General features: G+C 48.3%; 230 protein-coding genes, 40 tRNA genes and 3 pseudogenes (1 of these 273 running past the window's edge). 191 read left to right on the forward strand and 82 right to left on the reverse strand.

Annotation, left to right across the window (positions count from 1 at the left end):
- The 10 genes from P5704_027110 to P5704_027155 form a co-directional block, all read left to right on the forward strand.
- Nucleotides 1-134: the 3' portion of a hypothetical protein gene (locus P5704_027110; GenBank protein WOF81570.1), read on the forward strand. Its footprint begins 736 nt before the window's first position; only the last 134 of its 870 coding nucleotides appear in the window; its start codon lies beyond the left edge, outside the window; it ends in the stop codon at nucleotides 132-134.
- A 6-nt stretch (nucleotides 135-140) separates the two neighbouring features.
- A complete protein-coding gene (locus P5704_027115) occupies nucleotides 141-1196 on the forward strand; it encodes a tellurite-like stress resistance cysteine protease StiP (protein WOF81571.1) in 1056 nt (351 codons plus the stop codon).
- A 1-nt stretch (nucleotide 1197) separates the two neighbouring features.
- Complete coding sequence (locus P5704_027120; protein ID WOF81572.1) at nucleotides 1198-1689, forward strand: hypothetical protein; 492 nt, start codon at nucleotides 1198-1200, stop codon at nucleotides 1687-1689.
- Between the two features lie 92 nt (nucleotides 1690-1781).
- The gene (locus P5704_027125; protein WOF81573.1) at nucleotides 1782-1988 is read left to right on the forward strand and encodes a hypothetical protein; all 207 of its coding nucleotides are present in this window, start codon (nucleotides 1782-1784) and stop codon (nucleotides 1986-1988) included.
- A 5-nt stretch (nucleotides 1989-1993) separates the two neighbouring features.
- A complete protein-coding gene (locus P5704_027130; GenBank protein ID WOF81574.1) occupies nucleotides 1994-2725 on the forward strand; it encodes an aminoacyl-tRNA hydrolase in 732 nt (243 codons plus the stop codon).
- Between the two features lie 188 nt (nucleotides 2726-2913).
- Nucleotides 2914-4038, forward strand: a complete 1125-nt coding sequence (locus P5704_027135) for a hypothetical protein (GenBank protein ID WOF81575.1) — start codon at nucleotides 2914-2916, stop codon at nucleotides 4036-4038.
- Nucleotides 4039-4052: 14 nt separating this feature from the next.
- Entirely contained in the window at nucleotides 4053-5192 is a 1140-nt protein-coding gene (locus tag P5704_027140) for a hypothetical protein (GenBank protein ID WOF81576.1), read from the forward strand.
- Nucleotides 5185-6384, forward strand: a complete 1200-nt coding sequence (locus P5704_027145) for a hypothetical protein (protein ID WOF81577.1) — start codon at nucleotides 5185-5187, stop codon at nucleotides 6382-6384. Before P5704_027140 ends, P5704_027145 begins: the two co-directional genes overlap by 8 nt.
- Entirely contained in the window at nucleotides 6381-6830 is a 450-nt protein-coding gene (locus tag P5704_027150; GenBank protein ID WOF81578.1) for a hypothetical protein, read from the forward strand. The genes P5704_027145 and P5704_027150 overlap by 4 nt, the downstream gene beginning before the upstream one ends.
- Before the next feature lie 48 nt (nucleotides 6831-6878).
- Complete coding sequence (locus P5704_027155) at nucleotides 6879-7367, forward strand: hypothetical protein (GenBank protein WOF81579.1); 489 nt, start codon at nucleotides 6879-6881, stop codon at nucleotides 7365-7367.
- Here P5704_027155 and P5704_027160 read toward each other — a convergent pair.
- Nucleotides 7351-7905 carry a hypothetical protein gene (locus P5704_027160; GenBank protein ID WOF81580.1) on the reverse strand — a complete coding sequence of 185 codons (555 nt, stop codon included), beginning with the start codon at nucleotides 7903-7905 and terminating at the stop codon, nucleotides 7351-7353. The two genes, P5704_027155 and P5704_027160, sit on opposite strands and share 17 nt — an antisense overlap.
- 150 nt (nucleotides 7906-8055) lie before the next feature.
- On the opposite strand from P5704_027160, the gene P5704_027165 reads away from it, so the two are divergent.
- Both P5704_027165 and P5704_027170 read left to right on the forward strand, forming a co-directional pair.
- Nucleotides 8056-8766, forward strand: coding sequence for a TIGR00266 family protein (locus P5704_027165; protein WOF81581.1), 711 nt, complete (start codon nucleotides 8056-8058; stop codon nucleotides 8764-8766).
- Between the two features lie 97 nt (nucleotides 8767-8863).
- Nucleotides 8864-9442, forward strand: a complete 579-nt coding sequence (locus P5704_027170; protein ID WOF81582.1) for a YceI family protein — start codon at nucleotides 8864-8866, stop codon at nucleotides 9440-9442.
- A gap of 102 nt (nucleotides 9443-9544) precedes the next feature.
- Here the strand turns inward: P5704_027170 and P5704_027175 are convergent, their stop codons facing one another.
- Nucleotides 9545-9961, reverse strand: a complete 417-nt coding sequence (locus P5704_027175; protein ID WOF81583.1) for a hypothetical protein — start codon at nucleotides 9959-9961, stop codon at nucleotides 9545-9547.
- Between the two features lie 430 nt (nucleotides 9962-10391).
- On the opposite strand from P5704_027175, the gene P5704_027180 reads away from it, so the two are divergent.
- Nucleotides 10392-11168 carry a fibrinogen-like YCDxxxxGGGW domain-containing protein gene (locus P5704_027180; GenBank protein ID WOF81584.1) on the forward strand — a complete coding sequence of 259 codons (777 nt, stop codon included), beginning with the start codon at nucleotides 10392-10394 and terminating at the stop codon, nucleotides 11166-11168.
- Between the two features lie 435 nt (nucleotides 11169-11603).
- Nucleotides 11604-12281 carry a cold shock domain-containing protein gene (locus P5704_027185; GenBank protein ID WOF81585.1) on the forward strand — a complete coding sequence of 226 codons (678 nt, stop codon included), beginning with the start codon at nucleotides 11604-11606 and terminating at the stop codon, nucleotides 12279-12281.
- Nucleotides 12282-12524: 243 nt separating this feature from the next.
- On the opposite strand, the gene P5704_027190 is transcribed toward P5704_027185, so the two are convergent.
- Both P5704_027190 and P5704_027195 read right to left on the reverse strand, forming a co-directional pair.
- Entirely contained in the window at nucleotides 12525-14126 is a 1602-nt protein-coding gene (locus P5704_027190; GenBank protein ID WOF81586.1) for an ATP-binding protein, read from the reverse strand.
- A gap of 217 nt (nucleotides 14127-14343) precedes the next feature.
- Entirely contained in the window at nucleotides 14344-16230 is a 1887-nt protein-coding gene (locus tag P5704_027195; protein WOF81587.1) for a hypothetical protein, read from the reverse strand.
- Nucleotides 16231-16892: 662 nt separating this feature from the next.
- Between P5704_027195 and P5704_027200 the strand changes: the two genes are divergently transcribed.
- Nucleotides 16893-17396, forward strand: a complete 504-nt coding sequence (locus P5704_027200) for a hypothetical protein (protein WOF81588.1) — start codon at nucleotides 16893-16895, stop codon at nucleotides 17394-17396.
- A 178-nt stretch (nucleotides 17397-17574) separates the two neighbouring features.
- Here the strand turns inward: P5704_027200 and P5704_027205 are convergent, their stop codons facing one another.
- Complete coding sequence (locus P5704_027205; GenBank protein WOF81589.1) at nucleotides 17575-18042, reverse strand: hypothetical protein; 468 nt, start codon at nucleotides 18040-18042, stop codon at nucleotides 17575-17577.
- Nucleotides 18043-18252: 210 nt separating this feature from the next.
- On the opposite strand from P5704_027205, the gene P5704_027210 reads away from it, so the two are divergent.
- Nucleotides 18253-20430 (forward strand): ATP-dependent RecD-like DNA helicase, encoded by a 2178-nt coding sequence (locus P5704_027210; GenBank protein WOF81590.1) that lies wholly within the window; start codon nucleotides 18253-18255, stop codon nucleotides 20428-20430.
- 155 nt (nucleotides 20431-20585) lie between these two features.
- Here the strand turns inward: P5704_027210 and P5704_027215 are convergent, their stop codons facing one another.
- The 5 genes from P5704_027215 to P5704_027235 form a co-directional block, all read right to left on the reverse strand.
- On the reverse strand, nucleotides 20586-20837 hold the full coding sequence (locus P5704_027215; GenBank protein ID WOF81591.1) for a hypothetical protein: 252 nt from the start codon (nucleotides 20835-20837) through the stop codon (nucleotides 20586-20588).
- Nucleotides 20838-20857: 20 nt separating this feature from the next.
- Entirely contained in the window at nucleotides 20858-21286 is a 429-nt protein-coding gene (locus tag P5704_027220) for a hypothetical protein (protein ID WOF81592.1), read from the reverse strand.
- Entirely contained in the window at nucleotides 21267-21656 is a 390-nt protein-coding gene (locus P5704_027225) for a hypothetical protein (protein WOF81593.1), read from the reverse strand. Before P5704_027225 ends, P5704_027220 begins: the two co-directional genes overlap by 20 nt.
- A gap of 69 nt (nucleotides 21657-21725) precedes the next feature.
- On the reverse strand, nucleotides 21726-22262 hold the full coding sequence (locus P5704_027230; protein ID WOF81594.1) for a hypothetical protein: 537 nt from the start codon (nucleotides 22260-22262) through the stop codon (nucleotides 21726-21728).
- 90 nt (nucleotides 22263-22352) lie between these two features.
- Nucleotides 22353-22784 (reverse strand): hypothetical protein, encoded by a 432-nt coding sequence (locus tag P5704_027235; GenBank protein WOF81595.1) that lies wholly within the window; start codon nucleotides 22782-22784, stop codon nucleotides 22353-22355.
- 152 nt (nucleotides 22785-22936) lie between these two features.
- On the opposite strand from P5704_027235, the gene P5704_027240 reads away from it, so the two are divergent.
- From P5704_027240 to P5704_027270, 7 genes are all read left to right on the forward strand, one after another.
- Complete coding sequence (locus tag P5704_027240) at nucleotides 22937-23800, forward strand: ribonuclease H (protein ID WOF81596.1); 864 nt, start codon at nucleotides 22937-22939, stop codon at nucleotides 23798-23800.
- 100 nt (nucleotides 23801-23900) lie between these two features.
- Complete coding sequence (locus tag P5704_027245) at nucleotides 23901-24176, forward strand: hypothetical protein (GenBank protein ID WOF81597.1); 276 nt, start codon at nucleotides 23901-23903, stop codon at nucleotides 24174-24176.
- 63 nt (nucleotides 24177-24239) lie between these two features.
- Entirely contained in the window at nucleotides 24240-24962 is a 723-nt protein-coding gene (locus tag P5704_027250) for a hypothetical protein (GenBank protein WOF81598.1), read from the forward strand.
- Between the two features lie 22 nt (nucleotides 24963-24984).
- Nucleotides 24985-25359 (forward strand): hypothetical protein, encoded by a 375-nt coding sequence (locus P5704_027255; GenBank protein WOF81599.1) that lies wholly within the window; start codon nucleotides 24985-24987, stop codon nucleotides 25357-25359.
- A gap of 54 nt (nucleotides 25360-25413) precedes the next feature.
- The gene (locus P5704_027260) at nucleotides 25414-26511 is read left to right on the forward strand and encodes a hypothetical protein (GenBank protein WOF81600.1); all 1098 of its coding nucleotides are present in this window, start codon (nucleotides 25414-25416) and stop codon (nucleotides 26509-26511) included.
- Between the two features lie 414 nt (nucleotides 26512-26925).
- Nucleotides 26926-27219, forward strand: coding sequence for a hypothetical protein (locus P5704_027265; protein ID WOF81601.1), 294 nt, complete (start codon nucleotides 26926-26928; stop codon nucleotides 27217-27219).
- Between the two features lie 636 nt (nucleotides 27220-27855).
- Nucleotides 27856-28344: a hypothetical protein gene (locus P5704_027270; GenBank protein ID WOF81602.1), complete on the forward strand. Its 489-nt coding sequence runs from the start codon at nucleotides 27856-27858 to the stop codon at nucleotides 28342-28344.
- 8 nt (nucleotides 28345-28352) lie between these two features.
- Here P5704_027270 and P5704_027275 read toward each other — a convergent pair whose 3' ends face one another.
- Nucleotides 28353-28730, reverse strand: coding sequence for a hypothetical protein (locus P5704_027275; GenBank protein ID WOF81603.1), 378 nt, complete (start codon nucleotides 28728-28730; stop codon nucleotides 28353-28355).
- A 193-nt stretch (nucleotides 28731-28923) separates the two neighbouring features.
- On the opposite strand from P5704_027275, the gene P5704_027280 reads away from it, so the two are divergent.
- Nucleotides 28924-29262 (forward strand): hypothetical protein, encoded by a 339-nt coding sequence (locus P5704_027280; protein ID WOF81604.1) that lies wholly within the window; start codon nucleotides 28924-28926, stop codon nucleotides 29260-29262.
- Between the two features lie 17 nt (nucleotides 29263-29279).
- Nucleotides 29280-29555 carry a hypothetical protein gene (locus P5704_027285; GenBank protein WOF81605.1) on the forward strand — a complete coding sequence of 92 codons (276 nt, stop codon included), beginning with the start codon at nucleotides 29280-29282 and terminating at the stop codon, nucleotides 29553-29555.
- Nucleotides 29556-29627: 72 nt separating this feature from the next.
- Here P5704_027285 and P5704_027290 read toward each other — a convergent pair whose 3' ends face one another.
- From P5704_027290 to P5704_027305, 4 genes are all read right to left on the reverse strand, one after another.
- On the reverse strand, nucleotides 29628-30287 hold the full coding sequence (locus P5704_027290) for a hypothetical protein (GenBank protein ID WOF81606.1): 660 nt from the start codon (nucleotides 30285-30287) through the stop codon (nucleotides 29628-29630).
- Nucleotides 30288-30344: 57 nt separating this feature from the next.
- Entirely contained in the window at nucleotides 30345-31808 is a 1464-nt protein-coding gene (locus P5704_027295; GenBank protein WOF81607.1) for a hypothetical protein, read from the reverse strand.
- A 64-nt stretch (nucleotides 31809-31872) separates the two neighbouring features.
- The gene (locus P5704_027300; protein WOF81608.1) at nucleotides 31873-32277 is read right to left on the reverse strand and encodes a hypothetical protein; all 405 of its coding nucleotides are present in this window, start codon (nucleotides 32275-32277) and stop codon (nucleotides 31873-31875) included.
- A gap of 156 nt (nucleotides 32278-32433) precedes the next feature.
- A complete protein-coding gene (locus P5704_027305) occupies nucleotides 32434-32856 on the reverse strand; it encodes a hypothetical protein (protein WOF81609.1) in 423 nt (140 codons plus the stop codon).
- Nucleotides 32857-33031: 175 nt separating this feature from the next.
- On the opposite strand from P5704_027305, the gene tuf reads away from it, so the two are divergent.
- From tuf to P5704_027320, 3 genes are all read left to right on the forward strand, one after another.
- Nucleotides 33032-34258 carry an elongation factor Tu gene (gene tuf / locus P5704_027310; GenBank protein WOF81610.1) on the forward strand — a complete coding sequence of 409 codons (1227 nt, stop codon included), beginning with the start codon at nucleotides 33032-33034 and terminating at the stop codon, nucleotides 34256-34258.
- 75 nt (nucleotides 34259-34333) lie between these two features.
- Nucleotides 34334-34699, forward strand: a complete 366-nt coding sequence (locus tag P5704_027315; protein ID WOF81611.1) for a hypothetical protein — start codon at nucleotides 34334-34336, stop codon at nucleotides 34697-34699.
- Nucleotides 34699-35235, forward strand: coding sequence for a hypothetical protein (locus tag P5704_027320; protein ID WOF81612.1), 537 nt, complete (start codon nucleotides 34699-34701; stop codon nucleotides 35233-35235). Before P5704_027315 ends, P5704_027320 begins: the two co-directional genes overlap by 1 nt.
- Nucleotides 35236-35275: 40 nt before the next feature.
- Here P5704_027320 and P5704_027325 read toward each other — a convergent pair whose 3' ends face one another.
- The gene (locus tag P5704_027325; protein WOF81613.1) at nucleotides 35276-36061 is read right to left on the reverse strand and encodes a ribonuclease H family protein; all 786 of its coding nucleotides are present in this window, start codon (nucleotides 36059-36061) and stop codon (nucleotides 35276-35278) included.
- A 133-nt stretch (nucleotides 36062-36194) separates the two neighbouring features.
- Here P5704_027325 and P5704_027330 point away from each other — a divergent pair, with 133 nt between their 5' ends.
- Complete coding sequence (locus P5704_027330) at nucleotides 36195-37673, forward strand: PEP-utilizing enzyme (GenBank protein ID WOF81614.1); 1479 nt, start codon at nucleotides 36195-36197, stop codon at nucleotides 37671-37673.
- Between the two features lie 220 nt (nucleotides 37674-37893).
- Here the strand turns inward: P5704_027330 and P5704_027335 are convergent, their stop codons facing one another.
- Nucleotides 37894-38628, reverse strand: coding sequence for a hypothetical protein (locus P5704_027335; GenBank protein WOF81615.1), 735 nt, complete (start codon nucleotides 38626-38628; stop codon nucleotides 37894-37896).
- A gap of 248 nt (nucleotides 38629-38876) precedes the next feature.
- Here P5704_027335 and P5704_027340 point away from each other — a divergent pair, with 248 nt between their 5' ends.
- Nucleotides 38877-40253, forward strand: coding sequence for a prepilin-type N-terminal cleavage/methylation domain-containing protein (locus P5704_027340; protein WOF81616.1), 1377 nt, complete (start codon nucleotides 38877-38879; stop codon nucleotides 40251-40253).
- A 36-nt stretch (nucleotides 40254-40289) separates the two neighbouring features.
- On the opposite strand, the gene P5704_027345 is transcribed toward P5704_027340, so the two are convergent.
- From P5704_027345 to P5704_027365, 5 genes are all read right to left on the reverse strand, one after another.
- Nucleotides 40290-40799, reverse strand: coding sequence for a hypothetical protein (locus tag P5704_027345; protein WOF81617.1), 510 nt, complete (start codon nucleotides 40797-40799; stop codon nucleotides 40290-40292).
- Between the two features lie 102 nt (nucleotides 40800-40901).
- On the reverse strand, nucleotides 40902-41534 hold the full coding sequence (locus tag P5704_027350; GenBank protein ID WOF81618.1) for a hypothetical protein: 633 nt from the start codon (nucleotides 41532-41534) through the stop codon (nucleotides 40902-40904).
- 45 nt (nucleotides 41535-41579) lie between these two features.
- The gene (locus P5704_027355; GenBank protein ID WOF81619.1) at nucleotides 41580-41978 is read right to left on the reverse strand and encodes a hypothetical protein; all 399 of its coding nucleotides are present in this window, start codon (nucleotides 41976-41978) and stop codon (nucleotides 41580-41582) included.
- A gap of 29 nt (nucleotides 41979-42007) precedes the next feature.
- Complete coding sequence (locus P5704_027360; protein ID WOF81620.1) at nucleotides 42008-42403, reverse strand: aminoacyl-tRNA hydrolase; 396 nt, start codon at nucleotides 42401-42403, stop codon at nucleotides 42008-42010.
- Nucleotides 42404-42523: 120 nt separating this feature from the next.
- Nucleotides 42524-42600, reverse strand: a tRNA-Ser gene (locus tag P5704_027365).
- A 305-nt stretch (nucleotides 42601-42905) separates the two neighbouring features.
- Between P5704_027365 and P5704_027370 the strand changes: the two genes are divergently transcribed.
- Entirely contained in the window at nucleotides 42906-43643 is a 738-nt protein-coding gene (locus P5704_027370) for a hypothetical protein (protein WOF81621.1), read from the forward strand.
- 186 nt (nucleotides 43644-43829) lie between these two features.
- A complete protein-coding gene (locus P5704_027375) occupies nucleotides 43830-44378 on the forward strand; it encodes a hypothetical protein (protein WOF81622.1) in 549 nt (182 codons plus the stop codon).
- Between the two features lie 24 nt (nucleotides 44379-44402).
- Here P5704_027375 and P5704_027380 read toward each other — a convergent pair whose 3' ends face one another.
- Together P5704_027380 and P5704_027385 are read right to left on the reverse strand one after the other, a co-directional pair.
- On the reverse strand, nucleotides 44403-45917 hold the full coding sequence (locus tag P5704_027380; protein ID WOF81623.1) for a hypothetical protein: 1515 nt from the start codon (nucleotides 45915-45917) through the stop codon (nucleotides 44403-44405).
- Nucleotides 45914-46822 (reverse strand): hypothetical protein, encoded by a 909-nt coding sequence (locus P5704_027385; protein WOF81624.1) that lies wholly within the window; start codon nucleotides 46820-46822, stop codon nucleotides 45914-45916. Before P5704_027385 ends, P5704_027380 begins: the two co-directional genes overlap by 4 nt.
- 160 nt (nucleotides 46823-46982) lie before the next feature.
- On the opposite strand from P5704_027385, the gene P5704_027390 reads away from it, so the two are divergent.
- The 4 genes from P5704_027390 to P5704_027405 all read left to right on the forward strand — a co-directional run bounded on the left by P5704_027390 (nucleotide 46983) and on the right by P5704_027405 (nucleotide 52989).
- Nucleotides 46983-48404: a hemolysin activation/secretion-like protein gene (locus P5704_027390; GenBank protein ID WOF81625.1), complete on the forward strand. Its 1422-nt coding sequence runs from the start codon at nucleotides 46983-46985 to the stop codon at nucleotides 48402-48404.
- A gap of 144 nt (nucleotides 48405-48548) precedes the next feature.
- Nucleotides 48549-51818 (forward strand): filamentous hemagglutinin N-terminal domain-containing protein, encoded by a 3270-nt coding sequence (locus tag P5704_027395; protein WOF81626.1) that lies wholly within the window; start codon nucleotides 48549-48551, stop codon nucleotides 51816-51818.
- A complete protein-coding gene (locus P5704_027400) occupies nucleotides 51763-52488 on the forward strand; it encodes a 3'-5' exonuclease (protein WOF81627.1) in 726 nt (241 codons plus the stop codon). The genes P5704_027395 and P5704_027400 overlap by 56 nt, the downstream gene beginning before the upstream one ends.
- Nucleotides 52489-52587: 99 nt before the next feature.
- Nucleotides 52588-52989 carry a ClpXP protease specificity-enhancing factor SspB gene (locus tag P5704_027405; protein WOF81628.1) on the forward strand — a complete coding sequence of 134 codons (402 nt, stop codon included), beginning with the start codon at nucleotides 52588-52590 and terminating at the stop codon, nucleotides 52987-52989.
- A 69-nt stretch (nucleotides 52990-53058) separates the two neighbouring features.
- Here the strand turns inward: P5704_027405 and P5704_027410 are convergent, their stop codons facing one another.
- Complete coding sequence (locus tag P5704_027410) at nucleotides 53059-53955, reverse strand: nucleotidyl transferase AbiEii/AbiGii toxin family protein (GenBank protein ID WOF81629.1); 897 nt, start codon at nucleotides 53953-53955, stop codon at nucleotides 53059-53061.
- Nucleotides 53956-54003: 48 nt separating this feature from the next.
- Nucleotides 54004-54534, reverse strand: coding sequence for a hypothetical protein (locus P5704_027415; protein ID WOF81630.1), 531 nt, complete (start codon nucleotides 54532-54534; stop codon nucleotides 54004-54006).
- Between the two features lie 303 nt (nucleotides 54535-54837).
- On the opposite strand from P5704_027415, the gene P5704_027420 reads away from it, so the two are divergent.
- Complete coding sequence (locus P5704_027420; protein WOF81631.1) at nucleotides 54838-56361, forward strand: hypothetical protein; 1524 nt, start codon at nucleotides 54838-54840, stop codon at nucleotides 56359-56361.
- Nucleotides 56362-56411: 50 nt separating this feature from the next.
- On the opposite strand, the gene P5704_027425 is transcribed toward P5704_027420, so the two are convergent.
- The 3 genes from P5704_027425 to P5704_027435 all read right to left on the reverse strand — a co-directional run bounded on the left by P5704_027425 (nucleotide 56412) and on the right by P5704_027435 (nucleotide 58952).
- Entirely contained in the window at nucleotides 56412-57002 is a 591-nt protein-coding gene (locus tag P5704_027425; protein ID WOF81632.1) for a hypothetical protein, read from the reverse strand.
- Between the two features lie 82 nt (nucleotides 57003-57084).
- Nucleotides 57085-57507, reverse strand: a complete 423-nt coding sequence (locus P5704_027430; GenBank protein WOF81633.1) for a hypothetical protein — start codon at nucleotides 57505-57507, stop codon at nucleotides 57085-57087.
- Between the two features lie 107 nt (nucleotides 57508-57614).
- Complete coding sequence (locus tag P5704_027435; protein WOF81634.1) at nucleotides 57615-58952, reverse strand: transposase; 1338 nt, start codon at nucleotides 58950-58952, stop codon at nucleotides 57615-57617.
- Nucleotides 58953-58974: 22 nt separating this feature from the next.
- Between P5704_027435 and tnpA (P5704_027440) the strand changes: the two genes are divergently transcribed.
- Nucleotides 58975-59400, forward strand: a complete 426-nt coding sequence (gene tnpA / locus P5704_027440) for an IS200/IS605 family transposase (protein ID WOF81635.1) — start codon at nucleotides 58975-58977, stop codon at nucleotides 59398-59400.
- 16 nt (nucleotides 59401-59416) lie between these two features.
- On the opposite strand, the gene P5704_027445 is transcribed toward tnpA (P5704_027440), so the two are convergent.
- Together P5704_027445 and P5704_027450 are read right to left on the reverse strand one after the other, a co-directional pair.
- Nucleotides 59417-59710 (reverse strand): hypothetical protein, encoded by a 294-nt coding sequence (locus P5704_027445; GenBank protein WOF81636.1) that lies wholly within the window; start codon nucleotides 59708-59710, stop codon nucleotides 59417-59419.
- Nucleotides 59711-60213: 503 nt separating this feature from the next.
- Complete coding sequence (locus tag P5704_027450; protein ID WOF81637.1) at nucleotides 60214-61467, reverse strand: transposase; 1254 nt, start codon at nucleotides 61465-61467, stop codon at nucleotides 60214-60216.
- 909 nt (nucleotides 61468-62376) lie between these two features.
- On the opposite strand from P5704_027450, the gene P5704_027455 reads away from it, so the two are divergent.
- The 34 genes from P5704_027455 (at nucleotide 62377) to P5704_027620 (ending at nucleotide 77923) form a co-directional block, all read left to right on the forward strand.
- Nucleotides 62377-62465, forward strand: a tRNA-Ser gene (locus P5704_027455).
- A 153-nt stretch (nucleotides 62466-62618) separates the two neighbouring features.
- Nucleotides 62619-62710 (forward strand) — tRNA-Ser (locus P5704_027460).
- A 423-nt stretch (nucleotides 62711-63133) separates the two neighbouring features.
- A tRNA-Pro gene (locus P5704_027465) sits at nucleotides 63134-63210 on the forward strand.
- Between the two features lie 219 nt (nucleotides 63211-63429).
- Nucleotides 63430-63519 (forward strand) — tRNA-Ser (locus P5704_027470).
- Nucleotides 63520-63560: 41 nt separating this feature from the next.
- Nucleotides 63561-63653: transfer RNA gene (locus P5704_027475), tRNA-Ser, on the forward strand.
- A 574-nt stretch (nucleotides 63654-64227) separates the two neighbouring features.
- Nucleotides 64228-64293 (forward strand) — tRNA-Cys (locus P5704_027480).
- A gap of 56 nt (nucleotides 64294-64349) precedes the next feature.
- Nucleotides 64350-64426: transfer RNA gene (locus tag P5704_027485), tRNA-Pro, on the forward strand.
- Nucleotides 64427-64630: 204 nt separating this feature from the next.
- Nucleotides 64631-65793, forward strand: a protein-coding gene (locus tag P5704_027490; protein ID WOF81638.1) for an IS3 family transposase whose coding sequence is annotated in 2 segments (ribosomal slippage) — nucleotides 64631-64886 and nucleotides 64886-65793 — 1164 coding nt in all. Because the reading frame shifts where the segments join, the coding sequence is not laid out codon by codon here.
- Between the two features lie 286 nt (nucleotides 65794-66079).
- Nucleotides 66080-66328, forward strand: coding sequence for a hypothetical protein (locus P5704_027495; GenBank protein WOF81639.1), 249 nt, complete (start codon nucleotides 66080-66082; stop codon nucleotides 66326-66328).
- A 262-nt stretch (nucleotides 66329-66590) separates the two neighbouring features.
- A tRNA-Pro gene (locus tag P5704_027500) sits at nucleotides 66591-66667 on the forward strand.
- Nucleotides 66668-67059: 392 nt separating this feature from the next.
- Nucleotides 67060-67135: transfer RNA gene (locus P5704_027505), tRNA-Thr, on the forward strand.
- Nucleotides 67136-67240: 105 nt separating this feature from the next.
- The gene (locus tag P5704_027510) at nucleotides 67241-67774 is read left to right on the forward strand and encodes a hypothetical protein (GenBank protein WOF81640.1); all 534 of its coding nucleotides are present in this window, start codon (nucleotides 67241-67243) and stop codon (nucleotides 67772-67774) included.
- Between the two features lie 451 nt (nucleotides 67775-68225).
- Nucleotides 68226-68301, forward strand: a tRNA-Thr gene (locus P5704_027515).
- A gap of 5 nt (nucleotides 68302-68306) precedes the next feature.
- Nucleotides 68307-68391 (forward strand) — tRNA-Leu (locus P5704_027520).
- 39 nt (nucleotides 68392-68430) lie between these two features.
- Nucleotides 68431-68517 (forward strand) — tRNA-Val (locus P5704_027525).
- A gap of 487 nt (nucleotides 68518-69004) precedes the next feature.
- Nucleotides 69005-69089: transfer RNA gene (locus P5704_027530), tRNA-Leu, on the forward strand.
- A gap of 14 nt (nucleotides 69090-69103) precedes the next feature.
- Nucleotides 69104-69177: transfer RNA gene (locus P5704_027535), tRNA-Gly, on the forward strand.
- A gap of 5 nt (nucleotides 69178-69182) precedes the next feature.
- Nucleotides 69183-69259: transfer RNA gene (locus P5704_027540), tRNA-Arg, on the forward strand.
- A 177-nt stretch (nucleotides 69260-69436) separates the two neighbouring features.
- Nucleotides 69437-69513 (forward strand) — tRNA-Ile (locus P5704_027545).
- 286 nt (nucleotides 69514-69799) lie between these two features.
- Nucleotides 69800-69873 (forward strand) — tRNA-Gly (locus tag P5704_027550).
- A 323-nt stretch (nucleotides 69874-70196) separates the two neighbouring features.
- Nucleotides 70197-70273: transfer RNA gene (locus P5704_027555), tRNA-Arg, on the forward strand.
- A gap of 7 nt (nucleotides 70274-70280) precedes the next feature.
- A tRNA-Met gene (locus tag P5704_027560) sits at nucleotides 70281-70356 on the forward strand.
- A gap of 30 nt (nucleotides 70357-70386) precedes the next feature.
- On the forward strand, nucleotides 70387-70626 hold the full coding sequence (locus tag P5704_027565) for a hypothetical protein (protein ID WOF81641.1): 240 nt from the start codon (nucleotides 70387-70389) through the stop codon (nucleotides 70624-70626).
- Nucleotides 70627-70774: 148 nt separating this feature from the next.
- Complete coding sequence (locus P5704_027570; protein ID WOF81642.1) at nucleotides 70775-71134, forward strand: hypothetical protein; 360 nt, start codon at nucleotides 70775-70777, stop codon at nucleotides 71132-71134.
- Nucleotides 71131-71733: a hypothetical protein gene (locus P5704_027575; protein WOF81643.1), complete on the forward strand. Its 603-nt coding sequence runs from the start codon at nucleotides 71131-71133 to the stop codon at nucleotides 71731-71733. Before P5704_027570 ends, P5704_027575 begins: the two co-directional genes overlap by 4 nt.
- 69 nt (nucleotides 71734-71802) lie before the next feature.
- Complete coding sequence (locus P5704_027580; protein ID WOF81644.1) at nucleotides 71803-72369, forward strand: alpha-ketoglutarate-dependent dioxygenase AlkB; 567 nt, start codon at nucleotides 71803-71805, stop codon at nucleotides 72367-72369.
- A gap of 76 nt (nucleotides 72370-72445) precedes the next feature.
- The gene (locus P5704_027585; protein WOF81645.1) at nucleotides 72446-72697 is read left to right on the forward strand and encodes a hypothetical protein; all 252 of its coding nucleotides are present in this window, start codon (nucleotides 72446-72448) and stop codon (nucleotides 72695-72697) included.
- Between the two features lie 414 nt (nucleotides 72698-73111).
- A complete protein-coding gene (locus tag P5704_027590; protein WOF81646.1) occupies nucleotides 73112-73711 on the forward strand; it encodes a PD-(D/E)XK nuclease family protein in 600 nt (199 codons plus the stop codon).
- 29 nt (nucleotides 73712-73740) lie between these two features.
- Nucleotides 73741-74304 carry a hypothetical protein gene (locus tag P5704_027595; GenBank protein WOF81647.1) on the forward strand — a complete coding sequence of 188 codons (564 nt, stop codon included), beginning with the start codon at nucleotides 73741-73743 and terminating at the stop codon, nucleotides 74302-74304.
- Nucleotides 74305-74629: 325 nt separating this feature from the next.
- On the forward strand, nucleotides 74630-75067 hold the full coding sequence (locus P5704_027600) for a hypothetical protein (protein ID WOF81648.1): 438 nt from the start codon (nucleotides 74630-74632) through the stop codon (nucleotides 75065-75067).
- Between the two features lie 30 nt (nucleotides 75068-75097).
- On the forward strand, nucleotides 75098-75418 hold the full coding sequence (locus tag P5704_027605) for a DUF6694 family lipoprotein (GenBank protein ID WOF81649.1): 321 nt from the start codon (nucleotides 75098-75100) through the stop codon (nucleotides 75416-75418).
- A 225-nt stretch (nucleotides 75419-75643) separates the two neighbouring features.
- Nucleotides 75644-76621, forward strand: a complete 978-nt coding sequence (locus P5704_027610) for a glyoxalase superfamily protein (protein ID WOF81650.1) — start codon at nucleotides 75644-75646, stop codon at nucleotides 76619-76621.
- 45 nt (nucleotides 76622-76666) lie between these two features.
- On the forward strand, nucleotides 76667-77212 hold the full coding sequence (locus P5704_027615) for a DUF882 domain-containing protein (protein WOF81651.1): 546 nt from the start codon (nucleotides 76667-76669) through the stop codon (nucleotides 77210-77212).
- A 51-nt stretch (nucleotides 77213-77263) separates the two neighbouring features.
- Complete coding sequence (locus P5704_027620) at nucleotides 77264-77923, forward strand: hypothetical protein (GenBank protein ID WOF81652.1); 660 nt, start codon at nucleotides 77264-77266, stop codon at nucleotides 77921-77923.
- 109 nt (nucleotides 77924-78032) lie between these two features.
- On the opposite strand, the gene P5704_027625 is transcribed toward P5704_027620, so the two are convergent.
- Together P5704_027625 and P5704_027630 are read right to left on the reverse strand one after the other, a co-directional pair.
- Nucleotides 78033-78275, reverse strand: coding sequence for a hypothetical protein (locus P5704_027625; GenBank protein ID WOF81653.1), 243 nt, complete (start codon nucleotides 78273-78275; stop codon nucleotides 78033-78035).
- 63 nt (nucleotides 78276-78338) lie between these two features.
- Nucleotides 78339-79691: a transposase gene (locus P5704_027630; GenBank protein ID WOF81654.1), complete on the reverse strand. Its 1353-nt coding sequence runs from the start codon at nucleotides 79689-79691 to the stop codon at nucleotides 78339-78341.
- 97 nt (nucleotides 79692-79788) lie between these two features.
- Between P5704_027630 and tnpA (P5704_027635) the strand changes: the two are divergent.
- Nucleotides 79789-80124: pseudogene (gene tnpA, locus P5704_027635) on the forward strand (IS200/IS605 family transposase).
- Nucleotides 80125-80205: 81 nt separating this feature from the next.
- Here the strand turns inward: tnpA (P5704_027635) and P5704_027640 are convergent.
- Complete coding sequence (locus P5704_027640) at nucleotides 80206-81267, reverse strand: AI-2E family transporter (GenBank protein ID WOF81655.1); 1062 nt, start codon at nucleotides 81265-81267, stop codon at nucleotides 80206-80208.
- Nucleotides 81268-81288: 21 nt separating this feature from the next.
- Nucleotides 81289-81444 (reverse strand): hypothetical protein, encoded by a 156-nt coding sequence (locus P5704_027645; protein ID WOF81656.1) that lies wholly within the window; start codon nucleotides 81442-81444, stop codon nucleotides 81289-81291.
- Nucleotides 81445-81691: 247 nt separating this feature from the next.
- Between P5704_027645 and P5704_027650 the strand changes: the two genes are divergently transcribed.
- Entirely contained in the window at nucleotides 81692-82141 is a 450-nt protein-coding gene (locus P5704_027650; GenBank protein WOF81657.1) for a hypothetical protein, read from the forward strand.
- 46 nt (nucleotides 82142-82187) lie between these two features.
- Here P5704_027650 and P5704_027655 read toward each other — a convergent pair whose 3' ends face one another.
- Nucleotides 82188-82862 carry a Bax inhibitor-1/YccA family protein gene (locus P5704_027655; GenBank protein WOF81658.1) on the reverse strand — a complete coding sequence of 225 codons (675 nt, stop codon included), beginning with the start codon at nucleotides 82860-82862 and terminating at the stop codon, nucleotides 82188-82190.
- Nucleotides 82863-82951: 89 nt separating this feature from the next.
- On the opposite strand from P5704_027655, the pseudogene P5704_027660 reads away from it, so the two are divergent.
- Nucleotides 82952-83293 (forward strand): annotated as a pseudogene (locus P5704_027660) (RNase H family protein).
- A 153-nt stretch (nucleotides 83294-83446) separates the two neighbouring features.
- Nucleotides 83447-83902, forward strand: a complete 456-nt coding sequence (rnhA, locus tag P5704_027665) for a ribonuclease HI (protein ID WOF82224.1) — start codon at nucleotides 83447-83449, stop codon at nucleotides 83900-83902.
- On the opposite strand, the gene P5704_027670 is transcribed toward rnhA, so the two are convergent.
- The 5 genes from P5704_027670 to P5704_027690 form a co-directional block, all read right to left on the reverse strand.
- The gene (locus tag P5704_027670; GenBank protein ID WOF81659.1) at nucleotides 83903-85381 is read right to left on the reverse strand and encodes a hypothetical protein; all 1479 of its coding nucleotides are present in this window, start codon (nucleotides 85379-85381) and stop codon (nucleotides 83903-83905) included.
- 73 nt (nucleotides 85382-85454) lie between these two features.
- Complete coding sequence (locus tag P5704_027675) at nucleotides 85455-85919, reverse strand: dihydrofolate reductase (protein ID WOF82225.1); 465 nt, start codon at nucleotides 85917-85919, stop codon at nucleotides 85455-85457.
- A gap of 23 nt (nucleotides 85920-85942) precedes the next feature.
- Nucleotides 85943-86236, reverse strand: coding sequence for a hypothetical protein (locus P5704_027680; protein ID WOF81660.1), 294 nt, complete (start codon nucleotides 86234-86236; stop codon nucleotides 85943-85945).
- A 20-nt stretch (nucleotides 86237-86256) separates the two neighbouring features.
- Nucleotides 86257-86442 carry a hypothetical protein gene (locus P5704_027685; GenBank protein WOF81661.1) on the reverse strand — a complete coding sequence of 62 codons (186 nt, stop codon included), beginning with the start codon at nucleotides 86440-86442 and terminating at the stop codon, nucleotides 86257-86259.
- A gap of 146 nt (nucleotides 86443-86588) precedes the next feature.
- A complete protein-coding gene (locus P5704_027690; GenBank protein WOF81662.1) occupies nucleotides 86589-87098 on the reverse strand; it encodes a hypothetical protein in 510 nt (169 codons plus the stop codon).
- 121 nt (nucleotides 87099-87219) lie between these two features.
- Here P5704_027690 and P5704_027695 point away from each other — a divergent pair, with 121 nt between their 5' ends.
- The 3 genes from P5704_027695 (at nucleotide 87220) to P5704_027705 (ending at nucleotide 88574) form a co-directional block, all read left to right on the forward strand.
- Nucleotides 87220-87756, forward strand: a complete 537-nt coding sequence (locus tag P5704_027695; protein ID WOF81663.1) for a hypothetical protein — start codon at nucleotides 87220-87222, stop codon at nucleotides 87754-87756.
- 37 nt (nucleotides 87757-87793) lie between these two features.
- Nucleotides 87794-88174, forward strand: a complete 381-nt coding sequence (locus P5704_027700) for a hypothetical protein (GenBank protein ID WOF81664.1) — start codon at nucleotides 87794-87796, stop codon at nucleotides 88172-88174.
- 88 nt (nucleotides 88175-88262) lie between these two features.
- A complete protein-coding gene (locus P5704_027705) occupies nucleotides 88263-88574 on the forward strand; it encodes a hypothetical protein (protein WOF81665.1) in 312 nt (103 codons plus the stop codon).
- A gap of 404 nt (nucleotides 88575-88978) precedes the next feature.
- On the opposite strand, the gene P5704_027710 is transcribed toward P5704_027705, so the two are convergent.
- The 3 genes from P5704_027710 to P5704_027720 all read right to left on the reverse strand — a co-directional run bounded on the left by P5704_027710 (nucleotide 88979) and on the right by P5704_027720 (nucleotide 91918).
- Nucleotides 88979-89566 carry a hypothetical protein gene (locus tag P5704_027710; GenBank protein WOF81666.1) on the reverse strand — a complete coding sequence of 196 codons (588 nt, stop codon included), beginning with the start codon at nucleotides 89564-89566 and terminating at the stop codon, nucleotides 88979-88981.
- Nucleotides 89567-89697: 131 nt separating this feature from the next.
- Nucleotides 89698-91044, reverse strand: a complete 1347-nt coding sequence (locus P5704_027715; protein WOF81667.1) for a hypothetical protein — start codon at nucleotides 91042-91044, stop codon at nucleotides 89698-89700.
- Nucleotides 91045-91297: 253 nt separating this feature from the next.
- Nucleotides 91298-91918 (reverse strand): hypothetical protein, encoded by a 621-nt coding sequence (locus P5704_027720; GenBank protein WOF81668.1) that lies wholly within the window; start codon nucleotides 91916-91918, stop codon nucleotides 91298-91300.
- A 247-nt stretch (nucleotides 91919-92165) separates the two neighbouring features.
- On the opposite strand from P5704_027720, the gene P5704_027725 reads away from it, so the two are divergent.
- Complete coding sequence (locus P5704_027725; protein WOF81669.1) at nucleotides 92166-93530, forward strand: HD domain-containing protein; 1365 nt, start codon at nucleotides 92166-92168, stop codon at nucleotides 93528-93530.
- An 88-nt stretch (nucleotides 93531-93618) separates the two neighbouring features.
- Here the strand turns inward: P5704_027725 and P5704_027730 are convergent, their stop codons facing one another.
- Both P5704_027730 and P5704_027735 read right to left on the reverse strand, forming a co-directional pair.
- On the reverse strand, nucleotides 93619-94908 hold the full coding sequence (locus P5704_027730; protein ID WOF81670.1) for a hypothetical protein: 1290 nt from the start codon (nucleotides 94906-94908) through the stop codon (nucleotides 93619-93621).
- The gene (locus P5704_027735; GenBank protein ID WOF81671.1) at nucleotides 94895-95911 is read right to left on the reverse strand and encodes a hypothetical protein; all 1017 of its coding nucleotides are present in this window, start codon (nucleotides 95909-95911) and stop codon (nucleotides 94895-94897) included. Before P5704_027735 ends, P5704_027730 begins: the two co-directional genes overlap by 14 nt.
- Nucleotides 95912-95972: 61 nt before the next feature.
- Here P5704_027735 and P5704_027740 point away from each other — a divergent pair, with 61 nt between their 5' ends.
- The 21 genes from P5704_027740 (at nucleotide 95973) to P5704_027840 (ending at nucleotide 108969) form a co-directional block, all read left to right on the forward strand.
- Nucleotides 95973-96527 (forward strand): hypothetical protein, encoded by a 555-nt coding sequence (locus tag P5704_027740; protein WOF81672.1) that lies wholly within the window; start codon nucleotides 95973-95975, stop codon nucleotides 96525-96527.
- Between the two features lie 145 nt (nucleotides 96528-96672).
- A complete protein-coding gene (locus tag P5704_027745; GenBank protein WOF81673.1) occupies nucleotides 96673-96993 on the forward strand; it encodes a hypothetical protein in 321 nt (106 codons plus the stop codon).
- Between the two features lie 49 nt (nucleotides 96994-97042).
- Complete coding sequence (locus tag P5704_027750) at nucleotides 97043-97816, forward strand: hypothetical protein (protein WOF81674.1); 774 nt, start codon at nucleotides 97043-97045, stop codon at nucleotides 97814-97816.
- Nucleotides 97816-98727 carry a hypothetical protein gene (locus P5704_027755; protein WOF81675.1) on the forward strand — a complete coding sequence of 304 codons (912 nt, stop codon included), beginning with the start codon at nucleotides 97816-97818 and terminating at the stop codon, nucleotides 98725-98727. Before P5704_027750 ends, P5704_027755 begins: the two co-directional genes overlap by 1 nt.
- 246 nt (nucleotides 98728-98973) lie before the next feature.
- On the forward strand, nucleotides 98974-99183 hold the full coding sequence (locus P5704_027760; protein ID WOF81676.1) for a hypothetical protein: 210 nt from the start codon (nucleotides 98974-98976) through the stop codon (nucleotides 99181-99183).
- A gap of 282 nt (nucleotides 99184-99465) precedes the next feature.
- A complete protein-coding gene (locus P5704_027765) occupies nucleotides 99466-99729 on the forward strand; it encodes a hypothetical protein (GenBank protein WOF81677.1) in 264 nt (87 codons plus the stop codon).
- 43 nt (nucleotides 99730-99772) lie between these two features.
- Nucleotides 99773-100009, forward strand: a complete 237-nt coding sequence (locus P5704_027770; GenBank protein WOF81678.1) for a hypothetical protein — start codon at nucleotides 99773-99775, stop codon at nucleotides 100007-100009.
- Between the two features lie 10 nt (nucleotides 100010-100019).
- Nucleotides 100020-100493, forward strand: a complete 474-nt coding sequence (locus P5704_027775; protein WOF81679.1) for a ParB/RepB/Spo0J family partition protein — start codon at nucleotides 100020-100022, stop codon at nucleotides 100491-100493.
- Nucleotides 100494-100903: 410 nt separating this feature from the next.
- Nucleotides 100904-101317 (forward strand): hypothetical protein, encoded by a 414-nt coding sequence (locus P5704_027780; GenBank protein ID WOF81680.1) that lies wholly within the window; start codon nucleotides 100904-100906, stop codon nucleotides 101315-101317.
- Between the two features lie 13 nt (nucleotides 101318-101330).
- Nucleotides 101331-101597 (forward strand): hypothetical protein, encoded by a 267-nt coding sequence (locus tag P5704_027785; GenBank protein WOF81681.1) that lies wholly within the window; start codon nucleotides 101331-101333, stop codon nucleotides 101595-101597.
- An 11-nt stretch (nucleotides 101598-101608) separates the two neighbouring features.
- A complete protein-coding gene (locus P5704_027790) occupies nucleotides 101609-102115 on the forward strand; it encodes a hypothetical protein (protein WOF81682.1) in 507 nt (168 codons plus the stop codon).
- 174 nt (nucleotides 102116-102289) lie between these two features.
- Nucleotides 102290-103111, forward strand: a complete 822-nt coding sequence (locus tag P5704_027795) for a Sir2 family NAD-dependent protein deacetylase (GenBank protein ID WOF81683.1) — start codon at nucleotides 102290-102292, stop codon at nucleotides 103109-103111.
- A gap of 17 nt (nucleotides 103112-103128) precedes the next feature.
- Complete coding sequence (locus tag P5704_027800; protein WOF81684.1) at nucleotides 103129-103947, forward strand: Sir2 family NAD-dependent protein deacetylase; 819 nt, start codon at nucleotides 103129-103131, stop codon at nucleotides 103945-103947.
- 72 nt (nucleotides 103948-104019) lie between these two features.
- Entirely contained in the window at nucleotides 104020-104898 is an 879-nt protein-coding gene (locus P5704_027805; protein ID WOF81685.1) for a hypothetical protein, read from the forward strand.
- 73 nt (nucleotides 104899-104971) lie between these two features.
- Entirely contained in the window at nucleotides 104972-105682 is a 711-nt protein-coding gene (locus P5704_027810) for a hypothetical protein (protein ID WOF81686.1), read from the forward strand.
- On the forward strand, nucleotides 105669-106490 hold the full coding sequence (locus P5704_027815) for a hypothetical protein (GenBank protein ID WOF81687.1): 822 nt from the start codon (nucleotides 105669-105671) through the stop codon (nucleotides 106488-106490). Before P5704_027810 ends, P5704_027815 begins: the two co-directional genes overlap by 14 nt.
- Nucleotides 106491-106540: 50 nt before the next feature.
- The gene (locus P5704_027820; GenBank protein ID WOF81688.1) at nucleotides 106541-107047 is read left to right on the forward strand and encodes a hypothetical protein; all 507 of its coding nucleotides are present in this window, start codon (nucleotides 106541-106543) and stop codon (nucleotides 107045-107047) included.
- A 165-nt stretch (nucleotides 107048-107212) separates the two neighbouring features.
- Entirely contained in the window at nucleotides 107213-107560 is a 348-nt protein-coding gene (locus tag P5704_027825; GenBank protein ID WOF81689.1) for a hypothetical protein, read from the forward strand.
- Nucleotides 107561-107598: 38 nt separating this feature from the next.
- Nucleotides 107599-108015, forward strand: a complete 417-nt coding sequence (locus tag P5704_027830; GenBank protein ID WOF81690.1) for a hypothetical protein — start codon at nucleotides 107599-107601, stop codon at nucleotides 108013-108015.
- Between the two features lie 158 nt (nucleotides 108016-108173).
- A complete protein-coding gene (locus tag P5704_027835; GenBank protein ID WOF81691.1) occupies nucleotides 108174-108386 on the forward strand; it encodes a hypothetical protein in 213 nt (70 codons plus the stop codon).
- Between the two features lie 49 nt (nucleotides 108387-108435).
- Nucleotides 108436-108969, forward strand: a complete 534-nt coding sequence (locus P5704_027840) for a hypothetical protein (GenBank protein WOF81692.1) — start codon at nucleotides 108436-108438, stop codon at nucleotides 108967-108969.
- Between the two features lie 120 nt (nucleotides 108970-109089).
- Here the strand turns inward: P5704_027840 and trxB are convergent, their stop codons facing one another.
- Nucleotides 109090-110031 (reverse strand): thioredoxin-disulfide reductase, encoded by a 942-nt coding sequence (trxB, locus tag P5704_027845; protein WOF82226.1) that lies wholly within the window; start codon nucleotides 110029-110031, stop codon nucleotides 109090-109092.
- A gap of 40 nt (nucleotides 110032-110071) precedes the next feature.
- Nucleotides 110072-110683, reverse strand: a complete 612-nt coding sequence (locus P5704_027850; protein ID WOF81693.1) for a peroxiredoxin — start codon at nucleotides 110681-110683, stop codon at nucleotides 110072-110074.
- Nucleotides 110684-110908: 225 nt separating this feature from the next.
- Here P5704_027850 and pilV point away from each other — a divergent pair, with 225 nt between their 5' ends.
- Together pilV and P5704_027860 are read left to right on the forward strand one after the other, a co-directional pair.
- The gene (gene pilV / locus P5704_027855; protein WOF81694.1) at nucleotides 110909-112510 is read left to right on the forward strand and encodes a shufflon system plasmid conjugative transfer pilus tip adhesin PilV; all 1602 of its coding nucleotides are present in this window, start codon (nucleotides 110909-110911) and stop codon (nucleotides 112508-112510) included.
- A gap of 124 nt (nucleotides 112511-112634) precedes the next feature.
- Nucleotides 112635-113660, forward strand: a complete 1026-nt coding sequence (locus P5704_027860; protein ID WOF81695.1) for a hypothetical protein — start codon at nucleotides 112635-112637, stop codon at nucleotides 113658-113660.
- Nucleotides 113661-113670: 10 nt separating this feature from the next.
- On the opposite strand, the gene P5704_027865 is transcribed toward P5704_027860, so the two are convergent.
- A complete protein-coding gene (locus P5704_027865) occupies nucleotides 113671-113934 on the reverse strand; it encodes a hypothetical protein (GenBank protein WOF81696.1) in 264 nt (87 codons plus the stop codon).
- A gap of 143 nt (nucleotides 113935-114077) precedes the next feature.
- Here P5704_027865 and P5704_027870 point away from each other — a divergent pair, with 143 nt between their 5' ends.
- The 8 genes from P5704_027870 (at nucleotide 114078) to P5704_027905 (ending at nucleotide 122582) form a co-directional block, all read left to right on the forward strand.
- Nucleotides 114078-115889, forward strand: coding sequence for a hypothetical protein (locus P5704_027870; protein ID WOF81697.1), 1812 nt, complete (start codon nucleotides 114078-114080; stop codon nucleotides 115887-115889).
- A complete protein-coding gene (locus P5704_027875) occupies nucleotides 115886-116464 on the forward strand; it encodes a hypothetical protein (GenBank protein WOF81698.1) in 579 nt (192 codons plus the stop codon). The genes P5704_027870 and P5704_027875 overlap by 4 nt, the downstream gene beginning before the upstream one ends.
- The gene (locus tag P5704_027880) at nucleotides 116461-116721 is read left to right on the forward strand and encodes a hypothetical protein (GenBank protein ID WOF81699.1); all 261 of its coding nucleotides are present in this window, start codon (nucleotides 116461-116463) and stop codon (nucleotides 116719-116721) included. The genes P5704_027875 and P5704_027880 overlap by 4 nt, the downstream gene beginning before the upstream one ends.
- A gap of 60 nt (nucleotides 116722-116781) precedes the next feature.
- Nucleotides 116782-118206 carry a hypothetical protein gene (locus P5704_027885; GenBank protein ID WOF81700.1) on the forward strand — a complete coding sequence of 475 codons (1425 nt, stop codon included), beginning with the start codon at nucleotides 116782-116784 and terminating at the stop codon, nucleotides 118204-118206.
- 84 nt (nucleotides 118207-118290) lie between these two features.
- The gene (locus tag P5704_027890; protein ID WOF81701.1) at nucleotides 118291-119685 is read left to right on the forward strand and encodes a hypothetical protein; all 1395 of its coding nucleotides are present in this window, start codon (nucleotides 118291-118293) and stop codon (nucleotides 119683-119685) included.
- A 92-nt stretch (nucleotides 119686-119777) separates the two neighbouring features.
- A complete protein-coding gene (locus P5704_027895; protein ID WOF81702.1) occupies nucleotides 119778-121646 on the forward strand; it encodes an MFS transporter in 1869 nt (622 codons plus the stop codon).
- Nucleotides 121647-121744: 98 nt separating this feature from the next.
- On the forward strand, nucleotides 121745-122065 hold the full coding sequence (locus P5704_027900) for a hypothetical protein (GenBank protein ID WOF81703.1): 321 nt from the start codon (nucleotides 121745-121747) through the stop codon (nucleotides 122063-122065).
- 121 nt (nucleotides 122066-122186) lie between these two features.
- Entirely contained in the window at nucleotides 122187-122582 is a 396-nt protein-coding gene (locus P5704_027905; GenBank protein WOF81704.1) for a DUF192 domain-containing protein, read from the forward strand.
- A gap of 2 nt (nucleotides 122583-122584) precedes the next feature.
- On the opposite strand, the gene P5704_027910 is transcribed toward P5704_027905, so the two are convergent.
- Nucleotides 122585-123439 (reverse strand): hypothetical protein, encoded by an 855-nt coding sequence (locus P5704_027910; GenBank protein ID WOF81705.1) that lies wholly within the window; start codon nucleotides 123437-123439, stop codon nucleotides 122585-122587.
- 137 nt (nucleotides 123440-123576) lie between these two features.
- On the opposite strand from P5704_027910, the gene P5704_027915 reads away from it, so the two are divergent.
- Both P5704_027915 and P5704_027920 read left to right on the forward strand, forming a co-directional pair.
- Nucleotides 123577-124041 carry a hypothetical protein gene (locus tag P5704_027915; GenBank protein ID WOF81706.1) on the forward strand — a complete coding sequence of 155 codons (465 nt, stop codon included), beginning with the start codon at nucleotides 123577-123579 and terminating at the stop codon, nucleotides 124039-124041.
- Between the two features lie 65 nt (nucleotides 124042-124106).
- Complete coding sequence (locus P5704_027920; GenBank protein ID WOF81707.1) at nucleotides 124107-124478, forward strand: hypothetical protein; 372 nt, start codon at nucleotides 124107-124109, stop codon at nucleotides 124476-124478.
- Between the two features lie 124 nt (nucleotides 124479-124602).
- On the opposite strand, the gene P5704_027925 is transcribed toward P5704_027920, so the two are convergent.
- The 3 genes from P5704_027925 to P5704_027935 form a co-directional block, all read right to left on the reverse strand.
- The gene (locus tag P5704_027925; GenBank protein ID WOF81708.1) at nucleotides 124603-126252 is read right to left on the reverse strand and encodes an IS200/IS605 family accessory protein TnpB-related protein; all 1650 of its coding nucleotides are present in this window, start codon (nucleotides 126250-126252) and stop codon (nucleotides 124603-124605) included.
- A gap of 31 nt (nucleotides 126253-126283) precedes the next feature.
- Nucleotides 126284-126874 (reverse strand): IS607 family transposase, encoded by a 591-nt coding sequence (locus P5704_027930; GenBank protein WOF81709.1) that lies wholly within the window; start codon nucleotides 126872-126874, stop codon nucleotides 126284-126286.
- 88 nt (nucleotides 126875-126962) lie between these two features.
- A complete protein-coding gene (locus tag P5704_027935; GenBank protein WOF81710.1) occupies nucleotides 126963-128540 on the reverse strand; it encodes a hypothetical protein in 1578 nt (525 codons plus the stop codon).
- A gap of 219 nt (nucleotides 128541-128759) precedes the next feature.
- On the opposite strand from P5704_027935, the gene P5704_027940 reads away from it, so the two are divergent.
- The 7 genes from P5704_027940 to P5704_027970 all read left to right on the forward strand — a co-directional run bounded on the left by P5704_027940 (nucleotide 128760) and on the right by P5704_027970 (nucleotide 134001).
- Nucleotides 128760-129578: an HlyD family type I secretion periplasmic adaptor subunit gene (locus P5704_027940; GenBank protein WOF82227.1), complete on the forward strand. Its 819-nt coding sequence runs from the start codon at nucleotides 128760-128762 to the stop codon at nucleotides 129576-129578.
- Nucleotides 129579-129654: 76 nt separating this feature from the next.
- Nucleotides 129655-130302 (forward strand): hypothetical protein, encoded by a 648-nt coding sequence (locus P5704_027945; GenBank protein ID WOF81711.1) that lies wholly within the window; start codon nucleotides 129655-129657, stop codon nucleotides 130300-130302.
- Between the two features lie 252 nt (nucleotides 130303-130554).
- On the forward strand, nucleotides 130555-130839 hold the full coding sequence (locus P5704_027950) for a hypothetical protein (GenBank protein ID WOF81712.1): 285 nt from the start codon (nucleotides 130555-130557) through the stop codon (nucleotides 130837-130839).
- Between the two features lie 4 nt (nucleotides 130840-130843).
- Nucleotides 130844-131890 carry a hypothetical protein gene (locus P5704_027955; protein ID WOF81713.1) on the forward strand — a complete coding sequence of 349 codons (1047 nt, stop codon included), beginning with the start codon at nucleotides 130844-130846 and terminating at the stop codon, nucleotides 131888-131890.
- Nucleotides 131891-131945: 55 nt separating this feature from the next.
- A complete protein-coding gene (locus tag P5704_027960; protein ID WOF81714.1) occupies nucleotides 131946-132416 on the forward strand; it encodes a hypothetical protein in 471 nt (156 codons plus the stop codon).
- A 59-nt stretch (nucleotides 132417-132475) separates the two neighbouring features.
- The gene (locus P5704_027965) at nucleotides 132476-133693 is read left to right on the forward strand and encodes a DUF4236 domain-containing protein (GenBank protein ID WOF81715.1); all 1218 of its coding nucleotides are present in this window, start codon (nucleotides 132476-132478) and stop codon (nucleotides 133691-133693) included.
- A 59-nt stretch (nucleotides 133694-133752) separates the two neighbouring features.
- On the forward strand, nucleotides 133753-134001 hold the full coding sequence (locus P5704_027970) for a hypothetical protein (GenBank protein ID WOF81716.1): 249 nt from the start codon (nucleotides 133753-133755) through the stop codon (nucleotides 133999-134001).
- Nucleotides 134002-134618: 617 nt separating this feature from the next.
- Here P5704_027970 and tnpA (P5704_027975) read toward each other — a convergent pair.
- Nucleotides 134619-135035, reverse strand: coding sequence for an IS200/IS605 family transposase (gene tnpA / locus P5704_027975; protein WOF81717.1), 417 nt, complete (start codon nucleotides 135033-135035; stop codon nucleotides 134619-134621).
- Nucleotides 135036-135056: 21 nt separating this feature from the next.
- On the opposite strand from tnpA (P5704_027975), the gene P5704_027980 reads away from it, so the two are divergent.
- Complete coding sequence (locus tag P5704_027980; GenBank protein ID WOF81718.1) at nucleotides 135057-136301, forward strand: transposase; 1245 nt, start codon at nucleotides 135057-135059, stop codon at nucleotides 136299-136301.
- 168 nt (nucleotides 136302-136469) lie between these two features.
- Here P5704_027980 and P5704_027985 read toward each other — a convergent pair whose 3' ends face one another.
- From P5704_027985 to P5704_027995, 3 genes are all read right to left on the reverse strand, one after another.
- Nucleotides 136470-137471 carry a hypothetical protein gene (locus P5704_027985; GenBank protein ID WOF81719.1) on the reverse strand — a complete coding sequence of 334 codons (1002 nt, stop codon included), beginning with the start codon at nucleotides 137469-137471 and terminating at the stop codon, nucleotides 136470-136472.
- Between the two features lie 433 nt (nucleotides 137472-137904).
- On the reverse strand, nucleotides 137905-138339 hold the full coding sequence (locus P5704_027990) for a hypothetical protein (protein ID WOF81720.1): 435 nt from the start codon (nucleotides 138337-138339) through the stop codon (nucleotides 137905-137907).
- Nucleotides 138340-138427: 88 nt separating this feature from the next.
- The gene (locus tag P5704_027995) at nucleotides 138428-140020 is read right to left on the reverse strand and encodes an FMN-binding glutamate synthase family protein (GenBank protein ID WOF82228.1); all 1593 of its coding nucleotides are present in this window, start codon (nucleotides 140018-140020) and stop codon (nucleotides 138428-138430) included.
- 230 nt (nucleotides 140021-140250) lie between these two features.
- Between P5704_027995 and P5704_028000 the strand changes: the two genes are divergently transcribed.
- Nucleotides 140251-140433 carry a hypothetical protein gene (locus P5704_028000; GenBank protein ID WOF81721.1) on the forward strand — a complete coding sequence of 61 codons (183 nt, stop codon included), beginning with the start codon at nucleotides 140251-140253 and terminating at the stop codon, nucleotides 140431-140433.
- Nucleotides 140434-140455: 22 nt separating this feature from the next.
- On the opposite strand, the gene P5704_028005 is transcribed toward P5704_028000, so the two are convergent.
- Entirely contained in the window at nucleotides 140456-141769 is a 1314-nt protein-coding gene (locus tag P5704_028005; protein WOF81722.1) for a transposase, read from the reverse strand.
- 230 nt (nucleotides 141770-141999) lie between these two features.
- A complete protein-coding gene (locus tag P5704_028010; GenBank protein WOF81723.1) occupies nucleotides 142000-142425 on the reverse strand; it encodes a hypothetical protein in 426 nt (141 codons plus the stop codon).
- Between the two features lie 143 nt (nucleotides 142426-142568).
- Between P5704_028010 and P5704_028015 the strand changes: the two genes are divergently transcribed.
- Nucleotides 142569-143372: a DUF4116 domain-containing protein gene (locus P5704_028015; protein WOF81724.1), complete on the forward strand. Its 804-nt coding sequence runs from the start codon at nucleotides 142569-142571 to the stop codon at nucleotides 143370-143372.
- Between the two features lie 44 nt (nucleotides 143373-143416).
- Here the strand turns inward: P5704_028015 and P5704_028020 are convergent, their stop codons facing one another.
- A complete protein-coding gene (locus P5704_028020; GenBank protein ID WOF81725.1) occupies nucleotides 143417-144976 on the reverse strand; it encodes a hypothetical protein in 1560 nt (519 codons plus the stop codon).
- A gap of 72 nt (nucleotides 144977-145048) precedes the next feature.
- A complete protein-coding gene (locus tag P5704_028025) occupies nucleotides 145049-145819 on the reverse strand; it encodes a thioredoxin fold domain-containing protein (GenBank protein WOF81726.1) in 771 nt (256 codons plus the stop codon).
- A gap of 232 nt (nucleotides 145820-146051) precedes the next feature.
- On the opposite strand from P5704_028025, the gene P5704_028030 reads away from it, so the two are divergent.
- The 4 genes from P5704_028030 to P5704_028045 all read left to right on the forward strand — a co-directional run bounded on the left by P5704_028030 (nucleotide 146052) and on the right by P5704_028045 (nucleotide 154131).
- A complete protein-coding gene (locus P5704_028030; protein ID WOF81727.1) occupies nucleotides 146052-146417 on the forward strand; it encodes a hypothetical protein in 366 nt (121 codons plus the stop codon).
- Between the two features lie 69 nt (nucleotides 146418-146486).
- Nucleotides 146487-151889, forward strand: coding sequence for a hypothetical protein (locus P5704_028035; protein ID WOF81728.1), 5403 nt, complete (start codon nucleotides 146487-146489; stop codon nucleotides 151887-151889).
- Between the two features lie 59 nt (nucleotides 151890-151948).
- Nucleotides 151949-153046 (forward strand): hypothetical protein, encoded by a 1098-nt coding sequence (locus tag P5704_028040; protein ID WOF81729.1) that lies wholly within the window; start codon nucleotides 151949-151951, stop codon nucleotides 153044-153046.
- Entirely contained in the window at nucleotides 153043-154131 is a 1089-nt protein-coding gene (locus P5704_028045) for a hypothetical protein (GenBank protein ID WOF81730.1), read from the forward strand. Before P5704_028040 ends, P5704_028045 begins: the two co-directional genes overlap by 4 nt.
- A gap of 46 nt (nucleotides 154132-154177) precedes the next feature.
- Here P5704_028045 and yidD read toward each other — a convergent pair whose 3' ends face one another.
- Entirely contained in the window at nucleotides 154178-154600 is a 423-nt protein-coding gene (gene yidD, locus P5704_028050) for a membrane protein insertion efficiency factor YidD (GenBank protein WOF81731.1), read from the reverse strand.
- A gap of 132 nt (nucleotides 154601-154732) precedes the next feature.
- Between yidD and P5704_028055 the strand changes: the two genes are divergently transcribed.
- The 4 genes from P5704_028055 to P5704_028070 all read left to right on the forward strand — a co-directional run bounded on the left by P5704_028055 (nucleotide 154733) and on the right by P5704_028070 (nucleotide 158240).
- Nucleotides 154733-156016, forward strand: a complete 1284-nt coding sequence (locus P5704_028055) for a hypothetical protein (GenBank protein ID WOF81732.1) — start codon at nucleotides 154733-154735, stop codon at nucleotides 156014-156016.
- Nucleotides 156017-156019: 3 nt separating this feature from the next.
- Entirely contained in the window at nucleotides 156020-157327 is a 1308-nt protein-coding gene (locus P5704_028060) for a hypothetical protein (protein ID WOF81733.1), read from the forward strand.
- Nucleotides 157328-157454: 127 nt separating this feature from the next.
- Entirely contained in the window at nucleotides 157455-157706 is a 252-nt protein-coding gene (locus P5704_028065) for a hypothetical protein (protein WOF81734.1), read from the forward strand.
- Nucleotides 157707-157721: 15 nt separating this feature from the next.
- The gene (locus tag P5704_028070) at nucleotides 157722-158240 is read left to right on the forward strand and encodes a hypothetical protein (GenBank protein WOF81735.1); all 519 of its coding nucleotides are present in this window, start codon (nucleotides 157722-157724) and stop codon (nucleotides 158238-158240) included.
- A 43-nt stretch (nucleotides 158241-158283) separates the two neighbouring features.
- Here P5704_028070 and P5704_028075 read toward each other — a convergent pair whose 3' ends face one another.
- The 4 genes and pseudogenes from P5704_028075 to recA all read right to left on the reverse strand — a co-directional run bounded on the left by P5704_028075 (nucleotide 158284) and on the right by recA (nucleotide 162642).
- Nucleotides 158284-159396, reverse strand: coding sequence for a hypothetical protein (locus P5704_028075; protein WOF81736.1), 1113 nt, complete (start codon nucleotides 159394-159396; stop codon nucleotides 158284-158286).
- Between the two features lie 3 nt (nucleotides 159397-159399).
- The gene (locus tag P5704_028080) at nucleotides 159400-160527 is read right to left on the reverse strand and encodes a hypothetical protein (protein WOF81737.1); all 1128 of its coding nucleotides are present in this window, start codon (nucleotides 160525-160527) and stop codon (nucleotides 159400-159402) included.
- 281 nt (nucleotides 160528-160808) lie between these two features.
- Nucleotides 160809-161132 carry a thioredoxin gene (gene trxA / locus P5704_028085; protein ID WOF81738.1) on the reverse strand — a complete coding sequence of 108 codons (324 nt, stop codon included), beginning with the start codon at nucleotides 161130-161132 and terminating at the stop codon, nucleotides 160809-160811.
- A gap of 529 nt (nucleotides 161133-161661) precedes the next feature.
- Nucleotides 161662-162642, reverse strand: a pseudogene (recA, locus tag P5704_028090) (recombinase RecA).
- Nucleotides 162643-162777: 135 nt separating this feature from the next.
- Between recA and P5704_028095 the strand changes: the two are divergent.
- The 4 genes from P5704_028095 (at nucleotide 162778) to P5704_028110 (ending at nucleotide 166997) form a co-directional block, all read left to right on the forward strand.
- Nucleotides 162778-163581, forward strand: coding sequence for a sigma-70 family RNA polymerase sigma factor (locus tag P5704_028095; GenBank protein ID WOF81739.1), 804 nt, complete (start codon nucleotides 162778-162780; stop codon nucleotides 163579-163581).
- A gap of 34 nt (nucleotides 163582-163615) precedes the next feature.
- Nucleotides 163616-164752 (forward strand): hypothetical protein, encoded by a 1137-nt coding sequence (locus tag P5704_028100; GenBank protein ID WOF81740.1) that lies wholly within the window; start codon nucleotides 163616-163618, stop codon nucleotides 164750-164752.
- Nucleotides 164753-164828: 76 nt separating this feature from the next.
- Entirely contained in the window at nucleotides 164829-166622 is a 1794-nt protein-coding gene (locus P5704_028105) for an ATP-binding protein (protein WOF81741.1), read from the forward strand.
- A 21-nt stretch (nucleotides 166623-166643) separates the two neighbouring features.
- A complete protein-coding gene (locus P5704_028110; protein WOF81742.1) occupies nucleotides 166644-166997 on the forward strand; it encodes a hypothetical protein in 354 nt (117 codons plus the stop codon).
- Between the two features lie 156 nt (nucleotides 166998-167153).
- On the opposite strand, the gene P5704_028115 is transcribed toward P5704_028110, so the two are convergent.
- Both P5704_028115 and P5704_028120 read right to left on the reverse strand, forming a co-directional pair.
- On the reverse strand, nucleotides 167154-167465 hold the full coding sequence (locus P5704_028115; GenBank protein ID WOF82229.1) for an XRE family transcriptional regulator: 312 nt from the start codon (nucleotides 167463-167465) through the stop codon (nucleotides 167154-167156).
- On the reverse strand, nucleotides 167423-167992 hold the full coding sequence (locus P5704_028120; GenBank protein ID WOF81743.1) for a hypothetical protein: 570 nt from the start codon (nucleotides 167990-167992) through the stop codon (nucleotides 167423-167425). The genes P5704_028115 and P5704_028120 overlap by 43 nt, the downstream gene beginning before the upstream one ends.
- A gap of 517 nt (nucleotides 167993-168509) precedes the next feature.
- On the opposite strand from P5704_028120, the gene P5704_028125 reads away from it, so the two are divergent.
- The 39 genes from P5704_028125 (at nucleotide 168510) to P5704_028315 (ending at nucleotide 182692) form a co-directional block, all read left to right on the forward strand.
- Nucleotides 168510-168593, forward strand: a tRNA-Tyr gene (locus tag P5704_028125).
- 89 nt (nucleotides 168594-168682) lie between these two features.
- Nucleotides 168683-168758: transfer RNA gene (locus tag P5704_028130), tRNA-Phe, on the forward strand.
- A 6-nt stretch (nucleotides 168759-168764) separates the two neighbouring features.
- Nucleotides 168765-168839, forward strand: a tRNA-Trp gene (locus tag P5704_028135).
- 10 nt (nucleotides 168840-168849) lie between these two features.
- Nucleotides 168850-168926, forward strand: a tRNA-Asn gene (locus tag P5704_028140).
- Nucleotides 168927-168981: 55 nt separating this feature from the next.
- Nucleotides 168982-169056, forward strand: a tRNA-Cys gene (locus P5704_028145).
- A gap of 7 nt (nucleotides 169057-169063) precedes the next feature.
- Nucleotides 169064-169140: transfer RNA gene (locus tag P5704_028150), tRNA-His, on the forward strand.
- A gap of 38 nt (nucleotides 169141-169178) precedes the next feature.
- Nucleotides 169179-169263: transfer RNA gene (locus P5704_028155), tRNA-Tyr, on the forward strand.
- A gap of 24 nt (nucleotides 169264-169287) precedes the next feature.
- Nucleotides 169288-169413, forward strand: coding sequence for a hypothetical protein (locus tag P5704_028160; protein WOF81744.1), 126 nt, complete (start codon nucleotides 169288-169290; stop codon nucleotides 169411-169413).
- A 29-nt stretch (nucleotides 169414-169442) separates the two neighbouring features.
- A tRNA-Lys gene (locus tag P5704_028165) sits at nucleotides 169443-169518 on the forward strand.
- A 5-nt stretch (nucleotides 169519-169523) separates the two neighbouring features.
- A tRNA-Ile gene (locus tag P5704_028170) sits at nucleotides 169524-169598 on the forward strand.
- Between the two features lie 6 nt (nucleotides 169599-169604).
- Nucleotides 169605-169681 (forward strand) — tRNA-Asn (locus P5704_028175).
- Nucleotides 169682-169868: 187 nt separating this feature from the next.
- A tRNA-OTHER gene (locus P5704_028180) sits at nucleotides 169869-169998 on the forward strand.
- 4 nt (nucleotides 169999-170002) lie between these two features.
- Nucleotides 170003-170078 (forward strand) — tRNA-Ala (locus P5704_028185).
- A 43-nt stretch (nucleotides 170079-170121) separates the two neighbouring features.
- A tRNA-Ile gene (locus P5704_028190) sits at nucleotides 170122-170196 on the forward strand.
- 6 nt (nucleotides 170197-170202) lie between these two features.
- Nucleotides 170203-170279: transfer RNA gene (locus P5704_028195), tRNA-Asn, on the forward strand.
- Nucleotides 170280-170327: 48 nt separating this feature from the next.
- Nucleotides 170328-170412, forward strand: a tRNA-Tyr gene (locus tag P5704_028200).
- Between the two features lie 5 nt (nucleotides 170413-170417).
- Nucleotides 170418-170492: transfer RNA gene (locus tag P5704_028205), tRNA-Lys, on the forward strand.
- A gap of 273 nt (nucleotides 170493-170765) precedes the next feature.
- Nucleotides 170766-170840 (forward strand) — tRNA-His (locus P5704_028210).
- A 105-nt stretch (nucleotides 170841-170945) separates the two neighbouring features.
- Nucleotides 170946-171137, forward strand: coding sequence for a hypothetical protein (locus P5704_028215; GenBank protein WOF81745.1), 192 nt, complete (start codon nucleotides 170946-170948; stop codon nucleotides 171135-171137).
- 2 nt (nucleotides 171138-171139) lie between these two features.
- A tRNA-Val gene (locus P5704_028220) sits at nucleotides 171140-171215 on the forward strand.
- A gap of 41 nt (nucleotides 171216-171256) precedes the next feature.
- Nucleotides 171257-171589 (forward strand): hypothetical protein, encoded by a 333-nt coding sequence (locus P5704_028225; protein WOF81746.1) that lies wholly within the window; start codon nucleotides 171257-171259, stop codon nucleotides 171587-171589.
- A gap of 3 nt (nucleotides 171590-171592) precedes the next feature.
- Nucleotides 171593-171669: transfer RNA gene (locus P5704_028230), tRNA-Ala, on the forward strand.
- An 8-nt stretch (nucleotides 171670-171677) separates the two neighbouring features.
- Nucleotides 171678-171753 (forward strand) — tRNA-Thr (locus P5704_028235).
- Nucleotides 171754-172193: 440 nt separating this feature from the next.
- Entirely contained in the window at nucleotides 172194-172865 is a 672-nt protein-coding gene (locus P5704_028240; GenBank protein ID WOF81747.1) for a tyrosine-type recombinase/integrase, read from the forward strand.
- A gap of 33 nt (nucleotides 172866-172898) precedes the next feature.
- Nucleotides 172899-173093: a hypothetical protein gene (locus P5704_028245; protein WOF81748.1), complete on the forward strand. Its 195-nt coding sequence runs from the start codon at nucleotides 172899-172901 to the stop codon at nucleotides 173091-173093.
- Nucleotides 173094-173170: 77 nt separating this feature from the next.
- Complete coding sequence (locus tag P5704_028250) at nucleotides 173171-173380, forward strand: hypothetical protein (GenBank protein WOF81749.1); 210 nt, start codon at nucleotides 173171-173173, stop codon at nucleotides 173378-173380.
- 12 nt (nucleotides 173381-173392) lie between these two features.
- On the forward strand, nucleotides 173393-173623 hold the full coding sequence (locus P5704_028255) for a hypothetical protein (GenBank protein WOF81750.1): 231 nt from the start codon (nucleotides 173393-173395) through the stop codon (nucleotides 173621-173623).
- 567 nt (nucleotides 173624-174190) lie between these two features.
- Entirely contained in the window at nucleotides 174191-174370 is a 180-nt protein-coding gene (locus P5704_028260) for a hypothetical protein (GenBank protein WOF81751.1), read from the forward strand.
- A gap of 15 nt (nucleotides 174371-174385) precedes the next feature.
- Nucleotides 174386-174685 (forward strand): hypothetical protein, encoded by a 300-nt coding sequence (locus P5704_028265; GenBank protein WOF81752.1) that lies wholly within the window; start codon nucleotides 174386-174388, stop codon nucleotides 174683-174685.
- A 100-nt stretch (nucleotides 174686-174785) separates the two neighbouring features.
- Entirely contained in the window at nucleotides 174786-175028 is a 243-nt protein-coding gene (locus tag P5704_028270; protein ID WOF81753.1) for a type II toxin-antitoxin system PrlF family antitoxin, read from the forward strand.
- Entirely contained in the window at nucleotides 175025-175420 is a 396-nt protein-coding gene (locus P5704_028275) for a type II toxin-antitoxin system VapC family toxin (protein WOF81754.1), read from the forward strand. Before P5704_028270 ends, P5704_028275 begins: the two co-directional genes overlap by 4 nt.
- A gap of 990 nt (nucleotides 175421-176410) precedes the next feature.
- Nucleotides 176411-177583, forward strand: coding sequence for a hypothetical protein (locus tag P5704_028280; protein ID WOF81755.1), 1173 nt, complete (start codon nucleotides 176411-176413; stop codon nucleotides 177581-177583).
- 242 nt (nucleotides 177584-177825) lie between these two features.
- Complete coding sequence (locus P5704_028285; protein WOF81756.1) at nucleotides 177826-179403, forward strand: hypothetical protein; 1578 nt, start codon at nucleotides 177826-177828, stop codon at nucleotides 179401-179403.
- A gap of 45 nt (nucleotides 179404-179448) precedes the next feature.
- Entirely contained in the window at nucleotides 179449-179724 is a 276-nt protein-coding gene (locus P5704_028290) for a hypothetical protein (protein WOF81757.1), read from the forward strand.
- A complete protein-coding gene (locus P5704_028295) occupies nucleotides 179717-180391 on the forward strand; it encodes a hypothetical protein (GenBank protein ID WOF81758.1) in 675 nt (224 codons plus the stop codon). The genes P5704_028290 and P5704_028295 overlap by 8 nt, the downstream gene beginning before the upstream one ends.
- A gap of 38 nt (nucleotides 180392-180429) precedes the next feature.
- Nucleotides 180430-180741, forward strand: a complete 312-nt coding sequence (locus P5704_028300) for a hypothetical protein (GenBank protein WOF81759.1) — start codon at nucleotides 180430-180432, stop codon at nucleotides 180739-180741.
- A gap of 1 nt (nucleotide 180742) precedes the next feature.
- Entirely contained in the window at nucleotides 180743-181369 is a 627-nt protein-coding gene (locus tag P5704_028305) for a hypothetical protein (protein ID WOF81760.1), read from the forward strand.
- A gap of 236 nt (nucleotides 181370-181605) precedes the next feature.
- On the forward strand, nucleotides 181606-182049 hold the full coding sequence (locus tag P5704_028310) for a hypothetical protein (protein WOF81761.1): 444 nt from the start codon (nucleotides 181606-181608) through the stop codon (nucleotides 182047-182049).
- Nucleotides 182050-182197: 148 nt separating this feature from the next.
- On the forward strand, nucleotides 182198-182692 hold the full coding sequence (locus P5704_028315; protein ID WOF81762.1) for a hypothetical protein: 495 nt from the start codon (nucleotides 182198-182200) through the stop codon (nucleotides 182690-182692).
- A gap of 16 nt (nucleotides 182693-182708) precedes the next feature.
- On the opposite strand, the gene P5704_028320 is transcribed toward P5704_028315, so the two are convergent.
- Nucleotides 182709-183899: a hypothetical protein gene (locus tag P5704_028320; GenBank protein WOF81763.1), complete on the reverse strand. Its 1191-nt coding sequence runs from the start codon at nucleotides 183897-183899 to the stop codon at nucleotides 182709-182711.
- A 268-nt stretch (nucleotides 183900-184167) separates the two neighbouring features.
- On the opposite strand from P5704_028320, the gene P5704_028325 reads away from it, so the two are divergent.
- The gene (locus P5704_028325; protein WOF81764.1) at nucleotides 184168-185433 is read left to right on the forward strand and encodes a hypothetical protein; all 1266 of its coding nucleotides are present in this window, start codon (nucleotides 184168-184170) and stop codon (nucleotides 185431-185433) included.
- A 90-nt stretch (nucleotides 185434-185523) separates the two neighbouring features.
- On the opposite strand, the gene P5704_028330 is transcribed toward P5704_028325, so the two are convergent.
- Nucleotides 185524-189573: a DUF4165 domain-containing protein gene (locus tag P5704_028330; protein ID WOF81765.1), complete on the reverse strand. Its 4050-nt coding sequence runs from the start codon at nucleotides 189571-189573 to the stop codon at nucleotides 185524-185526.
- 220 nt (nucleotides 189574-189793) lie between these two features.
- Between P5704_028330 and P5704_028335 the strand changes: the two genes are divergently transcribed.
- Nucleotides 189794-190195 (forward strand): hypothetical protein, encoded by a 402-nt coding sequence (locus tag P5704_028335; protein WOF81766.1) that lies wholly within the window; start codon nucleotides 189794-189796, stop codon nucleotides 190193-190195.
- 8 nt (nucleotides 190196-190203) lie between these two features.
- Here P5704_028335 and P5704_028340 read toward each other — a convergent pair whose 3' ends face one another.
- Nucleotides 190204-190815: a hypothetical protein gene (locus tag P5704_028340; GenBank protein ID WOF81767.1), complete on the reverse strand. Its 612-nt coding sequence runs from the start codon at nucleotides 190813-190815 to the stop codon at nucleotides 190204-190206.
- Between the two features lie 64 nt (nucleotides 190816-190879).
- Here P5704_028340 and P5704_028345 point away from each other — a divergent pair, with 64 nt between their 5' ends.
- The 4 genes from P5704_028345 to P5704_028360 all read left to right on the forward strand — a co-directional run bounded on the left by P5704_028345 (nucleotide 190880) and on the right by P5704_028360 (nucleotide 194092).
- Nucleotides 190880-191311, forward strand: a complete 432-nt coding sequence (locus P5704_028345; GenBank protein ID WOF81768.1) for a hypothetical protein — start codon at nucleotides 190880-190882, stop codon at nucleotides 191309-191311.
- 97 nt (nucleotides 191312-191408) lie between these two features.
- On the forward strand, nucleotides 191409-192431 hold the full coding sequence (locus P5704_028350; GenBank protein WOF81769.1) for a hypothetical protein: 1023 nt from the start codon (nucleotides 191409-191411) through the stop codon (nucleotides 192429-192431).
- A gap of 46 nt (nucleotides 192432-192477) precedes the next feature.
- On the forward strand, nucleotides 192478-193101 hold the full coding sequence (locus P5704_028355; protein WOF81770.1) for a hypothetical protein: 624 nt from the start codon (nucleotides 192478-192480) through the stop codon (nucleotides 193099-193101).
- A gap of 13 nt (nucleotides 193102-193114) precedes the next feature.
- A complete protein-coding gene (locus P5704_028360; protein ID WOF81771.1) occupies nucleotides 193115-194092 on the forward strand; it encodes a metallophosphoesterase in 978 nt (325 codons plus the stop codon).
- Between the two features lie 98 nt (nucleotides 194093-194190).
- On the opposite strand, the gene P5704_028365 is transcribed toward P5704_028360, so the two are convergent.
- The 3 genes from P5704_028365 to P5704_028375 all read right to left on the reverse strand — a co-directional run bounded on the left by P5704_028365 (nucleotide 194191) and on the right by P5704_028375 (nucleotide 198032).
- Nucleotides 194191-194526: a hypothetical protein gene (locus P5704_028365; GenBank protein ID WOF81772.1), complete on the reverse strand. Its 336-nt coding sequence runs from the start codon at nucleotides 194524-194526 to the stop codon at nucleotides 194191-194193.
- Between the two features lie 546 nt (nucleotides 194527-195072).
- A complete protein-coding gene (locus P5704_028370; GenBank protein ID WOF81773.1) occupies nucleotides 195073-196326 on the reverse strand; it encodes a transposase in 1254 nt (417 codons plus the stop codon).
- Between the two features lie 179 nt (nucleotides 196327-196505).
- A complete protein-coding gene (locus P5704_028375; protein ID WOF81774.1) occupies nucleotides 196506-198032 on the reverse strand; it encodes a hypothetical protein in 1527 nt (508 codons plus the stop codon).
- A 122-nt stretch (nucleotides 198033-198154) separates the two neighbouring features.
- Here P5704_028375 and P5704_028380 point away from each other — a divergent pair, with 122 nt between their 5' ends.
- The 4 genes from P5704_028380 to P5704_028395 are packed head-to-tail and all read left to right on the forward strand — an operon-like array spanning nucleotide 198155 to nucleotide 201764.
- Nucleotides 198155-198463: a hypothetical protein gene (locus P5704_028380; protein WOF81775.1), complete on the forward strand. Its 309-nt coding sequence runs from the start codon at nucleotides 198155-198157 to the stop codon at nucleotides 198461-198463.
- A gap of 12 nt (nucleotides 198464-198475) precedes the next feature.
- Nucleotides 198476-199591: a hypothetical protein gene (locus P5704_028385; protein WOF81776.1), complete on the forward strand. Its 1116-nt coding sequence runs from the start codon at nucleotides 198476-198478 to the stop codon at nucleotides 199589-199591.
- Between the two features lie 32 nt (nucleotides 199592-199623).
- Complete coding sequence (locus P5704_028390; GenBank protein ID WOF81777.1) at nucleotides 199624-200349, forward strand: hypothetical protein; 726 nt, start codon at nucleotides 199624-199626, stop codon at nucleotides 200347-200349.
- Nucleotides 200346-201764, forward strand: a complete 1419-nt coding sequence (locus P5704_028395) for a hypothetical protein (protein WOF81778.1) — start codon at nucleotides 200346-200348, stop codon at nucleotides 201762-201764. Before P5704_028390 ends, P5704_028395 begins: the two co-directional genes overlap by 4 nt.
- On the opposite strand, the gene P5704_028400 is transcribed toward P5704_028395, so the two are convergent.
- The 5 genes from P5704_028400 to P5704_028420 all read right to left on the reverse strand — a co-directional run bounded on the left by P5704_028400 (nucleotide 201765) and on the right by P5704_028420 (nucleotide 210694).
- Nucleotides 201765-203045 carry a hypothetical protein gene (locus tag P5704_028400; protein ID WOF81779.1) on the reverse strand — a complete coding sequence of 427 codons (1281 nt, stop codon included), beginning with the start codon at nucleotides 203043-203045 and terminating at the stop codon, nucleotides 201765-201767.
- Nucleotides 203046-203062: 17 nt separating this feature from the next.
- Nucleotides 203063-203413: a hypothetical protein gene (locus P5704_028405; protein WOF81780.1), complete on the reverse strand. Its 351-nt coding sequence runs from the start codon at nucleotides 203411-203413 to the stop codon at nucleotides 203063-203065.
- Nucleotides 203414-203506: 93 nt separating this feature from the next.
- Nucleotides 203507-204001, reverse strand: a complete 495-nt coding sequence (locus P5704_028410; protein ID WOF81781.1) for a disulfide bond formation protein B — start codon at nucleotides 203999-204001, stop codon at nucleotides 203507-203509.
- 116 nt (nucleotides 204002-204117) lie between these two features.
- Nucleotides 204118-209814, reverse strand: a complete 5697-nt coding sequence (locus P5704_028415; protein WOF81782.1) for a hypothetical protein — start codon at nucleotides 209812-209814, stop codon at nucleotides 204118-204120.
- A gap of 1 nt (nucleotide 209815) precedes the next feature.
- The gene (locus tag P5704_028420; protein ID WOF81783.1) at nucleotides 209816-210694 is read right to left on the reverse strand and encodes a hypothetical protein; all 879 of its coding nucleotides are present in this window, start codon (nucleotides 210692-210694) and stop codon (nucleotides 209816-209818) included.
- A gap of 146 nt (nucleotides 210695-210840) precedes the next feature.
- Here P5704_028420 and P5704_028425 point away from each other — a divergent pair, with 146 nt between their 5' ends.
- Entirely contained in the window at nucleotides 210841-212433 is a 1593-nt protein-coding gene (locus P5704_028425; GenBank protein ID WOF81784.1) for a hypothetical protein, read from the forward strand.
- Nucleotides 212434-212472: 39 nt separating this feature from the next.
- Here the strand turns inward: P5704_028425 and P5704_028430 are convergent, their stop codons facing one another.
- Entirely contained in the window at nucleotides 212473-214482 is a 2010-nt protein-coding gene (locus P5704_028430) for an AAA family ATPase (protein ID WOF81785.1), read from the reverse strand.
- Between the two features lie 125 nt (nucleotides 214483-214607).
- Between P5704_028430 and P5704_028435 the strand changes: the two genes are divergently transcribed.
- Genes P5704_028435 through P5704_028445 form a run of 3 tightly spaced genes read left to right on the forward strand, consistent with a single transcriptional unit; the run spans nucleotide 214608 to nucleotide 217045 of the window.
- Entirely contained in the window at nucleotides 214608-215432 is an 825-nt protein-coding gene (locus tag P5704_028435; protein ID WOF81786.1) for a hypothetical protein, read from the forward strand.
- A gap of 56 nt (nucleotides 215433-215488) precedes the next feature.
- A complete protein-coding gene (locus P5704_028440; protein ID WOF81787.1) occupies nucleotides 215489-216367 on the forward strand; it encodes a hypothetical protein in 879 nt (292 codons plus the stop codon).
- Nucleotides 216368-216412: 45 nt separating this feature from the next.
- On the forward strand, nucleotides 216413-217045 hold the full coding sequence (locus P5704_028445; GenBank protein ID WOF81788.1) for a hypothetical protein: 633 nt from the start codon (nucleotides 216413-216415) through the stop codon (nucleotides 217043-217045).
- A gap of 97 nt (nucleotides 217046-217142) precedes the next feature.
- Here the strand turns inward: P5704_028445 and P5704_028450 are convergent, their stop codons facing one another.
- Nucleotides 217143-218798, reverse strand: a complete 1656-nt coding sequence (locus P5704_028450; protein WOF81789.1) for a putative Ig domain-containing protein — start codon at nucleotides 218796-218798, stop codon at nucleotides 217143-217145.
- A 232-nt stretch (nucleotides 218799-219030) separates the two neighbouring features.
- Here P5704_028450 and P5704_028455 point away from each other — a divergent pair, with 232 nt between their 5' ends.
- On the forward strand, nucleotides 219031-219531 hold the full coding sequence (locus P5704_028455; GenBank protein WOF81790.1) for a hypothetical protein: 501 nt from the start codon (nucleotides 219031-219033) through the stop codon (nucleotides 219529-219531).
- Between the two features lie 88 nt (nucleotides 219532-219619).
- Here the strand turns inward: P5704_028455 and P5704_028460 are convergent, their stop codons facing one another.
- A complete protein-coding gene (locus P5704_028460) occupies nucleotides 219620-220612 on the reverse strand; it encodes a hypothetical protein (protein WOF81791.1) in 993 nt (330 codons plus the stop codon).
- Nucleotides 220613-220720: 108 nt separating this feature from the next.
- Between P5704_028460 and P5704_028465 the strand changes: the two genes are divergently transcribed.
- Together P5704_028465 and P5704_028470 are read left to right on the forward strand one after the other, a co-directional pair.
- The gene (locus tag P5704_028465) at nucleotides 220721-221188 is read left to right on the forward strand and encodes a hypothetical protein (GenBank protein WOF81792.1); all 468 of its coding nucleotides are present in this window, start codon (nucleotides 220721-220723) and stop codon (nucleotides 221186-221188) included.
- A 72-nt stretch (nucleotides 221189-221260) separates the two neighbouring features.
- Nucleotides 221261-222319: a DUF475 domain-containing protein gene (locus tag P5704_028470; GenBank protein ID WOF81793.1), complete on the forward strand. Its 1059-nt coding sequence runs from the start codon at nucleotides 221261-221263 to the stop codon at nucleotides 222317-222319.
- The last annotated feature ends 103 nt before the right edge of the window (nucleotides 222320-222422 follow it).

Genomic DNA, 222422 nt, shown 5'->3' on the forward strand with positions numbered 1-222422 from the left:
CTTCAGGTGACTCGATGTCCGATCTGCCATTCATGCAAATGGCCCACTTCTGGCTTGCACCTGGCCTATCGCAAATCTCCACCATGCTAATGCCTGATCAAGTGATGCCATTTACCACCAATTCCTACGAGTAACGATCAATGTTCCCCCATACCTTTGAGCCTGATGATGTCACCGTCCTGCTTGAGCGAGTCGAGCCCAATTACCTGTCGCGAGAAGATCGCCAGGCCTTGATTGATCAGGGCACTCATTACAACGAGCTGATCAGCAAGGAGCAGGCGCCTTCGGCTTCTGAAATGGCGCTCTTCAATGATCAGGTCTTGCGCTTCGGCAATCATATGGCCGAAATGGTTATCCAGCTTGCAAAGACAATTGCAGGGCTTGAGTCAAAGCCCGTGCTTGTGTCGCTGGTGCGTGCTGGTACGCCAACGGGTGTGCTACTCAAGCGTTGCTTGGCAATGATGGATGTCGAAGCGCCACACTTCAGCGTATCCATCGTTCAGGGTAAGGGATTTGACGAAGTTGCCATTGAGCATATTCTGAGCCTTGGCTATGCGCCTTCGCAGTTGATCTTTATTGATGGCTGGACAGGTAAAGGGGTGGTGCGTCGTGAACTGTCCGAGGCGCTTAAAACCCTATCGGCCAAGCATGGGGCTTTTCGTGATGAACTGTTCGTGCTGAGTGATATTGCTGGGGTAGCCGAGCATGCGGCGACGCGTGAGGATGTTCTCGTGCCGAGCGCTCTACTCAGTGGCCCTCTCTGCGGACTGGTGTCTCGTACGATCTATCGAGGCTCCCCTGAGGCCCCTACAATCCATGCTGCCGCCTACCTGGACTACATGGAAGATATGGACGTCAGCCGTCACTTCGTGGAGGTGATGACCCTGCGAATCAAGGCAGCGATGCGTGAACGCTCATCCATTGGGCCGGTGATGCCTGCGAGTGAGGCTAATCGCCAAATGCAGGCGTTTCTTGATAAGGTCAGCAAGGAATGGGAACTAGCTGGCCACAGCCGCATCAAGCCAGGCGTTGGCGAATCCAGCCGTCTTTTCTTGCGCAAAAAACCCATGCTGTTGATGGTCAAGGATGAATGCGCTCCAGCGGTTCAGCATCTCTTGGAACTGGCGCGTGAGAAGGATGTGCCAATCAAGGTAGACCGCCACATGCCTTATCAAGCCTGTACGCTGGTGCGTTGACATGCAAAACCAATTTCAAAGGCCCACGCTGCAATCTGAAGAAACCTGCCAGATTGCGGCTCGCATGTTGATTACCGACCCGCTGGCCAAGGAAGACTGGTTTGATGATGTCGCCAATGCCATTCAGCATGCCAGAAACACCTTTGATGCACTCAAAGAACTCGACGACATGGGCTGGGAAATCTCTGATGAGGTCATCGAGTCATTTCTTGGCCTGACTGAAATCAGGGCAATAGCGCTTTATCAAACCATTGAGGCATGGGTCAGAAGACATGGAGTCATCGCTCAATTACAGCCTGGGAGCATGCATAAGGTCAACATCAACGGAGCGATGCGGGACGTTGTGATTGCCGAGATATACGACAGCAGGGCGCAGTACCGTGTTGTTTACTCCGTGCCTGATAAGACTGGCCTTCAAGAGGCCTTTGTCAATTTCGAAGTGCTGCATGATCTTGCAACTCCGCCAGAGCGGTTCCAGTTAAGCTGCTGTTAATGTGTTACGACTTTATTGACAAGACGGCAAGGTGTTTCTATAGTGCGTCCCAAGGCTTCCGCAGTGGACGCCACTTAAATGAGGTAATGGTTGTGAAATTGTCGGAACTAGAGATCACCGCTCTGATTGAAATGGATTGCTCCGCAGCAGGTCGTCAATTCATTTACGAAGATGATTCGGTGCGTGATCGCGAGGTTCGTGCAAAGCTGATCGACAAAGGTCTGGCAGTCGTTTGTGAAGACGGCGAATACATTGAGATCACTGACGCCGGTCGCGACGCTCTGGCTGAAAACGAGTAAGGCGCATGAAGCTTCAGGTATTCATGCGCAACGACTTGAACATGCGCAAGGGAAAGATGGTCGCTCAGGCATCGCATGCCGTCATGAAGCGAGTATTGGATCTTTGCGTGTTGAGCCAGGAAGCTCTGATGATCAGCAATGCGGGCTATGAAACGCTCAAGGCGTTTGCCGAAAAGCCGGAGCTAAGCATTATTTTGGTCTCAAACGAACAATCGCTTCTCGACGCGATGTCGAGCAACATCGATGGCTGCATCGTAGACAGTGGCCGCACTGAGTTTCATGGTGTCCCGACCCTGACATGTGGTGCCATCGGGTTGCATGAGCAGCGCAGAGTTTTCGAGCTCGTGGTGCCTGACGATGTTCCGCGAGAGCTCATTGCTCGGCAATGGTTTGTGATCGCCAAGCCTGCTGCTGGCGCACCCATGAGCAAGGTCGATGCGATGGCGGCAGGCTGCGTGGCGACAGTGGCGCACCTCATCAGTCTGTTCAAACCCAGGCTCGATGGATATTCGATTGAATTTTCACTATACCCCGCCATGCGGGACTGGCTACTAGGGGCCTTTGGCAAGGTGGCCCTAAGCACTCAGGATGCCGACTCGCTTACCAGTATTCAGGTGGCAGTTGAGGGCGAGGGTGCCCACGTATCGGTCACTCAGCACGCAGGTCTGAGGCTGATTGTTGTAGGGCCTGAGCATCCGGCTGGCATTCGGTCGCTGGCTGAGCTAAGGTTGCTCTGACGACATCGGACGTTGTTCCCCCGCCTGGAAGACCCCTCTCTCGAAAGATTGAGGGGTTTTCTTTTTCTCGTGGTCAATAAATGGCAAATATTGCTATGGCCGGATGCCGCAAAAGATTAGTTTCTACACACATGTTGTTAAGCCACATGGTGTTGCCGCATACTTTAAAATAAAAGAGCGCCAAACCAATGATTAGCAAAAATACTATTTCTCGTGATCTGCATCAGTGGATAACGTCCGCTTCCAGAGATCTCGCAATATACACCAGTAGCGACCAGGAGTTTCAGAGATTTGTCGATGACGGAAAATCGCTGATTGAGAAATCTAAAAAAGCTGGATTTGACTGTGAAATTTTATTGAGTGATCTGCTGGCGCATGAAATTGACATTGATAAGATCTCTGCAAACCGTCTAAAAACGTTGATGGCATCTTTCCCTATTACGAGTAAATCAATTGATTTTATCGGGGTGGATATCGATAAGCGTCTGCCATTACTTGAAGCAAGGTTTGTCAGTTCAAACGGGAACAGCTACAAGGAATCGGCCATTCTTCAGTGTTTCAAGATTGCCGCTAAGGTTGGAAGTCCACAGGGATACCTTAAAGCAGTCGACCTCGCTAGCCAATATTTTGCAGGCGGTGACCTCTATAATGAAGATACGGAAGCAGTGCTTTCAGCCATGCTTGAAGGCCTTTTGAAAATCAAAACATCAAAAACAGATAATGTGGATAAAATTTCTGAAAAGTTTATTAACGCCTTTAACTTAATCGCTAAAGATGCGCCTAACGTTCAAACCAAAACGCTGGCCAAGCTGCTCTCTTCAAAATTTTATAATATTGCACAAACAGTTTATTCTCGCTGCAATTTCATTATTAATGACAGTCTATTCTTTGAAAATTCATATAAATCGCATGGTTGTGATCTGAGTGAAGATAAGATAACGACGCTCGTAAACGAACATATTGGTGACGAAGAAGCTTATGAATACCTGGCAGAGTTAACTAGGTTAAAATTCGCCAGGGGGGATGTTGATGGCTATGACAAATTCTTTCAGGCTGGCTGGTCTACGACAGCGGAAGTATCTTTCTATTTAAATATATGCATAGAAGATTCATTTGAATACCAAAAACCATTAATAGCATTCTCTAAGGCATTGTTTCGTAACGCTGACTTGATTAATAACATTAAGTCAGGCTCCATTAGCAAGATAATCAAGATTCTAGACGAGACGGAAGGGGGCAAGCTGATGCTTAGGCATGCGCGTAAAGATCGGGCTTCAGCTAAGCATGTTATTTCATCAGATTTTGAGCTGTAGAAAGGGGTTAATACATGATGAGTGCAATTGCTCGGGTCGAGCGTAGGAGAAAAGAGCTTCTGGCTATAGGAGATTCAATCGTACATCAAATTAAAGATGATTGCCGATATGATCGGGCCATGCTGGTTGATTACCTAAGATTAAGACAAATGTTGGGCGAGATGGGGGTTTGCACCGACGCATTACATGCGAATATTTCCGAAGAGGTTGGGGGTGCAATAAACATAGGGAGAATGCACAGCCAGTTATTTGAAGATCTTCTCAAGGCGTTTCCCAAGGCTTGCGAACGCATTGATTATGCTGAGATACGCATGGGCGATGTCAGAGCCGCCAACATCTGCATAAATAGCATCATGTTGAATGCTGTTAGTTCATTCGGATTTTTGCAAGCCCTGAACTCTATTAACACGCTAGCCCGCCATGTATCTGACCCGGATTTTACACTGCTAGCTATTTCTATGCTCAATGAATATTCGGATTGCAACCAATTATGCGGAATTGCTCTCCAGGATGTGGTTGTGAATGTGGCGAATATGATTCTTATGCATGCAGATGATAAGGGCATTAGCACAAAGGATATGGACAAATGTGCAGCGAGGCTTTTTGCCAAGGGGTATGACAAGAAAAGCCCTGCACAAATTCGTTATAAAGTAATTGATGATTTACTATCATCAAATTTTAAGCTTGCAGGCATATCAGCATATAAATACCTAAATTTTCTTCCTGCTGACGTTGATACTTATCTAAATATCTATCGGGATCACGGGGTGTATGGAAGCGAAGCTTCTAATTTGGATAAAATTGATTTGGCGCCAGCCAATTCTATTTTCCCGGCTGCCGGACTTATAAAACTAAAGCTGACCAAGGGTGACTCTGAAGGGTATTCTGAGATACTCAATCGTGTTGCTGATAAACACCACCCCCTGCTGGAGCAAGTTATTATAGCAACAAGCACTTACCCTAAAACTTTAGATGACGCATTTAAAAGTTATGCTGATGCTGTGTTTGGCAAATTATCTCACATGAACGAAAGGTCAAGGTCTAAATTGCTCACACTGTTTGATTCGAATGACAATGGCGTATTATTTCAACAATACGCAAGGGAGTCTGGAAAATTTTCCAGGCTTATGCTTAATCACGAATTAAATGTTTGAGGAAATTATGAAGAAATATCTGAAGAATGCTCTCACTGTTAATGATAGATTATTTTCTCTTGGTTCGTACATATCGGCACTTATTACGGACGAGGCGCCATTCGAAGTAATCGACGAGTCAATAAAAGAATACTTTCAATTCCTAGAATTAGCCAATCAAGAGGGAATATGGACATTTGACGTTCACAAGAAGGCCTCTGCCTATATAGGTAGCACATTAAACATCGGCCAAATAAATCCTATAGTTTTTAAAGAAGTGATCAGACGATTTCCTCACGCTCTATCTCAAATCGGCACATCAAGCGCACACGAAAACCCTGAAGCGGCTTTGCATTACATTAGCGCATCATTCAAAAACTGCGCCAATCAGTTTGATTATGAAAGCAGTTCAAGGCATGCACTGACAATAGCCGAAAGAGCTATTCATGATCCGTCTCTCGTGATCACAATGCTCAATCATGTGAAAGACTCCTTTCCAGAACTTGATGTTAGCGCTGGGGTTTATAGGACACTACTGAAAGATCTGTGCAATATTCTCTTTGAATTTAGGCAGTCAGAGCACAAGAGCCTAATCGATAGCGCGATTGCGGAATCTATTATTTTTCTAGCGAGTAAAATAAAACTTAATTCAAACAATGGTTTTTTAAACCTAGAGCACGGATTGCTGCCTAAGCTTCTCGGCCTTGGTTATTTCAATACGGCAAATGCCCTATTTGCTAATTTCTACCACAGCGCGCGTGATCTAGATGATTACGAATGGATGCACGCCGAGTTCGGCCTTTTATTGTCTGACGAGCAAATGGAGAAACGACTCAAAAACATTTTCACAGATGATCCCCATTCGAAGGTTGATTTAAGTACATTGGTTTTTAGTGCGGCCAGTATGATCAAGCTTAAGTTAAAACTAGAGCATGTTGAAGGCTACTCGCCAATTCTTGAAATATTCAACGATGATAGCAAGTGTTATTTACGCCTCGCTGGGTTGATCAATAAAGACACCAAAAGCTCATCGGTAGCAATCACGTCTTACGCAGACGCACTGTTCACATCTATAAGGAGAGAATCCACATCAACAGCCAAGCAATTGTTGGGCGTACTTGCTCAATCGGCGTTTGGGCTACAGGTGCTCGAAGCGGCCAAGGCGTCGAGAGCATCAGCCAGGGTCATAATAAACAGCGAGTTGTCGCTATGAGCGCCCTGAGCAAAAAAGACGTCGCGAGAACCTACCCAGGGCGTTATGCCTTGACATCAGAGACTCATCGCCTGGCCAACCTGGTGCTTGATCAATTATGGGCCGAGCGAAATGCGGAAAGAATGATCAGCTCGCCTGATCGATCTGGAAGCTGCAAGTTCGCAGCGCTGCTGGCGCGTGAACTATTTGGCGGGCGTCTTGCTGGCAATGAAAATCATGTTTTCGTAATGAGAAAAGGGGCAATCCTCGATCTGAATCTGACCCAAGGAGATGTGGCTAGTCTGGGAGACGTTGCTCACCATCAGGATCCCATCGCGCTGGTTAATATCGACTATCGTGAGTCCATGGCTTCCTGCCTTCCTAGGGTGAAGCGCTGGATCAGGAGGTTTGAAGATCTGGCACCTAAAGCCTGTAGGCTTGAATGCTCAACTGATTTGACAATTTGATCTGATTAGAAACCGTGTTAAGATCCCCTAAACGAATTAGGGGTTCGCATGAAGGGTATTGAGATTGCAATGGAGACTGAACTGTCTCAGCTAATTGGCAAGGTTTTGGCTGGTGAGTCAATTGGCTTAACGGCAATGCTGTTTCATGAAGATGGTTATCGGGTTCTGAACACGCCAGGCTCCTCAGCAATGACCATCACGCAGGGCTATGTTGGTAGCCAGGATGCCGTTGCGTACGGTCTATTATTCGAGGCGAGTTATCAGGATGGTTCTGATGTGACTCAGGGGTGCTTGATGATGGCTATCGTCAAGCGAGACGGAACTGCCAAGGTTGAATGCATGGTTGGCGCGGTCGATGACGATGGCCACCCATACTTCTCCGAGCGAAAGAGGATGTTTGTAGACGAGAACTTCCTGAAGCTGTTTGAGCCGTTAGACGAAAAAGCCTATCGGATCGAGCTTGTACGGGAGCTCGTCGACGAAGTTCTGGCTGTCGATAAGCTCCCTTACAGCGAGTTTATTATTGCCCGAGGTTGATCGGATACAGATCCATGTACTGCTTGCGCAGATTCTTGAGCACATCCAGACGAAGCTGTGAAATCCAGATGATTTCCTTATCCATGATCACAGTGGGCTCGTTCAGCATGAGCCCATTTTGACCCAACCAGGTCGCGCTTTCGCTTTCATAGGGAGGGCACGACAGATACCAATCGTTTGGAACCTGATTGTATTGCTCTGCCACACCCGTAGGCAGGTACAGCGCGTCGCTGATGGATAGCCGCAGCGCAAGAACCAGCGTGTCTTCTGGCGAAATTCGGTACGCCTCAAGCAATCCGGGGATATCACACGCGGCAGACTCGATTGCAGACATGTACCCGGTCGTGTCGCAATAGCTCGAAAGCTCCTTGATCACCACACCACGATGGAGCAGCGAGAAAGATGCAATGACCTCGCGCAGGGTCACCACTTCTTTCTCAAACCTGTTAATGACTAACTCGTCGCCTGCCCGCTGTGTCACGGCAAAAGTGCGCTTTTCTACCTTGATTACCGGATCGTTGCTATAAACGTCAGCCATGAGAAGTCCTCCATTAAGTATGTGCAGTATACCAGCGTTGTCGCTCGTGCGCAAGCTTTGAGGTTTGTCAGGTAGGGATTTCACTTAAACAGGCGGTGATGTTAACCTTGAAGTTCAATTTATCTGTATTGACACACCTGGAATTCTGAAATGCCAACATTTAGCGTACTTGAAGGTAGGGATCCGCTGCTTTCCATTGAGTTTGAGCCGGGTGACGCCGTTGTTGCCGAATCCAATTCCATGGTCATGACAGACGGAGCGGTATCGGTTGAAGGTCGAATGCAGGGCGGCTTCTTTTCGTCATTGGCTCGAAACCTGTTTAGCGATGAGTCGTTCTTTCAGCAAGTTCTCAAAGCTGACAAAGGCAAACCAGGCCAGGCGCTGCTGGCGCCGCAATTGCCTGGGGATATCGAAATCATCGAAGTCGGTGAGCAGCAATTCTTTCTCAACTCGGGATGCTATATGGCGTCTGAGGCAACGGTAAGTACCAGTCAGCGGCTCAATTCCAGCGTCCTAGGTGCGTTTTTTGGGAGTACAGGTGGAATCGTTGTCATGCGCACAGAGGGGCGCGGCAAGCTGTGCCTGAGCGGCTTTGGGCAGATTGTTAAGGTCACGGTAGAGCCGGGTCAGGAAATCGTTGTAGATAATGGCCATATCGTTGCGTGGGATACTCGGCTTGATTATCGGGTAACGACCGCGTCGAGCAAGAAAGGGATCTTTGGCAGAATGGTCAGCACGGCCATGTCTGGCGAGTACCTGGTCACAAGGTTTACCGGGAAAGGAGATGTCTACATTGCTTCGAGAAACCTACTGTCATACGAAACCTATATTCGCTCACTGATTCCCAATCAAAACAGCTAAAGCATCGGTTTTTGCGATCAAAACAATCAAGCAATTGAGCTGTATTGATCAATCCATTTGGATATATTGACATCCATCACAACCAAGGAGCTCCACCATGCTTAAGAATACTCTCCTGGCCATTGGCCTAAGCGTACTGGCTATGTCATCAACCGCGATGGCTGCTGACTATCAGATCGACAAACAAGGTCAACACGCATTCGTCAACTTCAAAATCAGCCACCTGGGCTATAGCTGGCTGTACGGCACATTCAAGGATTTCGATGGCCAATTTAGTTTCGATGCCGCCACGCCTGAGGCCAGCACTGTCAATGTGACCCTCAAGACAGCCAGCGTTGATACCAACCATGCTGAGCGGGACAAGCACCTGCGTAGCGATGACTTCCTGAATACAGGTGAGTACCCAACTGCCACGTTCAATTCAACATCCGTCAAAAGCACGGGTGAGGGCAGGGCAGACATCACAGGGGATCTGACGCTCAACGGCGTTACCAAGCCAATTGCAATCAACGCATCCTTTATTGGTGAGGGTAAAGATCCATGGGGCGGATATCGGGCGGGCTTCGAAGGAACGACGTCGATCAATCTTGCTGATTTTGGCATCAAAACCAATCTTGGCCCAGCCTCTGAAGAGGTTACTCTGACAATCTCAGTTGAGGGTGTCAGAAAAAACTGATTAACCATTTCATTGTGAAAGGGTGTCTTAGGGCGCCCTTTTCTTTGGGAAGGGAAAGCAAAGCGGGGAGGTTGGACAGGTGAGGAATCAATTCAATTCAATTCAATTCAAGCAATCTTCTGTCGTCTCGTACCCAGCATGCCAGGCGCCCTCAAAAACATGGCGGATTTCATGAGTTAGGCAGTAGGGGTACTGACTCTTGAGTAGCTTGATCTCACAAACACTCCCCACGCATTTCGTGAGCCCATATGCATCCATCCCAGGCCTGTAATCAATTGAATCGACGAGCGTAACAACGAAAGTTGCATCGTTTCTAATTGTCTTTGTAGGCTTGCCTTCAATAAACGCGCATCCATTCAAGGAAAGAAGCCCAAAAAACATCGCTGCTTTCAAAAAGGTGGTGGGGCCAAATCCCAAGAAACCAGGTGTTCTCATCATTAGAAAATCGCCTACTTTATAGTTTTTATTGGCGTGGGCAAGCTTTGCATCCTGAAAAAGCATACAGCATATTGAATTCATTGCAACCAAATCCTTCACCTAATCATCGAAATGAATTGCGTATGGTTAGGCGTTTGCGTACAAAGGATTTTAAAAATTAAAGAAAAGTCACACTACATATAAAGACAATGCGATTAGATAAAGCATTGAATAATTAAAAACACTGCATAAAGCATTGTAAAATTAATAAGGTTGGACAGGATAGTAGAATTGTAGGCTCACGTTGTTCGCCCAAATAAGGTCGCCTTCGGCGGAAATTATAAAATCATAATCAATGATTATATTAACGAAATGAAAGCTGCCTTCGGCAAATTTTCGATGTAGTGCATTACCCAAGACTTCTCAGCAACACCTTTCGGCTCAAATTTAACCACCAAAGCGCCTTTTCTCAATTGCGCATAATTCATCCCAAGAGTATTATTCAAAAATAACTCACAAGTCTGGACTCATCATGAATAGTTTGCACAGTGTGTTTTTGCTAGTAATTATAGCATCGATCCCCTCGATCTCCAATGCGGCGAATATTCTACGGATGAGCGCGCCTGTAGTAGAAGCTCCAGCTGCTAACCCGACACCTCCTGCAAGCGAAACACCAGAAGAGCCTCAAGCGCCAACCACATACTCGTCATGCCTTGAAATTAAACAAAGCAAGCCGTCTTCTGCCAGCGGCTTATATGATTTGGCTATTAATGGATCAGAGATGAGCGTCTATTGCGACATGGTGTCTAGCGGCGGAGGCTGGACGATGGTTGTCGCTCAATTTGAGGGCGACTTCCTAAGCAACTGGAACGAGGGTATGCAAAGCGACTACGACCCATCACTGAATACCAAGCGCAGTTTTACGCTTAACACCTCCCAAATTCCAGCTCATAGTCAAATAGCATTTGGCAAAGACCTTGATGCTTCTTTTGTAGATTTCATCGACCACCAGTACAGCACTGGAGAAATCCCTAAGACATTGGTGACCGGAGCCAAAGGTCAGTACCACATTCACAGAAGTAACACCATTCATCACAGTGGGCACGATCCAGAGAGCGTTACCGCAGGCGATTACGGCGCCGGGAATGAGTGGAGCAATACCTTAACACTCGATAAGACGGGCGGAATGCTTTACACATGGGCATTTAGCGCAAGAAATACAATCACTGTAAAGCGTGGATTTTCTATGAACGGTGTAGGGTACGCGGCGACAATTGATAACTTTGCCTGGACTGTTTGGGTGAGGTGATAGCAGCACATTCATAGGATTCCTGCATGTTCTTCATGATGTTGATATGCTTGCAACTCTCACCAATACTCTTCATTTAAGAAAAAATCAAAATGGTTAATATTCAGTGAAATACTTTAAGCCGATTCTAGCAATCCTTTTTCTATCTCAAACGGTTTCTGCCCATGCTGGTGGGGGGTATCTAATACTCAAGAAGCACAATGAATACCATTCAGAACTCATGGAGAAGCACAAAGCAGAAATGGCAGCTACCAATCCGCACGAGTCCACTGACCCAATGGGAGCGTCTGATCACCATCAACCCAAGGCAGCCAACCAGGAAACACGGGAGAAGGTGTCTGAGCCTGAAAATGATCGATAGATGACTCTGAATCTATTGCAGGTGAATTGACAGAATGCTAATATGCAGCCCAACAACCAGCCAGGACTGACCTCATGCAAGGAACCATCGTCTCAATCACCGAACGCTATGGATTCGTCAGGAATGACAATGGGGTCTCGCATCACTTCTCTCCGCGCAGCATGCTCAAGGGAGAAAGCTACGAGAGCCTCTCCATTGGCAAGAAAGTGACTTTCGAGCCAGAGGCAGGGCCGAAAGGGATGAGAGCAACGCGCATCAAGATTGTGCCTAGTTTTTCGGGAAGATCCGCTGCCCATAAGTTCTTGGTGGGGAGGGAGGGCGACCATGTATTCAGCCATGAAGACCTTCAAGGCGAGCATTATCTGGCAAGAATCCAGTCTCAATGGTACAAGTCCCCGAGCGACGCCAAGGACGAGCTATTCAACTGCGTAAAAATGGCTGGTGCCAATTGCCTGGTCAATCTGACACTGCACAAAAGGACGTTCAGCGAAGGTAATTACAACTACACCATGCATTCATGGAGTGGCCTTGCCGGCGTGTATTTCAGCGATTTTGAGTACGAAACACAAGAAGAAGCGGAGGCAGCCAATAATGAATGCCTTCCGCACGCAGAGGCAACCGAACACAAGATTGTAGAGATGGAAAAGGCTCTCTCGGCTCAAAGAGCAAGGCAGGAATCGAGTGGAGGATTTGGCCTATTCATCATGGTCGCATTTGTTGTCGTTTGCCTGATTGTACTTCTTGCTAGTTAATCACTCTTCGCAGGACGCAAGGCACTTAAAGCCACTTCTTTGCATTTGAGCGAGGAAGCCTCGCCAGCCACTACCTGAATCTGGATTACGAATTGCTCTGGCTGCCAGTGACTGCGACCTTGGGTGGCAGTCACACTACCGGGATCGCCCCTCTGGCGCCGCTCTGGCATGGCCAGGAGGTTACGCCAAAAGCTCCAATGGAAACAACAAGGCCCCACAAGAGGCCTTTTTCAGATCACGACATCACGACATCACAACATCACGGAACATTGCACAGCGACGGAACGTTTCGATTGTCAGCTCATCTCCCTGGCTTTTTGCCACACGCAGAGCGAGGCGGAATAGCATCTTGATATCCCGTGGCGCAATCGTTGGGAAGAGGTCAAGCAACTCAGTCACAAGCGTTTCAGGCAGCTCAACCCCGTATTGATCTGCCATTACACGCCAAATCGATCCTGCGTCGTCGCGCCCTGGCGCCTGGTAGTTAATGATTGCTGCACAGCGAGAAATGATGGCCTCATCGATGTCGTCTGGGCGGTTTGTCGTCATGAACATCAACCCATCGAAATATTCAAGGGTGCGCAAAAACTCTGCCACGATGGCGTTTTGCTCGATGTTGTTGCCACGCCGAACAACAAAGACGTCTGCCTCATCAAGCAGAAGCACACAGGCCCATCGCTTTGCCCGACTGAAGATCGTCTGAAGGCTCTTGTCGATACGCTCAGCGGTCGTGCCCAGATTGCCCGCATGGATGGAGTACAGAGGGCGTTCGATCAACTCAGCGTAAACTTCAGCGGTCAGGGTTTTGCCGACCCCCGCAATACCCTTGCAAAGGATGACGTTGCCGGCGCTCTTGCCTTCGATAATGTCACCCACGAATGCATCCAGATCACTGGTCAGGACATCAAGCAGGTCGCGGTGGGATTTCGGCAGCACGAGCTTATCGCGCAGCGACTTGTCATACCGGTACGGCTCCAGGTTGTCGCTGTGCACCCAGTAGAATTCGTGGCTTTTGAGATCAAATAGCCGAACCACCGGATGCTCTGGAAGTAGACCTGCATCCTGCTCGCCATCTTCGAATAGAGCGGTTTCCGCAAACTCAACATAGGGGCCGTAATCAGCTTGCGAAAGATCGTGAATAGCCTTGCGGTCAGCGAGTGTTTCGTTTCGACGCTTGTAATTGTCTTCCACGAAGCTCAATGCTTTACCATTTACCCGAAACTGCTCTGTGAATTTATCGCGAATATGAGCCTTATAGCGGTCAAGGCTTTCCATGTACTGCTGCTTGAGTGCATGGGTCTCGATAAAAATACCAGCATCGAGCAACACATCTGCGACAGACTTGCGTACAACGCTTTGTGGCGAGAAGGTGTGTCTGCTTGACTGAATACCGTATGCAACCCGATCCGAAGAAGCCCCGCTTCCCTGGAACGCGGTGTAAATGGCCACTTGAGGGTTGTCGCTACCACGACGGCTGGTGCCATCATCAAACGCAATTCGCGTGATGAGCTCTGGATAGATCTTTCCATCCTGGCGCTCTACATAAATCCAGCCATCAATCAAGTGTTCCTGCACATAAGCATCAAGCATACCCTTAAACGCCTTGAAGCTTGGGATTTTTGAAAACTTTCCCTTGCGTGCGCCGATGATCGCCTCGATTGCCCGTGCTGTTTTTGTGTCACCAACATGATTGGCTGCCTCGACAAGATCGATAAGGCACGTTTCTGCAAGCCCAAATGTTTCTACGACAATCTCGCGGTCGATCATCTGCGTTAAGCCACGGCTACGGGCAAATGCAGAGTCGGTTGTATGGTTGATGAGTTCCTGGGAGACGGTCAAAGACATATCAGACTTCCTTTAGATCACGCCAATTCCTGGCCAAATGAATGATGATGGCATCCTCAGTGCTGCATGAGGAGCCCTTAAACCTATTATGGCTATGTCGCACCGGCCAAGCAGGCTCATACGTTGCTCTAGTATATTGAGTAATCAAAGACCTTGCAACGAATATGTGATCACGGGCCCCATCAGGTAAGCGGAAAGGCATTGCGTCCCTTTAACGCTATTCAGCATTCAATTCTGGAGGCGTTCGCATGACGTAGCCCCACTGGACATGCCCATCTTGAACGAGAGATACACTCAGAAAATCACCCGCCGCGAGGTGACCCGTTACGCGACAACCGTCCTGACGAACGCCCTTAGAGGGCCCTGTTTGTATTTCAATTTTGAATTTCTCACAATCAATAATAGGGAGATCCACCTGATAGCCAGAACCGTCGAATGTGGCGTACGGGCTTACCATGGCAATCCTGTCAGCTCCACCATCCCTGAAAAACAGCCAAGCGTCTTTACTGTCTCTCCAGAAATAGGCATACGCAACCGAATCATCGACTGGATTACGTGGCGAAATGACAACATCGGCATCAGCTCGCAAAAAATCAACGACACCCAAGTCTTTCCCTGACTCACCTCCAGGCAAAAAGTGATCAATGATCTTTCGGTCATTTCCATACTCTTTCTGGGGCATCCACCTGTCCGAGTTTTTCCCCTTAAATCCCATAAACGCGAAGCTTCCCGCATCGCCAACCACGAAACCCTCGTCAGCTAGAAATGGATACTCACCAGGCGCGCTTGCATCATGCGGATAGTCGATACTGTTCAGAGTTACCCAGTTGAGCCGAGCGCCTGCCAGTACAGAGAAATAGTCACCATTCATGCGCAGCGGGTCATTAACGACCAACAAGGTATCAATACCTCTCTCGTTGGCCTCCTTTGTCAGCAGGTGGGCGGTTTTGAAAGGCTTTTGATAATCGGTCGTATAGTAGGCGTAATTGCGTGTAGCACTGATTTCGTGGGATAGACGCGGGATGCTGGATACTGACCAGCCAATTATGGTGACAATCCACAGCGATCTGTACACATCACCCCTAAGGGTCAGCAAAAACGCGATCCATGACAGTGTCAATTCATGAGTCCACCTCAGTTCCTCATGAAAGATAATGCCAGCAACCATTGACGGTAATACAAAGCACAGAGCTAGTCTTGACTCTCGACTCTCCCTCCAGGCATAGCCCATAAACGCTAAGAAAACGAGTGTGAGCACGAGGCCCCACTCATTATTTACAAAGTGTGGCAGGCGCGAAAGGCCATTTAGCACCGTTTTATAAAGACCATCATCATACATCCCTATTGAAAAGACAGAGACATCATCACTCAGGAGATTGCCAGGATGCATATAGAGAAAAACGGCGGCGCTGATGATTACAGCGCACAGACACGAAGCCAGCATGCGCGAAGAAGGTGGCTGACGGCTGGTGTAATAATGCTCAAGGATCAGCATGACAAAGAAGCCTGGATAAAACCATGCGCTCTCTTTCAGGCATACCGCTAAAATACAGAGCCCCGCAGCTACGAAATAACGGCCTTTTATCCATTGCTCGCGAAGCAGCAAAAACACCGTGCTACACAGAAGAACCTGGAAAAACGAGAAATCGACAAAGAACTCGATATTGTTTGACGGGTTAAGTGCGACCATAAGGATCAGGCCGAAGGCTGACACGAACCAATGCCTGCCACTGGAGAAAGCCAACCGGGCTGCGAAAAAGGCAAACACCGTTGCAACAAGGATATTGAAAGCAGGAAAGACCCACCAGTGATCACCACCCACACCATGCAACAGATAGGTTATAAAATGCGTCAGAGGCCGAATTTCATAGTCATAGACCGGGCTCTCAGCCGGATGCACATTGAACCACTCGTAGTAGCCAGTGCCTTGCCAGTATTCCCAGTCAAGACTCATTGATTCAACGATCAGGCTCGCATCTTCCTGGCCAGGGAAATAACTGAGGAGGAAATACCGTAGGCCATAGGTTAGCACCACAAAGACAAGCAGGGCGAAAACAGCTGACTGGGCATTTATGCCAGCTTGTGTTTTGCGAACAAAATCCAAAGGAATCTCCTAACCAAAATACACATAACACACTGAAAAATTGAGGACTCATGAGTCGACGGATTTGCTCATGCGTTGTCACCAGCTCAGCGCATTATAATAGCATTTTATTGTCGTAATTTGTCCATGTGGATATAATTGAGGAAATCTCGATCCCTGGATGACCTAAGCTTGCGTAAGCAAAATGAACACCATGGATTGGAACCTGTTGTAGGCATGCCTGATCTGGTCAGCCAGCACGCACATAACGACGAACACCCTTTAATAGACGCACCAATTCCGAGCGCAGGTCATGAGAAAATTCGAAACACTGATGCCGTTCCCGTTTCACTCACAGCATTCATGCTCGATGCCCCCAGCCCAAAAGCTCCACTATGATTAAACGCTCTTTGACACTGATAGCGTGCGCCATCGCTTTTCCAGCTGCGCAGGCTGGCAATATCATCCGATTACCAGCACCTATTATCGGAAAAACGTATATCGCCCCCAAATGGTCGCCAGCAGCTCCTCTAGCAACCGAATTGTCCTCAATAAAAAAATGCGAAGAGTGGTCTCCAGAACCCATAACAATTCTGGCTGGTCGATCTTTCGAACAGTTGAGGCCATGCACAATCAGAACCACCTCTCAGATACAGCCGAGAGAGATCGAGGCATCATCTGGAATGTATCGCAATGCAGGGGAGCCATATGAGTTAACCAATGAGCATAAGGCAACTGAAAGCCAGCAGGCGGTGGGTACGCTCCACCTTTTTGAAACCGCCTACAAAGCCAGCTCGCTGAATGATTGGGTCACGGGCGTGTATCGTAGAATTGATACGCAAACCCAGACAGGCACCCGAATTGAAGACACAAGCGAATACTCCGTTTTGTTCTATTTTTACAGGAACAGCAAACGAACCAGCTGCCAAGTTCGCTACGCCCACGTACTGGGGCTGGGATTTGATCCCAGCGTGACCGCAACGGAATTTAGCAAGACCTTCATGGCAAATCACCGACACGCGACACTTTACAAGAGTGACGGATCGGTATTTAGGGACTATCGGTTCGAACCTGCCTGGGCAGATGACGGCAGCTGGTACGTTTCACAAAACATACCCTGCGAAGATGTTGATGCCGTATATGTTTCGCCCGGATCATTTACGCGACTACGATTAGCGAACGACTGAGGTCTGATATACCTTAATCGAAGACCACCAATGTGCTGCGACATGACAATCGGCAAAATTAATAAAAGTCGCAGCGCAGCATCGTCCCTGTCCAGGTGCGCGTTCGGTTTCTAGTTTGCTAGCTCAGCAGAGCTCCCCAAGCTGGAGCCTGGAAAGCCACCAGCCATGGCTTATCCAGCTACAGCAATTCAGAATTGGCTAGCTTTACCATCTCTGAGTGCTTAGCCAACGACTCAAAACCCTTTTCTGAATTGATCCTGCGAAGATCAGCATACACGCCAGGAATACCCTTAAGCTCAAAGCAGCGATTCAGATTATCCGTGCAAAAAGCCAGTTGGGCCAAATGAGTATCGCCATCAAAATCTTCAAGCAAGACCTTTTCACTGAAGTGAATTGTCAATGATTGACCATGGACAGTGTCTGGCGCGATAGAATCACCCTGCACATCGCGAAACACTCGATATTCCACGTAGTCGCGCCAGAGAGAGACCTCTTTGGTGCTGGCGTCAACCATCCGCCGAGCCTTGAGAATTGCCTTTCTGCGCCTGTTTTGCTCAAATCTTGCCGAGCACTGAGCAATATAGTTTTTCAACTTGCCTAGTCCGCCCATAGAACGTTCCTGCTGAAATGAATTCAAAACACCCATGGATATCACCGCAAGGCAATCAAGTTGGTATTTGTTAATAATAAATGAGTATTGACGTTTTGTCAATCCCGGTCAAGGCCACCTGCGATGAGGTGAGGGCAGCTCGTGCGGTAGGATATCGGCAGACAACGAAGCAAAGACCCTGATTACTGGCCAACTCATAACCAATAGGGTATTATTGACAGATGGCTTATCTTTGGAATTGTGCCCGTGGAAGAACTGTCAGGTATCGTCAACCGCATCCGTTTGCGTAATGGAAGCGGCTTCATCATCTTCGACCTTGAGTCCCCAACAGGTTCCATCGCCGTAACGGGTGATGACGCAGACATCCATGAAGCAGACGTCGTCAAATGCACAGGCGTCTGGGCAAGCTATAAGGGCGAGCGTCAATTCAAAGCCAAAAGCATCATCCCCGAGATCCCCACGACTGTAGACGCTATCCTGGCCTACCTTTCGGCTGGTCGCATCAAGGGGATCAGTAAAGAGCTCGCCAGTCGCCTGGTTGCCGAGTTCGGACAGAAGACCCTTGAGATCATCGAAAACGAGCCCCAGAAGCTCAAGCGCGTTAAGGGGTTTGGAGCAAGCCGCATCAAGGCGATCACGGAAGGGATCGGTGACCAGATCGGCTTCCGAAGCATCCTTCTGTTCCTGCATGGTTTCGGGCTCAGCAAGCGCCACATTCAGAAAATCTACAAGCATTACGGTGTCAAAGCCGTCGAGGTCATCAAGCAAAACCCCTACACCCTCTGCTATGACGTTGAGGGAATCGGCTTTTCGATTGCAGATCGGATTGCTCTTCGCTCTGGCATGGAGCCGGACAACCCCAACCGAATTATTGCAGGCGTCATTCATTCGCTGAACAACGGCATCTACGTCAATGGCGATACTGGGCTTACTCGCCAGGCGCTGCAAAAAGAGGCATTCAACCTGCTTGGACGCGAAGGCGCAGTGCTCGGCGACGTAATCGACGAAGCCATTGGGCAAGTGATTGAATCGACCTTTGCTCGCGAGCTCGATATTGATGGCGTCTCCGTCATCTTTCCCAAATTCATGTACCAGGCCGAGCAGAACATTGCCAAGCAGGTACAGCGACTACTTACCCAGTTCCAGGGCGTGGCTCACCGAAACATCGACAAGCTGATCAACGATGCCGAGAAGCGACTTGAAATCACGCTGGCGCCGCAGCAGCGGCAAGCAGTTAAGACATCAAGCTCAGAGGGCATGTCGATCATCACGGGCGGGCCTGGAACAGGCAAGACAACGATCATCAGGGCTCTGCTTGACTGCATGATGAAAGGGTTTGGCTATACGGCGGATGACATTCTCCTGTGCGCACCGACCGGCAAGGCATCCAAGCGCCTCTCTCAGGCTTCCGGTATGGAAGCCATGACCATGCACCGGGCTTTGAGCTATTCGCCTGAGAAAGACGGGTTTCTTCACGACCGCGAGAATCCTTTGCATGCAAAGCTTATCGTTGTCGACGAAGCCTCGATGATTGATACCCAGCTGATGGCCTGGTTCATTATGGCCGTTGCCATGGGGACGCAGCTCATTCTCCTGGGCGATGTTGATCAGCTGCCTTCAGTGGGCCCAGGCAAGGTGCTGAGCGACCTGATCGCCTCGGGCAAAGTCCCTGTGACGCGGTTGACTGACATCTACCGGCAAGGAAAGGAAAGCCAGATCATCGTCAATGCTCACCTGATCAACAAAGGACAGATGCCCAATATCACCAACGGATCGGATACGGACTTTTGGTTTATCCGAACGCAAAATGATGACCTTCTGGCCGAGCAGATTCTGTCGCTCGTCCATCGCGTAGCCAGGCACTTCGAGCTCGACCCCTTCAATGACATTCAGATCCTTACCCCGATGCGTAAGGGCGCTGTTGGCCAGATCACCCTCAACAATCGTCTACAGGCGCTTTTGAATGGGGGTGCTGGGCCTGGAATCAAGATTCGCCAGGACGACACGGATGTGGAGTTCAAAGAAGGCGACAAAGTCATGCACATCAAGAATAACCAGGACATGCAGGTGTTCAATGGGGATACCGGAAGGGTGGCCAGCGTTAACCTCAAGGACAGAACCCTTAGGGTCAATTATGAGGGTCGCCTGGTTGAGTACGCCTATGCCGATCTTGAGCAACTGCGTCTTTCGTATGCGATGACGATCCACAAATCACAGGGATCGGAGTACCCCTGCATTCTCATTCCTTGCACGCTTTCGCATTACACAATGCTGAACCGGAACCTCTTTTACACAGGCATCACTCGCTGCAAGAGCCGCTGCGTCATTGCCGGGGATGAAAAGGCGATGAAGATTGCAGTTGAACGGGTATCGTCGGACAAGCGGATTACAGGTCTGATTCACCACTTGAACAAGCGTATCTGACCAGATCAGATTAGGCGTGCAAGCACCTGATTCATCCATAGGGTCTAGCGAATGACAGCCATGGTCGATTGCGATATGTTCGGCGGAAACTTGGAGAGGTGTAGCCGGTCGCAACATTGGAAAGTAGCAGCCAAACATGAAATTTGGCGACGTTTTCAGTAGATTTTGGTCACACGGAGCCTTCCAGCATCCGTAATCTTCCAAAACGTGCCCATAATGTCGGAGGCCATCCCCTTTCGCACCAGGGAGTTGATCGCGCGAATATTTGGCTGATCGATCAGGAGAGAAAGCTGCTGGTTTGGCTTGGTAGCCAACTTGACTAGCAGGTCTTCCTCTTTTGCCGAGAGCTTCACGGCGTAGGCCTGGGCCTCGGTCATTGGCACATCAGTGTTCATCGGTGAAGGCATACCAGTTCCCTCGGATTGGATTACTTAACGCTGCCACCTGCTGCGAGGATTGCAGCTCTCACAGCTTCTTGTTTGTCTCTTGGGACTGAAACCGCCAAATAGACCGTGCTCTGCTGCTTGCGCCACGCCTTAAAGAAAGACTCGAAGCTTCGTTCAGCAAATTCTTTGCCGTTCGACATCACAAGGCCGTCAACGATCTTAACCTGGTCTTCGTCCTTGAGATCCTCACTGATGGAGAAGTCCTCAGACTGCTCGACACCATTAACCTCAAGAAGCAGCTCTTCGTGCCAAATATCCTCGCCCTTATTGTCGCCTGACTTATTCCAAAAGGCATCGTCGTTATAAGCGAGAGATGGCGAATAGCGATTTTGGGCTTTAGCGCTAGGGTATTCTATAGCCCATGGCGCCGTAACTCGAAAAGAGCAAGTGTCAGAGGATGTATTGATCAAAAACCCAATACAGCGAGCCAATGGACACAGCGACAATGGCAAGCTGAATGATCAACAAAACCTTTGCTGGAAGCACGTGATGGAGAACGACGCCGAGGTAGACAACAACAAAAGGAATAATCATGAGCGCCCAATAGAGCCCTCCCATGTTTACGCCAACATTCAAAAAGTAGACCGCTAAAAGGACGAGCGCCGCCTTGGCCAGAAACCCTGAGAGCCGTGAAAGCAAAGATTCGCGACGGGCTCCAGAGCCTGATTGAGGCTGCCAATTCTTGTTTTTGTCGAGTGATTGTTCATGAACGCTGGCGACGTGGCGATCAAGCCAAAGACTGCCATCGCTGGTGCGGTAACCACCTTCTTCCTTTTGCATGCTGATCGCCTCGCTTGTCGGTTGTGATCCAATGGCTGACCTGCACATTACAAGTCAGCCAGAGGGTGATCAACTGAAATCATCACCCCAGCAGATGGTTTCGTCGTTTTCGAGATCTACGCAAACACGTGTTGCGGAGGGCTCCATATCCACCACAGGAGAATTGATGCCTTCGACTTTGGCTGGATGAAGCTGATTCTCTTTGCCGTGACTTCCGAGCTGTGCGCGATTGTTAAGCCCGAAACACAGGGCCTCGCTTTGCGCGTTAACGGCGCAGGTATAGCCCTTGGACGCCTTGATCATCTTGACGCCAATACCGAGCCCGGCGACTGGAACAGGATGCTGGCGGTTGACGGTTGTGCCATCGCCAAGCTGTCCATGCTCATTTTGGCCAAAACACATCGCCAGACCCTTCTCTGTAATGAAACAGACGTGATCACCACCTTTACTCAAGGCGCTGATGCGGTAGGCAGTGCCTCCAATTTTCAACAGCTGGCCATCTTCAACCTGAGCGAGTTCATAATCCACAGGCTGTGCAGCAATGCTGGAGCCAGAGACGAAAGCCAGAAACACAGAAGCCATCAGGGTTGTGATTTTATTGCGCATCGTGAGCCATCCTTTGGTTTGGTATACCAACTATACAAGGCTGGGCGGTTTTGTCAATATCCGCCCAGTCGAATAAGGGACTTCCTTCACCTACTCAGAACGCCGTGGAGCAATGGTCGCTTCCCGTAGCGAATCCTGGCTTACGTCGAGCTCAAGATCCGGCAGGATGGTCTGCGGCCTGAAGATCACGCGGTAGTGGTAGGTGTTCGCATACGCGCCCTCAAGCTGCTCGGCGAAGTAGGTCACATTATCAGCCAGCCCCAAATAATGCTTTTTGAACTGATCAGGGCCTGTCTTGCATGTCACTTCAAGCTGAGCATCGGTCTTATCGACCTCAAGCGAGCATCGACCCTCAAGAGACAGAATGTAATCACCTGTGAAGCCATTGTAGAAGACAATCCTTCGGCCAATCTCGAAGTTGTCAGCGGCCTGTGAGAGGTTGTATGAGGCCAATTTCGAAGCACTTTCATCACAGCCAGCGAGCAAAGTTGCCAAGCAAACCGCCGCCACTAATTTGTTCATGTCAGCTACTCCAAATGCTAAACCGATAGGGATCGCAACCATACCTATCCCAGACATGCGCGTCAATTAAGATGTTTCGAACCGTTCGTATGACTTTAATTGACCAGAGCCCCATGCCAATCCATAATCGATCCTGGTCGACAGGTGAAATAATGATCGAGCTTTACGTGAACATCCACAAGCCAAGCAGCAGCCTATCTGGCTGGGGATGTGTCGCGCGTGGCTTTTCAAGCCTCAACAAAGAGATCATGGGGGCATCCGAGGGATCCGAAATGGAAGCCCTGCTGAGCGCCTTGCTGGCAGGCCTCCAGGCCACAGCAGTTATCCCAGGGCTGGTTAATGTCGAGGTAGTGACATATCACGCGCCGCTGGCTTACGCACTGGAGCAGGGTGCATGCCGCTGGGCTAGCCACAACTGGAGGCGCAAAGCGGGCATCGAAGCAATGAATTCGCCTCTTTGGCGCAAGCTGGCTAAGGCCTCCAAGCGGGTAAGCCTCATTGTTAGAACGCCAACAAGCCTGGATGACTTCGAGCTGATGGGCCGCGCTGCCTATTATGGCTCATGCGCATTAGGTCAAAACATGGTGCACAAGCTGTTCACCGATGGATCCTTTGTTCCCAAAGGTAAAGCCGGAGGCTGGGCAGTGATCCTTGAAAGCGGTCGCGAGGTAACGGAAATGTCAGGCGGCATGAAATGCCGAGACTGCAACCAGGCTGAACTGCTAGCTGTCATTAAAGGCTTATCATTTTTGGATGATCGGTCAAACGCCATCGTATACACCGATTCGCGCTTCGTTGTGACCGGCACTCGGATCATTGACCTCTGGATGCAGAGCAATTGGCGTACAGCCGAGCGCAAGCGCGTGCCGCACCGGGATCTATGGGAAGCCCTGTACCAGCAAATGCAGCGCCTTAGCGTACGATTCGAATGGATCAAGGGGCATAGCGGCATTGAACAGAATTTCAGAGCTGACCAGTTGGCCAAGCGGGAGGCTAAAAATCTTTTGCTAAATTGATGGAACTATATTGACAGGTTGTGATGATTCTAGGAATATAGCACCGAACCCAGCCAGTACCTGGCTGACACTATCAAGTTGAGTAGAGCAAAAGACCCCAATGAGCCAGATCGCCAGTGCCACCGCTTTCGTTAACGCCCTTAAAGAAGCAGGTATCACAGTCCAAAACGAAGCCGTCCTTATCAGTGAGCTGGACGCCTCAACCGATCAGAACTTGACCCTGGAAAAACTCTGCCTTCGCGGCAATGACAAAAACGTTTCCTTCATCGCCGACCTCAATGGCGATGCCAAACTCCTCTCTAAAGCATTCGTAACCCACGGCTTTGACGGTTTTACATACCGTACATTCATCAACAGTCTGAAGACCGAAGCCTGACGCGCGGGTGGCGAAAGCCACCCCAAAAATCCAGGTGGTATGGTTTCAACCTGAAGGAAAGCCATGATCATCAACAGCCCGTTCCGCGATTATTACGACCACTGCATCGGCTATGGTATCGACAAGGGTATCGTGTTTAATCGTGAACAGCCTGTAGTCATTTACCATCCTGGCAGGTCAAGCGCCGGTCGAAGCGCCCTGGATGATGCCGCAGCAGACATCACCGCGCTCTATGCGCGCATCCGCGACCAGATCCCGATGCTTGTCAGTGACAGTCATAGCACAGCACTGGTTGGTTTTTGTGGGAAGGTTCACCTAGGCGTCACGCGCCACGTGAAAAATGGCAAGTCCATGACAGTGCGCGAGTATGCCAATGGTGAAGGCGACCCGGAATGCCGCTGGAGCGAGAGTGAATTCAGCGAGGTGGAGCTTAATCAAGAGATCGTGACTGATCGCTGGTGGCTCCTGAAATCAAATCCCAAGACGCTTGGGGAGTGGTTTTCACGCACCGAAGATCATCGGGTTCATGAAGACATCGAGCTTTTTGTAAAGCACAACCTGGTCTCTTTTTACATGGACTCTTACAGGCTGATTCTGAATCCTGTGCTGAAAGACCTGAATTTTCAGAAGGTGGTTGATGGTGTCTCTGCATTTCAGGAGATTGCCATGCATGTTTCCGGTGTACTGAAGCAGCCTGAGATGAAAGCTGAGCCAATAAGCGATGTGCTGCGGGCCTCATCGAAGGGTTTTGATAAAAATAGTTTTCGCAGAGGCCCGACCAAATAAGGTCAGTCATTTTGGAGTCAGTATGTCAGTCACACCATTTCTTGTCGGCTTTTGCCTGTACTACCTCTTTGAGCCTTTCCTGTGGGCTAAATTGGGCAGTAAAATCTACCCGAGCTCCATGTGGGGATTCATTAGGGCTCGTGAGTATTCACGTGTTAAAAATGTTTCCGAGATGTTTAAGGATAAAGACAAGCTTCGCTTTTCACTGTCCAGATCATTTTTGGAATCTATTTTTCCTACGCTTTTCGCAGTTGCGATCTGGTTTATGGTGGGAGACGATGGATGGAAGGGCGCCCTAATTATTGCAGGAATTATCCAGATCATGTTTTTGTGTCGCACCCTGCTTATTTGGCTGTTCTCAGAGACACTGATTAAGGGCTTTTCCAGGCTGGACTGAGCAAGCCTTATAGGAATGAAAGCCTCCTAAAACAAGCAATTGGACGGTTTTAAAATGGAAAAGATCTTCACACGGATGCTATGCAAGCTGGTTTTTTCGCTCCGAAAGGTTCCATATACACTGAGAACCGAGGCGGTGTGCCGAGAATTCATTCTCAAATACAAGCGTAACTTCAAGCACGTCCCACCTGAAAATCTCAGCGAAGACATGTGCTATGCAATGGTTATTCAGAGTTCACTCTTGACGGAATATCGGGATGGGATGCCCTTTTCTACGCCAGGTCATGTGCGCGAGCGTGCTGAAATCATGATCAGCCAGGCCCTGAATGCTTATAATGAAGACAACCCCATTCCGTTTGCCAATCTCCCTGACGACTGGTTCAATGAAGACCTGATGACTTTTATCCTTCGGTGCAGAGGAGGCTTCCTAGCACTACCGGACAGAAGAAAGACGCTCGATATCACAATCGATGCAATCAAGCAAGACAATACAATCTTTGAAAAGCTTTCTCAAGAAAAGCAAGAGGAGGTTGTCAGAAAGGAGTTATGGCGTCTTAGCGAAGTGAAAGACAGCGAAGTCCTTGAAAGACTATTCCCCCATGCAATGCAAAAGGACTACACGTACATCGATAAAATTCCGTATGAGCGGATTACTGAAAGTCTTATCCGTTCATGTATGCAGGCAATTGTTGGAAAGCCGCTTCCTGATAATCCTTATGAAGGAATGTTGGACTTTCTAATCAGTCAAAGAATCAGGCTGGAGCTGCTTCCCCTCCATGTAAACAGGGCTGTCACTGATTACATCTGCAAGAACATTTCAAAAGATAACTTTGAGCGCTTCTCAGACGCTTTGAAGCCAGACACGTATAAAAGCGATCTTGTTCGATTCGTAATCGATTGCGTTGATGCCGACTACAGCCGAGCTTATTCAGAATACTTTGAGTCGGGCGATGATTTTGACTCTAGGACAATGCTTAAATATTTCAGATCAAAGGTTTTGTGCGCTCACCTTCATCCCGATCAGATGGCGTCCCTATGCAATCACGAGTCTCATTGGATGGCGTTTCAGTCTATTTATGGATCAGAGGTTGCCATGTCCTACAACCCAAGCATGAAAAGTAAATTCGCATCTCGTGATATGGGTATGGACTAGCTACTGGTTACCTGCATCCTGATTCCATTTGAGTCATGTATCACGATCAGGGATCCCCATCACAACGTCATGATTTCATTTTAAGATTTTTCATAGACACCTATTGCTATATACGGACATATGCAGCAAAATGACACTCTGCTCTAGTATCCTTCGTATATTTAAAAGGGGCTGGGCGTTGCCTTCGGCCCGCGCTGTCGTGAACCGAGCCAGCAGAGCTGTCTCGGCCTGACGGCTTCCATCGCTAACGCGGTGTGCTTAAGATCGCAGGCAGGAGTGAGGCCAGGAAGGGGCAGGCTAATGATGATTGGTTTGCTCCCAAATGTGTCGAACAGAAAAGGTCGCGTAGGCCATTCAGCATGACCTTCGCATACAACGTTACTGATGTTTCATCAATTCATTGGTTAAATGAAAATGTCTAACACCACCATCAACCCGTCGACCCTCTACCGTTACCGCAATCTGCCATGCAGCATTGCGGATGATGATCAGCTTTGGGCAATTTCTGGTGTTGACGCAAGGGGCGGATCTGGAGTCCTGGAGTGGTGTTACGACGAAGGTGACGCCCGCGCGCTATTCAATCAAATGAAGCGGTATCCACAATTTACGCAGCTTGAGGTCGCGCCATTTCTGGATGCAAATCGTAGAAACGAATACCGAAGCGATCATGCTCAAAAACACGCCACCCAGCAGGGTAAGGTCTTGTAGCTATGAGCGAGCAATTACATGAGCCAGCCGAGCGATTTCACTACTACTCCCTGACATTCATGGACAGGCCGACACCAATGACTCAGCGCTGCGGATCTGTATACCTAGGCTGGCGGGAGCAGATGGTTACAAAGCCACGCATCGACGCAGCCAAAGTAGAAGCAGGGGTTGGCCCTGAGGCTGTTCTAATGGCCTGCTGCTACCTGGGATACATGACACACGAGCAAATGCTGGGCGACGCGCCTCCAGTCTGCGCATAAACAATCGTTTGAGGTCTTTTGATCATGTCCGAAGCAAAGGTCAGTTCAGGCGGAGCGGGGTTGCAGTGGCTAGGCCATTCAAGTGATCTGCGCACAAATCGCTGGAGGGTTACGTGTCCACGCTGCTCGAACTCATTCGAGCCGCAAACAACCATGTTCGCCACTCAGGTGCTGACCTGCCCAGCGAGGAAGTGCAATGCGAGTATTTTTGTTGATTACAACGCCGAAGCGGTTTCAGTGGTAGAGGCACAATAGCAACAAGATCACAACAGTGCTAGATTGGATCGAGTGCTTTACACATGACGGGATTAATGAGCATCATTATAAAAATGTTTTGTCGATCTCTTTTGGTATTTGGTGACTTAGTGTGAGCAAAATGAAAAAGACTGATCTTTTTGATTATGATGATTTCATCAATGTCAGAGAGGAGTTTTCAGTAGACGATAAAAATGGCCTTAAAGTGGGTGATTATGTTTACGGACGATGCCATCTTTTCGCGCTCGCACTAGCGCGGCAATTGCGCATGAAAATCGGGATTTTTGTCGACGAAGAATGCATACCTGACGGCGGTGAAGAGCCAATTCGGGTTCTTGTTCATGCCTTTTGTGTTCTGGACAATGATCGTGTCATTGACGCGCGCGGCGTTCGTTACAAGATCGACATGCTTCGTGAATTTTCACCACTCGCCTTCGAGTTCAATGAGCTAGCTGGCAAAGAAGCAGAAGCTCAGTTAAATGAGTGGATGAGTAATGAGCCAGCGCTTCAAGCAAAGTCAGGAGAAGAATCGGCGCTCCGTGACTATATCAAGGACATGTGTAAATTTGGCGTGCTAGACGCCAAAGAGCAGGAATTTGGATACAGCTGAGCTAAATTTCAAGGTGATTCAACCCTTCGCCCCGCAAGAACGCTTAGCTTGTGAGCAGTTGTAGCCAAGGCTCGACGATAAGCCGAGGCCTTCTGCCTGGAGATCTCCCCACCCTGTTCAGCCTCTTGCGCCATTTCATGAATGGTGGCTCCCTCAATTGCATCGACCAGTGCCGCAATAGCTTCCTCGCTGGATAGCGGGATCATCCAAATGCCTTCCCGCAGGTTGCGAGAGGTTACCCGAGCGAAGTCCTGCAAATAGTCAACACGCAAGCCCTCGCCATCGAACAAATCTTCGATATCTTCATCACTGGCATCAGCGAGGAATTGCAGGCGATGCTCTAGCGCTTCCGCTTCGATTTTCGTGAGCTGAAGGTGCTTTAGCATGAAAATATCATCCGTTCAGGGCAGGGGATTACCGATCAAGAGTATAGCTACCACTGTCAATCTGTCAATACAGAGGTATCCCAAACAGAGCAGTTTGGCCCCAAATCTGAAACCATGACCGCCCGCAGAACAATCTTGACTTCTACAGTATGAGGAGTATACTAGACGGAAATGAATCACTTGGAATTCCAGCATGCAAAAGATGAACGCTGAAGGCTACGTCACGGTTCCATATGACCCTGCACTCATGTCTTTCTTGCATGAGGGCACACTGATCAGAAACCCGTTCCTGTCTAAATGTGGCCGATTTCCGGTCGACCCCGTAGTGGCTTATGGTTTTGAAGTGGTTGACACGGGCGGGGGCTGCCAGGCGCTGCAATTGAACCTCCCAGATGGTGGATGGTTCTGGTTGACCGATGACTGCGCCGTGCCGGACGCGAGCACTGAGGACGCCGATATTGGTCGATATGATGCTGAGGGCGAGCTATTGGGCATCTGTAAGGCTTCCGAAATCATCATGGCCGACGATTGAGCGCCGGGAGCCATTCAATGAACAACTCCAAAAAGTTGCGCTGGAAAATGAAGGCAGCACCAAAAGGCCAGGCTGCCATAGCTGGGCCTCGTAGCCATGTGCTGCATGACGGCAAAAAACGATACGCCGAAGTCAGCTGCCTGCGCTCTGGGAAGTGGTACTGGGTAGCTGGATTCGATTCTGGCGGGCCGCACCAATACACTTGCGACAAGCCGGCTGACACGGCAGATGAGGCAAAAGCTCAGGCCATGGCCTACATCAAAAGGCACTTGTCCACGCAGAAGGGGGACTGATGAGAGAAATCGTTACTTGGCCGGTACGGCGCTAGCTTGAAAAAAGCCCGGCAACTGCCGGGCTTTTCATTCTTACAAGCCGTGGCCGCTTCGCCCAAGATCTTCCTTGATCGATTTCTCAGGGTACGCCTGTGCCACCCGATCTCTGGCCTGTTTTGCTGCACCTTCGAGTCCTGAAGATTCAAGTTTGGCAATAAGCTTCAAGCAGTCCTTTTTCGAAGGCATTTCCGTCAGATCGAAGGCCTTGTTCATATAGCCAACAACAAATGGAATTTGCTTGGCTTCCGATAGGCTCAATGGCGCATCTTTAAACAGGTGAGCATTAAGAGACTCAAGTGTATGAGTCATGCTGTTCCCGATCTGATACATGTATTCCGAAAGCTTGCCCATTTCATCACGGTATAAATCGTAAGGAGCATCAATATTCGAATGCATGGTCATGGCTGAAATAGAAGTCGCCGTGAAAATTGGCGTAACTTCATCGCCCTGCATTGTTTCAACAACTTCCCGCACGAATTGCTCCTTGCCAATGACTGACATGGCCACTTCGCTATTAACCATTTCGTTAAGGCCAAGCGGGCCCATGTTTAGCCACTTTTTCTCAGAAAGATAACCGACGAAATCATTTAGATCATCCCGTGTGATGGGCTCGTTAAACTCACCAGCAAAACCACGCTTTTTTCTTGAATCTTGCCTGTCGGCAAGGAGTTGAACTATTTTTGGTTTATTCACAGCATGCGCCTTATTTGGTTGTAAAAATATTTTAAAAACTGATCTTTTGCTATAGATTCATAAACCCACACTCAATTGTGTGGACAATTGTTTCTGTTGAGAAGAAAGCGAGCGAATTAGATCGATGGCTTTCTCTTGTTTAACCTCTAGCCCACCTTTGCTTATTGAATCACTCACGGCCCTTCTGGATAAGAAGTTAAACTCCTCATTTTTATATCCATTTTGATCTGCGAAGATATTATTCTCGCTAGATGCCTGAACGCCAAGCGTTTCCTTTACATGTTTTAGGTGAGCATCCTTAACTGCCATCAATTGGGACACACCCTCTTTACCCGCAGAATTCGTACTCGACACCAATTCTTTCTGATGGTTAAGATTCATTTCCGTTAGGCCCACATAAAGGCTTTTATCAGATTCTTCGACGATAGCTCCAGTTTTTTGAGCCAGCATCTCAACGGATGCTTTTTGCTCACTCGTAGCGTTTGCTCCGAGCTCAATTTTAAGCGACATGTCCTTGATAACATCCTTGAAGCCATCACTATGGATTGAAATCTGACCATTGTGAGAGAAGTGCTTGATGAACATGGCATTCACCATGTTCGTAATTTCTTCGCTGGATTTGCCCTTTAGCGAAGCAACGTTGAGACCACCCGCGATCTCTTTCTGGATGATGTGTGAAACAGCGATTCCCGTCGAGTGGGTCAGCTTCATGTCCTCAGATTGCCTGAAGCTTAGCGTAAAATCAGTGAACCCCGAGAGGTCTCCGGTCGCCGTAGCTGTCTGAAAGGTTCCATGAAGATCAGCGTAGACCTCCATCATTGACACACCAACGTTCACGAAATCCTGTCCTTGAGCCTTTGCGGCCTCGATCTGAGCAGGGGATTTGCTCAGGGTGTAGTCGAAATCAATAACGCCACTTTTATTCATGGCTGCATCGGATACGATCATGCCGGTCATCAGCACGGTTCCGATCTGCATGTCAGCCTGGTTCTGCATGTGAGCCTTGCTGCTGACAAAATCGAGGCAGTGGCCGAACTCATGATACGAAGTTGTCAGTCTTGCCAGGTAGGGGTTGGTAACAAAGCCTGATTCCTCAGACATGCCATAGTGAATCGCTTCAGAACCCAAGCGATCAATCGTGGGCACAGTGGTTGAAACAACACATGCGGTCTGCTGATCGCTGGTAATGATCTTGGAGGCGAAAGCAAACAAATCACCGTTCTGCTCAACGCTTCTACCAGCCTCCGACTTGGCGCTGATGAATTGAACAGCTTCCCCCCTCATGCTTTTTGACTTAAAAAATTCAACACCCTGGATCTTGCTGCTATCAACTTCAAGTCCAAGTTCAGAGGCTGTGTAGGAAGCGGTCTCGGCGGAATCAACCACCATTTCAGCGCGGGGCTGATCAATCGACTGAATGATCTGAGCGACAGGGACAGCCTGCACACCAGAAGATAGCAAGCAAGTAAGAAGCACTGCTTTCTTTAAGAAGTTTTTAGGGTTTGCAAGTGAGATCAACATAATCGGCAGCTTCACATGTTTGTTTTTATATTAATATTGGTGACTGCGTGCTGAATTCGAATGCCTAAAGATCTGGGCCGGAAGGGTCTTTGTTGCCACCATGCGATGTTTTGGCGTTAATGTTAACCACTTTTCTCTCGCCGATAGCATCAAGATGGTTTTTCATGTCAAATTCCCAATCTAAAACCCTTTCTATTTCGACAATGTACCCACTATAGAACCCTGAAAATTGGTATCCACTTCCAAAAACCTCAAGAGATTTCCCCCTAGTGAGCATTCTTATATACTCATCCGCCAATCCTTCGTGGCATTTTAGGCATCCACTACCACGCTTTAACAGTCCGTCTACGAGCACCTGCATGCCAAACTCCACAACGACAGGCTCGACATGGGATGCTTCGTGCAAGCCACTTTGTTGAAGATTTCTTCTTACAGCATCACTCGTGATCGTCAAAAAGTATGAATTCATTTTCACTCTCGTAAGCATTCATTTTATCAAAAATACCACGCCCTTACGCTATGCTGCAACGATTGTCCAAATAACTTCTGCAACCATTAACTTTCCGTTAAAGATTGATTGATGTTTTTGACTGCCTTTTTGAAAGCAAACATTTTTCACAATCAATTAACTTGAAATGAAGGCTAACTCTTCTTTTCTGAATGTGGGGTAGGGGAGAAATGCCTGGCGACCGATCAACAATTCGGGCACGTAAATGAATTCATCAATCACCCCAAATGCTTCAGGCGGAAGGTATGCCAGATTGTCTAACTCATTGTCTAGAGAGGCGATCAAAGCGCTCTCGGACTGCTCAGGCAGGGAAGGAGTTGGTTGTGAAGGCATCTCTTCTGATTGAGCGTTTTGCTCGAAGGCCATCAAATGGACAATGTACATCGCTCCATATAAACGTTGACCTGTCGCGACATCAATCAAGATAGGCTCTTGGTGATTACTTTCCAGATCGATACCCGTAACCTCAAAGGTTTTACGCATAGCGTGAACCTTGTCAGATGGGCGAAGGGATAGGAATTTCTTGGTCTTGATGTTCATGACATTCTCATGTAAAGCATTAATATTGACAGTATAGCGCGCATTGTGCGCAGTGTCAGGCGGCTAAGCTCCATAAAAATGATTCCGAACTGAGTCTATTGACATCTGTCTCTTCTATGACTAGTATACCAGGCTTCTGATAATCAGATTCGCATTCACCTGACGGAGACGCCTCATGGCGAAGGAAAAGTTCCAGCGCAACAAGCCACACCTGAACGTAGGCACCATTGGTCACGTTGACCATGGAAAAACCACCCTGACCGCCGCCCTGACCAAGGTCTGCTCGGAGACCTGGGGTGGATCTGCTCGCGCTTTCGACCAGATCGATAACGCGCCAGAAGAAAAACAGCGCGGCATCACCATCAACACCTCGCACGTGGAATACGATTCCGAAACTCGCCACTACGCGCATGTTGACTGCCCAGGTCACGCTGATTATGTGAAGAACATGATCACTGGCGCCGCGCAGATGGATGGTGCGATTCTGGTATGCTCCGCTGCCGATGGCCCCATGCCGCAGACTCGTGAGCACATCCTGCTGTCCCGCCAGGTTGGCGTTCCGTACATCGTCGTGTTCCTGAACAAGGCAGACATGGTCGATGACGCTGAACTGCTGGAACTGGTCGAGATGGAAGTCCGCGATTTGCTGTCGGCTTACGATTTCCCTGGTGACGACACCCCCATCGTGACCGGTTCGGCACTGATGGCGCTCAACGGCCAGGATGACAACCAGATGGGCGTGTCTGCCGTTCGCAAACTGGTCGAAACGCTGGATAGCTACATTCCTGAGCCTGAGCGTGCTATTGACCAGCCGTTCCTGATGCCTATCGAAGACGTCTTTTCGATCTCTGGTCGCGGCACCGTCGTAACCGGTCGCGTCGAGCGCGGCATTCTGAAGGTTGGCGAGGAGATCGAAATCGTCGGCCTGAAGGACACCATCAAGACCACGGCAACGGGTATCGAGATGTTCCGCAAGCTGCTGGAAGAAGCGCGTGCAGGCGAAAACACCGGGATCCTTCTGCGTGGCATCAAGCGTGAAGATACGCAGCGCGGCCAAGTGCTGGGCAAGCCTGGCACCGTTGAGTCGCACACCAAGTTCGAGGCGGAGGTGTACATCCTCTCGAAGGAAGAGGGTGGTCGCCATACCCCGTTCTTCAAGGGCTATCGTCCACAGTTCTACTTCCGCACTACCGACGTGACCGGCAACGTTGAGCTGGACGAAGGTGTCGACATGGTGATGCCGGGTGACAACGTCAAGATGACGGTCAGCCTGATCGCACCTATCGCAATGGAAGAAGGCCTGCGCTTTGCCATCCGCGAAGGCGGTCGCACTGTCGGTGCCGGCGTCGTCTCGAAAGTGCTTTCTGAAAGCCTTTCTGGCGGCCAGAAGCGTCAGAAGTAAGGACAGCCCTGCTGCGCAACGAAAGCCGCCATCATTTGGCGGCTTTTTGTTTTGACCAAATTGGAAAAGAGATTTATGAACGATCCTTTGGATTTCGGCCCAGAGTCGGAAATGTTTTTTCAGATGCTGAAAAACCGGGAGCAGGTCATTGTTGGGCTGGTTAATGACGTCAATTCCTGCACTAAAAACATGCATGCATTCGAAAAGCTTGAGCGGTTGTACGAAACCAACCCCGATGGTGTAAGCACAGGGCAGGCTCTCAAAGCCTGCGCCAAATCCCTTCGCCACCTGAACGAGGTTAATCGAAAGCTCATGATGCTGCTGATTCCTTATGTGGCGGGCAAGCAGTTTACCGAGGACTCCACGAACATCCTGCTTCGAATGGGACGGGGAGAGGATGCATTGCAAGAGGCTCTTCGCCAAAAAGGGTGGGGTAAATAATGAACGCAGACGCAATCAAGGGCATTTTCGAATCATTGCTTGCAAGCGTGAGCGTGGAAAATCAGGAGGCAATCGCCGATCACGTCGACAATCCCTTCATCAAGGCGGCGCTTGCAGCCATCGACCTGAATGACCCACATCGCTTCAGGGTGTTCTATTGCCATCGAATGCAGAGATTGACCGATAGCGTGATCGAATTAAGGTTTTCCAACAACCCAGACGCGAAGTTTTTGTACAGTAAAGCCGACTTCATCGAGCACCACATCAGGCACAATATCGAAAAGCATGAGGGGAGTGCATGCTGCGCAGACAAGACACGCACCATCATGCGAGCGCTGGCTAAACGATTTAGCAGTGGGGAGAAGATCGTCTTCGACTATGGACAAGAGTACACATACCACCTGCCAGAGAAGATTCTGAACAGCGATGAGGCGATCATGTCGTTTTTTAGATCATTGCTGGAGCTGTATTACGGCAAATCGGACGGTTTTGCCGAACAGATCGAGCTGATCGATTCGCAGGCGCGTGGCGATTGAGGATTAGGCGGCTGCGCAGATGCCAGCCGCCACATTAAGGTCAAGCAGGTCGAATGGCCAGTATCTCGGGTACATTGATCACGCCCTGGTAGCGATCCCACTCAGCACCGCCAGACTCGATGGCCAGCAATGACATGCGGTCAGCGAGCTCGTTACCCATGATCCCTGCATGACCGTTCACGTGATAGATGATGACCTTACCCTTGATGGTCTTCCACAGTGTGAATAGCGTCTTGATAAGATCAAGGTTCTTGATTGGCCCCTCTTTTCTGACCCATCCGCGCTTCTCCCAGCCAGCCGCCCACTGAGTAACACACTGAAGCGAATATTTGGAGTCAGTGAAGATGGCAGCAGACCGACCAGCCGACACCTCTTCAGCGGCAAGGATCATCGCGTAATGAAGCGCACCAAGCTCTGCGGTGTTATTGGTGCCATTGGCCAGGTAAAGGCCATGCCAGAGCTCAGAAAGCTCCTCGCCTCGGAATACCGCAACCCCTGATCCAGATGGCCCTGGATTTGGATTGCAAGCGCCATCAGCGTAGATCTTGGTATCCACCTCGATCATTGCGATCAGATGATCGTTTAGCTTAAGGCTAGGCTCTCGCGACATAGACCCCTTCGAGGCCTTTGCTGCCGATGACTCCTTGGCTGCGTTATTTCGCATGGGCTTTCCATAGGCAGCCTCGGCCTCATCTTGTGACGGAAAGCTCTTGTACCTTGCCCCAGGAAAACCATCGACGTGGCCCTTACAGGTCTCCCAGTCAGTGAAAATGCCCGTTTCACGCCCTACCCAGACCACGTAGAACTTATTAGCTGATTTACCCATGATGGCCCTTTGGTAATTTCCTGATGTGAGTCAAGTTTTTCCAGACATTAGTTAGTGGAACATAGTATACCAGGCATTGACAAGTTGTCAATAAATAGATATCCTATTGAAAAGTAAGTACAGGATGTTCGAAATGGGTTCTTCTGCCGCCGTCTCACGCAAGCATATGGCCTCAATTGCTTTCTCCATCACAGGAGAGGCGGTAACTGACCATGTTCGACTTCAAGTGCTTTCCGAAGACTGGAGGGGCGCATACGACTTACTCATCAACGACGTAGGCGGCTGCACTCATGATATCGCTATCGCCATCCTGAAGGGCGAGAAAGCATTCAGCGGAGATAGCGCAGACCGAAAGAACCCAATCAGACTGGTTGATGACGGCCCAGAAAACCCCAAAACCAAGCGATACCTGGACACCCTTGATTATCAGAATCGCGGCTTGCTGCGCTTTAAAGGGAAGAGCTATAGACCTGCCTGGAAAATTGATGCGCTTGGTCAAGATGATTTTGATTTTGCTGTCAAAAAGCTTGGCCGAAGCGCTATCGGCTCTGATGAATTTACAAAGGCGCGAGCACACTATTACGTAGAGTCAGTCGAGAAAGAGCTGCTGATTACCTCACCTAAACATCAGATCAATGCCGTACGCGCCGATTTGCGCAGCCTAAAAAACCTGGATCACTGGTTGACTGTATGGGAGATGCGCGACCACCCCAGCTGGATTACCCCAAAAGAAGATGCTGTCGAGGCGCTGGCGCATTTTATTGAGAAAAGAATTCCCCCGTCTTTGGGTGCATGCACCGATGTACTGGACATGAAAGAAGACACAATCGCCTACGCCGCCTATTTGCGAGCAGGCATCGGACTAACGGATGAAGAAGAGGACGAGCGCAATCATCTTCTTGAGGCCGAGTACCTAGCAAATTTGGCGACACTGCGTGAGAAAATCACGTCTCAAGCAGGCCCGAAGGGGGAGAAAGGCTGGATCCGATTACCAGTTAGAAGGGACAAGAGCTGGCACCTTGAATCAGCACCCGATTATTACGTCGATGTGCCAAAGCTTGCATTCATTCACTGGGCGCTTGGTCATCATGATCCCGTAAAACTCGGCATCTGCGAAGCCTGGGAGCCCGTCTGTACAAGCGGGATGAAAATGATCAACGATAACCGCTATCACAGCGATTGGGTGGTCGGGGCCGGGTTTGATCCAGAAAGATTTTACCAGGATCATGAAGATGTCAGTGACAGCAGTTACTGGTTGCGGCAGGAGCTATGTCATGAGCTGCTTGATTTTGAGTTCACAAGCCTAAGCCGATCAACAAAAAAGCAGATTGATGGAAAGGTAAGGCACTTGAAGCCTGGTGACGCCTTGAAAGAAGGTGAGATTGGCATCATCCCAGTCGCAAGCGTTGACTATGATGCAGCCCTTCGTTCAGCAGCCCAGTATGGAACCGCGCTGATCTGCGAAGCAGGGGGGCCACTGGCCCATATTGCAATTGTCGGGCGTGAAATGGACGTGCCCGTGATTCTTTGGCCAAAAGCAATGTCACTCTTCAACGGCAGCAGGGTTTACATCAACCTTGAGAGAGGGAAGATCTTGCTGTCAGCTATTTAGCCAATAGCACTGACTAGAAAAACAATATCGAAAAGCATACAATAAAAAGAAAAGGCTTTTCTTATGCCCATAATTAAATCGCCATTTCTATCCATTGCCATTTAAGCTCGGGCCCGGCTTTTTCTGGAAATGTAATCAGAACAAGTGCACCAATCCAGATTGCACCAGTAAGATAATTATTGAGCTATATGTAAAGGATAATATAGTTAACCTTTTGCTCTTAGAGTTGCATTCGCTGAGTATCTCTTTCCTTTAGAAGCGTATGGGTCTCCCAGCGAATAGAGCTCAAACTTTTCAATGCGTCCTCATCATCGGGGACGTCATCCTGAATAACAAGCTCAAGATTTTCTGGTCTAAATATTCCTGCTCTAGGCGCACTCAAGCCAGACGGGTCGAGAAGATCATCCCAATAGACGCCGTGCACGCCAGGCACGTTTGCTCTGACCCATTCTATTACCGCAAATTCGAAGCCCACAATATCACTGGCTCTAAAGCCATGTCTTCGCACCAACAGTTCAGTTCCTATATATTCGATCTTGGATGAAATGGCGGGGTCATCACCTTCATATTCATCATGCTCTGAAAGCAGATCCTCTAATGATGGATAGGTAAATGAAATCTCCCTGTCCAGCTCATCATCAAAACAGCTGAAATAAAAAAGCTCCCTTTTCTCAATGAGCTTATTATCCAAAGCCCACTGAGTAACAACCTCTTTAATCTCCCGACCAGCCCCACGTTTGGCATCCAGAATTGTGTGAAGATCTAAAAGCTTGAGATCATTATTCGTCGAATACAACTTGGACGCGCCGAATCGACCAATCGAACACCAGGCATCTGGGCAAGCAGACATCGAGAAGAGGTTACCCTCATAGCTTATGCCGCGCTCAAATTTACGCCCCTTATCCAGAGATCCCCAGTGCCATAACTTTTGTGCTTTAATTATTGGTAGTTTCATGCTCACCTCATGAATCCATCTTAACCAAATCAAGCCTGTAGTTTCCAGTCTTCAATGCATGGTGTCGACTCAACCATGATCCCTGAGGCAATTACGACCCTGGTGTTTTTTTCAACATTGTCTATCGTCAATTTCTTATAGATCGTTCTCAGTAAAATGGATTTGACTTATCGCCACACTCAAAACAACAAAAGGGGCGGCTAGGAGTACTGCGAAAGTAATAATCGCAAGGATCCAGTCAGCGATGCATGAAAGAAAACAATCTCTCCAGCAAGAAATCTCAAAAAGGCGTTACGCTCGTCGAACTCATACTGGTAATCGGAATAATTTCCTTTATATCCGTTATTGATATGGAGAAGAAAAGAAACGAATTAGAGCAAAAGCAGGCCAGAATTCTTGGAATTCAGCTTATGGAATATAACAATGCAGCAAGAGCATGGCTGGCTAGCAATGTTGGTGCCACTAACTCACATAAAACCGGAAGTCTTTGGCTGAAGCACAAATCCTGTGGCGGGCCAAACGACGTCAGTTATCTTGACTGTGATTTCCCTGAGGCAACAAAAACAAGCCCATTGCCTATCGGGCTTATATCATTAGACACTTCGATCACAACTTCAGGCACAGAACCCAACCAAATAACTGAAATTCGAACAATTACTTCCCCATATTCATTAACTGGTGGTGTCATCAGATCAGATTTGGCCGGAGTGGCTGCGCTTATCGGAGCTGCATCTAATTACTCCGGCAATAATGCAACTAGCCTTACTGCTGACAGCTCTTTCAGCTCAAGCCCAGAGAGCGGCGTGATTACAATGACGGTCAGAAATAACGGATTTGATGATCCATGGCTTCGCACTGACGGCAGCAATCTGATGAACAGTAATTTAAAGTTTAATGATAAAAAGAGTGAATCAAAAAGAGAAATTCATAACTCGTCAAGGATACAAAATATTGTAGGACAAGCACTGAAAATTGGAAACCTAGGTGGGGGAGAACTTGGTTACAGTGTTGTAGTTGACGCTAAGCTTGAAGTTCTCGGCGGCCTGCTTGTGAATAAATCTGCAAAATTCAATAGCACCATGGAGGTATCTGGTGACTTATACGCTAGGCAAGACTTAAAAGTTACTACAAATATTTCAGCTGGAGGAGGAATTTTTGCAACAAAAGATATTGAAACCAAATCCAACATGATTGCTGACCGTTTTATAGACTCAGATAATAACTTGTTTTACGTTGACCCATCAAAAACCACAAACCTTTCTACTCTAATTTTAAAAAATGAATTGCAGGTCGATGGCATTGCGACACTTAATGACTCCCTGGTGTTAAATAAAATTGTCTCAAAGGGAGCAAATTGCAGCCCAAATGGCTCTTTAGCACGAGACCTCAAAGGAAAAGCGCTGTCCTGCCAATCGGGGAGATGGGATGGTATATCTGGCTTAAATGTTAAGACAATGACCATCGGAAGTGGAACAATACAAGGGTATGACTTTTGTGCGCTGGCTAAAGTATCTAACGTAGAGGATGCACATTATTGCTCCATTGAATATGACCCTGTAAGCAAAGGCTGGAGAGCCAACAATTATAAATGCTATGGAATGAAGGTTAGTTGTCTGGCACTTTAGAAACAATTGAATACCCCGCCGAAGCGGGGTGCGCGATTACTTTAATTTCGCTGTGATTTGCTTCCCCCGTCGATCAATTTGCTTCCATTTCATCTTAAAAGAAGTTGACTCGATGCCACCAAACATAGAAGCATTGCTGTGAATCTCGGCAAGTCCAGTCAACAATAGAGTTGGCGCTTCAGGCTGGTCAAGAAACGACTGCAAGCCCTCAGCCTTCAGCAGATGAATGTCCATATCACGTTCGATTAATCTCGCAACAGCCTCATCACCGCCCATCGAGCGCCACATGCTCGCCGAAACTGATGCATGATTGGGAAAATGCACTCGCCCGTCAGCGTCGATTTCCCTGCACGCGGGCTTTCCACAATCATGGTAGGTCTGGTACAGGCGCATTACTTCGAGCGAAGTCGTCTTTTCCCATAGGGCTGGCTCTTTTGCCCAACCAGGAAGCTTCCACTCATACACAAGAGGCCTGCCTTCTAGCACATGACCCATGAGATCCATGAAGTATCTGTGAACCGAATTACCATGCTCCAGTACTGACATGCCTGGCATCTGCTCACAAGCCATCATTTGGCTTTCAAGGTTTTTTAGCTTTTCGTTCCAGGTTCCCTGGATGCGGTCGTCCCGTTCGCAAGAGCTACAAACTCATGACTGATCCCCAATGCTCGACAATTGTTTGATTTCATTTTTCAGCTGGCTCAACTGCATGGTCTTGTGATCCAGCTCAGCCTGCGCTTTCTTGAGGCGCGCCTTTCTCCCTTGTTCTTCCAGCGCCTTCTGCTGCTCATCACACCAGGCGTGAACAGCTTGTGTCGGATCCTCAAGGTCAAGCCATTGCGAAGGCACCTGACACTCATAGGTTTCAGTTTCGCCTCCGCCAATATAGGACGAAACCTTGAGCCACAAAAAATCTCCGTTAACGGAAGACCCTTCAATGCTTGCTCCATTCCACCACCAGGCTTTTTCAGGATGACGCTTTGGCTTGTCCTCTTCGCTTGCCAGGCCGTTGTACTGAGGAAACAGAAGGTCGACGATGACCTCGATCCGCCGATCCTGAATGAACTGGAAGTGCTCAAAGCGCTGGCGCTCAAGGAGAGGATCAAGCTGTTTTTTCATCTGAGTAACCTGTTCCTGTAGCTCTTCATAACTCGGGGCGTCATGCAAAAGGCTTTTCTCCACTGCGTTTCGAAGAAGTCGAGCCGACTGATGTGCGCCGTCCTTTTCAAGCAGCCCGATAGCCAGCGAAAGGCCTGTTGCATGGTGTTTTTCGATGTTCATTGATATGTCCTGTTGAGAAATGGGTATCCATCCATGGGGAATGAATCAGGCTGCAATCGCCTGGTTGATAAGCTCCACCATTTCGGTCAGTGCTTCGCACGCTAGTTCGTCATCAAGGCCAGGGGGCAAGTACCGTCCTACGAGCGTATCTTTGCTCAAGCGCGCCGAGGAGAGCTTGTCCTTGTTCTTGACCCAGTAAGCGAGTCTGGATGCAACGCTTGCCAGCGCCTCCTTTGCATTGGCTCCATCTTCAAGGTGACTGGTCTTTCTGTAGTCAGCGCCACGAAGGACGGCGTAAACCGCATAGTCCTGAAGGAACAGTCGTGGATACTTGGTGCCATATTTAGGATCCTTGAATGGGCGCATGGCGGGGTCTGTGAGCAGAGACTTGAGGCTTGCGACCAGGGCTTTGCGAGTGATGGTGAAGGGTGTGTATGTGTTCATGGTATTTACCTTTTGGTTTTTGGGTTTGATTAAACGCATTGGAATTTTTTAGTAACGGCTCGCGCCTGCTCTTTTGTGCAGGGGCCAACGCCCAGCGCCGTAATGACGGGCTGACCGGTGAAATGCGGTTCAAGGATGTGGTGCTGATCCACCACCAGGGCACAGGGGATCCCAAGCTCACGTGCTTGCACGTAGGCTTTGATCAGCTGCTGCTGGTTTTTTGCTCGCAAAACGACCTTTGAGCCACCACGTTCAGGGTTGCGGTAGTCTTGGGCGATACGAGGAGCGATACGCTTAGCATCTTCAAAGCTGTCGCCAAAAGCATGGCCAGCTTGTGCAGCCAGTTTTCCAGCAGGCATCTGAAGATTGCCGCTGACAATGGCGTACTGATAGAGATGGTCATCAAGCGTTGTCGGAAGCGCCAATAGCTTGGCAAGGTCTTCCGGAGAAATCGATGAAAGATCGATATCGGAGAGGGGGTCGGTGAGCGGTCTAATCCGTTCGCAAGAGCTACAACATTTGAAAATACCTGACTGATTGAAGTTTGGTGCAAGATACCGGATTCGAACCGATGACCACCTGGGTTAGCACTCCAGTTACTCTACCGCTGAGCTAATCCTGCACTACGGTTTCCATAATATGGCTCACCGAGCACGCTGTCAATACCCTTTCTTAGATTTTGCCTTACCCCCATCGGTCAATTTCTTTACAATGAAACCTGCATGCCTGGCGATCCGCCTATTGTGAACGCAAAATGATCGCAGCAACGAAAATGCCTCTAGTCATCGCAATGGCTTTATCCCCACCTCTCGCAAGCGCCGAAAACTTGAGCTGTTGGCCTGCATGAAGCTTTAGAACCTACAGCAGCCTATTGATATCGATATAGAGACTAGTCAGAATGGAGAAACCAACTAGGAGATACTTCTTGTGAGCACCAAGATTTTCAACGGACTTATTCTAAGAAATAGCTCGCTTGAAACAGCGCTTGATACATTGAAGCTAGTGCGACAGAAATGCATTCCAGTCATGAAGGCCGCCACTGCCAAGCAGATTGCCAAGCGAATCGCATTGAAAAATGATATGCGTGAAAACTACATACTCATTGAAAAGAAGACCGAATACGTTTTCGCTTCTGTCTTGGAGGAGTTTCATGAGGCCGAACGTACGGTAAAAGGTCGAGGCACTCGCAACACGACGTGGGATACTACATTCGATATCTGCCTAATCCCGGACGGCAGGGATATTCTTGCGCTTAGCTATTTTGAAAACAACAAAGAATACACATCTCTTCTTGAAGAGGCGGGTTTCGAAGACTATTCCTACCAGAATTCAACCGACAAGCCTGAGAGCATTTCAGAAAACGAATGGGATGAGCGACATGATCGCTGGAAAGCTGTCCTGCCGAGATCTGCCACCCCCTGCGAAGTCGGCTTCACATATTCAGTGATCCATTGGGATGACATCGGAATGGTTTTTTTCAATGCCGACATTGTTATGTCAGCCATACCCTCTGAAGAAAAACGGAAAAAAAGTGTCGCAACAAGACTATGCGAGATCGAATATAGAAGAGAGGAGGGCACCTCCCTTATGGACGCGGTGGATGAAATCCTGAAGCTCAGCGAAGATAGAGCCAAATATGTCAGGTTAGCCAAAAGTGCAATATGACACTTTTACATACCCAGTTAATATTGGAAAATAACTGAAGCGCACAACCATTTTCCATCGAAATGCGAACTGCGTCAAATTGTCGCATCTGTATAACCGACTTTAACTTATTCGGTCAATAGTTGATTATTGTTATTGGATTTAACTGATGCCAATATAATGACACAATAACAAGAGGAAGTTAGCGTGTCTGATATTATCAGTTATATTTATTCTGTCGCCCTAGAAGAATGGGAGTTGGCCACTTCTGGTGCGTTAGGCATGTTTATAGTTGGGGTTCACCTATTCTATTTGTATGCTAGCATAATGCTACCACGGCAGCATTTGACTCAAATCAAAAAGTACCGCACCGGAACGGGTGGCCTGGGTGACACTTGCCTGAAGAGTCAGTGGATGGGGGTGCGAATGCGTACTGCTCCATTGCTCTACTCAATTACAATCGGATCCTGGCTGCTTTTCATATCGGTATTGCTTGATCTAATTGGAAGAATTGCATCGATTATTGAGGGTAACAAAGCGCAAAAGCGCGCAATGGAAGCGTCTGCCAATCCTGAAAGCAATGAAACCAAAGGCGAAGAGACGGCCCGGCAAGTAATGACAAAAATCATGTATGAAGGAAATGTGGAAATTATCCCTCCAAGTGATAAATTCAGAGTGTACGATCCAGCCTCAAAGAAGCTCATTGAATTTGATGATCTGAGCTCGGTGGATAACTATATTGCATCAAGAGCCTGAGAATCAGGCCCTGAGTGCATTTCTCTAGATATCAAGTTGCGAGTTAAGGAAGATCTTGCGGTACTTAACGGGAATTCTTGCAGCTTGTTCAGCAGTCGGCACAATGATCTTTGACAGATTTACGAAGTGTTTCTTAAGTCGCAAATCGGCAAAGTAATCATCGATTTTAATGTCCCCACCCTCGATAATTGCTAAAGCCTTAGTTTGCAAAGCTTTTGAGCCTTGATTTAGGTATTCCTTTAGCAGCTTCTCCTTCGCCTCTCGGCTCATCATAGAGACAAGCTCCGGCCTCCCTGTAAGCGGATGCCAAATCCCCTTCAGGTACATGTCATTCAAAATAACGCTAACAGAGCTAATGTCTTTTACTTTAGAGTACCAAGCCCATTCTCTTGATCCAGTATATACAGCGTTATTTATATCCATTATCTCTGGACATAGCTTAACGAGGACACTCATCGCGCTAATCGAAAAACCATTGTCGGAACCCTCTCGATGAATAAGCCCGAGCGACATGCTGTAAAAAGTTCCAAATATAGTATCGTAATCCTTGTCTGACAAAGAATACTCATTGCGCCACTCATTGATCTTTAGCAAATTACAGCCTAAAAAGTGTGTGGCCTTAATGCCGTATCCAGACCAAAGATCAGGGTAGCCACCCAGAAGCCTTGCTCTGTATATGTTTATCAATTCACCCAGGTGATCACTCTTCATATCTTTGCAGAAATTTCTGACGAATAATTCATACCTTCGAATGACAACGTCAACAACATTCTCTATAGCCACACCCTGAATCGCCCAGATTGCTGCCGCAATTAAGGTTCCGGCTTCCATGTATTTGCGACTCGTCCAGGAGTCACTGTAATAGCCACCAGATGCAATCTCTATTTTTCGGTAATTTTCGAAACTAGAAATCAGGAGCTGATCTGAACTTTCCATGTCTAGCAAAGCCGAAATATGGCTTAAAGGAGAATCGACTTCGGAAAAGGCGTGCCTATAGGTTTCGAAGATGAGTTTGTCGCCAGCAACCCTGTCATCAAACTCCCAAGCCAATTTACTGAACGCTGCCAAGAAGCATTGTTCAATATTCTTACCAATAAATAAGGTTTTCATGGCCATGAAGTTATCTAAAGAATGAATAAGGCTATCGAGGCTTGGCCTACTCCACCTTGAAACTTGAAATCTTAGTAGCGGACTTGCTCCTGCTTCGATCATGATTGCCGCAAGAAGAGGAAGTGTGCCATTTCTGGACATTGCGCGCGTTTGCTTGCAAAGTGAAATTGTAGTAAACCATGGCGTAATGATCTGTGAATATAAGCTACCAGCCTTACGGTATTCGTCAATCTGATCGTTTTCACTCTCATCTAACGATTCATCATAAATGTTATCATTTGCTACTTTCTTAACCACTTCCCAATCTAAATCCTCCGGCCCGCACAAGGAAAAGGCGACCTTTTCCCCGAAAAATTCGCTAATTCGAGCGCGTAGCTTCGGATAATCTACGGAATCAGTAGGCATTTCCGGGATTTCTACATCATTCATAGTTCTATACCTATAACCTTAGCCATAACCTGCGTATCCGACAGAATTTCATCACGCAAATCCTCTGGAATTACGCGATCTTCGTGCAATATTAGCGGGAACTGCGTTAGTGCGACCCTGTATGGTTCGACTTCATTCATTTCCGTATCAAAGGGCAGCGACGGATCAATTTCGATCATGTGCCGTAAAACGCTTTCATGCGTACTCCAGCTAACAGCGCCATTGCAGTTTTCGACCTGTAGCATATCCTCGAACACGGCGAGTTCACCAAAAGGGTCGTAGACAATACCGCGCTCACCCTCAGATTCTGGCCTGGCTCCAATCAACACACCCGAATCTGAGACGAACACCAAGACCTGGCCAATTTCCCTTAGCGTTGCATATAGGCCATCGCCACTGCCATCCAGAAGGTCTTCATTTGAGATCAAAACAGCAGCCTCTTCAATGCAGCGGGGCTGATGCACAGAGATACCCTCCGCCTGCTCGACCAAGGTTAAATTGAAAGCCTGCTCGAAAGAAAGGCGCTTGAGCGCAAATTTGCGGCAATTCACACGTCCCTCATTGAGTGCAGCTGTCGCCTGCCTAACCTCATCAATGCTTCGATAATTCAGTATGTTTCGAAGCTCAACCGGAAGCTGCTCCTTACAAAGATCAAAGGACAGCAGTGCACGGTAGGCCTGACTCCTTGCGCCATTTGCGATCATAAGCCCCCTGGATTGCCTTGCAGCGTCCTTGGATGCGAAACGCTCAGCCATCCATCGCACGTATTTTTTCTTTTCTGACGGATCTGCATCAATGAGCATCCTCATCATTTCTTCCGGCGTGGTCTCGCAAGCCATGATCGCGCTGAACGAACGGGCTGCGCGTTCTATCAATTTTTTTGCCTCAGTACTCGTTAACCGCATGGTTGTGCTCCAGGTTGTTTCGCGCATCGTAACCTGGTATGTCAATAGCAGCAAATCAAAAATATAAGCAAAAGCAAAAGGTGATTATTGTCAAGATAATGGCGGTATGGTATACCTTCACCTCACGTGAAATCTTTCTTCACCCCTACGGAGCTTAACCATGCGCTACAAAATGGCCCTTGCCGGGGCACTGCTTGCGACCTCACTTTTCGCCCACGCAACGCCCGTCATCAAAGGCAACACCATGATCCAGAGTGCTATTTTGGATCGCCACATCGCGAACGCTCGCTCTGGAAGCTACGAAGAGGTAGCCAGGCTGATTGTCAGTGTGTACGAGCAGTTCGGCTATGTTGGGGTCAAGGCCATCGTACAAGACAACGTTATCACCATCGTCGAGCCAGGCTCATCAGTTGAAGGCGATTATGATGATCGCTGGCTGAGCAAAGAGGAGGGCCAAGTCCTTGATGTTGAAACGATTAATGACTCGATGGCCATGGCGGACGTAAATAATCGGTTCGGCGTTCTGGATGTTGCCGTTGGCGACCTTCGCCAGGATGGCAGTGTGGGCGTAAGCATGAAGCGCGAGCAGTCCTCAAAGCCCTATGCCGCATCTGTTTCCTACAGCTCACATGGGCAGGACGCTTCTGCTCGCGACCTTGTCACAGTCTCTGGTGGTACACATGTGGGTGGAGGCGTGCGGGTTGACGGGGCTTACACTCATGGCGCCTCATCACTTCGCGATGAATCTAAAGGTGGCGAGTACCGAAGCGTATATGTTAATGCCAAAAAGGCAACGCCATACGGTGAGTTTAACGCCTCTGTGAGCGATAGCCATAACAAGGTCGGCGGAAAGGATGCTACACGTTATGACTACGAACTGGCCGGTGACACCCGCCGCTATAGCGCAGGTCATCGATATGTCGTAAAAGGTGTGGGCACGCTGTCAAACAGCCTCAACTGGGTCAAGCGTGACCAGGATTTTGGTCTTTTTGGCCTCAGCGAGTCTCAAGACTACAAGAGCTGGAATTCCAGGTACTACGGCAAATTCGGCGCGCATCAATTCAATGCCTCCTTCACCCAGGGGCTTGGCGGTAGACGCGACTTCAACATGATCCCCCTGATGGGTGAATTCAACCCAAACTTCCACGCCATCCAGCTTGGCTATGCAACCTCTGGCGTGTTTGCAAATCAGGCGCTGGGCTACGGGGTCTCTGGATCGATCTTCAACGGCAGCAAGGACATGCCATCATCCGAGCGCATGTCACTCGGTGGGCCAGGCCGAGGATCGTCACATAACAATGGTGTAGTATCTGGCTACAAGGGCTATTTCGCAGAAGCTAGACTGTATGGCATGAACAATTTGAGCCCTGTTCATGATCTTTCGCTTAAACCGTATCTCTCGTTGAACGGCGGTCAAACAACCGATGCCATTGGAACCGATATCGAGATTTATGCAGTTGAAGGCGGTATTCTTGCCAAATGGAATCAACTTAGCGGCGGGGTTAGCTATTCTGATTCCATCAAAACCAAGAACGTCGAGGCAGATGCTCGCACAAACCTCATGATCAACTACGACTTCTAAGTCACTCGTCGAGCGCCTCTTTCTAGAGGCGCTCATATGCTGATTCCTGCACACCTCTAAAGTTTTAATATCGCGATTGCCTAGTATCTTTTTGCTAGGTACAATCATGACAATTCGTGCCAATTAAAATAAAAAGGTGTGCACATGAATTTCAGGCTAAAACCCCTGGCGTTGTTTATTTGTCTATCAATCGCCAATCCCTTCCAAATCTCATCATCTGCTGCTCAAGAAGCACCACTAATTACGCCGACGACACTTCCAGACCACATTAATGCGTCGGGGGCAGGAGTAGGTTTTGCCCCGAAAGGCCCAGCTTCTCTAGACATTAATTTGACCAATAGAAATAGTGTCATTAATTGGAACGGCAATGGTTTTAATGTTGGAAGTGAAGCAACGGTGAATTTCAAGCCTGGACTTTCGAACTCTGCTGTTCTGAACTTTGACAACTCAGGCAACAAATCCATTATCGAAGGCTCTGTTAATCACGGCGGTGCAAAGTTATTCCTTGTGAATCCAAACGGAATTTCAGACTCATCAGGGGCCTTTACTGGCCTTTTTGCGACTGAAAAAGACAACGTTAGCTTTACTTCAGACGGTAAATTGCGAATATCAACGCAAGGTAATCGTGTTTATGGAGATGTTTCTGGGAATGCAAATAAGGATCAAACGCTTACAGTCGTGCTTGAGGATAGCGAGGGTGAGAATCACGGAAATTTCTTGATCGGCGGAAGCCAGGCGACCGTTGAGCTACCTAGTACAAGCCCCATTATTAGGGCAGGCGGATTAAATTTCCAAAGCGATGCAAAAATCGTCACAACTGCTATTAATGACACCACCCTTGTCCTTGAGGATGTCACTGCTAAAAATCTTGAATCCTCGTTAGTGAAAAACCTTGAAATAACAGGAGAAACCGACATAGGGCTTCTCAAGGCATACATTGAAGAGGACGAGAACAACATACACTTCCATAAGGCAAAGGGAAATGTGGGTGCTGTCGAAATGGACAATGGAACCCTGCATATCACACAAGGTGAGGGAACGCTTACACTTAATAATCTCCGTTACCATGCTCAAGCGGGTGAAATCATTGCAACCGTTGACGAGGGCGGCGTTCTTGAGATTAACAACGGGGATATTCTCCTTAATAGTGGTGGCGGACTTGCTGTAGATGAGGAATGGGGATTTCCAGTTGAGGAAGAGGAAACAGCCTCTCCACTAAACCAGGTGTTTTTTAGTACTGCCGAAGGCGGAACAGGCGGAACCATCAACATCAGTAATACTCGAATGATGGTGGAAACTACTGTCGAGTTTACTGACGCCGACAAGAATGGCGAGCTCAACCTTACCAACACAAAGATCTACATGCCGTCGTCGGACATCATTATCAAGGCCAATGAAAGCACAAAACTGGAGTCTCTCAATGGAAAGCCTGTGGAAATTGGCACCGACCACTCCTCTTTGGATGTAGAAAGCTCTGGTGTTGTGATCATAGATTCAGGTGTTCAAGGTAGTTTTGAGACAGCTGGTCGTGAGTATTACGACGAGAACTCAACAGAAGCTGCTGAATTTCAAACCGATGAAAGTCAAATACTGATTGATTTCAATAAGACCACCATTTCTGGAGGCGGGCTCTATGAGAACGAGCAAGCTTTCGCTGACGGAGTCAGTGTCCCATCAGAGCCCGGAGAATCATCCGGCGTAATAAAAGACTTCGATTCAGTCACATGGATCGGCCCATATGAGGGGTCTGGCGATAGCGATGATGGGACAGGCGGAACCAGTCCTACTGATCCAGGTGATACTGGAGTAACAGATCCTGGCTCTGGGGGCGACACGGGCGGAACCACCCCTGGAACTGGCACTGGTGGAGACACTGGCACAACCAATCCCGGCGATGGCGGTGATGCGGGCGGAACCACCCCTGGAACTGGCACTGGTGGAGACACTGGTACAACCAATCCCGGCGATGGCAGTGATACAGGCGGAACCACCCCCGGAACTGGCACTGGTGGAGACACTGGTACAACCAACCCAGGAGACGGCGGTGACACAGGCGGAACCACCCCTGGAACTGGCACTGGTGGAGACACTGGTACAACCAACCCCGGCGATGGCAGTGATACAGGCGGAACCACCCCTGGAACTGGCTCTGGTGGAGACACTGGTACAACCAACCCAGGAGACGGCGGTGACACTGTTGGCACTGATCCAGGTGATGGCGGCAATACAGGTGGAACCACCCCTGGAACTGGCACTGGTGGAGACACTGGTACAACCAACCCCGGCGATGGCAGTGATACAGGCGGAACCACCCCTGGAACTGGCTCTGGCGGTGACACCGGAACAACCAACCCAGGAGACGGCGGTGACACTGTTGGCACTGATCCAGGTGATGGCGGCAATACAGGTGGAACCACCCCCGGAACTGGCACTGGTGGAGACACAGGTGGTACTGATCCAGGCGACGGCGGTGACACAGGCGGAACCACCCCTGGAACTGGCACTGGTGGAGACACTGGTACAACCAACCCCGGCGATGGCGGTGATACAGGCGGAACAACCCCTGGAACTGGCACTGGCGGTGACACCGGAACAACCAACCCAGGAGACGGCGACGGCACTGGAACAACCAATCCGGGGAATGGGGGTGGCACTGGCGGCGACACAGGCACAACCAACCCCGGCGACGGTGGTGGGGCTGGTGGAGACGAGGGCTCTACGGATCCTGATAATGGAAGCGGGCCTGACGGTGGAAATGATGGCACTACCCCAGGCCCTGGATCTGGAGGAGGCACTTCCCAGCCTGGCACTGGAAGCGGTGGTGAGGCAGATGGAGAAGAAGGATCTATACCGGGCATAGGTGATGATGGCCTTCCGAATCCAGACTACGGAAGTCTTCCTGGGGATGGCTTGCCACCCGATATCGATTCTGACTTGCCTGATTTCGGCTCAGATCCTGACAATAGCGCCCCAGGATCCAGTAATGGAGATAACAATGGGGGTGAGCAATCAGAAGGCACTAATCCAGGGTCGACTGAAGGCGTAAATCCAAGCAACCCTGGCGGGGTCATCATCATTTCGCCAGAGGATGAAGACGGAAAAACTAATGATCGAGACGAAACCAATTCGGGCGAGGGAGATGGAATCGAACCTAATGCGCCAAACGATACGACTAATCCGAACAATGGAGGAGAATCGGACAGTAGCAATGGTGGAGCCAGCCATTCAGATGAAAATAATGGCGGGGTGATTGTTATTTCGCCCGATGGATCAGATGAATCTGATTCAGCTGGAAACAGCGATGAAGGCTCGGTTATTATTATAGGATACGATGAAAACACCAGCCATGAAGAATCTGATGAAAATGACTGCAAAACAGCAAGCGGAACGCTTGAGAAATGTAAAGACGCTTAATGCTGATTCAACAGGCTCCCGCAGGGAGCCTGTTTCTACTTCCTCTAATTCATATAGAGTAATTATTGATATTGAGGGAACTTGTGCTGACCAAAGATCACCAGAATTCGATTTAAAAAGAAGCGAAATAGTTTCAATTGGCGCATGCCTAGTGGACGCTAAATGCAACATCGTTGATGAGTTTTATGAGCTTGTAAAACCAGAAATACAACCTACCCTTACCCCCTTCTGCACAGAATTCCTTGGAATTAGCCAGGATCAAGTAGATAACGCTGACCCATATAGCGTTGTTCAAGAGAAACTAGATAACTGGATTTCTGAATCAGAGAAAAAATACGGAAATATTATTGAATGGGGAAGCTGGGGCGGATACGACAAGCGTCAGTTTCTTAGAAATGTCGAAATGCTAAAGACACGAAAACCTGACTTCCTTGAATTGCCATATCTAAATCTCAAAGATGAATACGCATTAATGCATGCAGGGATTATCAAGCGAAAGAAAGCGCCCGGCATTGGTCTAGCCATGTTTAAACAAAACATGGAATTTACGGGCACTCGGCATAACGCCCTGGACGACGCAAGAAATACAGTTAAGCTTGCCAAAATCATCTTCGGGATTGAGCACTCAAGACACTCAACTACGGATGTTAGCTGCGACCCCTCTCCGTAGCGTCAATGCGCTTAGTCCAAGCCTATTCGTTTTATACGCAGTCAGGCCATTGCTTTAAAGGGAATGCTTTATTATACTGAGCGTAACTGTGGAGGTTCTATGAGTGACATGACAGATTTCAAACCTTATATGATCAAGGCTTCTTATGATTGGATCATTGATAACAACATGTCACCCCGACTGATTGTAGCCACTGGCTTCCCTGAAGTTTGTATCCCTGAGTCACTCAAGGGAAAGCCTGGGGATATTGAGCATCGGATCATTTTAAATATCGGCCCAGTTGCCACATCCGGCCTTCAGTTTGATGTAAAACGAAAGCTTATATCGTTCCATACTCGCTTCTCAGGCGTATCCTACTACGTCAAAATCCCAACTGATGCCATTGAGGGGATTCATGCACAGGAGACAGGTGATGGAGCTGTCTTTAAAATGGATTATTCAAAAATGTTTAAGCCAGAAAGTGAAAAAACTGCTCGCCCAGGCCTTAAGCTCGTTAAATAAGCGATTTAAACTTAATATTTTGTATGCAAAAAGCCCCATGCAGGGGCTTTTCTTTTCATAAGCTAAAAATTAAAGAGATGGGCCATCGCAACTAATAGCGCGATCAACCTTACGCTGAAGCACTTCCATCTGAGAAATCGCGAATTTGATGAATTCGATTCCTGGTGGATCAGTTTCATACAACTTCTTAAGCGCCGACGATGATAGAAACTTTGTCATTTCGTCCATGAAGATTTGTGGAGCCTTTGCATCCTTAAGACGCTCCAGGGAGCCCTTTAGTCGCTCGGACATGTCTTTAGCATGATAGTCGCGCACCTTCTCCATAACCAATGCCAAATCAGGCCTAACTCCCTTGTCAGCCAGGAATTTTAGATCCCACAGATCTCTGCCCTTCAAATATCGTCGACTGGCAACAGCCATCAACTTATCTGCCAGAATTTCGCGCTCCGACTCTACCTGCATCACGATTGAATGATGGGAGTCATTCAGAAAATTGTATCGAGGAACAACAATTTTACGCTCAGCGTCATGTGACGGCACGTTGCAGAATTCCACCTTGACCATCTGTTTTTTATGAAAACCGGGAATATCAATGCGGAACTCCCATTTTTTGACACTGGCCTCACCAAATTCATTGGCGGGCTCTTTGACCTCCAAGTTCAGCCCATAGCGATCCATGATCTGAGACCTCAGGATTTCTACCGCCTCATCAATGACAAATCCTTTGTGATCGCCAGCCCCAATTACAAAGTCAAGATCCTCACTGTAGCGCTGACCGCTATAGAACAATCTGAGGGCAGACCCGCCTTGCAAGGTGACCTCTGGACTGATGTCACTCTCACTAAACGCTTTCAAAATGTCGTAGTGCAAGAGTTCCTTCGTGATATTCGCGGTAGCGAAACCAGAAGGATCTTCCTCATTCTCTCTTTGCGCGTTTGTAACAAGCTGACTAAAAGCAAGTGTCATGATAAAACCCTCTTATACCTATATCTTAAAACAAGACAACAATAAATGTCATTCACGTTCTTCAGCGGGAATTACCAAATCCAGGTTCTTTCCGTACCGTTTTAAGTCTTCCAATGCCTTTTCGGGCGAAGCCTCCCACACCTGCCTGTCAGGAACGTAGCTCAGATGCTCTTTCCACAAGAGTGGATCCTCTTCTGTGTGGACAAACTGAATCCTTCCGAACCGGGTCTCAAAAACATAGCTGCGACCGTTAGTGATGAAGGTTAGGCAGGAGGGAATCTGACTGATCCAATCACTTTCATGAAGCACTGACTCAAGGCTCATGTAGAACGTATCATGCGGGCGAAGAAAGTTAGCCAGGCGATAGGCTGCGTTCATGGGCGCATCGCAATGAGGATTCAGGTAAAGCTTGGGAGCAATCTTTTCAATCCATCCAGATTTGACGTGGCGATTGAGCGCTACGCGCAAATACTTCTTGTCCGGATAACCAGAGAGCGCCCATAAGGCCGCCTCAGGGATACACCAAACCCCCTTCTTAGCCAGGGCCTTGCAGTGCTTTGTCAATTCTGTACGGTTCATTTAGGCCTCTGCCGCATCATGTACCAAACCCACCCAGGTCGACACAAAGGAATCATTTTTGATGACTATGTTTATACTCACCTCTAGCGCCATTGTCAACACAAAATTATCATTTATGATGGATTTGTGCTGAGCTTGCCTGGCTCGATAGCTGAGGCCAGGTCTTGACGATTGACACCGAAAGGGATCCCATCCTAGTAGCTTTTTCCTATCGCTAAGCATTTTATTATCAAAAAAGATGGATTAGTGCTGGGGTTGGCTTTCTTGCTTGCACTCATGAAATACTATGAAAAAGAGGTCATCATGAAATCTGTAATAGCTCTATTAAAGAAACTTTCCCGCAGGCATTCATTTTCTCTGGAAAATGACGAGCCTATCAGTATGCAAATTATCAAAAATTCCAGCCACTCTGACGCCTCAAATAAATACAAACCATTGTTTGATTTTTATATGGACATTTTGAGTGAAATAAAAATTGAAAAAAATCCTCAATCACATTTGGAAGCATCAACCTTATTGATTGAAAAAGGCATCAACCCTGTTGATATCGACTATATTGGGTCGATCAGGAGTCCAAATCCGCGATGGATAGTAAGAAATATCTCCCCAATTTGCACTTTCTTGCTCGCGAACGGAAACGTGCCATCAACAGAGCAGATGCAGATTCACTCTGATATTCTTGATTCATTCAGTGATAAAGTTGCAGGGATGCCTAGCTATGGTCATCTTCACCCAAGTGCTATCGGCGTTGATAGCACTAGCAGCAAGCTTGCTCACCTGCTGATGCTATCACCGACATTCATTGTATCTATAGCTGGACGAATGAAGTCATTTGACCAGCTTATCGATGCATTTGAAATGGATGTTTCCTCCATTGACGCAGAGCAGACCCTTCATGCCGGTCTCAATCATTTGAGGCAAGTGCTGTGGTCATATCAAGTTTCCAGCTTGAGCAAAGAAGACATTGCTCATCTTAAATACTATTTCAAAACAATAACAGATAGGCTCCCAGGTTGGATTGGTGAAAAGCCAGTCGCTCCTTATCTTATTGAAGGGATTGAGATGCATAGCGTCTATCAGACGCTTGATTTTTGTGGTTACTCAGTCGAAGAAAGTATTGCCTTACATTCAAAAATGCACGATACGCCGCTTAAGCCGCTATGGACTGGAGCTCTAGCAATATCCCTAGACAAACCCTCAATATTTTGTGACTACCTGCTAAAGAGCAATTGCAGCGCTGATCAGATTCGGCAAACTGCAAAACAGTGCTTTCAAATCAGATCACAATCCCCCGCAATCGGTAACCGTGAAAACCATATACAAATGCTTTTGAGGATCGCAGAATCACTGCACGAAGCCTTTGTCAAAAGAGGCCTAGGGGGAGTCATCGGATCTGACATCCTTAATCCTGCGCTACGGTCAAGTAGAGTTGCCAAAGTCTTCTATGAAAATGGTTATCTGATTCCAGGGGAGCCAGAGCAAACAGGATTGTTCACATCGATGGAGAATAATGCGGATGCTTACAGTGAATCGATCAGGATTGCTGGCGCGCTGGGGAAAACCGGCTTTCTCGGCAAGTGCTTAGAGCTTGGCATTTCTTCCAGAAGGGACATGAGCCACTCAAACACCTTTGAAAACCCGAAAATATTTCGGCAAATCATTGACATGAGGATAGTCGATCTGAAGCCCATCTTGAATACGCCCGCAAGAATTAAGAAGGCTATTTCATTCGGCGCAACTCGGGAAGCCTTATTGGCTGGCGGAATAAATGTCAAATCATCTAAGAATTTCAACAGGAAATTTATAGAAAGTGATTTAAATATATAATTTGGTCTTTATTTTTGTAGTCAGGGGGTGGAGAGTCACCCCCTCAAGCCTTAAAGGCCAAGCTCGTCACTTGCAACACGTTTTTTGTTTTCGTGACTTAGTAAAGACAGCACGTCTTTGCGATCTGTTAACTTATGAAAGTCTTTGATATTAAGAGGCCTTAGTTTCGCTTCCCGAAGGGTTTCAAGACTTACATTTTCAATTAGCCCTAAAGCAAATGAGCTAGTGATGATCTTCGTATAATCTTGCCTTGCCAGATCAGAGATATTACCCATGATGATCGAAACAGCCCTGGGAAAATCATTCTGCATAATCAGCCGCGCATCGAATGACCAAACTTCGCAGTATTCTGTCAGAATGATTTTAACCAGATCATTTTGAAGCCCAAGCTTTACACATATTCTTGCTTTCTCTCGAATACTGGCAATTAATTCAGGGATTTCACTGTCAAAATTGGTCGGGTTTTGATCCACTGACTCTCTGTGTATATTGAGCGCACTTCTAATATCTTCCAACAGATCCAGACGACTATAACTCCGATTCGAAAGAGCCTCTGCCAGGCCATCTTCGAATCTCGCAGTATCTACAGACTCAATTGTGTAAAATAAGGTGTACAGCTTTTTATAATCATAATGAGTCATTATCAAACCACTTGAAATTGTCATACTGCTAGATGTGAGGAAACAAGATTGCGCTTTGCGCGGGCCAGCTCCCTTGCCGGGACTAGCGAAAGTAGATAATCACCCTCAAGAGCCTCTCCATTACCATCTCTAGCTTCCCCCCCCAGTTTGCATCAAAGTTTCGATCACCATTAACTTTAACATGTATTTGCATTACATCTTCCCCATTGAGTTGAATGGTCATTTCAATGAAATCTGATATATTTATTTTACTATCATCGCCAAGGAGAGAGCAAACTCCAGCCACAGCTCCACGCAGAGAAGAGCTTAGATACACGGGGTCACTGTGTTCAATTCTGTAAAAATCCTGACCACCTTCGGAGTCATCGTATATTGCTTGAAGTATGACTACTGAATAGCATGAAGATCCCCCCAGCCCCCTATCATCAGGATTTACATGGCATTCATTGAGAGCATACTTAAGAGATTCTGTTATTTTTTTACACCCAATGTATTGCATTGCCATGTCAACCATCCTGAGGTCATTGCCTTCGGCCTGGATGTTTAGCAGCTCATTAATAAACGCCTGCGCAGCCATACGACTATCAAGCCACATATGAATACTCCCACTCATCATGCTGCGCATGATAAGGGGTATCTGCTCTTCGTTCCCCAGAGGGTCGAGAGCGTCACCGGTATTCTCGGTGCTGCGCAGGAACTTTGGCCTTTCGCAGCCTGATCATCCTTTCGGTGAGTCAGTTTTAACACCATGGCCCAGTATCGGGCCGCAATGTTGTAACTGGCATTCAGATCACAGTTGTATTTTTTGCCTGTGCTGAAGGTTGCCAGTTCGTACTGTTTAGGGTCGCGCTTGAGTTTTCCAGAGCCGTCATAGGCCCAGGAAGACGTTCCTCTGGCATACACATACACCACCTTCCCACCCATCTCGACAAACTTCATCTCGATCAGGTTAGCAAGCCTGCGGTGCAGCCATTGATGGAACTTTTGCTTCAGCGCTGAACGCTTGCGCCCGCCTTGCGGGCGCCAGCCTTTCAAGTGCTCCAGCACTATCGTGTCAGCCTGGTGTTCACGGGCAAAGTCGACCAGCTGACGGGAAGTCAGCTGCGCGATCTGCTCGTTAATATGCCGGGCCTTACGGTAATGGCCTTTGCAGAATCCCTTGCTCAGTACAGCGGTTTTACGCGCTTTTTGGCGAATGGTATTCGCCCGTTGGTTACGCCGGTCTATGTCGGCTGCGGGGTGGAAAAATCCACGCGCAGTCACAGTGCCGGATGAAGTCACCACGCTGGCCGTTGCCAGGGTGTTGATGCCGATATCCACCGCCAATACCCGTTGACGGTTGGTCAGACGCGCCGGTGTCAACGACACTGGCACCGAGAGATGAATCGATTTCCCGATGATCAGCGAAGGGGATTTTAATTCACCCTGGGTATGGCGCTGACGCGTTGCTTTAATAGGGATCTGGTGCCACAACCACTCTTTACCATCCCACAGCTTGAGTGAGGCAGTTTTGAACGTGTCGTCGAGCTTGTACAGCTGACCTCGGTACAACGCTGGATAACAGCCAGAAACGGGGTTGAATACAGGCGGCTTGGCGTGTGCATGCTTACGCTTACCATCGAGCCAATCGCTATAGCGGCTCATGTACGACGAGACTTGGCCATACGCAAAATTAATGGCAGCACGACGCAGATAAGATGGGAATTTGTAAAAGCGATTATTGAAATACTGATGCTTGGGCTGAGGGTTTTTCGTGGTCGGATGCATCAGCCGCTCAACGGCAGGCATGAACGCAGGCTCATTGGCCAACTTGGGCCAGTTGTTGAGGATGACAATGCACAGGGCGCGGCAATAAGCACGGTACTCAATGACCGTGAGCTGAGCCAATCTCTGCTGTTCGGCGGTGGCTTGAAGCGGCCACTTATCCGTGCGTATAATTGCCTTTGCCATATTTGAATTATGGGTGGAGTGCGTGGAGATTTCAAGCCTTAAAACCGTCAATCACAGTGCTTACAGGCTCTATTACCATTTGGTGTTGGTAATGAAGTATCGGCACAAGTGCCTGAACTCAGCCATGCTAATGCGCATGGAGGAGTTATTTGGCGACCTGCTGGTCAAATGGGATGGTCGCCTGGTGGAATTTGGTGGTGAAGGTGACCACGTACACCTACTGTTCGAAACAGCACCGACCACCAAATTGTCAGACCTGGTGAAGAACCTGAAATCGGTGACGGCACGCAAAATGCGGCAGGAGTTTGCGGAAGAGCTGGCGCCCTATTATTGGAAGCCCTATTTCTGGAATCACGCCTACGCGTTAATCAGTGTCGGCGGCAGAGCCAATATCGAAACCTTGCTGAAGTACATCGAAAACCAAGATGATCCTCGCAAGCTCGGATAGCGCCTAGACTAGCGTATCATGCTGCGCATGAAACGTAGTATGCGGCGCTAAAATCTTGATCAAATTCACGATCTTGAAGTGATATAAAAAGCTCGTCGATGGTAATCTCGCTGGCTCTTTCTAAAGGAAACCCGCAAAATTTAATTAAAGACTGTATTCCGGCGTCATCAATATTAATGAGATTAAGATCATCCATTAGACAATTGCTTAAGCGTTGTGAGTAATAGTCTTTATGATGACCGCGAAACATGAAGAAATTACTTATTTGCAGTGCGAGGCTAGCTCGCCAGCTGTCAATATGACTGAACATGATTATTTACCTTTTATTCTTTTAATTATAGCAAGTTAAACTCAAAGCAATCCAGCAAGGCAGGGGCAGGGGACTGAGACAATCGATCATTCTTTGCAAAGCAAAGGCGAAACCGGGCGCAAGCGCCCGAATAGATCGACTTGCTCATCATGAATTCCTTGCTCTTTGAGTAAACCCATAGCGCGAGGTTTGCAAATCATACGCGGCCAAGCCTCTCATTCTGTCTTGCCATGATGTCTGTCCCAGATATTTTTTCGTAGCCAAGGCGCCCCACAGTTCAGAGACAGATGGGGGTTCGGGTAATCGATCAGATCCAGGTAAGAATCAATATTATCCGGAATTTCCATATGGAAAATGACCTGATTCTCGACAGTCCCCTTAAGTGAGGTTGACCATGCCCATACGCCGTCAACTACCCGCCACTAAACGCTTCGCGCTATAGTGGGGGCTTGTAGAAAATCCAGAGCGATAAACAGTCGCAAGGTTTTCTACTTCTAAGCGAGTCATCCTAATGTGACTCGTCTGGGCCTGAAGACAAGACCCTCATCGGCTACCGACTTCATGAAGCTATCACCGATTTCTTTTCGTAAAATATTCAAGGCGCCGTTTACATCAGCGTTCAGCAATAAGCCTGTGCTGCTCTGATACAGGCCGCGTTTCAATCGCCTTCCTGTAAAGCTGCGAGTTCCTGCCAGCCCATAGGTCGGGATTCGATCCAGATCCAGGGCTGATGCCTTGGAGGTGTAGCTTTCCTCCCTGACAACCACCTCGATTCCATAGACCTCGGCCTTGTATCTGATCTGCTCGATCAGGCGCGCATGCGGGATGCTGACGAACTTCTGATTATTGACCTTACCGATGCCAACGCCCTGTTTCCAGTCAGGATTCAGGCCGACCACAATGCGACCGATATCGTACTGTAAGCATTGGTCTATCACGAAATGGCTGACTCGGTGCAGGTGGTCGTTCATCCAGCAGAAGCGGCTCACCGCCTTATTCTTGAGTATTTGCCAATGCCTGTTGCTGCGTAACGCCGCCGCGTCCTTGTTGTACAGATGGTTGACGGACTTGATGGCCTTGCCATTGACCAGAACAGGGCGAAAACCCGGCTGGTCGGAGATCAGTGTGGCAAGGTTGTCGATACCCAAGTCGATGGAAAGGTGTTTACTTCGATCCAAAAGCACCGAGCTTTTGCCCTGCTGTTTAGCGGCCTGCTCGTACACCACTTCGAGCCAATAGCAGCTGCCATGGGGCACGAAGCGGATCTCTTGAATAATCTGGTCAGCGCCTTTGGCTTTGAGTGCCTGGTCGACACAGCAGCGAACCTTTACAGGCGCAATCCCCGTCTTGCTTGGGAAATGGATCTGACCATCTCTACAGCTTAAGTGCTGAAACGGCATCGAGGCCGTTTTGGCTTGCCTGGCGTAGCCAGGCATGCGGGGCTTGGCCTTGAAACGGGCGGGGTTCTTCTTCCATTCGCTTAGGGCTGCAAAGTAGCCTTTCCAGTCCTGGCCAAGCCTGCGCAAAACAGCCTGGCTCATCGCATTTGGAATGGCCTGGTAAGCAGGATGGGCATGCGAGCCTTGCTTCAGCGCGAGATCAGCCTGCATCCAGCCAAACCGATCACCGGCAAGAAAAGCCTGCCGAATCAGGTAATTTCCACAATTGAAAAGGGTTTTCGCCGAACGACACAAGTGAGCAACCGAATTGTAATTCGGATCATTGCGCTTGATCAGGATGCGCTCGGTTAACTGCATGGACTTTTTCCCTGTATGCCTGTACAGTATAGTGATCTAAGCGGGACTTGTAAATGAGAAGAATCAAGAGCCCGAGCGCGTTACCGCGCTGGCGCTTTCACCTCCACCCAAACGCTACGCGCTCTGGATGGAGTACTCCGCGCAATTGATAGACGCGCCTCCACGCCTGGTTAACCTTTGTTTGACTCAACTGATCCAGAGATCCAACACCAACTCTAGACCAGCGAATTTTACGCTTGCCACCTTCTATCACACTGCAAAGAGGCAGGATGAAGGAGAGGTAGATGCTCCACTGCCGGGCCAGTGGCTTGTCGTGGCCGCGAAAGCTCCTGCGTATGTTAAACTGAACTTTAGGGATCTTACCCAAGGAGGGCTTGCGGTGCCTTGTCGATGGAAGAGCGCTCAAATCCATCCATCCAGCCTTCTGCTCAGCTAGTCTATAGGCTGCTGCTGGCTTGAGTCCCTTAATCCGCTGGATGGTTGCTATGGTGCCGTCTGCGCGCCGTATACACCACCCATGTGGAAATCTATCGATCCTGCGCTTCGCCATCTGCCTCTAACCGGTAAAACCGATTGCACCAAACAGTAGCACAGCGGGCTCCACTACAACACCGAGGCTGCTACCCAAGGCTGTTCGACCGACCGAAGCAGTGGAAGCCAAAAAAAAGATGAATTAATTCATTCGCCCCTATTGACACCACTCCAAGGTATGGCTAATATGGACTCATCAACTGAATTTGAGCGGAAACACGAACATGTCGATATCATCATCCCTACCGAGAAGTACAAGGCTTATGCCCTCACAGGCGTGATGATGCGTGTTCGAAACCCGGACGCGCTGTCCGGGTCAAGAAAGACCTAAACCCGGACTCCATGTCCGGGTTTTTTGTTTTAAGCGTTAATGATTTTGGATGGTTGCCGGAGCGGCTAAACGGGACTGCCTGGAAAGCAGTTGCTCCATACGGGGCACAAAGGTTCAAATCCTTTACCATCCGCCAGTTACACCGATTTGTTTGATTACAAATCACTGCTCTTTAAAAACATAGAGAAGTTTTAAACGAGGAAGGGGCCACGCGGTTTCGACTGCGCCGCCAAGTGCCTGGCACTACCTTCCTCACTTTTACGCGGCCTTGAGCGATCAGGGCTGCATTGGAAAGTTGGCCGAGTCGGTCGAAGGCGCTCCCCTGCTAAGGGAGTATGTCCCAAAAGGGCATCAAGGGTTCGAATCCCTTACTTTCCGCCAATTTCTGCGGTACGATTCAATCGTTCGCAGGCCAATCCCTCTATTGAGGTTGTATTGGCGAGCTCATCCGTCCCGCACCAGGGCATCTAGGCCCGAAATGTCGTGGATGAGCTCGACCAATGCAAGATAATCGCAGCAATGCGACACAAAGCTGGCGTGTCCCGCCCTGGTAGCGGCAGTTATGGTGAGAGACCATAAGTCTGGCGGATCGAAAGAATCATCGGGCCAGCTCAATCCGTTACCGAAGGAATTCGGGATCTTGCAGGATTTTAGATTTGATTGCTATCTGATAGCGGTCAGAGATTATGATGACCAGCCTCGATCATTGCCGAAGCGTTCATTAGGGTTGTGGGGATAACCTAGTGGGACGACGATGGTAAGGGCGGTGCCCACTACCCCAGAATTTGGGTCATCATTGATTTTCGGAGATTAGCGCAGTCTGGTAGCGCGCCTGTTTTGGGAGCAGGATGTCGCAGGTTCGAGTCCTGCATCTCCGACCACATTTGCCATAAGTTCCTCTGGTCTTGGGCAAATCCATCCGTAAGGGTGAAGGGCGGCGTAGTTCTAGAATACGCTGACGACAAGGCTTGGCCAGCAGCCCTGTTTGTGACGTCATTAAAGCCGCATGGTAGGCCCGGTCTCGAAAGAGCGGTGGAGGAGGAAACTCCTTAGAAGCCAAGGGTCAGCTGACTTGTGAGTGGAATAGTAACTCTCAATCTGGATAGGTGGCCGAGTGGCTGAAGGTTGCGGTCTTGAAAACCGTCGAAGGGGAAACTCTTCCGTGAGTTCGAATCTCACCCTATCCGCCATATTTTATAACTCGCAAGTTGCGTGTTAGTTGCAAAGTTTCGGGAAGTTGGCAGAGCTGGCTTATTGCTCTGGTCTTGAAAACCAGCGGGTCTTGAAAGAGGCCCCGTGAGTTCGAATCTCACACTTCCCGCCATATTTGGTGTGCTCCCCTGGCTTGGGATACCGGTTCGAATCCGGGTATAAGGGAATGGGCCCTTATTGAGTCGGTCTAGCACTTCGCGCCGTGCACTGAGGTTCGAATCCTCAACACACCAAACCCGTTTTAGTTAACCAGGTAAGTATCTGAGCGTGATCTGAATGCAGGATTGTGACCTGCTAAAGTGCAATGGTGACGGAGTTCCTAGGCCCGGTAAACAAAGCATGTAGCGTATAGCTTAGCGGAAAAAGCAAGGAGCAGTGCTCCTCACGGTGGTTCGAATCCATCTACGCAAGTCCGGGTTCACAGCCGGAGAGATCACGCCCAAATGCAGACCTTGTGAGAGGATGCATCTGGAAATGCCGATAGACTGCGTGCACGGGGTAGGGTCGCAACCCCCTGAAACGTTAGAGACAGGCTCTCTTGACGAGCTTCGGTATTTCCAAATGCATTAGCAGGCGGTAAAGGAACATGTTCGAGGCGTGATTGGAATGAGATCTGAATGCAAGTTGGTGGCTTGCTAAGCGAAATGGTGACGGGATTCCTAGGCCCGGTGAACAAACCGTGAGTGTGTAGCTCAGTCTGGTAGAGCAGGGGCCGCAAGCTCTGTGTCGGTGGTTCAAATCCATTCATGTATGCCGGGATCACATCCGGCCAGATCTCAGACCAATGAGGCCTTAAGGCTAACGATTACGGAGATTAGCGCAGTCCGGTAGCGCGCCTGCTTTGGGAGCAGGATGTCGCAGGTTCGAATCCTGCATCTCCGACCATTTTACGGTTTTGCCATGGCAAGACTTAAAACGTTCGATTCTGTAAATGCGCAGGCTGATGCGCGAAAGACGGCACGTCCTTAATGAGGCCCGCGCTGTCGCTGACTAAGAGGCTTGGACTGAACATGTCAGCGGATGCCTGTAGTGGTCTACTGATCCCGGACACCGATTTAGGCGAAAATCCTCGCCATCAAGAGGTGTTCGATGAGCAAGCAACGACGTACGTTTTCCGCCGAGTTCAAACGCGAGGCTGCTGCCTTGGTTCTGGATCAAGGCTATAGCCATATCGAGGCCTGCCGTTCGCTGGGCATCGTGGATTCGGCATTGCGCCGCTGGGTGAAACAGCTTCAGGACGAGCGTCAGGGCGTCACGCCGAAGAGCAAGGCGCTGACACCCGAGCAGCAGAAGATTCAGGAGCTAGAAGCCCGGATCAACCGGCTGGAACGGGAGAAAGCGATATTAAAAAAGGCTACCGCTCTCTTGATGTCGGACGAACTCGATCGTACGCGCTGATAGACCAGTTGAGTGAGCAGGAGCCGGTAGAAGTGGTCTGTTCAGCTTTCGATGTGGCGCGGTCGTGCTACTACGCCCATCGCCTTCGACGTCGCCGTGTCGATGCTCGTCGCGTTGCGCTACGTAGCCGGGTCAACGAGTTGTTTAGCCAAAGTCGAGGCTCGGCTGGCAGCCGAAGCATCCTGGGCATGTTGCGCGTGGACGGCGTGACGATTGGCCGTTTCCGTGTGCGTCGGTTGATGCGTGAGCTGGGCCTCGTCAGCAAGCAGCCGGGCTCGCACGCTTACAAGCAGGCCACAGTTGAGCGCCCGGATATCCCGAATCGGTTAAACCGCAAGTTCGCAGTCCAGCGCCCGAACCAGGTGTGGTGCGGCGACATTACCTACGTCTGGGCACAAGGTCGCTGGCATTACCTGGCCGCAGTGCTGGATCTGTACACACGACGGACGATTGGCTGGGCGTTTTCCACGAAGCCGGATGCTGAGCTAGTGATTAAGGCTCTCGACATGGCTTACGAACAACGCGGCCAGCCACAACAGGTGCTATTCCATTCGGATCAGGGCAGCCAGTACGCCAGCCGCCTCTTCCGGCAACGGCTATGGCGCTACCGGATGCAGCAGAGCATGAGCCGCCGAGGAAATTGCTGGGACAACTCGCCGATGGAGCGCCTGTTCCGCAGCCTGAAGTCGGAATGGATCCCAGCAACTGGATATCTGACAGCCTTGGAGGCTCAGCGAGACATCAGCCATTACCTGATGCATCGCTACAACTGGATCAGACCGCATCAATTCAACGACGGGCTGCCGCCTGCGGTGGCCGAAGAAAAACTTAACCCACTGTCCGGGATGGGTTGACCACTACAGCCGGAGATACAGCACCGGTTGCAGAATCAAACACTCAGCTGCTGTAAAGGCTGGGCTTGTAGTAAGGAAACATGCTTGATGCGGTGTTCGTCCAGGGTGGTCAGGGCAGCTTCGACATTGATTCATTCTTAAAGCGGGTGTAGGACACCATCTGCGATTTGGATGTTTAGGTGAATGCAGGGCACGAGTCCAATGGCCTGCTTAAAGAAGTTAAGGAGGGTTCGACTCCCTCACACCGTCACTTATTTCGCTGTATCGTCTTCTAAGGGATATTCAAATGAAATGCGATGTAGCACCAACTGTTGAAGCCATCATGAACACGGCTGCCTTGATTAAGCACAGCAGTGATCAGTTGATGCGCGTGGCCAATGATCTGAGTGCTTCAGGCAACATCAATGACGCCTCAGAAGCTGCCGAGATCATTCAGAACATGCTCGGCAACCTGGGTCTTCAGGAACTGATGACCAGGCCACTCGAAGCGATGAGAAAGCAAGTGTGGCTGGATGCGCAAAAATTGCAGGATTGAGCCCAGGCTCGACCCTTCATAAACACCCCGAAGCTATCGCTGGATAGGGGAGGTCTAAACGAGCTGATGGATGCGATCGGGCGAGTCGACCGGGTGCTGCGACCATCGAAAGCGAAACCACTACGGAACAGACGTGCTGGTATCTATTACCCAGCATAAGACCTGCCGCTTGAGCGGGTTTTAAATGGTCAAGAGTCCGCCAGATGCCCTGGAAACAGGTGTCATTTGAAAATGATCCCCCAGATTCTTTTCAAATGATTTTCGGAGATTAGCGCAGTCCGGTAGCGCGCCTGCTTTGGGAGCAGGATGTCGCAGGTTCGAATCCTGCATCTCCGACCAATCCAACAGTGATCAGTGGATCTCTGTGTGAAGTAAGCGTTGCGTTCCTCTGAATTTGGTGTATGATTCGCGGCCCTAAAGAATTGTAAGTGCTGCTGGTCAGCCGTATCGCCGAGGACGGAAGGCGAAAAGCCGTTGACACCAGGAAAGACTGGGAATCGGTTATCAGGATTATGGATTTAGTTCAGCGGTAACCCCGGAGCGCGTAACCGGGACTAATTTTGAAGGTTGTCAAGCAGCCTTCTAGGCTCTTTTTGAGCCACACGCATTCAGGGGCGCAGGTATAGCGCAATGCGGGTAATAGGTGCAGGCAGGCGGGTTAGAATCCCGCTAGGTAAAAACATGAGCCTGATTAAATGCCGGTGGCAGCCAACCTGTGCTCTTGATTAATTGCCGACATAGCTCAGCAGGTAGAGCAGCGCACTCGTAACGCGAAGGTCGGGGGTTCGATTCCCTCTGTCGGCACCAACTCTTACGAACGGGTAAAGTGGGCAGCATTTTTTGCTATCAAATTGTCGACAGAGCTTCTTCTGGCCAGTCACACTGATACGAAAGCAGCCTCCAGGACACCTCATGCCTACCACGACTCTAACCCGTTCAGAAGCACTACGTCTGATTACGCCATTCGTTCAGATTCTTGATCAGAACAGGCAAGCTACAGACACCCATGCCGCCTTGCTGCATTCTGGTGCCTATCGCATGGTTCAGTTGTTCGTCATTCAGCTGAATCAGCAAGGAAATTTCAGCACCCGCGATGCTGTCCAAAGTGTTTTGTGCGAGTATCGAGATCGTCGAGCAGAGATTCTTTCTGCACACGATCTTGCAAGGTCTCTGAATCTCTTGTGCGAGACCGCAGATTTTGGCTCATACCATGCAGTGAAAGGCTTTTCCGACCTAATGCACCAAGTGCTAGCAAATAAAGTCCAGGCGCCTATGGGATTTTGCAAAGAACTGGCCAGCAACCTAAGGGTTCAGGCGATTGAGTGGCTGTCGGACAAACCCAAGATGACGGTGCAGGCGCAGCTTAACGAGATGGATCCTGATGTTGTGGCTCGCTATGGACGGGAGTTGAGTCAGCGCAGCGTAGAGCAATCCAACACGATGTGATCATCTCCTTGCTCCGATTTTGCAGGTCGGGCATCCAGTGAGATGGAATACCGCTGGGCCTTGCAATCGCATGGCGAAATCGAATAAAAGTAATAAGTATGTATTGACACGATGTCAAAGCATCCTTATACTAGACCCATCAACAGCGACAATGCGAAAGCAAAGTGGCTGATGGTTGAGAAAGAAAGCCTGTAGTCAGGCAGAGAAGGGGATCCCAAAGCCAGCTTGTCGAGCTTCCGCTTGAACGAAGGTGCCAATGGTTATCGCAGAGTCGCGCCTGCGGTGTAAAGAAGACCTCAAAAGCCCATCCCGGAGCCCATAACCTTAAGTGGTAAGGCTTGCGCAAGGAGATATGAGGGTAGCCGGGATTTACCGCTCCACGAGGAGTAGGGCAGTAAGCGGGATGGTGGATACCGCTGCTTGGACGTAACGAGCCGAGCCTTTCTCAAATGCCGGTATAGCTCAGACGGTAGAGCAGCTGCCTTGTAAGCAGAAGGTCGCGGGTTCGATTCCTGCTGCCGGCACCAGATTTGCGCCTGTGGTGGAATTGGTAGACACCCCAGTTTTAGGTACTGGTATCGAAAGATGTGAGAGTTCGAGTCTCTCCGGGCGCACCATTTTAACCGGGCAATTTCTCGGATGATGAAGATGTAATGGTCGGTATAGCTTAGTTGGTGAAGAGCAGCGTGTTGACGGTTCGCCCGAGCGCATGGACGTGGGTTCGACTCCCGCTACTGACCCCAGATTGCATGTTGGCGCTGAGCGCCCTCATGAAACAAAACTTGGCAGCTATGAGCCAGGTAGTTGCGTAACTCACCCTGTAGCGCAGCTAATGATTGGTTTTCTGGTTTGGCAACCGGATACAAGGGTACGGCAGGAAGGGTAGAGCCACTGCTCTTTATGTGAGTTGTTCGCCGCATAGGCTGATAAAGCTGATGGCGTTAAGTGAGCAGCCTATAAGGCTTCAGCACTTCAGGTATTACCTGGGGTCACTGATCAGGCTGAAAGCCTTATGGGATGTTCATTGAGGGGAAGCCATGCGATTGTTCGGACGGGTAACCCAGCGTGAGAGAGAGTTGGCTGATTCAATCAGGCGCCTAAAAACACTGAAGGTCAGCAGCAAAGGCGGGATCTCTATTGATTCGATGGAAATCATTAGAAATCCGCATTTTGTGAAAGCGAGTCAGCAAGCCAAGGCAATTGTGGCAAGCTGTCAAAGCAAATAGTTATGCGCTTGTGGTGGAATTGGTAGACACGCAGCCTTGAGGTGGCTGTGCCGTAAGGTGTAAGGGTTCGAGTCCCTTTGAGCGCACCAAATTAAGATTTAAAGCGGGTGTAGTTTAATGGTAGAACCTCAGCCTTCCAAGCTGATGACGAGGGTTCGATTCCCTCTACCCGCTCCAATTACGCGTTCGTAGCTCAGTTGGATAGAGCATCCGCCTTCTAAGCGGATGGTCGCTGGTTCGAGTCCAGCCGGATGCGCCAAACATATGATAAAAGCTAAATTGCAGGCCATGTTATTGACCGCAGAAAGCAATTATCATAATGTGAAATGGCTGATAACCACTTGTCGCGTTTAAGTACGCGAGAGGTCAGCCCACCTGACACCCCGAAGGCGTGAGTGTCGGCCCGGACGCGAGTAACCGGGCACCAAGTTTAAAAGGGCCTGTAGCATAATTGGTTAATGCAGTCGACTCATAATCGATTGACTGGGGGTTCAAGTCCCTCCAGGCCCACCAAATCAACAAGTTACAACAGTGTTTTAATGTTTGTTGCGAGATCGGCTGTCAGGTGATGCCACTGGGCTCATATCCCAGTTCAGGTCGGTTCGAGTCCGGCTCTCGCTACCAGTTTCAAGCCAGGCAGGCGAAAGGTTGCCGAAAGGTTGAACACGACTAACGGCATATTCAGGCGTGATGGAATAGGCTCCCTGAAATGTCGGCAACACAGCTTGAAATGAAGACGACCCAGAAATGGGTGGTATTCAAATAAACCCCAGTTGGGAGTTATCTGAATACCAGTTTTGCGGGTGTAGTTTAATGGTAGAACCTCAGCCTTCCAAGCTGATGACGAGGGTTCGATTCCCTCTACCCGCTCCAGTTAAGGTTTTCATGGCAGGACTTGGGAGGTTGGCTTAGAAGCAGCCATCCTTTAAAGAGTAGCCCGCCGCAATCGCGAAAGTTGGCGCTTAAGTTTTCGGCAGCTACTTGGCACTCACTTAGGTGGGTGAATAGAAGGTAGACCTGAGGATGTATGCGTACTGCGTCTTTGGGCGTAACACCCCAAGGAATCCGATCCCGCAAGGGGGTGCTGATTGAATTTACCTGGTTATATGGTGATCAGTGCTGGAGGTTGCAACCAGGTGGTAGAAGACAGGCTTTTGGCGTATAAGCACACCACTTCCTGCCATGAAAACCTTTCTGCATGCGTAGCTCAGCTGGATAGAGCAATCCCCTCCTAAGGGATAGGTCGCAGGTTCAAATCCTGCCGCGTGCGCCAAATTCATTGTTGGGTAGCTCAGTAGGTAGAGCTGGAGACTCATAATCTCTGTGTCGCGGGTTCGATCCCCGCCTCAACAACCAATTTAAAACTTCTCTATGTTTAGGTGTTTCGTGGAAACCTTCGCTATTATTTTATTTACCCTCCTAATGATTGGATTTACACTTTTCCAATTATCCAAGCCACATTGGCGAGTCAGCTTTGACCAAGCCCTGAAAAATCTTGATTTGACCGAAGAAGAAATTTCACTGGTTGGTGAAAGCGTGATCAGCAGGTGGAAGGCCAGTGGTGTGAGCAACTATGAAATGGCCTGTGTCTATTCGGAGTTCAAACAGCTAAGGCGCAGCCGTTGACAAATACAGCGCAATTTTTTTGCGCTATTTGTCATCGAAATGATTTAATCTCAAGCCCTTTGAATACGAAAACAAAGTGGCCGACCCATCAGGCTGCGACAGCAATCCTTCGCACGGACGTGAACGCTCAAACGATAAGGAATTGACCATGCCAAGCATCAAGATCAGGATCCCAAGCTTCCTCTGGCTGCTGTTTATGGTGATTATTGTTGCACCTTCATTCATGGTTGCCAGCTCCCTAGAGGAAGCAAAATCATTCAGCCAAGCCGTTAATTGGACATATTGGCTTCTTTATAAGGAGCTCTATTTCCCTGACTTTGTGGCGGATATTTTCAAATATCCAGTTGCGCTTTTTGGGATGATGCTACCCACTTCTGCATCACTTATCATGCTGCCTTTTGAATTGTTTCTTCAGGGATCTGGCCCAATTTTGGCTTATGCCTTCTTCGCAGGGGTGTCTAGACCCATTTCATTTACTAATGAAAATCAAGAAGGGGAGCAGGCATGAATCCGTTTTCACAAAAACGTTTTTTTCATACCGCCGTTGGCCTTGCTGTCGCATTGTTTATTGGTGAAGTTATTCTTGGCGTTATCGGTAATCCGGTTCAGGACGTGTATCGCGGCACTGTCAGCATCGGAGAAGAGTACGGGAAAAACATGCTCATCAATGATGTCGAGATGAGTGTCGATATCCCCAGCAATCGCTCTATTCTACGGGCACCTATCTGGGCTGAGCGCGGCGACATCAACATCACTTTCACCGGAAATGGCGTTGATGCAATGAAAAAGCTTGGCTATAGCGTCGAGCAAAGCAAAGGTGAATCCTACGTTCAGCTGTCCTGCACCGTCCGAAACTCAATAACAAAGGGATATTGGGCAAGTTACGCCAGGTATTTCGAGCTAGTCTTTACAAGCGACAGTCCGTGTAAGTCTATGAAGATGGGGGCAACGAATTTCGACAAGTTCGAAGTCTTTACGACGGCACCATCTGGAGTTCCTATCTTCGCACATCTCAATCGAGACAGCCGCATCGGGATTATTCAACGCCTCATCATGCGCTTTAATTATAAAGCCGCGAAATATGGTGGCGAAGACACCTTTCGTTAATCCCGCGTCCTTGTATCACTTGGAAACAGGACAAAAATTCAGCGAGCTGTAGAGCAGCAGGAGGGTGCAGTGAGACCTGAATACATCGCTAATTCCGCTGGGTCTCCCAGCGAGGCTGAAGCCCTTTTTACTCACTTGTGGAATGATCTTCCCTGGGAAGACCGTGGCGCGCCTCGACGCGAGGTCTTCTTCAATGACAATGGTCAGCCCTACACCTATGGTTCTGGTCGAGGTGAGCGCACCTATGCGCCACACCCCGAATGGAACCACGCTGTACGTGAAATCCAGAGGAATGCAGAAGCTCTTTTTGGCTGCAAATTCGAAGGTTGCTTCATCAACGGCTACGCTGATCAGCACCAGCATCTTGGATGGCACGCCGACGACAGTCCAAGCATTGATTCACATCGGCCAATCCTGGTTTATAGTTTTGGTGCGGCTCGTGAGTTATGGGTCAAGCCACGACCTGACGTCGCAGTTGCGGGAGACGCAATGCCCGTTGTGGAGAAGTACCTGCTTGAGTCAGGTAGCTTGCTTGTAATGCCAGCAGGCATGCAGCAGACGCATTTGCACCGGATCCCGAAGCATCATGCAGCGTGTGGGCCCCGGATAAGCATCACACTTCGCGGTCTAGCTTAACGTGGGCGATCCAGATTGACGCTGGATCGCCTTTCTTGTATTTTGAACAGCCCAAATTGACACGGATTTTGCGAAAGTGAACGAACAGGTGCCCTTTTACTTCGTGGTTGAAATTATTGCCATTGTCGCCATTGTGCTCATGGCTGTGCGCACTTACAGGTATCGCAAAACGCGTTCACTGACAGAGGTGCTTTCCTACTTCGGCCTGCGCCGCGAAGACTTGGTAAAAATCCCCAAAAAGACCCTGGAGTCATGGGACAACAAGGGGACGAGCTACGCTGAATTCGTTGACCTCTATCGCCATCACGTCGAACATGTCTACGGCTGATTAGGCATCAAGGATCCGCCGTGTCAAAACCCAAAGTGATGGTAAACGCTTCTGATGTCGGCAAGGCTGCTTACTGCCCTCATGCCTTGAGCCTCCAGTCTCGGTCTAACGCCAAGCCAGGTGAAGCTGCTATACGCGGCACCCAGGCACATGATGATCTGAATCATTATCTGTTAAACGGCGGTGACAAACGGTGTTTTGTCGCAACCTATGCGCTGGGTGAGCAACATCCCACGACGCATGCACTTAGAGTATGGAGAGATCGCGCCCTCAAGCCATATGTGTGCGGTAGGCTCCTGGTTGCGACGTATTACTGGGTGTCCCCCCTATTGATCAGCCTGGCCGGATCAAGACCGTGGTGCAAGCGAGTGGCCGCAAAGCTGGTACAGGGCTTTGCAAGGCGCGTGGTGACGCGTGCGTGAGCTCATGACCCTGGACAACCTCTTGCTCTTTGGTAATGAGCTTATGGCCATTGTAGCTGGCTTAGGGCTGGTTTTATTCACGCTCTTTCTACTGGCGAAGCGGTCATCTCAGAGAAGCCGACTCATGCAGATGATTGGGCTTGAAGGCACCATTATCTTTGCTGATCAGGGAAGGAGAGGGCGTTACTTTATCACCAAAGAATACGGGATCATCGCCAAGCCCGATTTCATCGTAAAGCTTAAGACCGGCGAGATCGCTATCGTTGAATACAAGAATCGGAAAAACAATCGACTTTATGAGTCGGACAAAGCACAGGTCAAGGCAACTACGTTAGCCGTCCGAAGCAAGATGCGCGTAGACAAAGCCTATGTGCTGGCTGGGAAAAAGCTTTACCCGATTTTGATACCAAAAGATAACGACCAGCTTTTCAGGGAGATCGAGGGGCTTGTCGAATATGCAAAACGCGCCAAGTCGGGTGAACTTATCAAAATCTATACCGAACAAGTTTACTTTTGTAAAAGCTGCTCGGTCAGATCGATCTGCTTAAGAAAGAGGAGGGGTAGTATTAATCAGGCGAGGCTGCTACAATAAACTCATAACAATAAAAAGTGGGTTATCAAATGTCCAGCGTCAGGCATGTGTTTCTAGCAAGTATATTGTCTATTCTTTCAGCTTCAGCGAGCGCAGAAAACGTCATACGCGCCAGCGCGCCCGTACTTCAATCTAAATGGGTTGCACAATATGTCGAAGGTGAATGGATTGCAGGTCAGCTTTACTCCTGTACAGCCTGGTTACCTAAAGCTAGCTCACAAGAGACTGGTGTAAAATTTACCCAGACCCGAACTTGTCAGCAAGATGAAACTAGAGAAATTCGTAAATATGAGCAAAATAACATAACCAAAAAGATTCGCAATGAAACAGTATCTTCGGAATCACGCACCTTTTCGATTGCACAAAGCCAAGAGGCAATGGGAGCCACCTGTAGTTTTAGCCCTGTATCCCCCTATAGCTTCATCGCCATCGCTAAAGACTCAACGTATACCGAAGGAAGGTTAAATGATAATCTGATATGGGCTGGCGGGCCTATAAATGATGGGTATTACACTGGCGCTGAGAAAACCAGCGGGAGCGGCGGTACGTTGAATTACCCAAACTATTACTTTTATGAGATATGCAAAAATTAATTCTCTTTAACCTAGTGTCGCATGCCAGATACGTTCTTTGTGCCGTCTGTAAAGCTGTTCCAAATGTTGCTGTGACGTGAAACCGCGATCAGCTCTGGCGCAACTGGACTTTTTCAGCCATAGGCGTGCGCAAGGAAGGTCAATGACTTTGCATGAAAATCTGCCGCTTTGTGATTCAGGTTTAGGTTTAGGCAATAGGAGTAAATCATCGAGTGAAAATAGAGAATGATCATCGTATACAGTGATTTGAAGTCATCAGCCGGATAAAGGTTGACATCATCAGTATGCTGAGTATACTGGAATCAATAGCAAAGGAGTGAACCCCATGCGTATCGCAGTACTTGGATTGATCATGATTGCCCTCAGCGGTTGCTTTGCAACTGCCCCAACACTCAACGCACCCGTTGATCAGGCTGCATATCGCTATGACGACATTGACCCTGCGCTGCAAGGCGACTGGGTTGGTTTCTCCAGGAACCAGGTGAGCCAGGATGAAATGACATTCATGCTACGCTTGCAGCGTGGCGTGATTACGAACGTCTATTACCTCTCGCATAAGTGTGCGGGTCGACTCAAGTATCAGCGCACAGAACCAAGCGGTGAGTTCCTGTTCCTTGAGCAGATTGACATCGACAAGGTGTCATCTTGCGACAAGAACAGCTACGTGAAATTCCTGCCGAATCCTGACGGAACTATCTTGTACTCCCGCTATACGCTGGAAGGCAAGTTGATTTCCAAGGGACTGATGAGTCGCAAGCAGTAACACAACTGAATCTAACCAAGGAGCTTCACCATGCGCACCACTATCCGCACCTGTATCGCCATTTCTGCATTCGCATTGCTTGCCGCCTGTGGCGGCCCTAAGATCGACGCTAAAAACGCCACCACCTTCCAGGAGTCGGTTGAAAACATCTCTCGGGGCCTGGAGCGCCAGGAAGCCACGCAGTTTGGCATGGACATCCAGACCATCTCCAAGGAAATCCTTGGCTCTGCCATCATGACGATGGACACTGCCAAGATCCAACAGGCTGAGAACGAGATCATGAATCGCCTGGACGGCATGACTGCCAGCGACGTCCATGAAGAAGCCGAGCGCATCCGCAACAAAAGCTGATGTGATCTGCAAGGAAAAATCCCGGCCTATTGCCGGGATTTTTTTTGGGAGTTATTGCCAGCGCCAAATGATGTGGTAACATTCACAAAGGCTAATCGCTGCCCGCAGCTTGCCCCGAAAGGGATGGCAAAAGCGAACTTTCCTATAACGAATCGGACAACCTTGTTGTTGGCGAATCGGCAATGCAAGCACCTATCGAATATGCCAACAACGCGGAGATATCCGATGGCATTTGTTACACTTCCTGGCGCTAAAGCCCAGGCCAGCCTTCTTCAAAAAAGACTCAGTGAGCTCGGTGTTTCGATCAAAAAAACCCAAGCCAATGAAGCTATCGCTGCAATACACAATTTCCCCGACTGGAATCGGTTCAAGGCCAATCTTGATAGCGCTCCTACGCAAAAGACGCGCACTAGTCTCAAAGAGACTAAGATCATCTGCGCACCTCCAGGCTACGGAAAGTCAGCCACGTTGGAAACGCTGTTAACATTTCATGCGCTTGAAGGTGAAGGCATCCCTGTCTACATCGAAATGGTGAGTGAGCCATACCGGTCGCCGTTTTACGAGGCCGTCAATCGATACTTGGGCGGGACTGATGCAGATCCGCGTATTCAGCGGCTTGCGAGCACAAGCCCTCTACCAATTGAGATTGAACATAGCGCCAAGGCCTTGTACGTTCAGGTTCCTGTTCAAATATTATCTCACGAAGGCGCTGACGCGCTGGCATCTGCCATACGAAAAGTTGCTGCGGCGTTTAAACGATGCCCGGAAAAGAAGCCTGGTATCATTTTCATTGACGAGATGCACAAGGTCTATGGCCTATCTAAAGACCTGGCAGATGCCTTTGATTGCGCCTTCGACGGCTGTAACACCCCGGAGCGATATGTTATAGCGAATCAGGTGTATGACCAATGGGTTGGGCGGGCGATAAATGCACCATTCAAGGTGATTTACAAGGAACCTATGCATATGGATCATGGCCAGTACGATAGAATAAAACGAAAGGAGATTTTGTCGGAGAATGTTGCTGACGTAAAATACCTGTTCCAAGATCATGATCGAATGATCGAAGATGTCTTCCAATGGGTATTCCTCAAGGTTCAAAAGACATTGCAATGCCCCATTCCTGAAACACCTATTGCTGAGAAGCTTGGACTAACCCGATGGGGGATGAGCGGTAGGGTTGATATCAATACCCAATACTAGAACATTGTCAATAAAGTGATATGATTCACGCAAGAGGTTCATATCATGCTCAAATTCCATAATTTGCTAATCGCATTGGCGCTCGGCCTGGCTTTAATGCCAGCCTGGGCGTCGCCATCAATAAAAAGCAAGATTCTTGATCAGGACAGGTGCCTTGAGCTCCACAGACCACAGTCAAAAGAATCGGCTTCTTTTTGCTATTGGAAGAAGGGAACCGGATTTCAAAAGCAAGGCTACCTTCAGGCCGTGCACATTCTGCGCGATGTTGAGTACAAAACTCAGCACTACATAGACCCCAATCTTCTTGACGTGCTTTTCCTCATCCAGACCTGGCTCAAGCAGGAAGGGCGCTATAGTCAAATTCATATTCTCTCCGGTTATCGCACACCAACCCACAACTTCAGGCTTGAGGGTGCGGCAAAACAGTCCCTTCATATGAAGGGCATGGCAGCCGATATCTACATTCCAGGTCTTTCTACCAAGATCCTCGCCCTCATGAGTCGTTATGTCGGAGCGGGCGGGGTGGGCATATACCTGGACAAGAATTTCATCCATATCGACACCGGCAGCATTAGGCAATGGCGCGGCTAGTAAAAGATTGGTATACTATGTATCATTGCGCTTCACAGGAACAGATAAATCATGAATTGCATACTCCACATAAATCCCATTTGCCTGACCTGGAAGGATGGCGACGTTCACATCCTGCTGGAGCGCAAAGATGGCTCCGATCTGTATAGACTCCCGCACCGAACGCTGACTGTAGAGCATGCTAGCCCGCTTGAGTGCGTTCAAGATGCCATGAAGGTATTGACCGTCGATCAATCGCGAATTCACTTCGAACACCAGCCCATCGTGACCCAGTGGGATGGACAGGATGCTTCTGAGCTCAACGCTCACATTCCCTTCCTCGTGCTAACGCCACCAGATGTCATCAAACAAAATGAGGACATCAAGCTTCTCCCTCTCGACCTGGTTGAGCAAACCAAGTCAGAGGTAGACAAGAAGATTCTTGAGACAGCAAAGCAAACGTTGGTCAGACTCATTGGCTCAACTTCAGCCTGCCTGAACATGCTCCCCGCTTTTTTCAGCAACGTTGAAATCAAGCTCATTCACAACAAAGTGCTAAATGGCTACGTGAACCGCATGACGCTACGCAAGCGCTATGAGGACACAGGGCTTGTTAAGAGTACTGGAATGCGTATTCAGGTTCAGCATGGTCGCCAGCCACAAGAGATGACGCCCATGATCGATGAGATCCATCACTTCAGCTCAATGATCAGCACCAACGCGACGGAATGATTGCAGCAACTGAGCGCAGTTAAGCGCCTGCCGCCGCGCGTGATGCGGGAAAAGAAAAGGGGCCTGATTGATCAAGGCCCCTTTTTTCTGCTTACGATCCCGCTCCCGCCTAAGCGTCGTCCGAGGCAATCAAAATTGCCATCAGCGCCTTCCTGGTCTGAGGACTGTCTTGCATCACACCAAGCGCCACAGCCTTTCGCATCGCCGCATCCAGTCGCTTGTCTTCATGCGAGCAGTCTTCACAGGGGTACGCCTGCACCGATTCTCCATTCACGACAGGGCAATCATCATCGCCATATTGGCAACCATGCCGAGAGCAGCAATGGGCCACATGAACGCCGACATTCGACATATTAAGCTCCTCATTTGAGGTTATGGTTACACAAAGAAATCACCCAGTGAATACTCCCACGCATCATGCTGCGCATGATACGGGGCATCGGCTCTGCGTTCCCCAAAGGGTCGAGAGCGTCACCGGTATTCTCGGTGCTGCGCAGGAACTTTGGCCTTTCGCAGCCTGCTCATCCTTTCGGTGAGTCAGTTTTAACACCATGGCCCAATAACGGGCCGCAATATTGTAGCTGGCATTCAAGTCACAGTTGTATGTTTTGCCTGTGCTGAAAGTCGCCAGCTCATACTGTTTAGGGTCGCGCTTGAGTTTGCCAGAACCATCATACGCCCATGACGAGGTGCCTCGGGCATACACATACACCACCTTCCCACCCATCTCGACAAACTTCATCTCGATCAGGTTAGCAAGCCTGCGGTGCAGCCATTGATGGAACTTTTGCTTCAGCGCTGAACGCTTGCGCCCGCCTTGCGGGCGCCAGCCTTTCAGATGCTCCAGCACTATCGTGTCAGCCTGGTGTTCACGGGCAAATTCGACCAGCTGACGGGAAGTCAGCTGCGCGATCTGCTCGTTAATATGCCGGGCCTTGCGGTAATCGCCTTTGCAGAACCCTTTACTCAGTACAGCGGTTTTACGCGCTTTTTGGCGAATGGTATTCGCCCGTTGGTTACGCCGGTCTATGTCGGCTGCGGGATGGAAAAATCCACGCGCAGTCACAGTGCCGGATGAAGTCACCACGCTGGCCGTTGCCAGGGTGTTGATGCCGATATCCACCGCCAATACCCGTTGACGGTTGGTCAGACGTGCCGGTGTCAACGACACCGGCACAGAGAGGTGGATTGATTTACCCACGATCAGCGAAGGCGACTTCAAATCACCCAAGGTATGTCGCTGGCGTGTGGCCTTGATCGGGATCTGGTGCCACAACCACTCTTTACCATCCCAGAGCTTGATCGAGGCGGTTTTGAACTGGGCATCGAGTTTGTACAGTTGGCCCCGATACAACGCCGGATAACAGCCAGAAACGGGGTTAAATACTGGAGGCTTGGCATGCGAATGTTTTCGCTTGCCGTCGAGCCAATCGTCGTAACGACTGATATACGACGAAATCTGCCCTTTGACGAATTCAATCGCTGCCCGGCGCAGGTACGAGGGAAACTTGTAAAACTGACGATCAAAGTAGCGGTGTTTGGGTTGCGGGTTTTTGTTAGTCGGGTGCATCAAGCGCTCGACCGCAGCGGTAAAACTTGGGGCCTTCTGCAAAGACGCCCAATTCGCCATGATCACGATGCTTAACGCACGACAATAACGACGATACTCATTCACCGTGAGCTGGCAAAGCTCGTGATGATGAGGGGTGGCTTGAAGCGGCCATTTGTCAGTGCGTATAATGGCTTTCGTCATAGTCGAATAGTACATGAATATCATGGACTATTCAAGGCTAAAAACGAGCAACCATGCCGCTTTCAGGCTGCATTACCATCTCGTGCTGTCGATGAAGTAACGACACAAATGCCTATCCACTGAAATGCTTGAGCGAATGAGGGAAATCTTCGTATCCGTTCTGCGCAAATGGGATGCCGAGCTGGTTGAATTTGGTGGTGAAGCTGATCACGTGCACCTGCTATTCGAAACCACACCTACATCAAAGCTCTCAGATCTGGTTAAGAACCTTAAATCAGTCTCTGCTCGGCATATGCGCAAAGAGTTTGCGGCTGAACTGGCGCATTTTTACTGGAAGCCATACTTCTGGAACCATGCGTATGCACTCATCAGTGTTGGCGGTAGAGCCAATATCGAAACACTGCTGAAGTACATCGAAAACCAGGATGATCCTCGCAAGCTCGGATAGCGGCTGACTAGCGCATCATGCTTCGCATGAAACGTAGGATGCGCCGCTTAGTTGCTCAACGAGTGGGTGATGAAGCCATGGTCATGGTGCAGCAGAGGGCGAGGGCGGGGCTTGAGTATTGAGCCACTCACGGATAAGGGTGTATGTCAGAGCCAGCATCACAGGGCCCACAAACAACCCCAGGAAGCCAAAGGCAACCATCCCACCCAGCACGCCCAAGAGCACGATGGCAATCGGCATAACACTCCCTCTGCTGATCAGCAGTGGCTTGAGCACATTGTCGACACCACTGATGACAATGAATCCCCATAGCCCCATGAAGATGGCATAACCATTTTCACCATTAAGAAATAGCCAGACAGTGGCAGGAATCCAGATTAGCGGAGGTGCGAATGGAATCACGCCTGCGATAAACGTTAAAGCACCCAGCAACAAAGGCGCCGGAACCCCTGCAATCCAGAAGCCGATAGCCGCCACAACACCCTGAGCCAACGCCGTCCCGATAATGCCATTGATCACGTTTTGCACAGTATCTGCGGCCACCTTCCAGTAATGACTGTGAGAGGCTCCAATGATTCGACCCAGAATGCTCTGAAGAGCACCAGCAATTTGCTGCCCTTGAACGTAAAACCAAAATGCGAACAAGATTGCCAAGCCGAGTTGGCCAAGGACTGACCCCAGAGCACCAGAGTGGGCAAAGAGGTATCGTGCGCTTGCCTGAAGGTAAGGAACTGCATCAGCGAACCAGTCAACACCTTTTGACTGCCATGTCATCCAGTAGGAAAGGACGCTTTGTCCAACGACTGGAATCGACCCCACCCAGGAAGGCAGATCTGGAAGTGCGGTTTTGGTCATTTGAATCAGAGGCTGAATGACATCTTTTCCATCCCCAGCAATGCCAATACCGACCACGACCAGCGGCACAATGATTAACGCAATCATGATAAGCGCCAGCAGTGTCGCCGATCCAATCGTGCTTTTAATTTTGGCGCTGATCCATGTGTGCACTGGCCACGTGGCGAACGCAATAAGGCCACCCCATAGGATTGCAATCACGAAGGGCTTTACGATCATGAAAGACAGCCCCAAGACCGCGACAACCAATGCGATGCTGAATGGCTTTTCCAAATCCTTGAGGTTCATTGAGCAGTTCCTGTGAGGCAATTAACGATGATTGGGGTCGTCTTGATAGTCTTCTCGCTGCTCGGCATATTCGGTATTCCGAAAGCGGGAGCGCGGCGTGTAATCCTGCTGCTTTTGTGCGGGCTGTGCAGGCTTCTGACCTGGCTCGTAATCTTCATTGCGGTATGGGCGACGCATGGCATTGACCTCCTGATGGTTGTGATTTAGCCAAATTGACAATCGGCTATATTTGAACAAACCCAACATCAAAAGTAAACGGAGAATTGAGGGCAGAAGGTAGTGCAAGCCCCATATTTTTCCTAGCATAATGGTGTATTGACATCTTGTCAATAACTCATGGTGCATGGGTTCTTTTGTACCGCATTTATTGACGCTGGGCGCAGGTTTCGCTATAATGCTTATACCTTAAGAGGAGCCAAATCCCATGTCCAACGCGCTGATGGAATCGATTGCTGTCATCGAGCTCATGCTCCAGGATATTCAGAATGAGCACGCTGAATCACTGATCGAAACCCCTGAAGTAGCCACCGGGATTCAGATGGCCTACAAGCAGATTTTCAATACCCGCTTGAAGCTTGTGCAGCTCCTTGAGCGTGCCGCCGAGCCAGTCGTGAAAGAAGATCGGACAAGCTTTCTACGATCCATCAGGCTCACGAACATTGAAAAATGGGTTTTGAGAAGCCTTGGAGATCGAGAGGATGGCATGCCAGCACAGATGATCCGTGCAGAACATGATCGTTTGATTGCAAACGCACTGATTCAGGAAGACTCGGGTCGCTACTTCATTACAGACGATGGTCGTGCCTTGCTCTCTTTGCTGGTCAAGCTCCCAGGCGCCAGTGACCTGAGACTTCAGCAAAAGGTTGTCGCATGATGCCATGAAAAAACGGCTGCCTAGGCAGCCGTTTTGTTTTTCAGAGTCAGTCGCTCGACCCCATGCCGAGCAGTGACATTAGGCTCAGGAACATGTTGTAGATGGACACGTACAGGGTAATGGCTGCAAGAATGTAGTTGTCTTCACCTCCCCGCACAATGGACTGCGTTTGATACAGAATCACTGCTGATGAGAACAGCACGAATCCAACCGAAATGGCCATCTGCATTCCAGAGATATCGACGAACCAGGACAGAACCATTGCGCTGAAAAGCACAATGAACCCGGCAAAAATGAATCCCTCAAGAAAGCTCAAATCACGCTTTGTCTTCAGCGCGTAGGCCGACAATGAAAAGAAGGCTAGCGCCGTCATCATGAAAGCATTACCAATGACTGACGCCCCATTCTCCAGCGATAAAAAAGCGTTCAGAATGGGGCCCAAGCTCAATCCCATAAAGCCGGTGAATGCAAATGTCCAAGCCAACCCGGCCCCGCTGTTCTTGGTCTTATGGATCATGTAGAGCAATCCATAGAAACCTATCAGCAGAACGATCAGCGGCATGCCGGGAAGCCTCAAGGCTTGCGCGATGAAAGCGACTACAGACGTCGTAGCCAATGTCGCGCCCAGAAGCATGTAGGTATTTTTCAGAATATTAGCCGATTGGATTGACTGTGCAGTTTGAGCGCCAGCAATCTCAGGCTTGGTTACGTCAACGGTCATTTTGATACCTCGCAGTTTGATGACTTACATTCATCATAATTGACTTGCTTGTCAATATCAAAGAAACTAATCATATCACGGAGAGGTTTATGACTGACGTTTTGATCTACACGGCCAGCGTTTCTTTAGACGCATCTACCGTAGCTGGGTGGGGCGCAGTGCTCGTTTCGGGTGAACATATCAAGGAAACGACGGGGGCAGCAGAAGAGTCCACACATCGAATAGCCTTGATCGCTTGCATTGAGGCACTTGGTCTGCTTAAAAAACCATGTACAGTCAGACTGGCGACCAGCTCGTTATTTGTGATTGAGGGCATGAGCCAGATCGATGTTTGGAAACAAAATCGATGGCGCGATATCGAAAATAGACAGATCGAGCACGCTGATCTCTGGCGGCAGATGGACGAGGTGTGCGCCCAGCACGATACGATTTGGCAAGCCATTGATCCCTCAGATCCGATCCATGACCGAGTGTTTTCGCTGGCTCATAACAGCGCCTCCAAGGCTATTTCCAAGACCGCTGAGGAGACAGCGGACGAACCATGCCCTGCCCAACCAGATCATAACCCCGAACAGGCGGGACGCATGGTGGTGGCCTATACGGACGGCTCCTGCCTGGGCACACCTGGGCCTGGAGGATGGGCGGCCATTATCCAGGGATCTGGCGTAACCACCCATTTATCGGGAGGAGAACAGAGCACCACCAACAACCGAATGGAGCTGATGGCCGCGATACAGGCGCTGGAGAACACTGGCGCTAATAACGTACGTCTGGTCACCGATTCACGCTATGTTGTTGATGGGGTCGGCACATGGATGGCGCAATGGAAAGCCAATGGCTGGCGCAACCAGCACAACAAGGCTATCAAGAATGGCGACCTCTGGCGCAGAATAGACATGGCGCTACGTGGCAAAAATGTGTCGCTTGAATGGGTAAAGGGTCACTCGGGTCATGAGTTCAATGAGCAAGCTGACAAGCTCGCCAACTTAGAAGCGCGAATGATTCAGGCAAACATCAGAAAGCCTGTGCTTGTTGGGTAGTTAGAGTGAAAAATCACTGCTAACCATAGATTTCTTCACTTTAGCGTGAAGATGCTGCCTGATTATTGTCTCATCATGACCCTCGTGCCTGGCAAACAATTCAAGTTCCTTCAAGTTTTTGATTCTTGAATAAACAGATTTTGGTTCAACAATCTCATGCGATACAAGGATTTCCAATACCCTAAGACCACAAGTTCGGCGCTCCCAATCTTTCCCAATCCCCTTGAAGGCTGATTGAATTAGCGCCTCCTTATCGATATGTTGGCTTACAACGGCCCCGAAGAAATCGAATTCGCGGAACAATTCGAAGGCTAAACCAACACCTTTCAGATCATGCCTGTTGTTCTTCGAAAAGCGTTTCAGTTGTTGCGCGAAAAGATCCTGTGGCTCATTTTCGTTCTCGACGAGGCGCGAAAGCTGGTGCACAACTGTTGCCAACTGGCGTGGCACGTAGGAGTCGTCCCGGTAAGCATGGAGCAGATTCTCAAACGCTGGCTGGCGAGCGATTTCCTGATAGAGGGGAGATTGATGCCCCAATTTATGAACACGGTGAACGACGTCGAAGGTGCGATCCACTGCATCTTCAACATAGATGTGGTAAGCAATCTCTTTCCATTGCTCATCCGTCACGCGATCTCGAACCGCATTGATTATGACACTTGCCTGATCACATTGAAGCGCATTGACGATTAAGGTTGCATTTAGCTGAACATCAAGCTTTTCAAAAGCTGTTTGACCAGCAGCCATAGGGAGCGCCTGATCGATGAATTCCCGCAGATGCGTTTCGCTAGGAATTCGCTTCAGAACATAGAGCATTCCATTTCGGATATTGTCTATATTGGCCTGGCTCCCCCACAGTACGCTGACAGCATCAATAGCTTCCCACGGAGTAATCCCTTCGTGATAACGGCTGAGTGACTTTTTAACGACATCAGGGGCCAGCGCACTGGCCATTGCCAGTGCAGTTGAAACTGCAAATTTCATACCGCTTGTTGGAACTGTCAAGCTGTCATAGAGCGGTGTTCTTCGTGGATCGCTTATTAGGCCACACGGGATCCAGTAACTTCCAGATTTCGATTGCCTCATAAACAGATCTACCATCGCATCAATTCCGCCTTCTTGAAGGAGCGAAATCATGGCTACGCGTGCAGCAGTAACGCTATGGCAGTCGTAACTCGTGGAGCTATTGCCGGCGATGCAGCGTGCGTGCTGTAGCAGCCTTATCGACCCTTCAGCGCCAAAGCGCTGGCTCAAAGCGTTGGCCAAATCCTGTTCAAGTGGCAATGGACTATCCATAACCATCTTGCCAAGCAAATAGGTCAAGGGGTGCTCTGTGTAATGATCGACAGAGAAGACCTGAAGCCTTTCCCAGTCGATTTCAGGATGCATTACGATCTGGATCATCTCCTGCTCATCGATGAGCATGAATTGACCGTCAGAAGGCTTTGCACTGCTGACCGCCTTAAGAAAGCTGGTCAAGGTAGTGTTCGGCTCTAGAAGTGAGGGCAGAATCTGCAAGAAATGCTGGAAATCTCTCAAAAGATCTAACCTTTCAGCTGGGGATAGCTTTAAGCCACTCTGTCAAAGTGAAGCCTTCTTTTGGCTTCAAATTATTGAGCCTAAAGTGCTCACGAAGATGCTCGAAGAAAGCAGGAGGCATTGACACGTCTGCTTCGCCATCATACTCCACCAGAGAAATTATAGCACTATCAGCTCTTGCTACAGCTTCAACCCATAGTGATACGCCACCAATCACGTAAGCGATGTTGCCAGAAGACACCTTCAACAACGCTTCATCCAGGCTTGATGCCAGTGTCACCCCTGGCAGATAACCCAATTTAGAGCTCACCACAATGTTTTGTCGACCCGGCAGAGGCCTGCCGATTGACTCGAAGGTTCTTCGACCCATGATGATCGATTGCCCGAACGTGAGATCCTTGAAATGCTTAAGGTCTTCGGGCAAATGCCATGGCAAATCGTTTTTCAATCCAATCTGGCCATCGAGCCCGCAAGCCATAACCAGAGACACAAGACCACTATTCACTGCCCGACTCCACGAAGTTTTTGAAAATGAAGGTGACGAAGCTCATGGATATCCTCTATGAAATTTCCAACGGCATCAAAAGTAAGCTGAACCCGGAAGCAATCGTGCATGATTTCTTCTGGCGTTTTGAGCAAGATGAGGTTTAGCTGGGTAATGTACTCAACAGCAAAACCCATCAGCTGCTGTAATGCCTTGGCATCCTGTTCTGTCTTAACACTGCCTTGGATGAGAACCAGCTTCTCAGATGCATCGTTAAGAGCATCCAGCAACAACGTTGTTTCGTTCGTCATTGAATACTCCTGATTCATATTCAGCCCATTCCTGGAGACATTTCCTGGTAAGGGGACGGCTTTCGACGAATTGGCTCTGCCAGTGACTGAATACCTGCCTGTAGCTTCGCAAAAATCACTTGCGAGCGAAGCTCAAGATTATCCACATTCACTGTTTGAGCGTATTCCCGGTAGCTGTAACCGGACGTTTGCAGCTTGTCTTTCATGGTTTCGTACCGCTCGGCCTGTCGCCTTGCAATAGTACTCAAGGAGGTTGACATAAATCTCTCCTGTCAATTTATATGTATCATATCACAATGATGGGACATTAAAATACTTTCAGCCCCAGCTTGCGATTTTTCTGATAAAAAATCTAAACCCGATAGTTTCCAAGTTTTCCCTCGGCCTCTGCTTTAAGTAGACGCTTGACCAAGTTAACCGGATTGATTTTCTTTGGCTGGGGAGGCACGCCATCACGACGAAGGAAATCGTCCAAGAGACTGTCCAGGATGACATGATTAAGACCCGGAACATCCAGCACCACGTCGTAACGGATCCCTGCGTCATGCTCACTGGATACCTCGAACTGCTCCTCACCGATGATACCCATTCGATCCAATAGATCTTGGCTGAGAACAGGTTTCACAGGGTCGTATCCGTACGTCGATGCCAGCATTCTTAGTGCTTTGAGCTGAGCGGTGACGATGTGTACGCTAAAGTACTGATCGGTGCCATAGGGCAGGAGTATGTGCATCTCCTGCGTATCATCCCCGTCCTGATCATCAGAAAGCCAAAACCGGTCTGGGCACTGTGACTCAATGCGGTCATCAATGGCAGACACATCACTTATGCGCTGGGCTCGTGGCAGGTTGATCCAATTCATATCGACTCCAAAAATTCACGTATTCTCACAGTATAACGCAAACCATGCCCGTAGATTTCTTAAGGAAGATATTGCCATAATTAGTGATTTGTGGTATATTTCACACAAAGGGGTAATATCAATGATTTTGACACACAAGAATCTCAGGCATCCTTCATCGCTTCAGCATTTGGCAATACGGACAAGCGAAGGCACGTCGCTAGAGATCACGCTCGCCGTTGTTGTAAGCCACGCCAACGCAACTGTCATCATCTCTGGTGATGGGGTTTTTTCAAGAGTAACGCTTCCTGCCGAGAAAGCTCTTAGGCTGAAGCCAGAAGACTTGGGGTCTCTCAATTTCTACTCAGCTGGCACCAAAGAGGTTGACCCAGAGGCGTCTGTCATTGAAATGGCGAGGCTCATTCACGAGATGTTTAAAAACGGCGAGATCCAGCACGATCAGTACGTCGAACACATGGAGATGATCTCGCTTCACCAGCCAAGCCAAGATATTGATGCCTTAGTGACTTACATGCATTTTTCTGATTTAGCCTCCGTAGCTCAGGATTGCATCGTCATGGCGCAAGATGGCAAGGAGCTTTTGACATGGAAGTTGGTATGGCCGAAAGCTGTTCGCGTCGTTGCAGACCTGTCAAACTCAAGCAAAACCGCCCACTGAAATTCCATGCGCATCTAGACAGCCCAAGGATCAGGTCATGTCAACCAACAAGCACACCGCCATTGCAAATACTCTCGAAACCTGGGCGAATGAAATCAAAGACCAGGTCTCTTTGAATGAAAACGAAGACCTGTCCATGCTTATGGACAACAAAGGTTTTATCACCCTTACGGTTGAGGATGGTAAGGCGCTTGCTGGTGCAATAAACGATGCTTCTCGCCTGATCAACCTGCTCTCGCTGGACAGTCTTCAGCTGGATGTTCATAGCGACAATCTCGCAGCCATGCGCGTGCAGTTCGATAAGCTACACGCACACTTTCATCAAGCACTTAGTCTCATCCCAAAGGCTGCTGAGAACCGAGCTGCAATCAACAAGGTGGATGAAGAGATACAGAATTTCGTAAAATTATTGGGATAGTATTTACCGATGATTTACAATAAACACGTATTAATTTAATTGCATGCTGTTAATATCTCTTTGTGTACAACAATATGAGGCATTAACCGTGAACAAACTGCTAATTATTCCATTCTGCGCCGCCATGCTTTTCAGTATCCCAGCTTTCGCTGGTGCTGATCTAAAGCCAGGTGATCATCATGAACATTCAACTTCTCAAAAACATGAACGTCATGATTGTCATCACGACATGAAGGATCACAAGAAGAAAAAGCGCGCCGGGTTCAAGAAGTTTCACGCACTTGAAAAAGAAAAGCGGGAAGTGGTTATGAAGTACATCAACAAGTTACCTGAGGCTGATCAGGATGCCTTCAAGGAAGAAATCGGACAGGTGATGAAGAAAAGCATGGAACGAACCTGAGGGGATGACTGGCGTTCAGTAATTGCAAGGATTTTGATCTAAGCGCCAGCTACAAAACAGGGAATTGAAAGTTGAAAGCTTCCCGCAGAAAAGGATGGGTCGTTGCCATATGAGCCTTACTTGTTTCTTTGATATGACAAAGTCATTGACGGATTTGCGCTCTACCGCTATCTGGGGCCAAGAGCGTAGTCTCCACAGGGCAAGGATCCAATTCTCACCGACAGATTTTCCATCTCGGAAAGAGCCTTGATCACACCGGAACGGCTTTCTCGCATATCAGCAAAGATTTCGATCATCGATGGGTGTCCTGTTAGCTCGCTATATCAGCAGAAGGAGATTGAGCGCACCTGTCCACCCACGCTGGTTGGACAGACACGCCAGTATGATTTGATGAGCCTGGCGGCTTATTCCAGCCCTTGAAAGAATGACTTCGCCGTATGGGCTGCGGGATTGATGGCCCGCTCGAATTCATCTCGGATTTCCTTAGGCAGGTTCATACTGGAAATGTACATCTTGAGGATCATGATCCGGTATTCATCAGGAATGACCCTTTCATCGACCAAGTCCTGAAGGATCGCTGGCGTGACTCTGGTGAAATCGTTCTGGATGGCTACCATGTCGAAAACCACCTTCTCGCTGGGCTTGGAATCACCACGGAACCAGCGGTTGAAGAGCCAGGGGCGATTACCTTCAAGCTCGTCGCTCTTTTCCTCAATAACCTCGTTGTAGCGCTCGACAAAGGCCTCGCTGAACTCTTCAGGAAGCCCCTGTCTGTCGAACATGTCTGCAATGGCATCGAGGCTGTTGCTGGTTAGCTCAAGAGTCGTGATAGTGAGGTCGATAGCCTCGTTTGTGCAGTCGACGGTGTTTTTACCTGAGCATGTTACAAGGTGTTTTCGGAGATCATTTTCCAGGTAGTGGGCGGTGATGCTATCACACCCCTGAATAGCCATTGCGGAGCAAAACAATACTGCAACATGTACGACCTTCAATCCATGACTCATAATGTCATTGTGCCAGTGCTGGTGGATCCTATAGATCGCTAGTTGGCTTTTCAACGACTATCTGATTTCGTCTTGAGGCGCATGTAATACTTATCCATCAGAAGGTATATGACGAAACTTCACCATACATCCGGGTAGGTTTTTGGCCATTCATCAACCTCTTTTAGCATTGACCCGATGATATCGGAGTAGAAGCGCGCCATCGCTTGGCTTGGACGGGACTTTACGTCTTTGAGAGAATGCATGATTCCCGCCATACATGGGGCACTTACATCAATCTTTCCGTAAAAGTCTGAATTTATTTCAACTTTGAAGCGGTATTTGGTATCGATAGCGATCAGATGAGTATCAAGATCACGATCAAGTACCCCCACAACTCGATAGGGCCAGCTTTCACTGCCTTTAGCAGTGAGTTCAGCAATCATCACGGGCTCAAGTCCATCCAGCACAGATATAACGCAGTTGTACTGGTATGCTGATTTAGGAAAGAAGATTCCAGCAGACCGCAGAATTCTGTCGTAGAGCACAACCATCTGATCTTCCGGGATCGTCTCACCATACTTGCGAATCCCATCGAGTTTTTCCTTGGGGAAAGCAGGCTCGATCTCACGCTGATAATCGACGCTCATGCAATCAAGTGTATTGAGGATGTCGCCAAGATCATGGGCGTCATACCACCCATAGCCGTGTTCCTGAAAGGGTTGCTCAGAGGGTGTTTGACCTTGAAGGAGGGGCGCTCCTTTTACCCGAACAAGCTTGTAGTAGTTAGCGCAATGATAGTCAGCATCACTGTACCTGAGCTCATGCTCTGGGGTTAATCTCTCTGCTTTGCGGGCACTGGCGTCAATCCAGCTGCTTGCCGCAAAACCGTCAAAATATTGCGGACGAGTGATCGAGCGCGCTCGCTCAATAAGATCAGGATCAAGCCTTCCATCTGTAACAGGAATCTGACCCTCAAAAAATAAACCATCGTGGAAAATTTGTTGGTTGGCCCACTTTAGTAGCTCGTTTACGGGCTGGCCTGGAGGCAACTTTCTGTCATCAATGTCAAGCCAGTGAATGTGAATCTCTTGAGCTGTTCTCAAACTGGCAGAGATAGACTTGTTGGTTGATACGTTAAAGCTGATGGTGTTTTCTGGATCTATGCTACGAAGCGCAGACTCCATCCCATAGACGGACTCCAGGGCCGGAGATACTGTCAAGACGTCAGGAAGGCCGCCGACCTTGTTCTTGCTCCAAGCCCTTGCCAGAAAATTGATCAGGCAGATAGGTTCGTTTTTCAGGAAAATTTCCTGATAGTAGATTTTGTGATGCGCTACGGTCAGCATCACCGAGATAAGCGGAACAAAACCAAACTCAATGGCATCATCAGGGTGCAGCGGATCTGAAATGATGCAAAAGGTGCTATCTGAGGCTTTCAGATACAGCTTTTTGAACTGACAAACTGTTAGGTAGTGCTCGGCCATTGCTCGCTCCTGTAACTAGCGAAGCAGAATAGTGTTTATTGACGACATGTCAATAGAAATCTGACGATGTCTCCGCTTAACATTGCGGCCCGATACTGGGCCATGGTATTAAAACTGACTCACCGAAAGGATGAGCAGGCTGCGAAAGGCCAAAGTTCCTGTGCAGCACCGAGAATACCGGTGACGCTCTCGACCCTCTGGGGAACGAAGAGCAGATACCCCTTATCATGCGCAGCATGATGAGTGGGAGTATTCATGGCCCATCCGACAGACCAAGGCGCCTTCCAATGCGCTGGAGTAACCCTTGCTCCTTTGGTGCGGATTGAACAGGCCTATCTTTGGCCGCAACACTGAACTCATCGCGCGCCTTTCTGAAGTAATCCTGATTATTCAGATGCTTCTCAGCCGTTTCCAGTTTTTTCCTGAACAGGATTTCAGAGCTTCTGCTGTCTCGAAGATGCTGCATAAAAGGCTTTTCAAATTCAGGATCCTTAAGGTTTTTCTGAATAGTTCTCCAGTTTTCCAGGTGTTCAGGATCTGGCGATCCCTTACTCTCCAAAAACTGCCTGGCGGCTGCGAGGGCAAGCTCCTTCTTTTGCTCGGCATATAGCGCAGAGGACATCTCCATGTTTTCTGGCTCAACTTCATACAGTTCAAAGAACTGCTTACGAAACTCATCACGAGTACTGTCGAAGTTAAGCTTGGTGCTTTTCTGAAGCTGATCGTAAAAGCAAATGATAGCGCCCGGATTTGCAAGGAATGGCTTTACTTCACCAATTATGTCAACAGGACTTTTCTTGGCATAAGTTTGATAAAACGGATTTGAATAAGCGATTGCTAGTTCTTTTATCTTTTTTTGATCTGTTGGGGTCATGATATCTCTCCTATGACCCTATGGTTTCAGTCGTTTTTAGTAGAAACAAGTATACAGTTTCTACTATTTAGTTATACACGCACGACATGATCTATATATAATTAACATATTGATATAGTCAAATTAATAGCGTTCAATTTTGTGAAGAATTCTCCTTGCCGAAGCTCCTTATGGCGATTCAGCCACACTTGTTGCTAAGATCTGATTTGCATATAATGACAAGACAAACCTTGCCTCCGGGGTGGCTATGTCCACAAATACTAATGATTTCGAATGCTATCGTGTGGGTGGCTTTGTTAGAGATACGCTTTTAGGAATTGAGGCGAAAGACATCGACTATGTTGTCATTGGCGAGTCGCCTGAAACAATGATTTCACGTGGATTTGCGCAGGTTGGTCATTTCCCTGTTTTTTTGCACCCAAAAACACAGGATGAGTATGCATTGGCCAGATCAGAACGCAGCACTGGCGAGGGCTACGCTGACTTCGAATACGTATGGGAAGGCGTGAGCCTTGAAGAAGATCTCAAGCGACGGGATCTAACCATCAATGCAATGGCAATGAGTGAGAACGGCGAGGTTTTCGATCCTTACGGTGGCAGAGATGACTTGGATAGAAGGATTCTTAGGCATGTGTCCCATCACTTCATCGAAGATCCGTTGCGGGTCTTGCGTGTAGCTCGATTTGCCGCCCGATATGACTTCCAGGTTGCTCCAGAAACCAAAGCACTTATGGAAGACATGGTGCGGCAGGGAATGCTGGGAGCATTGTCGGCTGAGCGATTCTGGGCCGAAACGGAAAAGGCGATTCTGTCTGATAATCCACGGCGATTTTTTGAAGTGCTTGATGAATGTGGCGCGCTCGAAGCGGTATTCCCTGAATTGCATGCAATGAAGGGTGTACCGCAGCGTATTGATTATCACGCTGAAGGAGATGTCTGGATTCACACCAGAATGGTACTGGATGAGGCTACCGCTCTTACTCGCAACCTCCCTTCACATCAGTCTCTGAGGGTGAGACTGGCAGCATTGCTTCACGACCTCGGCAAGCCTCAAACGCCGGAGTCCGAATTATGGAACGAAGATGGATCTATTCTTGGACGCCATACCGGCCATGATGATCCTGATCGCTTTGAGCCAGAGCTAAATGCACTTGCTAAGCGCATCAAGATGCCGGGAGAGTACAAGCAGTTTGCGTATCGATGCGCATTGGCCCATCAAAAGATTCACCGCATTCGCGATATGTCAGGCAGAGGGCTTGTTTCTCTGTATGACGATCTAGACTTGTCTCGTACCTTGCGCCATGACAACACATTTCTTGAGGACATGGCGATGATGTGCCTGGCAGATAATCTAGGCCGCCGCACGCTCAAGGCTGATGGCACGCTGGAGAAGCCAATGCGCTACCGCCAGGGCCCTTGGTTTGTTCAGCTCATGACCGAGATTCATGAATTGCCAGTCGGGAAGTGGATGAAGGAGCAAATGGAGCGGATGGCGCTGGAAGATGCAAAAGCAACTGTGCTTGGCATGCGCAGAGGGTTTGCCAATGAGTCGCTGAAGGTAATTAAGGAAGAAGTTAAGTCCCACAGTAACTCTTCAGAACCAGCGCTTTGAATCATACCCCTCCAAAGAGGGGTATTATTATCTTGAATTTGACTACTGCTTGATGCAAATCTAATGCTTGAATTGTTTAAATACAAGATCATATTTGCAAATCTTGTGTGATAAATAATTTTTTGTCCTTTGGAAATCTGGCACATGCTTCAGCCAGACCAAATATTTCTTTAAACCCAAGCTTTGATTCTACAGTATCTGCGCACGCCCCAGCAGCCTCAGGCCCAATTTCAAAAGCAATAGCTTTGATCATTCTTAGATCTATCTCTTTAAAGATATAGAATTCAGAGTCATGATAGGCAGTCAGCAGAGAACCAAACCCTCCGCGTAAAGGAAGTTCGGGTGATTCCTGATATATACCATAATAGATTTTTTGATATATGAGTTCTGTCAGGTCGCGCTTGTTTCTTTTAATTGCATGATTTAATACATGCTCCTGGATGACCGATGGCAGATATATGCTCACGCCAGCTGTGCGAAGAGCTTCAACAGATGCACGCTCAATGCCCATCGTATTCAAAATTCCTGAGTCTTTACCCAGGTGCTTTGGCAAATACTTAATGCACCATTGCATCATATGCGCTGCATCGACATAATCGCCTGGCACGCGATCAAAAACTCGCTCATCCTTAATAATCATATTTTCCAGCATGTCTCGATGCTGGTACGCACTACCCGGAAGGTGCTCAAGATAATCGGCATCCATCATCTCATAGAGTTCTGCTCGCGATGAGAACCCAAGTACCTGATTGGAACCATCCAGGCGATCAAGCAAGGTTGAAAAAGGAAGGGCTTGATAGAAGACATCTTGGCGCGGGCGCTTCAAGCATTCAATAAGGCCAAAAACCCCATCCACATTGCCCCAGTATAAAGCTCTATAGAGCCCCTTTGGGGCGAGCCAATGAGATACTCTCCGACCTTCAATTAATCCAAAGCATTCAATGGAGGAATTCTTTTCAAAAAGCCCTGGCTTCCCATTATTTCTTCGCAGGGCCTTATCAAATTCAAACAGAACTTTCAACTGCTTAAACTTTACAAGCCTTATTTCATCCTTGATCGCAAATGATATTCCGGCAAGCATGGCAGTCAAGAACCACCCTGCAAATAGCCAGGCATTTATCAAAACAATGGGCGAAGCAAAAAGACCAGCCACTGCCGCCACTTTCAATCGCGCACGCGTGTTCGATCTCACATAATTTTCGACGCGCCAGTTCGAAATCGCCTCGTAATGCCTGTCGTGCGCCGATAGCACGCGGCATTTCCGCTCGCCGGACTCATACAGATAAAATGATCCAACACCCTGAGTCCTTAGTCGACGCTCATGATCTTCTTCATGAGTAAGGCCAAAATATCGAAGAAGCGCATCAATCTTTTTCATCAATTTTGCCGATCAGTAGTTGCATCATAGGAAGACTTGTCTCGCCCAGCGGGCAATCCAGCTTCTCTGCTGGCGCCATACAGCCTGCAAAGAAGGCTCGCATGTCACTGTGAAGACTGTTCAACCTTGCTTGCATGGCATTCAGGAAGTCAATCTGCTCATCGGAATAGGGCAGCACAAGAATATCGCCCTTGACCATGCCAAGCGAACGCATAATTGTGTCATCCTCACTTTTCTTCTGAGCTGATGCCTTGTCCAGGAACATGACGTCCTTTTGCTCGAAGGTCTTGCCGTCCCTGGATAGGTAACACCGTTTTCCGAATCGAAAGGCCACTGTGAACTCAAGGCGCATTGCCGAAGCCTTTACAGCCCCTAGCGCATCTCTGGATTTGGGATCCATCAGATAGCCGGATGCCGCTGAATTATCAAATCGAACGAGGATGACCTTGTCACCTTCCATCAGCGACAATCTAAAGTTGCTATAAACCTCATGCAGTGCTGCAAAAGGACGCAGCGCGGTATCGCCGTGGAGGATTTTATCCGAACGCAGTTCATCCAGGGTAGGGTAGAGCAGGGCAAGGTGGCTACCCCCTTCCTTATCCTGATAAACCTCAATGCAATTTCGAATATCCTTGTCAAAAGCCCCAGCTAACTGAACCAGATCCATGTCACGAGCAAATCGCCAATCCATCAAGAGCACAAAACGCTCCCTTTTGGGATCAAACATCACAGGCGTTTTCTGTGAATAGGTGAGCGAATCGACACCCAGGCTGTAGCGATTTACCAGGCTCATAGGAACGAGCGTTTTGCACTTTAATGTTTTGACGCTGACAAGCTTAAGGTCGGACGCCTTTGCAAAACGCAGTACACTGTCTTCAGCACGCTTCAATGACTCTGTCGTGGTCTGATCGGCAAACATATGCCGATGCACGTCCTGAACCATGTTGTCGGATAGCTTCTCAACGTAGGTGTCATTGTCTTTTGGATCGAATGGCTTTGTCATTGCTTTCTCCCTTTTCTGCTAGTATACTAGGCATAACTGAAAAGGCAAGCGTGATCGTTCAATGTCCAGGATAGCGCAAGGGAATTCGCATCACTCGCTCAGCATTGTCGAGCAGCAAAGCTCCTTTTTTAAAGAGATGGAGAAAAGGTTTGAAGACCCAGATGTGAGCAACTGGATAGAGGAAATCGAGTCTGTGCCGATGTACGTTCTCGCTGTTCCGGAACAAAACCGAACACTGAATGTGTTTATTGCGTCGGTTGTAGCTGCGAATGATTGCATTTGGTATTTCTCAGAGGAATCGCTTGATCGCCTCATCCTTCAGATGCTGACAGAAAGGCCAGATCTTTTTCCCCAGCAGTATATGGATACACGCTCGGCTTTTGAATTTTTTGCCAAGATGCAACCGCGCGGGGTGGCTGGAACTGGATCTAGTTACTATCATCTCCAATGCGCAAAGGCTCGATTAACACAATGTGGGCCAGGACAAGTGATCGAACTTGTCACAAGCACTGAAAAAGCAAAAGCGTTTGTCGCGTTATTCGGGGCTTCTGAGGCCATGAGCCAAGGAAATCGCAACATCAGAACCTTCCTGGTTAAAGATGATTTTTCAATCTAAATGAGATCGTTATCTACTTTTTGAATCACGTGTGAACCTACCTTCCTGCAACCGCCTGTAATCAGCAAAAGGGCGACAAAAAGCTTGACTTATTGACACTTTGTCAATATAATTGGTTCACATATAAGGAACTGAGAATACCATCATGAGCGGCATCGACGTTATCAAGAAGCTGACTACTCGCTACCTTGCTCTAGATTTGACAGATGAACAGGCCGAGTCTTTATGGGATGGTTGCCGCAAGGATCTAAATAAGCGCGGCCTTCGCTCCACAGTTAAGGAAGTAAAAGCAGCTGAGAACGCCGACCTGGATACGCTGCCAAGGTCGGATGTGATGGACTCAATTGCTTTTGAATTGACCGGCATGTACTGGCCCAGCAACGGTGACTGCGCCGCCACGCATGACCAATTTGTGGCGGCGATCAAGAAATCTGTTCAGGAAAGAAACTACAAGACGCAAGACTGAGCTCGCTACGGCGCTCGGGCCATTACAGCATCAAGCGGAGAAAATTTACATGAAGTTCCTGACCCCCGAAACGACCGCTCAAATGAAGCGATCATTGAACATGCTCAGTGGCTATATCGATGTCGCTGCATCGCTGCCGAACGCCGAGATGTCCAAGGCTATCATCACCAAGCTTGAAGACCGAAAAGAGAACATCAAATCTCAATACGCCGAGATTGAGAATGAAGATGGCAGCACACTGGTCAAGCACCCGGCCATCGGCTTTATTACCATTGAAGAAAAGCTGTGCGAAGAGCCTGTGCGGCTGTTCGCATCCAAGGTGAAATCTCTTTCGACCAGCCGCGTCCGTGTTTTCCGTTGTGACGCCCTGGTCAGCCAGCAAGGAAATGTTGACTACGTAAATCGCGTCCTTCTTCTCGACGTCGAAATGAGCCAAATGGAGTTTGCCAACCTGTTGGCCAATCCAGGCCGTGGCGTCTATGCCGCCACCATCCGCCAAAATGCTGAGACTGAGGTCGAATTCAAAGGTGACCTCAATACCTTGCGCAGCAAGATGATGTATGACGCGGCGCAGGAAATGACCGATGGCCTTTCCCAGTGGGTCGATGAGCTGGTCAATGCCGCTGATAAGGCAAAGGAAAAGGGCGGGGTCATGAGCAAGTCAGCTCGGATGGAGGCATCCAAGACGGCTCATGTGCTGGGCGAATGGACTGAGAGCAATCCCGCATACTATGCACAACGCCTGGCGGAGTTCACCGACAAAACAACGACTGACATCAAGCTTGAAGTCATGTCGGCCAACAAGATTAAGGAGTCCATGTAATGGCTTACTTTTCTCATCGAGAGATTGGCCTCAGCGAAGCTGAAGCCCAAGCGCTGATCGAGCATGCATCGCTGCGAAACGATGACCTTAAAGCCATGGACTTCTCAGCATATGATCTGAAGGAGGGTGACCGCTTCGAAGCCAGCCTGAGAAAGCTCGTGTCGACTGGTAAAATCACCATTCAGAAAGCCCATGAGTTCAGCGCCATTCGTGATATCGCTAAGACTCGTTTGGCCGCGTTCCTGCCTATTGCGGACACCTGCAAAAAAGAGGAAAAGTATGGTTTCTTCACTGATCATCCGAGTTTTGGTTGCGTTTCTCATCACGTAATCAGCACCACCCACCCAACCTTCGTCGGCACTCCGACGATGGATCACACCATGATTGGCCTGAAATTCAGCCAGGCTCACTTTGGTTTTGGCATGATTGGTCGTGAAGAGCCTCGACTTTCTGAAAGTTTCGCCCTGGTAGAGATCAACCTAGCTGCCGAACAATTTGCTGGATTGATGCGAGATCGAGAGTCATCCAGCCCGTGTGCACTTTCACGCAATACCGAGATCCTGTTCGACAAGCCACCGCGCCTGATCGCAACCGTCTCAATCGCATCAAGCGCCAAGAGTCGAGCAATGGAGATTGGCAAGCCATTGATTGACGCCTGCAAAAGCCTTCGTGAGTTTCTTGAGTCTGATCAAAAGATCAGCACAAAAGCTGACTATGCCGCTCTTGATCAGCGTATCGAGGCAGTCAAGCAAGCCATGGAGACCATCCGCGAGCCGATGCAGCAACTGCTTGCAGAGACGGCTGGCCTGATGGCGGACGCATCTTCGCGCCAGATGCTGGCTGATATTGCAGAGCCGCTTAAGGCGCTCGGCATGGACGCTAGCATCATGAAGCTGCTCACACACAATTAATGTCATGAAGAGGCCCGAAGGGGCCTCATCTTTTTTGTTATCTGGATTTACAGTTCAAGGAAAACGAGCATGAGTGATTACATCATCGGGATGCGTCGTCGGCTCGCATCACCTAAGCGCCATGAACAGCGCCTGGGATGAGTGGCAAGTCGTTGATGGTCAGCGTGTCGTTTCGCGGCACGACAGTGAACAGCAGGCCCGAGACTGGGCGATGAAAAAACCGAAAGCGTAAGTTCGAGAAAACCCATGTTCAGTAAATTTGAAAAAACATTCATGCTGGTGTTGTGCATCATGTTTTCAATCGCGCCTGTGGTTTTGCACTCCGAGGGCAAAGATGTTCTCCCGCTGATGCCCTGGGCTGGGCTTGGTATTTTTATGTGTCTCGTGGGATTCATCCTTGATTTAATGTTTTTTAAGGAAAGGCCCAGTTGTAATGAAGCAAGATCAGGTAAATAGGAAACCATAGTGACTGGCGAAATTATTGCGGCAAGCTCTCGGGTTGAGGGATAGCAGCGTGCTTCCACCTCCCGACAACATCCATCACCTGACGGATTGTGAGGGCTGTGAACGCTGCGATTTCCTGATGAATGTGTATCTGGCCTGCGACGGTTGCGGGGAGTGGGGGCATCTTATCGAATGGTCAAGAGAACTTCCCTGTAATGCCCAAGCCTCGCATCTGTGGGGCTGAGGCCGTAGAAGGATGCCTGTTCGGCGTCCACCCCACCGAAGGACTTAGGCATGCCGCATGCTAAACCCAAGAACATGACGCTTCGCCAGCGCGAGGTAGCTGCCAAGGCTCAGTGCTACGACTGGAATGCCGAGCACCAGGAAGGCGTAACCGTGACTTACGAAGAGCGCCTTGGATCGGGTGAGACGATCCAGACCAAAACTTGCGGTCGAGCATTCGTTATGTGTTGCGAGGCGGTCATCATGGTGGAGGATGTTTCAGGGGCTGTTTCCCTGGATCACTGTACCGTAGTCACCGAACACGCTTCCGCATAGGAAGCCGCCGTATGCGGCCTGCTGAGTCAAGGGAAGCCAGCGCATGGCAAACTGGATCAATGATAAGCCGCTGGAGCACCGTAGCAACAAAGGCACTATTTTCAAGGCAGAGCGTTGCGATCTTCACAGTGGCGTTAAGGTAACGAAGTCCGAGCGGATCAGTGACACCGACTTGGGAGCCGACTTTGCTGCATGGCACACTCACTGCATTTTTCAACAGCTGAACGCTTTCCCAGGCTGGAGCGGTATCATCTACTCAATAGTCACCGACAAGAGTTAAGTGAAATCCCATGGCCAGCCCAACAGCGATCCAAACAAGCAAGCTTCTTCGCAATAGCCGGCGACTCGCACCACCCATTCAGGCTCAAGTTGATGCCATGGCCGAGAGCATCAGAGATCTCGGCATGATTGCGAAACCTATTGATGTTCGTCGTGTTGGGGATGGTTACGAGATTGTTGACGGCGAGGTTCGCTGGTTAGCTGCTATGCAGCTGAATATCGACATAGTTCCGATACGGGTCATTCCGCTCGGCGTGCATGAAAGCACGGCAGCCTCTCTCATCCTCAATATGGATCGTGAGTCCATAGCGCCGGAGGAAGTTATTTCCACTCTCGAACGCCTCTTTCATGAGTTTGGAGCGGATGCTGCTGAAACGATCCTGGAGCAGATGTCCGAGCTGCGGAATGCCGCTGAGACCAGCCCTGAGCTGCGAGGCCGTATCAATGCCTTGCTAACCAGTTGCAACATCGACAGCCAAGTATAGGAGACAATGCCGATGCCACGCGAAGACTGGGAAAACTGGAACCCCATTGTGACAGCTCCGAAAGATGGTACTGCTGTGCGAGCGGCCCATTTCGCAAATCGGTACTACTGCGACTGGGTGTCTGTTGCTTCATTCAGGCTGTCGAGGAATGGGGTCAAGCCGAACTGGCTAGAAGTTGACGAGTCACGCGGCGAAGTGTTCCTGATTCCGACTCACTGGCAACCGCTGAGTTGATCGAGTAAAACAGGATGTACGTCATGCTCAAGCTCTGATTACGAACTATTGGCGTGCGTCCTTCGCCGCATGTGCAGTCGCGCTTTTCAGCATAGGGTTAACCTTAATGCTTTTAAGGGGTGCCCTGGGGCGCATTAAGTCGAAAATTAACTGCTTACAATTTATCGAGGAAACAAATGGAAATTACCGTATTGCACCTTACCGGCTGGGCAGGAACCGGGAAAACGACACTGCTGCAAAAGTTCAGTGCAGAAAATCCAGGCTCTATTCAAATCCTGACTCCTGAGTCGTCCGGGCAAATGTTTGACCCCTCCGCAGCTGATCTGGTCAGCCACTCCGCCGTTGCAATTGATGACGTTCCTTCGTGGGATCGTGCATCTGTTGCGCAAGGCATCGCCTCGCTTGAGGTGAGTGCTGAGCAATGCGGGAAGAAGCTCATTCTTGTTTCTCAGGCTCAACAAGACCTAGATCGTTCCGGGGTTGTTCTTCGCAAGGCTCCTGCCATCATGCGCCTAGGAGGCCAGCAACAGACACTGAGCCTTTCATACGATGGACAGCACCTCAGCTTCGCAGATGCCCAAGCAAACTGATCAAGGAGAGCTCATGGAAATCACGCTGGCACCTGGGGGCCAATATACCCACAGCGCTCCGCAGCAACAGTGGCACGGCGATAGTCCACATTTTCAAACGGCTCTTTTTGCCGGGCAGAAATTGATGGTCATTCGCGAGTCGGATGAGAGCCCTGTCTATGAGCTGCATTTCATGAATCTCATGACGACAGGATTCGCGTCGATGGAAGATGCAAAAAAGGCAGCTCCCGATTTCGCGCGTTCCGTTTTCGACAGGCTCAAGTCAAAAATTCAGGACTGATAGGAAATCCTATGCAGCTGGTTAATAAAATCTCAATGCCCACAAGTGTATTTGTCGACGCTGTGCACATGGCAAGCATGCCCTGCGAAGACAATCAAGAAGGTCATGCTGCGATCAAGCGTATCACTGATTGGTGGAATGCAACAGTGGAACCCGAATTCGCGTGTGCCTATGGATTTGCCCTGTATGTGAGGTTTGGAGAAGCCTGGTTATCCGGCAATCCCGAGGAGCATTGGGTGGATGCTACAACCTGGGCGAAGCATGCGAAGCCGAAAGCAGAAGCGACCTTGCTGAATGGGAGTTTTAGCTTTGTGTTCTTCAAGCAGACCGACGAAGAAAATGCTCATTCATTTCTCGCCAAAGCGGTTGATGGTTCTCATGGTTTTTCTGGCGGTAAGTCGGCAGCCGAAACCTCTGGGGATGCAATTTTGACCCGCTATGCGCACGCAGCGTTGAGCCTGGTGCCTGCTCGTTTCCCTGAAATTTGGCGTATAGCCTGCGCTGAGACAGAAATGTGATCGACTGCAATGATCCCTCTGCCAGGCAGGCATCCAGCCGGTAGTTGACGGTTTTTGCTTAAAGTTAAAGATTGCCCTTTCTAAAGAATGTATATTGCCAAGACGCTGCGGTAGGTTTGTTTCGCAGAGAGATCGGCTCTTCACGGCAACGCCGTGGCTTAGGACACAATATTTATGAAGGTGATGATGATTACGGGTGCTGGCATCAGCACAGGCTCTGGGCTTGCCACGTACAGAGGCACGGATGGCCGCTATAAAAATATCGAGAAGCGATTTGGCCTTCCGGTTGAACACTTGATTAGCAGGAAAACCCTCTGGTTCAATCCTGAGCTCTTCTGGGCCTATTGGGCAGAGTTTCGTAGCGGTCTCAAGGGCGCCGAACCGTCCATTGCCCACAAAACCATCGTCGCCATGGCTAACAGTTGTGATGAATTTCTAGAGGTCACCCAGAATGTTGACGGGCTGTCTCGAAAGGCCGGCTTGCATGAGCGCCATCTGGTTGAGCTGCATGGCACGGCGCTAAGTCATGAGTGCCTGGAATGCGGCAAGCCTCACGACTTCGAGCATGAAGAGCAGGCCAATGAGGTTCCCTATTGCACCGACTGCGATTGGGATCCAAAGGGCGTGATCAGACCAAAAATTGTACTGTTCGGCGAGGACATATCCCCACTACACAAGCAGAGGGCGGTCGAGTTTGCAGGCCGGTGTGATCTCCTTGTCATTGCAGGCACGTCCATGCAGTTTGAGTACTTGCTGCACATGACTGTGGCGGCGCTCAATGCCAACACCCCCATCATCTACATCGATCCCAAAGGAACATCGTCCAGCGGCATTTTGGCCGCTATCGATTTGGACGACTACCCGGAGTCTGGGTTTTTGATGATTCGAGACAGTGCTGACCGCGTTCTGCCTTTGCTTCATCAACACATATTGAACGTGTCCGCAAGCAAACCGGGCCAAAAGATAACGCTTCATGACATGCTCACCAGAGCATAAATCAAGGTTAAAACACAATGCGCATTATGATGTTAACGGGGGCAGGGATAAGCACGGGAGCAGGCCTGTCGACTTATCGAGGTGAGGATGGTCGCTACACTGAAATTGAGAAAGAAGCAGGGATGCCGATTGAGGCTCTTCTTTCAACGACCACTTTAAAGCAGGATCCCGGCAAGATCTGGCGATACTGGCTCGCATTCTCCATCGCCCTGCAATCTGCTACGCCGTCTGGGGCACACCAGGCCATTGCTGAGCTTTCAAAACACTGCGAGGACTTTCTAGAGGTTACGCAAAACGTTGACGGCCTGTCTTTGCGCGCAGGACTCACTGACGACAAGCTGATCGAGCTTCATGGTTCGTATCATCGCCACTTCTGCATGGAGTGCAAGCGACCCGCGCATCCCTGGCTGCATGAAGGAATGGTAATTCCGCCACGATGCTACACATGCAAACCTAGTGAAGGCGCCGTTATAAGGCCTGACGTGGTCATGTTTGGAGAGATGATCAAGGATGAGCACTATCAGCGGATGTTGGGATTTGCCAAGACGTGTGATGTGTTAATCATCTCTGGAACATCGCTTCAGTTTTCCTACCTGGCGGACATTATCAGTCACGCCGTAGCAGCAGGCGCCCCTGTTCTTTACATAGACCCTGAGGCTAGCCAGTATAAAACGATATTTTTGGTATGCGATTCTGATCTCGATGTTCCAGAACATGTCACCCCTATCAGGGTCGAGGCAGACCGTGCGCTTCCAATCTTGGCCAACCTTGTAGCGCAAGGGTGTGAGCGCGAGTCGCTGGCAACTCGCTTGAGTGAAGCGATGGCGCAACCGTAAACAACCTGGTTATGGCTGATCCTGTTGTCGAAGACCAAGCTCATGGCACATCATGTATCCAGAGGATACGCCATGATTGATCATCAGAAAGTAACAGCGCTGCTCAGCCGAATTGAACGCCATGATCTTGCGAGTGAAAACGCTAGATCAGATCGTCTTCTGCAATCACTGCTAAGGGCGCTAATCGATGCTGGCGGTTATGGGTGGATCGAAAAGCTCTTGAAGCCAGAGCAGCTGTCTGACGACGTTCGATTAGCGCTCATCAAGGCCGAGCCTAACTGCATAAAGATGTTTGCCTCGCTTGAGCATGGGGCTTACCAGGACTTGGCAGTGGCAGCGATCCTGAACAAGACTGGCGCCGCACTCAACATTCAGGCCAGTGCAATTACAAGGGATTTGCTGCAAAGAGTCTTTGAGGTTGATGGCGAGGCATTGCCCGTTCTGATTAAGTTTAGGCCCGAAATCGCATTACCATTGATCGATAGCGAGCTGCTGAATCTAGCTGTGTCAACGAATTTGCAAGCCGCAACACGCCACATCATTGGCGAAGCGCTATTCAATACAATTACAGATGAAGCGCTAAAGACCGGTCTGCGTAAGGATCCGACCCTGACGTATGCGCTGGCGCAGTGGGGGCGGCTTGATGTCGTACAAAAGCTGATAGTCGATGGATATTGGCCTGTCGGCCCTGGTCACGCACAAAAGCCCGAAAATCTGCTCGCCGGGGTACGTGCGCTCATGAAAGAATCTTCAAAGGTGATGTGGCCAGCTCATTGGCTCAAAGGTTACATCAAAACCCACCCAATAGACGAAGTGGTTAGCCTGATGATCAAGCAACCTGCACGGAAAAAGCGTCTTTTCGAAATGTACTCGACAGATGAGCTACGACCTCACGCCAAAGGGTCAAGAGATGTAATGCGAAATCTGGTTTCCATTGATTTGGAAATTTAGCACCTACAGAGGCATTGCTTTGCCATAATGCGATAGCGGATAATTGACGCCTACAATTGAGGCGCCAGTCAGCATGAGCTATGCATCGGTCTTTATCCTATCCTTCATGACCTCTTTGAGCTGGGGCCTGGCCCTACGGCCTAGACTTGATCGAATGATTCTCGTATGCGCCTGCGGTTACGGTTTGCTGTGGGCTGCGATAAATCCTGACGGGATGGTCTCCGGGCTGTTTGGTACGGTACTCCCTTTGCCGATGCTTACGCTGCTCTTTTGCTTTCTAGGGCTCGTTGACTTATTGCGATGCATGAGAAAAACGCGAAGTTTTGATCGGATATTTATAGCGCTGGCGCTTGGCTTCATGCTCATCACGCACATCGTCTTCATCGGCGTTTATCAAGCTCGTCTTGTACCTTCCTGGCTCGACTCGCAGCTATCAGAACGTCAATGGATCTTTGAGGCGAATCATTCAGTTCGCACCGATGTCTGCTCAAATCCTGACTACGAGTGTATCGAGCAGAATACCTTCAGCCCAAAACAAGCCAGGCAATTGCATGTCTCGGACGGTGGCTATTCCGTTTGGATGGAGGAAAATAACGATGGCGCCTTACTCTACAAGGATAAAGATTCAAATTTCGCTATTCGCGATGCCTATACCAGTGAAATAGCCCTGGAGACATTGATTAACGGCTACTCAATGCTGTCATTGGCCGCAACAATCGCATGGATGCTGCTAGGTCTTTCACTTATCGCTTTCCACAGGAGCAAGACCCGTGAACTTCCTTGACCTAGCCAAAACAGATACTTTTCTGATTTTCTCAGCCGTGAATCTCGCGCTTGCGATGGTTTTTCGTCGCAATCTAACGGTCTATGTCGTTGTGGGATCTCTGCTCATAGCATTCGGGATGAATTGCCTCGAAAAGCCCTACGAGTGGTTGCGTGAATTTAGGCCTGATCTGAATCCTCAACTGATCCTCGTGATCTACCTCGCATCATCTGCTGCGATCCTAGCCTTTTTGAGCTGCTTTAAACGCTGGCGCTCAGTCGACAGACTTATCATGACGGTCTGCATATGGGCCGTACTGGTAACGACGACCCTGTTTCATCAGGTCATGGTTTGGCAAACGCTAAAGGCCTGGGAGGCTGATTCAGGAAGCAGCTTACTAACCCTGCTACCTTTTGAGGGTGAAGCCTTTAAGGAAGTTTGTCAAAAACGGTCGCTTAAATGCTTTACCGTAAAGTCAGTCGATGAGGCAAATATCGACGGGCCTCTAGGTGAGTCTCTTCATAAAATAGAAGCCGACACGCTGGAGCAAGCCGAAACCGAAGGAATTGCTCATCACTATGGATTGTTCAATGACGCTGACGGACTCAGAATCGCGTTTGTTGCCTATTATGCCGATAAGAATGGCAGAAAGATCATTGTTGATGAAAAGGGTGCCAGCCGGGCTCATTCGGCTGTGCGTGAGGCGTTTTACACCTTGGATATTTTTGCCCACAGTGTATGGCTGCTTGGCTGTATTGGCCTGGCTTTCTTTCATAAGCGAAGATTTGCCCGCAAACGATCACAAATTAATAGGCACCAATTGACATAACTGCACCTTTCGGTTGTAATACATGAAATTAACAACCGAAAGGTGAAAACATGTCAAAGAGCGTTGAGAACAAAGGCAGCAGCTTTGCAATATCGCTATGCGTAATGGTCGTGATCGCGGTATTTGCGATGGTTGCCATGGTCAAATCATCCTTGAGTGATATCCATGATCGCCAGGAATCTCGCGTAGTTGCGCTAGACGGCAAAAGCAAGGTGGATGAAACACTCAAGGCAATGGGCAAGGGCTGGCTGTTGCAGCCAGAAACAGTCGCCAGCACTCATGTTCGCTGCGTTTCTGAAGGCGACCTTGCAAAGGCACAGAAAGACGTAGATAGCTACAATAGCTCGTTCAATGCAAAGGTTTTCGGCACAGACACCGTCACAAACTGTGTTCTGAAGGACAATGCTACTCATGATGAAATCAAGGCCGAGGTTGCCAAGGTAATGAATCTTGATGGAAGCTTTGTTATCGGCAATATTCAGTACTTCGACCAAGGCGGGTTCACAAAGGACAGCTACACCATCAAGTCAGTGCACGTGATGACACCGAAATCCTGATGGCGTAACGAACGGAAGGTGTAAAATTGAAAAAGGATGGGGCCTCATTGTTATGCGGCCCCATTTTTCTTGGCTGATTGACATCATGGATAACCACTCCCGGCGTGTAGCTATTGACAAAAACGTCAATATTCATATAATGGAATGAAAGCCGAGGAAACCATCATGCCTACACCAGTCAACCCACTCGATTTCTATGCCGCCCAAGCAATCAAAACGTATTTTCCGCTAATGCTTGCGCAGGAGTGGACATGGGATGGCTTTGAGTCGTTCGATGACATGCTTGGACGACACAGTGCTCTGATGGCCCAACAGATGCTTGTTTACCGCGACAAGCATGAAGCCACCCAAGGGGTTACGCAGCTTGACTATATTGCTTGTGCTGCGATGGAGGCCTACCTCAAAGAAGCTGTTGAGAACAATTACAGCTTTGACGGATTCTCGTCTTGGGAGGACATGGTTGCTAGCAATGCATTTGCAATGGCCCTTGCTACGCTAGTCCATCTTAAATAAACGCTCAGCAGAGCAAGCATCACAATGGATTGAATGACATGATGAAGATCACAGGCTTCTTGTTTTCCATTCTCTTTGCCTCGGCACCAGCGTTTGCGGACGCTGAAAAGGTATCTTTTGTCTTCCAGGAAAGCACAACAGCTCAACATATCTCGATTGGCGTGGGAGCTCCAACTGAATTCCTGACGGAAGGAAGGGGGAATAATAAGGAACCAATTCTATCTGGAGCGATTCTTCCGGTCGAAAAAACCAGCGATGGCGTTGAGGCATTTATTGACATCACTCTAAACCCACCCCTGGCAATCAACATCAATGCCAAGGTGGCTTGCCAGCGACCTGTTGTGAGCACCAAATCCTATGGTGTCGTATATGAGCGATTCCAATGGGGGCAGGCACGCACATTTTGCTTCAGCAATGGGCGCAGAATCCAAATCACGGCGATCAAATCCGCCTAGAATGAGATGATATACATCAGCGCTCCGATCACTATCAATGAGCAAATGGCATTGATGATTGATGTGGTTTCTTGTGGCGTCATGACTGCCCGTGGCTTTCTTGACGACTTTTTTTGCGAGCCACTGCATGAGAAGTTTGCGCGTTGTGGTATTTCTTGGTGAGTATTGGCTTTAGAGCCTCTGTAGCTGGATCTGCTATGCTCTTGAACAACGATAAAAACATCACCTCTCGGGGTGCGTCGAGCTTCATATGTGGCCATGATAATTTGCTTGTTATTATTTTATTTGAGCAAATTTATATCTATCTCAAGAATGTTTCAATGGGTGCGGCCATTGCAGAAAATTGGTTGTTAGGTATAGATTTTACTTGATTCAGCTTTTGTTTTATCTCCAAAATAAAGAGCATAGAGAGCAACAATAATGCCGCTAAATGAAGCCAATCAAACAGCCTTTGATGATTTGCAAGCTCAGATCTTTGACAGCATTCGAGCCGATCACGAGGCGCGCTGGATGAAAACCGTTGGCGGCATGGGGTCGCTCTGTATTCCAAAGTATGGAATGTTTGTTAAAACAGGCCCGCATAGCGGATCGTTGCGTGGCTCCATTGGGTGGGTGGCTCAGGTTCGCCGCAAGCAAGGGCAGTTTGGTTCTGACAACTACATTCTGTGCCACGCTGGAAACGGTGGCTGGCTCATGCAGCACTTCAATAACTTTTTCTACCCCCTTACCTGCGCCGAGACTGATCTCATTCGCCCATACTTCGATGACTGCTTGCCGGAGAATGCAGACTTCAGCCGGGGTATTACGCTAGGAAGCGAAGAAACGCGCGCCATTGGCTTTATTATCGAGCCTCCAAAGGGCTTCGAGACTCGTGGCGGGGAAGGTGCTCGAATGCGTATGACTACCATTGACGCCGATGGGGTTAAAACGGTTACGGATGCCGTTTTTCTTTAGAGAAATGCAGGAACAACACGTTCGGAGAAAAACGCGAAAGCCAAGTCTCATGAAGGTGCGCGACTCAGCTTAAAAGCCTCTCAATGAGAGGCTCCAGAAAAGGCTACTGAACGCCTTAACCTAGCTTGCCAGGAAGCGCTCAGCATCAAGCGCTGCCATGCAGCCGGATCCAGCTGACGTGATCGCCTGGCGGTAGACAGAATCAGCCACATCGCCTGCCGCAAACACACCCGGTACTGAGGTCGCTGTTGCGTTTCCTTCGCGGCCACCATTTACGATTAGATAACCATCACGCTTATCTAACTGGTCACCAAAGATTCCCGTGTTAGGGGTGTGTCCGATAGCCACGAAAAGCCCACGCACCTCGATGTCCTGAGGCTGGCCATCCGAGTTTCGTACCCTGACGCCAGTGACACCCATTTCATCACCCAGCACCTGATCAACCTCGGAATTCAAGATCAAATCGATCTTGCCTTCGGCAACCCGTTCATAGAGATGCTTTTCCAGGATTTTCTCACATCGAAACGAATCACGACGGTGAATAAGGGTAACCTTGCGAGCAATGTTTGAAAGATATAGAGCTTCTTCGACAGCCGTGTTACCACCCCCGACCACCGCCACATCCTGGTTTCGATAGAAAAATCCATCACAGGTCGCACAGGCAGAGACGCCCTTGCCCATGAAGGCGGCTTCGGATTCCAGTCCAAGGTACTTGGCGCTGGCCCCTGTTGCGATAATGAGCGCATCACAGGTGTATTGGATGCTATCGCCAGTTAAACGGAAGGGGCGCTCTGCAAGGTCGACAGCCTGAATCTGATCGATCAGAATTTCTGTTTCAAAACGCCTGGCGTGCTCTTCCATCCGTTGCATCAGGGCAGGGCCTGTCAGCCCATGAGGATCTCCAGGCCAGTTATCGACTTCCGTTGTGGTCGTCAATTGACCCCCCATTTGCATGCCCGTGATGAGCAGAGGACTCAGGTTTGCCCGAGCCGCATAGATGGCTGCTGAGTAGCCAGCAGGCCCAGAGCCCAGAATGATTAACTTAGAATGACGCTCTTGCATTGTTTTGACCTCAAAAGCGGGCTTTCGCCCGCCAGGATGATTAAAGGGAATTGGCGTTTTCAGCAAGGTAGTCAGCAACACCAGCGGCATCGGCCTTCATACCTTTAGCGCCTTTGCGCCAGCCAGCAGGGCAAACCTCGCCATGCTCTTCGGTAAACTGGAGGGCCTCGATAACCCGGATAACCTCATCGACCTCGCGACCCAAAGGAAGGTTATTGACGACCTGGTGTTGAACAATGCCTTGTCGGTCGATAAGAAATGTCGCCCGAAGAGCAACGCCGTCAGCATGCTCAATGCCGTAGCCCTGCATAATATCACGCTTGATATCTGAAACCATTGTAAATTCAACGGGCCCAATGCCACCTTTCTCCACTGGCGTATTTCGCCAGGCGAAGTGGGTATAGACCGAGTCAATGGAGACGCCTATCACCTCAACCCCAAGCTCCCTGAATTTTTGCATGCGGTTATTGTGCGCAATGATTTCGCTAGGGCAGACGAAAGTGAAGTCCATTGGCCAGAAGAACAGCACGGTATAGCGAGGGTTTCCGCTTTTCCATGCGTCAGAGAGGCGGAAATTATCAATGATTTGACCATCTCCTGCGACTGCGGGAGCTACGAAGTCAGGGGCGATTTTGTTAACGAGTACACTCATGGTGTGATTCCTTTTTGGTTGTTAGGCATGAGTCTATATTGATTCATGGATATTGATTTATCAACCTCATTGAGATTATTCTGGCAATAGATAAATTCTATCGGCCAGCGAACCTCAGCCCATCTGCTTGTTTTTGATTGTTATCATTTTTGATTGTTTTTTAAGCGGTAAAATTCAGCCTATTAGTAATGTCACGCCCGCGTGAACCAAACCACAGATAATCAAATGAGCACACTCAAGCCAGGTACAATAAAAAAACAAAAAGGTGTAACACTGATTGAGTTGATTCTGGTCATTGGACTATTGTCATATTTAACGATCCTTGCTTTCTCACAAAAGCATCTGGAATTCGAGCAGGCTAAAGCGCGAGATATTGGTCGACAGCTAAATCAATACAACAACGCTGTAAGATCCTGGGTAGCGGACAATGCTGGTGCAGCAGACAGGGTAGAGGAGGGGACTTCCTGGCTGAAGCTGGTCTCATGCGGTGGCACAAGCGCTAAAGAATATCTACCTTGCGAGTTTCCGGCAGCCAGTAAAGCATTACCAATAAAGTTCGGAAGAATTTCATTGGAATCGAGCATTAAAACTACGGGGTCAGCGCCTAATCAGATAACGAGAGTTACAACTACCTCTAGCCCATTCTTGCTCGATAACGGCAAGATTAGAGGTGATTTATCTGGACTAGCTGCCATTACAGCCGCATCGGGCTTTACGCACAATAACACACCAACTGCGCTTGCAACCCAAGACAGTTATTCGTCAAGCCCGACGACCGCCAGGATAACCATGCTGGCCAGCAACAATGCCTCAACCGACGCATGGCTGAGAACCGATGGCAGCAACTTTATGAATGACAATATAAACTTCAACCCGTTAAAGGAGGAGTCTCAGCGTCAAATACACAATATTTCAAGATTGCAGAACATTGCGTCGCAGAGCCTTTATTTGGGTAACGAAGGTGGGGCAGCGGTGGGGCACGCTGTAATTGTAGATGCCGATCAGGCTATTTATGGAAAGCTACTTGTTTCAAACAGCAGAAATCTCGTCAATGGTATAGAGCTCACGCGTGGAAACCTGGCGGTAAACTCAGGTGGTGTTTATGCCAGCAAAAATATTGAGACAAAGGCAGATGTAGTCGCAAAACGCCTGATTGATATTGATGACGGATCATTTGTTATAGACCCGAATAAGAAATCGACAGTCAAGGATTTAACTGCTAAAGGCGATATTGAATCAGACGGCCATTTGAAATCAAAAACAAAATTGGAAGCCCCCATTTTTTACGATTCAGACAATGTGGCCTATAAAATTGATCCTTCAGCCATTAGTAGACTACTCAATGTGCAGATCGATCAAGAGCTTTATGTTGGTGGTCGCCTACAAGCTAATGAGCACATTCAGCTTAATAAATCTGTTGTTAAAGGTTCAGCGTGCTCTCCGAATGGCCTACTTGGGCGTGATAACAAGGGAATGATCCTTGCGTGCTCCTTAGGCACCTGGAGTTCGCCAGAAGGGGTTGAAGGCAAATATACACATTTAGGTACTCATCATGGCACCACATATTTTAATTCTGGATCGAGGCCAATTCTTGTTCATGTCTCAGGTGGCAATGATTATGATTGCGGAAGTGATTGGTCGAACAGGTACAGCTTGACGGGATATGTCAATGGCACACGGGTTGCGACAGCCATTGACAATAACAACTCATATGCAAAAGTCGGCTATATATCATTTGGCGTTCCAGCTAACACTGGATATATGATTTCATCGTTTCCATACGCATGCGGTGCTGGCCAATACAATGTCAGCGTCTTCACGCTGTGAGTAGAGACAAATCATTTACTAAATAAAGAATCAGCTGATATCATATTTTTACTACGACCATCGAATTATTATTCCATTTTTCGATTTTAGATCAAACGCTTTGCTTAGCATTGCTGAGGTAACCGTGTCAGCAAACACAGATGATTCATTTAACGATGCAGTAGAAATATTGGTGTCCCACACAGGCGTTCAGAATGATGGCAATCTTGAAGATATCATCATTGCCGTTAAGCAACACCTGGATCACACTCGCAATCAAAGCTACAGCGAAAGTCTCGACAAATCTTTAGCTTTATTGATATCGAATAATGCACTAAGTTCTGCATTTATTAATTCATACGACATGCAAGAGACATTGAGTTTAATGAAGGCTCGGTGCTCAGTTGCCGAGATTTCTCGAAAGCTACTTGAAGATAACGACGAATTTGGATTAATCAGATTGATCGGAGCTTTAACTCACGACGAGTTTAGTAGTCCGGAGGTTATTAATGGTCTTTATGAAGGGCTTGGTGAGCAAACCCTCCTTGATATATACAGCGCCTCGATGCTGTATCCATGCGCACCTGGACAGATAAAGACGATAGAAATTTTGTTGAATATAGTTGGTGAAGAAAAGATTATTACTCCTTACTACCTGGAGATTTTAGAGGAAAGACTTATACAAGGTTTGGTAAGCGATTTCTTACATACCAACATAATGAACGCGAGCAAGCTTGAGAATAGGCCAATTTTAAAGAGGTTTTTATTTGAAAGACTTGATCTTATTTTCAAACATTCATGCCTGATTCCAGACCGAGCTCTTTTCAAATTTGCTGCGGACGAGGAAAGGCTTGTTATTTTCGATCTTTTTTCGGAAAAGCTAGCGTGCAGCATGAGGAAAGACCGGTTAGATTTTAACCACAATGCTTCTTTACTTGATATGCTAAAACAAAAAGCAAAAGTCTATGATAAATATGGGTCAAGCATATGCGATTTATTGGCTGATGTGATTAAACAAGCCGGCTTATCGAACCTAAAACCACGCTTGAAGGATTTAACCGAGGAGGGATTTCAGATATTGATGAAATACCCAGGTGTAGTAAGCAAGGATAATCTAAAGGACTACCCTTTACTCAAGAAAATTATGATCAACAACGATCTCAGCATCTGAGTTGCATGATCTAGCACTCAAGCCCAAGGGCTTGGCAGATGAGACGCTCATCCTCACCGGGCCGGGATTTGGATCCGGTAGATGTTGAAGCACCATAAACCCGCACGCTGCCTTCGTGATCAATACTGAAGAATCCTCCAGCAATGACTTCTTGACTGAACAGCTTTCGAGCCACAGTGTTATGCCCAATGTGCTCAGGGAAGCAGACCGCCACAACGAACGAACTGATGCCGTCTTGTATTTCTCCAATGACGTATTTGCCTTGCGTGTTCATCAATCACCCTTTCATCAGCTTTCAAACGGGTAATCCGCGAAATCCCCCGATCTTACGACAACCGAGACGCGGAGTAAACTATACGATCTTATTGACATTGCCTGTATTCCATGTATACTTGGTATATCAGATGGAGAGCCCTAATGATCGACTACAGCCTGCTTGATCGGATCAGTGACGACCTGACCCACATTCGCGCGCTTCCCGACACGCTGATTTTTGATTCTCGTGATCGCGGCAACTATGGCGCTTACGAATGGGATGGCACGGTCGCCATGCTCAAGAAAAATGACCCTACCGGACTTGCCATGGGGATGCTGTTGCATGAAATGATCGAGGCTACCATTAACGGCTCCAGGATCAACCTTCACCAGGTGCTCCGTGAGGAGGGCTTCGTCGAGAAGGTGTCGTCTATTCTGGCCCTCAAGTCTTCTCTTGACGAGGCTATCAAAGACCCAATGCTGCGCTTTCAGGAGCGCATCACTGCACGCCTTTCTAAAATTAGTGAGGCATACGGGGAGCCATCGATTCGAGAAGTGGCCTGCTGTCTGCGTGATGCAATCTATTGCATGAGTTCGGGTTTCAAGATCAACTGGATCTCGAAGGATCCTGTCATTGATGCCTTACCCCTGCACCTCAGCGATACCATCGTTATCGCGGAGACTATTGCCGAGTTCGTAGACATGCTCAAGCATGGACTACCCATGGGCGCTTATATTGCAAGGATCGGTCACTCGCAGACCGCCATTGGCATCAAACGGCCTGGCTGTACGCTGTTCTATTCCACTCTGTCAGTCAACGTGCGCACCGGAGACATGGAGCAGAAGCGCGCCAATAACGCGCACATGCGTGAACGCCTGGATCTTGATGGAATGGTTGAGCGATACCCGGAATGGAATCGAGTCAGCTATTACGGGGATTCCTCAAAGGTGGCTGATGAGAATTTCACTCAGGTCGACCAGCTTCCTCGCGACGTAGTGATTTGGCTTGCAATGGTGGTTGAGCTTGCTCAACAGCAAATCAACGAACAAGCCACTCTCGTGCCTTTGCTTGTCGAGTCGTTGCACAGCGCAACGCTTGCGGAGACCGAGATCAAGAACCTGCCTGTATTGGCTCGTCCGCGCTGGACGCTTAGCCTACCAACACTCGAAAGCATGCTTGCCCAGCTTAACTTTTCAGAATGGGAACTGAAGGTGGCTCGTAGCGCGCTTGACGGTATGGCTGTAGAGGATTTTCTCCCGGTCTCAACTCAGCCCATGGGCTGCATGATCAACGACAAAAAGATTATCGAATGGCCTGAATTGAGGTTCTCTTCTGAAACCGAGGAGTTCGCCAAAAAGGCTATCCGACTCAGGAGCCTTAATCCGAACATCGTGGGCACTCAGGATGAAATGCAGGAGGTCGTACGTAGCATCATTGGCTACAACATTGGGACATGGGTCATTGAGACGTCAAATCTGCTGTTTGATAACCTCTGGAAGAATTTCAAACCAGAGTTCGAGCGGTGTGTTCGTGAAAACATGTGCGATGCTCTGGCGCACTCCTGTGTGAAATGGTCTAAAAACGCAGAAGCCTACGCCTATGATGCAGTAAACCTTTACCGGCAAAGCGCTAAACACAAGACCTACAATCCAAGATGCGTATTTGATGGGAAGAGCCAGGTTGATGTAGTTGCCATCGTCAAGCCTGGCAATTCACAAGATCTTGCAGAAATCATGGGCATCAGCGTTTCTGATCTGCCGGATTTGCTCAATGGCTGGAGCCGAAACCAGGGGTGGGCATCTTCAGATCGTAATCAAGCGCCGTTCGACATTGGCTCTTCGTGGATGTTTAGCGACGAAGGAAGGAATCGCCATGGCCGCGCACTGAGCCATTATCCTTTCACGGCTTACGTGCGCTGCAACGAGCGCAACCTTGCTTCACGAGGCTATACAGTTGAGATTAAACGGCGATGACCATTACACCGATCACTGACCATCAGCGTATGGAGATAGCTGAAATGCGCCGAAAGCGAATGGCTGAAGCGTCTTTCCACCGAGAGGTTGAGTGTGAGGTTATAAGGCTGCTCGATAAGGCTTGTGACCTTCTTCGCTCGGATGCTAGCCCTGCCGAACCGTTTGATGGTTTTCGTAAAGCCATAGATCTCAGCATTACATGGAGTTCAGCTCGACGCTTAAGCTACGGTGGCTATAGGAAAAGCCGCCCATTTGTTTCACTCAGCCTAAAAGACGTGAGAGAGCATTGCGTGCTTGAGTTCATCGAGTACAAATCCCTTCAGAAGTCGACCGTGATCGGGAGCTTCAGAGGGCCCTGGCTGGTATATCTGGCAGGGCTTGTGGCGCATGAGGTAGCTCATACCGTACAGTTTACGCAGCGTTATCAGCCGGGGATTCGACTGAAAGACATCAGTGAGGAGTCATTATTGAAGCCCCACGGTCTTGGCTGGCAAGAAATTTATCGCTACCTGCGAGAATCCTGGGTGAACACCATGCCAGGGTATGAATATGTAAACGAGGGATCGGACAAATGAGCAATCACCTAGAAACAGATGTGAAAGCTGGCGAGACGCATCGCGACTACCCGCCATTGGAGTGCCCAATTTGCGGAAAGGAGCGCTCACCCAGCAGCTTAAACGCCGATGGAAGCGTCACTTATGTATGCAAGGTCGATTACGAGTGGCAATTCAACCTTGATCTTGTCAATTGTCACGGGATGACCTACAGCTGGCGTATCAATAAGGGCGGAGAGTTGGCGGAAAAACAGGGGAACAAGTGGGTTCCTGTCTAACCCCAATCGATCCTTCGCGCAGCGGATTCCATTGCCTCACCCAAACTCACGGATTCAACCATGCAGCCCAATCTTGATCTTCATCTACAAGACCTTGAGGCGAATGTTTTTCATCAGTCATGTGAGGACAGGGCGCTGGCTGCGGTAATGATTTTGCGAACGACCTATGAAGCTATCCGAGAGACGGGTGCGCGTGGCCATCGGGCCTTGAACGATAGTCTCGTGAGGGCAAAGGGCCTCATGCTCTTTCACGAAAAGCGGCCACTACCACATTCGGTTCTGCATGAGCTCCTTGAGATCATCCCGGTAGATGTGAAGCTGCTTGAGGACTGGGTTCAGGAACCAAGCCTTGCACCTTTGCTCATCCATCTTGTCGATCAAATCGTCGACCAGCAGGCCTTTTTTGATGAGGATGTTGAACTCGACGAACTCATGAGAATGATTGGTAATGCCCGCCGCTTTGACGTTATCATTCAATTACTTGAGGGGCTTCTGTCGCAAGAAGCTCAATATGGCGAGATCCCCGCGCGCACTTTTGCCAAGACGCTGACCATGGCATGCAAGTATGAATGGGCGCCGGTAATCGATTGGGGCATCGAGCACGACCATCTGCTAAGTGAAATGAGCTGGAATTATGAGCTTCGTTCTAGCTCATATATGAGTGACGGTATCATGCTGTTTCGCTCCGGAATGGGGGGGTTCGGCACATGCATAATGAGACTTACGCACCATTCAGCTCTCGATGATGAACTGCTGATTAGAGAGAATTTGTGCGGCATTTCGCTCAAAGCAAGAGACATACGTGAAGGCCAGTTGAATACCACGGCGCTGGTGCATTACCTTTATCATTGCAAAACACCTGAGACAAATTTACGCACATTTGATGATGAAAGGCTTCAGGAGTATTACGCACCTGCTATTTCATCACTCCATCTTCTTAATGCAAATGTTAATTCAAGCGACGTTGACCGTGCGCTAATTAGCATTCGCGTCGATGCCTTTCGCTTTTATACGGTTACCGAAGCGCTACTTATGCGCTGTGTCGATGATTTCGATAATTTCACTCGGATTATTGATCTGCATGTAGCAGACAGAAGTGATGTACCTTCGGATTTTATGGCCAAGGTTTTCGCTAAGCAGTTTGAGCACGCGGCGAATAACTTCTACTCGATACTGAAGGTCGTTGAAAGCGCACAGAAGCATGGCGTTGACCTGCTCGGCGATCCATATAAAACTACAATAGTTGATAAATTTAATAGTTTCCAGAGGTACGGATACGGGGCAGATACACATCTTAGGATAATGGAAAGCGCAAGTCTTTTTGATATTTTGCCGCGTGACAACTTAATAGAGAAAACTGAATCACTTTATACAAAGTCATCCACAGAAATAAAAGACAGGTTCGATAGATTAGCACCCATGTGGCTTTTCAAAGCCGTGCCTGCCATGAAAAGGCGAGCTTTGTCGGCGGGCTTGGATATTTAACAACAATCCCAGCATTGACGAGATTGTTTATTTTTCTCGATAATGTAAGTCATTAGCATATTGTATCATAATTCGGGGCTTGCCTTGTACAGCATTCACAACAAACACAGCGCATTGATTGAGGCTGAAAACAAATTATTTGGTTCCATTGACCCAAATGAGCAGCTTTCTTTAGTCGTTCAAATGTCAGACCTCATTGACCAAATAAGAAACACAGGCATGGCAGGGCATGTTGCTCTCACCCAAAACGCCAAAAGGGTTCAGAAAAACCTGATGTCTATTGTTTTTGGTGAGAAACAATCCATTTCACATGAAGTTATTGAGGCAATCCTGGGTGTAGTTCCAATTACTGCATCATTTACGCTTGCCGCCGCATCATGCCCAGCCTATCACCCTGTTCTTGGTGCCGCCGTTGAAAGTTTGATAGCGCAGCAGGCATTCGATTCAGCTATTGACGGTGCAAACTACACCAGGATAGTAGAGAAGCTTTTTTTCATAAACCAGAATGAGCTCGCCTATAAAATACTTGATGCCGGATTAGTTTACAACTCGGAGAGCGATGAGCCGCTGTCTAGAGAACTGGCCTCTCTTGCGGAGGAAGGCATCGAAGAAAAAAACGAAGCAATGCTGTTTTGGCTTAGGAAAAATGAAAATATTTTAGCCAAAAGTGTTCACTTCAAAACATTCCGTGAAGGCTTCATGTTGAGCCATGTCTTTGAAATGAATGATCTGGGGCTGAAAGTTCTTGCTCAAGAAGTCGCTAAAGTTACATCGGCAAGCGCATATGGAGACGAGTTATACAGGCGAGATGTTGAAATTGGCATAAAATTAACTGAAGAAGAGGTTCTTTCTGGAAATTTACCAATCGAACCATTGCTTATATATTCCTATTGCGCACCATCCCTGAAATTTCCGCTCCATGCATTACATGGCTATACAGTGAGTATGCGTGAGATAAACGAAATTTCAGCCTGGATCCCTAAAAGTGCCTCAAATGAACGTTACCACGAAATTAATAAAACTTTGCTTTGCAATTGCATAATTAAAAACAAGGATTTTGAGGACTTCATTGAGACATTTATTGATAATGAAATAGGTCTTCCTGAAAATTACTTACAAGATGTTTTTGATTCTTTTCACCCTAAATGCATCAAAAGCCTAAACGAGATAATGCACTTCGCCGGGATGGCGAACAAAAGAGGTGTGAGAGTTGATAATCTTGCCTACCGCGAAGAAATTGATGATCTTTACAAGAGATCATCTCAGTCCTATGGGCCTGATCATCATTTAAAAGTACTTAAGAGAAAACCTTTTCACGAACTGATTACACCTGATTTGCTCGTGAGAATGACTGAGTTCAATTTTTTAAAGTCCAACGATTCACTTAGAAGAAAAATGTTGATGGCCTCCCCACCATGGGTTGTCGAGGCAAGCCCGATGCTTCGAAAGCAACGTATTTCAAATGAGTTTGGTCTATAGAATCGCGATAAGGATGGTGCAAAGGTATACTCGATATAGGTATATTGACGCTAACATCTTTTCCATCACCCGATACGCCCTCGGAAACCAACATGAAGCTCGCGACCCTTTTGAAATCCCGGCGTTTCCTGCCATTTTTTGCAACCCAGTTTCTCGGGGCGTTCAACGACAATTTGCTCAAGCAGACAGTCATTCTTTCGATCATGTTCTACATGGCGGGGGAGGGTGATAGCCATGCTCTGATTAACCTCGGCGCTTTTTTGTTTATCGTTCCGTTCTTTCTACTGTCTGCCTGGGGTGGCACCCTTGGAGAGCGAATAGAGAAATCCAGGCTGATCAAATCACTCAAACTGCTTGAGCTTGGGGTTATGGCACTCGCTAGCGTAGGTCTCATGCTTGATAGCGTAAGCATCATGCTGCTGGCGCTTTTTGCCACAGGTGTCCAGAGTGCTCTATTTGGCCCGGTCAAATATGCACTGTTGCCGCAACACCTCAAACCTAATGAGCTTGTCGCTGGTAACGCCCTTGTAGAGACAGGCACCTTTCTAGCCATTTTGGTGGGAACCCTGGCAGCGGGCGTGATGATGGCTGAATCTGATTATCGCTATCTCATCAGCCTCAGTTTGTTGGCGGTAGGCCTTTTAGGCTTGCTTTCGAGTCTATTGATACCCAAGGCTCCATCACTAAGCACAGAGGCTGGCCCAATAACCTTCGGAGTCATAAAGCCAACCATGGAAACGCTGAAGGTTGGTTTTGGGCAAAAACTGGCCGTTTCGCGATCCTTGCTTGGCAATAGCTGGTTTTGGTTCATCGGCGCCATCTACCTGACCCAGATACCCGCCATGGTGAAGTTGAACATGGGTGGGGATGAAACCGCAGTCTCGGCGATGCTGGTAGCCTTTTCCATCGGTATCGCAGTAGGATCACTGCTTTGCGAAAAGCTGTCCTATGGCAAGGTAGAGATTGGCCTGGTGCCGCTCGGCTCTGTTGGCCTTACCGTTTTCGGCTTACTGCTGTACCACCATCTCAATCATTTTCAAATCAGTGAACTACCCCTGGACTGGAAATCGATGCTGGAAAGCCCCCTGGCGCTGCTGGTGCTCTTAGACATCAGCATGCTGGGCGTATGCGGCGGGCTTTACATCGTGCCGCTGTATGCGCTCATTCAGAGCCGTTCTGAACCGGGCTCAAGATCCAGAGTGATTGCCGCCGCAAATATTCTCAATGCCCTATTTATGGTCATTGCCTCGGCGTTAAGCGTCGTTGTGCTATCCGTATTGCAGTGGAGCATTCCAACCCTCTTGCTGGTGGTCGCAGTGCTGAACGCGGGGGTCAACGCCTACCTGTTTAAAATCGTTCCAGAATTCATCATACGTTTCATGATCTGGTCTCTATCGCACACGATCTACAGAGTCAGGCATCAAGGCTTGGAAAATATCCCGGATGAGGGATCTGCGCTCTTGATTTGCAATCACGTATCGTTCGTAGATGCCCTGATCATCATGGGGGCTGTTAAACGACCCATCCGATTCGTGATGTACTACAAGATCTTTCGCTGGCCTATTCTTTCTTTCATTTTTAAGTGGTCAGGGGCCGTACCCATTGCAGGAAAGAATGAGGACATTGAACTCTACGAGAAAGCCTTCGACAAGATTGCACATCTCCTGGAGCAGGGGGAGTTGGTTTGCATTTTCCCAGAAGGCCGTTTGTCAAGTGATGGGAATATTGGAAAATTCATGCCGGGAGCCCGCAAAATTCTGGATCGCACACCGGTTCCAGTCATACCAATGGCCCTCAATGGATTGTGGGAGAGCTTTTTCAGTAGAGCGCCCACGAGAAGGCCATTCAAGCGTATCTGGTCACGTGTTGAATTGATGTCAGCCGACGCACTGCCAGCGAACACCTCTACAGAGCAAATGCGTGAATCAGTGAGTAATTTGATCGCAAAAGAGCTTAAATAGCCACTTTTAGAGCCTTTTATCAAACTTTCCGATTTGCGCTTGGCGCGGGGTTAATGCTGAGTTAGTATCAGCCCCTGCTTTCTGAAGGGATATAGGTCATGAGCTACACCATGTACATGCTCAAGGACGGGCAGATCGTAAGAACCACTGACTTCCTTCAGTGGGCTGCCTGGCGTGAGGAATTCAACCCAACCATTGCGGCTACGAGGCTGTCCAGCCTTGGTCTTACGGTAAGCACAGTGTTTCTTGGCATTGACCACAATATGCAATCGAAGGGCTCGCCGATCCTTTTTGAAACCGCTGTCTTCAAGGATGATGGAGAAACGGATATCACTGCACGCTATGCCACAGTGAGTGAAGCAAAAAAAGGGCACGATCAGATTTGTACACAGCTCATGAAAGAAGCTGATCGGAGTTGAGGCGAGAACTTTTAATGGATCCCTTTTGAATCTTAATCGGTGGTGACGAAACAATTAAATTCTATTAAAATCGTGCTTCTAGTGCGTTAGCGCCTTGGTCATTTTTAGAAGCAGGTTTCTCATGAGCTTTTCATGGCTTAAATTTATAATCCTCTTAAGTGCGGCATGGTTTATCGGCCAGACTAATGCAGAGCCCATGATCACGTGGGATCAAACTAATATCGTCATAAACGATAGAGTGTTTAAGCTTAGAGTCGCAGACACTGAACTGAAGCGTCAGAAGGGCCTGATGAACGTCACTGAGATGCCGCTGGATGCTGGCATGCTTTTTGTATTTGATGTGCCTGGAAAATACTGCATGTGGATGAAAAATACCAAGATCCCACTCACGGTCGCCTATCTCGATAAAGATGGCAATTTTATTGATCGCTATGACATGACGCCAAATGACCTTACCGCCCATTGCACAAGTGGTGAAGCCAAGTATGCCGTAGAGGTCAATCAGGGTGTAATTTAGCATTACATTTCAAAATCATAGTGCAGTAGTTTTTTCAATAAGCACTTGTCTCTTGTCATGGCGCGTATTTGCTGGCTCGAAAAAACTTTAAATAGTATTCTCTCGTATTCTCTGCTCGAAAGAATCTTAAAGGTATCTGCCTCTGGTTGAGACATCAAAAATGCTAGGTTTAATATTCCGACAATCGTTCCTTCTTTTTCAATTGCTACGTCCGCAGCCTCACTGATTCCTGATGGGCGGTCACCAATTTTACCCATTAAACCCATTTTGCAAGTGGACGGCCAATACCCCTCTTTGATCATTTCGACAAGAACATGCATCCTACCAATCTTGGGAAGCAGCACGATATCTATCGGAGCAATTTCAATTCTTTTCCTAATACAATCTTCATTAATTTTTATACTTTTTAGATCTGAAACAGTCTTAAGGCTTATTTTGGTCGCATGATCAATCAAGTCCTGATTCATCAAAAAGTGCTGATAGTGTGTAATGCCCTGGAGTGCTATGAGTATTCTTGGATTTGATCTAACTACCTTGTATACAAACTCCAGCGTGATTAGATCCTGTGGAATGTATTTGACCACATGAGCATTCACTAAAAGAGCGCTTTGCGCCAAATCGAGATATCCAGGTGTGGAGCAAGGGATGTCCTTGATTGTGTCTGGAATGCTACTAATGCTTGATCGAAGCACATCCATGCTTCGTAGCGTTTGCGGTATCTCCATGAGGTTGCCAAACAGGCTATTCATCCATAGAAGAGCCGTTTCATGATTCTGATATTCTTTGGGAATCTCTTCAAAACGCTTATAGTGATCGCGAGCCAAGGACTGCTTTAATTTTTCGTAGTCATACGACATTTGATGCTCAATGCACGGCCAGAATCGAAAAGACTTTAACACGGGTTGACGTTCGTCACAGACATTTCTAACGCAGATATTGACATTGGTCAATCCCGGTAGTATATTGAGCATACCAAACAACATGGACGCTACCGATGAAATCTATTGCCTTTGCTGCAATGCTGCTTGCAACTAACCTGATGGCTCATGCAAATCCAACCCAATCGCAGGATAGCTGCACGATCTACGGCCCCAACGTCTGCAAAGAAGCCACTCTGTTGCAGGCATCCCTGGAGGATGTACTTCCATTGAGTGTAAGTGAAATGCTCACCATGGAGAAGGTTGCTGCAAACCACAATGAATTGGTCATCCTGGTTCGCGTACACGGGGAGGAAGGCAAGAAGCTTCGCAACGCCATTGCAACAGACCCCGATCATGGCATCGCCCTAAAAACCGCGACACAGGACAGTCTCTTCCGCAAGTCATGCTCGGGGGATCAGGTCAACGCGTTTATTTCCAATGGCGGCAAGGTGACCTATCAACTTCTGCATGAGGACAACGCGCAGATGATGAAGGTCAGCATCATGTCCTGCACGCAGCCGCTTGGTGATGCAGCCTAAGCGAGAACCACGAATGAGGCAGGTATTGGGCTTGTCTCGCTCACTTTGTTGATTCAGGGATGACCATGAAAGCACCCAAGCCTCTACTACTGCTGTTGATGATTTGTGCACCCCTTGGAGCGCTTGCTGAAAGTAAGCGTCTGACGTGTTCCTGGCTGGAGCAGGAAAATGGCTTGCACGAAGGAGTTGTCCAAAAGGTATCGCCTGCATCTTGCATGACGCAGGGAGCAAACCTTGGCAAATCTGACGATATCGAGGGGCGACTTGCTAAAGCCAATCCCCCAGAATGCCCATTGGGCTTTAACGAGGTGAACAAGCAGTTTGACACAGTGAGCTTTGCTAGCAGTAAACGAACCTTTTTCGTTGTTGCTCGCTATTGCACAACGGGTGATGATCGCATTACCCAGACGGCTACGCATGAGCAAGTGTACGACTGAAGTTTCACTACAAAAAGAAAGGGGCCTTTGGCCGCTCCTAGTAACCCGATCAAACCTACTCATTTAGATTTGAGAGGCGCACCCCGAGCGCGCTTTGGGTGCTAATGGTTAAGGCACGTTGCGTCTAGAACGGTATCTGTTCCGGAATAAATGAGGATCGCAGACGATGCAAAGCTGCTCGTTTCCTTGCCTCATTTCGCGTTGACGTGTACCACTTTCCGTAAGCTGTCATGGTCTTTTTTAAGGCCTTGGATTCATCTTTCCTACCATCCTCTGGCGGTAGGAAAGTGCAAGGCCGACCCACAACAGTTACAACACTTTGACGCGGCAGGCTATCTTTCAAGCCCATGCCACGTCTGGCAATCACCAGGCCTGCGGCCTGGTGAACGCTTTGATTGGTTTGATTCAGGTATTTCAGTTTGCCGATAAAGCTGGTGAAGGCCGGGTTGATCTCAATGACCTCGACACCTTCTTTGAAGGCGCGTGTCTTGATGATCGAATTGAATTTACGATACACCAGCGCGCTAACTACTTTGTTGAGTTTCGCATCACCCGGCTTGCCTTTTTGCATCCCCGCCTTTTTGAGTGTGAAGTCGAGCTTCTCAATCACAATCGGCTTTCCAGCTGCTTTTGCTTTAGCCACGATCTCAACCGCAGCAAGCTGCAACCGAGTAGTTGTTTGCGGGCTGGTGACGTCCTCGCCATTTCTGAAATAGAGGTCGGCGCAGCCGACCTTGTTGCCTCTGGCATCCACTTCCGTCACAGCCAGATGATGATTATTCAGATCAATCCCGATGGCGCCGTTGCGCCTGCTGGTCGTTATTGGTTGACCTGGTCGCTCGGTGGTGACCAATACACGCCAACCACGTTTTTCATCACGGACAAAGCGATAACTAATTGCCTGGCCATAATCTGCCAGAAACTGTGATTCGCGCTGAATCGGCCCTATGAAATAAGGATCTTTGGCAGCCTTGCGGTGCGCGGCCTGCAATGATTTTCTTGCTTGGTTCGAGAGGATGGCCTGCTCTAGCCAGTGCTGATCATGACTGAATTTGACATCGGTGACGTAACAATACTCGCCATGCGCGGCTTTCAGCGCGTTCGGCAGGCGGATCTTCAGGGTATAGAAACCATCATCCTGAGCGATAATAACGCAGCCCTGACAGCCGCTGGTTTCGTCCTTGGATCCGAGCACGAAGAATTGACTGCTGCGCTCGCGGCGCCACCGCTCCTGCCACTCGGCGTGATCTTTTAGGCCATTTTCTTCAAGGTTGAACTGTTGCCTGAAGAGCTTACGGCTACCCATGCAGATCGAGGGGCGCTTGGTATCGAGCATGTGCTCGAAGCGCGCCTTGCGCGCCTCCAACCGTTGAATCCTGGTTTTGTGATTGCGAATGGCACTGTAGAGCAGGCCGGTACGCTTTTGATTTCTGGGCTGCTCGACCTGAACCAGCTTTTGCGCGATGCGTTTTTGCTGGCCCGCAATCTTAGTCGAACCGTCACGGATGTAGTTCTCTAGATTGCTCAACTGGGATTCAACTTTACCCTCGGCGCTGCGCAGCAAGGCATTGAACTGCCGACCCGTGATCCCATGTTCTTTTAGGAATAGGGGTTTATTGATCTTTTCGCCTTTGCAGAGCGCCGCTATCGCGGCCCGCTCCAGGCGAGAATAGAGCTCGGCGTAAGCATCCAAGGCCGAAACCACGGCATCGTCCAGACCACGCGGCAAGCGAGTCTGGATTGTTGTCGTGCGGGTTGGAAGTTGGTCATTCATGGTTGTAAGATTAAGGCAACTTGTCGTTATTTCAAGCCGCCTTCCTGTTTTTATGTGACCTGGCGCCATAAAGCCTGGCAGAGAATACCGTCATTAACTCGATTACATCAGCGACCAGTCGATTCTCAAGCGTGGTTTGTTCTGGTTCTTCAAGGATCACGACTTCGGTCTGGTTGAGTTTACACAACTCGAAGACTATGTCCGCACCAAACCGTAACAGCCTGTCCTTGTGCATCATAACCAGAGTAGAAACCTGTCCGAGTGCGATCATCTTGAGCAACTTCTTGAACGATTTCTTCTGGTAATTAAGGCCACTACCCAAGTCGGACAAAAGCTCAACGTCAGAATAACCCGTATCGAGACAGTGTTGCTTAAGTCTAGCTCGCTGACGTTCTAGATCGGCCTTTTGGTCATGCGAAGAGACTCTGTCGTAAGCCACAACCTTGCGCTGATCAGGCAATGATTTGCCGCACAGGCTGTTGAGTTCCAACAATGAATATCGGCGGTGATTCCCATATGTTCGAAAAGAGGGTCGCAAGCCACCCTCTTTCTCCCACCGCCGCAATGTGGAAACCGAAACACCAAGTAACTCGCTCGCCTGACCAATAGAAACATTCTGCATGACTAAGTACCATTCTTATTATTATGTCAAAATGGTAGCAATGAGTAGGTTTGATTGTAAGCTCAGCCTGCTGCTAAAGCCCCTTTTTCTATAGTTTGAGATCGGCACTTACAAACTCTTTTTTATCCTTTGCTGATAATTTGTTCATATGTTCGATTCCAAGAAACCCATCCTTAATCAATGCCTTGATATAAACTTTGTTTTTTGGGGCTACTGATAACAATTGCTTTTCAGTCATGCAATGCATAATCAATTTACAAATTGACTCTACTCCATATAATGGATTGCCATCATGTTGCCGCTTGTTAAAGCGCGCCTCCAGGTGGAAAGGGGTATTCTCGGAAATCGGTGATCTTTTCTCTCTCATCAGCACTATTTCTGAATATATAATAGCAGCAGAAAGATTCAGCTTTTCTTGGTAACTATATTCATTTTTATTATTTTCTGAGCTTTTTGATTCTAATTTATCATATATAGACACAAGCTCTGTGGCTTCTTTTTCATCCTTTAGCGCATCTACAAAAGACTGAAACCTGGTAAAGCCTATTTTTACAGAATTTTCAAGTAAATTGCCACATGCTTTATGAATCTTTTCATCACCACCGCTTAACTGAAAATTGTGATTATTTTCACTGAGAGCATCACAGGTGAGCATCGATGCAATAGTTCCCGTGAAGGTGGTGCCGTGATTATGACTATCCAAAACGTAAAGAAAATTCGGTATTTCTACAAGCTTTTTAACTAGACCACTAAACCTTTCTGCAAGGTGAGGGCGCTCATAGAGCCAATCACCATGGACAATTGAAAGAAGCAATTGGCCGTTAGGCAATGAAATAAGAGGCTGAGGATCCAGCTTTTCAAGCACGTCGAGACATTGCCCCGGAACCCTCTCCATCAATTGGCCAAAGAGCTCTCGATCTTCTTGATTGAGCTTAAGTGACTCAATGGAATCTAGGTATTTTTTGCACGCAGCCTTGTATATGGATAGATCTTGAATAAAATCCCCGTGTGGTTTTCTAAAAATTGAATGCCAGTGGGCAAGGCGAGATGGGGTCTCCCCGAAAACACTGTCCAGCTCCTTGAATATAGGTTCAGCCTGATGTGTGTTGTAAGGAACCATTGTTTGCGAGATGGCCTCCATGACATTATTAAGCGCCAGTTCATCAGACAATCCGTGCTCATTTACCAATTGACGGTACAGTGCCGCAGCTCCCTTAAATCGCTCAGTTTTCTTTGAAATATCTTCAAATGTGTCTTGATCTTGAATGGTTAGATAGATCCACTCGCTGAGATGTTCTTTGGATGCAAAAGATGCTGCACGCGAGAGCATCTCGTAAAGCTCAGGTCTTAGAACGTCGAAAGAACTAGAAAAGGACTTGTACATGAACGCCCCCCACGCAGGATTGCCCTGAACCCCATCCAGGTTCCAAACCCCGTTCTGCTCAGCGATGCGCATTAGCGTCATGTTACGAAAGTTGATTCCCACTAGAAATACACAGCGCAGCATTTCACTATGCATAGCGGGATCGTTTCGATGCAGGTCGAGAACCTCCTGCAATACAGCAGCCTTCTCAGGTGATCTGACATAGGCGAGCGTTATCTTGTGCTTACTGAAGGCGTTTTGTGCGTTGACGTAGTCGAAATCGGGGTCGTATGGGTTGTGCATGTCATTTACCTTTAGGCTTTTGACTATTATGCAACATGAGTGGCATGCTCGAACACACCTTTGGTATGCGTGAATGCATCCTGTACTTTTTACCCCTTATTGCATGTGATGCTTTTGACGCAATCCTGGCTCTGGGTAATTAAATGATGAAACGAGGAGAGTGGATAAAAAGTATTTTGGCTGGGTTTTGAAGCTGCAAAAGGCGAATCAATAAAGATAATTGAGAAAACAGAATCCGACATAAATGTGATGAAGGCTGAAATCCAAAAACTTACTGAGACTCTACCGATAGCCATAAAACGAGCTGAATCGCTACGCAACCTATGGAAGCTCAAGGCAGCATCAGAGATGGATTATTTAAATCTTGAGCAGCAAATAATTGAGATGAGACAGAATCTGGAGCGATCTAGATTCGAGTTGAAGTCTCTTGAATCATCACTGAATCAGGCAAAACAATCCTTAAATCGGTTAGTCGCTGAAACCAGAACCAAATTTGCGGGTGAATATAACGAACTAAGCGCGCAGCTTGCATCTATCCAGAGTCAACTGACTAAGGCGAATTCTCGGAACCAAAATACCGTTCTTAGAGCCCCTGCTGACGGCTATATACAAGGCCTTGCTGCTTTCACAGAAGGCGGGGTCGTGAGGGCGGCAGATGTTCTTGCCAATTTCGTTCCATTGCAGGGAGGGCTTGAGGTTGAGGCATTTGTTAGCAACCAGGATATAGGAAAAGTCAGGGCGGGCCAGGATGTAACAATAAAACTTGATGCATTTGACCTTACTAAGTACGGAGTTATAAAGGGAAAAGTAGAACTGGTGTCCAAAGATTCGCAATTAGATGAGCAAAAAGGTTTGATTTACTCAGTGCGTATATCGTTTAATGCTGGTCATGAAGAGAATAAGATGATTGAGGTAAAGCCTGGGATGTCTTTGGTTGGCGAAATTACAACTGATGAACAGTCAGTGCTTGATTTCTTTGTCAAAAAGCTAATAAAGAATATTCTTGAGTTCGGCAAATCTGATAGACAAAAGCTTTAAACAGCAATATGGCTCTCAAGAAAAAGCGTAACTGGATATGTAATAAAATAAAAGGCATGCAAATTCGGAGTGTTAAATGAAAATTTTGCGGATAATAATTTTATTAATAATTGCTGTTCCATTGTTAATTTATACTTACTTTGGATATCAAGATCGTAAACAGATTTCTGACCTTAATGAGATCTGCAAAATGTACCCAGAAATAGAATATATTTCTCCGAAAGGTCTAGGCATATTCAGCGGAAGGCACATCTATTTGCATAGAAATTCAGGGCCATGGGCTAGAATATTAGGTAAATTTGATGAGTACTACAAGTTCAATGGCGTTAAGGAATTTATATATCCGTATGACATTGATAATGAAACATTAAGCATAATGGAAAAAGACGTTTTGAAAGACTGGGTAAGAACTAAAAACGTTGAGGCATGTGACGGAGGATATTATGTCAGCGTTGATGGTAAAAAAAGCCTATGCGTTGCTAAAAAATTCAATACAGGCAAAGACGCAACAATCATTTCAACAGACTCTGGAATAATTAGCTACCCCACGGCGAGAGGGGGGAAGATAGTAACTACCACAGCCAGGCTTGTTATAAACGAGCATGGCAGATCATTATCAGAATCATCTGAGAAACTGTTGTTTAGAGAACATATGCTGTTTACCAATAACATCAATCCTTTATCTGGCACAGAGTTAGTTAAAACCTGCGGAGCAAAACAATAATGATTAAAGATATTTTTAAGAAAGCTTTATTTGCAGAACTTTCATAATCCGCAGCGGAACAGCAGCAAATCCAGACAGCTATAAGTGCTGCGTGGCGTGAGAGAGATTACGATTAGAAGCTGGAATGCATTAGTTGAACCACATGAGGAAAGCGCTGACTCGCCAGGGATGGATTTTGTAGTAACATGCAAACACGACACTCGTTGAAACCCCACTTCTGATTTTAAGCACAAGTTCTCAAAGGATCACCCCATGCAAATCACCACCTCCCTGCTAGCCCTAGGCCTCAACGCAGACAACGAACCAGCCTGCATCATGCTGCTCCCAGAAAGCCTGCCAGAAAACGCCCTCGACCTGACCAAGATCGAGAGCGCTACCCTGACAGACCTCTCGCTCGACCTGCATTTGACTGATCAGACAGTATCGATCATGGATCTGACCGACGCGTGCAGGGGCGCCGCGCTGCGTGGTCTTCCGCTAATAGTGCTTGACCCAGGCAAAGAGTATGAGTGCTTAATAGAGATAAAACAGGGCTAAAGCCATGGACAATGCAAACAACAATAAATGGTCATCAAAATTGCTCGACAAGCTTGGCATCAAGCAGGCAGTTTTTGAAACCAAAAAAAGCAATCCCCTCAGTCAACTCGCTATGGCAACGGCACTTAGCATGTGCATGGGTGCTGGTGCGGCGATGGCCAGCGAGCACCAGGCGGGATTTGATGGCCAGCCGCAAGCACCCATTACTGCCGAATCTCTTACACAGATGGTGATGGATGCTCAAAAGGCCGAGGCTGAAACCAGCAACGACAAGCCAGAGCTTGAATCAACATCTGATGCCATCGAGGGCTCTGCACTTGGCGCGTTAGGATTCAAGAAGAACCAAAGCACAGCAGAAAAGGCCGCAGCCGTTGGTGGAACACTGCTTGATTTGGCAAGCAATCCGCAGAAGGCGCTGATTGAAAGTGGTGGAAGGCTGCTGGCAGGGTCTGTTGTCGGCGGGGTTACCGAATCTTCAGAAACGGGTATTTTTGCCGCTGGCCTAGTAGGCACAGCCATTGCTGTAGGCTCTGGCGGCATCATGGCTATCCCTGCCGCTTATGGTGGATACAAGGATATTTCCGACCGTATGGAGCGAAATGCCGAAGTAAAGCTTCAAGCCAAACTCAGCGAGGTCAATGAGCGCACCACCAGGGTAGGGCTTGAGACCAAGTTCAGCATTCAGCTTGAGGAAAGGGAAAAGCGAATGGGCGCTTCAGAGAAAGACAGGCAGTGGGACAACGACAGGATGTTCGAGCAAGCATCTGAAGGCCATAAGCTCGGCTTCATGCCCGTGTTCGTCCAAGATCGCATCAAGCTTGAAGAGATGGTTAAGCAGGCCGGTGGCGAAACCGAGCCCTGGTATGATCGCTTCGAGCAATTTAAAACGGAATTTAATGCCGAGCAGCAATTGAGCTCGCCGGACGGCTCGGATTTTCTTGGGAAAGCCAAACAAATTCAATCGGACAACATTTCCCTCGCCAGCAATTCCGGTTTTTTGAAAAATCTGTCCATGGAAAAAGCGAAAGAGTCGAGCCTTCGATTAGGCTAATATTGACAGTGCGTCAATAGGTGCGTATATTCAAAGGATTCTGGAAGGAATCCTTATGAAACGCTCTATTTACGCTCTTTCTGCGCTTTTTGCTGTGGCCACTCATGCCTCATATGCGCAGGCCAATGTGCATACCGGCATTGGTGAACAAGTCTTTTCCTGCCAGTCGAGCCCCTACGACATCTGCGCCCTCGCATCAAGGATGGAAGTTTTTTTGAATCAGCGTCTGCCGATCAAACGAAATGAGTTGGTGACGATTGAAAAAGCCCAAGCCACCCGAAATGTTGTGACCTTGGTGCTTCGCCTTGATGAGGCCAATGGGAATGAATTTCGCGATGCAATCAGGAGCAACCCTGATGATGGCGAGACCATGAAGCAGATGGTGGTGGAGCAGATCAGCAAAGAATCATGCAATGACCGCAATATCTTTGACTTCATCGGTCAGGGCGGTGTCCTCAACTACCGATTCCTCTACGCTGATGACGAAATCCTTTCGACTGTGAGTATTTCTTACTGCGAGAGTTAATGGCCAAATGGCCATATACATCCTAAGGTGGTTTTCAACCACATCACAAGGAAGCGATCATGGGACTGCGTTTTCGTAAGCGAATCAAATTGGCTCCAGGCCTTAATCTAAACATCGGCCTGGGCGGGGTGAGCCTGAGCGCGGGTGTGCGTGGTGCTAACGTTACAGTGGGCAAACGTGGCGTGCGGGGCAATGTAGGCATTCCAGGGTCTGGTCTGTCGTATTCAGAACAGTTGATGAGCTTTTCCAGCAAGAAAAGCCGTGGCACACCTGCTGGCCAATCACCTTCGAGTATTTATGACCAGGTGAGAACGTTCAGGCTAACGCTGGATGATGCCATGAACATCATGGTTGAGCTCGATCTTGGCAATGGCTTTGCGGGTGATTACGCGGACAAGGCAACCTGGAACAAGATCAAACTTGATCACGCTGAACAAATCAGGCGATGGCTTGAGCAAGCTGCGACCGACCTCAATGCCCAACTCGATTGCTTCACCAGCATTCATGAAGAAGCACCAGCGCCCTCAAGTCTTTTCAATCAGATCGCCAGGTTTACGCAAGCGCCCCCAGAGCTACGCTTGCCGGAACCCTTGGGCGTTCTGGAGCGCATGAATCCGTTTGCGAACAGGCGATTCAATGAGCAAACCAATGAAGCCAGGATTCAATATGCTCAAGACATGAATGAGTACGAACAGAGCCGTGATCAGCATGATCAATACATGAAGATCCTGCTGGCCAAGCAGAGGCAGACACAGGTCGGCATCATCGAGGCAATGGAGGACATGCTTAGCGATGGCATCGCCAAGATCGAGTGGCCGAAGGAAACTCTGATTGATTACGAGTTTTCAAATTCGGAAACGCTTGCCATTCGGGTCGACTTACCCGAGATCGAAGACCTCCCTACCTCACGCTATACGGTGAAGGACAATCTGGCCGGGCTGTCGGGCAGCAAGATCTTGCAGGCCGAGCGCCTTCGCATCTACAAGCTTCACGTCTTCGGCATCGTGACCCGCATCGTTGCGCAGGCATTTGCCGTTCTCCCAACGCTTGAGCGCCTGACGCTGAGTGCCTATACACAGCGCCGTAACAGCTCTGGCGAATTGAATGATGAAGATGTGTTTTCAATTCAGACCACTCGACAGGAATGGCCCGAGCTCTATAACAAAGTGGTCATTGACCCACTTCACCTGATGAACGCGCAGTCAGTAAGAGTCAAGATCACCAGTTCAGGAAAATTCTCCAAAATCACACCCCATCTGGCTGAGCTTGTTTCTTGATCGATGGACTTATGGATCCCAGGCCTGCCCGCGAAAAATTACAAACAAAGGAAATTTTTATGCAACTGACACGTAACCCTTATCGCTGGTTGTTGGCCTTGGTTATGGCATTCGCCAGCCCCTACCTCATGTACTGGCTGATTACCAAAGGAGAGGAGTTTGGAAATCGCTTTGACGAGTTGATGCCGCCTTCCATTGCGATGCACCCCATGTTATGGGCAGCTTTTGCCACAGCTTGCCAAGCGATTCTGTTTATTCTGCTTGGCCAAGCACTCCAGGGCAAAGATCGCTCAAACGCAGCTGATTAATGCCTGGCGAACCTGTAAAAGCGAGGAGAAAATTCTATGGCACGAGCTCGACTACACCTGATCTGCGGAAATTGCGGCTGCAATGATATGTGGACGTACAAGATCGATCCGTCTGGAGGGGACATTAATGGGGAGCTATTTCCAGCCGTTTACCTGATTTGCGGGAACTGTCATACCCTGCACGACCTGGCGAATACCGCGAAAAATAAAGATCCAGATCTAAAGCTTCGAGACTGCCGCGTATCGGAATAGCTTTTAAATGGCAAGCTAGTCGCCAGAAGGGCGAATTGAGCGAAAATACAAATAAGCCTGCGATGCCAAGCCGCTGGGTTTATTTGTTTAAAATCAAGTGCATGGTCTTGAATTAAGCCGGGATCTTCGTCTTTTCAGGGATTGGCTGTTCAGAAAAAATCATCGGCGGGTGATGGTGATGCCAAACATCCATCAATCGCCTCATTCAGCCAGCAAAGGTGGTCAAATACAGCAATAACCCGTAATGCCCGAACTTCGTTGCGCCCATTGGCACGAAAACGGCCAGAGGAACGAACGCTTACCAAAAGGCACCGTAAAGCCCCGTCATTCATGGCGGGGATATAAGGCGCCAATCGCGTAGCGATTCAGCTTTTTGGCAACGCCTGGCTTTCAATGTACTGGTTAATCACCGCCAGCGGTGCCCCACCACAGGACGCGGCAAAATAGCTGGGTGACCACAGCTGCCCCTGGTAGTAATGCCTGGCAATATCAGGCCGCTCGCTGCGCAAGACACGGCTGGAAGCACCCTTAAGGCTATTGACCAACGAGGAAACTGAAATCTTGGGCGGATAGGTCACCAGCAGGTGAACGTGATCCCTCTCGCCATTAAGCTCTTCCAGCGTTGCGCCAAAGTCCTCGCAGATCTTCGCGAACAGCTCACGCAGCCGTGTAATGGCAGCCTGATCAAATACATCTCGGCGGTATTTTGTGACGAAGACCAAATGCACATGCATGTTAAAAATGCAGTGCCTGCCTCGCCTGATGTCATTGACTTTATCCATAGACCTAATCATAATAAGACGATGAGAAGACTGCAAGCCTTTAAATTTGAACTTTGTCCGGACGGTGCCCAGCAGCGCTTAATGCGTCAGTTTGCCGGGGCTTCTCGATATGTGTTCAATCGTGGCTTGAGCCTGCAACAAGAGCACCACAAGAGCAATGGCAAGAAGCTCTCCTATGCGGACATGTGCAAGGCATTGACCGCGTGGAAAACAGATCCTGAGACACCATGGCTAAAAGAGCCTCACTCACAGGTGCTTCAGCAGTCGCTGAAAAACCTGGAAGCGGCTTATCAGAATTTCTTCGCGCAACGGGCTCAATTTCCTCAATTCAAAAAGAAGGGTTTTTCGGACAGCTTCCGCTACCCGCAGGGCGTTAAGCTCGATCAGGCAAAAGGTCGGCTGTTTTTGCCCAAGCTCGGTTGGATGAAGTATCGCGCCAGTCGCACTGTATTGGGCGAGATCAAGAATACTACGATCAGCCTGAAGGCCGGTCGCTGGCATGTTTCATTTCAGACTGAGCGGGAAGTGGACATCGTACGCCACCCGGCTGTTACAGCAGTTGGCATTGACCTGGGGATTGTCCGCTTCGCGACCCTATGGGATGGCCAGCAGGAAAAGGTGATTGCGCCGCTGCACAGCTTTAAGCGCCATCAGGTTAGATTGGCTAGGGCGCAGCGCCAATTAAGTCATAAAGTTAAATTCAGCAGTAACTGGAAACGCGCCAAGGCGCGTGTCCAAAAGATCCACCACCAAATCGCCAATGCGCGCAACGACTTCTTGCATAAAGCCTCACACAGCATAAGCCAAAGCCACGCGCTGTTGTGTCTGGAAGACTTGCAAGTGAGCAACATGAGTCGTTCCGCCAAGGGTACGCCAGAGTCTCCGGGCCGACAGGTTCGCGCCAAGGCTGGTTTGAACAGGTCTATTCTGGATCAAGGCTTTGGTGAGTTTCGTCGCCAGTTGGAGTACAAGTCGGCCTGGTGCGGGGGTGGCGCGATAGCAGTATCGCCGCAAAACACCAGTCGCACCTGCCCCTGCTGCGGCTATGTCAGTGCTGAAAATCGGCTAAGCCAGGCGGTGTTTCTGTGTGTGGCCTGCGCCCACACCGAGAATGCCGACCTGGTCGCTGCCAAGAAAATCCGTGAGCGCGGATTGAACTCGCTCAAAGGCCAGGGCTATGGCCGGATCGCCTGTGAAGTGAATGGTGCAGTAAGGCCATCAGCAGCAGGAACCCATCGAAGTGAGCACTTGGCATCTGTCAAGTGACACCGTAGGGAATCCTCGGCATTTATGCCGGGGAGGATGTCAAAAGATCGTAGCCTCGGCGAAGGTTTTCTACAGGGCTACTGCAATGGCTGCGGTAAGCACTTCCCGCTAGAGGCCCGTAAACGTTTTTTGATAATGCTAACGAAAACAGCGACCTGATCCATTATTTCATAATCCCATGTCATGTTTTATTTCAGCCACTTTGTGATTATTTCGTGTCTTTGGCATGTGCGACAAATCATCCAATGAAAGTAAATTATTTTTTATTAAATAGCGTGTGATCTTTTTGTCAAGAATATCTAGCTCACCAATCCTTCCATCATTCCGATAGGCGCTAATAACATATGAAAGTGGCTTTGAGTAAATACGGTGCTTTGAAACTACGGCTTTTTCAATGAACGCAATCTTGTCGTTTGGAATTGCAGGCGGCAGATCATCAATTCCTAAAAATATTTGATCTCTTTCCTCTGTCATTACATTTGAAATTTTAACTTGAGCGCTGAAACCTCCGTGAAATTTTTTGACGACTTCAAAAATAGACTTCAGATCATCACGGCTCCCTTCGCGAAAATAATAAAAGGGATATCGGTTTTCTTTTCTGTTTTTAGGCGCAATTGAGTACCCGAAATTATCAAGCGCTTCTGCGCACGCGGCAATCTCAACTGGATTCATGATTCTTAATATTGGGTCTACAGAGCCAATAGCCTCAGCCATATTTTCAAATATAGCCGATGCACACCGACTCCATATTGGAAAATGAAGTAACTCAAGGCTATCTTTATATTGCAAAACTATAGCTCGAAGCGATGCTGCCAGTGTTTCAGTAAAACCATAGTATTCATGGGATGCGTTTCTAATGTTTTCATCAAAACCGCGAACAACCAGCTCATATGCCTTATGAAGTGAACTATTAAGCATGCACATTGACATAAATTCATCGGCATGAGCCTGAGATCCAAGAATCACAGACACAACAACCCGAGGATCTCTATCGTGGGCTAAATCATACTCATCAAGATTGGCTACAATACCCTCCATAGATAGTGTATTGATTGCTAGCTGCGCTAGGCGCGAATAGACATCGTGACCATAGCCGTGCTGTAAAAATCCTTCATGAATCTGCATAACCACTTCATTCATTTTTTTCGAAAAAACATGATTTATTGCCATGAACACCTCTCTTTGTATAAGTGTACCACTGGCCATCTATTCAATTAAAACACCTATATAATTTAAAGGAGCAATGCCAGCATTAAGACATAAAAGCAAGAATTTAAGCGCTTTTCAGTAAATACCATTGCGGCCTCCTAGCCTCATAAAACTCGACCCTATCGTATCTTGCTGGGAATTTGGCATGCAAAATCTGAACAGGCAGACATGCCTGATTTGTTGGAATACAAATTTCAGCGTATAAAAAAAGGGCCACCTTGTGAGTGGCCCTTTTTCTTAAGCGTCGCAGCTTTGTGAGCGTTGCGACAGTAGCATCCTGATCGCCATTAACCTGCTGATCGAGATGAAGCAATCAGCTTCTATCGAGAATTGCGTTTTCAACAGATTACCTCAACGGCTTGCTCCTATGCTGGGCTTTTCGGCTTCAGGTCGATCAGTAGCCCGAGTACTTGTCATCCAGCTCGCGCTGCTTGCGTAGATGCTGCTCGTAAGTCAGCTTCTTGTCTTCAAGCTCGCGGTCGATTTCCACCTGCGCTTTACGCTTCTCCTTTTCAACGGACGCCTTGGTCGCGTAGTAGTTGCGTGCCTGGGCTGCCGAATGGGTGTCAAAGGGCATCCAGAGCGGCCCCAGGAACGGGTAGAGCGGGATGGTGGTGAAACCCAGCACGTAGTGACCGGTGTAGAAGTAGCCGGCGCCTGGAAGAATGCCAAGCGCAGCCGCAGTGGCGGGGTTTTTCTCTTCAACGGCAAGGCCCTTGGCCTTATAGGTCGCCAGCTCCTGCTTTTGGCCTTCAATCAGGTTGGTGGTGCAGCCCTGTAGCGCGAGCGCCAGACCAACCGCGACAAGAAGGGAAGTTTTCTTCAGCATGAGAAGTCCTTAGTGCATGATGAGTGATTCAATTTACGAGACAAGTATACCAGGAATACCTGGATATGTCAATACAAATGAAACGAATCTAGAATTTATCCGAGCGCGCCTGAGCCCACAGCTCCTTGTAGTAAGCGTTATTGGAAACTCCATCAATGAGCTCTCCGTAATGAAGCCACGGGTACAGCGCGGCGTATGAAGAGATCTGGCTGTCAGATACGCGCCGCATGATTCTTTCAGCGGAGAGCTCTTCTGACGAGCAAAGACCAGCGGCCCCCAGGATCTCGGCAACCGATACCAATGTGTTGCGATGAAAGTTGGCTACCTTCGGCGCTTTATCGTCTACATTCAGCGCACGCTGGCGAAGAGGATCCTGCGTCGCAATACCGGTAGGGCATTTGTCATTGCATGACTGAGACTGAATGCACCCCAGAGAGAACATGAATCCACGAGCACTGTTCACCCAGTCAGCACCCAGCGCAATCATTCTGACGATGTCGAAACCGCTGATGATCTTGCCGCTGCATCCGATCTTTATCTTCCGACGCAGCCCAGCCCCCTTGAGCAGATTATGCATTAGCACCAGGCCATCGCGAAGCGGCATGCCGATATTGTCAGAAAACTCCTCAGGTGCAGCCCCTGTACCACCTTCCGAGCCGTCAATGACGATGAAGTCAGGATAGATGCCTGTTTCCAGCATAGCTTTGACCAGAGAAGCTGCTTCGACAGGGCGCCCGATACACAACTTGAAGCCAACGGGCTTTCCACCAGAAAGCTCGCGCAGTCTACCGATGAAGTGGATCAGTCCCAGAGGGCCAGTAAAGGCTGTATGCCTGGCAGGTGATACGCAGTCCTGGCCAACCATTACTCCGCGTGCCTCAGCAATCTCAGGCGTTACCTTGGAACCCGGCAGCATGCCACCATGGCCAGGTTTCGCGCCCTGACTCATCTTGAGCTCAATCATTTTCACATTGGGTCGACGCGACTGCTCTTTAAAGCGCGCCTCGCTAAAGGTGCCATCCTCATTGCGGCACCCAAAATACCCACTACCGACCTCATAAATCAGGTCGCAACCGGATTCGAGGTGATATTTTGAAATGCCACCCTCACCTGTATCAACGGCAAAGTTATTGATTTTTGCGCCCTGGCACAGCGCCCGAATAGCATTTGCACTCAAAGCACCAAAGCTCATGGCTGATACGTTCAGCAGAGAGGCCGAGTAGGGCTGTGAGCATGCTGGGCCACCAATGTTGATACGCAACATGCTGGCATCGACGTGAACAGGCTCAATGGAGTGGCTGATGAATTCGTGGTTGCCAGCATAAAGGTTATCCAGGGTGCCGAATGCCTTGTTGGCAGGAATATTTCGGGCGCGCCGATAGACCATTGCGCGATCTGCTCTGGAAAACGGCAAGTCCTCATGATCGCCTTCAAAGAAATACTGCCTGATCTCAGGCCTCACACTCTCAAGGAGGTAACGCATGTTCCCGATCACGGGGTAATTCCTGCGCACCGCATGCTTGGTTTGAATCAAGTCAAGCAACCCAAGGCATGCCAGACCCACAAATGGCATTGGAATGAGCCAAGACGAGCCCATGAAGGCTGCGCATGCTATGGATAAAATGGAGAAGAGGATGGACAGCAGGAAAATACTGTAGCGAGCAAGCAGGTTTAGCATGATGGATCTCATTGTGAAGAATCCATTTAGTATCGCATAAATTGACAGCGTGGCGAGAGTGGCTAAGCTTCCCTAAAGGGATAATGATTCACAGTCAAACAAAGCACTCATCAGCGGCAGCCAAAGACCGGGGAAGTGAAGCTGGTGGATATTGGAGTAGCTTTGGCAGCTTTAGACATGGGGAGTGAGGCTGCACTTCCTTAATGTCAGATGCAGGGGCGTGTGGCTTGCTTATGAATAGCCATGCTAGACAAGCGATGCTGAATAAAGCCAATACAATTTCAGCTTTGCAGAGTTTGGCTGGAGAAACAGATTTTTGTGGTGTGTTCATGTTCATTGTGACGCAGGGATTCTGTGAATTACCCGCGCTTGATTTGAAAAATCAAACGGGGCATCCGCGCTTCACTGAGCTTTGACTGTACAGAATACTGCACAATCTCAGCCCTCCACGCAGTTTTGAGGGACGCATTCCGAGCCCCTTTTTCTGAAACTTACTGACTTCTTTTGACGTTTTTCGCGCCAATCACCTGCCTTGATGTGCTTTATGCCTCTGGCACAAAGCACGGCACTGGCGTTGAAATCGGCGTCAGCCTGAAAGCCACAAGAGGTACACGAAAACTGCTTTGCGGAGCGGTTTTCGGATGACGTGTGTCCGCATTTGGAGCACGTCTGAGAACTGAAATGTGGGCGTACCTTGACGCACACTTTTTCAGATCTTTCGGCCTTGTAGTGAGTGAAACTAACGATATTACCCCAACAGCTCCGCAATATGCTGCGGTTCAGTCCCGCTTTAGCAGCTGCGCCATTGGGCAAATATTGACCAGAACTTTCGTCCTGTTTTTTCTTTGGTCGCTTGGTCATGTTCGCGATTTTCAGGTCTTCGAAAACGAAGACCTTGAAGTCGCTATTGACCAATTTGCGCGAAGTTTGATGAGCGAAATCCCGCCGAACTTCGGCCTGTTGATGACTGATCTGAGCCATTCTCCGCTTGGTTTTGTCGCGGCGCCTGGAGCCTTTCTGCTGCCGCGCCAGGCGGCGCTGCAAGCGCCGTTTGGCCAGCTCTCTCCGTTTGTTTTTCGCAACAGCGGCGTCATCCAGGTTGAAAACCTTTCCGTCGCTGCCATGCAGTATGTCGCGAACGCCTCGATCCCCGGCCCAGATCAGCTTTTGAAGCTGATGTTCGTCGAGATTGGCCAGCTCTTCGAGGATTTCCTCGCGAGGCCGTGGCGCTGGCAGATTAGCGTCTTCGAAGTTGAAGCTGACGTACCAACGTCCGGCTTTACGGCTGATGACGATGGACTTGGGGGCGGTCACATCACGGTGCAGTTTGAAGCGAAGCGTGCCAACCGGAAACCGCTTTGTTCCGATCTCGACCAAACCATCTCCAACGATTTTGAACAGCTCGCTGGTGAGGTGAACGCTGTCGCGCTCACCGCGCCGCTTGCAGCGGGGCGGCATAGCCAAGCCCTTGGTGAAACGTTGCCATCCATTCATGAACTGAACAGAAGCATTTCGAAGAATCTGTGAGGGCACTTCGCTTAAGTATGGAGTAAGTTCGTCATCTTTGAACTGTGAATAGGCCTGGTCGATTGTCGCCTTACCAACGCCCAGAGACTTGCGCGAAAAGGTGCGGAAATACTGCATTTCCACGACTTTTGCGTTGTAGATGACCCGTGCACAACCAATCCACTGAGCCAGTTTCTTGGCTTGTTCGGCGGTGGGGTAGGCGCGGCAGCGAATTCCGTTTAGCATACTGTATGTATATACAGTTTTTGAGTTACGGTCAATAACTGCGGGTGCTTCGCGCCCGAAAACCTTGACCCCGCATGAATCAAAGATTCAAACGGGGAATGCGGTTTCATTTTTGTTCAAACCGAAATTATTGCATGCTACCAAAGATACTTAAAGAAAAATCTCTAGTCAGCGCGAATCAAAGGCTACCTAATCAACCAAATCCTCCCAAGCAAGAGAGGCTGGTGTATTTAGGCCGTCAGAGAGCGCTCATGGTTATACCTGCCCGCGAAAGCGGCATTACCTTTTAAAGCCTGCCTGAACATCGAAGGCTTGTTATCACTAATGATGATGATTCTAGCGTCATTATCCAGCGACCAATGACTGAAAGATCTATCGACCACCAGCTGTCTGATTTTTTCTAGGCTTGCTGCATCGAGATCGTTGTCTTCAATTACGATGGCAACCTTAGTTGATTTTGGAACCATCAAGCTTATGGCCTCCATAGTACTCATTATTGCGGGCAGTTTCTTATAGTCGCCACGTAACGGCACAAGGCCATTTGCGATAAGAGCACGATGAATATCCATCGGGCTTTCTGGCCCGGAAGACTTGGAAAAGATAATAGCCGTATTTGGGTCTGAGCCACCCAATATATTCTTTAAGTTAATGTTCATAAATTACTCCTTTTCAAACATTATCGCATTTAATTGGCAATGAAATCAATCTAATTTTCCCGTAGCATAACCAAATTTCATCTGAATGTGACTTATGTCAGCAAAGCAATGCGTGATATATAAATACAAACAGGGGTTGGAAAATGAACCTACAGAATACATTTAAACGCAAAAGTATTGAAACGCTTCGAGGCTCTAATTTTATAGCGGCACTTAAAAATCATCACATGGTTGAACTTAAGCAATATCGCCTCGAATCTGATGGTCTCCGGGGAAGAAACCTTTATGGCAGGAAAAGCACTAGCTGGAAGCCTTATCTTCTTGAAATCATTTCGCAAGCCACAACTTGGCCTCCACGTGAGAAGATATTTAGTATGAGCCTATACCCATACCTCTCAAGCCCTGTTATCGATACACTTGAGGCTACCAACAGGTGGAGTGAACTAAGAAAAGTTCCACTTTCTTTTTTCAAACCAGAATTTTATGCGAATTGCATTAGGACGAATTCCGATAGCCTTTCTTATCTACCTTCAAATCTGAAGAGGGAATCTGGCTATCACGAGGCGCTCCGGTTTGATGGACTGATGCTGAATTCAATCCCATACGAGAAAATAACTATTCCAATGTGTGAAATAGCTGTTGAACAAAATGGTCTTGCTCTTCAGTTTGTGCCTGTTGCGTTTAAGAACCTATTGCTCTGCCGTAAAGCCGTTGAACAGAACCCCATGAGTCTTAATTTTGTTCCAAGCAGCAGAATAACATATGCCTTGTGCCATACTGCTGTAAACCTTAATGGAGCCGCGCTGAAATACGTGCCACCCTACTTAAAAACAGAAGGCTTGTGTAAATTGGCAGTAAGAAGATCAAGAGATGCGATGCCCTTTTTGCCAGCCAGGCTGGATGGAAGGAACAGGGCTGTTGAACACCACGCAGGATTTGTGCTATAGCTTATATGTTTCTCGGAAAATTGCCCTGCGCGTCAGGCGGGCATTCAAATATCAAGACGGTTGCAAATCTCTATTTTCTTTTGATCTTGAGTTGCCTTTTGAAAATCCTCTTTTGACAAGGAGATTCCAGCAAAAATTTTGTTGTCAATCGTCTGCAATTCATCGCTGAGTGTCGACCAAACACTTTCGTTTATTATCAAGTCCTTGAATGAGCCATAACTCCATTTTAACGATGTGAAGCGTGCCAGTTTATCAATTGACAAGTGACCGATCTGCTCACGCCTTTTTCCGGCATCAGGAACGCCACTTAAGTCCACGATCATAAGATGGTCTCTAACCATTACCATGATTTTTAAGGCTGCGTATGCCATAATATCATTTATGGCTTTTATTTCCGGATGATTTTTGTTGATAGCAGTTAGCTTTCGAATTCTTTGGTTAAGGCCCAAAAACAATAAGGATCCAGAAAGCGAACCTACGACGGCAGCAGAATTAAAATATCTGAAAGAGTATACCCCAATAAGCTCACCCTTATGTAATTCTATGTAATCATCAACCTGGTTTTTATTAATTTGATGATCTAAGCTAATTAAGGAAAAGGCATCAAGGCCATCTTTTCCTATTATGTGTGCATAACCACCTTTTTGCAGCGACGCGGTTATTTGCTCGATGTCTGATAAATCAGCATCCTCAAAATAGTTATATTGATATTTATTGTATGCTGCAACAATTTCATGCTCCGCTAAAGCATGAACATACTCACCATACCTACCAAAAGGACAAGACGGCCAGGGTAAAGACTGCACCACAGGCAGAATCTCATGTGAGGCATCATCAGCTCTTTTACTTAACCAATGCATAAGCTTTAAACTGGCTTTGTCACTTAGGCAGTTATCGATAAATTCATTGCCCACGCCGAAATGATCTTTGTCAATCATCACAAGTGCAGGTAGGTCGGTGAAGTACTTTCCAGAAACTACAGCCGCTTTTTTATAAAGATTGCTCGAAGCCAGGATTGTGATTCCTGTACTTGATTTATGCATCTCGCTTAGAAATGGCTGGCCAGATTCCAATAGATCAGGAGGTGAGGGATCATCCAATAACGCTGTCTCAACCATTCTAACAACCACTGAGTTAAAGCAATCTGGGTCAAATGAGTTTTCGTTGAATACTGTTTTCTCCCTAATCATGTACAAGTATGCACTGATCGTAATTAACTCGTTAGCGCCAAGACCAGTTATAAACTCAATAATACGAGCATCATTCGCCGAGTATTCATGATCATGAGCGAGATTAAATAAAACATACCATCTGGCAACGTTTGGATTATTCTCCAATACACTTTCGAATACGCCCCATATCGACTTGTATTCATCATGTGTTTTGATTAAATGCAGGCCCTGCATTTCTTTAAACAGCTCGATTAGGCCGTATGGAAAATTGGGTATACGGCTATAAAGATACTCTTCGTCATAAATTGCAAATGACTCAATGGCTGCCTTAGAAAACTCAACTCCCCAATCAATATCAACAGCTGTCAGCTTATGAGCAATCTCGTATTTATTGTCTCCCAAAAAATTCATGTCTGAAACTGGTGTACGCATTGTGGTCTCCTTTTGTTCAGTATATTTACTGACTCCAGGCGCAATCAAGCGCCTGGAAAGGTTCTACTATGCTCAGTTATGTTGGATCGCGAGTTCGGCAATGGCTTCTGGCGCATTGTAGCCAGGCATAAGGAATCCATCCTGCATGATGATTGTCGGTGTTCCGCTGGCCTTGATCGATTGCGCAGCCGCATAGTGCATGGCAATAGGGTTCTGCCCACATTGGCGATTTTCAACGTCCAAACGCATCATGGCGCGATCCATTTCGGCCTTCTGATCATTGGAGCACCAAACACTCTGCATTTTTTCGCCTGTCTCACTATCTACCCCCATTCGAGCAAATGCCATGTAGCGCACAGTGACACCAAGCTCGTTCAAGCTGGCAATATCAGCATGAAGCTTTTGGCAGTAAGGGCAATCAACATCTGTTAGCACGGTAATGACAGTCTTCTGATTGGGGGCAGGGTAGACAATCATCGTGCTCTCTGGCGTTGTATCAATAATCTTTTTCGCAATCTGCTGAAGCCTGATTTTCGAAAGGTTCACGATGGCGTCGCTTTCGCGCTGATACAAATCACCCACGAAAAAGAAGCTGGCATCCATTGTTGTGTATACCGTCGAGCCATCTTCCACTTCGACGCTGACAATCCCACTGACTGGCGTTTTTCTAATCTCCTGTACCTTGGCACCGATGAGATCGCTCTCAAAAACAGAGCGGATGTGCGCGTCCTGCTCTGCTGTTATTGAGGCATGTGCCGTGTTACCTGCGAAAATTGCCAGGGCCGACACTGCAATGGCGCGACCGAAGGCGAGGGCTGAGCGAGCTTTTTGGTGCTTGTACATGAAAAATTCCTCTATATTTGAGCCTTTGACTTTACCTCAATACGCGCTAATTGACAAGTTTCCCGCGCTATTGACAGGATGACAAAATTCATTATAATTCAATGTTATTTAGTAAAAAATTATCCACTGGAGCTGTGGGTAAAGCTGTGGACAAAGTCTTGAGACACAGCCTTATGCATATGACATCAATTTGATCAAAAAATGATCAGTAAGACAGGGTTCTGGAGAGAAAATGAAGCTACTGCTTTGCTTGAAATGTGACGATGTTTTCTCCTTGCGCACCGAGCAAGTGCGTGAGTGCCTATGCAAGGCGTCTTCAGGAGGCTATGAGGCAGACGGCCTGAGTGCTTTTTACAAGGGCCCGGCGCTCATGCTTGGGTTTGCCAATTCCACCTTCTCGAATGCCATTCGTGAACAGCTTGTGAAGTGTGATGAAGGGCTCCCAAAAATGGGTGGCTTTGGCCCTTACGCCAAGGAGCTCAAGGGCCGTGATTTCACTGCCTTCGTCATTCCAGAAAGCGCCTCATCTATTCAGAGAGAGGGTGAGATCCCGACTTTGAAAGGCATGCTTGCATTGAGGGAAAACATCAAAGGCTAGAAGATAGTGAATTGATTATATTGTCATGACGAAGACCCTCCGCTATCATTGAGCGAAGAGGGCTTTGTCATGCAAAAATATTTTAAAATCTCCTGTGTTTTACTGTTGGCAACCATTTCTGGCATGGCCAATGCTGATCTTCGGTTTCAGAGATACGTGCCAGAACTCAAATGGCTGTCTGGTGAAGCCATTGCGCCTGAAACGAAGGTTGATGCCCTCATTGTCGCGCCGAAGGGGCTGAGTTGCAGGCTGCCCGCTAAGGACGGCTTCTGCCGAATCCCGCTTGTCTGGTTTACCTCCAAAGAATCCCCTGCGGGGCTATGGCGGATAGACGGGGACAAGAAAAACAGGATGGCCTACGCGTATGACGGCGTGGTCGATGCCTATGTCCGCTTCGAACAAGAGCTTGAATATCAACTGCGTGACGGAGCTACACTCGATGCGCGGTTAATGGACGCCGCCACACTTACTGCTGAGTGGGATGATAGCTGGGCCACGAACCCACCCGCACCTGAGAAAGCCGGCGAAATAACTGCGTCCAATGGGGGTTCTTGCCAAATCTACACAGGATTTGATCATTGTGAAGTGGCATTGACCTGGACATCCTCGAATGTTGCAACGACGTCTGTATGGCAACGCACGGCAAACGGCCTGGTGTCTGTCATTGAAGACACCAAAGAGGGAAGCCTGCCAGCCAAGGCATACGATTTTTCAGTTGTTTATGAATTGCGTGAAGGCAAGACTGTTGACGGCGATCTCTTGGCCGCAACCATCACAAAGGGCTTTCGCGTGGAGCCTGAAGGCTCAATCAGCCTACCCGATGGCGATTCCTGCAATATCAGTTCGGATACCGAGAAATGCGGTCTTCGAGTTAAATGGCAAACCAATGATCTGGGTACACTATGGATACGTGAAACCGCCATCTCCGCTCTCAGAGCCAAGGGGCAGGATGTCATTTCGATAGGCACGGAGGGTGCGATTGTCGACCTCCGTGCTGGTGCTTCAGCAACTGGCGAGATACTTGCTCGCCAAGAGCTTAAAGCGATTTTGAGTCCAAATACAGGTCGCTTCATAGCCCAGAAAGCATCTTGTGAAATTCCATACGCTGACGACAACTGCCCAATTGCTGTTGAGTACACAACGACCGCGCAGCAGGCCTCCGTATGGACAGAAGACGGGGAATTGGTCACCAGTGGCGCGTCAGGATCTTTCACGGCATCTGCCACAGACTATGGTACAGCTTACCTTTTGAGAGCAGGTCAGGAAAGCAATACCCCGATTCTGGCGTCCTACATTGCCAAAGGCATCAAGCAGTCCTACACCGGCACACTCAAGCAGAATGGGCCCACGGAATGCGTTTTCAATTATCAGCGCGGAGACTGCATTCTCACTTTAGACTACACAGCAACCGACAAGGCAACGCTATGGCATAGCTATCTTCGCAGCCCCGTGGGCGGTGGCGGCGTGAACGGTTCGATTCCAGTCACGGTACACAACTATGATGGCGCCAGTGAAACGATCAACGCGTACGATCTTCGCATCCACGGGCCGTCAACACCCCGCATCACCGACCCGCTGCTGACACGCTTCTCGCTTCTTGGCAAGAGGGAGCCCCATACAGCGACCCTGGCGCCAGTGACAAGCGCCACGTGCAACATGATCTACTCTCGCAATGACTGCGATATAGCCCTCAAAGTTGAGACGACGTCCCCACTCGTATCGCTGTGGAACACTGAAACCGGCGAGAAGGTGTGGCAGGGCAGCAATAGCACTGGATTTAAGATTAACGTCTTGGAGGGTGAGCGAGAATTTGCCCTGCGCGAAGGCAATCATGCCGAGAATGACATCCTGGCTAGCCTGTCTTTGAAAGCGAACCGGCCCAGTTATTACATGAGGCTTGAGACCAACAACGGGGACTCATGTATTTCATCCGAATACAATGGCTCCTGTACTATTGCCATTACGACAGTAGCCAATACAGCAGGCCGCCTGTACTACCGTGATATCACAACGAACCCAGACAGTGCATGGGTCACCTTGACCAGCAGCATCGGATCTACAACGACCAACTTTACGATGGGGGGCATTGTAGCTGATCGCGTCTATGAGGTTGAGGCTAGGCAGTATTACAGCCCAGGCGAGCCGCTTGATCGCATTCAGGTTAAAATGAACCTCAACGCGCCACATATATTTAAACTCACGTCTGAGCTTCCTGACGCTGCCACAGGCTATCCATGTGAGACATTCTATAACTCTACGTATTGTACTAAACAATGGTCGATGGCGTGGGAAACTAGCGCTGCGAACACCACACAATGCTGGAGCCGGGATGGCGGTGTTACCTACAATACGAAATCTGTGAACTCAGCAAAAAATGTAAACCATAGTTCGCAGTTTTTTGTCACTTACGACAGGGCTGTTGATATCTATGAAGGCAACGTTTCGTGTACCACTAGGCAAGCCGCCATCGATCAGAAGTACCACCTCCTTTATCAGGCAAAGATTAACAAACCAAAGGTACTAACAGCCGCTGAAACACCTGCACAGTTTGCCGCAGAGACCCTTAATTGTGACATCAGGTACAAGGATTTTGGTTACTGCTCACAGCCCATGTCCCATCAAGTCAATGCAATGGGATATACACATGCAGCATGGCCTGTTCTCTATGCTCAGCGTGTAGATGGCACTTACAAGTCATCCGTGTATCAAAATGCCAGCGCTTCGCCAAGCTATCAAATAAATGAAGATGAAAAGGACGTTGTCTACCAATTAAAAGTAAGAGCCGGGACGACACAAGAAGACAGTGATCCTGTGATCGATACGTTTACTATGAACCATGGCTATGTTGTCTTCACGGGCGCTGTGTTCGGATCAAGAGCCCCTTCAGATGCAAATTACGTGTCTAATTATTACTATCTTAATCGCAGCAGTGCAGATTACCCCTACTATTTCGGGAGAGTAAAATCAGGAGCTGAGTTTGCAGGGATTTCAGAAGATTGTGTGATTCATATTTACGAGGATACTTGCCGTGTTTATCTTTCCTCGATTTTGACCTCAGGATCAGCTGCGGCCTCCATTTTTATTAATGGAGAATTTTTGCTTGATTTCGACTATCGATACGCTTCAAATGCTGTAGCTAACTTGCCTATTGGAACGCACGTAATTGAAATTAGGGACGGGAAAACAGCAAATAGCTACAACAATAGGCAAATTGATAAGTTTGAGATCACGGTAAGACGCCCTGAATACACGGGAAGTATAACACGCCTTCAAGAAGTGCCGAATGTTCCGTATCATGGCGGCACAGTTTCCTTTAATCTTCCCATTAGCTCAAATACCAGTGGCTATTTGTACAACAAAACCACGAATAAGCTTTTGTGCCAAATTAATCCGTTTTACACGAGTGATACCCGCACAAGCACATGTGGTGAAACACTCGGTGTAGGCGATTATACCTTCGAGCTCAGAACACATACCGATGAGAGCCATGAGAAGAATATTGTCCTCGATACCTATTCAATAACTATTGAGCACAACCCACAGACCATGGAAGTGAATGAATATGCGCCGTACGCCCACTTCTACTCCACCTGTCAGAGAACATACACCTACAAGGGGTGCTTGCTCTATTTTGACTACAAAAACGGATACGACTCACCGAGCGGAAGCTCTGTTAGCGTTTGCACGGTTAACAGCGTTACAGGCGCCATTGTTAAGCGTAATTCACTGGTGGCATCGACTTCAGTAAGAAGCGGAAATGCGACCTGGGTCTATGAAGGTGACGAGAAGCTGTTATTCGTTGACGGGCCTGTCTGCCCTTCTGATGTTGACGATAAACGATACCCAATCATGGCAGAAAGAGACGTATCGACAACAGCGCCAAGCATTCCGTTGACCTATTCTGCTGCTTACTACACGAATGGTAATAAGGTAGAAGCATCTACGGATGAGGCTGATACCTGGATATGTACCCAGAACTATGAAAATGATAATTGCTACTACCAAGTTGTGGCAGGTTTCCAGCCTAGCGCAGAACCAGGACAGCACCAAAAGGCCTATCTTGCGATATACCGTGAAAACTCGGCTCAAACTTATGGAAATACTAATAGCGCTGGTTTTTCTACAGCCCAAAGCATAGCCCCAACGAGCGATCAGTCAGACTACTTTATAGTCATATGCGAAGGTACTGGGGCATCGAGTGGCGCCTGCATAAAAGACGAGGAGACGATTAGGCAAAAGCTGACTGTCAAGCGGCATCTGCCTGTTTACGTTGGCAGCATTACAGCACCAAACGGAACGTACTGTCAGGGCATTTATAAAGCGAGTACTTGCAAAATCGCCTTGGATATCACCACCGATAGCGGTTATGTCACGGTTCATCGTGATGGCGTTTACCTTGAAGCCTTTACGAACAAGTCATTGAGCAAGACATTTGACGTACCAGTGAAAGCCAAGGGCGTGAATACTGTATTTGAAATTCGGGATGGCTCCAGCAAGAACGGTCGCATGCTTGCAAGCATCGAGGTCACGCCTGAAACGTATGATCCAAACAGATTTGCTTTCAGTCATGAATCAATTTCGACAAACAATGATATTTATAGTGAAGCATGCATTGTGTCCTCGTTCGTCGAAGGTGAAACTAGCGGTCAATGCAGTTATCCGATTGGATATAAATCAGACAGTACAAAGAAATACATTAAGGTCTCGACTGGCGCAGCCGGCACTACCGGAACCATTGAGGTGAGCGGCAATGGAGCTTTCACCGCTCACCTAGATGCAAATCTTGTTGCTTATCCATTTGGCGAATCATACCCATATACTCGGTTTAAGGCAGATGGGTATGCGGATCCCGAATCAACCAGCTGGATGGATGTGGTTTATGTGCGCCAGAAGAATACTGTAATGAGCGAGAAGATATTTTCTTCATACGCAGGCGTTTCACTTTATAGGAGCAATGCGAGTCTTGGCACTTCTTATCGTCAATGTTACAGCTACTGGAATGGGTATTACAGTTGCAATCCTTACTCTTACATTAAAGGTAGTTATTTGCTGAATTTATACCAGGGCCCAGTTCTAGTTGATGATATTACGCTGTCCGTCCCATCTGCTTGTTCATCAAGTAAAAGTAAAGATGGGACGTCGAACCCATGTAATGCCATCGACTACTTGAAAACAAGACTGTCAATGGCAACAGGGCAGCAGACAACCGGCTCAATCGGCTTTAACGATAGCTCAATGAGGGTTAAGCGAATCTTCTACAGAGCCGCAACCCCATCTGAAGCCCAGTACCTGGCTGACCCGACCTTCAGCATCAACGGTACGACACGACCTGTGAACATGGATGGTGCCTGGCACTATGTCGATCTCGATCACGTGTCAGCCGCGACTATTGAAATATCCGCCTTGAACATTGACGAAATCAGCAGAAGTCTTACCATCGACTGGTTTGCTGAGTACTATGAAATTGATTAAGTGTTGAAAATGTAGTGGATCTGGCCTCATAATAATTAAAACATCATGAAGCCAGATCCATGACCATCACCAGACGACAATTTATTCATTACTGCTACCTTGCTGAGCAGCTTAATATCGAAAATGAAAAACCCATGAGCGCTGAGCAAATAATGGGTTTTAGCAAACTAATGGATGAAGTTTTATCGCATGGGCTAACGCTAGGCGAGCTAGCAGCCAAGGCCTTCGGCATGCAGTATTACTTCAGTGAAGATTTTAAGTTTCTTACTGGCTTAAAGCAAAAGTTTGAAAGTGAAGCAATTTTTCATGATGAATTTGCTGAAAAGCTAATAATATCAAATGGAGTGCCTAGTAAGGCAGTGCTAGATTCTTTGCCTCCAGATGCCTATTATTCAAATCATTCGATATTACGACTTCTCGATGGGTCTTTTAGAGAGGATTCAGTAATTGAAAAATTGTTTGGCAGATACCAAACTGGTCAAATAATTGAGCAGGCAATCAGGGTTGATGATCATCAAGCCATTACATATCTTCTTGAGCACAAAAAATTCAAGAACCAATTTGTAGGAGGGCGGATTGAGAGAATTCTCAAATATGTAGCTGTACCACCTGAAAGCAAATGCTATAAAGCACTTTACCCAGATGCAGAGAAAGATACTCCATTTAACTATCTGCAAAAGCTATTGAAGGTTGGCGATAACACGAGCATCGATGATCTGTCTTGTTTTTACAGGCCTGAACTTGCCAAGGCTGTTGGCCATGAATACGTGTTTCATATGCTTCAGCGAAGCGTCGTGGATGACATTCACCGTTCTATATTCAAGATGATGATTTCCGATGGCGCAGATTGGTATATGGGCTTCAAGCAGGCTCAGCTTGGTCATCAAGCCTACCTTACCTTAAAAAATCGCACGATTGATCCAGTTGCTGAAATTCAAGACGTCGTTAAGAGCATGTCTAGTTTTTGGAACTACAATCCAAAGCGATGCTCTATTGGCGCATTGATTGGCGGGATTGACCAGGAACTTGTCGCTAAAGGAATGCGCTCAGCTAGTGATGCAAAGAAAATTTACGAATTCACTGGCGATAGATTTTATCTTGATTTCTGTAATCAAAAGCAGAAAAAAGACTACATTATTTCGGAACTTTCTTTATGAATTACGATGAGCTTTTAACCCTTTCCAATAAATTAAATTGGGAATACTTTAGAGAACCAAGGCACAAAGACGCTGAACTTTGCTGGAATGTCATTGATAAATTCTTGTCAACAAAATCATCTACCGGAGATTTCGTAAATGAAATTTTGGGCGATCCAGATCCAAGAACGCATTACAATGTTACGCAACGTCTAAACACCTTTGTAGGTTTTATGCTTGCTCACAGATTATGTGACGCGGAATCCAGAGATGAGCTGGTGCGCGATATCGCGCAATCTCCTAAAAGAGGCTTTGAGACAGCAATATTCTCTAACGCAAATATCGTTCTTGATAAAAGCGCGGGATTACTCAGAAGTCAAAATAAAGATCTTTATCCAGTTGAGTTCTTCAAAAAAACTCAGTCAAAAACCACTCTCAAGATATTGCTTGCTGCTGCTGCATATCATGATGACGGCGATGCGATTGAACTCTTAAAAACCGTTCCAAACTACCTGAAAGCACTGACAGGGAAAAACATTGAAACGGTATTGAAAGGAATTGATATTAGGCCAAGCTCAAAAGTATTTGATGCTCTAACCGCTTGCAACAGCGGTGACAATAAAGAAATCGATCCATTCCAGTATTTAAATATATTGATTTCGTTGAACAGCAAGAACTCTATCGAGTCCGCTCAAAACATTTACAAGCCCGAGCTGTCACAGCATCATGGCCATGCATTAATTGATCACTGTATCAGGAAGGGAGCAAGTCAGGCACAGCTCAGCATTATTTCGAGAACCGTTAGTGATGGAGCTGACTGGTATCTAGCATTCAAGCAAGCCACAGTCTCTCCTTCTATCTATCTTGATCTGGAAGGCAGAGAGGCGGATTCTGTTAATGAGCTTCGGGAAATGATTACAACCTGGAAGGATTTTCCAGCGCCCAAGCGCAATGCGTCGGTTTTAGCGGAGATATTGAAGGGTTTGCCTGCCGCGTTAATAGAAGAGGCTGCACAAGAACCGAGTGCAGGTAAAATCATCACCAGGATCCTGAAGCGGAATGACCGGATGGAAGCAACAGTCAACGAGGGTGCGGAAGTCCCTTGACATTAAAGCCCCGGCTACAATCGGGGCTTTAATTTTCGTTGATGATCTACTTTCGGAACAAAGCCCTAACCAAGCCAAGCCACAATGAAACTGTCAAGGTTGTACATGATGGAGCATCACAGGATGGGACATCGCAAGATGGTGTATCACATCCGGTATTCTTTCCGCTTCTGCATGAAATCAGCTCACATGCGTCTTCCGCGCCATAACAGCTGTTTCCGGATCCATTCCCATTCTTCTTTTTTTGCTTTGAACGCCTGGCTCGCTCTTTGGCTGAATCCGAGCACTCATCAAAACGACGCTGGATTGCTGTCCAACCTCGAATGAGGCCGTCTTCCTCCAGGATTCTCAGCACAGCACCAGAGCAACCAGGCCCGCCTTTTTCCAATGAATATGCGCACCGATAACCTTTATGTGGAGAGAGATGCGCTTGGTACAGGCGGATGAAGAAACGGTAGATGGCCTTCATTAGCTTAGCTCCTGGCAATAGGTGTGAATTATAACCAAGCTGATAGAGGTGTCAATCAATTTGTCTTAATTGACGATTGGCTGGATTTGATCGTAGCTGTCCATGCTAAAATTAAGAAACCGGGAGATCATCATGAAACAACTCAAGCTGTCAGCATTTGGTAAAAAATTAACTATTAAAGAAAACAGGGAATTCATCGAACTTATTACAGGTGCCAACGATGATCGGCTTGATTCGTTACTAATGGATATGTCGACGATGAGCACAGATTCAATCTACAACGCTTTGTTAACAGCCAATGAGGTTCGCGGAGACGTTTTTATCAAGCTTCTGTCGATCACTCTGAAGTTTTACGGAGAAAAACACCCATTTGGAGCAACCGAGACTGCAAACCTCTTCACTAATCTCCTCTCATTGTCAGGCGTGGCGCATAGCGCTGATTCAAAGGTATATTTTCGCGACATTCTTGTTAATTTAATTACTGGATGCGCCAATAAGAAAAATATAAACCTTCTGCTCGCCTTAGGCCTTAATTGCAGAAATACACTTAAAGATATTGATGGCGGCTTTCATGTTGATGCTGCACTAGCTGATAAGATGGTCGGCATAGAAAAAGGTATTAATTTGCGCGATGTATTCATTAATACACACTTGCCGAAATGCCTTGAAAAGTGCATCAGCATGCTAGGCGATGAGTCGTTCACTAAAGACTTATATTTTGACCTTGTATTTCACGATAGATTGTCAAAGCTGTATTTAACAGCATTTCAAAATGTTCTTGGTAACGAAGGAATAGCAAAACTTCACCAGGAAATTATTGAAAATCCAGGGTCTGCTCGTGCAAGTATTATGGTTATGCGTAACATTGGGGATAATTTCATCATAACAGAAGAAGTGAAGTGTCAGTTTCTTGATATTTTAAGTAAAAATGAAAATCCGGTAATTATAAGTAAGATATTGAGCGAAGGTTATGACCTTTCAGGTCTAAGCGTAATCATAAATTGGATTGTGGATAACGCTAAACAGGTTATCTCCAATTCAGATGCTAACTTTTGTTATGATTTTTTAAAAGTAACTTGTGATATTGGTCGCCACGATGAAATGATTCACGCAATCATTGATGATTATAGAGATAGCAAGCAGATGTCGCTTTCTGACGCTGCTAGTGAGCTACTAACCTTGCCAAGGGGGCCTGTCTCTCAGAAAACTCGCGAGGAGCACCTGCGGGATTTCCTTATCATGTACATACAAACGATAGGGCTTTTGAAATCACCACCTGCAATAAGAGGCATTAGTCAAGATGCGTTTGCGGCCTTGTGGCCCTTCACTAGCGAAAACAAAAATGATGAATCTAAAATAATTGCACTCTACCCATCCAGCAGGAAGACGCTAATTTCGAATTCTTTTGGATTATGAAACATGAAATTCTCAATCAAAAATCTACCCACTAATTTAACTAAAGAAATTTCTAATGAAATTGCCTCACAATTACTTAAATATTCTGCATGCGAAGAAGACAAACTTATAGAATATATTGCCGAGGCAGGCGCGCAGAGGATTCAGCAATTTTTGCTTAAGCTGGTAAGCGATTCACCACGCCTGTGCGCCTCATGCTATACGGTCATTAGGCGTGCATGGGGAGGGGATCGACATCCACTTGGATTTGATGAAACAGCCTTACTGGTATCTGAACTCGTTTATGCTAGAAGCAAATTATCAAGCTTAGATTATCAAGAGCATTTCAACAACGCCATAATCGATCTGATTGGTGGTCTTGAAAATCCGCTGAAAAAGAATTTATTAATAGAGTCCGGACTTCATTATCGATCATATAGTCATCAGCTTAATTTTGACAGCCTTGACATTGCGATGGCAAAGCATCTAACAACGATTGACCTAACTTCGAATAAAGCCGACCTGGCATCCATGGTTGATTTATTTAGGGAGTTGCGCCTTCCCATCTGTGTGACCGAGCTTTTCAAACAAATATCAAATGATTTTGATTCATGTGTCTCTGTTTATAAAATGATGCTCGACTACAGCGCATATGATGACGATTATCTTGATGCAATTTTTTGCGGACTTGGAAAAGAATCATTTTCAAGAATGCACAGTGTTTTCCTGGATGATCGGGAATATATCAATGTAACTCGAAAGCTTATAAGAAAGTATGGGTCACCCACCATTCTCTCAAGCGAAGTGGTTGATGAACTTGCAACAGCCCTACATTACGGGACTCCTGTCATAATGAGCGAGCTGCTGAGGTGTTATCATGAGGTTGATCTTCATGATGATATTAAAGATCTGTACTTCAGTAACCTGGCATCGATCATCCGTGACAATAGAGGTCTTATACCCACAAAATTAGCGGAAGATGCAGTAATAAGGGGAGAGGGTACTCAGTTCATGAATATTCTCATAACGGATTATGCTGAGCGTAGGATTTTGAGGTGCGAGAGCATGGAGGAAAAGGCTGCTGCATTGGATAGCCTGATGATTGAAAATGATACGGCGTCTGATCAAATTTTCACGATTCAATCTCTGGTCTTAAAAGCCGTAACAGCTGGAGGTTTTGACATTCTTCCTGATTATACAGGGCTTTCAAAGGCACAAACTATACGCAATCTTCTGCGTGCTTTAGATCAAGATTCTTTAGACCTATCAGAACTCGCCAAAAAACACCCCTCGGCCAGATCCGCGATCATCTCTGAAGGCCTAAGCTTGTGATTGCCCCTGGTTCTCAGAAATTTGTCAAGACCGAACCAGTGCCGCTCAAAAGATCCAGGGGCAGTGTTGACTGAATCAATTGTATGGCCGAAGATATCTGCGAACATTAAAGCGAGTAGCGGAAATCATGAACGAGCACAGTCAATCACGACGCGATGATGATTTTGATCTGGTCATGAGTCTTGGTACTGACGAGCCCGATTTCGAGTTGGAAAACAGGCTTTTTGAGCATGCGGCGTCCAAAATGAGCCTTCTGCTTGAAAAGCTTCCAGGTGGTTTCTATGTGTCACAGGCGACCCAGCACGCATGGGCCCTGTGGGTTCACAGGGCAGCCATTTCCAGCGCAGTGATCTCCGCTGCCAGGTTTACCGCGAAGTAGCCAAGGAATTTACAAATGGCCGAGCAACTGAATTCCCGCAACCTTCTGACATTGATCAATGAGTTGCGCGCTGCTGCTAGCTGGACGGGCGACATTCCAGAAAAGTTTTCCAGCCTGCCCACAGCCGTGAAGGCGCATCTTGAAGTTGTGGAGGAATTGCTTACCAAAGCGGAAGAGTCTCTTCGCAAGCAGAATGAAAGCATTGAGATGTCAGTAGCGCCCAAGCCAGCGATCCTTGAAACTTTCATCGAAGAGCTGCTTGATGACAACATTCGAAACCTGGCTCGACAGAATGATCCAGAGTTTCGCGGACAGTACTACGGAGAGTGCCGTGGCTTGCTTAAAGTGTTGCGGATAGGCGAGATGCTTGATGAGCCTAGGCGTGATCAGTGGAGTGCCGATATATTCTTTGCTTCTTTGAAAGCAGCTGATCAATGCGCTGATAACAATAATCCAGCCAACTATTCCGCCATACAAGATATAAAGTTTCAACTAGAACAGCTAGCCAACAAAGGCATTACACCACGCAAGTAGGGCCTAATCAGAGCATTCTTTAATCAATGCATGATTCTAATTACTAGAGCCAAAAATCAAGTTTCGCCATTTTTGTTTTCAGGATGTTTTTCTGAGCCGTAGACAGAGGTATTTTCATTTCACAGGATAGCTGCAAAGCGTTATTTTTATCCCTACAGATTTTCATGAACGTTTTAGCGACAAAGTCTGGGTCTTCCTGCACTGTTTTTCTAAACAAGGGGTGGCCGGTGACTTCCTTCAGTCTTTCTGGCTTGTTCATCAATGCATTTGATAAATGCATAAGTGATTGCAGGTCGACTGATTCACTATAATCATCAAGAAGCTGAAGCAGTAAATCTTCCATGCAGTCTTCTGCCATGAACTTGGGCTTTGCAGACATTTTCGCCACTGCATAAAACAGCTCTTTTCCTTTAATTCCGCGAACATCTTCACCGACTGAATCCGGCAATGTACGAATAACAAAGCTAATAAGTCTAGCCATACAGGGAAAGGTTTTTGGTGAAATCGTTTTCTTATCGAGGCCATCCAGAAGTTTTGCTATCAAATCAATTTTTGATTGTCCATTTACCGCCCGAATTGAATCCATCAGGACATCATTGCTATACACAATGAAAGAGAGCTCTGCGTCATTCACTTTGAATAGCTCAGTAAGCTTCGTCATTAATGTGTCAATAGTTTTATCTATTTGCTGTTGAGAGCAGCCTAGATTCAAAAGATTATCGAGTATAAAATCCGTTCGCATGCCTGCGCCAAACAGGTCAATAACCATCAACCTCTCAATATACATGGAGGTCACTGGAGGCAGGGCCTCATCGTTCAAGGCATAATATGCATATAGCACAGAAGCACAATGCATGTTTTTCTTAATGTTCTCAGCCAAGTAATCAGTGCCACGCTTTAATTCAACTCCTAGCTGCTTTATGAAATGCTTTCCATAAAAGTCGATGTATCCCATTGGATTTTTAAGTATTTTATTTTTATAGTTTTCCTTGTACCATGCAGAAATTTCTCTGGGGAAGTAATTATAAGAATTAATTACGCCCGAAAAAAGATCATCCATGGTTACTGACGGATCTAAAGGTGAAAGCCCATTATCCAAAGCAGCACATAGCTTAGTTAATCCGTCTATGTGCTTTTCTATACAATTATTTATCATTATTTATATACCAAATTCATGAGCAGCAAGGTGTTGCGATGCACCCTTAATCCTGAGCTCTTTCGGATCTATCCCCATTTCATCAAAATGCTCAAAAGCGCGCTTAACTACACCATGTGCTCTACAGGCATCGATATAGGCTACTGCAAAACGACTAAAACGGTCATTCGTCGACACCGCGCAATCAGATATTAAATCGCCAATAATTTTTGTTTCTAGTTTGAAATTATCATTTACAGCATTTTGGCAAACCATCTCAATATCTAAGTCAATAAAATGGTTTACGTAAAGGGATATCGCCGCAATTATAACGGCGTTACGCTGTAGATTTGTGCTGGCGCTCTTAATAGATGCAAGCCAGGCATCAGCTGACGGGTATAGATCAGTTGATCTGTAAAAGTTATAAATTGATGTTTCATCCCAGGTCTGTATTAGAACATCATCGATTAATTTAGGATAGCCATTGAGCAATGCGTTTACCCTGAGCTTTTCTAGAACCTCATATTTAAGAATAGCCTTAGTTCCAACTTTAACGCATGCCGACTTAATAGTTCTAAAATATGACTCCATTGCATCTTCAGACAGCAAAGAGTTAGGCATTTCAATACACGCTTCTGCAAGCACATTAGAATTTCTTAAAAGCGAATGCAGAACCTCAGCGTTCAACAATTCATCGTCCAAAACGTACATCAATTTCATGAATTCTTGAAGGTATAATTCATGTCGATTGTTTAAATAATAGACGTCAAGTTTTTGCATGAAGGAGCAAAGATCATCTCCATTGAGGAGATTAACTCGATAGCTTTCGAGCACGTAACGAAAAGTGCTTGCTTCCAGATCCGTATGTTTATACGGAATTTGGCACATTGTTCTCATCCACGGCAGGTGGACTAGAAGATCTGGCAAAAAATGCGCGACTAACGATATATCCCTCAGAAGAGGCTCGAACACACTGGTCGCAATATTCTGTTTGATGCGGCCCGTGTTAACACCACAATCTTCTGCAATTCTACAGTTATCCTCAGCCTCTTTAAAAAGACTCCTGGCGAGCTCTAAATCAATATTACAACCGAGCTCTACAAAAGGCTGGTAAATCTCTTTTAACTTTGCAGATAAAGCTAGTGCGTTCATATTTTCTCCTCTAGATACATTCTAGAAGGTACGACGCACTTACCACCAGCTAATTCGACGGATTCTCCCATTTCACGCGAATCACCGCTTGGTGAAGCGCGTTCTTTTTGTCTCGATACTCGATGTGCGTGAGGGTTGCCTTATTGCCACAGCGATCCTCGAAAGTGGCTTCCCATGTTCGCTCAGTCTTGCAGCCAGGCTGAGCAAAGAAGGGGATGTGTGGCGTGATTGGATGTTGCTTCATGACTGCCTCGAAGGCCGCGCTAGGCGGCCATTAAGTCCTACAGACTTTGCGCAAGGAATGCATCCAGCTGAGCACGTGATAGCGCGCCAACCTTGGTGGCCTTGATCTCCTCATCCTGCATCAAGATCAGGGTAGGAATACCACGGACACCATAACGAGTAGCGAGCTCCGGCGATTCATCGACGTTCACTTTCACGATCAAAATGTCATCACGATCATGCGCGAGCGCTTCGAGCAGCGGAGCGATCATTTTGCAAGGGCCACACCATTCCGCCCAGAAATCGACCAAAATTGGCATTTTAGTGCCAGACAACAGGTCAGTGAATTTTTCGGTTGTTGCTTCGATAATACGTTCAGACATAGCAGATCTCTTATTGAAAATAGCGCCATCACATAATGGCGCCTTTTTCGATTGTATATTAATTGACAGCGGAAAGTTGAGCCAAAATTTCAGCTTTCAGCACTGGATCCGCCTCAATGTTGTCGCGAGAGACATCTCGCCCACGACCAATTGTATTGCCTTTGTACATGATCCAGGCGTGTTTCTGTTCAAGAATACCCTGCTCCAGTGCGCGCTCGAACCAGGAGGAAGATGCCAACTGCTGGCTCACATTGATGGTTTGCTCTGGTGCTTTCGAGACTGCCGCCCCGATTTCTCGGCTGACAATTTCACCACGAGCGACGCTATCTCCTGAGCCAGCCATTCGTTGCGGACTGGCTTCTGCGCTTAACGGGCGCTCTGTAGCAGGGCTCTCACCAACTTCGATCCGAGATTGAGATCGAGCAGGGACAAACTGAGGCGATGCCTGAGCTGACTTGAAAGCCGGGGAAGCGGATGGTGCCGCAGTAGGCGAAGACTCAACTGCAACAGGCGCAGGGCTGCGCGAAGGAAGCAGTTTGCTGCGAAGCGAGGCCTCGATGGATTGAGCGGCTGATGGGTTCTCACGCAGGAAGCTCTTGACGTTGTTCTTGCCCTGGCCAACCTTTTCGCCGTTGTACGAATACCAGGCGCCGGCTTTTTCGATAATGCCGTGGGTAACGCCCAGGTCGATCAACTCGCCCAGCTTGCAAATGCCTTCACCATAGAGGATCTGGAATTCAGCCTCACGGAAAGGCGGAGCAACCTTGTTCTTGATGACTTTGACACGGGTTTCATTACCAATGACATTGTCACCCTCTTTCACGGCGCCCGTACGACGGATGTCCAATCGAACAGATGCGTAAAACTTCAACGCATTGCCACCTGTGGTGGTCTCCGGGCTTCCGAACATCACGCCGATCTTCATTCGGATCTGGTTAATGAAAATGGCAAGGCAATTGCTTTCCTTGATGTTGCCGGTAATCTTGCGCAGGGCCTGGCTCATAAGTCTCGCCTGGACGCCAATGTGCGAATCACCCATTTCGCCTTCAATCTCTGCTTTTGGAACCAAAGCGGCAACCGAGTCGATGATCAATACATCAACAGCGCGCGAGCGTACCAACATGTCCGCAATTTCCAGCGCCTGCTCACCGGTATCTGGCTGAGAGACGAGCAGATCATCCACGATCACACCGAGCTTGGCAGCATAGTCAGGGTCAAGCGCATGTTCCGCGTCAATGAACGCACAGGTCTTGCCTTCCTTTTGCGCCTGAGCAATGACGGAGAGGGTAAGGGTCGTCTTGCCCGACGATTCAGGCCCAAAGATCTCAACGATGCGCCCGCGTGGAAGTCCGCCGATGCCCAGAGCAATGTCCAGATTCAGAGAACCGGTAGAAATCGAAGGGATTGGCTCGCGAGGTGAATCACCCAGGCGCATGACCGCGCCTTTTCCAAATTGACGCTCGATTTGTGAAAGCGCTGCACTGAGCGCTTGCTGCTTGTTAGCCTGAATAGACATAGTGGGCTCCTGGTGGACAGTGCTGCAATAATAGCCATTTTTGACGTTATGTCAATAGATAGCATTGGCGTATTGACACTTTGCCAATGCTTGCTATTATGAATGACATCAATTGGATGGATCTACACCGTGAACAACCTGCAAGCCTCTACCGAGCAACTTAACAACTGGGCAACCGCATACAAGGAGCACCAGGATGCGCATGCATCAGATTGCCTGATGCGAGCCTTAACGCCTCTTGTTTATAAGCACGCCAGGCGATTTGCGGGTCACGACGAACACATGCTGGAGGACATGGTTCAGGAAGGCTATATGGCTATTCTTCATGCGACCAAAACCTTCGATCATGCTAAAGGCGAGAGCTTCTTTCCATTCGCCGCAACCTGGGTCGTGCGCACTATTCAGAACTACAGCCTCAAGAACTGGCGAATGATCAGAATCACTGATAATAATTCGGTTAAGCGCGCGTATACACGCATGTCAAAGCTTTTAGGCGATTCCACCAGCCTGTCCAATGAGCAAGCTCAGGCATTGGCGGATGAGCTAGGGGTCGACATTCAGCACGTTCGTCTTGCTTACGGCCTTCATGCATGCAAAGAAGTGTCTGCCAACGCCCCATTAAGCGTTGAAAATGGTGCTGAAGGGTTTTGTCTCCAGGACTTGTTGGCAGATCCAGAGTCGCCCGAGCTACTGGTAGAGCAGGCTATGGAAATGAAAGAGACGCGCCGCAGGGTTGATACCATTCTGGGTGCTTTGGCTGATCGTGAAAAAATGATCATCCAGCGTCGGATCATGGTTGAGGAAGAGGGCGACGCCTCCAAGCTAAAAGACCTTGGCGATGAGCTTGGTGTCAGCCCTCAGCGAGTCAAGCAGCTCGAAGCCCAGGCCATCAAGAAAATGCGCGCAGTGAGTCACCTGGCAATGGCCGCTTAATTCCCCTCTCCGCTGTTGGCCTCTGGGATTGCTCATGACCTATACTGCTCCTATACGAACAGTTGAGGTATCCATGTCAGCACTAAGGTTTCCAAGTCAAGAATACATTACCCCATCCCAAATCAGGCCAGATCATGTCGATGAGATCATGCGGGTTTTGAGCGGCGACGTCACCACCAAAATGATTGCGAGGATGATGCTTGTTGACAGTAATGGTAAGTACGATCCAGCATCTCTTCTTGGGCTTGGGCTAAAAACGGATAGAGGGGATATCATCGACCAACTCTACTTTCTGGAAATCTATGTTAGTATAGGTTTCCAGAAGATGGTTAGTCAGGCAATGTCTGACTTAGATCTACGTACACAAATCATCCATAATACAAATATGCGCGATGATATCCTCAAGGGGGTATTTGTCGATTATGTAGATAACAATCTTTGCAGGGATAATCGAGGTAAGCTTTTCACAAAAACCGCGCTTACACATTACCTCAAGAATGAGGAGAACTGTGAGCAGCTCATGTCCAGTGCGCTTATACACGGTGATGTGCAAGCTCTTGAATTGCTATTGACCCATAAATATCTTAAAAAGTACCAGTCAAAGCTGGAACTCGTAAGTTTTTGCAGTTCGAAAAAGATAACCCCTCACCCAATCCATCAAATTGAATGCCAAGAGCGCCTCACTGACTCAGCTTACCTGAGAAAAATTTTGGCACTCGAAGGTGCTGAGCTGAAAGGATTTATCGAGAACGATCAAAGACCTGAACTTGTGATGAAACATGGAAGTCTTGTCATCGAATCACTGTTCAGATCTGGAAAATCAGTAAGAGACAAGGCACTCTCAGATTTACTGACAGCCTGGATTGCACACGGCGTTGATTGGTATGAGGGCATGGCTAATGCGTTTGGAAGCCCCCTGGACAGGGTTGATGTAGCCAACCGTGAGAAGCAGCCGCTGCGCGAAATAGCCGATTTGCTTGACAAGAAAGCTGAGAACTCCAGCCTTTGCGCACTGATTCTAAAGGCACTACCGGCTGAGCTGAAAATCGCCTATTGCACGACGCCGGCAGAGGCCAACAAGCTATACAAGGTGACAAAGGATGAATACCTGAGACCTTACGTCAGCAAATCGCTTCTGAGGGAAGAAATTAACTCTGGATTTGACATCTGATTTGATGCGGCATAATTGACATTCTGCCAAAGGTGAGTATAGTGTTCTCATCGAGGCATTCACATCAGGATCACCCATGCGCACCACTCGCGGGCAAGCAATCAATTATTTCGCGCCAGAACGTCGCAACGCGCCAAGCACCAAGCCATTGGCCAACGAGCAAAGTGAACGGATGGAAGAAATTCTGCGCGAATCGATGGCGCATACGTCGCAGGAAGGCGCTCACCATGGCTTTGTGGTTTTTGAACACGAAGATGCTGAGTGGATTTTCCTCGAAGAGTATTACTGCAAGATGGTCGTTGCCAGGACGCTAAAAACGCTTGGCCTCTCATCGTCGATGAGCAGCGCTATTTTCAGTTCGAATATGCCAGAGTTCATTCGTGTGGATTTTTTGATTCACCACTTCGTTGCGCTTGCTCAGAAGGTTATGCAGGATCAAGAGGATTGCACCTATGCGCTCATGGCATTCGTGGGTGAAAAGCTTGGAATCAAGCAAAGCTGGCCAGATGCTGAATGCACGGTAAGCTTCTACTCCTATTTCTTGATGCTCAGAAGCTGCGTCGGCAAGCACCTCATCGATCACAATCAGGGTATCGTTTTCAAGCTCAAATCCATCAGCTCGTACGAGGAAATGACTGGGCTTGAGATGTATATTTCAGGTGAGGTGCTGATGCCATTTGGTGGCCAGGCACTCATCACTGGTTTTAACCTCAACGTTCCGTTTTTCGCGGACATGGGATTGTCCGATCTTCCGCTGGTGCCGGCATCAAAAGAGCTATGCATGAGCGCAGGCAAGCGAGGCAGGAACCTGATTGAAATCCTTGGTACGGCAGGTGCGAGCTATCTCAGCTGCAATGGGCAGGCATTTCGCCCAGGCTTCATGGGAAGCAAAATTGCTGTGTCTGTTCAAAGCCGTGTAATGGCAGACCCTCAGGGTTGCCGTGAGGTCGAGCCTCAGTTGTTCGAAGACCTGTTGGGCCTGTACAAGATGCGCCTGATCGACGAGGACAACATCAAGCTCGTTATGCCGAAAACAGATGATGATTTTGCTCTGTTGACACCGTTTTTTCCGATCTACTCGCTGACAACTTCTGAATGGCTGATGGGCCGCAGCCAGGATCTTTCAGTAATCGATTTTGCCCCACAGATCTTCGATCAAATGGTACTTCCTGCACAATCAAAGCGTCACATAAAGGCCATTGTGACCCAGGGGTGTAACAGCATTGATTTCATTGCTGGCAAGGGTGCTGGCGCAGTATTCCTACTTGATGGAGAGCCAGGAACCGGCAAAACCCTGACCGCAGAGGCGACGGCAGAGATGCTTTTGCGCCCCCTGTACAAGGTTAGTCTCGCTGATCTTGGGGCAAACATTGGGGCGCTGGAAGGGGCATTGACCAATATTCTTCGACTGGCTGAGCGGTGGAGGGCGGTCTTGCTGATCGATGAGGCAGATGTCTTCATGCAAAAGCGGGACAATGAAAACATCGAGCGCAATGCAATGGTAGCGGTATTCTTGCGACTGCTTGAGTACTACTCGGGCGTGCTGTTCCTGACAACCAATCGCGGCCAGGACATCGATGAGGCATTCCTGTCTCGCTTGTCGCTTGCGCTGCACTATTCTAAGCTCAGCGAGCAAAGCCTGAAGGCCATCTGGGAGATCCTGCTGACCCGCGCTGGCATCGTCCTGCAAGCCGATCAGCTGGAAACCCTGGCCAAGCTCAATTTCAATGGACGTGAGATCAAGCACCTCATTGCTAACATGATTTCGCTAGCCGCCTACGATAAGCAGCCACCAGGATGGGATCAGCTCAATGAGATGATTGAGTCATTCACGACATTCCGGGCCTCTTTCAACCGCTCAGCTGCCTGAGCATTTTCCAGGAGAAGCAAGATGCTGGCGCTCGAAGAATTAACTGAGCAGCAGAAGATGGACTACGCGGCCAAAGCCATCGGAGAGAAGTTACTTTGGCCAAGTATCGATGATCTGGCGCCAACAATGGAGTCAACGTTTCAGTATTGGAAGCCCAAAGACGATGACGGTGACGCGCTTCGACTCTCCGCAAGGCTAAGCATCCAGATCGAATACATCGGCCCCTCCACAGGCCCGGTAACAGAGGTAAATTGCTATCCACGTGGTCGCGGCGATTGTGGCGCTATCAAACCGGTTGGTAATGACAGGACTCAAGCAACACGTCTGGCAATCTTCGAAGCGGCTGTTCTGCTTGGAATGTCGATGAAGGTATGAGCTTTGTTCGCCATTGCCGTCCCGCTTTCGACGAAAGCGGGACAGCCTGGCTCCCAGAACGCTCTTCATTGGCCGCTAGAAGGTGAACGCACGTTGCCGTGTTGGCAACGCCATGGCAGGATTCTTTCGCGCTGTAGATGCTTCGCTATGCAGCCTTCATTTACTACGTGCCCGTGTTCGCACGGTCACCGTGACATCGATCTCGCAATTAGCGTTGGCCAGCAACTCGATCAGTGAGTCCGCTGAAAACTTGTCCATCTGCCCATTAAACAGATTGCTCATGCGAGGCGCACTGACTCCCAGGCGTCTTGCGGCATCCCCCTGCGTCCAGCCGTTTGCAACGATGATGGCCATCAGACGCTGGCGAAGCACTTCTTTAACCTCTGCCAGCAAGCTGCACTTTTCCATTTTTTTGCTCCCAAAATCTACGCTGTTTCGAGCCGAGCGGTGGCCGCAAGAGGCGTGCAGGCCTTGACCTTTTCAATTAGGTAGGGCGTTCGGGACTTCCACTGTCCATAGATGGAGTTCACGCCGAAGGTCGCCCCAATGGTTGAAGCCCTCAGGAAAAAAGCAGCCTCTGTCATGAAATAGGCGCTACTGAATTCCAAGTCTCGCCCATCAATCCAGAATCGGGCAGAGGTCTGCATAGAGAACGCGAGGATTGCCCGCTGTACTCCAAGGCCCGCTTTGCCCTCATGCTCGGCTGCGCTTTCCAGGACTCGCAGCAGGTGGTTGAAGCGTTTATCCCTGATGGATTCTGCCCACTTAACCTGCTTTTCAGTTCCGACTAACGCAGGCAGCGTTAACGGATAGGCGTTGGACGATGGGCTATCGAACCACTCACGAATGGTTTTCTTGCAGTCTGTGCAGAACTCATTACGAGCGTAATGAAGCTCCTGCGATTTCTCACGGGCATACTTGTGTCGGATCTGAAGCGTTTCTCGATGATCACACACCCGAATCACGGCTTGATCAATCACTGATTCAGAGAACATCTTTATGCCTCTACTGATCGAAAGGAAAGAGAGGACTGCAACCAAGCGGAAAATAGAGCGCTTGATTGAGCCGTCAGGAGGGCAACGACTAGCGCTAGCGGCCCCATCAACTGTTGCTCAAAGTGTAGTGTTTTAAAGGGTTTTTGTCAATTTATACCTATGCCTTTAAGCGTCATGGCTGAGGCCCTGGACAGCGCTGGAGAACGCCTCAGAAAAATAATTTGAATTTTTTTCATCTAGGGGGTTGCATTTCTCTGAAAGGTTCGCTTTAATAGAACCATACCAAGCAAGCAACAACCCAAACGAGAGCAAGACGATGAACGCACATAACTTCCACCAGTATTGCATTTGCAATCAACAGGCAAAGATTAATTTTGCCAAGTGGTATGTGCGCGTCAGCTAAGTAAGTCTCTCATGGCCTACTTAGCGAAAGCGAGGTAGGCAGCAAGACCGGACTTAAAAACCCCGGAGCCTACCAAAAGGGCTCCGGGGTTTTTCGTTTTGGAGGCAAAAATTTGGAGAAGTGGCGGAGTGGACGAACGCACCGGACTGTAAATTCGGCTTGAAAGACGCCCTGGTTCGAATCCAGGCTTCTCCACCAAATGCGGGATAATGTGTCATATACGACACATTAGGCGGGAAATGTAACGTTAACGTGTCATATTTGACCTTTAATGTTGAGAGGTAAATGCAGTGATAGCTCAGTCGGTAGAGCGGAAGTTTGAAGAACTTCGCGTCGTAGGTTCGATTCCTACTCGCTGCACCAGTTTGTTGGTCATTGGTGTAATTGGCAGCACCACGGTCTCCAAAACCGTTAGTGAAGGTTCGAGTCCTTCATGGCCAGCCAGGTTGTAAATTGGCGATTAGCTCAGTTGGTAGTAGCGGGTGACTGTTAATCACCAGGTCGTAGGTTCGAGCCCTACATCGCCAGCCAATTTAGATGCGCAAAAGAGTGGCGCAGGGAAATGAGTAAAGTGAAAATGATTCATGTTGGTGTGGCCGAGCGGTTAGGCAAGTGATTGCAAATCACTTTTACGCGGGTTCAAGTCCTGTCGCCAACTCCAAATGATGGTGGGCATAGCTCAGCTGGTTAGAGCGCCGGTTTGTGGCACCGGAGGTCATGGGTTCGAACCCCATTACTCACCCCAATTAAGGGCGCAAAAGAGTGGCGCATAAAGAGATGTTTGGACGGGTAGTGCAAGCGGTCAAAGCCAGCAGACTGTAAATCTGCCCCGAAAGGTTCGGTGGTTCGAATCCACCCCCGTCCACCAGTTTGATGAGTACGGAGGCTTGAGATGGATGAAGTGAGCATTGCCAGGCGTAAACGGATTGTTGCCAAAATGCAGGCCGAGTGCCTAGGAATCGGCTTGCTGATGGATAGGCTGGAGGCCGCCCTTCAGGCGAATGGGCAAAGAAAGTAGGAAGCGTATCAATTTAGTTGTTTGAATATGGGTGGCTAGCTCAATGGATAGAGCAACCGGCTTTTAACCGGTAGGCTGTGGGTTCGAGTCCCACGCCACCCACCAGGTTTGCACGTGTAGCTCAGCGGTAGAGCATCCGACCGATAATCGGGGGGTCGCTGGTTCAAATCCAGCCGTGTGCACCAAGTTGTTGGCGATTAGCTCAGTCGGTAGTAGCAGGTGACTGTTAATCACCAGGTCGTAGGTTCGAGCCCTACATCGCCAGCCAGTAACCAGCAGAAGCGAGACCTTTGGGGTCGCGAGGAAGCTGAGACACGACCCGCTTCGATATGCGGCGCGGCTCGGCGTTAAGAGCAGGAACATGGCCGTCTTCGAAAGAAGCAGCCTGGGGGCAGGTCGATAAGGTCTGCCGAGGACACGAGCGTGGGCAGTGGGCTGCGTGTCCAAGGTTTTATGTAGATGTAGCTCAGTGGGAGAGCAGCCGGAAGGTTCCGGTGAGCTAAATCCCTGGCGCATGCGCAACCTACTGGTGGTCGCCCATCGCCTTGTGGATACTTTGCGCTGGTTCGAGTCCAGCCATCTGCAACTTGGGGTCTTAGCTCAATTGGGAGAGCGCCTGCCTTGCAAGCAGGAGGTTGTGGGTTCGATCCCCATAGACTCCACCATATGTACGCATGAGGGTTTTGATGCCTGACTGCAAGAGGTTATGCACGTGTAGCTCAGCGGTAGAGCATCCGACCGATAATCGGGGGGTCGCTGGTTCAAATCCAGCCGTGTGCACCAAGTTGTTGGCGATTAGCTCAGTCGGTAGTAGCAGGTGACTGTTAATCACCAGGTCGTAGGTTCGAGCCCTACATCGCCAGCCAGTTTCAAAGCGCGAAAGAGTGGCGCAAGAGGGTTGATTACAAGTTTATGGACGGGTAGTGCAAGTGGTCAAAGCCGGCTGGCTGTAACCCAGCTCCGAAAGGTTCCGGGGTTCGAATCCCTGACCGTCCACCAATTTTGGGTTGTTAGCTCAGCGGTAGAGCAATCGGCTTTTAACCGATTGGCCGTAGGTTCGAATCCTACACGACCCACCAAGCAAGAGTTTCATGATGTGCCAATAGCTGCTCCGCAAGAGCCTCATGAGACTTGGTGTAGATGTAGTAAGTTAACATCGGTGTGACCTATTGGAGTGTCCCTCGCAAGGGGTTTGGGGTTCGAATCCCACGTCATCTACACCCACTTTATTTGTTGTTGATTTATGTTTTGTTGGCCCGTAGCTTAGCTGGAAGAGCGCCTGGTTCTGACCCAGGAGGTCGTTGGTTCGAATCCAACCGGGCCCGCCAATTTAAAGATGTAAAGGGTTTATGGTGATCGTAGCTCAGTGGTAGAGCGCCTGGTTGTGGCCCAGGAGGTCGTGGGTTCAATACCCATCTTTCACCCCAAATGTTGCCCCTTAGCTTAATGGTAGAGCAACCGGCTTTGACCCGGTTGGCGAGAGGTTCGATTCCTCCAGGGGCTGCCAAACATGCAGAAGCAGGAATAAGGCAATGGGACATTTGTACTTGGTTACAGCGGAAGTCAAGACATGGCAGCGAGGTTCTTCCACCACCAGCATTAAAAGCCGCCTGGTTCGGGCGCTGAATGAAGAAGAAGCAGAAGAAAAGTTCAGGAAGCATTTTTCTACAAGCGATGGCATGCCATCGGTGTTTGAAGTAGAAGTTTCAGCTGTAATTGAATAATCGGGACGTTAGCTCAATTGGTAGAGCGGCTGCCTTACAAGCAGTAGGTCGTAGGTTCGATTCCTACACGGCCCACCATTTTCCCAGCGCGGATCCTTTCGCGATGGCTTGAGGTTGAAATGACGGATATTAATCATAGAAGAAAAAACAAGCCGCAGGTTGATCGGCGCTACAACAGAAGCGCCTATAGCTCAGGTTTTGCAAGAGACAAGGATCAGGACAGAGCCATCCGTGTTGGAAAAACTGGATATCTCGACAAATCCATGCATGGCTCGGCAAGAAAGAGCATTTTGGCGGATAAAACCGTCTCAGCCCGTATTGGTAATGACTTCTGTAATGGTCATCGAGGCATGGCGAAGGCGATCAGAGGCGCGAAGAAGTTCGTAAGAAGCCGAATCAGGTTCAATGAAAACAGAGCAGTTCGTAAGCTTGTCGATCAAGCGCAGGATTAAAAAGGGGCCTTAGCTCAGCCGGAATGAGCGCCTGCATGGCATGCAGGAGGTCGTGGGTTCGATCCCCGCAGGCTCCACCAGATTAAATGCCCTAGTAGCTCAGCTGGCAGAGCGCATCCTTGGTAAGGATGAGGTCAAAGGTTCGACCCCTTTCTTGGGCACCAGTTTAAAAGCTTTGGGGATGGAGCCAGAGGTCGAGGCAGTGGCATAAATTAGGCGCCACGACGTAAAAGTCAGCCGTTAATTCTTTCAGAGGAATGTGTCAGAAGCACCCATAGCGGCCTCGGAGCGGTAATCATTCCACCGAGGTGGGGATAAAGCAGCAGGGGAAGCGTACTCTAAATCTGAAGGAAGCTTTGGGATCAAACCCAGGGTCGCGGTATTCACGGGTTCGAATCCCGTCATTTCCACCAATTTAGCCGTATGGCATTCAGAAGTGGGAGGTTGCGCAAGGCAGCTTGGATGAGGGCGATGATACGTGGGGCTGCTCATCAAATTTTCCGTGAACACCGCGCCGGGCCTGCTGATATGCTGATCAGGAGGCCCACTGCCCACTCTCTCAGGATCGACATCGATCCCCGTCCAATCCTGTCAGAGATTCCCCATGACCACCCGCCGCACTGCAACTCTTCGCCCAAGCCAGTTCCGCCACCTGATCCGCGTTGCTTCCGTTACTGGGCGCATGCCTGAGCGTGACGTGATGCTGCTCTGGATCACTCACACAACGGGCATTCGCGAGACCGAGCTGGCACTGCTCGAAGTGGCCGACATGCTCTATCCACGCGGAGCCGTTCGCCCAGAGGTGCACCTGCGGGCTGAAGTCTGCAAAGGCTGCCGTGCTAGAAACGTGTACCTGACCCATCCGAAATGCCTTGCTGCCATCGAGGCATGGATCGCCGTTCGCCTGGGCAGAGGCTGGGGCCTCAGTGGTGAGGCAGAGTGCCGAGGCTTGCGCCCTGACAGCCGACTCATCATGACCCACAAGGGGCAGGCCTTCGAGTTAGCCTTCAAGAAGCGCGAGCTGGAGGGCGGCCCCGAGGTGTACCGCGCATGCGATGCCCTCCAGCAGACGATGACCCGCCTGTATCGGCAGGCCGGCATCAAGGGCGGCTCATCGCACAGCGGGCGACGCACCCTGGCAGCCAAAGTGCTGGCTGCGACCGGTGATGTTGACACTGTGCAGCATCTACTCAGCCACTTCACCTTGGATCACAGCAAGCCCCATCTGACCGTTGACCCCGAAATCATTCGACGGGCCTATGAAGTCGCATTATGATGAAGGATATTTCCCGAATCGATTGGAGTAACCGTGGAAGTAAAAGAGCTTGTGCCGTTGGCCCCCGATGCTTTCAAAGCTGAAATGAAGAAGCGAGGCTGGGAGCCTGATCTACTGGCCGTTCGCTGGGGCATGACCAAGCGCCGTGTGAATCAAATCATCGCGGACGCTGATCGCCCAAGGTACTACGACGATGCTGTGATGGCTCTTCCGGCGATATTACGATAGGGAAATATACTTCTTGCATGGTCGGGAAATATATTTCATAATCCCCCTATCAAGACGAATCACCGAGGAAACAGAAAATGGCCAGCCGCAACGAGCAGTTCCTGTCGGTCATCGATGGCAAGGCCAAGGCCTTGATTCTGGAGGCAATCGCCACTCACTACGGGATCACTCCCCAGGAGGCCTACGCCGAGGTGACCGACGCCAAGGCTGAGCACCTGCTTGATTACATGGTAGAGCCCCAGCGCTCCGCTGCGTCTGTTTTGATGCAGCGCCACGGAATGGCATAAGAGGAAAACGAAATGGCCAATTTTGCAGCGGTAAACAAAGCAATCAAAAATGCTTACCCGACTTTGGACATTCAGGCGGTACGTGGCAAAGGCTACGTGTATTTCGATGGCGACGACGGCTTTGACAAATTCAAATCGATTTACTCGCATCCAACTAGCACTACGACAGACACAATGATTCGCCTTTGCTTGAATGAGATAAGTCGAGTGATTGAAGACGAAAAAACGACAGCGCGAAGCTGACCTGCCTACCTACATATACGGCTGGGAATAGGAAAACGCCACCATGGCAGCAGATGAGGTTCCGCCGTAACCAGCCGTCCGATCTGGGGAAGTGATTGCCGCCGAAGGTCAGTGGAATGAGGCTGCACTGCGGCGCGTTCGCCAGCAGGAGGGCGCCAGCATTGGAGAGCCTGGCCAGCGACTGGGGATGGCATAAGACCGATACCGGCTGGGTTTGTACTTACTGTGCTTGCCATCAACAACCAGGCAACTGTTAAAGAAGGAAATTATGGCCACAGAACGGATCGTCGCTAAACAACCATACGTAATTGGTGGCGACTATGCGACAACAGTGCTTTCAGAAGATCACCAAGGGCCGGTTTCGATGAGAGTCCGAGGTCGCGAAGGTGATCATATGATTGAGGCTACGTTCCCAACTTTGCATCAGGCGACCATAGCTGCGAGCTATGCCATTTCCCCAGACGGTGGCTATAGCGATGTTGTTTTGATAGATGGCACTGGGCAGCAAGTAACGCACGCCGACTGGCAAGATTGGGCTCTATAGCCCGAGAGAAAGGAAAACTGGCCATGGCCATTAAAGCTGAATTGACGTACCGATTCGCCAAGAGCGGCAACCTTGTCCGAGCGGTTTCCCCCACCAATTACGGTGGGCGCGGCAACTGGCGTGTGGTTCGGATCGACTCTGGCAAAGAAATGATTGTTCCTGGCCGGGCTTTGATTGACCCGAACCATCCAGACTGGTCGTAGATAGGAAAACAGCGCATGGCATTCATGTACCACGTTGCCAGTTCTGAACATCGGGAAAGCATTGCGGCGAATGGTCTGCTTGCGTCTCTTGATAGTACCGGCTTTGGGGCTGTGTTCTTGGCGGATGCGTTGCCGAAGGACTGCTCAGGGTTTGATATTTGGGTGGTCGATGTTGATGGGCTTGCTCTTGAAGATGATCACACAGGGGAGCCTGAACATGGCTCTTGGTGGATGCACTTCGGTGACATTAAGCCTGAGCGGCTGACGATTCATGCTCCTGATTTGAGCCCAAAATTTTCTCCTTCGATGTTCTAGGAAACCAGTCATGCCGGCCTCGTAACAATAGAATTTCTTGACCCAGCTAACGCCTTACACTAAAGTAAGGAATGTCAGTTTTTACTGCTCGGAGAGGGATATGGCTACGGCAACGCTTACGTCGAAAGGGCAGGTCACGATTCCTGTTCAAGTCAGGACTTCCCTAGGCCTTGACGCTGGGGATCGCATTGAGTTTGTGGAGCTGGAAAAAGGGAAGTACGCCATCATGGCTGCTACCCATTCGGTAAAAGACCTGAAGGGCATGATCCGCAACCCGGCTATTCCGGTGAGCATTGAGGATATGAATGCTGCAATCGCGGCGCACGGAGCTGCGGCACGATGATTGGGCTGGATACCAACGTGTTGGTTCGATATGTGTCACAAGATGACCCAGTTCAGTCGCCGAAAGCGACTGACTTGATCGAATCGTTAACAGATGGAGAGCCAGGCTTCATCGCCATGGTTTCGGTCGTGGAGCTGGTGTGGGTGCTTCAGAGCTGCTACCAGGCAACGAAAAGCGAGATCGTGGACATGCTTGAAACGCTACTAAGAACCAAAGAGTTGGTGGTCGAGCGTGCCGAGGTTGTGTGGCAGGCGCTACGCCGGTTTTCTGACTCGAAAGCTGATTTCGCAGACTGCTTGATTGAGCGGTGCGCGCATGCAGCTGAGTGTGAATATACCATTACGTTTGACAGTAAGGCAGCGAAAACAGCCGGCATGCGTCATATCCGTTAACGTATGGCCTAGGCAAGCACGTTCTCCGCGTTGGGCTGAGCCTACTGTTTGGCTGCAAGGTGAAATCAGCCGAAAATCACCTCGGCGCTAGCAGCCAGCGGGATTAGAGGAAAGCATATGAGAGCCACTGCGACATTACGCAAGAAGGTCTATTGGCTATTCGCCCTGGCCGTCATGCTTTATCTACCAATTCTAGGTGAGGACGCCTTGACCTACCGGAGCGTAGTCACAGGGAATTTTGTCTGCTGTGGATTCGTTTCTGAGAGTTGGATTGAACGCCCTGTGACCTACGCGCTTGTGGATCAGTGGACAAGCCCAGCATGGAAAGAGAACGCCACTAAAACTGAGCGCTGGCTGACCTCAGACGGTATAGTCAACGGTCAAACAAAGTTTTGGAGGCTGTTGGAGCGTGAGTCTATGACCAATGTGCCGAATTAAGGGAAAACTGGAATGACCTACCCAGCTGAAACATAAACTGCTGCTGCGTTTCAATCAAGGCCAGGGCAATGCAGATCTGCTTGCAGAAGCCATCATCGACCTCATTGCTGTAGCGCGAAACGATCAAAACGCTTTCAGCGCTGCCAGTTTGGAGCTTGATCGACGGCTTAGCCTTGATACACCAGTGACATGGGTTAAAAGATTTTAAGCAGTGCATCGAACCAAATGCCGTTCGCTTAATCGTTACTGACGCTGGGGCGGTGCACTTGTATCTGTGAGTGAGCGCCCAGAGCCTCATGCGGTTTTATGACGCGGCACCCATCAGGTATTTTGTCGGCAAAACGCGCAAGGGGATGAAATATACCAATAGAATCTATTGACAGGCTCGGTGTATGTGGCATGATTAATCAAGGCCACCCATAGCCTGTCGTTCTCGCCGATTTCCGGTATGGTGAATATGGGCATTACTTACTCTCTTTGCTTTGACTCTTGCAAGCATCGGAAACGAGAACACTGAAACACAGATGTGCGCTTGCTTCCGAGATCAACGCAATGAGCAATTTGACCGCAAAAAACCGCGCCTCCAATCTGAAGCGCGCCATTCAAGACATCCTAGGTACACCGATCAAATTATCTCAGGCTTACGAGATACTGGCAAGGGAGGAGGGGTATCAGAACTGGGACACTGCCAGTGCCCTCCTCTTGAAAGAGCAGCCCCCAACAAATAACGAACAAAGTACATATGCCACCCTGGCTCGTGATGGCGGGAACCATACCATAGGCGCTGGCCATCGTAGTGACACCAATAAAACAACAGTGCTTGGCGATCCACTACCTGGCCTCATCAGCTTTTCAGTGAATCACGAGACTGATCGACCTCACCAGGTAAGGCGCTTTCTGAGTGAGTTGGGTGGTGACACCAGTAGGCTGAGGATTGCGTGCGTTAACCCATCTGAGCCTGATAGATGGTTTTCGAACGACTCAAAATACGTTGATTTATCGCCGAGTAATTTGGGAGCCAATTCGTCTTCCATCGACATTATGGGCGTCATCGGTAGAAGATTAATAGATGTTGCGATATTTGATGAGCTAAAGTCTGAGCAAATGATAGCGGCGGCACGTGGACTTTTTGCTACGGGCTATATCGTCATAGTCATGATAAAGCTAAAAGATGCTGAATTTGGCCTGGTCTATTCAAATGAATATAACATGGGGGACGGCGATGACCTTCTCTTTATTAATAAAGCCAATTCAAAAAGAAATTCAGTTATCGGACGATATGGCAAAATTAACGATCCGTTAAATACTTGCACGTCTAAACAAATTTGCTTAATTGTGTCATCCTTGTTGCCCCCGGTAGATTTGTGGTCATCTCGCTCTTGCCTGTTGCTTGAGGCGGTTCTTGATGTGCTTTGTTATTTAAGGGACACGAGTTCATTTCTTTGTGATGCTAAATCAGTAATGAAACACTTGTCTCTGGATGAAGTCGTAAATATTTCACATCTAGAAGCAGCCCCTGAGCACATAAAAGATAAATTGTGTAAATATTTAAATGAGCTCCCTTATTTTAACCATAATGATATTAAATCCTTGGCGCTGGATCAGCGATGCTATCAGCATCACGGTTATTTGACTATGTCTTTGAAAACCATTTTGTCGAGTCCGGGTATTGAAATAATTATGGCGATAAAAATGCTCAGGATGATGAACAAAAAAGCACTTTGATTGAAATTCTCCCCGCCCTAAAGCGCGGGGAATCCCCCCCTGGACGCTCATGCCCGAGCGCGAGAGTACACCATAGCGCAACCTGTTTCACTAGAGAGAGCGGAGCCTCAGGACGGTACGTTGATCCCGGTGTTTTTTGATGCCTCTATATTGACATTTCTCACAAAACCGCTATAATTGTACGGAATATTAAGAAATTCTCGTCATTTGACGAAGTGACATTGACTTGGAGGTCAATCAGCATGGCTATCAACGCAACCAAGCAGAAAAAGAATGCAGAGTCTCACCTTAACTTCATGGGTGGCGACAGCTTCGCTATTTCACCACTGCGCCGTCTGGAAACGATGGCGGCTTCCTGCTTTTTCGGCGAGCCGATGTACTACGCCGATCAAGGTTCGCGTAAAAAAAGCGCAGCAGGACGAGACACGTCTGATGTGCTTCGCCTAAGTGGGCGTGAGCGCAAGATGCTCGTGGATGCGCTTGACCTGGATGACCCGGTTTATGCTGAATGGCGTGGGCTGAATCCTGTTGCCCGCATGGAAAAAGCCATCGACAGCGCTCTGGATCACGATTTTGAGGAGACTCTCAAGCTCGCCGCACGTCTTCGTAACGAGTGGTTCATCCGCACAACGCCACAAGTGATCGTGGTTCGGGCTGCCAACCACCACAAGGCTAAAGGAAACGAAAACTTCCGCGCCTTGGCGCGTGAAGTCATCAAGCGGATGGACGAACCTGCTACTCAGCTGGCTTATCAGCTTGCATCCTTTGGCCGCAAGGTGCCGACGCGCCTCAAGCGACTGTGGGCTGATGCGCTGGAAGGTGCATCCGAGTACGAACTGAGCAAGTACCGCCTTGAAAGCCGCCAGGTAAAAACTGTCGACGTCGTGAATCTGTGTCACGCGAATTCACCTGCCATCAACAAACTGATGAAAGGCGAGCTCAAGCTTGGCGATGAAATCAAGACCTGGGAATCCATTGCGTCTTCAGGTGGTGGTTTCGATAAGGCCTTCGAAGCTATGGGCCACATGGCGTTGCTGCGAAATTTGCGCAATCTGTGCGAGAAATCCTCGGTAAAGCAAACTGACATGGGTAGAAAGCTCCTTGAGACCCGCAAAGGCGCCAAGCAGCTTCCGTTCCGCTACTGGTCGGCCTATAACGCTCTGAAAGAAGCGGGTTGTGCGAAGATGTCCCTGTTGGGCGACGTTGAGCGCTGCATGGATGAGGCGCTTGATGAGTTACCATCGTTCAAGGGTCGCGTGATTTCGTTGTGCGACAATTCGGGATCTGCGCAGAACTCTTTCACATCCGAATTTGGCTCTGTACGTATCAACGACATCGCGAATCTGACGGGCATCATGACCGCTCTGAAGGCCGATCAGGGCGAGGTTGGCGTGTTCGGTGATAGGCTCGACATCATTCCAGTGAAGCCGAACGAGTCAATCTTTGCCGTCAAAGAAAAGATGGACAAATCAGCCAGAGACATTGGAACTGGCACAGAGCACGGAATCTGGCTGTTTTGGGACAAGGCCATCCGTAAAAGCATCCACTACGATGCCATCTTCGTGTATTCGGACATGCAAGCGGGTCATGGCGGCTTGTACGGGACGGGAGGTTACAACGACTTCCTATGGGACAGCCGCCACATCAACGTACCAAAGCTCGTTGCTGCTTATCGAGCAAAGGTTAACAAGGATGTAAAAGTGTTCCTGGTTCAGGTGGCAGGGTATGAAGATACCTTGATGCCTGAGCAGTATAAGAACACCTACATCCTGGGTGGCTGGTCGGATGCCATTATCCGGTATGCTCACGAATTGATGTAACCCAAAGGCCCCGTGAGGGGCCTCTTGTTTGCAGGAGACGAGTTAATGGGCATGTGGATTGAAATCAGATGTGAGCGTCGCGTCGAGGAAGCATCGTATGGATTGCAGGGCGGTGGACGCTGCCTGTCCCATGACAACGTTGGGCCCATGGGTGAAGCTCATGATACGCGCGCTGATGTGAGCGAATTGATTCAGGAGCTTGAGGGGCAGGCGCGAAACGATGGCTGGGTTAAAACGCGAAAAGGATGGGTCTGCCCACGCTGTTACAGCCGCGCAGAAAAAATGATCGATGACACCGCCAGAAAAAGTGAAAATGACTGACCTCAAGGCATTGGTGCTCGACGTATTTCATAAGGTCAAGCGAGGTGACCGCGAGAGCTGGCATCCGCAATGGCTGTCTGCATTAGCAGACCATGGCGCTGATGCGGTGGACGCTGCTTGCAAGTCAGTCGACCCCAAGCGCTCTGTGTTCGACCACAGTGTCCAGCCAGATGAGCTTGGGCTCTTTGGATTGCCTTTGCTTATTAATCGCTTCCGATTCTGCTCTACGGCGTATGGCCACGAAGTCCATGACCCCGAATCGGTCATTTCAGAAGAAGATCTGGAGGCGTGCCGAAACGCTTACGATGACGCCTTGTTGTACGAGGAAGCCGTGGTGGTGGATAAGCAAACGGGGCAGGGCGGAATCCTGGTCATTCAGCGTTTGGAATCATATGTGACGCCTTCCGGCCATGAAGCTCAAAAGCTGTTGGGTGACCGATTCGGGGCCCAAGCCATGTGCTTGGCTAATCCGGCCAATACCTGCCTTGCAGAAGGTCAGCGGGTGGCGGAATCGGTAGACCTGGTTGTATTCATAGAGGGCTTTGCGCGGCTAAGCGAGGTCGCATCAATCGCTGAAGCTGCGGCAGAGCTAAGTGAAAGGTGGACTCGGCGGGGGCAATCGACTCTTAAGCACAACGTGCTTGCTGATCATCGGCCCAGTCCATGAATCCGTAATCTGAATTTAAAACAAAAAGGCAAATAAACATGACATTAGAGCAACTACATAAGTATACAGGTGAACTGTTAGAGGCAGGGATCAATCCGAATGCTGTTGTCTGCATTCCGGATGGTGATGATGGCGAGCTGTATGAGCTCGTTGATCTTGACCTGGTCAACGGGCCCTTCCGAGAGGATCCATCTCCCAAAATGCCCGCGCCATTGCATCAGAGGGGGCAGGTCGTGCGCTTAAAATCCATAGACTTTGATTCTTCTCTAATTGACGCGGAAGGTCAGACCGTCACTGACATGCCAATTGATGCACCAGAGAAGCAGTGGCCAAACGGGTGGGGAAAGTAACATGCTCGGAAAATTGGTGAATGTTGCAAATTCGATCCAGGCAGGTGTGTCTGATGCCTCAAGCGCGGCGAAGAAACAGGCGGAAAACTTAAACCAAACAATCAAGTCATCAGCGCAAGCCATTGAAAATAAACTGATTGACACAAAAAATGATGTAGTCGATTTCTCAGCAAGCGTGGCAGAGGCAGGATCCAAATCAATCAAGACCATGATTGGAATTGCCAGCCTCATTTCTGAGGTTGGGCTCATTATTGGTTCCATTACGGCGCCAGTGCCTACCCTGATTGGGGTATGTCTTTTGTGGCTGATCAAGTTCCAGGTCGAGGAATCTATCGACTCATTTGACCACTCTATGCGTGATAGGCGCCAAGATCGCAAGGCAAAGAAAGTCGCTGCCATCCTTAAACAGTATGGCCAAATACCAGAGAATGCAGTGATTCGAACGGATTTGTTTTCGATGAGCATCAACGTTCGAACCGGTGTTATTACTGGAATGATTATGGCCGGGGCGCTCAAGGGGCGCAGCCTTGATACGCTAACAGTGAATGAGTTACGCGGGCTAATTGGCGAATGCCAGGATGAGGAATCGTCTAATCTTCTAGAGGCATACTTGGCGATCAGGAGTTAGGGGATCACATTTAATCCATAAATGTCTATTGACGAACGCATGATAGATAGCTATGATCATAAATGTTGGGAAGCGAGGAAAGCGGTTACTTCAATTTGATGAAACCAACACCGCGCCATTATTCTCCTGACATTAAAAGCCCGAAAGGGCTTTTTTCATTCTAAAGAAATTTTCTTCGACTCTGGCCTAACAGGCCAATAAGGCTGCCTGTTAAGGCCAGCTGAGTGAGTGGCGATATGATCAGAAAAGTGGTTACCAAAAACAAAATAAGGATTCCAGTGAGCTTGCGATCAGAAGCCAAGCGGGGATCTGGCCGTAGTTTCTGGCAATACTTTATTGACACCCCCATTCGTTCAGTTTCAAAAATCATCCCTTTTCCGATTGAGCGGCAGGTTCATAGCTTAGTCGTGTTGGGAGATGGATGGGTTCAGGAGCATGTAGATCATCTTCCCGATTTCAACAAAACAGCCTATTGCATCCCAATTCACCTGCCCAGAGGCGCCACCTTCCATCAGTATGATCAAGTCCGCCTGCTAGAGGAGGGCTCATGCTACTCCTTCAATCATAATGAGATGCACGGGGTAAGCGTACCGGAAGGCTGCAAGACTTATTCCGCATTTCTGATAGTGGATATCTCCAGGATTGATGCAACTGCTGCTTTTCCTAACGAAGAGTATTGACATCTGTGAGCGGCATGGTTAATATAGAAAGTGTTGGGAAGCGAGGAACTCGGTTACTTCTCTTTGAAATGAAAAACACACCGCGTCCATTATTCTCCCTACACCAAAAAGCCCTTACGGGCTTTTTTCATTTCGACGGTGAAATTTCATGAAAATACTTGCGCTGTACCATGGAAGCCCAAAGCGAGAAGGCAGGCCATCATTTGGGGCGAGCGGAAACGTAACGCCGGTCATCACTGATGGCGCCCCATTCTTCGTCACCAGCAACCTGGCGTATGCCAAGAAATTTGCGCGCGGCGGGCTAATCACCCTGCTCCATGTGACCCTGAAGAAAACCTATGACCTACATGACTCGGATCGCCTTGAAATGCTTCTTGATTTGTTCAACAGGGATACCATGATCCTCGCAGGACGAGGGAAATGGGATGAGGATGTCGATGGCGAAATCCAGGATAGCGCATACTTCTTGCTGGAATCACATGCGGTGACGCGCTACCTCAAGCGACATGGGTACGACAGTGTGCTCATTCCAGAAGACAACGAGCTTAACGTCAAATCCTATGCGCTACTGGATCCTGATTTGATCGAACTGACATCTGTGCTCAATCTGGCAGAATGCGACGAACCTGGGATGCGGAGATGAGCGTTAATTCGATCCTCTAGAGACTCAATCCTTCGCTCAAAAAATGCTTTTTAAGTTGAGGCGAAATTTCAACACCAAGCAAGCTCAACTCTTTTAGATCAATATTCAAGATCGAACATGCTCCAACGCTTGCAAGAAGACCCTCTTCCTTCAAAAAATGAATAGCCTCGCCTCGATTAATCTGATCATGAGCAATCATTTTTGGATTCAGCTCTTTTTCTGGCCTTCTTGATATCAGAGCGTGTAGCTTATAAAATCCACCGATCATAACTATCTCTTTATTGCAACAGGCTTTTGCAGAATCTAGGATGTCATCAATGTGTACAATGGCTAAGCGTATGCGATTATCAAATACATACTTGTACACATCAGGGTTAGCTAGGCAGATAATCAGCTCCTTTAAAATCCTTTGTGAAACAATGTTAGAAACTATCTGCTCAGGCGTATAGGAAAAACCAGCCTCTTCGATAATTTTAGCAATTATCTGCGAGTACTCAAATCCAGAAAAATATGCGTTATTTATGTCCGCACAGGTATTAGCAAGGAGAGGAAGTCTTTCGTGAAGCTTGTCTGAAAAGTTTCGTGCTGGATTTAATATATCCTCAATTGTGTAGTCATTGGGCTTTAAGCTAGATGGCTGCATCATTGCCACCTGACCAACCACGAAACGCCATAGTTCAGAAATATCTTTCTGGTTATGAATAAAGGACTCAGCTATTGCGTTAAAAGCCGGGCGAATCATTTTCTTCGTTGTATCAAGATTTCCATTGCTAAGAAGCGCGCATCGCCCCGCCTCTATTAGCCAATATTTAATTAGTAGCTCTTTTTCGCTTGATGCTCTTTTGATAGGAAGAGGCAAGCCTTGCTCAATAATTTCTGAAATCTTGTTTCTGACAGCCTTTGGCTCATCATTTAATAACAATGGGTTAGCCAGATCTGCAAGACTAGTTTTCCAGAACCTGCTATTGGAAATCGACAGTAGGTAATCCTTGTTACTCAAGTTTAGAAAGTGACACTGCCAGATTCTTCCGAGTGTAAGATAAGGTTCCGCTGGACTCGTTCTTTCAATGGTCATCTCGTGGGTAAACGAGTTGATTATTCCATACCCAGCTTCTTTGACAGCTGTTTGTTGGCTCGTAATAAGCAAAGACTGGCCGAGTACGCCAATGCCAATCATAGTACTTGTGTCGGTTTGACTATAGTTCATGATTATATTTCCAAATTAATTACTCATTGTATCAGGGCAAAATAAATCAAGTCGAGCATCAGGATGAATCCCTTTTCTCATCACCGAAAGGAAGTGAGGCATGCTTCTACCAAGATAGCTTGACATGACTAGGAAGACGAGTATACTAGATTCACCAGGAAGCGAGACGTGCGGTTACTTCAGGTTTAGAAAACACCGCTGTCAATTTTCTCCTGGTACTCTTTCAGAAGGCCACCCTGGTGGCCTTTTTTGTACCCAAAGGATTGTCATGGAACTGCCAGGATTCAGCGTCTTTAACCCACGCGCATTGCATTCCATCAAGCAGGTCAATGGGCTAATTGGCTTTTCGCACTGGATGGTGGATTTCGACATTCCGCCCGCGCTTGAGGCAAGGCAAGGAAAAGCTTTCAGAAGGTCATTGGCAAAGTACATCGGGTTTTGGATCGGCTGCTGGATTGCCCTTTTGGTGTCAACGGCGTATCTGGTTAGCCAGCCCACATTCCGCATCCCCGAAACTGCGATCCTTCTTCCGTTATGGATTCTATTAGGCGTTAATTCAAATTCAGCCTTTCGGAACGTTAAGTCACTCAAGCTAAATCAAGTATTTGGCTATTTACTTAAGGGACAGATGTCAGAGGTAAGAAACATTGAGACGCAAGAGGGTATTCACCTGATCTGCGCGCTTGCTTCTGAGGTGCAAAGTAACAGATTGAGCCGCGTAGCCGTCAATTCTTCCTGGCTTTGTCTGAAAGGCGGTGAGCTTGGCTTGCTTGAGCTGGAAACCCTAAGCACGCCATCAACGACTTCCACGAGCTATGAATTTATCTCACTCGCGCAGCAACTCCAAAGAATTGATAGTGATACAGAGTATTCACCAAAGGTTACGCACGAAGATCTCGCCGCAAAAATCGGTCATCAACATTGGCATAGACTTCCCCAATCAGTGCTCATGCATGAGAAGTTCGTAATTGAGCTTGTCACCTATTGGCCGCTGTTAATTGAATATGTCGATGATTGTCCTGAATATCTTAAACGGCATTGGTTGAAGAAAAATTTTCTGGAGTCTGATGATAAGTGTTATCCGCACTGTACGAGCAGTGAAATGATGATGCTTGAGTTCTTAACGAACGTGCCTATTGGACATCATGTCCCGTCCGTTATTGCACTTGACATGGCACGCTACGCTTTGGATTCGAAGAATCAAGTTTGGATCAACGCAGTTTACCACTGGCTTGAAGACAAATTGCTTCCAAAGTCTTCATGCCTAAATCCAGACATTGGCGCAATGCTTGAGCTTTGTGCGGGAAGCAAGCCAATCGCAGTGGGTGGATCAGACATAAAATGGGCCATTGAGGATTTCTACGAAAAGATTATCGAACTGATCATTCAATTTAAGGGGGTTGATACTGTTGCTTTGACACTTTCGTCAAATGAGTCAAAACAAGGCTTTATGAGGATTTTTGGACTTGAGAAAGCTATAGCAGCATTTCCTTTGGATAGGGCTTTGTTCATCAAGCATGATCTTGGTGTTTGATCAAGATTTTAGCGCCGCATACTACGTTTCATGCGCAGCATGATGAGTGGGAGTATTCATAGCGCCGCACCAATGCACGGCGCCCTATCATCATTTTGCCCTTAGGACTGGAGCTGTCAGACGTATCACGTTATCGCTCTGCGGCTCCGTAGCGAAGGTGATCCTCAAGCTCCTATCAACGAACATACCATCCTGATCGACAGCTCTAATGGTCACCGCTGTGTTCTGGTTGCCTCTAGTTCTATAAACAAGCCTCATTCCATCAATGGATATCATGCCGTGCGCAGGTTGCTTTATGAGGTGCAATTGGTGTGAATCGTCCCGGTTTGGGTCTAGCACCCTCAGAGTCGTTGATCCACCACGACCCGCCTGCATAACTATTTCACCTGGCAGGATGCTGGTTGGCGCTCGATTGTAGCGAGAAACGATTACTACCCCTTTACCTTCTATCGATAGACCAGCTTCGTCTGTCGCGACATACGAGAAGTTGTCTTCCCCATAGTATTCAGCCTCTGGAGTGTACACGAACTTATCATCGACAACCTCTAGAACCCCATGTCGCGGTTGATTTTTGATGGTTATACGATGGCTATCCCACTTATTAAGGTCATTCACAACTGCTGGCGCCGGGTCACTTACCATTCCCTCATTTGTATGGATGATCACACCCGTAAAAGTGGGAGCGTAGTTGAATTTATCAACAGTCACGTGAGCTACACCATCAGCAAACATCCCTGATTCATCAGATACCCTGAATCCGAACGTGTCTTCTCCCACATAACCGACAGCAGGCGTGTAGACGAACCCATCGCGGGTTGATTCAACGGATCCGTATGAAGGCTGATATCGAGCTGAATAGGTCTTTACTCCCCATGCCTCTGGGTGGCTTTCAGATGGCGCGATGTGAGCACTCGATGACTCGTCAACATTGAATACTAGGGCGGTTTCGGCAGGCGGGTGAATGACATCGATGTAAGAGGAGCCATGCTCCAGAATGAGCTTTTTCCCGGCAGTGTCAAAAATACTGGCTACCCATTGAATGGAGTGCTTTCCGGTTTTTTTAAACACACCCTCTAGAACCAGCGGCTCTTTGCTTTTTTCCCTCAAATCAACAGGCAATTCAGTAAACTCAATCAAGCAAATTGGGGTTGAATCAGTTGTCATTGCGACGGCTTGATCACCTGTTATCGAGCATGCAGGGCCCGTAAGCTGCTCCATGGTAATGTGCTGAGCTTCTACTGCCCGAAGCGCAGATGTACCCATAAGCGAGTGCTTGAATGAAGCTGAGCCTTCAGCAGGTTGCACATCAATTTCGTGCTCCCCGCTATCCAGCAAAACCTTATCGGATCCCATGTTGTAAATGGAAATGGAGTAGCCGATCTTCTGCTTACCCGCATCAAGAGGTCGGCCAGTGAGTCTAGTCATGGGGTGATCGTAGCCCTGAGTCATCGCTTGAGCCACCAATCCCCTTGGAATTTGTGTCCATTCAAACAGACAAACAGGAGACATAATCGGATCTGCTTGCCTGGCAATTGAAACGGACGTTGTTAATTGACAAAAGTTGTTGATGGCTGGTTTGACCTCAGCTTTGGCCAATGTCATCGCTTGGACGGGGTTTTCATCGCCAATCTCCATGGTGATGCCGGGTAGCCAGGTGACGACATTGGCATATACGACTGGAGAGTTGGGGGCAGATGTCGAGATGATCAGTCCGTTACTTCCTTCTGCGCCACGATTAAGAGGGATAACCGGAACAGCAATCTTTCCATTTGTACTTGTGAAATTCAGCTGCCCAAGCATAACTGTTTGGCCAGGATTGACGTTAATGCCTGCGACCTTCAGCGGGGACACTGCATCTGATCGTAATGTGGCCATGACATCATAGATCCCAGATACAGGTGTACCGTCTGCGAGACGTAGCTGCTCGCTGTTGATGACGCGAGAACCATCATTGCGATTGAACTCGGAAGATACAGCAGGAATGCTCACTATGCCTGCGGGGTGGCCGATGATTCCAGCCATTGAAGGCGTATAGCGAAATGATACTGATCCAACCCCTACGTTTTTTTGCGCGTCTTGTGCTGTCACGCTAAGAACATAGCTTTCTCCAGCGGCCAGAGAGGGGAACAGTATAGGGTACTCTAGGCCGTAAGTCGTCGAGCTTATCTTCCGATACGATAGCGCAATGGACTCTTTTGCTGGCCCGCCCGTAAGCGTAACGGACGTTATGACAGGGGATGGATCTTTATTGTCGCTCACTGTGAAGCTGAGTTTATCAAGGGTGTCAATTGAGTCGCTTTGGCCCCTTCTAACCGTGACAACAGGGTTTGTGCGGTCACTCTGGAAATTGAATAGCGCGACCTTGCTGACTGCACCAAGTTTTTCACTGGCAGCAGCGATCAAGCTGTAGCTTCCTTCTGGTAATGTTTTGAGGTCGAACTCATATTCAAAGTTCTCTCCAGAGGCCGCTGTTAGCTTTTTTGAGACACTTAGTTGCTTGCCGCTGCTGTCCTCAAGCCATGCTGTGTTGTGGCCTAGCATGTTCTGAAAGGCCCCTTGCTGAGGCTGTCTGATTTTCAGGTGCAGCAACATTGCGCTTGGATCGTATGTATGACTTATGATTGGCAAGTATTGATTATTCCACCATACGTCAGCCCATTGGCCAGAGGCGCTTAAGGCTCCGTCAGCACTTTTCAGCACGCCTTGATCGTGAAGGTAGCCAGACGTACCTTTTGCAAGATCTCGTATGGCGGAAATTTCGCACTGGGTCAGTCCTGCTGGAATGGTGCAGGAACCGAGATGAGTGGCTATCTGATTGAAAGGCCTTGGCTCGACCGTGTACCTGACTTTTGAGATTCTTACGGGTAGCTCCTGCGGTGCTACAACTCTTCCAGAGTAATTCATCCACCCCTTATCACTGAAATAGTATTCAATTTTACTGATAACAGGCGTCCTAGGAGCGGAAGGATCCAACTTTAGATCGTATTTAATTGTGCCTTGAGAACCCCATTCTCCAAAATTGTAGAACCTAATGTAGTTTACGTCTTCTGCTCGATATGGCAACGAACCAACCAGGTACACATAAGAAGCGTCAGTGCCGACCACAGTATTCTCGCCGAAACTATTTACAAATCTAAGCCCGCCAAGTCGAAAATCATGCCAGTTACTCCTTGGGATTCGCCAGGCAAGCCGAATAGGGTTTGTCTTAACATATGAACCCGGCACATAAGGGACAAACCCTCTTAAACCTGGCGCCAATTCAGTTGTAACGGATGGATCATAAACACCAAAAGGTTCAGAGGGGGCGTTACCTATATTGTCAAACATCACCTTTTGGCGGGCTGTGGATGTGCTGTTGCCCGCCTTGTCCGTAACTGAAAATTCAACGTCAAAAGCCTCGTCAAGGTCGGAGTCAGGAAAGAAACCTGTACGGTATTGAATGGAAGCGTTTCGATCAACCTCAGAAAAAAGCACATTGTGTGCTTTATATAGTTCCCCAGATGATCTATAAACCTTAGCGGTTACAGATTTAATGCCCGAAGTATCACTGAAACCATTAAGCGTAAAACTTGAGTATGTTGGTGAATCAAGGGCAGCAACTCCCAGCTTCCATACATTGCCTGTTAAAACAGGATTTCCCCACGTGTAAGGGCGAGGGGAAAAGCTTCCAGCCAGAGGGGCAATTGTATCAATTACAAGCTGATTCTCATCATGCTGAACAAGCGCTCCAGTGCTTGAACGAATTTCAGTTCTCACAGTATATCTGCCGTCAGCGAGCTTAGGGCTTACAAATTCTTCCGCATAGTAACTATTACCATTGAAGGTTATGACATCAGATGCCCCAAGCAATTTAGAGCTTTCTTTTCTGAAAACGGGTACGGATTCCCCAATTTTTGTAATTGCAATAGCAAGCTTGCGGTCTATACCGCCGCTGACCATAAACGAAATTTCAGATGATGGATTTATGAATGCGGTCGTTGGCAATGCATCATTTTTCACACCCGTTGTTGTTGTGTAATTGTATTTAACAAGATCCGCGAAAGCATAATCTGATGAGAGAACACCAAGCGCAAGAGATCCGAGCATCAAAAGCGAGAGCCTGCGCGCTGGCGGCAATCTATCTTTTCGAAATGAAATCATGATACCCACCTTGAAAGCTTTTGAAATCGACCAGCGACACCAAGAACTTGAATATTTTCTTTAATACATGGTTTCATATTGGCTAATTAATGTCCAGTCGACATTAGCTCGCAACGACCACACATCATGATACGGCGGGAACCCCTAGGGTTAAATGCTTGCATCATGTAGGAAATAATGTGACTATATTGACAGAACCACGTCAATATATAGGCACTTTATGCGCTCTAAATTACTACTTGCACTCGCCATTAGCTTTCCACTGACACTCACCTCGTATGCCAATGCGGCGATCACTGTTGATCAGAAAGCCGAAATCATGGCTGATGTTATCAACGCAGTCACCCCGAAGACGCAGGACAATGTCACTGTGCTCGGGGCAAGACATGAACAAAACACGGTCATCATTGATGGCGTAGTAAACATCAAGCAGCTTGAAAACGTTACGGATGTGGAGTTTCAGAAAATCACCCCGATCCTGAATAAGGCATTTGGCTATGGGGTGTGCAGCGAGACCAGTCAAAAGCAATTCATTGATGAAGGTGGCATTATCGAATACAGCCTGAAGGAAGCGGCTTCAGGTCGAGTACTGAGCTTTAAAGTCGAAAGCTGTGCAGGTTAAGCGATGAATCAGGCCAGAGCGCTTGCCCTGGTCTTCATCCACACAATGTGAGCAACCTTCGCAAAGCCAGAGGTGAAGCAGACCATCTGCAAGGCAACCATTGGCCAATTCTCATCACCAATGAGCAGCGGAAGGTACACCACATTGCCAAGCATCGATAATCCCAGGTATGCGAACAGCGATATGCTTCCGAGCGCCTGAGTGCTGATCGTAAAATAACCAACCATAAAGCACACCATGGCCAGCATACCCAGGAACAGTGGCATCATTTTGTCTGCCGAGGCCGCAATAACATCAGGCAAGCCAAGCACCATGACAATGAGTGCAGAGATCATGGCAACGCCTACAAGGGTCTTGAAATTGAGCCCCATGCGACCGCCTGTATACAATGAAACCAGACCTGAAGATGCGATTACAATCCAGAAACCGTTCAGCACATGCGTGACAAGTGTTCCAGCCAACATGGTCGGGAAGCACAGAGCAATTCCACCCAACAGATTCAGCCACAAGAATAGGGCCGGACGCCTTTGCGCATAGCCTAGCATTGCTACGATGAATGAGAGGCTGATGGCCACAGTGCCTGCATAACCAATTGCATTAAAGATGGCATGAATGACCATTGCATCGCTCCTTTCAATTAACGCATAATTAAATTAATAAAAACCGTGTTAAGCAGGATTTCACATGAAAAACTTCATCAGGCGTATGTCCATTGGCTTTCGGAAAGACCGAGAAGAGCTATCCTTGACAATAAGTGTTTATCTTAACATGGTTTTGATCGCCATGCGAGGATTTCTAAAAAACGCCGTCATGATTGGCATCATAGGATCCATTGTTTACTGGCTGGGTTACCTGACCATGAGCCTTTCACCCAACAGTATGCTCACGAGCCCGATCTGGATGGTATACACAGAAGACTACAGGAACCTTGCTGCACAATTATCACTTGGGACGGTGCTTGCTGGCGCCTTTCTCTATGCATTTAGAATATACGAGATTGGCCTATTTGTAGAAAAAAGGTACATCGAAGAAGATATTCTTTTCAGTGATGAGCAGGTAAAGACCTATTCAGACATCCTTGATCAAGAGGAGGGTGATCAAAAGCAAGAGGTTTAAATCATCCATACCAAATATGCATGAAGTGTCAATAGATGTTGGTCTTGTATTTCAGCCCTGATGTGTGAAAATTAATAAAACAACAAGGGCTGTACACATGAAATCATCTATTTCCACAATTTTGCAAAGACCAGAAGCGCAAGTCAGTGAAAAATTAAATTCCATCCTGAATGTATTTTCCGAGCAGGCTTTGACTGATTTAATTCGACAGCGAATGATGGAAGAGGGCTCTTCATTATTTATTGAAGGCGCAACAAATCTTGCTGAGATTTTTGTCGGCATGATTGCAGACTTAAGGCGAACCTCGCCCGTTTCCAATGATGTTATCACCCACATCAACAGCCTTGACTACCTTGCAAAGATTAAGTCAGAGACAAGTGATGAAGGCCTGTCACGTAAAATTGACCAGTATCTAAAATCATTGCCAGGAGCCCCAGAGGTAAGCGTGGCGGCGAAAAAACATCATGGCCTTGTTTCCATGTATCTGAACCATGCGATGCGTCAGCTTATGGTTGATCTAGAGGATGCCAGGGCACACGAGAAGCATGTCAGACCTGCCAAAGAGGGGGACGTGGTAGCTGAAGGCCCTGGATTCGATGTCGTGGTCGACAAGGCTGGAAATCATGTCCGATACCCCGATGGCAATACTTCAGTCATCGTTATGCATGACGTAAGAGAAGGGCACTTTCTGATGGTAGAGCGATACAATCCGATAAAGGGAGTTTACGTGCTCGAATTTCCTCGGATTAAGAGCTCAAGCTTGCACACGCGAGATAGCGCACTGAATTCTGAATTGAGAGACCTGACGGGGCTTCCATTTAGAAATCTGGAGAGGATTGGTCAGGTGTATCCAGAATCCCACATCCTCGAAGGTGCTTGTGAGATCTATTACGGTAACTTCGATCTAGAGGAAAACCATCAGCAGATGAGTAAGCAGGTGCGCTCGCTCAAGCGAATCACAGAAGACGGGCTTTACCTTGCTGCGTATGAGGCGCGCGTCGAATGCGGCGTAACCCTTGCGGCCATGTCTGTGTGGCATGCCTTCGAGAATGTGAGGAAAAAAAGGGTTAACAACAGCAAGCGCGTGCGAAACAAGGTGGAAGACGAAGACGAGGATTGATACGCGATAATTGACGGGGTTATCATGGATAAAGAGGAAAGAATCCATGAAGCCAAACCCCGTCCCATCAAATGGATATCAAAAAGCCTTTGAGCTGCTCGAAGCCGCCCGCGTCCTTGCGGGCGACCTTCTGTTTGGCGTGAAAGATGTCGCGGAGGTTGCATCATGCTGCCGGGAGAAGGGGATTAATAAGGCGAATATTGCCATCTACATCCTGGAGCAGGCTGGCGCTCTTCCAGCTATCTCGACGAATTTCAATTCAGATCTCCAGATGCGGGGTGCCGCAAGCGTAAGCGCCCTTTTAGCCAATCGTTACTTCCAGCGATCTATCGCGGGCTATGTTTTTTCGCTTTTTGATAACAAAAATAGCGCCTGGCTTTCATCCTTTGCCAATCTTCTGGCAGAAAATCACCCTTCAAGCTTCCTATACCTGTTGCGCTATACCCCGGAACCATATGAATTGGCAGCGAAACCAGAGATTCTGGCGCTACTGAAATCGCTATGGATCGACGGGGTCGACGGTAAAGGCCGCCAAGCAGTAGCCATGAAAGCCAATGAGCTTAAGAGACTCCCTGAGGTGTTCAGGATTACGGGCTGGAGTGAGTGCCTCCCTGGAATGAAACAAGGCGCCAACAGACGAGCATTGCTTGCCATAGATATGAGCATTTAACGAGAATAGAGACATGAAAAATTACGACATCATTGGCGATATCCATGGGCACGCAGACCGGGCCAAGCACCTGTTGAAAAAACTAGGCTACCGGGAGAAGGGTGGCGCATTCAAGCACCCAAGCCGACACGTCCTTTTCCTGGGTGACCTTATCGACCGAGGGCCTGATCAGATTGCGACCGTAGACATGGTGCGCAGAATGGTTGATGCAGGATCTGCCGAGGTCGTGATGGGCAATCACGAATACAATGCTGTCGCTTACGCTATCGAAGACCCAGAGCATGAAGGTCAGTACTTGCGTAAACACACCAAGACCAATCGTCACCAGCATGCTGCATTTCTTGACCAGGTGGGTGAGGGCAGCCCCCTGCATAGAGAGTTCATCAGCTGGTTTAAGACACTTCCCCTAGCCTTTGAAAATGAAAGCATTCGAGCCATACATGCTTGCTGGCATTCAGAATATCTGGACAGCATTGCTGATCTGCTTAATGACAATCGCAGCTTGAAGGATCACGCATGGGTTGAAATGAGTCGCAAGGGCACGCAGGCCCATGCCGCGCTTGAGACATTGCTCAAAGGACTCGAAATAGATCTTCCTAACGGCGTTTTCTACCACGACAAGGATGGCACCAAGCGCACCCGAACACGCACTCGCTGGTGGGATGCTGAGGCAAGCACATACCGACAGCTCGGCCTAGTTGCGCCTGCCATTCGAGAGCAGCTACCCGAGCATCGTGTTGATGAACACCTTATCTTGAAATATGACAATGCCAAGCCTGTGTTCATTGGTCATTACTGGTTTAGCGGGACGCCATCCAGGCTCAGTGATCAGATTGCCTGCCTCGATTACAGCATTGGAAAAGGATGCCCTACTGGGAAGCTATGCGCTTATCGCTGGGATGGGGAGGATACTCTTGATGACGGAAAGTTCGTATGGGTAGATGGTGTGGCTCCCCACAAAAGACCACATGAGGAGCCAGGCCTTGGCTGAGCAAAGGGCTTCGGCCCTTTGCGTCGCCGCTTGCAAACGAGCCTGAGTTGACCTGGCAATGCCTCCAGTCAATCCATATGGCGTATAGCTATACGCACTCAGAGCCAACGAAGTGGAGCGGGAATCTCTACAGATCGCTCAGCTGCATCAATTGCGGCGGCAAGGGACTCGCTACCGACCTTTATTGCGCACTCAGGGAAGGTTAGTACACGCACAGGTATTCTGTTAACAGGATCTTCAGCGCGGGCAAATTGGCATTCCTGGCGATATTGACTCACGATACTGGCTTTATCCGAGTTTTCCCGCTCCCATGCAGAAACGGCAGACTCGCGAGACCTTTCTACCGCCTTGATCGATGTAAAGAACTGGATAGCCACAACCGAGCAAAAACCGATTAAAAATAATACGCAGGCGCCAGTTACACTGATCTTCATGATGTTTTTCCTTTGAATCATGTGTTTTCGAAATTGATCGGGATCGAGCGCATTGTGATTCTATTTTGATTTTATTGTCAATGGTTAGCCACAAGGCTTAGCGTGACGATGTTCTGAATGGACGCTAGCGGGACGTCGGTTTTTCGTCACTCATCGACTTCGACAAAAATCTTGCCGCCGCCATGGCACCATGGGCAGCTCAAATCAGGAGTATTGGGCTCTTGCCCTACGAACCGAATGGCGCCTGTACCCTCACATTCAGGGCACTTTTGATCGCTGCCCTTGATAGTGTGGAGTAACTCGTTTTTGGCTAGCTCAACCAGCTTTTTCCGCTCCGCGCTTGTAAGAAACGCTGTCTTCAATTTAATGATTCCGGTCGCTTGGATGATGATACGATCATCATGATCAAAAGCTAGAAGGCCTGCCTCAAATGCTGTTTTAACGCTTTGGTCAACTACCCGCCACTAAACGCTATCGCGCTATAGTGGGGGCTTGTAGAAAATCCAGAGCGATAAACAGTCGCAAGGTTTTCTACTTCTAAGCGAGTCATCCTAATGTGACTCGTCTGGGCCTGAAGACAAGACCCTCATCGGCTACCGACTTCATGAAGCTATCGCCGATTTCTTTTCGTAAAATATTCAAGGCGCCGTTTACATCAGCGTTCAGCAATAAACCTGTGCTGCTCTGATACAGGCCGCGTTTCAATCGCCTTCCTGTAAAGCTGCGAGTTCCTGCCAGCCCATAGGTCGGGATTCGATCCAGATCCAGGGCTGATGCCTTGGAGGTGTAGCTTTCCTCCCTGACAACCACCTCGATTCCATAGACCTCGGCCTTGTATCTGATCTGCTCGATCAGGCGCGCATGCGGGATGCTGACGAACTTCTGATTATTGACCTTGCCGATGCCAACGCCCTGTTTCCAGTCAGGATTCAGGCCGACCACAATGCGACCGATATCGTGCTGTAAGCATTGGTCGATCACGAAATGGCTGACTCGGTGCAGGTGGTCGTTCATCCAGCAGAAGCGGCTCACCGCCTTGTGCTTGAGTATTTGCCCATGTCCCTTGCTGCGTAACACCGCCGTGTCCTTGTTGTACAGGTGATTGACTGACTTGATGGCCTTGCCATTGACCAGAACAGGGCGAAAACCCGGCTGGTCGGAGATCAGTGTGGCAAGGTTGTCGATACCCAAGTCGATGGAAAGGTGTTTGTTTCGATCAAGGAGAATTGAGCCTTTTCCTTGTTGTATAGCAGTATTCTCATATACCACTTCAAGCCAATAGCAGCTGCCATGGGGCACGAAGCGGATCTCTTGAATGATCTGGTCAGCGCCTTTTGCTTTGAGTGTCTGGTCGACACAGCAGCGAACCTTTACAGGCGCAAGCCCCGTCTTACTTGGGAAGTGGATTTGGCCATCTCTACAGCTTAAATGCTGAAACGGCATCGAGGCCGTTTTGGCTTGCCTGGCGTAGCCAGGCATGCGGGGCTTGGCCTTGAAACGGGTGGGGTTCTTCTTCCATTCGCTTAGGGCTGCAAAGTAGCCTTTCCAGTCCTGGCCAAGCCTGCGCAAAACAGCCTGGCTCATCGCATTTGGAATGGCCTGGTAAGCAGGATGGGCATGCGAGCCTTGCTTCAGCGCGAGATCAGCCTGCATCCAGCCAAACCGATCACCGGCAAGAAAAGCCTGCCGAATCAGATAATTTCCACAATTGAAAAGGGTTTTCGCCGAACGACACAAGTGAGCAACCGATTTGAAATTCGGATCATTGCGCTTGATCAGGATGCGCTCGGTTAACTGCATGGACTTTTTCCCTGTATGCCTGTACAGTATAGTGATCTAAGCGGGACTTGTAAATGAGAAGAATCAAGAGCCCGAGCGCGTTACCGCGCTGGCGCTTTCACCTCCACCCAAACGCTACGCGCTCTGGATGGAGTACTCCGCGCAATTGATAGAACACGGTTATTCCCTTGATGCGTGTCTCAAATATCGAGCTCTTGACTAACTACTAATTTCTTTCCAGTGGAGCTAAGTCTTGAAAGATTTTTCTTGTCTACAAGCCCATCCTTGATTAGTGCAGAAATAAAATATTCATTTCTTGGGGCAACCGAGATTAAATCATCCTCAGTCATTCCTTCCATAGCTATTTTGCAAAAACCGTCAACATGGAAAAACATTGAGCCGACAGATTGTATGCTTTTTCCGATTTCAGTGATGCTAAAAGTGTCACCAAATAATTTGCCATGTTTTTTCTCGGCCATGAATAGAGCTGACACAATCTGAACCTTTTCTTCTGGCGAGGATGTTCTTTTGATGCCGTTCCGTATGCCTATTAGATCATTATACAACTTGACAAAATTACTGGCTGTCTTCATGCTGAGAATTAACTCTTTTACTGATTTCAGCTCTTCCTTCGTCATATGTTTTATGTGTTTAGATGCTCTCATTGAGACCTGAAGACTCTCGCCATATGATGAGCTAGGGCTGATGACATAACGACCTGATTGAGTCAGCAGGCTTGCAGATATGATTGAGGCCATCGTACCCGTAAAGGTCGATGAGCTGTCGCTTATAGTTAACGCCGGAAAAAGAGGGTCATCAATAATAGACTTTATAAAAAGACGAGCTGATTTAATTGTCTGCTCATCTGCGTTATCTAACCAGTCGCCATTAAGAATTTTTTCGACAAATAAAGGATTCGCGCAACTAATGATCTTGTCAGTTTCAACGCGGAGTGCATCAATGCAGGCGTCTGGAAAAGATTTTAAATGACCAGATATAACTGAGCACTTGCGGTCATCTAAAGGTGATACAGATAATAGATTAAGAAACTCAACAAAAGAGCGTCTGAACCCGTTAAGGTATGTAAAAGAACTTGCCGATTGAAGCTCTCCGAACATGATTTGGGTTGGGGTTGCTTCAGGCAAAAACTTGTTGATTCGTTCTATCACCACGTCACTATCATCATCACTATCATCAGAATGCTGAATTTTTATGTATGAGGATTGCAGAGCAATATTCAAACACGCATTATCATCAAATCCAAGCCTATTAAACTCACCCTTTAAAAGTTTAAGAGATGCATCAATAGCCCGTAGTCGATCATTTGAACCAGGCACTATAATTGAAGCGCTTAATGCTGCGGAAAAAAAGCTTTCTAATTGACTAAAATCAAGCGCAGACAGAATTCTTGTTAAATTCCGATACCCTTTTTTATTATCCGAGTTAATGCAAGATTGGATATTTGGAAGTTTGATGACTTTAAGCGCACAATGAACTAACCACTTTGGTGATAGATCAATAATTCCATATTCAACAAGCTGGGCACAAAGCGCCTCACAGCCATTGGCAACTGCTTTTTCATAAAGATCAGTCAGCAATAATGGCTGCAATTGTGGTGGTGTATTGATCAGTGCTGCATGGATATCTTCCATGTGCTCGTCGTCAAATGGACGGCTTTCCAGGCAAACTCTGTGGCGGTCAAGAATTTCAGAAATTTGCTTAATCATTACGGTTCCCCTTTACCTTAAATTTTGGCATATAAGCATCATCTAAAGAAAGCCATTCTTGCGCGTAGACTTGATTGTCTGATCAAAAACGCTGTGTCATAATAGTTAAAAAGGATACCACAATGAAAAACCCAAACGGCAATATTCAGAAATTCGAAGTGGCGCTTGGCGAAGAGGATGGCAACCTTTTTGCCGCAATCCTCTGGCCTGACACGCTTGGCGATATTCCATTCGCCGCACCCGTTGGTCTTGCTTTTACACAGGATGGCTTTGTCCTGTTTGGTGATAACGACAAGGATGGTCTTTACTTCTCGGGGATCGATAAACCAATTCTTGAAGAGATGGGAGTTCGGCATGTTGTCGTTCTCAAGCCAACAGGAAATGATTACGTACAGCTTGAGGTCAGTAAAACCAACGAGCCGATTCGGTAAGAAGGTTTATTCATGTGGGACATAACAAAAGACGAGTTATACCAAAAAGCTATTAAGCTTGAATACGCGCAGAGGTGGGCTCGGCAAAGCAATCGCGAGCGCGACGCTCTAGATATCATGAGTGGCCGAAGTAACGGTTTATACAATCTAGAAGAGCTTCTTAAAGCCTGTTTTGATAAGGGGAAGGGTCTTCCAGAGATACGAAAAATTATTACCCAACCTGGTAGCGAGACCGAAACAGGGATTCGAATCAAGAATGCCGTTGAGGCTTACATCAATCAGATTCTATTGCGATGGGATGATCGACCTGAGCGATATCTGGACGCCGTCAATCGAAATGAACGACCCTACACGTTCGATGCATCAATTTTTGCCGACAAGCCTTACGAGTTTTTAAATGCGCTGCTTGCCTGCTTTCCTGAATCAGTGCTTCAATCACCTGGGTTGATGGCAGGAGAGTGGAAGGAAAAGGCTTTCCTTCCGGACAACCTTGCGCGCACTGCCATTGGCCTTGGGGCTGCTTATCAGGCCATTTTTGTTCACAAAACCAGGTCGTATCTGAACTATAGAGAAGACATGGACTCTTTTGCAAAGCAGTTTAAGCAAGCGTTTGGCGAGAACCCTTTCAAACTGAGCATGCGGATGCCGCTGATGAATGCAGATCAGTCTAAACAGGTGCTTCGCTATTTTAAAAAATCGGTAATGCCAACCGATACCCGCGAGTCGAGCATAATGAGCCGCATCATATACCTCAACTCAGATACAAGTTGGATCATGCATGTTTTTGGCAGAGCAGGTGTTTATGCAAATCCAGAGGTTTGTGAAAGGATAATAAAATATAAGGGCGATGATACTATATCTGGCGTTCTCAGTTGTTACATCGCTTATGATTTTGCCCCCCTGAATAAACTAGGGCGTCTATTTAAAGCTCGACATGTTACACAGTCAATTGTTGACAGACTGATCGATCCTGAGAATGATAATCCAGCGGCCAATCTTACCAAGTTTTTAAAAGGATTTGCGGAAGAGGACAAAGCCTGGATACTGAAGAAGATGAATCTGCCAGCTGATTTACTTGAAGACAGGGATCTCCGGCGAAGAGCGCTTGCTAATGCGATAGAGCTCTGACTGATGTCTTCATTTGACTTAAGGATATGCCAATGATGGATGTTACCGTGCAGATAAGCGATTACTTGAGCAAAGATAAAAAGGATCAGGCCTCAATGATGAGGCATTGGCGTTCATTGTCTTGGGATGATTCGCAATCCACACAGTTTGTTTTGGGACTTTGCACATCGAATTTATGGAATGAACTTGGCCATGTATGGACAAACAAGAGTCTTAGAAGCAATCTTTATCGGCTTGTTGATGAAATACAAAGGCTGGCCGATAAGCAGAACGCTGTAAATGAGCTAGCGCATGCGCTTCCAGGTTTCTATAAAAGAGAGTTCGATGCCGCACTCGCTTATCCAATAAAAACAAATAATGTGAATTTGCTTGATCTAATGCTAAGCAAGGGAGCAAAGCCTAGCAACGAACTGATCAGAGTCATAGCCAATCGTTATGATAGAGATTCCAACGAGTTTTACCGAAATGCACTGTACAAGACAATAAACTCAAAGAACTGGAGAGGGATTTTCGGTTTTAACGCTTTACATGACTGGACGAATATAGTCAGCAGGGCATACAGGAACGGTGATTACCATCTGCTTGTCGTGGCTTCCAGGGTAATGACGAATCATGAGAAACTGAAGCTCCTGAAAGATACATCAGATGAGCAGCAGATTGATTTATTAATCCGGCATATGAGATTCTCTAAATATGTTCTAACAAAAGCGGATCAAACAATCAAAAAGCGGTATTTAATGGAGAATCTTGAAATATGAATCATACTTTCGATGCTGATGTTTTTAGAAATGGTTCAACAAAATCCAGCCGCTGGAGCGAGAACGATTACCTACTCCCTTTTGTAAACGAACAGATCTCCAAGCTCTACTCTCAAGGTTATGAGTTTGGTTACATATTGCCAGAATCAATCAGGCAAGCCACTGGAATTATTGTAAATAAAGCTTTATCAGAAATAAGTCTTCATGATGTTCAGCATGTACTTAAATTATGGAAAGCTGACTTATCAGATTTAATATTAATGCTTGAGACTTCTTTGAAGGGAGATCAGTTTAACTTTATAGATGCCAGGATTGAGATTTCTTTTGGCGGCGGCATCGTTAATTATGACAGCATGTTTAAAAGCCTGAACATAAAAGAACTTGCAGCTCTTCTTGATAAAGTATCGTCAGCGTCCTTAACCAAATCTACAGAAAAACAATTTATCTGTGGAATTATTGATTCCTCGTTGCATCCTTTGCCAAAGATGGCTGAAAGTTCTTACGCAATTTTAAAGCACCAGGCTGTTCAGGATTACGTTCAAGGCGAAACTCGGCATTATCATGTATCAAACGATTTTCTAAAGACATTTACACGATCATTAACAGCCAGTCGGCCTCCAGCGCCAACAAAGATTCTTAAGTACTTCGTGGAGGCTATGGTTTTCGATGAGTCCGATAAGCATAGAAACTTCCTAGGCCATTTGTTTGATACGATTGAGTTGATCTCGGATAACGAAACAAAACGACATAAGTTGTTATCTAATGCGCTGAATAATATTCATGATAAAGATCAATGGCTACTTAATAACTATACTAATGCAGAGTATAGGCCGAATAAAAAATCACGGCTAAATGACGATGGGGATTGGGTTGCGAGATATATTGGTAATGTTGAGCTTAAAAAAATAAACTCTGGGGAATGGGTTAATACAGGATGGAGGCAGGCGATGTGCATGTCTAAATGTGACCTATCCTTTAAGGATAAATCCATTATTCTCAACAACTACGTCATACAAAATTATAGTTTGTTTAGAGATGAAAATTATTCAGTACCGGAATGGATAGAGTTTAGACTTCGGAATGTATTAACGCATACAGAGCTATATGAAGTCGCTAAGGAAATTTTCACCGAAATGTTTGCAGCAAAGCTATCTGGAACTACGTGGGATCAGCAGTGTGAAGAAGAGTCTCAATATCTTGAAGCATTTAAGATCATAGAATCTCTGGGCTTAAGAAAACCTCTAACACAAGCATTTAATGAATCAAATGAGTTGCTGCAAAGCGAGGATCTGTCAATCAAACCCGGCTCTATGGACAGAATGGGTTTTCTAATTAAAGCGCTTAAGCTTGAGCGGTGCGAAATGACCTCAAACAAGGTGAAGCGCGCATTAATTGATAGTGAGTTGTGCCTTTAGTCACAATCCAAAATCACTTGATATCTCCAGTTTTCTCATCAAGCTGCTTTTTTTCATCCAGTCCCTTGAAACTGGGCATTCTTCAAGCTTCTCTTTACATAAAGCGAAATGCAAAGATATAGGCTTTTCAAGGCCATCAAGGACAGCCAAAGCGATTTTCTCTATATTACCTGGTTGGTCGGGTGCGTGTCTGGCCGCGACGTTCACAATGGCCTGCATGACGTATAGAGCATGAAGACTCTCAATACGACCTACTGTACTTTGGAAATATAGACCAACTAGTTTTTTAGCTAAATCCTGATCTATATTCCCGGAATCTAATACGTACTCAATGGCATAGGCCAACCGCTGAAGCACTCCACGGTCATTAAAATTCCATTGCGCGGACGACTCCACCATGTCAGTGAATACTTCTGCTCGTACTTCATTCTCTAGCCCAATTGCACAAAGCCTGGAGTATAAACTTTCTATTATAACCTCTCCAGGTTTTTTATTTACTCGTTCAATTTTCCTAAAGCTGGAGAAGTCTAGGTTCTCTTTCATGAGTTTTACAATTGAGTTCGAGAATCCAATCCTTGAAAGCATTTCCATGAACCACAGTGGAATGGAGGTGAACGTATTATTGTTATGTGATTCGTTTAAGGCTGCTTCAATTTTGACTTTGTTTTCTAACAGTGCGACACCTATTCGGTTATTACACTCGCTGTTATTTATTTCTCTCTCAGTGCCGACCAAGTGGGAGAAGCTCTGTAATAATTCATATCGCTCAAACAGTTCCCCGCTGTTCTCAAACTTTGAGAAATGATTTATTAATAGACAAATTGCCTCATAATTTCCGCTGTAGTAATATTTTCCAAAATTAGATCTAACAGGCATAGGCGGGTGACTATAATCCTCAAAGAGTCTTTGCTTTAATCCAATGCATTGTTCCTCTTTCGTTAAAACCACCTTTGTGCCGCTGATTCCATCCCCGCTAAACCATTCGTTAAATAAATCTACGCCTAGTTGGTGAGTAATAATTCCAAGCGCCTCAAGACTTATAAGTCCTTTCTTTCTTTTGTCTTGAAACTGATTCTTCAGAATTGAAAAGGACTTTTTCATGTCATCTTGAAAAATATTTGCATGATGTAAAAGACCCTCTTTTACCATATCAGAAAAAATATCATTGATTGCCCCAAAGGATTCTTTAAGTAGCTCAATGTCGCTGTGAATAAATCCGTCCACCGCTAAGTCACGGTTTATTTCATATTCTTCCTTATATTTAACTATAGATTCCAGCATGATCATTTTCACCAGAGTTATGGCGATGGGGTAGAAGAAGTTTCGCTCCGGTAATCTTGACCATAGGTAGAATCCCAATCTTTTGCCAGTTGTTGCGCAATCGCTCTGAAGTTGTCATCTGGTACGCCCGCCATAAGACCATCTCTTGTAGCGACACGCTTAACCTCAGGAGTAAATAGATCAGTTAATGCCGAAATCACCTTAGCGGAATATTGGTTTTTAGCGATTGCACGAACACCTGCTTCGTAAAGGCGCTTCTCAGATGGAAACTCTGCGTCGCATATTTCATATACAGCATCTATTTCATCTGCCATTTCTTTATCAGAGCTGCGGATTTTTGCTTCAATTTTGTTTCTTTCGGTTAGCATGTCAAATCCTCTTTTTATTATTAGAGCATGTGCAGAGCGCAGGCATCAATATTAACGATTGATTAAAAATGGAATAGGCAAGCAACGCTCAAGTCATCTATTAACTATTGCAGAGCGGATCGCGTAAAGCGCTAGTACGGCCAGCCCAAGGAGACTGAGTTCACTATATGCTATTACATCTAAAATCATTGCAGGCTCGCCGCAGAATCCTCTTACTTCAAATACGGAAGGCGCCCACTCGTGTAGTGGTAGGGTTTGGTGATAGAACGTAAACGGTGAGCATCCAGCCCCCTGTATCATCCCGCGTTCAAGCATAACTAGCTTTGCAGCCCATACCGCTGCCGCACCGAACAATCCAGCTGAAAGCATATTCCCTATCGCACCGATTTTCCGCTTTTCGAGGGATATCAAAGAGCTCGTTATGGACACGGCCACTGCTGCTGCAAGCCAAAATCTGATTTCGATGCATAGCGTACAGGGTTCGTAACCGAAAACATGCTGGCTAATAAGTGCAAACGACAAGAAGACCGTTCCGAGTAAAGCCATCAATAGGTTGTTACGAAAAAGCTGATTGGTATACTTTGACATATAGTTTCTCCAAAAAATTAAACTGATAATACCAGCTCTTGAATGGATTGTGATTGATCGTGAAAAATTGTTTACGTGAAATTTAACCCCCCCCCACTACAGTGGGGGCTAGGTTCTCAGTTTGGCTCGGTTTCGGCAAAAATGTCGATGTAGATCGTTTTTGAAAGCCCCTCTGAATACAGGCTGGCCGACACCATGGTATTGGGCGCTGCTGCCCCGTTAAAACTGATGTAGTGCCAGCTGCCATCAAGCTCAAGCGGTCGGGTCGTCGTTCCAAAGGAGATTGTTGGATCGACCAGCCTCGATTTATTATCCTCGGTAAGGCTCCTGACACGGTAGAAAAGCTTTCTAGTTCCATAGGTGCTACTCGTATTGATCGAGAAGGTGTTCAGGCCATTCGCGATGCTTTTGTAGTAAGTGTTGTATGTGACGCGACCGCAGGAATAGTTATTGTCCATGCTATCGGTGAAGCATGAATCGGGGGCTGATAGCGTTATGTCATCTATCTGCACTCCTCCCTTTACAGTGAAGAAATTACGCGTTCCTTCTTCAGTGCTGTAATAGTAGCAAGTATTCCTATAATCATAATAAACCGTTCTGTAATGGTAATGATCAATATGCCATTCGTATGCTTCATTTACGCCATAGCAATCTCTGCAATAACTAGAGTTGTATGTTGAGTATAGCTTTTTTGAGCCATTTGTTGCAGGGCATGAAGACGTATAATTTAAATATCGAGTAGTAGAAGAAGTCTGATAATTTTTCCTGAAATAGCCACTGGTGTTTAACGTAATCCCTGAGTAACCACCCAGATAATTAGACCCAACAGCCGTATTGCCCGTCTTTACGTTCAGCCTATCTTGTACGAACTGGGTGCCTTGCCGCTTTGACACGACGCTTCCCTGGCTAAATGTATAGTGATTATCTGAGTACCAGGCGTAGTTTGAAACAGGGCTTGTGTTGGTTTCCGTGATGGTGGCGGGAGAAATGCCGTTACCCTGAACCACCACCGATTGATTGCTGCCCGAAAATGCCATCTGGCTAGCAGCCGTAACATCTTTCTTAGAGGCGTCAGACTTGTAGGCGATATCAAGCTGACATGTTTTGCTGGTTTGTCCTTCGATTATATTGGAGTTTGAGCAGGCAATATATGCCAGGTCATCGGTGCTTCCCGACTTTTGGTTCGTAAATTCAAACTCGGCAGGATCGAATTCTTTAGCATATACTTCCACTTCATGCAGCACTCGCCCCAAGTTGACATCACCATCATACAGCGTCAGTTTGGTTTTTAAGCCGTTTGGCTTTAGCGGCAGCACAAATGGCTCATCAATAAGACCTTCGGTAACCTGCTTGATTTGCACACCATCACGGTACAGCGTTATTTTGGCAGAATCAGAAGTCGCCTTGATTTGCATATTGCATGTCGTTTGACGGTACTGTCCTTCACAGAAATCTCCATTAGGGGTGGTTATTTCACCCGTATAGTCTGGCAGGTGAATGCGCACGGTCGTCTTGTCCATGACTGTTTCATCTGTGCGCGGGCAGTTAGCCGCCGAGCTTGAACTGCCTGTTTTGCACACTACCGTTTCGTAAGTCGCCACGTCCGCTCCATGAGGAAGCGTTTGGGCAATAGATACACTTTGTGGCGTCGAGCTGGAATAGGTGTAAAACGCCTGGTTCTTGTACATCGACGAAAAGGTGTAGTAGTCGCTGTAGGTAGCCTTCGTTGGGTAGCTTCGTGAATGCATGGTGTATTCACAGGTTTCACCAAAGAATCGACGGGTGCAAATGAACTGATCGTTGGCCGAATCCTCGGCAATCGTTACCCCTGTTGCCCTGATCGTGCCGGTTGGATACGTGTCAGTTGTGCTGATCTCCGCAACCTGGAAGATCGGAATTTCAGTCTCTTCGATGTTTTCCGGACAATTCAAACCGTCGACCATAATCAGCTTGGTTGCACCGCGAGGTACGCGCTGCTGGACATGACCATACGTAGTTCCACCACCGGTTAACTCAATTCCTTTTATGACGGATCCTGCATGGGTCATGATGCACATCGAGCCTGCCTTCAGGCTGCTGGTGCCGCCCGTCACGCGATAATCGAACCAGATTCCACAATCGTTCGCATGGTAAGCAACCTGGCAAGTGGAGAAGAACTGAGGTGCATAGCTATCCTGGCTGAATGATCCCTCGTTTACTCTATGCTCGGTTGTGAACGTCTTTTGATCAAAAACCACCGCATCGGAATCTGCATAGTCAGATCTGGATTTCAATGTAAGGGTGTAAGTTCCGGCAGTCAGATTCTGTGAGCAGGTAGCTGCTTGTTCCAGAGCGGTATACCAGGGGCTGATTGTACAGATAAGCGCCTTGGTGTCCTCTCTAAACAGATAGGCACTGGTGTTGCTTTTGATTGTGAAGGATGTGGGGACGTTGTAACCATAATAGGAAACGGTCGGCAAAGGATCTTGAATGCTGATGGTGCCCCAGTACTCCGGACGGGTTACGACGAAGTCGTAGCCATCGAGCAGGTTGTTTTGCCTGGCGCCAGGCTCAGCCCCTTCTCTTACTTCAATACGATGAGTTCCTTCAGTCATTACCGTATTGCCATGTACTGTACCCGTTGTCGATGTTATGTATTGATCACGGATATACAGTGAAGCATAAGAAGAGCCGGTTGAAACGCGCAACCAGAAGTGCCACGGGCATGTCGTCTGATTGATATTCAGCAAGCAAGCAGACGGTGCCTCATAGGTGCTATTTGCATAAGAGCGCGCATAGTAATAAGGAACTTGATGGCTTGCGACGTATGAGGTCGACGCATATGATCCCGTGGGCGTGCGAGCAGGATACACGTAGGCTACGTTTTTGCTCCAGCCATGGTTGACGATAACAGTGTCAATAACCGGATCATTAGCGCTTACCTGGCCGTTGCTCGCCACTCTGAGCTCGTATAAGACATCGACTTCTCCTTCGGCGATGTAAAGTGATCCGAGACTAAAATCTTCGGCTGAATTGAGCGTTGTGATCGATGTCCGATTCGCACCGTTTGGACGTTGTGCATAGACCTGCGGGTAGCTTGAATGCCCCGCCTCGTAATTGTTCAGTTTGCCATATGAGCTTGTGTGGCAATAGCCAAATCCCTGGTAACGAACGTTGCAGCTATAGTCTTCGCTAACGAACTCGGCAGCAACGTCTTGCGGAGCTGTCACCTTTATATCGGGTAGATCAATACGGAAGCGCTCTCCCGCAGTCGTACCGCACGCTGTATTGCCCTCGTAGCCGATGAGTTGATAATTGCCGCCCTGAAGGAAGGTCAGGTTAATCGACTTGGATTTGGTACTGGTATTGGCGCTGTATACATAAGTATTGTTGCTTTGTCGAAAAATGCAGAGCCGCACGTTATTAGCTTCTGTATCTAGCCGAACGTCAAAGCTTGCTGGGCAATAGGTGCTACCTGGATAGGTTACGCACATATGATCAGTTGGCGCATCGCCAAGATAGGCTACGGGCCGCTGCTCCGTCCTGGCTTTTGCGGTGACCTGAATCCTGTCCATCACCTCGCCAGAGGTTGAGGTGCCAAGGCGAGCCTCTATTTCGTAGGTGATGTCCTGGGTTTGCGTAGCAATTGGCAGCGCCAGATTGGAGAGCTTGTAGCTACTGGTTGTCTGCCAGGTTGTCCAGGATGAGCTGTTCACGTTCCGATAGTAAAGGGTTGCGGTTGCATTGCCCGATGTCGAAATCAAGAACGTGCAACTAGCGCTGAATTCATACGGAGTGCATTCAGTGCGATCTGCTGTGATCTGCTGCTGATAGGATGGGCGTTGAGCTTTTAGCGTCAGTGTCTGAAGCACATCGTTTGACCGATTGTTACCTTCGCGCAGACTGAAATTTTCAGTGCCAGAGTGAACCAGTACGTTGATTTTGGCGCCCGGTGCACCTTCCCATAGCTTAGCTTTCTTGGCGTCAGGCTCTCCATCGCGCCAGATACTGACCAGTGGAGATGTTGAAATCGAAGTCAGGGTGATATAGCAATCGTTACGCGAGTACAGCATGTTGCAGCTCGCGTTACCCGTCATTTTCCCTGTGTGGACAGGGCGAACGCCTAACAAAAATTGAGTATTCAGTAGTGGGTTTGAATACCGGGCCTGCATGCCACCATCAAAACGCAGATCAAAACGGTTATTCGTCTCGGCTAAGCCATCATAATTAAGAAGCTCAACGGTCGCGGTTCCGATCTTCTCGCTTGTACTTGAAAGCAAGCGGTCATAAGCGCGCCATACCGATGATTTATCAGTAGCGGTATAGGAAACTGTGAGCGAGCAACTGCCCCGCTGGTAATTGAATGTGCAGGTCGTTTCATCCGTTTCGAATGTGCCGGTGTACTTTTGCTTGTTACCTTTGAGGATGTAAGTTTTAAGCAACAGCCCGTTCGGTTCATCACCCTTGCGAAGGGTGTAGCTGAGGCCAGGCTCGGTTGCATTGATTTTAAAATTGCCCTCTTTACCAGAGGCAAGAAGATTGCCAGATTCGTCCCATACCGTAGCGTGCTCACCTGAGGTCGAAAACACCATGTTCTGTTCACAGGTCGATTCGTAGTAAGGGATCATGCAGACCCCACCTACAGGCGCAAGCGTGCCGGTATCAGGCGCCTTTACAGCCCTTAGGTCGATTCGGTCAAGGATCGCACCCGTTGGGCTTGAGCCCGCCCGCAAGTCGACACGCGCCCCCTGTGTACCCACACTAACCAAAGCCTGCCCGAATTTAGTGGCGCTGCTGAATGATTTTTCTCGAACCCAAAGCCGCCCGATATCGTTTGTCTGATATTTGACGCGCAGATCGCAGAAATCAGTTTCGTTGAGCACGGCGCACTGGACACCATCGGGAAGGCTGAGAGATCCCTCCGGATTGACCCGATAGCCCTTTGTCATTACAGCTGACAGCAATTTGCCACCAGAAGAGAGTCCTTCACGAAGCTCGTACACGACAGGGAAATCGTAGGCCTTACCAACAGCCATGCCGCTTGGCATCCCACTGGCGATTTCCATGAGACCCGATGATTTACGCTGCCACACCGATGCAGTGGTTATCTGGCTGGTCGCCCAGCGCAGCACGATGCTGCAAGAGTCTTCACCGTAATAAATCTGGCACTGACCCTTATCGCTCGCAACGATTATGCCGCCCTTGGTGTTCTTATCGATAACTGGATAGCCGGATTCATCCAATTCAATATCGTCACCATTACCATCAGTGCCGCCAGAACCACCCGTTCCTGGGGTGCTGGCGTCATCATTTTCCACTGGCTTGGAAGCTTCTTCTTCAGTGAGCGGTATTTCGTCCTCTTCACCCGGATAACCGCCTTCACCAGCACCTGGCTCAGGCTCAAGGGTTGCCCAACTGTCGTCCCACTCAGCGGTAACGGTAACCGAATCGAGCACTCGGCTCGCATAGGTGTTACTTTCTTTGAGATCGTACACAAGCTCCTGGCCAAAACGCACATAGGCATCAATGACGCCATCATAGGCGTAGGCGATTTTGTAGATGAGGTCGCCATTGGTACGCCACAGTGAAGCCGGTTTGTCACGCGTGGTCATCCAGTAAAGCCGGACACGGCAATATCCAGCTTTTGAAGGCAAACGACAAGAAAGCCCTTTTGGGGCAAAAATGATTGCCTCCATTTTCTCATCGGGGGTGATTGCCTCCTCAGCCAGCCAGGCGAGCTCAGGCACATGCCTCTGAAATTTAAGACCCGCTTGTGCTGTGCACGCGAGCGCCATTAGAAAGAAGACTGAAATCAGCGATTTGAATGATTTCATTTTATTTTTCGACCACTGTTGAGACGAGCGTGCGCTTGTTCAGTCGGTTGCGCAGTTCGTTAGTAAACGCTTGGTATTGGCCATCTTTGGCCATGATGCTGAAATGATCTTCTGGGTTCTCGATGGATAAAGGCTCGTCGGAATGCCCCAGTGTATTGATAAATGCCTGCCAGGCTTCGGCATATTCAGTCAGCATCCGGCCATCGCTATCGGTTTTCGTAGCGCTGACCAGTTCGTTGAGCAGCAGGGTGCTGACCATGGACGTGTATGATTGAATTTGCCTACTATCGAGCGCCTGCGCCAATTGATAAGAGGCTTCACCCACTGGCATGTCCATCTCGATGACGGCAGACAACGCCTTATCCGAAGGGTTGATCAGAGCTTGGTATCCCAAGAATTTCTTGTAGAGCGCGCCACTGTCGAACATGTCGCCCGATGCTTTGTTTTCGAGTACTGCTTTTGGAATCGAGCCGATTGGATGCTGCGGCTCAGCTTTATAGCGCCCCACTAAAAACACGTTGAGCGCTTGCTGCTCTTCTTTCGACACCGACCCATTGTTCATGACCAACAGGGCTGTCAATGCAGCCAGCCGATCCTCGACATTGGCCATATCCGGGCTAAAGGACACACTTTTGCTGACCAACCTGGGGGCGCTTGTTTCGCTCAAAGGCGCAGCGGGCCTGACCATGCTTACGATCATCATGAGGCTGGCGAGTGACAAAATAACAATGGCCGTTATTGCCGTCAGATAAGGCCAGTGGCGAGATTCTGTGCGAGTATTTTCGCGGCGCTTGTCCATTTCACTCTCGATGCGCTTATCGATGTGGTCAAGAATCTGCTTGATCGGCTGAGCGCCAGGCTTTTCGGTAGGGGTGGTCATCACAATTCCTCGGACAATATGCCAGAATGATCCATGATTTAATGACAGCATGTCAATAAAAACGTATTAGATTGTAAGTGTTGCATCGCCAGTGTGATCATAAAAATACTAATTTTTTACAAGTATGAGTGACTCAAATGTTTCACATGAATGAAGCCGCCCAGCAGGACAAAGACGCCTTGTCAATGGCGCAGCTCAAGCTCTGCGTCCTAGCCATCACCAAGCAGTTGCACAGACGAGAGGAACCGCTTACGGTTCTTGATCTTTTTGAGATTGCATCGGCGCAAGGACTCGACCTGGCTAAATCTGACGAGGTACTCGACGCCTACAAGCAAATATCGCCTATGGCATGGGTCGAGAACGGTGGATCATCCTGTTTTACCTGCGTCAGAAAGGGCGAGTCATACAGCCACGTCGCGGAACATTCAGCCACTATGCTCAGAGAAGCGCAATGGAGAGGTCAGGCTGGCCTTTCTGATCTTGGTAAGCTGTTTAGCGCTAACCCTGATTTTATGAAGCTACTGCCGCCCATAACACATGCCTTGTCAGTGTTCAGTCTGAGGCAGACATCGACCTACGCCAAGGCTATTCACAATCGCTATGCTGGTTATGAGCGTTGGTACATCGACTACATGGCCAAGATTGACCAAGTCACGGAAGCGGTTTCGGTTAAATTGTTCGACACGCTTTACCATCGACAGTGGGTCTCGTTGCTCAAGGATGCATTTGGTGAAAAAATGAAGCTTGGCCTGGAAGCCACAAGCTTCATGATTGATTTGTACAAAAGCCGAGGTGCTACGGCTGTCATGGATTGCCTGGAGTTCCGGGACGTTGCGTATATTAGTTTTTTGGTTCCAATCGCTCTCGAAACCCTTGAACTGGGGGCGATTGATGCCGATCAATGTACTGATGTTCTGATCAATGGTGTAAGAGGGGGCTTGGCGAATCAAGAACTGCAAAGAGCCTTAGCTAGGTGGCTTGTTGATTCCAAGGATAAGCCTCGCTTCTTAGTGACGGGCAACTGCGATGACGGGCAAACGGAGGTTAGGCGCTTTTGGCTAGAGGTTCTGCCCGGCACTCTGAATGCTTCACCGGAGTCAGCGTTTTCTCCTATTCACGGAGCACTTAACGCTCGCTACATAGAAGAGAAAATCCGTTTTGATGCCAATGGGGTTGTGAATCGCACATTTGAGCAAGCCAGAGAAGGGGTCAGGGCGTATTTATCAATCACAGAGACCGCACGCCTGAGCGCTGTTGAATATTTCACCAGAATAAATGATATCGAAAAAGCTGTGTCACTCTGCAAAGAATTTTGTACAGGAGAGGCATTAAAAGAATACCTTTTTTCGATTGCCAAAACCTATGCTGCGCCCGTTACTCGTTTGAGAATGCTCAGTAACAACTTCTTTCCGTTTGAGAATGAAAATCACTGCACACAACGGATATGTGAGTTTGGCCCAGAATTTTCGGCTGAGGTTGGCCGTGCACTGTGCCAAATATTTGAGCGGAAAAGCACCGCGCCAAGACTGCTGCAAATGCCAGGCGCCATGCCTTATTTGAGATGCCTGGCGGAACAGGACGGCTGGGATGATGAAAAGAAATTTGGTTTTGCCCATGCCTTCAGGAGCTGGCCAATTCGCAAGGCACTGTTGATTGGGCTGGATGTTCCTAGCGGGTTTTATCGAAGACTTCCCCCAGGCCAGAGGGGCAAATTGATAAGCAATGATTTGGAGATATAAACGAAAGACCGCCAGCAAGCTGGCGGTTTTTATGGAAGCTTAAGCGGCGACTTCTTTGAGGGTAGGGGAGTAGGACGCCGCGATTTCCACATGATCATCAAAGAACCTGTGCAGGTACGGGATTACATCATCGAGTGTCATCACGTATTGGTTCATGAGCAGGGTCACGATGGTGTCAGAAAGCTCGCCATACATAGCCAACACGATCTTCGTTTGCTCGAAAAGCTCAGCGGCTTTTTCCTCGATCTGCTCGATGCGCGCCCCGTGGGTGTCATATCCCATTTTCGAAAGCATTCCGTAGTTGAGCTTACAGCTGTTGTAGTAGCCAACCTCGTTAAACATCACATTAAGCATCTCGGTCACTTTCTGGATGTCGTTATGGGCACCCGCTGTAACACCTGCCTCTTTGTAATAGATCTCCTCGTTCGCCATGCCACCATAGAGCTCGCAAATCTTTTGCTCGTAGTCACGCCGAGTTTGAAGAGGCACATCCTCTGTCTTGCTAAGCACGAAGCCTAGCGCGCCCAGCTTAGAGACCGATTCGGTCGAGATCTTGATGACATTGAGGTTGTCATACAGCTTGCTAGCATCGCCCTTGAGCTCGATCATTGCATGGTGCACCTGCATCAGGAAGTGACCTGCTTCATGCACGGCAATGATGTTTCGCTTGTTATTCATCTTGTCCGTGGTGGCTCGGTCAGTCAGCCCAACCGCGACCCGCTCGAACGCTTCGAGCAGGGTACTCTGGTCGATCTTCTTGAGCCCTTGAACCGCCATAAGGCTGGCGCGAGCGATCAATGTTTCAAGGATGGCTGGGCTCATGCCATTTGTAATCCCGGCAATGTGGTTTAGATCCACCTTGTCGCACACCTTGTCATCCGTACGCTTTGCCAGAAGGCGGCGCATGATTTCACGTCGCTCTTCATGGTTAGGCAAGCGGAAATTGATTTTCAGGTGGAAGCGGCGAAGCATGGCTTCATCCATCACCATCTTGTGTTCATCGAAGTTCGAAGCGACGACCCAGATGATTTCGACTCCCTTCTTGGTGTTGACACCGTCAAGCAGGGAGAGCAACGACGTGGTGGTGTCGTTGTCGTACTTCGAGTTGGTCTGCCGCTGACGAGTGAGGAGGACGGACTCGGCCTCATCCAGGAAGATGATGGCGCGTTTTTGCTTCAGAGCGCGCTGGTAGAGCTTTTTGAGTGTACGTGGGCCGCCACCAACATAGCCTGACTCAAGGCTTGATGCTGAGGCGTAGAACATTGGGATGTTAAGGCGCTTTGCCAGACAACGAGCAATCTTGGTTTTGCCGGTGCCCGCAGGGCCAGTCATCATGACGTTGAAGGGCTTATCTACACCATATTCCTTATAAAGCTCACGAGAGGAAATCATCTCTTCAAGCTGAAGCAGCTCGCGCTTGATGTCATTCATGCCGACCAGGTCATCAATGTCATCATCGATGTTTTCAGGCTTGAACATGTCGATGGTATTGGTGATGGAGCCGCTTTGCATACGCAGCAGGAAAATCAGGAGAATGATCATCAGCAGCACGCTGCCAAACAGCTTCATGAATCCAACGCCTGCGTCTGTCGCCCGCTGCTTTGCAATCAGTGCCACAGGGTCACTTGCCATGCCGAAACGATCACCAATTCCGCTCAGGCTACTTCTCACGCTGTAATCAAAAGCAGGATTTGTCTTCAAAAAATCATCGAGGATGATCGAAGAATATTGACTGAAAGCTGAGTAGGTGACGTCCTTGTAAATCAGTACTTCAGCGCTGCCTGCGAAGCGCAGCGCGATGTAGCGCGAGCCAAATGTTGAGTTGTCGATTGTGATCATCTTCTCAACCCCGCTTAGCTTTTCAGCGGTGATCGAGAACAGCTCATCACCCTCCTTGATGGAGTATCGCTTATCACCCTGATCAACCACCTGCTCCTGGCCTTCCTCGGCCACAACGGTCGGTGTTACCTGAGCGACGAAAAAGGTGTAATAGAGGGGCGTCAGCAAGAAAAAGAACACCAAAGCTCTCACGAGCATCTTAAGCAGCATTGTGACTCTCCATAGAATTTGAATCAGTATGACAGAAATTGACGATTCGTCAATGCCTGTTGTCAATTTACATGGTTCCAAAGGTGGATGCGTACCTGCCATACTGAGCAAAATGAGGGCATCGCATGAGCAATAGAGCCAGCATACCAGCAAGCGATGAAGTGGTAGATATCATAGCCACATTAGATCGAACCCGTGCAAACAAGCTGTTTACAGGCAATTCTCTTATTGGCCTTCATGAGCCCATTGTCCTAGCCTTGTCAGGCCCTGCCTGGACGCTTAAACGAGCCTACGAGCAAAGGGCTGTATTCATCCAGTCATTTAGACCGCACACGCACGTGTCTGATGACTACAGACGCCTCTTCATGGCAATGGCTGAGGCTGGTCATACCCAAGGGGTTCTGGGAATGATCCACGCAACTGGGCGAAAAGATCGCTGCTTTGCTGGTAATCAGCCACTCATTAGTATGGGTACGCTGACCGCCATGGTCAGCTATGACAGCACGTTGATCGCGCCCGTTGTGCATTTTCTATCACGCGCAGCGACGAGCATGCTGCCTGAAGAACCTGGCGCGCTGTTCAAGGCCTTGATAAAGGGCTTTGACCCAGATTCCCTATACGCTGGCCGCTGGCTTGAGGCCATCCAGCGGCAGGTGAGTAGTCGCAGCCTGGAAACGCTTGGCATGAAAGGGGAGATGAGTCAGGCGCCCTACTGGGTGGCTCAGTTTCTCATTGCCAAAACACCGGAGAAAACGGCAGTTGCGTCAGCCGTTGTGGCAGGCATGATTTCAAAAAAAGAGCTATCGGTCGATGACATCACAGGCCTGAATCTCGATACGGGCCAAAAAATGAGGTTGGTCAAGGGGCTTGGGCTTAGCCAAGAAGCCATGGGGTTCAAACGTGTCATTTCGTCGAGAAATCATAGTATCGAGCCATCCTACCAGCTTTGACGACTTGTCAATTTGTTCGTATCTGTTATGATTCTTTCTCAGAAGAGGATCATGATATGTATAGAATTTCGACCGTACTTGTATTGCTATTGGCAGCCGGTATCGCAGATGCGCAAGACAGCCATGATGAGAAGGCGGTCATCGATTCCCCTTTTACTCCAGCTGTTTTCAAGGTTGTCGAGGCCACGCAGCAGTCGCTTGATGAGGCTTTTGGCCCTGTGGAATCTCAAATGGCAGACGAGCTCAGCAAAGCCTCAAAGCAGATCCTCGCGCACCCAGTCGTCTTTAAGGCCCTCGTTACCAATGCTCAGGCCAGGCAAGCAGCTGACCATGAGGATGAGGAAGAGTCTCAGGAAGTTTCTCATGGAAAATACGCAAAGCTTGCCATGGCTGGATTGCAAACTGCGCTCAGGCAGAGTCCAGGCGTCATGACACGGCAGGAGCTGGCCAATCGAGCTGTATTGATTTCACAAGTGGCTCGCTATTACGGCAAACATGACCCCTCGATGTGCAGGTATCTACCACAGGATTTTTCCATTTTACTGAATGTTGATGCACCCTGGGTCTCTGAAGTTGAAGAATCAGTATTGGAGCAGGCAATTGCTGACGAGAAGGATGCACTTGTCAGATATTACAATGGCGTCATGCCCATTATTATCGTGGACGCTGACGTCCAAACAATTTTCTCGAAGTTCGCGATGGAATGGCTAGCAGGTCTTGATTCAAAGACTAAGTCAGAAATCGCATCAGCTAGAAACCTTGGCGATTATTGCACCTTATGGAGCCAACTACTAAAAGACGGCGCCAGAATGTCATCCAGCTTTCCTCAAGCCGCACATAAGGTGCTATTACCCCTGATGACGATGCCAACTCGCGGCTGGCTTGATGTTGGCCGCTGGGGCTTCATTCAAAATCAAGTTAGAACCAACAATTGAATAAAAATACATTCAAAGTTATTATAAGAATAAAGAGGGTTCACCATGAGCACAATTGAAGTAATGAGAGCAAGGGATCGTTCTGCCCTGGCCGCTGAACGCGTGCTTGATGCTTTCAAGCAGGACAACGCAAATACTGATCGCCCAGACTTCGACAAGGACATGAAAAAGGTCATGGAGCTGATGAAGGGGCCTCCTGAGGGCTTTCAGCTTAAGACTGACATGTCTTCGGACAGCATTCAGAAGAATGGCTCTGTTATTCCGGAAAACAAGACGCTTCAGAACCATATTTGGGATATTCAGCAGCTCGCTGAAAATCGAGACAATAATCCTGAATTCAAAACCGATCTGATTGAAAAGATGGTCGAGACAAACAAGGCTATAGGTCGATTGGGCGAAAAGATATCAGACCTTAAGCGAAAGGGGACAATTACACCCGATCATATCCAGGTCGAAAGCACCGCCGAGATGTTTTTGAAGCTTTTGGAAATACTGTTCGGGAAATCGTCAAACCTTTCCCCCGAAGAAAAGCAAGGTCTCAGAGACATGCATCAGGATCTTGAGAAAATGCATGATCGCGTGAATACCATGGATGCTTATCTCAAGGGCTGGTCTGCTGAACAGGCTGCTGAAAGAGATGCAGCTAATGAGGGGCCTTCACCCAAAATGAGTCGCTAAAGGAATTAAAGTTATTGCATGAAAAAGCACCTATTAAAGGTGCTTTTTTGTTTTTCTCAGACTTATAACGATGGGCTTGATGGCCACTCTACCGATGTCAGTCTATGTAAGTCGATTCACCCAAGCCTACCGAACACCTGACTCTGCCAGAATACTCCATTCCACATACATACCCGACACCCAGGTAAATCTCTTTAGTGTCGTTGTAGCGAGACAATGGGGCAGGGGAGTAATGATAGTAACTTGATCCTATCGCAGTGTTACGCTCAAGATTATAACCCCAGCAATAATACCCACTGGTATAGGCGCAGAATCCACTCGAATGGCTTTGAAGCTTGCTGGCGCCAGAAGAAATTGTGGTTACCGGCGTGCTCGTCTGAAAGGAGTCATCCTTTATGCCTATGCCAAGTGTTCCTTGGTAGTTATTTCCCCAGCACTTAACGGATCCATCATTGCCTAGTGCGCAAGAGGTATAAGTTGTCAATGCTATGTTCCCGGCATTGCTTATTCCGGCAACTTTAGTTGGAGTTGTGATGATTTCCGGACTGTTCTGGCCTGCTTGCTTTTGATAATTACCACCCCAGCAACTAACGCTTCCATCTGACAACAATGCACACGCGTGCTGGTCAGCAATGTCCATTTTTATTGCATTCGTTATATTAACGACATAAGTTGGAATACTTGTATCGTTTCTATTACCGTTCCCGAGCTCTCCATACCAATTTTGGCCCCAGCATTTTATCTGGCCACCGTTAAGAAGTGCACAACTATGGTTTGCATCGATAAAGACCGAAGCAGCATTGGAAATTCCGTACACTTTGTTTGGGATCAAAGGATTGCTTACAGATGGGCTACCCGTTCCAAGCTGCCCGCTGGTGTGATTTCCCCAGCAATATACCTCTCCGCCAATTGATGAAGCGCATGTGTGGTAGTGTGAAACTGAAACACTTGCCATCTTAGGCAAACCTTCAACGTAAACAGGCGTTGAACTTGAGTTTGTGGTTCCGTTTCCGAGCTCACCCATAGAATTATCGCCCCAGCAAGCGACTTTATTTTCTACCGTAATTACGCATGTGTGCTGGCCCCTTCCTGTTGGGAAGCTCTTTGCAATGAGGGTCACTCCGTTTACAGTTATAGTGAACGTTTGATTAGCAGTTATTGAGTTAGACGCAGCAACTACTTCAAACGAACGTGCCCCCACTTCTGTAGGTGTGCCACTTATAACTCCTCCATCATCAAGCTGAAGACCCGCAGGCAAAGCATTCAATGGATACCAAAAAAGGCTTGGTTTGACCGCGCCTTCGTAGCCTCCGCTCCACTTAACCATGGTGGCCAGGCTGAAGCTGTACGGCTTGTTTCTTTCTCCATCAGGGAGATCCCCGGATTCGATAGTATAAGAGTAAGGTTTCAAGCCTGTTTCGCATACTGAGTATATTTTGTAGCCACTTAATGCCATTTGCTTCAGTTGTTCATTGTTTAAATCGCTTGAAGAAATTGGCTGACCTCTTTTGATTGTTGGATCTAGGGTGTCATAGCTTTTGCCTTTAAAAAGCGCAGTAAGGAAGACCGAGGAAGGATCCTCAATCCAAATGGCTCCATTCGAAGAGTAAATATCCTCGCTGAAATAACACGCGCTATCGTCAGCCTTTTGAACTATCAGGCCAGGAGCCCAAAGGCGAACGATATTAGGATGCTCAGTAGCCATCGTGATGCTACTTACAAACATTGCAACAAATAAAATTAGTGTTTTCATTGTTTCACCTCTCAGCTGATCGTATCATCCCGTCAATATACCCACAACGGAAATATGGGTAAGCATGTGAGACCCTTCAGCACACCTCGCTTGTTATCAATTAATTGGCATCAAACGAAGCATTTTAAGAGGTAAATGTCTTGAGTACTGGTGCTCATCTTTTTGAAAATATCTATTGACAAGTTGTCAATGGTTACTATAATGAAAGCACCAAACCCATGGAGTAAGGGCCATGCGCAATTTTTCTACCTCACTGTTGATCCTCTTTGTCATTGCGGTGATGGGCGGGATCTATCAAGTCAGCAACATTGAGTTTTTTGAGGCGAGTTACAGCGGACATGTCCTCAAGAATGGGCAGCCGCTGAACAACAGCGAGATGAAGGTTAAGCTTCTCAAGCATCATGATCGCTTCATCGTTGAAATGGACTACAACTATCTGGACAAACCAGATCCGGTTGTTAGCGCATTACTCAATGAAAAGCTGATCTTAAGCTGCACCTATCCTGATTTCGAGCCCATCAAGGTGAGCCAGGGTAGGGTGGCATATGATCTTAAAGAGGAGATGCCTTCAGAATCCTGTGCTCGCACCAAAATCGTGTTCGACGACATGGACAATGCCAAGCTTCAACTTACCTCTGGCACCGTGATCGATCTCAAGCGCATACCGGTACGAGACATGTTCATCAGCAACCAGCAGGAATCGATCTACAAAAAGCTAGTTGCCACGCTTTGATCGACAACCCCGCTCCATGCAAAAGCCCGACTCGTGTCGGGCTTTTTGTTTTGTGAATCCGCCGTTGGCGAAATGATCGATTCTCTCGCTAGCGAGGCATCATGTACCCAAGGGCAACACCAATCTCTACATACGATCCCGCAACAGGCTGAACCCTAACCTTATTGAGCTGAATGCTGCTCAATATCATGGACATGACATCGGGTGACTCGGCTCTATAAGAGAGCTTTTTTGCATCACACCGGGCTGCCCAGCCAGATTCCTTCTCCAAAGGCTTGCAGCCCAGATAGAGCGAACCAAACTGCGCTGCAACAGAGATGGAATAGCGGTCGTATCGGCCAATGAGGATCTGGTTTTTCGACGGCGTAAATGGCTGTCTGTGTTGATCGATTCGCCTACTGGTAAGACCGAGCTCCGCAAGCTGCCTGGCGGTTTCATTTAACTCGCCAGGTGAGGCTAGGATGATCACATCCTCGTCAAAAACGGGTAATTCTTCTTCCCAGGGCCAGCTGGCTGGACTGACATTGAAAACGAGGCCAGGCTTTTCGCTATCCACTGTGCTCGGACAAAAACTAAGACCTGGCTTGTTCATCAGTTGCCCATAGCTCTTGCCCGTAAGATGCCAAAGCCATTGCTGAAATTCAGGAAAAACATCACTTTCTATCATGTCTTCCTTTCCGGTCATGTAAAGGCCGTTTGAGCTCTGGATCACCGGTATGTCTTCAAGCACGGCACTCAGCAGGGCGCCAGGAGACGCCTCCGCAATGACAAGGTCTGGTTTGGTTTCACGGAAAAGTTGTGACCATGACGTAAAGGCCCATGGCCTCAGGTCGGGGGCAACCCACCCTAATTGACAGAGGTTTGCAAGCAATCCAGTGGCGCCATGTTCATGTTTGAACTGTACTCGACTGGTCAAAAACACCTCATTAGCCCATGAAGCATCAGCTGCCTGGATCGGCTGTGTACTTGCTAAAATGATGTGCAGGTTTTCGTAACGCTGACGCAGGCCGTGTGCGATAAGCCGAAGATGGTGCAAATGGATATTGTTACTATCCATTTCCCAGGTCATTAGAATTTTCATTAAAGCTCTCCGAATCTCTTAATGATAGCAAAAATAGACGGATGAGCAATGCATCTTTATCCTCATAGTGCTATATTGACAGCTCGTCAACATCCCGGAGAACACCCAATGAGACACCTCCCACGGTGCCTTGCCATTGCCTGCATGGTTTCTATGCCCTTTTATGCACAGGCGAACCCACAGCTCGAAACGGCCAGCGCCCACCTTCAATTTTCCGCACTTCTAAACGGAGAAGGCGAATTGTTCGAGCCACCAGGCATGAATGACCCTTTTTCCGCAATGGGCATGATGTTTCAGAAAACCTTACCGGCGCAGGCTCTGGCATGGGAAGTCGCAGGATTTGATCCTTTGAAATCAAAGCAGCCAATGGAGTGCATTTCCACCGAAGACAGCTTCGAGACCGAATCGCTGGGCGAGATGTGGCGCTACCACGATGAGAGGGTTCTGTCCTGCATATGGGGTGGTCAGCCTGTCATGAGCAAAGTGCGGATTACCTTCGAAGAGGAAAACGGCGCCATCCGCTGGGCCAACACTGAAATAGTGGAAGTCATCGATTCTTCGGAAGAAGTCTATTGACATAACGTCAATATCAGCCTATACTTCATCTCACGTTGCCACTCCGGCAACTTTCTACTCGGGGAGATTAAAATGATCCGCCATTATTGGGGTTCACTACTGATTACCGGAGCGTGCATGGTGGCCGCCTTCTATTACGGCGGATTCCCGGCAGCTTTCCTGGTGTTCATTCTGGGCGTGATGGAGGTTTCCGTCTCGTTTGACAACGCGGTGGTAAACGCAAAAGTTCTGAAGAACATGACTCGCTTCTGGCAGCTGATGTTCTTGACTGTGGGTATCTTCATCGCGGTATTTGCGATGCGCCTGATCCTACCGATTGGCATCGTCTCGCTGGCAGCCGATATCGGGTTCATGGATACCGCCAACATGGTGTTCAAAGATCCTGAAACCTACTCTGCGCATCTGCATGATGCACATCTGTCAATCTCCGCATTCGGCGGCATGTTCCTCCTGATGGTCTTCCTGGATTTCTTCCTGGATGCTGAAAAGGAACACCATTGGCTCGGATCGTTCGAGGAGCGCATCAGTCAGCTTGGCTCTCACGATGCAATCAGTGTTGTGGTTGCGCTGGCGGTGCTGATGGGCGTATCCAGCTTCGTTGAAGGCGAGCAGGTTGGTCAGGTAGCGTATGCCGGTGGCCTGGGTCTGTTCCTCTACTTCCTGATGAGCATGCTCAAGAACGCGTTCGAAGACGAGGAAACGGGTGAGGCTGTTGCGAACACTGCCAAGAAAGCCGGCTTCTTCAGCTTCATGTACCTCGAAGTGCTGGACGCAAGCTTCTCCCTGGACGGTGTGGTGGGCGCATTTGCAATCAGCAAGGATCCGATGATCATCATGATGGGCCTGGGTATCGGTGCGATCTTTGTCCGCTCGATCACTGTTCACCTGGTTCGCACCGGAAAGCTCGATGAGCTGGTGTACCTGGAGCACGGCGCAATGTATGCCATCGGCGCACTGGCCACCATCATGCTTGGATCCGCTTTCGTCCAAGTCCCTGAACTTCTGACGGGCTTTGTTGGAGCGATTCTGATCGGCTTGGCCATCATCTCCTCCATCCGCTACCGCAAGCTGCATGGTGATGATGAAGGCGACAGCGATACCCCTGAAACACAATCGGCAGCAGCATCCTGATTGACCGGCGAGGGAACGCCCTCGCCACCTTTAAACCGAGACACCGCGTCACACACAACCAACTGAAAAGGAAGCACGTACCATGGCAATTAACCTGAACAAA

The sequence above is a fragment of the Pseudomonas sp. FeN3W genome (assembly GCA_030263805.2).
In the GTDB taxonomy this organism is placed as follows: Bacteria; Pseudomonadota; Gammaproteobacteria; order Pseudomonadales; family Pseudomonadaceae; genus Stutzerimonas; species Stutzerimonas stutzeri_G.

What these genes read in the sequence shown, in the direction of transcription:
- P5704_027115 (WOF81571.1), top strand. Translation starts at nt 141, where the DNA reads ATGTTCCCCCATACCTTTGAGCCTGATGATGTCACCGTCCTGCTTGAG.
- P5704_027120 (WOF81572.1), top strand. Translation starts at nt 1,198, where the DNA reads ATGCAAAACCAATTTCAAAGGCCCACGCTGCAATCTGAAGAAACCTGC.
- P5704_027130 (WOF81574.1), top strand. Translation starts at nt 1,994, where the DNA reads ATGAAGCTTCAGGTATTCATGCGCAACGACTTGAACATGCGCAAGGGA.
- P5704_027135 (WOF81575.1), top strand. Translation starts at nt 2,914, where the DNA reads ATGATTAGCAAAAATACTATTTCTCGTGATCTGCATCAGTGGATAACG.
- P5704_027140 (WOF81576.1), top strand. Translation starts at nt 4,053, where the DNA reads ATGATGAGTGCAATTGCTCGGGTCGAGCGTAGGAGAAAAGAGCTTCTG.
- P5704_027145 (WOF81577.1), top strand. Translation starts at nt 5,185, where the DNA reads ATGTTTGAGGAAATTATGAAGAAATATCTGAAGAATGCTCTCACTGTT.
- P5704_027150 (WOF81578.1), top strand. Translation starts at nt 6,381, where the DNA reads ATGAGCGCCCTGAGCAAAAAAGACGTCGCGAGAACCTACCCAGGGCGT.
- P5704_027155 (WOF81579.1), top strand. Translation starts at nt 6,879, where the DNA reads ATGAAGGGTATTGAGATTGCAATGGAGACTGAACTGTCTCAGCTAATT.
- P5704_027160 (WOF81580.1), bottom strand. Translation starts at nt 7,905, where the DNA reads ATGGCTGACGTTTATAGCAACGATCCGGTAATCAAGGTAGAAAAGCGC.
- P5704_027165 (WOF81581.1), top strand. Translation starts at nt 8,056, where the DNA reads ATGCCAACATTTAGCGTACTTGAAGGTAGGGATCCGCTGCTTTCCATT.
- P5704_027170 (WOF81582.1), top strand. Translation starts at nt 8,864, where the DNA reads ATGCTTAAGAATACTCTCCTGGCCATTGGCCTAAGCGTACTGGCTATG.
- P5704_027175 (WOF81583.1), bottom strand. Translation starts at nt 9,961, where the DNA reads ATGAATTCAATATGCTGTATGCTTTTTCAGGATGCAAAGCTTGCCCAC.
- P5704_027180 (WOF81584.1), top strand. Translation starts at nt 10,392, where the DNA reads ATGAATAGTTTGCACAGTGTGTTTTTGCTAGTAATTATAGCATCGATC.
- P5704_027185 (WOF81585.1), top strand. Translation starts at nt 11,604, where the DNA reads ATGCAAGGAACCATCGTCTCAATCACCGAACGCTATGGATTCGTCAGG.
- P5704_027190 (WOF81586.1), bottom strand. Translation starts at nt 14,126, where the DNA reads ATGTCTTTGACCGTCTCCCAGGAACTCATCAACCATACAACCGACTCT.
- P5704_027200 (WOF81588.1), top strand. Translation starts at nt 16,893, where the DNA reads ATGTATCGCAATGCAGGGGAGCCATATGAGTTAACCAATGAGCATAAG.
- P5704_027205 (WOF81589.1), bottom strand. Translation starts at nt 18,042, where the DNA reads ATGGGTGTTTTGAATTCATTTCAGCAGGAACGTTCTATGGGCGGACTA.
- P5704_027215 (WOF81591.1), bottom strand. Translation starts at nt 20,837, where the DNA reads ATGCCTTCACCGATGAACACTGATGTGCCAATGACCGAGGCCCAGGCC.
- P5704_027225 (WOF81593.1), bottom strand. Translation starts at nt 21,656, where the DNA reads ATGCAAAAGGAAGAAGGTGGTTACCGCACCAGCGATGGCAGTCTTTGG.
- P5704_027230 (WOF81594.1), bottom strand. Translation starts at nt 22,262, where the DNA reads ATGCGCAATAAAATCACAACCCTGATGGCTTCTGTGTTTCTGGCTTTC.
- P5704_027235 (WOF81595.1), bottom strand. Translation starts at nt 22,784, where the DNA reads ATGAACAAATTAGTGGCGGCGGTTTGCTTGGCAACTTTGCTCGCTGGC.
- P5704_027240 (WOF81596.1), top strand. Translation starts at nt 22,937, where the DNA reads ATGATCGAGCTTTACGTGAACATCCACAAGCCAAGCAGCAGCCTATCT.
- P5704_027245 (WOF81597.1), top strand. Translation starts at nt 23,901, where the DNA reads ATGAGCCAGATCGCCAGTGCCACCGCTTTCGTTAACGCCCTTAAAGAA.
- P5704_027250 (WOF81598.1), top strand. Translation starts at nt 24,240, where the DNA reads ATGATCATCAACAGCCCGTTCCGCGATTATTACGACCACTGCATCGGC.
- P5704_027255 (WOF81599.1), top strand. Translation starts at nt 24,985, where the DNA reads ATGTCAGTCACACCATTTCTTGTCGGCTTTTGCCTGTACTACCTCTTT.
- P5704_027260 (WOF81600.1), top strand. Translation starts at nt 25,414, where the DNA reads ATGGAAAAGATCTTCACACGGATGCTATGCAAGCTGGTTTTTTCGCTC.
- P5704_027265 (WOF81601.1), top strand. Translation starts at nt 26,926, where the DNA reads ATGTCTAACACCACCATCAACCCGTCGACCCTCTACCGTTACCGCAAT.
- P5704_027270 (WOF81602.1), top strand. Translation starts at nt 27,856, where the DNA reads ATGAAAAAGACTGATCTTTTTGATTATGATGATTTCATCAATGTCAGA.
- P5704_027275 (WOF81603.1), bottom strand. Translation starts at nt 28,730, where the DNA reads ATGCTAAAGCACCTTCAGCTCACGAAAATCGAAGCGGAAGCGCTAGAG.
- P5704_027280 (WOF81604.1), top strand. Translation starts at nt 28,924, where the DNA reads ATGCAAAAGATGAACGCTGAAGGCTACGTCACGGTTCCATATGACCCT.
- P5704_027285 (WOF81605.1), top strand. Translation starts at nt 29,280, where the DNA reads ATGAACAACTCCAAAAAGTTGCGCTGGAAAATGAAGGCAGCACCAAAA.
- P5704_027295 (WOF81607.1), bottom strand. Translation starts at nt 31,808, where the DNA reads ATGTTGATCTCACTTGCAAACCCTAAAAACTTCTTAAAGAAAGCAGTG.
- P5704_027300 (WOF81608.1), bottom strand. Translation starts at nt 32,277, where the DNA reads ATGAATTCATACTTTTTGACGATCACGAGTGATGCTGTAAGAAGAAAT.
- P5704_027305 (WOF81609.1), bottom strand. Translation starts at nt 32,856, where the DNA reads ATGAACATCAAGACCAAGAAATTCCTATCCCTTCGCCCATCTGACAAG.
- tuf (WOF81610.1), top strand. Translation starts at nt 33,032, where the DNA reads ATGGCGAAGGAAAAGTTCCAGCGCAACAAGCCACACCTGAACGTAGGC.
- P5704_027315 (WOF81611.1), top strand. Translation starts at nt 34,334, where the DNA reads ATGAACGATCCTTTGGATTTCGGCCCAGAGTCGGAAATGTTTTTTCAG.
- P5704_027320 (WOF81612.1), top strand. Translation starts at nt 34,699, where the DNA reads ATGAACGCAGACGCAATCAAGGGCATTTTCGAATCATTGCTTGCAAGC.
- P5704_027325 (WOF81613.1), bottom strand. Translation starts at nt 36,061, where the DNA reads ATGGGTAAATCAGCTAATAAGTTCTACGTGGTCTGGGTAGGGCGTGAA.
- P5704_027330 (WOF81614.1), top strand. Translation starts at nt 36,195, where the DNA reads ATGGGTTCTTCTGCCGCCGTCTCACGCAAGCATATGGCCTCAATTGCT.
- P5704_027335 (WOF81615.1), bottom strand. Translation starts at nt 38,628, where the DNA reads ATGAAACTACCAATAATTAAAGCACAAAAGTTATGGCACTGGGGATCT.
- P5704_027340 (WOF81616.1), top strand. Translation starts at nt 38,877, where the DNA reads ATGAAAGAAAACAATCTCTCCAGCAAGAAATCTCAAAAAGGCGTTACG.
- P5704_027345 (WOF81617.1), bottom strand. Translation starts at nt 40,799, where the DNA reads ATGTCAGTACTGGAGCATGGTAATTCGGTTCACAGATACTTCATGGAT.
- P5704_027350 (WOF81618.1), bottom strand. Translation starts at nt 41,534, where the DNA reads ATGAACATCGAAAAACACCATGCAACAGGCCTTTCGCTGGCTATCGGG.
- P5704_027355 (WOF81619.1), bottom strand. Translation starts at nt 41,978, where the DNA reads ATGAACACATACACACCCTTCACCATCACTCGCAAAGCCCTGGTCGCA.
- P5704_027380 (WOF81623.1), bottom strand. Translation starts at nt 45,917, where the DNA reads ATGAATGATGTAGAAATCCCGGAAATGCCTACTGATTCCGTAGATTAT.
- P5704_027385 (WOF81624.1), bottom strand. Translation starts at nt 46,822, where the DNA reads ATGCGGTTAACGAGTACTGAGGCAAAAAAATTGATAGAACGCGCAGCC.
- P5704_027390 (WOF81625.1), top strand. Translation starts at nt 46,983, where the DNA reads ATGCGCTACAAAATGGCCCTTGCCGGGGCACTGCTTGCGACCTCACTT.
- P5704_027395 (WOF81626.1), top strand. Translation starts at nt 48,549, where the DNA reads ATGAATTTCAGGCTAAAACCCCTGGCGTTGTTTATTTGTCTATCAATC.
- P5704_027400 (WOF81627.1), top strand. Translation starts at nt 51,763, where the DNA reads ATGAAAATGACTGCAAAACAGCAAGCGGAACGCTTGAGAAATGTAAAG.
- P5704_027405 (WOF81628.1), top strand. Translation starts at nt 52,588, where the DNA reads ATGAGTGACATGACAGATTTCAAACCTTATATGATCAAGGCTTCTTAT.
- P5704_027410 (WOF81629.1), bottom strand. Translation starts at nt 53,955, where the DNA reads ATGACACTTGCTTTTAGTCAGCTTGTTACAAACGCGCAAAGAGAGAAT.
- P5704_027415 (WOF81630.1), bottom strand. Translation starts at nt 54,534, where the DNA reads ATGAACCGTACAGAATTGACAAAGCACTGCAAGGCCCTGGCTAAGAAG.
- P5704_027420 (WOF81631.1), top strand. Translation starts at nt 54,838, where the DNA reads ATGAAATCTGTAATAGCTCTATTAAAGAAACTTTCCCGCAGGCATTCA.
- P5704_027425 (WOF81632.1), bottom strand. Translation starts at nt 57,002, where the DNA reads ATGACTCATTATGATTATAAAAAGCTGTACACCTTATTTTACACAATT.
- P5704_027430 (WOF81633.1), bottom strand. Translation starts at nt 57,507, where the DNA reads ATGGCAATGCAATACATTGGGTGTAAAAAAATAACAGAATCTCTTAAG.
- P5704_027435 (WOF81634.1), bottom strand. Translation starts at nt 58,952, where the DNA reads ATGGCAAAGGCAATTATACGCACGGATAAGTGGCCGCTTCAAGCCACC.
- P5704_027445 (WOF81636.1), bottom strand. Translation starts at nt 59,710, where the DNA reads ATGTTCAGTCATATTGACAGCTGGCGAGCTAGCCTCGCACTGCAAATA.
- P5704_027450 (WOF81637.1), bottom strand. Translation starts at nt 61,467, where the DNA reads ATGCAGTTAACCGAGCGCATCCTGATCAAGCGCAATGATCCGAATTAC.
- P5704_027495 (WOF81639.1), top strand. Translation starts at nt 66,080, where the DNA reads ATGAAATGCGATGTAGCACCAACTGTTGAAGCCATCATGAACACGGCT.
- P5704_027510 (WOF81640.1), top strand. Translation starts at nt 67,241, where the DNA reads ATGCCTACCACGACTCTAACCCGTTCAGAAGCACTACGTCTGATTACG.
- P5704_027570 (WOF81642.1), top strand. Translation starts at nt 70,775, where the DNA reads ATGCCAAGCATCAAGATCAGGATCCCAAGCTTCCTCTGGCTGCTGTTT.
- P5704_027575 (WOF81643.1), top strand. Translation starts at nt 71,131, where the DNA reads ATGAATCCGTTTTCACAAAAACGTTTTTTTCATACCGCCGTTGGCCTT.
- P5704_027595 (WOF81647.1), top strand. Translation starts at nt 73,741, where the DNA reads ATGTCCAGCGTCAGGCATGTGTTTCTAGCAAGTATATTGTCTATTCTT.
- P5704_027600 (WOF81648.1), top strand. Translation starts at nt 74,630, where the DNA reads ATGCGTATCGCAGTACTTGGATTGATCATGATTGCCCTCAGCGGTTGC.
- P5704_027605 (WOF81649.1), top strand. Translation starts at nt 75,098, where the DNA reads ATGCGCACCACTATCCGCACCTGTATCGCCATTTCTGCATTCGCATTG.
- P5704_027610 (WOF81650.1), top strand. Translation starts at nt 75,644, where the DNA reads ATGGCATTTGTTACACTTCCTGGCGCTAAAGCCCAGGCCAGCCTTCTT.
- P5704_027615 (WOF81651.1), top strand. Translation starts at nt 76,667, where the DNA reads ATGCTCAAATTCCATAATTTGCTAATCGCATTGGCGCTCGGCCTGGCT.
- P5704_027620 (WOF81652.1), top strand. Translation starts at nt 77,264, where the DNA reads ATGAATTGCATACTCCACATAAATCCCATTTGCCTGACCTGGAAGGAT.
- P5704_027625 (WOF81653.1), bottom strand. Translation starts at nt 78,275, where the DNA reads ATGTCGAATGTCGGCGTTCATGTGGCCCATTGCTGCTCTCGGCATGGT.
- P5704_027630 (WOF81654.1), bottom strand. Translation starts at nt 79,691, where the DNA reads ATGTACTATTCGACTATGACGAAAGCCATTATACGCACTGACAAATGG.
- P5704_027640 (WOF81655.1), bottom strand. Translation starts at nt 81,267, where the DNA reads ATGAACCTCAAGGATTTGGAAAAGCCATTCAGCATCGCATTGGTTGTC.
- P5704_027645 (WOF81656.1), bottom strand. Translation starts at nt 81,444, where the DNA reads ATGCGTCGCCCATACCGCAATGAAGATTACGAGCCAGGTCAGAAGCCT.
- P5704_027650 (WOF81657.1), top strand. Translation starts at nt 81,692, where the DNA reads ATGTCCAACGCGCTGATGGAATCGATTGCTGTCATCGAGCTCATGCTC.
- P5704_027655 (WOF81658.1), bottom strand. Translation starts at nt 82,862, where the DNA reads ATGACCGTTGACGTAACCAAGCCTGAGATTGCTGGCGCTCAAACTGCA.
- rnhA (WOF82224.1), top strand. Translation starts at nt 83,447, where the DNA reads ATGGTGGTGGCCTATACGGACGGCTCCTGCCTGGGCACACCTGGGCCT.
- P5704_027675 (WOF82225.1), bottom strand. Translation starts at nt 85,919, where the DNA reads ATGGCTTGCGGGCTCGATGGCCAGATTGGATTGAAAAACGATTTGCCA.
- P5704_027680 (WOF81660.1), bottom strand. Translation starts at nt 86,236, where the DNA reads ATGACGAACGAAACAACGTTGTTGCTGGATGCTCTTAACGATGCATCT.
- P5704_027685 (WOF81661.1), bottom strand. Translation starts at nt 86,442, where the DNA reads ATGAAAGACAAGCTGCAAACGTCCGGTTACAGCTACCGGGAATACGCT.
- P5704_027690 (WOF81662.1), bottom strand. Translation starts at nt 87,098, where the DNA reads ATGAATTGGATCAACCTGCCACGAGCCCAGCGCATAAGTGATGTGTCT.
- P5704_027695 (WOF81663.1), top strand. Translation starts at nt 87,220, where the DNA reads ATGATTTTGACACACAAGAATCTCAGGCATCCTTCATCGCTTCAGCAT.
- P5704_027700 (WOF81664.1), top strand. Translation starts at nt 87,794, where the DNA reads ATGTCAACCAACAAGCACACCGCCATTGCAAATACTCTCGAAACCTGG.
- P5704_027715 (WOF81667.1), bottom strand. Translation starts at nt 91,044, where the DNA reads ATGGCCGAGCACTACCTAACAGTTTGTCAGTTCAAAAAGCTGTATCTG.
- P5704_027720 (WOF81668.1), bottom strand. Translation starts at nt 91,918, where the DNA reads ATGACCCCAACAGATCAAAAAAAGATAAAAGAACTAGCAATCGCTTAT.
- P5704_027725 (WOF81669.1), top strand. Translation starts at nt 92,166, where the DNA reads ATGTCCACAAATACTAATGATTTCGAATGCTATCGTGTGGGTGGCTTT.
- P5704_027730 (WOF81670.1), bottom strand. Translation starts at nt 94,908, where the DNA reads ATGAAAAAGATTGATGCGCTTCTTCGATATTTTGGCCTTACTCATGAA.
- P5704_027735 (WOF81671.1), bottom strand. Translation starts at nt 95,911, where the DNA reads ATGACAAAGCCATTCGATCCAAAAGACAATGACACCTACGTTGAGAAG.
- P5704_027740 (WOF81672.1), top strand. Translation starts at nt 95,973, where the DNA reads ATGTCCAGGATAGCGCAAGGGAATTCGCATCACTCGCTCAGCATTGTC.
- P5704_027745 (WOF81673.1), top strand. Translation starts at nt 96,673, where the DNA reads ATGAGCGGCATCGACGTTATCAAGAAGCTGACTACTCGCTACCTTGCT.
- P5704_027750 (WOF81674.1), top strand. Translation starts at nt 97,043, where the DNA reads ATGAAGTTCCTGACCCCCGAAACGACCGCTCAAATGAAGCGATCATTG.
- P5704_027755 (WOF81675.1), top strand. Translation starts at nt 97,816, where the DNA reads ATGGCTTACTTTTCTCATCGAGAGATTGGCCTCAGCGAAGCTGAAGCC.
- P5704_027760 (WOF81676.1), top strand. Translation starts at nt 98,974, where the DNA reads ATGTTCAGTAAATTTGAAAAAACATTCATGCTGGTGTTGTGCATCATG.
- P5704_027765 (WOF81677.1), top strand. Translation starts at nt 99,466, where the DNA reads ATGCCGCATGCTAAACCCAAGAACATGACGCTTCGCCAGCGCGAGGTA.
- P5704_027770 (WOF81678.1), top strand. Translation starts at nt 99,773, where the DNA reads ATGGCAAACTGGATCAATGATAAGCCGCTGGAGCACCGTAGCAACAAA.
- P5704_027775 (WOF81679.1), top strand. Translation starts at nt 100,020, where the DNA reads ATGGCCAGCCCAACAGCGATCCAAACAAGCAAGCTTCTTCGCAATAGC.
- P5704_027780 (WOF81680.1), top strand. Translation starts at nt 100,904, where the DNA reads ATGGAAATTACCGTATTGCACCTTACCGGCTGGGCAGGAACCGGGAAA.
- P5704_027785 (WOF81681.1), top strand. Translation starts at nt 101,331, where the DNA reads ATGGAAATCACGCTGGCACCTGGGGGCCAATATACCCACAGCGCTCCG.
- P5704_027790 (WOF81682.1), top strand. Translation starts at nt 101,609, where the DNA reads ATGCAGCTGGTTAATAAAATCTCAATGCCCACAAGTGTATTTGTCGAC.
- P5704_027795 (WOF81683.1), top strand. Translation starts at nt 102,290, where the DNA reads ATGAAGGTGATGATGATTACGGGTGCTGGCATCAGCACAGGCTCTGGG.
- P5704_027800 (WOF81684.1), top strand. Translation starts at nt 103,129, where the DNA reads ATGCGCATTATGATGTTAACGGGGGCAGGGATAAGCACGGGAGCAGGC.
- P5704_027805 (WOF81685.1), top strand. Translation starts at nt 104,020, where the DNA reads ATGATTGATCATCAGAAAGTAACAGCGCTGCTCAGCCGAATTGAACGC.
- P5704_027810 (WOF81686.1), top strand. Translation starts at nt 104,972, where the DNA reads ATGAGCTATGCATCGGTCTTTATCCTATCCTTCATGACCTCTTTGAGC.
- P5704_027820 (WOF81688.1), top strand. Translation starts at nt 106,541, where the DNA reads ATGTCAAAGAGCGTTGAGAACAAAGGCAGCAGCTTTGCAATATCGCTA.
- P5704_027825 (WOF81689.1), top strand. Translation starts at nt 107,213, where the DNA reads ATGCCTACACCAGTCAACCCACTCGATTTCTATGCCGCCCAAGCAATC.
- P5704_027830 (WOF81690.1), top strand. Translation starts at nt 107,599, where the DNA reads ATGATGAAGATCACAGGCTTCTTGTTTTCCATTCTCTTTGCCTCGGCA.
- P5704_027840 (WOF81692.1), top strand. Translation starts at nt 108,436, where the DNA reads ATGCCGCTAAATGAAGCCAATCAAACAGCCTTTGATGATTTGCAAGCT.
- trxB (WOF82226.1), bottom strand. Translation starts at nt 110,031, where the DNA reads ATGCAAGAGCGTCATTCTAAGTTAATCATTCTGGGCTCTGGGCCTGCT.
- P5704_027850 (WOF81693.1), bottom strand. Translation starts at nt 110,683, where the DNA reads ATGAGTGTACTCGTTAACAAAATCGCCCCTGACTTCGTAGCTCCCGCA.
- pilV (WOF81694.1), top strand. Translation starts at nt 110,909, where the DNA reads ATGAGCACACTCAAGCCAGGTACAATAAAAAAACAAAAAGGTGTAACA.
- P5704_027865 (WOF81696.1), bottom strand. Translation starts at nt 113,934, where the DNA reads ATGAACACGCAAGGCAAATACGTCATTGGAGAAATACAAGACGGCATC.
- P5704_027870 (WOF81697.1), top strand. Translation starts at nt 114,078, where the DNA reads ATGATCGACTACAGCCTGCTTGATCGGATCAGTGACGACCTGACCCAC.
- P5704_027875 (WOF81698.1), top strand. Translation starts at nt 115,886, where the DNA reads ATGACCATTACACCGATCACTGACCATCAGCGTATGGAGATAGCTGAA.
- P5704_027880 (WOF81699.1), top strand. Translation starts at nt 116,461, where the DNA reads ATGAGCAATCACCTAGAAACAGATGTGAAAGCTGGCGAGACGCATCGC.
- P5704_027885 (WOF81700.1), top strand. Translation starts at nt 116,782, where the DNA reads ATGCAGCCCAATCTTGATCTTCATCTACAAGACCTTGAGGCGAATGTT.
- P5704_027895 (WOF81702.1), top strand. Translation starts at nt 119,778, where the DNA reads ATGAAGCTCGCGACCCTTTTGAAATCCCGGCGTTTCCTGCCATTTTTT.
- P5704_027900 (WOF81703.1), top strand. Translation starts at nt 121,745, where the DNA reads ATGAGCTACACCATGTACATGCTCAAGGACGGGCAGATCGTAAGAACC.
- P5704_027905 (WOF81704.1), top strand. Translation starts at nt 122,187, where the DNA reads ATGAGCTTTTCATGGCTTAAATTTATAATCCTCTTAAGTGCGGCATGG.
- P5704_027910 (WOF81705.1), bottom strand. Translation starts at nt 123,439, where the DNA reads ATGTCGTATGACTACGAAAAATTAAAGCAGTCCTTGGCTCGCGATCAC.
- P5704_027915 (WOF81706.1), top strand. Translation starts at nt 123,577, where the DNA reads ATGAAATCTATTGCCTTTGCTGCAATGCTGCTTGCAACTAACCTGATG.
- P5704_027920 (WOF81707.1), top strand. Translation starts at nt 124,107, where the DNA reads ATGAAAGCACCCAAGCCTCTACTACTGCTGTTGATGATTTGTGCACCC.
- P5704_027925 (WOF81708.1), bottom strand. Translation starts at nt 126,252, where the DNA reads ATGAATGACCAACTTCCAACCCGCACGACAACAATCCAGACTCGCTTG.
- P5704_027930 (WOF81709.1), bottom strand. Translation starts at nt 126,874, where the DNA reads ATGCAGAATGTTTCTATTGGTCAGGCGAGCGAGTTACTTGGTGTTTCG.
- P5704_027935 (WOF81710.1), bottom strand. Translation starts at nt 128,540, where the DNA reads ATGCACAACCCATACGACCCCGATTTCGACTACGTCAACGCACAAAAC.
- P5704_027945 (WOF81711.1), top strand. Translation starts at nt 129,655, where the DNA reads ATGAAAATTTTGCGGATAATAATTTTATTAATAATTGCTGTTCCATTG.
- P5704_027950 (WOF81712.1), top strand. Translation starts at nt 130,555, where the DNA reads ATGCAAATCACCACCTCCCTGCTAGCCCTAGGCCTCAACGCAGACAAC.
- P5704_027955 (WOF81713.1), top strand. Translation starts at nt 130,844, where the DNA reads ATGGACAATGCAAACAACAATAAATGGTCATCAAAATTGCTCGACAAG.
- P5704_027960 (WOF81714.1), top strand. Translation starts at nt 131,946, where the DNA reads ATGAAACGCTCTATTTACGCTCTTTCTGCGCTTTTTGCTGTGGCCACT.
- P5704_027965 (WOF81715.1), top strand. Translation starts at nt 132,476, where the DNA reads ATGGGACTGCGTTTTCGTAAGCGAATCAAATTGGCTCCAGGCCTTAAT.
- P5704_027970 (WOF81716.1), top strand. Translation starts at nt 133,753, where the DNA reads ATGCAACTGACACGTAACCCTTATCGCTGGTTGTTGGCCTTGGTTATG.
- tnpA (WOF81717.1), bottom strand. Translation starts at nt 135,035, where the DNA reads ATGGATAAAGTCAATGACATCAGGCGAGGCAGGCACTGCATTTTTAAC.
- P5704_027980 (WOF81718.1), top strand. Translation starts at nt 135,057, where the DNA reads ATGAGAAGACTGCAAGCCTTTAAATTTGAACTTTGTCCGGACGGTGCC.
- P5704_027985 (WOF81719.1), bottom strand. Translation starts at nt 137,471, where the DNA reads ATGGCAATAAATCATGTTTTTTCGAAAAAAATGAATGAAGTGGTTATG.
- P5704_027990 (WOF81720.1), bottom strand. Translation starts at nt 138,339, where the DNA reads ATGCTGAAGAAAACTTCCCTTCTTGTCGCGGTTGGTCTGGCGCTCGCG.
- P5704_028000 (WOF81721.1), top strand. Translation starts at nt 140,251, where the DNA reads ATGAATAGCCATGCTAGACAAGCGATGCTGAATAAAGCCAATACAATT.
- P5704_028005 (WOF81722.1), bottom strand. Translation starts at nt 141,769, where the DNA reads ATGCTAAACGGAATTCGCTGCCGCGCCTACCCCACCGCCGAACAAGCC.
- P5704_028010 (WOF81723.1), bottom strand. Translation starts at nt 142,425, where the DNA reads ATGAACATTAACTTAAAGAATATATTGGGTGGCTCAGACCCAAATACG.
- P5704_028015 (WOF81724.1), top strand. Translation starts at nt 142,569, where the DNA reads ATGAACCTACAGAATACATTTAAACGCAAAAGTATTGAAACGCTTCGA.
- P5704_028020 (WOF81725.1), bottom strand. Translation starts at nt 144,976, where the DNA reads ATGCGTACACCAGTTTCAGACATGAATTTTTTGGGAGACAATAAATAC.
- P5704_028025 (WOF81726.1), bottom strand. Translation starts at nt 145,819, where the DNA reads ATGTACAAGCACCAAAAAGCTCGCTCAGCCCTCGCCTTCGGTCGCGCC.
- P5704_028030 (WOF81727.1), top strand. Translation starts at nt 146,052, where the DNA reads ATGAAGCTACTGCTTTGCTTGAAATGTGACGATGTTTTCTCCTTGCGC.
- P5704_028035 (WOF81728.1), top strand. Translation starts at nt 146,487, where the DNA reads ATGCAAAAATATTTTAAAATCTCCTGTGTTTTACTGTTGGCAACCATT.
- P5704_028040 (WOF81729.1), top strand. Translation starts at nt 151,949, where the DNA reads ATGACCATCACCAGACGACAATTTATTCATTACTGCTACCTTGCTGAG.
- P5704_028045 (WOF81730.1), top strand. Translation starts at nt 153,043, where the DNA reads ATGAATTACGATGAGCTTTTAACCCTTTCCAATAAATTAAATTGGGAA.
- yidD (WOF81731.1), bottom strand. Translation starts at nt 154,600, where the DNA reads ATGAAGGCCATCTACCGTTTCTTCATCCGCCTGTACCAAGCGCATCTC.
- P5704_028055 (WOF81732.1), top strand. Translation starts at nt 154,733, where the DNA reads ATGAAACAACTCAAGCTGTCAGCATTTGGTAAAAAATTAACTATTAAA.
- P5704_028060 (WOF81733.1), top strand. Translation starts at nt 156,020, where the DNA reads ATGAAATTCTCAATCAAAAATCTACCCACTAATTTAACTAAAGAAATT.
- P5704_028065 (WOF81734.1), top strand. Translation starts at nt 157,455, where the DNA reads ATGAACGAGCACAGTCAATCACGACGCGATGATGATTTTGATCTGGTC.
- P5704_028070 (WOF81735.1), top strand. Translation starts at nt 157,722, where the DNA reads ATGGCCGAGCAACTGAATTCCCGCAACCTTCTGACATTGATCAATGAG.
- P5704_028075 (WOF81736.1), bottom strand. Translation starts at nt 159,396, where the DNA reads ATGATAAATAATTGTATAGAAAAGCACATAGACGGATTAACTAAGCTA.
- P5704_028080 (WOF81737.1), bottom strand. Translation starts at nt 160,527, where the DNA reads ATGAACGCACTAGCTTTATCTGCAAAGTTAAAAGAGATTTACCAGCCT.
- trxA (WOF81738.1), bottom strand. Translation starts at nt 161,132, where the DNA reads ATGTCTGAACGTATTATCGAAGCAACAACCGAAAAATTCACTGACCTG.
- P5704_028100 (WOF81740.1), top strand. Translation starts at nt 163,616, where the DNA reads ATGACCTATACTGCTCCTATACGAACAGTTGAGGTATCCATGTCAGCA.
- P5704_028105 (WOF81741.1), top strand. Translation starts at nt 164,829, where the DNA reads ATGCGCACCACTCGCGGGCAAGCAATCAATTATTTCGCGCCAGAACGT.
- P5704_028110 (WOF81742.1), top strand. Translation starts at nt 166,644, where the DNA reads ATGCTGGCGCTCGAAGAATTAACTGAGCAGCAGAAGATGGACTACGCG.
- P5704_028120 (WOF81743.1), bottom strand. Translation starts at nt 167,992, where the DNA reads ATGTTCTCTGAATCAGTGATTGATCAAGCCGTGATTCGGGTGTGTGAT.
- P5704_028160 (WOF81744.1), top strand. Translation starts at nt 169,288, where the DNA reads ATGGATGAAGTGAGCATTGCCAGGCGTAAACGGATTGTTGCCAAAATG.
- P5704_028215 (WOF81745.1), top strand. Translation starts at nt 170,946, where the DNA reads ATGGGACATTTGTACTTGGTTACAGCGGAAGTCAAGACATGGCAGCGA.
- P5704_028225 (WOF81746.1), top strand. Translation starts at nt 171,257, where the DNA reads ATGACGGATATTAATCATAGAAGAAAAAACAAGCCGCAGGTTGATCGG.
- P5704_028240 (WOF81747.1), top strand. Translation starts at nt 172,194, where the DNA reads ATGACCACCCGCCGCACTGCAACTCTTCGCCCAAGCCAGTTCCGCCAC.
- P5704_028250 (WOF81749.1), top strand. Translation starts at nt 173,171, where the DNA reads ATGGCCAGCCGCAACGAGCAGTTCCTGTCGGTCATCGATGGCAAGGCC.
- P5704_028255 (WOF81750.1), top strand. Translation starts at nt 173,393, where the DNA reads ATGGCCAATTTTGCAGCGGTAAACAAAGCAATCAAAAATGCTTACCCG.
- P5704_028260 (WOF81751.1), top strand. Translation starts at nt 174,191, where the DNA reads ATGGCCATTAAAGCTGAATTGACGTACCGATTCGCCAAGAGCGGCAAC.
- P5704_028265 (WOF81752.1), top strand. Translation starts at nt 174,386, where the DNA reads ATGGCATTCATGTACCACGTTGCCAGTTCTGAACATCGGGAAAGCATT.
- P5704_028270 (WOF81753.1), top strand. Translation starts at nt 174,786, where the DNA reads ATGGCTACGGCAACGCTTACGTCGAAAGGGCAGGTCACGATTCCTGTT.
- P5704_028275 (WOF81754.1), top strand. Translation starts at nt 175,025, where the DNA reads ATGATTGGGCTGGATACCAACGTGTTGGTTCGATATGTGTCACAAGAT.
- P5704_028280 (WOF81755.1), top strand. Translation starts at nt 176,411, where the DNA reads ATGAGCAATTTGACCGCAAAAAACCGCGCCTCCAATCTGAAGCGCGCC.
- P5704_028285 (WOF81756.1), top strand. Translation starts at nt 177,826, where the DNA reads ATGGCTATCAACGCAACCAAGCAGAAAAAGAATGCAGAGTCTCACCTT.
- P5704_028290 (WOF81757.1), top strand. Translation starts at nt 179,449, where the DNA reads ATGGGCATGTGGATTGAAATCAGATGTGAGCGTCGCGTCGAGGAAGCA.
- P5704_028295 (WOF81758.1), top strand. Translation starts at nt 179,717, where the DNA reads ATGACTGACCTCAAGGCATTGGTGCTCGACGTATTTCATAAGGTCAAG.
- P5704_028300 (WOF81759.1), top strand. Translation starts at nt 180,430, where the DNA reads ATGACATTAGAGCAACTACATAAGTATACAGGTGAACTGTTAGAGGCA.
- P5704_028305 (WOF81760.1), top strand. Translation starts at nt 180,743, where the DNA reads ATGCTCGGAAAATTGGTGAATGTTGCAAATTCGATCCAGGCAGGTGTG.
- P5704_028310 (WOF81761.1), top strand. Translation starts at nt 181,606, where the DNA reads ATGATCAGAAAAGTGGTTACCAAAAACAAAATAAGGATTCCAGTGAGC.
- P5704_028315 (WOF81762.1), top strand. Translation starts at nt 182,198, where the DNA reads ATGAAAATACTTGCGCTGTACCATGGAAGCCCAAAGCGAGAAGGCAGG.
- P5704_028320 (WOF81763.1), bottom strand. Translation starts at nt 183,899, where the DNA reads ATGAACTATAGTCAAACCGACACAAGTACTATGATTGGCATTGGCGTA.
- P5704_028325 (WOF81764.1), top strand. Translation starts at nt 184,168, where the DNA reads ATGGAACTGCCAGGATTCAGCGTCTTTAACCCACGCGCATTGCATTCC.
- P5704_028330 (WOF81765.1), bottom strand. Translation starts at nt 189,573, where the DNA reads ATGATTTCATTTCGAAAAGATAGATTGCCGCCAGCGCGCAGGCTCTCG.
- P5704_028335 (WOF81766.1), top strand. Translation starts at nt 189,794, where the DNA reads ATGCGCTCTAAATTACTACTTGCACTCGCCATTAGCTTTCCACTGACA.
- P5704_028340 (WOF81767.1), bottom strand. Translation starts at nt 190,815, where the DNA reads ATGGTCATTCATGCCATCTTTAATGCAATTGGTTATGCAGGCACTGTG.
- P5704_028345 (WOF81768.1), top strand. Translation starts at nt 190,880, where the DNA reads ATGAAAAACTTCATCAGGCGTATGTCCATTGGCTTTCGGAAAGACCGA.
- P5704_028350 (WOF81769.1), top strand. Translation starts at nt 191,409, where the DNA reads ATGAAATCATCTATTTCCACAATTTTGCAAAGACCAGAAGCGCAAGTC.
- P5704_028355 (WOF81770.1), top strand. Translation starts at nt 192,478, where the DNA reads ATGAAGCCAAACCCCGTCCCATCAAATGGATATCAAAAAGCCTTTGAG.
- P5704_028360 (WOF81771.1), top strand. Translation starts at nt 193,115, where the DNA reads ATGAAAAATTACGACATCATTGGCGATATCCATGGGCACGCAGACCGG.
- P5704_028365 (WOF81772.1), bottom strand. Translation starts at nt 194,526, where the DNA reads ATGAAGATCAGTGTAACTGGCGCCTGCGTATTATTTTTAATCGGTTTT.
- P5704_028370 (WOF81773.1), bottom strand. Translation starts at nt 196,326, where the DNA reads ATGCAGTTAACCGAGCGCATCCTGATCAAGCGCAATGATCCGAATTTC.
- P5704_028375 (WOF81774.1), bottom strand. Translation starts at nt 198,032, where the DNA reads ATGATTAAGCAAATTTCTGAAATTCTTGACCGCCACAGAGTTTGCCTG.
- P5704_028380 (WOF81775.1), top strand. Translation starts at nt 198,155, where the DNA reads ATGAAAAACCCAAACGGCAATATTCAGAAATTCGAAGTGGCGCTTGGC.
- P5704_028385 (WOF81776.1), top strand. Translation starts at nt 198,476, where the DNA reads ATGTGGGACATAACAAAAGACGAGTTATACCAAAAAGCTATTAAGCTT.
- P5704_028390 (WOF81777.1), top strand. Translation starts at nt 199,624, where the DNA reads ATGATGGATGTTACCGTGCAGATAAGCGATTACTTGAGCAAAGATAAA.
- P5704_028395 (WOF81778.1), top strand. Translation starts at nt 200,346, where the DNA reads ATGAATCATACTTTCGATGCTGATGTTTTTAGAAATGGTTCAACAAAA.
- P5704_028400 (WOF81779.1), bottom strand. Translation starts at nt 203,045, where the DNA reads ATGCTGGAATCTATAGTTAAATATAAGGAAGAATATGAAATAAACCGT.
- P5704_028405 (WOF81780.1), bottom strand. Translation starts at nt 203,413, where the DNA reads ATGCTAACCGAAAGAAACAAAATTGAAGCAAAAATCCGCAGCTCTGAT.
- P5704_028410 (WOF81781.1), bottom strand. Translation starts at nt 204,001, where the DNA reads ATGTCAAAGTATACCAATCAGCTTTTTCGTAACAACCTATTGATGGCT.
- P5704_028415 (WOF81782.1), bottom strand. Translation starts at nt 209,814, where the DNA reads ATGAAATCATTCAAATCGCTGATTTCAGTCTTCTTTCTAATGGCGCTC.
- P5704_028420 (WOF81783.1), bottom strand. Translation starts at nt 210,694, where the DNA reads ATGACCACCCCTACCGAAAAGCCTGGCGCTCAGCCGATCAAGCAGATT.
- P5704_028425 (WOF81784.1), top strand. Translation starts at nt 210,841, where the DNA reads ATGAATGAAGCCGCCCAGCAGGACAAAGACGCCTTGTCAATGGCGCAG.
- P5704_028430 (WOF81785.1), bottom strand. Translation starts at nt 214,482, where the DNA reads ATGCTGCTTAAGATGCTCGTGAGAGCTTTGGTGTTCTTTTTCTTGCTG.
- P5704_028435 (WOF81786.1), top strand. Translation starts at nt 214,608, where the DNA reads ATGAGCAATAGAGCCAGCATACCAGCAAGCGATGAAGTGGTAGATATC.
- P5704_028440 (WOF81787.1), top strand. Translation starts at nt 215,489, where the DNA reads ATGTATAGAATTTCGACCGTACTTGTATTGCTATTGGCAGCCGGTATC.
- P5704_028445 (WOF81788.1), top strand. Translation starts at nt 216,413, where the DNA reads ATGAGCACAATTGAAGTAATGAGAGCAAGGGATCGTTCTGCCCTGGCC.
- P5704_028450 (WOF81789.1), bottom strand. Translation starts at nt 218,798, where the DNA reads ATGAAAACACTAATTTTATTTGTTGCAATGTTTGTAAGTAGCATCACG.
- P5704_028455 (WOF81790.1), top strand. Translation starts at nt 219,031, where the DNA reads ATGCGCAATTTTTCTACCTCACTGTTGATCCTCTTTGTCATTGCGGTG.
- P5704_028460 (WOF81791.1), bottom strand. Translation starts at nt 220,612, where the DNA reads ATGAAAATTCTAATGACCTGGGAAATGGATAGTAACAATATCCATTTG.
- P5704_028465 (WOF81792.1), top strand. Translation starts at nt 220,721, where the DNA reads ATGAGACACCTCCCACGGTGCCTTGCCATTGCCTGCATGGTTTCTATG.
- P5704_028470 (WOF81793.1), top strand. Translation starts at nt 221,261, where the DNA reads ATGATCCGCCATTATTGGGGTTCACTACTGATTACCGGAGCGTGCATG.